We start from the raw sequence: 230,686 nt of genomic DNA on the forward strand, positions 1-230,686 counted from the left end.
GCATGCCTCAAGGCGAGTTCTTCAGCACTTGGAATATCAGCCAACAGCTTGCGGATTGCAGAGCGAGTGCTGGACTTGGCATGACCGTACCGAAAGAGGAGGTCGGCTACGTCATCTTCCGCTGCGTACAGAAAGGCAGCAGGCACCTTCAGCACTTTTGCGAGATTGCGCGCAGTGAGGTAGTCCGGCTCGTGTACACCGACCTCATACCGGTTGATTCGAGTGCTCGCGACGAACGGGTCAATGCCGGCTTCGATGCCAAGTCGCTTCTGGGACAGATCGGCCGCAAGGCGAGCTTGCTTTAGCCTGTCTCCCCAAATCTGTTTCGATGTCGACATCCCGCCTTCACACAATGAAGGCTACGAGAGTCGTAGTTTTTGTATGATCCGAATACTACGACTCTCGTAGCTATTAAGGGCTGAAAGTCGAGTGAAAACATCTATATGAAAACACCATGGAGAAGACCTCAATGAAGTTTCAACCACGCCCGCAGGAGACCGTCCTGTTCGAGGGAGACGGCACTTTGCTCAAGAGCAAGATCAACGTGAAGGAGACCGAGGTCGTCGTCACGGACCAGCGGCTGGTCATCGAGGTGACCGGCCAGACCATCGAGAAAGCCGAAATCGCCTCCGTGACCGAGGGCAAGCACGGCTTCGCAGCCAAGCTGGTGCTCGCTCTGCGCGACGGCAGCACGATTGACCTGATGGCCGCTAACGTCGGCAGCTTCAAAGCAGCGGCGTTCATCCTGGCGGGCCAATCAGAAGCCGGCGCCATCCCCGCGATGCCCGCCGCGCCGGAGTTGTCTCAGGTCAAGAACGGCACCGCTTGGCTCGCTGCGCTCGGCCCGTTCTTCACGGCCATCATCGTGCTGATCCTCGCTGTGCTGCTCTGGGGCAACCCGGAGAACTGGGGCGCATTCACCCTGATCCAAGTCTTCCTGCTGCGCATCGTCCTCATCTGGCTGTTCCTGCGCATCGACTACCTGTCGCTCCAGAAGCAGGGCTACGCCGTCAAGCAGCTCGGACTGGTCGACCCGGCCGTGCTTCCGTACTACCTGTTCAGCCGCGCCAAGGTCTTCGGTCACAGCAAGGTCTACGGCATCACGTGGTGCGTGCTGGTCGTCCTCGACCTCCTGCTGGCGTTCGCATGAGGCCCGCCATGCTGATTCGCGTCGCCACCTTTGTCGCCATTGCCATGGGCCTTAGTGCGTCGGTGTCGTCTGTTCTCGCTCAGACGCCTCAGTTCAACTGCCCCGTCCGCCTGGAGCTTCTGACCGAGATAGACGGTGCGGGTGTGGGCGGGCTGGACAGACTCATCTACGGCGTGCGCGCGCGCGACTGGAGGCCCGAGTTCCTTGACCAGGCCCTGCGCCGCTACGAAGCATGCCAAACCGCCGCGCCCGGCCCGCAATCCCTCAAGGATGCCGAGCGCGCCGATGCGCTGCGACAGTTCCAGTTGCTCAAGGGCTCGTTGCAGCAGCGTGATCACCTCTTGGCGTTGGAGGCCCGCCAAGGCGGCGCCCAGAAGGCCGTTGCCCAGAGTGGCGCTGCGCAGATCAGTCAGAGCTCCGGCATCTTGACCTGGGCCTACACGCGGCAGTCTCCTGGCAGCGCCCCGGCCTCTGCGCCTCGTTCCATCACGTGTGCCGAGCCCGAGAAGTTGCCTGAAGACTTGCTGACGCTGTCATCGCAAAGTCAACTCGAACTGCCGAAGTTCTATGCCACCTGCGTTCAGGCGCAACAGATCTCGAGTAGTGCCGCGGCCTTGTTCAAGGAAAGCATCGATGAGCTTGGCCAAGAGCGCCAGGCGCAGGCCGGATTCATCGCCGGCGTGCGAAAGCTAGTGGCTGCACCGCCCCCGCAGCAGACCGATCAAGGCGTGTCTGCGCTGGAGAAGATCAACCACTTTCAGGCCAGCAGTGAGTCGGCCGCGAATGCGGCCTCCGATCAACTCACGGCGCTCCGACAGCGGGTCGATGCCAGAGAGTGCGCGGCACATGGCAAGCAAGCCGGCATTCCCGAAGACCTGCTGAAAGCACAGTACCTCATCGAGTGGGCTACTCCGGCATCGCTTGTCGGGATGGCCTGCGTCGCCGCGCGCAACGGCGTGCCGTTTCGGTTCAGCGCGAAAAGCTTGCTGTCCAAGGACAGTTTCGAGGTCAAGGGCGCACCCCGCGTCAAAGTCGTTCTCGGTCAGCAGGACACGGCCGAAGGCACCACGCTGCTGGTGCCACTGGAAGGCACGGTGCAAGGCAAGACCTTTGCGGTCACGCGACAGAACATCCAGGTGCTGGCACAGCAGATCCGCCTCGCGCTCAAGAGCCAGTAGCGGGCAATCCAACACCGCATCTCGTCGACCGTGCCTCTTGTGTCGCGGTCGTGCCCCATGTCTCCCTTCCATCGAAAGAAGATTCCATGAAGAAGATCGCCATTCCGCTTCTCGTGTCGCTGCTGATCGCAGTGTCTGGCGCCTCGCACGCGCAGGCCCCACAGCAGGACATCGCGTTCAAGCCGACCGGCCTCGAACAATCCTTCATCCCCGGCTACAACTGCTCGGGGTTCTGGGCTACGCCCAGCTTCAAGTGCGCCTCGATCCAGATTCCGACCTACGTGGCGCGCGCCAAGGACGGCAGCCGCAAGGCATTGGTGATCCTCAACGGCAACGCCGGCGGGCTGGACAAGCGGCATGGTGACTACGCGCGCTTCCTGATGGAGCACAACATCAATGCCGTGGTGCTCGACAGCTTTGCGGCGCGCGGCCAGTCCAGCGGCACACCGGCCGATCTTTCGACGGGCCGCACCAAGGGGCTGGACGGCTTCAACATGTCCATCGACGCAATGGTGGCTGCGGCAACGTTTGGCGCGATGCCGGAATGGACGAACGCCAAGATCGGCTACATGGGCGAAAGCATGTCGGGGGCATCAGCGATCAATGTCGTGCGACCTTACATCGGGCAGATCGTCAAACAGCAAACGGGCAAGCTGCGCGACTTCGATGCCGTCGTCGCCATCTACCCGTCCTGCATCGAAAAGAACACGATAGAGAGGTTCAAGAAGACGCCATTCCTGATCATCCACGGAGAGAAGGACGACATCGCCCTGGCTACCGAGTGCGAGCGGCAGGTCACGTGGATGAACGCGCGTGGCGGCAGCGCGGAGATCACGATCATCCCGGATGAATATCACGACTTCGATGGGCCGTGGCGTCTGCGAAGAGCTGGCGCCGAAAACACCAGCAAGTGCGCCAACACCCGCACTGGCGACAAGTTCGTGCTGGACGCCACCGGTCAGGAGTTTCCTGGCACGCCGGAGGGCTACACCGCAATGCGCGACTCCTGCAAGTTCCGCGGCCACATGAGCGGCCATCGCGACAAGGAGCGCGTCGGCTACGACCTCTGGCTCGCGCACTTTCAGAAGTACTTGCTGAACGACTGACGTAGCAACACCAGTCCCATCACCGCCGTAGCCATCTACGGCATCCCCCACAGAGCACGCCGCCGCACCGTCAGGTGCGGCCGGCGTGCTTTGTCGTTTCTGCTTTCCCGCAAATCAATCTCAACCCAAGGAGTTCCCATGTCGAACGACAAAGTAACCGTTCCCGCGCAGGACGTTCAAGCCCTCAAGAAGTACAAGCCACTCTTCGAGTTGGGGCAGATCGTCGCAACACCTTCGGTTCTCCGTCATCTCGAACAGCACGCTGTCTTGCCCGCCGCGCTGCTGTCGCGCCATCAGCATGGCGATTGGGGCAACGTGGACCCGGAGGCCAACGATCTGGCGGTGTTGTCCGGAGCCCGTGTGATCAGTTCGTTCACCGTGGCCTATGTCATCGTTTGGGCTATCACGGAAAGCGCGGGAGACGACGGCAAGAGGGCCAGCACCTGCTTGCTGTTCCCCGAGGAGTATTGATGGCTGACAAAGTGTCGCTGAGCCGCTCACCGGTGGCATCGGCGGCGCGCAACACGCCCAGGCCGGCACCGCCAACGCGTTTTGAGGCGACTTCCGCGACAGTCGATGGCTTTACCGCAGCGGCCCAGTCGGAGGCGACGCGACGAGCCTATGCGGGCGACCTCAAACACTTCCGAAAGCACGGTGGCAAGATACCGGCCACGCCGCAGATGGTGGCCAACTACGTCGCGCAATTCGCGGGTGTGCACGCGGTGGCAACTCTGAATAGACGCCTCATTGCTTTGCACCAGGCGCACACCGAGCAGGGCCTCACATCGCCCGTCATGGATCGCCTGGTCAAGCGCACCATGCAGGGCATTCGGCGCACCTTCGGCGTGGCACAGCGCCGTGTGAAGGCGCTGGTGAAGACGGACCTGCTGGAGATGCTGGTGATGGTCAACCGGCAGAAGCCGATGAAGGCGGCACGCGACCGGGCGTTGTTGTTGATCGGGTTCGCAGGGGCGCTGCGGCGCTCCGAGTTGGTGGCGATCCAGTGCGCCGACGTCACGCGCTTCGAGGGGGGCGCGGAGATTCACCTCCCTCGATCTAAGACGGATCAAGTGGGCGCAGGCCGTACCGTGTGGGTTCCACATGCGAAAGACGCCGAACGTTGCCCCGTTGCGGCGCTCGACCAATGGCTGGCGCTCTCGGGTGTTAGCCAAGGCCCGGTGTTCCGCTGGGTCAGCCGGCATGACAACTTGGTCGGTGACAAGGGACTGACTTCGCAGTCCGTGGCGTTGGTCGTCAAGCGGTCGGTGAAGCGCGTGCACGGAGCCGCCGCTACCAAGGCAGTCTCCGGCCACAGCCTGCGCGCGGGCTATTGCACAGAGGCTGCGCTCGTCGGCATGGCGCCATGGCAGATACGCGAGCAGACCGGGCACAAGTCGGACGTGACGCTGGCCAAGTACATCCGGCCGATCACCAAACGCAAGATCCCGAGCCTACTGTGAGGCCACTTTGGTTTACACCCGGCCGACACAACGACGGGCACTGCTCATCGCGAGCAAAGAAACGCCCGCCGAAGTGGCAAAGAAGGCCACTGTCAAGGGCGACGGCCTCCACGGAGTTGCTGCCGTGGAGGACGTCAGCGGTTCGTTTCTCGCACGGGTTCGAGAAAGCTGATATGCCCGCCCGCGCCAATATCGATCACCCAGGCAGCAAGTGCATATTGAAGCCCATGTCGGTTCTTTCAAGCGGTGGCGTCTGCTTGAAGGCTAGGAAATCTCTCTTTGCGAGAGAACTTTTGAATTCATTGCGCATAACCAATTGCTCATGTCGCAATGAGATGGGTGTATTTCAAAGAATTTCCGTTGTAAGTAATCTTGCAGTCAGGTATCTTGATGTCTCAAAAAACATTCGAGGGATCCAGCATGGGAGTGGTGGAGACGACCGTGCCACAGCACGGGGAGGAGGGTGTGCCGCCGCAAAAGGCCCCTGAAGCAGGGGTCGTTGCGAACCCTTCTCTTGTCGCGCTGTGCACTATCGCGCGCTTCCACCAGATCGCAGCCGATGCGTCCTTGCTTTCGCATCAACTCGGCCTGACACCCTCCGAGCCGATTGATACCGCTACGTTGCTGCGCGCAGCCAAGCATCTGGGCCTCAAGGCCAAGTCCTCCCGCACCACGCCTGATCGCCTGCCCCTGACGCCGTTGCCCGCCCTGGCGGTACTTCGTGCGGAGGATGGCAGCGAGCGCTTCGTCATCCTTGCTCAATGCGACGCCCAGCGCGTGCTGCTGCAAGACCCTGCCGCAGAAACAGCACGCCCCGTCATCGAACCCCTGGACGTCTTCACCGCGCACTGGACCGGTGAACTCATACTCATCACCAGCCGTGCGAGCCTTGCAGGCGAACTGGCCAAGTTCGACTTCTCCTGGTTCATTCCCAGCCTCGTCAAACATCGCAAGCTGCTGGGCGAGGTGCTCTTCATCTCCTTCATCCTCCAGCTCTTCGCGCTGGTCAGCCCGCTGTTCTTCCAGGTCGTGATGGACAAGGTGCTGGTGCACCGCGGCATGACCACACTGGACGTGCTCGTCATCGGCCTGCTGGTGGTCGTCGTCTTCGAGTCGCTTCTGAACGGCCTGCGCAGTTACGTCTTCAGCCACACCACGAACCGCATCGACGTTGAGCTCGGCGCTCGGCTGTTTCGCCATCTCGTGCAATTGCCACTGGCCTACTTTCAGGCAAGGCGTGTCGGCGATTCCGTTGCCCGAGTGCGCGAGCTCGAGAACATCCGCAGCTTCCTGACCGGCAATGCGCTGACGGTACTCCTGGACGTCGTCTTTTCCATCGTCTTCGTGGCCGTCATGCTGTTCTACAGCGTGCCTCTGACGCTGATCGTGCTCGTGAGCATGCCTCTGTACTTCGGCCTGAGCCTGGCGGTGGTACCCATCCTGCGTCGGCGCCTGGATGAGAAGTTCGCGCGCGGCGCTGAGAACCAGGCCATGTTGGTGGAGACTGTCAGTGCCATTCAGACGGTCAAGGCCACCGCACTCGAGCCCGCCTTCGGGCGCCGCTGGGACAACCAGCTCGCCGCCTACATCTCGGCCAGCTTCAGAACGCAGAACCTCGCGAGCTGGGCGCACGAAGGCGTCAACCTCATCGGCAAGCTCGTCAACGCCGCTACCCTCTGGTATGGCGCGCACCTCGTGATGAACAACGACCTCACGGTCGGCCAGTTCGTCGCCTTCAACATGTTCGCCCAGCGCGTGTCGCAACCCATCATGCGCATGGCGCAGCTGTGGACAGATTTTCAGCAGACCGGTATCTCCATGGCCCGGCTTGGCGACATCCTCAACACTCGCACCGAAGTACCCCCGAGCACTGCAGCACAACTCCCCGCCTTGAAGGGCCGCGTGACGCTGGACAACCTGACCTTCCGCTACCGCCCCGAAGCAGCGCCTGTGCTCAATGACGTCAGCCTGGACGTGCGCCCCGGAGAAGTCATCGGCATCGTCGGTCGCTCGGGCTCCGGCAAGAGCACGCTCACCAAACTGATCCAGCGTCTGTACACACCCGAGCAGGGGCGATTGCTGGTCGATGGCATCGACATCAGTCTGATCGATGCGGCGCAGCTCAGAAGGCAAGTTGGCGTGGTGCTGCAGGAGAACACGCTCTTCAACCGCAGCGTGCGCGAGAACATTGCCATCGTCGATCCCGCCGCGCCGCTCGATGCCGTGATTCATGCGGCCCAGCTGGCAGGTGCCCACGAGTTCATCAGCGAACTGCCCGAAGGCTACGACACGATGGTCGGCGAGCAAGGGGCAAGCCTCTCGGGCGGGCAGCGCCAGCGCGTCGCCATCGCACGAGCTCTGTTCACGCACCCGCGCATCCTCATCTTCGATGAGGCTACCAGCGCGCTGGACTACGAGAGCGAGGCCATCGTGCAACGCAACATGGCGCACATCTGCAAGGGGCGCACCGTCTTCATCATTGCGCACCGCTTGAGCGCCGTGCGGCATGCCAATCGCATCATCGTGATGGACAAGGGGAAGATCGTCGAAGGCGGCACGCACGAGAGCCTGCTGAGCCGCCCTAAGGGCATCTATGCCCACCTGTGGAACATGCAGGGTGGTGGGCACCCGACCGAAGGGGCTGGATCGGGGGCCGCGGTATGACGCCGGAAGTTTCCACCACCGCCCCGGCGGCCAACGCGCCCCATGTACGAGACACGCGGGACATGCGTCATCCGGTCTTCGAATTGCTAGGACGCTACAGCGCCATTTTCAAGGCCGCCTGGAAGCATCGGCATGAGCTGGCTGGGCCCAAGCGCCTTACAGATGAAGCCGCCTTCTTGCCGGCAGCCCTGAGCCTGCAGGACACGCCCGTTCATCCTGCACCCAGGCGGCTGGCCTATGCACTGATAGCGCTGTTCCTCATCGCCTTGACTTGGTCCATCTTCGGGCAGGTCGACATCGTGGCGGTGGCGCCCGGCAAGATTGTCGTGAGCGAGCGCACCAAGATCATCCAGCCGCTGGAGGTGAGCGTGGTCAAGCGGGTGCTGGTGCGGGACGGGGACCATGTCGAGGCAGGGCAGGCACTGGTCGAGCTCGATCCCACCACAGCCAATGCAGACAAGACCAGCATCGACGAGCAGTTGAAGTCGATGCAGTCCGAGGTGCTGCGCACAAGGGCACTCTTGCTGGCGCTCAATGTGCCAACGACTGTACGTTCACCCGAACTGAGCAAGGACATCCCCTCTGGATGGACGGCAGTCGATGCGGATGCCGCGAAGGCGCAACTTAGCGACGAGTGGAGCGACATCACGGCCAAGCTGGCCAAGGCAACCGCTGAGATCGCTCGTCGGCAAGCCGAGATCGCCACAGTGCGCGAGATGGTCACCAAGCTGGAGACGACGGTGCCGATTGCCAAGCAGCGGGAGGCCGATTTCCAGCAACTGGCCAAGCAGGGTTTCATGTCCAGTCATGCGAACCAGGACCGCACCCGGGAGCGCATCGAGCTAGAGCGTGACCTGGCGACGCAGCGCGCGAGGCTGGCGGAGGCCAATGCGACGCTGCGCGAGAGCGAGAACATAAGGGCCGCCTACATTGCCGAGACCAAGCACAGCCTGAGAACACGCGAAGCGGCGGCTGAACTCAAGCGGCAGCAAGGAACACAAGACCTGGCCAAGGCCGGGCAGCGCGAGCGGCTCACGACGCTCAAGGCACCGGTGGCAGGCACGGTGCAGCAGTTGGCAACGCACACGGAAGGCGGTGTGGTCACAGAAGCCCAGCCCCTGATGGTGATCGTTCCCGACGGCGCCCAGGTCACGGCCGAGGTGACGCTGGACAACAAGGACATCGGCTTCGTGAGCCCAACACAAGAAGCCAGCATCAAGCTGGAGACGTTTCCGTACACGCGCTACGGAACGGTGAACGCGACTGTGAAGACGGTGACGGCGGATGCAGTCAATGACGAGAAGCGTGGGGCGATCTTCCCGGTGACGTTGAACTTGGGCGCAACAACCATCGACGTGGATGGTAAGCCGATCAAGTTGTCTCCAGGGATGAATCTCACGGCGGAGATCAAGACGGGCAAACGAAGGGTCATCGAATTTTTGCTCAGCCCGGTTCAGAAGGCCACGGGCGAAAGCATGAGGGAAAGATGAATTCAGGCCACCCATACGAACAGTTTGAAAGGAGGGGTCGACAATGAAGCGACTTTCGGCAGTCCCGGCCAGTGGTTTCGCCGCCGTACTGATGAGTCTTTGCGCACTCGGTGCGCAAGCTTCCGAACCGTTCTTCAATCCTGGCATGAACGCCTGCGATCTCGAATGGGAGCGGATCAAGAGCCTGCCACCGATGCGCAAGGACGAATACGAGCGCACGTTGCGCCGAAAACCATCTCAAGTGGTGGAGGCTCCTGTGGAGATGCGCGAGGAGGACTACTACTACTACCTCGCACGAGTTCCGTATGTTGTTGGTGCCGAAGACCAGCCCAGCGTTGCACAGCGCGACGAATGGTTGAGCAAGGCCGCGGCACTGGGACACAAGGCCGCGAACGCGGCCTTGATGCGTTTGCGCTATCTCGGACTATCCGATGTCCAGCGTCAACGCGAAGGCAAGGAACCGTTGCCGCTGGAAAAGCCTGGTGCGACAAGAAAACAGTATCTGGAAGCTGCGCGTGAAGCCGCGGAGGCGGGCGATCCGGAGTTCGCCACTGTGATGATGGACACAGCTCGCAACTTCAATCGCTATCTGCATTGTCAGTCGAGCGATGCCGCGAGGGTGGATGTCACCAAAGACGGGAACCGCAGGCGATGCGATCCCCAATACGTCACGGCTCCCATCGAGGCCAAGAAGTGGGCGGAGATTGCTGCCCGCGGCGGAAACCCAAATGCAAAAGATCTCCTGTGCCGAGGATCGCAGTCTGGTGCCTTTCCTGAGCTTGGGTTCAAGAAGGATGCCAGTACAGCCTTCGCCTGGTGCTTCTCAACCCTGCAATCCGCATGCATTGCGGGAGATCGAGCTGGTTTGGTCGAGGATATGTACGAAAGGGGTATCGGCGTTGAAAAGTCGGCTGAGAAGGCAAAGGCACTAAGCGAGCTCTATCCGCCGCTAGTAAAAGCGAAGAGGAGGGATAGCTTCCCTCTCACAACACGTTAAGCGAGGGAAAAATGGCGCAAATTAGTATTCCATCAAAGCAAGTAATCAAAGATTCGATTCTTTATAACGGGAATGACCGTATCGGTCGAAACTTTGTTGGTCAAACTACCCCCATCCGGGTCTACTTCATTCCCGACGGCACTTCACCTTACACTGCAGGCCAAGTCGCAGGCGTTCCAGCTTTGGCAGGGCTGAATCAAAGCTTTCAAGGAATTCGACCTCAGGATCAGACCAATATATTGGCCAACGTCTTTGGTCCTTGGGCGAAGCTCGCCAACATTTCTTTCGTCATTACAACGGATCCTGCTGAGGCTCAGATTCGCGTGGGTTCGGCCAACTGGCAGGGCGGCGCTTCTGTGAATATTCCAGGAGGCATCGATGGAAAGATCGATTCCATTTTCATCCGGCGTGACTACTACAGCCCGGATGAAAGCTCACTTTCACAATTCGAAGTCGGGACAACCCAAACGCATGATCTGATCCACGAGGTGGGACATGCACTCGGCCTCAATCATCCAACCCATCAGGATGAATCGAGTGGCACGCTAGACCCGATCTTCAACAAGATGTGGTTCAGCACACTGACGGACAACGGGCCCAGAGTCTCGGGATGGGGGCCTGTCACTCCGAGCCTGTTCGATGCTGTCGGAATGGAAGAGTTGTACGGCCTGCGCAATACCAATGAAACGGACGCGTATGTATTTCAGGATCTTCCTTACCCCACAGGAAAACTCATTGTCGACAGTGCGGGCACTGACATCATCGACGCCAGCCGAACCACCACGGACAACGAAATCGACCTTCGTGCGACCGACTTTGCCGCAGGCAAGGCGTATTTCAGCTCCATTGGAGTGCCTGCTGGGCGCTCGGAGGGGTACAACGTTGCGATCTACGAAGGCACGCTGATCGAGAATGCCACAGGCGGTTCAGGCAAGGATCACATCGTCGGCAACGACGTGGCGAATGTGTTGAACGGCGGGGCGGGAAACGACACGCTCGAAGGTGGACTTGGGGACGACACGCTGAATGGGGGAACGGACAGGGACGTTCTGCTGGGTGGAGAAAATCATGACACCTTGAACGGTGGCTCCGGTGTAGACGTTCTAGACGGAGGCGCGGGGAATGACGTGCTCGAAGGTGGTGCTGACAACGACACACTGCAAGGCGGTGCGGACAATGACACTTACATCTTCAACGGAAACTGGGGCAAAGACACTCTCATCGAAGACAGTGGTGGCCAAAACAGCATTCTGAAGATCGATGGTCAGCTCTTGAGCGGAACTGCCGAAGGTGCCGTGGACAAGAAGAAGGCGCCTTACTGGAAACTAAAGATCGGTACTCAGACTTACGAGCTGCGCCTTGTTGGGAATGGGGCCCAGCAGGACCTGGTCGTTAATCGGGAAGGTAGTCAAGCAAACACCATCACCATCCGCAACTTCAATGCGGCGGCAGCCAAGGCAGGCGGCTTCATGGGCATTGAGCTGGGCAGTCGACGCATGGCGCTAGTGGATGGGATGGGCGACAGCCCCTACGGGCCGGCCGCGACGCCGGGCAACACGGGAAGCGGCGTGACGTTAGCCGAAGGCGGCGCGAGTACCTTAAGTCTTTTCCTTGACCAGCCAGCCAAGGCGGGCGCCAAGCTTAGATTGTCGGTAGCCGGTAGCGCCGCTGGACTCAAGGTCGTACTCGGCGATGTGACCGTGCCGGCTGATGGTGCTGAGATTACCCTTGTGGAAGGTCAGACTCAGGTCTTCATCGCACTGGTGCAGGACGGTGCACTGACTGCAGACGCGAGCGCACAGCTTGTCGCAAGCTATGCCGGCGCTGACGGTGCTGCCACCTCCAATACCCTGAACGTCGAGCTCAAGAACAGCGAAGACGACGCACGCACCTACAACGGCGATCAACGGGCCTTGCTGCGGGGCATCGAAATCGACCAAGGTAGCGTAGTGCCAGGCGAATCCGCCTTCAACACCTACAAGTGGTCGGCCACCAGTTGGGCCACGGACGGTACTTTGATCGGCGGTACGGCCGAAGAGGATTTCAACGACGTCATCGACGGAAGCGGCGGCAAGGACAAGATCAACGGCCTTGGTGGCAACGACGCACTCGATGGTCTGGCTGGCGACGATGAAATCGATGGGGGCGTTGGTGACGATCTGATTGGCGGTGGAGCAGGCTCCGACCGCATCAAGGGAGGCGCTGGCAACGATGTGATCCTCAGTGCCACCGGATTGGCCGTTTACCAGCGCGTGAATCCCGATGAAGAATGGACGCCACCGAGCGGAACGACCGTCTGGATCGCCGGTAGCAACTGGGGGGTGTATCAATCAGTTGGAAGTCGACCCATTCAGGGAGGCGGCTCCCTTTCGATGGATACCGCAGGCGACGTCATCGATGCTGGTGACGGCGACGATATGGTGACGGGGGGATTGGGCAACGACTACATCGACGCAGGCAATGGCGATGACGATTTGTGGGGGCATGGTGGTGATGACGTGATCGTCGGCGGGGCGGGGGATGACTACATTCTTGGCGATGGTGTCAAGGACGTCGGCTACTACCAAACCCTCGAAGGAAGCCAACACGGTGATGACTTCATCGATGGTGGCGAAGGCATCGATGACCTCTACGGCGGCGGCGCCAACGATGTGATCTACGGCGGCATCGGGGCGGACTTCTTGTTTGGTGACAGCTACTCGGAGGATCAACTGCAAGGTATCTACCATGGCGACGACTATCTGGACGGCGAAGATGGCGACGACCAACTGGCGGGCGGAGGCGGAAGCGATGTGCTTTATGGTGGCTCGGGTGCTGACTCCATGTGGGGTGATCAAGACAGCGAGACGAACTTGGTCGGTGATCACCACGGTGACGACTACCTCGATGGAGAAGAGGGTGACGACTATCTGGTTGGCGGAGGGGGCGGGGATGTGCTCTTCGGAGGTGCCGGAGCTGACGAGTTGTACGGTGACGACCGCCAGGCCAACCTGAGCGGCGAGTTCCATGGCTCAGACTACCTGGATGGTGGCGATGGCGAGGACCACATGGTCGGCGGTGGCGGCGACGACACGCTGCTTGGAGGGGCCGACAACGACGAACTGCAAGGGGATGTCGCGACGTCCTACCTCGAGGGGCAGTATCACGGCAACGATTTGCTCGATGGCGGCGCGGGTGACGACCGACTCTTCGGGTTGGGGCGTGACGATGTCTTGATTGGTGGTGAAGGCAATGACTACCTCTCGGGCGATGCCGCATCGACCGAGTTGGCCGGCGAGTACCACGGCAACGATTCTCTCGACGGGGGCGCCGGCAACGACACTATGTTTGGTGGCGGTGCCGATGATTTGCTTCGAGGAGGTGACGGCAACGACTATCTGGTCGGCGATGACGGAGGACTCGATATCGCCTTTCATGGCGATGACACCTTGTACGGCGGTGCAGGGGACGACACGCTCTACGCCGGTGGTGGCAATAACTTCCTTTCCGGTGACGAGGGCAATGACGTGCTCGTTGGGGATGCGGGGGACGATACGATTTTGGGGGGCGCTGGAAACGACTTTCTTCGTAGCGGCGCGGGCGACGACACGCTCGACGGCGGCGAAGGTAGCGATGTCTACTACGTCGCTTTGGGAAGCGGCAGCAAGCGAATCTCCGACGTGAAGGATGGCAGCTTGAATGTGCTGGTGTTGGAGGGAGGCTTCAATTTCGGTCTCGTGAATCTCTCTTTAGGCTCGCTGATGATCAGCGATTCAACAGGCAGCACCCAGATTCACCTGGATGGCGTTGACTACGACGACCTGGAAAATACCTCTCCTATCCAGGAGATCCGTTTTTCGGATGGTGTGACGATGTCGATTGGCCAACTGCTGGATGCCGTGCCAATCGAGATTCCAACCACAGAACAAGCCGATAACGTTCGAGGGACTTCCGGCAAAGAAATCATCTACGCACTAGCGGGCAATGACGTCGTCGATGGCCGAGGGGGCAATGATCTGATCGATCTGGGGGCGGGAAATGACATCGGCTATGGAGGCGATGGCGATGACACGTTGATCGGCGGTGTTGGCGACGATCAACTATCCGGCGGCGCCGGATTCGACACCCTCTACGGCGGTGACGGCAGCGACGTCCTCTTGGCAGGAGCGGGCGGTGGCTGGCTGGAAGGCGGGGCGGGTAACGATGAGCTTTTCAGTGGTAACGATGACTACAACCACCTCTTCGGTGGCGAGGGCGACGACATTCTCCATGGAGGTCTGGGCCTAGGTAATGGCCTCTACGGTGGAGCAGGCAACGACATACTTCGAGGCGGAGATGGCATCAACGAGCAACTCGACGGTGGTGACGGCGACGATGTTCTCGATGGAGGGATGGGCCTTGATTACCTTTCTGGGGGAGCCGGAATTGATCAGCTAGACGGTGGAGGAGGTGCCGATCAACTTGACGGAGGGCAAGGTGCGGATGCCATGTCTGGTGGCACAGGCGACGACGAATATTTCGTCGACAACGCGGGTGATACCGTCAACGAATCGTCGAACGAAGGACACGACATCGTTTTCACCACGATTGATCTTGTGCTCGCTGAGAACGTAGAAGACCTTCACATATTGCAGGACTCGCAAGCAACGCACGCGACCGGCAATTCATTGAACAACACGTTAATAGTCAGTACCGACCTGGATACCACCTTGCTCGGGCTAGATGGCGACGACACACTGCAAGCTGGCGGGGGCAATGATTTGTTGGATGGCGGTGCGGGCGCAGATCGAATGGAGGGGTGGTCAGGCGACGATGAATATCGTGTGGACAACGTTGAGGACCAGATCGTCGAACATGCTTATGACGGCGCCGGCATCGATTCTGTGTTCTCTTCTGTGAGCTTCACGCTGTCCAGCAACGTTGAGAACTTGACACTGGAGGGTAGCGCGGCCATCGAGGGCCTCGGCAATGCATCGGACAACACAATCAACGGCAACTCTGAGGACAACTACTTGTGGGGCGGCTCTGGTGATGACCTGTTGATTGGCGGGGAAGGCGCAGATTGGCTTGACGGTGGAACGTGGGCCGATACCTTGATTGGAGGATTGGGCGATGACGTTTATGAAGTAGACGTTGAACAAGATGTGATCGTTGAGTTGCAGAACGAAGGCAACGATACGGTTCAAAGCGCCTTTGACTACGTGTTGGGAAGCAACCTCGAGAACCTCACGCTGACCGGTCAAGCCGCGAACGCGACGGGAAATGCGAGCGACAACATCCTCTTGGGGAACGACAACGACAATAGGCTCGACGGCGCGGGGGGCGAAGACCATTTGGAGGGCGGACTAGGCAATGACATCTACGTGATCGACAGTGCCGGAGATGTTGTGATTGAAGATGTGGACGGCGGGAACGACACGGTCGAAACCTCATCCACATTCTCGGTGTCCTCCATTGCCAATATCGAAAATGTGACCCTGACCGGCGCCCTCGACGTCAATGCCACTGGCGACGACGGCAACAATGTTCTCATCGGCAATGCAGGCAACAACGTACTCGATGGTGGCCTAGGCGACGACGTCATGGAGGGCGGTGCGGGCAACGACACCTATATCGTTGATGCAGACGACAACAGGGTGACGGAGCGCCAAGACGAGGGCGTCGATACGATCATTCGCAATTTCGACACCACGTATATTCTCGAGAGCAATGTCGAGAACCTGACGCTGGCGGGCACCGTCTTCCGAGGCAACGGCAACGACCTCGACAACGTCATCACTGGCAACGATGCCGACAACAATCTCCTGGGTCTCGGCGGAAACGACATCTTGATCGGCGGCGCCGGCGAGGATGCACTGTTCGGCTCCGAAGGCCAGGACACACTCATCGGTGGTTCCGGCGACGACTACTACGAGATCGACGATGCCGGCGACACGATTGTTGAGAACGCAGGAGAAGGCGACGACTTCGTGCGCTCAACAGTGAGCTGGACTCTTGGTGCCAATGTCGAGCGCCTCGCGCTGGACGGTACGGGCGATCTCTACGCCACTGGCAATGGCCTGGCCAATGGCCTCTGGGGCAACGACGGCAACAATCTGCTCACCGGCGGACAGGGCAACGACTTCCTCGTTGGCGGAGCCGGCAATGACGTCTACGTGTTCAACGCCGGTGATGGCCAGGACACCATCGACAACCTCGATGCGCTTGGCGCAACCGACACCCTGCGTTTCGGTGCGGGTATTGGAGAAAATGACGTCTCTGCCTTCCAGTCTGGCAACAGCATCTTCTTCAAGATCAGAGGCTCGTCCGATCAGATTGCGATTTCCAGCTACTACGCCGCCAACACCACGTCCAACGGTGTGACGCAGGACCGGAAGATCGACCGCATCGAGTTCGCGAACGGCACGGTCTGGGACCAGGCCATGATCCAGACCGTGGTGGACCGGGCCAACAACAATCATTCACCGACGGTCAACAGCGGCCTGCCAACGCTGAAGGCGAGCCAAGGGAACCTGTTCACCTACGTCGTGCCGCTGAGCACCATCACCGACCCGGACGTCTGGGATTCCGTGACCTACACGGCCAAGATGGCCAACGGTGATCCGCTGCCGTCCTGGCTGTCCTTCGATTCGCAAACGCGCACTTTCTCGGGCACACCGACGTCGGCCAATATCGGCAATCTGCAGTTCGTGCTTTGGGGTACCGACAACTACGGGTATGGCGCAGGGACGTACGTCAACCTTACCGTGAGTCCTCCGAATCGAGCTCCGGTGCTCGCCACTGCGTTGGCCGACCAGAGCGTGGCCGAGGGTACGGCGATCAACTACACGGTTCCCACGGGGTCCTTTACTGATCCGGATGCGGGCGACAGTCTCAGCTACACCGCGACGCTCTCGGATGGCACGGCACTGCCCTCATGGCTCAGCTTCAATGCCAGCACCCGCAAGTTCACCGGCACAGTGCCCATTGGCGCTCTGGACGCTGTGAGCGTGCGAGTGACTGCTACGGATCAGGGCGGCCTTGCCATCCAGGATGTATTCAACATTGCGGTGACGGTGCAAAACCTCACACTCAATGGCACGACGTCGGCCGAAACCCTGACCGGCCGCTCGGGCAACGACACGATCAACGGCATGGGGGGCAACGACACCCTCATCGGCAATGCTGGCAACGACCGAATGATCGGCGGGACCGGCAATGACATGATGAGCGGTGGTACGGGAGACGACACCTATGTCGTGGATTCCGCCACCGATGTCGTGAATGAAAGTGCCAACGAGGGGAAGGACACGGTCGAGTCGAGCCTGACGTGGACGCTGGGCGCCAACCTGGAGAACCTGACGCTCACCGGGACGACGGCGATCAGCGGCACTGGCAATGCACTGGACAACGTGCTCACCGGCAACAGCGCAGTCAATATCTTGACGGGCAACGCCGGCAATGACGTGCTCGACGGGCAAGCCGGCGCAGACACCATGAAGGGCGGCACTGGCGACGACACCTACTACGTCGACAACGCCTCGGACGTGGTGACCGAGCTGGCCAACGAAGGCACTGACACGGTGATCTCGACCCTCACCCACACGTTGGCCGCGAACGTCGAGAACTTGCGCCTCAATGCCACGGGTGCGATCAACGGCACGGGTAACACGCTTGACAACGTGCTCTACGCCGGTGCCGGCAACAACACCCTCAACGGCCTGGGCGGTTCGGACACGGCTTCGTACCTCTACGCTGGTTCTGCCGTGACCGTGAGCCTGGCGTCCACCAGTGCGCAGGCCACTGGCGGTTCGGGCAGCGACACGTTGCAGAACATCGAGAACCTCACGGGCAGTGGTTTCAACGACACACTCACGGGCAGCGCGGTTGCCAATGTGCTCGATGGCGGAGCAGGTAACGATGTCTTGTTCGGTGGTGCCGGCAACGACACCTACCGGCTCGGCCGAGGGGACGGGAGCGACACCATCACCGAGAACGACACCACGGCCGGCAACGCCGACATGGCCCAGTTCGGTGTGGATATCGCCGCCGAGCAGCTTTGGTTCAGGCAGGTGGGCAACAACCTGGAGGTGAGCGTCATCGGGGGGACAGACAAGTTCACGCTGAACAACTGGTACCTGGGCAATCAGTACCACGTCGAACAGTTCAAGACGAGCGACGGGCACATGCTGAGCGACAGCAATGTGCAAAACCTAGTGCAGGCGATGGCAAGCTTCTCGCCGCCAGCGGCTGGACAGACCACGTTGCCGCCGAACTATCAGAGTAACCTGAATACGGTCATCGCGGCCAACTGGCAGTAGCGCTTAGAGGCGGCGGCCGGGAGATTTGCGGTTCCTATCGCAGAGCTCTCGGTCGTCGTCGCCCCATGGGCAAGTGTTGGGGCCAAACCTGTTGAGTGCAGGCGATGTTTGCTGACTCAAGGCAATAGCGTTTGTCGTGGCTCAGCCGCTTTCTGGATGCCCGGTTGGCCGACCCATTTTGACGGTGGGCATTGATCAGTTCCATCGACCTCGGCGCGAGAGTGCCAGCGATGCAGCAGGAGCTCGTCAATACGGCCCCACTGCCATGCCACCTGGCCGCTCATATGGGCCCGTCGCCGCCGCGTGACCGGGCGCGCAATGCGCGCGCCGCGCGCAGCAACTCGATCTGTTTCAGGAGGGCGCGTGATGCTCATCCTCGGGGCCAAGCATCTCGTCGAGCCGACGCATCCCTGCATCTATCGCGACGGCGTGCGCAGTCATCCTGTCTGGACAAATCTGGTTGACTTCCACTCGAAAGATCTCAGCACCGTCGACGCCACAGACGCGGCAGCTATGCGCGAAGTACGTCCCTCTCAGGTTGGAAAGGACGGGCGTAATGCTGAAATCTCGGTAGCGTGTCTCCACCGGAGAGTAGTCAGACTTCTCGCTCATCACATCACCTCGATTCTTGAGCGGGGCGTAACGCTGGCACTAGCCCGTGAGGTCGAACCGCATCTACGGCTCGTGCACGATTCGCGTGATGTCGCTGCGGCGCGCGCAGCGATCACTGACCACGCACACAGTCCGATTCAGGCCACCCTCGTGGCCCGGGCCCATCCAGATCACCCCGCCTCGGTGCACGTCGGTCACCTGGCCGCGTGGGTCGGGGATGGCCTCAAGGCGCTCGATCAGCAGGACCTGTAGTCGCTCGACGGTGCGACTGGGCTTGGCCATGCGCTAGCCTGGACGCCAGCCGGACCTCTGTCATGCTTGTCGTTTCCGTACTCCCAATTTGCCCCGCAAACCTGACTGGGGAACTTCCACACCTCGAAAGGACGCATTTTGCCCCTTCTCGACGCCATCCCCCGACCTCGTGCGCGCCAAAGAGACCCAGGCCACGCAGATGCGCACGCAGCCAAGCAAAGGGGTAGCATCCGCCCATGTGGAAGCCCGCCAGCCCCTTCCTGATTGCCGGCCGCACCCTGACCGATCAAGAGGCTTGGCGGCACGAATTCAGTGACGAGTTCTACAAACTGTACGAGGGCGCAGTGGATAGCGACTTGCTCACCATGCTCTATAACACAATGCACCCGCGCGCCTTCAATGACGACCCGCGTCATGTCGCCCGTCTGGCCCACGCGGTGCTGACGTACGAGCGCCCGTAACTTGCCGAGGCTGCAAAGGCGGAGCGCGCGCATCCGGGACGCATACGGCCGCGCCGGTCGGTCAGAAGAGGTGCATCTGTCCCTTCGAGTTCGTCTCGCCGAACCTGCGCAGTTTTTTGGTGGGGCCCTGCCTTACGAAATCCAGAGCCGTCAGCCACCGGGAGACTTATTGGCCTGAATCGGCTTGCCCGCCACTTCACGCATCGTCTCGGCGCTGCACGATGGCGTTGGCCTCAGTACGTCGTTACTCGCATCGAGGTATTGCACGTTTCTACACAGCCTCGGCCCGAAGAGGTCATCGGGTCGGCTTGAAAGCGGTCATCCGATTGATGCAGTGTGACTCTTCAGTTGGCGCTGCGAGAGCTGGTAAAAAGTTTGCCCACCGATGATGAAGCCACCCGAATCTCTAGCGGCGATGCGAGTTTCAGCAATTGACATTGCTTGGTTCCTCTCCCCCTTGAGAACACGGTGAATCAGGCGCTCCTTCCAAAAGTTCCACGCCGTGTTCGGCACGCTTTTTTGGATGCTCAGATTGAAGGCTTCCCCGAGTTCCATGAACGCATCGTCGCTGCGCAAGTGGTGATTGGACTTGATGCAGGCTTCCGCTTCTACGAGGCATCCACGACTCGCGTTCAGTAGCCCGTCCTCGCTCCACTCGGAAGTCGCAATGGAACCCTCATACAGCGGAACGCCGTACAACGTGTACGCACCGCCAGCGCGAAGGCCCAGCGGCGCCTGCAAATTCTCCGTCATGCCCAAGATTCGCCATAGCTGGGGGTCGAACGCCATTGGCTTGCAAGATAGCCTGCGATACAGCACGTTCTCCTTCGCATTGCCAGAAACCAAGAGCGAGAAAAACATCTCGCCTTCTACACGGAACGCGCTGGAGCCTTTCGTCTTTCATCCGAGCGCCTTGCTTTCTTGCTTCAGGTACGCGTTGATTTTTTTATCTAGTTCAGATTGCTTCATCGAGTCCTACGATGGTTGCGGCTTCGACAGCTCGCGCCCAAAGTCGTCATGAGAAACGACGACTGACGGTAGGTTTGCCCGCCTATAAGATCGCTACGCAACCGGTGATTTCGACCGTGAAAGGCATATGAAAAAGTCCATCAGTGCGATCTGGTACATGCAGCGGCACCTCGCATTGACGGTGCTTTTACTGTCACTGCCTGTGGCTGGATGGTCGCTCTCTCCCGTTTACGTCGACCGAGACCTGTACTTTGGCAAGAACGAAGTCACTCTTAAGCCAGAGCACTTGGAGATCCTGAGGGCGGTTGCCTGCCACACAACCGCTGATGGCCGCCCAATCTTCGTTTACGGCCACGCCTCTAAGGTGGAGCACGCACCCAGGAAGCTTGCTCAGAGACGAGCTGAAGCAGTCAAGAATACGTTGATCCAGTTCGGCTTTGAGGCAGCACGGATTGGTATCGAATCACACGGCGCCGACCTACCCGTTTCTGTAGAACGGGACGCAGATGGGAGGGCGAAAAACCGTCGCGTTGAAATCGCCTCGCTCGGATCTCTCAGTGCAAACAGTTGCGACAAGGTAAGTCGAGACCGACCTCGCCCATAGCGGAAGACTGAAGAAGACTTGATTCGGAAAATAAGGCTGCCGTCGACACCTCCGCCGTGAGGCTGCTCCTGGCCGACTGTAGCCTCACGACTGGTCGGCGCAAAGGGGCCCTGAGCTGCCTTCTCGCCAGCTCAGAAGCGGACGCTGAATTCTCGTCCATCGCTCAGGCCATGAAGGCCGCAGCCGGTTGTGCGCGGCCGTCGCTATCGCACTGGCCCTACATGCTCCGACGACTCCGAAATCGTCCAACGCGCCGCCAGTTTGGCTCGAACGTTGTCATAGTCCGCACGGTACCCCGCATTGCATTGCGCGACTCGAGTGTTTGTGTTTGCGTCTACCACCCGCAGCGTCACTTTTTCGCCATCTCTGAAGATCAGGCCATCAACGTGAATTGTGACGCCCACACCCGTACGCTTAACTTGGAGTCTTAAGTTGCGTCTGTCTACTGGATCTTGATAGCTCTCATCGAGAAACGGAGGATTCCCGGGGCTTTCAATAGAGAAGTCATGCATCAGCCGTCTTACGTCTGTCCATTCGCTTTTCTTGATCTCGAAGGAGAGGGATTTGCACACCGTCGGCTCGGCAGCTGGGGGCGCGCAGGCGCTAAGTGCAACGACTAGAGCTGTAGTCCCCGTCGCGCCGGGGAACGCTTTCCAAATTGATGGCATGCCCTCTCTCCAGAGTGTGTGTGTTTGCCCCCTTTCGGAGCGCATGCGTGACCACGGACGGTGCAACGAACTTCCGCTTTTGGCCAACTACAGCCTGTCGCCCCGGGGCGCTTCGATCAGGCCAAGCCTAGCAAGCGCCAACAAGAATTGTTCATATTCTTGATCTTGCATGCCTTCGACAGAGACGGCCACAGCGTGATACCACGGGTTGGGGTGTTCGCACTCAGGAGAGAAGCTGCAACTTAACTGCGGAGCACTGCAAGCGGTGCGTGCAGCAGCCAGCATCTCGTCACAGGCCGAATCAACTTCATCGCGGCCGAATGCTTGCGCGATCAAACGCAAGGGGACACTTTGCGTCCGCTGCGATGCGTTCGCGCGGGAAAAGCGGATATTTTTCATGAATACGGATTTGAACCTTTAGCCTGCGATTGCCACATCGTCCATTTATGGCCATCCCTCGCGCCGCTTCCATGGGCAATTTGGGGGACCCGTTCCAGAAATTCTTTCGACACGGCCGGCTGCTTTAGGGCGAACTGAGCACCGCTGAAGAACGTCGGGTCATAGCCGACTGTAGCCGCGCGAACTCGCCGCGCAGTATCAAAGACTCTCAGGCGCGCCCTGCGTCATCACAAGCGGTTTGACCGCCAGATCGGGCGGAACGTTCATCATGCGCAGGGTCTGCTGCACGACTTCGCTGAACACGGGCGCTGCCGCAACGCCGCCGAAATACTGGCCGTCGGTCGGCTCGTCGATCATCACCGCGACGATGATGCGCGGCTTCTCGATGGGCGCCATGCCGGTGAACCAGGCGCGGTACTTGTTGCTGGCGTAGCCCTTGCCGACCTGCTTGTGGGCCGTGCCCGACTTGCCGCCGACCGAGTAGCCGACCGTTTGCGCACGCGTGCCGGTGCCGCCCGGGCCGGCGGCCATCTGCAGCATCTTGCGCACCGCGAGCGCGTTGGACGGCGAAAACACCCGCACGCCGACCGGCGGCTCGGTGTTCTTCAGGATGGTGACCGGAATGATGGAGCCGTCGTGCGCGAACGAGGTGTACGAATGCGCCATCTGGAACAGCGAGGCCGACAGGCCGTAGCCGTAGGCCATGGTGGCCTGCTCGACCGGCTTCCAGGTCTTCCACGGGCGCAGCCGGCCGGTCACGGCGCCGGGAAACTGGATCTGCGGCTTCTGGCCATAGCCGAGCGCGGTGTAGGTGTCCCACATCTCGTGGGGCGTCATCTTCTGGGCGATCTTGAGCGCGCCCACGTTGCTCGACTTCTGGATCACACCCTCGACCGTCAAGGCCCCGTTGTTATGGGTGTCGGTGATCGTGAAGCCACCCAACTGGTAGCGGCCGGGGGTCGTATCGATGATGGTTTTCGGCGTGATCCGGCCCGCCTCCAGCGCCATGGCGACCGTGATGGGCTTCATGGTCGAGCCGGGCTCGAAGGTGTCGGTGATCGCGCGGTTGCGCAACTGCTCGCCCGTGAGGTTCTGGCGCTTGTCGGGCACGTAGCTCGGGTAGTTGGCCAGCGCCAGCACTTCGCCGGTGACGGCGTCGAGCACCACCACGCTGCCGGCCTTGGCCTTGCGCGCCGTGACGGCGTCGCGCAGCTTCTGGTAGGCGAAGAACTGCACCTTGCTGTCGACGCTGAGCTGGATGTCGCGGCCCTCGACCGGCGGCACCTGCTCGCCCACGCCCTCGACCACGCGGCCCAGTCGGTCCTTGATGACGCGGCGCGAGCCGGCCTTGCCGGCCAGCTCCTTGTTGAACGCCAGTTCGATGCCTTCCTGGCCGTTGTCTTCCACGTTGGTGAAGCCCACCACGTGCGCCGCCGCCTCGCCCTCGGGGTACTGGCGCTTGTATTCCTTGCGCTGGTAGATGCCCTTGAGGTTGAGCGCCGCGATCTGCTTGGCGATGGGCTCGTCGACCTGGCGCTTGATCCAGACGAAGGTCTTGTCTTCGTCTTCGAGCTTCTTGTCGAAGTCCTTCTGCGGCATGCCGAGCAGCTTGGCGACCTGCTTGAGCTTGGCGCGCACCTCGGGGTCGTCGCGTTCCACGTCTTCGGGAATGGCCCAGATGCTGGGCGCCACCACGCTGGACGCCAGGATGAGCCCGTTGCGGTCGAGGATGCGGCCGCGGTTGGCCGGCAGCTCCAGCGTGCGCGCAAAGCGCACTTCGCCCTGGCGCTGGAAGAAGCTGTTGTTGAAGACCTGCACGTACGCGGCCCGCCCCGCCAACATGACGAAGCCGAAGGCGATGCCGGCAACTATGAACTTGCTGCGCCACACCGGCGTCTTGCTCGCGAGCAAGGGGCTGGTGGTGAGCTGAACACTTTTCCGATAGCTAGGACTGACCATCATTCACGCCTCGTTAAGCAATAAGGATCAGTCCACAAGCTGCGGCAATCTGGGTGATCATGACGTCGCGCTGGTCGAAAAGATACGTGGAAAGTATCTTCCCGCTAGTTAGGACGTTGAGTAGATCTTAGAGCTTGATCGGATCCTGTCGCACTGTCGAATGGCTGGTGTTGGCCGACTGTAGCCTGTCGGCTACCAGGTGCTTCGGATCCGAAGCCGCTCATCGGTAGCTCCTCAAAGCGGTCAATTCATTCTGCCCGGATGCCGTCGATCAAGTAGAGTCGAAACCGCCATGTCCTATAGCCACTACGTCCGTTGCCCAAAGAGCCACAGCCTCAGCGTCACGGAGAATGGCACCCCGCTTGAACTCCTGGCCGAAGGCCGCGCCAACGTCACCATTAACTGCGAGCATTGTGGCTTCTCCAATGAGTACGTAGGTATTTCAGCCGAGGAGTTCGAGGCACTAGCTGTCTCTGACGAGGTCGCTGAACAGGAACTTAGGAAGTAGTCAGTCGAGGTTGTCACGGAGCGAGGCGAAGCACCTATGTAACGCAGCCGACCGTCCATTTTTGGTCGACTGTAGCCGGTCGCGCTGCAGTCACGAAGGGGCCCATATCGACTGGACGTTCTTCTCTGAAGCTGTCCGCGCCGAAGTAGAACTGAGCCACCGCGCCGCTTGAATCGTGAGCCAGGGGTGGAAGCCGACGCAGCAATGGTCGACTGTGGATAAGTGTATGTCTTGCCTTGTTCTGTGACCTTCTTTCGCTTCTTGTGATCGAACTCATAAGGCGCGAAGGGCGAAGCCCGTAGCGCCTTGTCACGCGCGACGGCCGTCAATCAACGGCGTCTGTTGGATCGGCCTTGGCGCCTGTCTTGCGGGTCTGCTCCCTGGCCTTGATGCGCTTCTTCGCGGTGGAGCTGCTGTGCAGGAACCGATGGCTCTCGTTGCCCGTCTCCACGATGTGACAGTGGTGCGTGAGGCGGTCGAGCAAGGCGGTCGTCATCTTCGCGTCGCCGAACACCGTCGACCATTCGGCGAAGTCCAGGTTGGTGGTGATCACCACGCTGGTGTGCTCGTACAGCTTGGACAGCAGGTGGAACAGCAGCGCGCCGCCGGCCTGGCTGAACGGCAAGTAGCCCAGTTCGTCCAGGATCACCAGATCCATTCGCAGCAGGCTCAGCGCAATACGCCAGGCCTTGCCCTGGGCCTTCTCCTGCTCCAGTGCATTGACCAGATCGACCGTCGAGTAGAACCGCACGCGCTTGCCGTGGCGCGTAATGCCCGACACGCCCAGAGCCGTTGCCAGATGGGTCTTGCCTGTGCCCGGGCCACCGACCAAGACAACGTTATGCGCGGCCTCCGTGAACTCCAGCATCGCGAGCTGGTGGACCAGCTTCTGGTCGACCACCGAGGCATCGAAGTCGAAGCCGGCCAGATCCCGGTGCACGGGGAAGCGCGCCGAGCTCATCTGGTGCTGCACCGAACGCATCGAACGGTCCGTGGTCTCCGCCTGCAGCAGATGTTCGACCAGCCAGCGCGAGGCGTCCAGGCCGGACGCTGTACCTTGCTCCGCCAGATCGCACCAGGCACTGGCCATGCCATGCAGGCGCAACGCCTTGAGTTCGACTGTCACGTCACGCATGGTCCACCTCCTGTCCACGCAGGCTGTCGTAGCGTGCCGTGTTGGCCAGCGGCGGCGTGACGATCTGCAGCGCCGTCTCGGCACTCTGCGGTGTTGCCGGCGCGGTGAGCCGGCCGAGCACATTGACGACATGCTCCACGCTGACACGGCCTGACGGCGGACCACTCTCCAGCGCCAGTTCGACCGCCACGATCACTGCGTCCAGCCCCGCCGCCGGCACGATGGCCAATACCTGGGCCATCACGCGATCTCCGCCGGGTTGTCGCAGCAGGCCGCGGCGCAGTTGTTGCAGCGCCTCGGGCATGTCTGCGAAGGGCGCACCGTTCCTCAATGCACCAGGCTTGCGCTGGATGAGCCGAATGTAGTGCTGCCAGTCGTAGCGGGTGCCGCCAGAGGCGCTCAGGCGCTCGTGGCGCGCCACTGCCGCGTCTTCTGCGACCACCACGACGCTGCCCGGGTACAGCCGCGTGCTGACCATCTGCCCGGCCAGCTCGCATGGCACCGAGTAGCGATTGCGTGCCACCGACACCAGGCAGGTGCTCGACACCCGTGCGGGCTTCTCTACGTAGCCATCGAAGGGCTCAGGCATGGGCATCAGGTGGGGGCGCTCGTGCTCGAGCATCTCGGCCACGCTGAACTGGCTGTGCTCGGGATGCCGGACCTCGTTCCACAGCGCCCGGCAGCGCTCCGCCAACCAGGCATTGAGTTCGACGAAGGATCCGAAGCGACGCCGGCCCGCCTCGATCCAGATGCGCCGACGGCTGTCCTGCACGTTCTTCTCCACACGCCCCTTCTCCCAGCCCGAGGCCACGTTGCAGAAGTCGGGGTCGTACAGGTAGTGCGCGCACATCACGGCGAAGCGGGCATTGACGGTGCGACCCTTGCCCTTGTGAACCTTGTCGACGGCGGTGCGCATGTTGTCGTAGATCCCGCGGCGCGCCACACCGCCCAGCGCTGCGAACGACCTCGTGTGAGCGTCGAACAGCATCTCGTGCCCTTGGCTCGGATACGCCACCAACCAGAACGCACGGCTCGCGCACAGCTTCAGGTGCGACACCTGCATACGGTAGTAGATGCCGCCGACGACCAGGCCTTCTTCGCTCCAATCGAACTGGAAGGCCTCGCCGAGCTCGAAGGTCAGTGGAACGAACGCGGTGACGTTGACCGCCTGTCCCTCGCCCTGGCGCCAGGCTCGAACGAAGTCAGTGACGGCCGAGTAGCCGCCGCTGTAGCCCGCCGCCTTGATCTCGGCGTGCAGCGCGCGTGCCGTGCGCCGCTCATGCTTGGGCCGTCGCGCATCGGCCGTCAATGCCTGCTTCAGCACTGTCTCGAATGCACTCAGCTTGTTCGGCCGTGCTTCGCGCCGGTACTTCGGCGCCTCGGCAACCGGTGCACGCAGCCACTTCGACACCGTGTTGCGCGACAGCCCTGTCATGCGCGCTATCTCGCGCTCCGACAGCTTGTCCCTCGCATGCAGTCGTCGGATCCTGCCAATCATGTCCGTGGTGATCACTCCTCGAACCCCGCTGCTTAAATAAACAGCAGGGTAGGTTGAACACCTGGCTCACTTTTACTTCGGCACTACCTACAAAACTGGCTCAGTTTCCGGTCGGCGCCAACAGGCGGTGATCTGGCGACAAAGTTGTGCCGCCAATATATCGGTAAGTGTGGCTTACTCAAACAATGAGTGATTGCAGCGCGTGGCGGCGCATCATCGTCTTACCGAACAAAACTCGAAACACAAAGCATGTTGGAACTCACAAACCCGGCCTTTGCGGCCCTGGCTGGCAGTGTGACAGGGGCCTTCTTCACATTGTTCGCTGCAGTGTTGGTAACCAAAGGGCAAGAGCGCGTTGCGCGCATCAACGCAGACAAGGACTTGCGGATCCACGCGGACAAGATGACGAACTCGCGTCTGACCGAGGATGTCACAACGCGACGCGGGAAGCTCTTTGAGCTTCATCAAATTCTCTCTCGCGTTGAGTTCGAGAATTCGCAAACGATGAGCTACATGAGTGCCGATGAGAACCTGGAGATTCCGATGTTTCGACAACGCTATCGGGAACTCTGTTCACTGATGGCTTCGGCATTGAGCATCGTGGATATCTACTATCCCGAGATGTCGCGGTCGATGCAGCTCGTTTATGGAAAGGCAAGTATCTTTTGGGGCCAGCAAGAGCACCTTCTTCGCACTCCCAGCCAGGATCGAAAGGCATGGCAGGAGCGCCACGCGGCCGTAGTCGAAACGGCCCACAAGATTCGCGACTTGACATCTGCGATGCAGGAAAACGTTCAGGCCGAGGCACGGGATCTTGCCCGATCACTGGCTCTTCCAAACCGGCGGTTGCCTAGCTAAGCATCGAAGACGCCGACGGCCGGTGAGGTGACAGTCGGCAAGACCGCGCAACTCGCCGTAGTGATGGTCGACAGCCAGGGCCGCAACGTTACCAACCGGAGGTAAATTGACCGAAGTTCGGTCGTCAGCAGGCGGTTGTCCCCGACGCAAGGCTCCGGATGGTCAGTCTGCATATGTTCAAGATCCTCATGTTCTATGGGTGAGTTGGGCACAATGCGGCTATGCCCAACATTGCATCAATCCTGAAGGTCGAGATCGCCCGTGTCGCGCGCAAGGAGGTTCGCGCGGAGATCGAGACACTCAAGAAATCCTCGATATTTCATCGTTCTTCTATCGCTGCCTTGCGTCGACAGGTCAGCGAATTGGAAAAGGAGCTACGGCGTGTGACTCAAGGTGCGGTGCGCCGTCGTCCTGTGGATGCTCCAGAGGCATCTGAGTCAGGACCAGCACGTCGATTCAGTGCGACCCGACTGGCCGGACATCGCGAGAAGCTAGAGCTCTCCGCTGCGGCGTACGGACAGCTTGTCGGTGTGTCCGGCCAAACGATTTACAACTGGGAGCAGGGCAAGGGGCGTCCGAAGCCTGAGCAGCTTCAAAACCTAGCGTCTGTGCGAGCTTTAGGTAAGCGAGAAGTGGCTGAATTGTTGCGCACTAAGTAGAGGGGGCAACCGATGCCGTGGGCACACGGAAAGCCAAGTCACCATGGCCTCCACCAGCGCCGCCGCTGTCGATGCTCAAGCGGCCGCAGGTCCAGGGTGTCGTAGTCAGGATGGGGTGCACCAGCGCGTCGGCGCAATTCCGCCTCCAGTTGATGCGCTACGCCGCGGGCGCGCAGATCACCCTGTAGCGCTCGTCGGCGCCACTCAATGGCCCGCGCGCCCAATTCCTCGTCGGGCAGCGTCTCTGTTTCGATCATGGTATTGATTGTGACGGGGAGGCTGGGTCGCAGTCAGGTGCCTCCCGCTCCTCGATCCAATGAGTTCCGGGGCCGAAGACCTCGTTTCCCGCGCGAACCATGATCTTGTAATCTTGTCGCAGGTGCCGTGTTGTCGGCGTCCATTCCGCTGTCGTCTGGATCTCATGCTTGAGGTGGCTGACTTGGGCGGCCCAACAGAGGCGAGTCTGCTTCACGTCGCCTCCTCGAATGCATATCTGCCGGTGCGCGTCTTTCCACATATTGTTGAGGCGGACATGTGCAGGGCTAATTCCAGTTGAAAAGGTACGGCCGAGGTTTGCGCTGGCTTTGTCGAGTGGGGCTGCGTGTTCTCTGGGCCTCGCCTGCCGTAATTTCTCGCAAGGTCAATCGGAGGCTTTATCAAACCAACGCAGCCCAGGCTGCAGTGAGCGTAGGGGTTTGCACCACCCGCTATCGCCAGAATATGGGATGTTATTTGGGTAACCAAAGATTACATTTGTCGAATGAGGCTGTTCGTCTGACTCCGGTTTGTGCTTGCGCTTTGCGCCTCTGTCATGACGACCGCCTGCGGGGCAGGTGCCCCTCAATAGATATCGCTGACGCTCGCATTGCATGCGGCACCGGGGAGGTAGATCGATCACTGCTGAGGGCGCATGCCTTGCTGGATCGAGAAAGAAATCATGGCTTGGCGGTTCCGTAAATCCTTCTCTCCTCTGCCGGGCGTGCGCCTCACGCTGTCGCCGCGCGGCATCTCAACTTCGGTCGGTGTCGGCCCCCTGCGGATCAGCAGCGGTTCGCGCGGCTCCGCGATCACGGCACGAATTCCCGGGGCGGGGTTGTCATTTCGGCAGTCGCTAGCTTCCGGTTCTGGCCCCAGACCCAGCCAGCGAACGTCGATGCCGGGTGTCCCTGCCGGGAGTACTCGGCGTGATCCAGAAGAAGCCACGCCATTTGCCTTTTCGCCGGCGCTCGCGCCGCTGACGAACGCACCCGGTCTGCAGGACATCCGGAGCGCTGGTTCTGGTGCATTGACGACGCCCGGTCTGTCCGAGGTCAAGCGTTTGCTGTTGCAGTCCCACAAGGAGCTCGGCGAGGTTCGCAAGGATCTCGCGCTGTGGCGTGACCAGGAGAAATCGGCAGTCGGCAAGTACAAGAGTTGGGCAACCGGTTGGCTGCTGCGCAAGCTTCTCAAGAAGAAGTTCGAGCAGTTGCGTGTCTCTGCGGAAGAGGCCACGGCGCATCGCACGGAGCTTGAGGAGCAAGAGCGCCTGGCCAAGCTGCAAATGCAAATGGACTTGCCGCCAGGCGTGAAGGACGCGTTCCACCGTTTTGCAGATGACTTTTCCGTGATGGCGGGTGCCCGCAAGATCTGGGACACGGTTGGCGAACGCGCGGCCAACCGGGTTGCAGAGCGCACGACTGCGTCGCGCGTTGTCGAACGGAAGCCTGTCCGTTTCAAGCTCGGTACATGTGACTTGCTGGACACAGATTGGGCTGTCCCGCATCTAGAAAACGCGAACGGCGGCGATCTCTATTTCTACCCGGTATTCGCGATCTATTTTGTGACTGCCGAGAGTTTTGCGCTCTTGGAATACTCCGAGTTGAATCTCGACGCCTTGGGGACTCGGTTCATCGAGGAAGAGGGCGTGCCTGGCGACTCTCAGGTCATTGGCCAGACGTGGGCGAAGGCCAACAAGGACGGTTCTCCTGACAAGCGGTTCAACGGGAACTACCAGATCCCCATAGCTGCCTACGGCAAGCTGCTTTTCCGATCAGCCACCGGCATGAATGAGGAGTACATGGTGAGCAATGCCGAAAGTGTCACAGCGTTCGCGGTGTCTTGGCAGACTTTGGTTCAAGCAGTCAGAGTCGGGCTGTAAGGACGCCCGCAGGCACCAGACTTACTAGGGAACAAAGGAAAGCGCATGTCGATACTCCAAGAGATTCTTGACTGGACCACGACCATCCCGGCTTGGCAGAGCGATGCTGTGGCGCGGCTGCTTGCAAAGCAGGCGTTAGATGCAGGCGACATTGATGATCTGTTTGCGCTTCTCAAGTCTGGGCACGGAATCAACGATGAAAAAGGTCGGACACCAAGAATCCTTACGGCCGACCAGATTCCTGCACCGGCCAAAAATTCTTCGCAGGTCACATTGCTTGCCATCAAGAATCTCGTCAACGTCAATGCCATCGCAGAAAACGGACGCCTTCCGATAGCACCCATCGGACTGAGCATTATTTATGGGGACAACGGATCAGGAAAATCTGGTTATTCACGCGTGCTCAAGCGGGCATGCCGCGCGCGCGATCAGACGGAGCAAATTCTTCCAGACGCTAACTTGCCGCCGGGGAAGGCGGGACAACCTCAGGCGGCATTTGAGATCGCAGTAGATGGCAACGCGAAGGAAGTGGCTTGGGTGATGGGGAAGCACGCGCCCTCCGAACTTTCTGCTCTCTCCATATTCGACACGCGATGTGCTCGCGCGTACTTGGACAACGAAGACGACTTTTCATATGTCCCGTATGGACTGGATGTATTTGAAGGGCTGGCGAAGCTCTGCAAGCAGCTCAAGGCGATGCTCGATGCCGAGCACGCGCAGTTTTCCGCGGACGTCACGGCGTTTGTGCCGCTTCATGGAGATACGGCCGTTGGCAAGCTGATTGCTGCATTGAGCGCAAAAACGGCGCCCGCGCTTGTTCAGTCATTGGCGACGTTGACACCGGAGGAGCAAGCGCAACACATTGAACTTGAGAAAAGCCTCAAGGAGAACAATCCGAAGGAGAAAGCAGCGCAGCTCCGCGCGACCTCGAAGCGAGTGGCTTCCATTGCAAGCGCTGCCATCACGAAGGGGGAACTCGTTGCCCAGGCTGTTGTACTGAAGCTGAAAGCCCTTGCCGATAGCTATCGCGCCGCGAAGGAGGCGGCTGCCCTGGCCGCCGCACAGTTCAAAGAAGGCGACAACTTGCTGCCGGGCACAGGCGGAGAGGCGTGGCGAGAGCTGTTTGAAGCCGCCCAGAAGTTCGCAGTCGAATCGCACCCGGGACGAACATTCCCCGACCTTGGCGATGAGGCTCAGTGCCCACTTTGTCAGCAGCCGCTAGCTGAAGGAGCGAAACGCCTATTGCGGTTCCAAGAGTTCGTTCAGCAGGAGGCAGAGAAAACAGTACAGCTTCGGAAGGCTGCTCTTGCAGAGCTGTATACGCCCTTCGGGAAGAACGTCTTAACCTTAGCGTTAGACGATGTGACTTATGGGGAGATCGAAGTTCTAGACCAACCGTTAGCAGTCGAAACACGAGCTTTTGAGAAGGCACTAACGGAACATCAGAAGGTGGTCATTGCTGCAGCCAACAGCAATATTTGGGAGGGGGCGGCCAGGGAAATTCCTAGCCCGGCGGCGCGCCTCAAGCTCCTTGCAGACAGATTGAATGCCGAAGCAGAAACGCTTGATAAGGCCTCCGATGAGAAAGCACGAGCGGTGCTTCTGAAAACGTTCTCGGAGTTAGATGCGCGAGTGAAGCTCGGAGCAGTGAAGGACTCGGTAATCACTGCCGTCAACAGATTGACTCACCAGGCAAAGCTTGCCAGTTGTCATGCGTCTGTGAAAACCAATGCTATTTCGCTTAAATCTTCAGAACTGACGGAAAAGATTGTCTCCAATGACTTGGCTGCGGCGTTAACTGCAGAGTTCAAAGCCCTCGGTGTCGGCGCACTCAACGTTTCTTTGAAGAGTCGCGGCGATAAAGGAAAGGCATTGCACAAGCTAAAGCTTGAGCTGGCGCAGGTCAAAAACCCGGGTGAAATCTTGAGTGAAGGTGAACAGCGGGCTATTGCCATTGGTTCTTTTCTCGCAGAGATCGGCCTCGGCGGTGGAAAGGGGGGCGTCATCTTTGATGACCCGGTTTCTTCCTTAGACCATCGCAGGCGAGAGAGAGTCGCCCAGCGCCTCGCGTTGGAAGCGTCAAAGCGGCAGGTCATCATCTTCACACATGATATTTACTTCCTGAACATACTCGCTGAGATGGCAAAGAAGGCCGAAGTTCCGGTGATGACTCAAAGCCTAGAGCGGCGACCGCAAGGCTACGGAGTCGCTTCAGCCGATCTTCCCTTTGAGGGAATGAACGTGAAGCAGCGAGTTGGGTGGCTAAAAAATCAGCAGCAGGCAATCGCGAAGGTCCACAAGTTGGGCGACGAACCAGAGCATCGAAAGCTCACGGGTGATGCGTATACACGGCTCCGCATTACCTGGGAACGAGCTGTCGAGGAGGTCCTTCTTCGTCAAGTCGTGCTGCGATTCCGAAAGGGGGTGGAGACCCAGCGTCTAGCAGGCGTTGTGGTGGACGACAACGACTACGCAGTCATCGACTCAGCGATGGCGAAATGCTCTAACTACGCCCACGATAAGGCGCTGGAGGGAGGCGTCGCAATGCCCGATCCGGATGAGCTGCTGGCCGATATTCAGAACCTGGACGACTGGCGTGCGAAAACTCATGAGCGCAGCGAAGCTACTGCGAAAAGCAGGAAGTGAAATACCGCCATCCAACTGGAGCAGTTTCGATGCTGAGAGTTCGACATGCTGGAGGGGCTCCTGGCTGCCCTAAGAGAAGTTATTGCGAAGATCTATCGCATTCGCCATTGGGCGGTCAAACAACAACTTGGAGATGATGTGCACATTGACGACGACCATCTATATCACGGCGCCGCCTTGATCCAGATCGCAGAAAGCCTGCGATTCACGGCGATCAACTCGCTCAAGATCGCCAAGCGCGTTCTCGGAATGGGCTATCTCATCAACGACGACGTGGCGGTCTACCTCAAATATGCAAGTGAGCCGAACGAAGCCCATGAGGAGTATGTATTCACCTTCGCCGAAGGTCATTTGAGTGACCTGGAAAAAACTGCGCACAAGTATGAAAAGACGTTCATCGCTCTGGTTTGCGTACAGGAGCGCGAAATTTGCTGTATCTCCTATGCTCAGTTGATGGAGCTAAAAGCGGCCCGCGAAAAGAGTTCTGGCCAAAAGGAGGGTGTGTTGGCTGTGCTGGTTACCGCTCCTAAGAAGAAGCAACTTCGGGTTGGAGTAAATGCCGCGCATCAAAAGAACAACTACGCCAAGGTGATGAAAGTCGCGCGCAACGCATTTCCAGAAGTCATCTTCGAGTGAGTGACTAGATGAAGTTGTGGTGCTGGTGCGTTGGCTTACCAATTCTCCCGGCAACAATGAAGTTGGCTACCGCTGGAGAAAATGTTGGCTAGAAAGAAAACGAGTCTTGCGGAAGATCTGATGGATCTGGTGTCCCTGTTGCCATGGTGGGCCGGCGTCGTCCTAGCGGTGATCAGCTACTTGCTCTTGCACAGGCTTGCGATACCTCCAACGGCGGTCGCGCTTCAGCCGGGTCAGGTCGGCGACTTGATGGTCCGCTCGGCGGGAGCTGCGCTGGCGGGCTTCGGTCAGTATGTGGTGCCGCTGATTTGCCTCAGCGGTGCGGCCGTCTCCGCGTGGCGAAGGCATAGACGCCGAACCCTGATCTCGAATACTGCACAGGCCAAGGGTGCTGATGCGCTCGACGGTATGTCGTGGCGCGAGTTCGAGATGTTAGTCGGCGAGGCCTTTCGCCTGCAAGGCTTCGGTGTCTCCGAAACCGGTGGCGGTGGAGCAGACGGCGGCGTGGACCTCGTGCTCTCGAAGGGCACAGAGAAATTCCTCGTCCAGTGCAAGCAGTGGAAGGCCTACAAAGTTGGGGTCGACGTGGTGCGCGAGCTGTACGGCGTGATGGCGGCGACGGGTGCGACAGGCGGGTTCGTGGTGACCTCCGGCAGCTTCAGCGAGGATGCCAAGGCCTTTGCCGATGGCCGTAACGTCAAGCTGGTGGATGGGCATCGACTGTTTGGCTTGATCAAACAAGCGCGGCAATCGCTGTCTTCGCGTGCCGATGCCGTAGACCGGTTGCACCCGGTCGCACCATCGAATCCACCAAGTGTCACGGCTGGCGCAACCGCATGCCCTGCATGTGGCTCGGGGATGGTCAAACGCACTGCCAAGAAGGGCGCGAACGCTGGCGGGCAGTTTTGGGGATGTTCCCAGTATCCGTCGTGCCGGGGTGTCCGGCCGATAGCTTGATATGGGCTCGAACTACACCGTGAGCCGGCTGGTCGTCCTCTCATGTCTCTTTGCCTCTTGGATTGCCTCAATGGCACCGCCGGTCTATCGCTGCGAATCGAATGGCAGGCCTGATCGGCAACCTCAATCTGCTGTGTGCTGCAGCATCAAAGGAGCGTTATGAGCCTGAGAGATGAGGACAAAACGAAGCTGTGTGCGGCGCTACTGTGCGCGCCCGGCATTCAAGACGAATTGACGGAAAACGTGGAGGTAAGAAGTCGGGATGCAAGAACTCAAATTCAATCCACAGTCACCCAAGAAGTTTGACAAAACGCTGGAGGCGCTAGCGTCTTATCTGGGCATAGTCTCCACAGATGCAGTCCACCTGAAGTTTTCTCGCCCCTCGACCTTTACTCCCGAGCCCCAATACTGCCATTTCAACGTGTGGTGCCAGATGCGAAGTGAAGGAGGCGCACCTCAGCCCGGCTGGGTTTTCGCACAAGACAAGAATATGGAGTTCGCGGAGGCCATATTTCATGCGGTCTGGCGAGCCCCGGATGGACGGCTCGTCGACGTGACGCCGCGAAAGGATTTGGAGAAACGTCTTCTCTTCGTGCCTGACGCACGGCGTGCCATCGTGCTGACGTCTCATGAGGGACAGCCAGCGATTCACACTTTCCAAAATGTCCGGGTGTTTCGGGGGAGGGTAGTGACGCCGCTAACCGAGTTCATCGCCGTCATGGCAGATGATTTTCCTCAACGTCAGGGACTATGGCCTTGGTAGCGCCCGGTACAAAACGGCTTGGCCCGACTCCGGTGCAACGGCGGATGTAGTCGGACATTCTGTGAAGCCGCAACGGGACAAGCAGGCACATACGCTGATTCCAAAGCGTTGCCGCTCCCGTGAGCGGAAGTTTCGTCCCATTTCGATGCAGTCGCGGCAATATGTCGATAAGCGCGTGTTACTCAAACAATGAGCGAATGACCGCGTTCGGCAGCGGCGAATTCATCTCTGCGGAATGGCATTGGGCCTGCGGTTGCCGCGTGGCGGTCGTCGAGCTAAAAAAGAGCAGACGGCGTTGACGTTCAGAGGTGAGAACGAGGCCTACGGGCAAACTCATGAAAGAGGACATGAGCATCGAACTACAGATTCAAGGGCAAGGCTCGGCTGTCGAGCAAAGGCCAGTTGAGCCGGTTTCGACACTGCAGCGCGAGGTCCAGCGCAAACTCGGGCGCTGTCTGATCCGTCTTCAGCAGTACGAACGCTTGATGAAGGCGCTGGCGGTGGATTTCGAGATCGCCGGGCCTTCCGATGAACTGATGGCCATCCGACAGAAGCGCGGTGAAGTCGTCTCGCGCATGACGCTCGGACAGTTGGTCGCCGAGTTGACCGGGACTTACCTGCAGCCAGAGCCGCCGGACACGGTCGAGCCCGGGTGGGACCCAGTCGACTCCCAGCGCATCTGGTTTCGCATGCAGACACGGATGGCACTACAGCCGGAAGACTACGAACGCGTCGTGGTGGGACTGAAAGAACTCGTCGCGCTGCGCAACGAACTCGTGCATCACTTTCTCGAACGATTCGACCTCTGGTCCGAAGCCGGTTGCCATGGCGCGGACGCGTACCTCGATGCTGGAATGACGAAGGTCGATGGTCACTACGCCGAGTTGCGCCAATGGGCGATTACCATGGATCAAGCCCGCAGCGCCATGGGGGCATTCATGGCGAGCCCCGTGTATACCGACTTGCTGTTCGATGGCATCTACCCGGATGGCGCTGTCGACTGTGGCTATGTTGTTGAAATTACATAGTGGGCGAAGTAGCACTGGTCGCCGAATCTCGAGATTGCGAATTTTCGTGGAAAGGAAGCTCCCGCAGGCGCCGCAGATGCCTCAATTCATGGGTTTGCGATCCGAAGCATCGAAAGATATTTGGCCGAAATATCTTCGACTTGCACCGAACACATTCACCTCCAGCGGAAGCACGCGATCAAGGCATTCGCGCTGGACCCAGGTGCATCATTGGTCGCCGTCAATTAAGGCCTTGCGAAACCTGCCACGCCCGCCAAACAGCTCTACACCCCTCGTAGATGCATCCGCAAGCCGCGCCGATGCATCCGCAAGGCCATCGGCCTATTCAGCGGGTGCTCAGAACGTGGCGGGTGTGGCGGGTCTATGGCCCGTGCAACAAGGCCGGTCCGCTGGCCGTTCAAGCCCTGCATCGTGATGAAGGCTGCCATCCCGCGGCGCAGCAAATTTGCATAGGCGCAAAGTCATTTAGGTGCTTCTGATGCATGCCGATTCGATGACAGCAGGTGCACGCCGAATTAAAATCATCCTGTAGCTGAAGCGGGATCGCAACGCGCGAAAAACCGGACATACGCCGGGCCCACCCAACCAGCTATGTGCGGGCTACTGCTGCGCTCCATCATCTCGGGAGCGCTAATGCCAGGTTAGGCGATGGGACCCAAAAATCCTGTCGGTATGGCCCCTGGTTTATGGCCCTCTCGCACCTCGACTCCTGCGGTTTTTTCGCAGGCTGCGTCGCGGTGCCGGAATGACGGTGCCACGGCATATCTGTCTAGGTGCATCATGGGAAAAGATATTCAAAACACGAACGGCTCGCCCGAGCCTGAAATCCCCGCTTCGGGACCAACCACGGTTGATACGCAGGGGGCGTGCGAGATCACCGGTTTCAGTCGGCAGCGATTGCACACGATCCGCAGCGACCCGAGCTTCAACTTTCCCAAGCCGATCAAGGTCGGGCGCTCAGTCCGCTGGTTTGTCAGCGATCTCATCGCGTGGCTGCGGACCATGACGCTCGATAACGCCCCGCAAGGTGCCAGCAGCGTCGACAAGAAGGTGGCCATCAAGGCCGACACCCGCAAGCAGATCGAGCTCAAGCAGTTCCGCGGCCTCCTCTGGCTCACCTCGACGAAGGCGAAAGCAGTTCCGAGCGTGGCCGAGCTCGCGGCCGCGAACCAGAAGGTGCAAGCAAAGAAACGCCAGCCTGGTCAGCATCTTCAGCGGCGCATGGTCGATACGCGAGATGGAGCGAGGGAATGGCAGTATTCCGTCTTTCCGCAGGTGCCTGGCAAAGGCTTCGTGCCCGTGAAGGTCAGCCCACGGAAAATCTTGGTCCCCTCGAATATCCCGGAGGCCGAACGCCAGCAGCTTTTGGCTCGTGCTACAGCGATGCGCACCGCCAGCGGCAGCCCTGCGAGCCCGCCGGTGCTTGCAACGCCGAAGGGCGACATGAAGGCACAGAAAACGGAGGTCTCGTTGACCGAAATGAAGGCCGCCTACGAGGTCGAGGGCAAGTCGTTGGACGACCTGTGCAAGCGATACCGAATGGGTAAGGGGCGAGTCTTGAAGCTGCTGCGCGATGTCGGCACTGAAATGCGTCCTTCAGGCCGAAAGTCGAAGCCGATCAACTTATAGGGGAGCAGGCCACGACGCCGGGGGGGCGTCGGTGCGCGGTCGGATGTCGCACCGCGCGTGGCCGATACTGAAAGCCAGCCGTCTAAGCGGCTGGCACTCGGCGCTTGCTAGTGCGGAGTTTGTGTAAGTTGCTATTGTATTTGAACTGCGATACCATTGCTGGTTTTCGTTCTAAATCAACGACTTACGTGAGACAAGGTGGTGGAGAGGATGAGGATCGAACTCACGACCTCCGCATTGCGAACGCGGCGCTCTCCCAGCTGAGCTACCCCCCCAACACAGCCCGCATTTTATCCAGCCGCGCCTTTCCATGCACGCTGTCGTGCCAAGATGCCGCCTGGAAAAACTAGGAGCAAGCACCGCATGGAAGCGCACGATCCCGCCTGGCTGGAAGGCATGTACAACAACCTGGCACGGGTGAAAGACCACCCCGCGTACTTTGCGCGCTGGGCCCGTGATTCCGCCGCGGCGCGCGACACGCTGCCATGCCGCATCGATGTGCCCTACGGCACGGGCCCGAACGAAACGCTCGATGTCTTTCCGGCGCCCGTGCCCGATGCGCCGGTGCTGGTGTTCATCCACGGCGGCTACTGGCGCGCGATGGACAAGAAAGACCACTCGTTCATCAGCCCCGCGTTCCACGACCGCGGCATCTGCGTGGTGCAGCCCAACTACGCGCTGTGCCCGGGCCCGGTCGACCAGCCGGTGACCGTGCCGGGCATCCTGCTGCAGATGGTGCGGGCGCTCGAATGGACGTGGCGCCACGTGGCGGCGCATGGCGGCGACCCGTCGCGCATCACCGTTGCCGGGCATTCCGCGGGCGGTCACATGGCGGCGGCGTTGCTGGCCTGCGACTGGAAGGCGGTGGCGCCCGATCTGCCCACGCAGCTCGTGCGCAATGCCTTGTCGGTGTCGGGGCTGTTCGATCTGCGGCCGCTGCAGCGCACGCCGTTCCTCGAGCACACGCTGAAGCTCACCGATGCCGACGCGCGGCGCGCGAGCCCGGCGCTGTGGCCTGCACCTGCGCGCGGCCAGCTCTATGCGGCGGTGGGGGGCAACGAGAGCGCCGAGTTCCTGCGCCACAACGCGATGATCCGCGAGGCGTGGGGTCGCCACACCGTGCCGGTGTGCGAGGTGCTGCCGGGGCTCGACCACTTCGGCGTGGTCGATGCGCTGGCCGATCCGGCGCACGCGCTGCACCGCTACGCAGTGCAGTTGCTCGAGGCCTGAAAGAAAAGAGACGGGCAAAGACGGGCGGACAGGCCGCCCGTCGCGCTCACATCAGCAGGTGTTCGCCCTCGTTGGCGCCGCCCAGCGTGACGTAGTTGACCTTGCGGATGTCCATCAGCGTGCGGCCGCCCGCGTAGCTGATCGAGCTCTGCACGTCCTGCTCCATCTCGACCAGCGTGTCGGCCAGCTTGCCCTTGATGGGCTCGAGGATGCGCTTGCCTTCGACGTGCTTGTACTCGCCCTTGTTGAAGTCGCTGGCCGAGCCGTAGTACTCCTTGAAGAGCGCGCCGTCGACGTCGACCGTCTTGCCCGGCGACTCTTCGTGGCCCGCGAACAGCGAGCCGATCATGACCATCGACGCGCCGAAGCGGATGCTCTTGGCGATGTCGCCGTGGTCGCGGATGCCGCCGTCGGCAATGATCGGCTTGGTGGCCACGCGCGCGCACCACTTGAGTGCCGACAGCTGCCAGCCGCCCGTGCCGAAGCCGGTCTTGAGCTTGGTGATGCAGACCTTGCCCGGGCCGATGCCGACCTTGGTGGCGTCGGCGCCCCAGTTCTCCAGGTCGATCACGGCTTCGGGCGTGCCGACGTTGCCGGCGATCACGAACGACTTGGGCAGCTTGGCTTTCAGGTAGCCGATCATGTTCTTCACGCTGTCGGCATGGCCGTGCGCAATGTCGATCGTGATGTATTCGGGCACGAGGCCTTGGGCCACCATCTGGTCGACCGTGTCGTAGTCGGGCTTCTTCACGCCCAGCGAGATCGAGGCGAACACGCCCTTGCCCTGCATGTCTTTCACGAACTGGATGTTGTCCAGGTCGAAGCGGTGCATCACGTAGAAATAACCGTTCTGCGCGAGCCACAGGCAGATCGACTCGTCGACCACCGTTTTCATGTTGGCAGGCACCACCGGCAGGCGGAAGGTGCGTTCGCCCAGCGTGACGCTGGTGTCGCATTCCGAGCGGCTTTCCACGCGGCATTTGCGCGGCAGCAGAAGGATGTTGTCGTAGTCGAAGATTTGCATGACCAGGCTCCAGAAAGGAATCGTTGAGTGGAACGAATGAGCGCTTGGTCCGGCCGGTTCTCGTGGTCGCGTCATGAAAATGACGGCCAAAAAAAACCGGACGCAAGAAACTTGGGCCCGGTGATTGATTTTACGGCCATGGCGGTGATGCGCAAGTCGCCGGGTCGTATTGACCCTATGGGCTGCTGCGTATACCCGACGACCGTGGTGCGGTTCTTTGTCAGAAGCGGTAGCCGACGCCCACGCCGAACAGCCACGGGTCGACCTTCACGGTCGACAGCTGCACGCCGTTCATGTTCACGGCACTGCGGATGCGCAGCTTCTTCACGTCGAGGTTGAGGTAAGTGTTCTTCGCCACCTCGATGTCGACGCCCGCGCCCATCGCAAAGCCGAAGCTCTCGTTCTGCAGTTGAAGCCGGCCGACCGTCGGCACCTGCAGGTTGACGCTGCTCAGCCGCGTGTAGTTCAGGCCCGCGCCCACGTAAGGGCGGATCTTCGCGGTGGGCATGAAGTGGTACTGCAGCATCAGCGAGGGCGGCAGGTGCTTGAAGGTGCCGATGTCCACCGGGCCGCCCAGCGCGCTCTGCTGCACGGTGACCGTCTGCTTCTGCGGCACCGTCAGCACCAGCTCGGCCGCGATGTTCGGCGTGAAGAAGTAAGTGATGTCCAACTCGGGAATGGTCTTGCTGTTGATGGTGATGGCGTCGGCCGGAATCGACAGGTCGGCCACCGGGGCCGAGTGGTTCGCCGGCTTCAGGTACACGGCGCGGGCGCGCACCAGCCAGTTGCCCTGGGCTTCCTGCGCCGTGGCCGGCAGCGCCGCCATGGCGCCGAGCAGGGCGGCGATGCAGGCGGGGGCGAGTTTCTTTGACATGTGTTCTCCAGTCGTGACGGCCGGCGCGCAGGGCCGGCAACTGGAAGGCAGTCTCCCGCCGGGCGGGGTTGCATCACTTGATCTGCCGCAAGAGGGGCGGGCCTGCGCAGGCCAGCGGGCCCTGCCTTGATCCAGGTCATGCCCGCAGGGGCAACCGGGCCCGGCGGCGCCCGCGGCGGGGCAGCTTTCTACAATGGACCCCATGCTCCCTCACGACCTGTTTTCCGGCGCGTCCGCAGCCGATGCGGGCGGCCCTGCCTCGCCGTTGCTGAACAACCTCAACGCCGAGCAGCTTGCTGCCGTCACGCTGCCCGCGGGCAACGCGCTCATCCTCGCCGGTGCCGGCTCCGGCAAGACGCGGGTGCTCACCACCCGCATCGCGTGGCTGTTGCAGACGGGGCAGGTGTCCGCCGGCGGCATCCTGGCCGTCACCTTTACCAACAAGGCCGCCAAGGAAATGATGACGCGGCTGACCTCGATGCTGCCCGTCAACGTGCGCGGCATGTGGATCGGCACCTTCCACGGCCTGTGCAACCGCCTGCTGCGCGCGCACTGGAAGCTGGCCAACCTGCCCTCGACCTTCCAGATCCTCGACACACAAGACCAGCTCTCGGCCATCAAGCGGCTGATGAAGCAGTTCAACGTCGACGACGAGCGCTTTCCGGCCAAGCAGACGCAGTGGTTCATCGCCGGCGCCAAGGAAGACGGCCTGCGCCCCGGCGACATGCAAGCGCGCAGCGACGACGACCGCAAGAAGGTCGAGCTGTACCAGCTGTATGAAGAGCAGTGCCAGCGCGAAGGCGTGGTCGACTTCGGCGAGCTGATGCTGCGCAGCTACGAACTGCTGCGCGACAACGACCCGGTGCGCGAGCACTACCAGCGGCGCTTTCGCCACATCATGGTCGACGAGTTCCAGGACACCAACCGCCTGCAGTACGCGTGGCTGAAGATGCTCTCGGGCCACACCGCGGCCGGCGGTCACTTCACGCCGGGCGAACACAACAGCGTGATCGCCGTGGGCGACGACGACCAGAGCATCTACGCCTTCCGCGGTGCGCGCGTGGGCAACATGACCGACTTCGTGCGCGAGTTCAATGTGCGCCACCAGATCATCCTGGAGCAGAACTACCGCAGCTACAGCAACATCCTCGATTCGGCCAACGAGCTCATCAGCCACAACAAGAAGCGCCTGGGCAAGAACCTGCGCACCGAGCAGGGCCCGGGCGAACCGGTGCGCGTGTACGAATCGCCCACCGACCTCGCCGAGGCGCAGTGGATGGTCGAGGAAATGCGCCAGCTCGTGCGCGACGGTTTCGACCGCAAGGAAATGGCCGTGCTCTACCGCAGCAATGCGCAGAGCCGGGTGATTGAAACGGCGCTGTTCAACGCCTCCGTGCCGTACCGCGTGTACGGTGGCCTGCGCTTCTTCGAGCGTGCCGAAATCAAGCACGCGCTGGCCTACCTGCGCCTGCTCGAGAACAAAGACGACGACACCAGCTTCCTGCGCGTCGTCAACTTTCCGCCGCGCGGCATCGGCGCACGCACGCTCGAAAGCCTGCAGGACGCGTCACGCGCCGCCGGGCGCTCGCTGCACGACGCGGTGAGCGCGGTCGGCGGCAAGGCCGGCTCGAACCTCACGGCCTTCGTCGCCAAGATCGACGTGCTGCGCGAGCAGACGCAAGGTGTGAGCCTGCGCGAGATCATCGAGCTGGTGCTCGATCACAGCGGGCTCGTCGAACACTACAAGGCCGACCGCGAAGGCGCCGACCGCCTCGAGAACTTGGACGAACTCGTGAACGCGGCCGAAAGCTTCGTCACGCAGGAAGGCTTCGGCCGCGATGCCGTGGCGCTGCCGGTCGACGAGTTGCGCCAGTCGCTCGCCAGCCAGGGCATCGACCTGACCCGCCCCGTGCTCGACGAGCCGCTGGCACCCGATGCGGAAACGGGCGAAACGCTGAGCCCGCTCGCGGCCTTCCTGACGCACGCGGCGCTCGAGTCGGGCGACAACCAGGCGCAGGCCGGCCAGGACGCGGTGCAGCTCATGACCGTGCACGCCGCCAAGGGCCTGGAGTTCGACTGCGTGTTCATCACCGGCATGGAAGAGGGCCTGTTCCCGCACGAGAACTCGATGAGCGATTTCGAGAGCCTCGAGGAAGAGCGCCGCCTGATGTACGTGGCGATCACACGCGCCCGCAAGCGCCTGTACCTGAGCCACTCGCAGACGCGCATGCTGCACGGCCAGACCCGCTACAACGTCAAGAGCCGCTTCTTCGACGAGCTGCCGGAAAGCGCGCTCAAGTGGCTCACGCCGAAGAACCAGGGCTTTGCGCCCTCGGCCTTCGGCTATGGCGGCGGCTACGGCAGCACGCGCGGCGGTGCCGGTGGCTACGGCGGTGGTGGGGGCGGCGGCAACCGCTACGGTGGTGGCGGCAGCAGCGCCGGCAAGGACACCTTCGCCAGCCCGCCCGTGCCGCCGCAGAAGACAGCGCCCTCGCACGGTCTGCGTTCAGGCATGCAGGTGTTCCACAACAAGTTCGGCGAGGGCACGGTGACCGCGCTCGAAGGCACCGGCGACGACGCGCGGGCGCAGGTGAAGTTCGCGCGCCACGGCGTGAAGTGGCTGGCGCTGTCGGTGGCGAAGCTCACGCCGGTTTGAGGCCGGCAGGCCCGCCCGCCCGAAAGGGCAGCGGGCGATGCCCGCTCAGTTCGCGTCGAAGCTGTCGCGGAAGGTGAACCAGGTCGAAGCCAGCGACATGGCCGCGAGCACCAGCGCCGTGCCGATCATCAGGATGTTGCCGATCGCCAGCGCTGCGCCGTCGGAGCCCATGGCGCCGACGCCGATCAGCACGGTGGCGAGCAGGCCGATGGCGATGCCCGCGAACATGAACACGCCGAACCACGCCAGGCCGAACAGCGCGTAGGCGCCGAAGTTGCGGAACAGCGCGACGATGCTGAAGAAGATGCTCTTCACCGGCTCCACGCGGTGCCAGTGCACCAGCGCCGGTGCGTGCCACATGGCCAGCGACAGCGGCAGGTTCAGGCACATCAGCAGCGTGCGCGCCGTGAGGAACTCGCTGCTCTTCATGACTTCGGGCGTCACCGTTTCGTCGAACAGGTAGGCGCGCATGAGCTGGCCGCCGTCGACCAGCGCCGTCAGCGTGACGGCCAGCACGAAGTACACGGCCGAGATCACGCCCAGCGTGACGAGGGCGCGCCATTCGGTGCGCATGGCGTCGAACACCGCGATGAACATGGCCGAGCCCGTGGGGCGGCCCTGGTCGCCCGCGTTGCCCAGGCCGTCGGCGTTGTCGGTGGCGGCCACCGAGGTCGCGACCATCAGGCCCAGCGTCAGGAAGGGCAGCAGGATCGGCGCGAGCACGCTGCCGAGCAGTGGCAGCATCGACACCGTCGAGATCATCGCCATCAGCAGGAAGAACAGCGAGATGAAGGCCAGCGGCTGGCGCCAGAAGGTCTTGAGTCCGAGGCGGACCCAGGCGAAGCCGGTGCGCGCCGGCACGAGGTTGAGTTTCATGTGTAGGGTCAGGCTGCCATCAACGGCTCGAGGACGTGGGCGATGGCGTGCGGGTGGGTGGCGCGCTCGCGCAGCACGCGCTCGAAGTGCGTCGGGTCGTGGGGCTTGAGCATGCTGGCCTCGCGCGGCAGGTGGAAGTCCCACAGGCGCGAGATCCAGAAGCGCAGCGCGGCGGCGCGCAGCATCGCGGGCAGCAGGGCGCGCTCGGAGGCGTTCAGCGCGCGCACGCTTTCGTAGGCGGCGAGCAGGGCGTCGGCGCGGGCGGCGTCATGCCGGCCGCTGGCCAGGTCGATGGCCCAGTCGTTCAGGCACACGGCCAGGTCGAACAGCCAGGTGTCGGTGCCGGCGAAGTAGAAGTCGAACACGCCCGTGAGGCGCGGCGGCGCATCGGGCCCGCCGTCGGTCGCGAACATCACGTTGTCGCGGAACATGTCGGCATGCACCGGGCCGCGCGGCAGCGCCGCGTAGGCCGACGATTCGGCGACATGATTCTGGTAGGCCAGCTCGGCGCGCAGCAGCGCCGACTGCGCCTCGTCCATGTGGGGCAGCACCACCGGGGCGGTTTCGTTCCACCAGGGCAGGCCGCGCAGGTTCGGCTGGATGCGCGGGTAGTCGCGCCCGGCCAGGTGCATGCGGGCCAGCATGGCGCCCAGTTCGGCGCAGTGCGCGGCCGTGGGGGCCAGCTCGCTGTGGCCCGACAGCTTCTGCACCAGCGCCGCGGGCTTGCCGGCCACGCGGTGCAGCAGCTCGCAGGGCGCCTGCGCGGGAATCGACAGCGCATGGCCGGCAGGCGGTGCCACGGCCGGGTCGGCCACGGGCGCGGGCACCGGCAGGCCGGCACCGGCCAGGTGCTTCATCAGGCAAAGGTAGTACGGCAGCTGTTCGGCGCTCAGGCGCTCGAACAGCGTCAGCACGAATTCGCCCGACTCGGTGGTGGCGAAATAGTTGGTGTTCTCGATGCCGCCCTCGATGCCGCGCAGTTCGCGCAGGGCGCCCATGCCAAGACGCTGGACGAGCGCGTCTGCCTCGCCGAACTGGACTTCGGTAAAAACTGCCATGGCGATGCTCAGCGCCGGACGGCGGCTGCGGGAGAAAAGAGGGAGGGCGGGAAGGAGAACGACAGCGTCACGGTCAGAACTTCAGCACGTTCCAGACACGCGGGCCGTTGCCGCCGCTGTTCGCGTCGCCGGTCGTGCCGGGGCGGGCGCTGCCACCGTCGTTGGGCAGCACTTCGTAACCGGGCATGTTCGACTTGGGCTTGACGTTGATGCTCTGCGTGCGGCCGCCGTAGCGCACCTCGTCGACCGAGGCGCCGCTGTCTTCCGTGTGGATGTGCTCGACCTTCTGGTTGCGCCGGCCGTCGGCCTGCTCCTGATTTTGTAGCGGTTCCGCCGGTGCCGGCTGGGCGGCGGGCGCGGCCGGCGCCTGCGCAAGCGCGGCAAAGGGGGTGGCGAAAGCCAGCGCCAGCAGGATGCGGCGGGCGACCAGGAGTGGGGAGCTAGGCATGCGCAGATTGTAGGCGTGCACCCGCTCGCGGCGTGTCGGCGGCCAGCCGACCCTGGTGTCGTTCCGGACGCCGGTCCGGGCACGGCAAAATGCCCCGATGACCGACAAGAAAACGCTGCTGCTCGTCGATGGCTCGAGCTACCTGTACCGGGCCTTCCACGCGATGCCCGATCTGCGCGCCGTGCCCGGCGACCCGAAGAGCCCGGCCACCGGTGCCATTCGCGGAATGATCAACATGATGACCGCGCTGCGCCGCGAGGTGCGCGCCGACTACGCGGCCTGCATCTTCGACGCCCCCGGCAAGACTTTCCGCGACGACTGGTACCCCGAGTACAAGGCCAACCGCTCGCCGATGCCCGACGACCTGCGCAGCCAGATCGACCCCATCCACGAAGTGGTCAAGCTGCTCGGCTGGCCGGTGATCACCGTGCCCGAGGTCGAGGCCGACGACGTGATCGGCACGCTCGCCAAGGTCGCGGCCGCGCAGGGCGTCGAGGTGATCGTCTCCAGCGGCGACAAGGACCTGAGCCAGCTGGTCGACGAGCACATCACCATCATCGACACGATGAACGGCAAGAAGCGCGACATCGCCGGCGTGACGGCCGAGTTCGGCGTGCCGCCCAGCCTCATGGTCGACTACCAGACGCTCATCGGCGATACGGTCGACAACGTGCCCGGCGTGCCGAAGGTCGGCCCCAAGACGGCCGCGAAATGGCTGCTTGAATACGGCTCGCTCGATGCGCTGGTCGAACGCGCCGCCGAAGTGAAGGGCGCCGCCGGCGAAAACCTGCGCCAGGCGCTCGACAAGCTGCCGCTGAGCAAGCGCCTCGTCACCATCCGCACCGATTGCGACCTGAACGGCCATGTCGAAGGCCTGCCCTCGCTCGAAGGCCTGCCCGTCGGCGCGCCGCAGACGGCGGAGCTGAAGCCCTTCTACGAGAAGTTCGGTTTCAAGAGCCTCGTCAAGTCGCTCGAAGCGCAGGAAGCGCCGCCCGAGCTGATCGAAGAGAACGCGAAGAAGAAGGCTGCCAAGGCCGATCGCGACCAGGGCGGCCTGTTCGACGAGCCCTCCGAGCTGGAGGCGCAAGAGGCCGCCGCGCCCGCGAGCAACCTCAAGTACGACACGATCATGGAATGGGCGCAGTTCGACGCCTGGCTCGCCAGGCTCGAGGCCGCCGAACTCACGGCCATCGACACCGAGACCACCTCGCTCGACGAGATGGTCGCGCAGATCGTCGGCATCAGCTTCAGCGTCACGCCGGGCGAGGCGGCCTACATTCCGCTCACGCACAACTACCCCGACGCACCCGCACAGCTGCCGATCGACGAGGTGCTCGCCAGGCTCAAGCCATGGCTCGAGAACGCCGACAAGAAAAAGCTCGGCCAGCACATCAAGTACGACCGCCACGTGTTCGCCAACCACGGCATCGAGGTGCAGGGCTACGCGCACGACACGATGCTGCAAAGCTACGTGCTCGAAGTGAACAAGCCGCACGGCCTGTCGTCCCTGGCCGAACGCCACCTGGGGCGCAGCGGCATCTCGTACGAAGACCTGTGCGGCAAGGGCGTGCACCAGATCTCGTTCAGCCAGGTCGACATCGCCAAGGCCGCCGAGTACTCGTGCGAAGACAGCGACCAGACGCTCGACGTGCACCGCACGCTGTGGCCCCTGCTGCAGAAGGAAGAGAAGCTGGGCTACATCTACCAGCTCGAAATGGATTCGAGCGAGGCGCTGTACCGCATCGAGCGCAACGGCGTGCTGATCGACGCGCCCACGCTGGCCGCGCAGAGCCACGACCTCGGCACGCGCATCATGGCGCTGGAGCAGGAGGCCTACGACATCGCGGGCCAGCCCTTCAACCTCGGTTCGCCCAAGCAGATCGGCGAAATCTTCTTTACCAAGCTGGGCCTGCCCGTGGTCAAGAAGACGCCGAGCGGCGCGCCCAGCACCGACGAAGAAGTGCTCGAAAAACTGGCCGAAGACTACCCGCTGCCCGCCAAGATCCTCGAGCACCGCGGCCTGTCGAAGCTCAAGGGCACCTACACCGACAAGCTCGGCCAGCTCGCCAACCCGCGCACCGGCCGCGTGCACACGCACTACGCGCAGGCCGTGGCCGTCACGGGCCGCCTGAGCAGCAACGACCCCAACCTGCAGAACATCCCGATCCGCACGCCCGAAGGCCGGCGCGTGCGCGAGGCCTTCGTGGCGCCGGCGGGCTGCGTGATCGCCAGCGCCGACTACTCGCAGATCGAGCTGCGCATCATGGCCCACATCAGTGGCGACGAGTCGCTGCTGCGTGCCTTCACCGACGGCGTCGACGTGCACCGCGCCACGGCCGCCGAGGTGTTCGGCACCACGCCCGACCAGGTGTCGAGCGAGCAGCGCCGCTACGCCAAGGTCATCAACTTCGGCCTCATCTACGGCATGAGCAGCTTCGGCCTCGCGAAGAACCTGGGCATCGAGACCAAGGCCGCGGCCTCGTACATCGAGCGCTACTTCGCGCGCTACCCGGGCGTGAAGGTGTACATGGATGAGACCGTGGAGTTTGCGCGGGAGCGCGGCTACGTTGAGACCGCGTTCGGCCGGCGCCTCTACCTGAGCGAGATCAACGGCGGCAACGGCCCCCGCAAGAAGGCGGCCGAGCGCCAGGCCATCAACGCGCCGATGCAGGGCACGGCGGCCGACCTCATCAAGCTCAGCATGGTCAAGGTACAGAACGTGCTTGACGAAGAAAAGCGCGCCACCAAGATGATCATGCAGGTGCACGACGAACTGGTGTTCGAAGTGCCCGAGGCCGAGATCGAATGGGTGCGCACCGAAATCCCGCGCCTGATGGCCGGCGTGGCGGCGCTGAAGGTGCCGCTGCTCGCCGAGATCGGCGTCGGTCCCAACTGGGACAAGGCCCACTGACCCACACTCGCACGACCCTACGAGACAAACGACAGAAAGAAGAAGCCCGTCCATGAAACTCCAGCCCCGCACCTTCCTGCTCGCCGCCGTCTGCGCGGCCTTCCTCGGCACCGCCTCTGCCGCGCCCGATGCCCGCATCGCCGCGCTCGCCGCCAAGGAAAAGCCCGCGCTGCTCGAGACGCTGAAAGAGCTGGTCTCCATCGAGTCGGGCAGCCGCGACCTCGAAGGCCTCGAGAAAATCTCCGACCTCATTGCCGCCAAGTTCAAGGCGCTGGGCGGCGAGGTCGAGCTCATCGACCCGAGCGCCGACGCCTACCGCATGGAAGACACGCCCGAGAAAATCGGCCGCGTGGTGCGCGCCACCTTCAAGGGCACGGGCACGAAAAAGATCATGCTCATCGCGCACATGGACACGGTCTACACCATCGGCATGCTCAACAAGCAGCCGTTCCGCATCGACGGCGACAAGGCCTACGGCCTGGGCATTTCGGACGACAAGCAGGGCGTGGCCGTCATCACGCACCTGGTGTCGATGCTGCAGACGCTGAAGTTCAAGGACTACGGCACGCTCACCGTGCTGATCAACGGCGACGAGGAAATCAGCTCGCCGGGTTCGCGCGCGCTGCTCACCAAGCTCGGCGGCGAGCACGACGCCGTGCTGTCGTTCGAAGGCGCGTCCATCAAGGACGACAAGCTCTCGCTGGCCACCGCGGGCATCGCCTCGGTCACGCTGAACGTGTCGGGCAAGGCCTCGCACGCGGGCTCGGCGCCCGAGCTGGGCGTGAACGCGCTGTACGAGCTGTCGCATCAAATTCTGCAGATGCGCGACCTGTCCGACCCGGCCACGGGCCTGAAGATGAACTGGACCATCTCGAAGTCGGGCTCCAACCGCAACGTGATTCCGGCCAGCGCCACCGCGGGCGCCGACGTGCGCGTGCTCAAGGTGGCCGACTACGACCGCATCGAGCAGCAAGTGAACGAGCGCGTGAAGAAGCAGCTGGTGCCCGAGGCCAAGGTCGAGCTGAAGTTCGAACGCCGCCGTCCGCCGCTCGAGGCCACCGACGCTTCGCGCGCGCTCGCCAAGCACGCGCAGGCGATCTACAAGGATGAGCTGGGCCGCCCGCTGGGCGCCGACGACAAGGCGGCCGGTGGTGGCACCGACGCGGCATTCGCCTCGCTCAAGACCAAGGCGCCCGTCATCGAGCGCTTCGGCCTGCAAGGCTTCGGCGCGCACTCGGCCGACGCGGAGTACGTGCTGATCGATTCCATCGAGCCGCGTCTCTACCTGGGCGTGCGCATGGTGATGGACATCGCCACCGGCAAGACCACCGTCCGCTGAGCAGCCACACCGACGACTGTCGGCCATGCGGCTGCGCCACATCGAGGTCTTCAACGCGATCATGCTCGCGGGCAGCGTGAGCGCGGCTGCGCGGCTCATCAACATCACGCAGCCCGCGGTGAGCCGCACGCTGCAGCATGCCGAGTTGCAGCTGGGCTTTCCGCTGTTCCAGCGCACCAAGGGGCGGCTCACGCCGACCACCGAGGCGCTCACGCTGTACCCGCACATCGAGCGGCTGTTTGCGCAGCTCGACGAGGTGCAGCGGCTGGCGGCGAACCTGCGTGCGGGCAACGACACCGGCGAGCTGCGCATCCTCAGCGTGCTCGCGCTGAGCTACGAAATTTTGCCGCGCGCGCTCAAGGCTTTTCGCGAGATGCACCCGGGCTACGCGATCACGGTCGAGTCGCTGCACTCGCCGCAGATCATGTCGGCGCTGCTCTTGCAAGAGGCCGACGTGGGCTTTGCGTTCAGCCCCGCGGTGCACCCCTCGCTCACGCAGGAGACGCTGGCCGACAGCCGCATGGTGTGCGTCGCGCCCAAGGGCATGCTGCCGCGCGCGCTGGTGCGCAACGGCTCGGTGGCGCTGCACGACCTCATCGACCGCCCGGTGATCGGCCTCGACGGCCGCGACCCGGTCGGCACCAGCCTGAGCCAGGCCTGCCGGCAGGCGGGCGTGGGTTTCCAGCAGGCCGTCGTCACGGTGCAGACCTACCATGCCGCACTGGCCATGGCGCACCACGGACTGGGCGTGGCGCTGGTCGACGGCTGCACGGCGCGCTCGGCCGACCGCACCAAGGTCGAGGTGCTGACGCTCGAGCCGCACATTCCCGTGCCGGTGCGGGCGCTGCGCTTCGCAGGCAAGCCCGACTCGGTGGCGGTGCGCGGCATCACGCGCTGCATGCGCGAAGCGATCGAGCAGACCGCCTGAGAAAGATGCGGGGCATTCGCCTCGCGCCATAATCCGCGCCCATGCACGCCCTTCGAACCTTCTGCGCAATGCACCGTCTGGTGCTGGCGTGGTTCATGGCGTCGCTGCTGATCGCGGGCGCGTCGCCGCTCGTGAATCCGCAGGCGATGGAGCTGGTGTGTTCCGCCGCGGGCACCGTCAAGCTCATCGTGCAGGGCGACGACGGCGCAACCGAAGTCGGCATGGCGGTCATGGACTGCCCGCTGTGCATGGTCTCCGGCCCACCGCCTGCCACCGTGCAGGTGACGCTGCCCACGCCGCCGCCGCTGGGCCGCGCGCTGCAATCGATTCCCGCTGCCCGCCTCGCGGCAGCCACGGCCTCGCCGCCGCCGGCGCGAGCGCCGCCCACGCATCTCTCCTGAGCTTCGTCGTTCCTGCACCTGACGCCGCCTGAACGGGCCGCGCGGTGCGTTCCCGGTCGTTGTGCGGCCGGCGCTGTGCGCCTTTGTTTTGCGCCAGCGCCGCCGCAAGAGAGATGCCATGCCTACCCTTTCCCGTGCCCCCGCTTTGGGGCTGCTTGCCTTGTTCGGCGCCGTCAGCGCGCCTGTCCAAGCCCAAACCCAAACCGTCGCCGTGTCTTCGCTGCCTCTGATCGAGGTGGCCGACGACGCCCCGCGCCCCAACGGCCGGCTCGATCTCGACACGCCCGCCGACACCGCGAGCCGCCTCGGCCTCACGCCGCGCGAGACGCCGGCTTCCGTCACGGTGGTGAACCGTGCAGTGCTCGACGCGCGCGGTGCGCAGAACACGCAGGAGGCGCTGCGCGCCGTGCCCGGCGTGACCGCGCACGACGCGCCCGGCAACGTCGGCGTGAGCTACCGGGGCTTCGGCAGCGGGTCGATCGCGCAGCTGTTCAACGGCATCAACCTGCAGTATTCGATCGCGGCCCGGCCGGTCGACAGCTGGGTCTACGACCGCGTCGAAGCCATCGGCGGCCCGTCGAGCTTCCTGTTCGGTTCGGGCGCGTTGGGCGGCTCGATCAACTACATCACCAAGGCGCCGGAACGCAGCGACTTCGCCGAAGCGCAGTTGCGCCTGGGCACGCAGCACCTGAAAGAGGCTTCGTTCGGCCTGAACCGCCGCATCGCCGGCGATGGCGGCGCGGGCAGCCACTACGCGCGCATCGACGTGAACCACCGCGACGCCAACGGCTGGACCGACGGCACCAAGAGCAAGTCGACGCAGCTCGCGGCTTCGCTGTTGTCGGACTTCGGTGGCGGCCTGAAGCACACGCTGGCCTACGAGTACCAGGACGAAGACGTCAAGCGGCCCTACTGGGGCACGCCCGTGCTGAACCCGGCAGGCGGCGAGATGCGCATCGACCGCGGCACGCGCTTCAAGAACTACAACAGCGCCGACGGCCTCTACGCCCAGCGCGTGCAGTGGCTGCGGTCGGTCACCGAATGGCAGGCCAGCGACGCGCTGCAGTTCCGGAACACCTTCTATGCCTACGACGCGCTGCGCGACTACCGCAACGTCGAGAACTACCGCTACAACGCGCGCAACACGGCGGTCATCCGCTCGGGCGCCTTGCTGCAGCGGCACGACCAGGACGTGTGGGGCAACCGCGTCGAAGGCATCTACAAGGGGCAGCTCGGCGGGCTGAAGAGCGACTGGTCCTTCGGGCTGGACTTCAGCGTGAACCGGCAGACGCGCTTTCCCAACAGCCTGCCGGGCACCGTGAGCACGGTGAACCCGTATGTCTTTGCCACCGAGCATTTCTTCGAGGTGCCGGGCATGACGCCCGGCTTCCGGCCCGACCGCGACAACAAGGTGCGGACCACCGCGCTGTACCTGGAAAACCGCACCGCGCTGCAGCCGTCGCTGCACCTCGTGACGGCACTGCGCCACGAGCGCATCGACCTCGACCTGGCCAACCGCCGCACCGTGGACGCGTCGAACCCGGCCACCTTCCATCGCGGCTACCAACCCACGACCGGCCGCATCGGCCTGGTGTGGGACTTCGCGCCCGGCGCCAACCTGTACGCGCAGTACGCCACGGCGGCCGATCCGCCGTCGGGCGTGCTCTCGACCGCCTCGTTCGCCGACGTGCGCAACAACAGCGAGCTCACCACCGGCCGGCAGGTCGAGGTCGGCACCAAGCTCGACTTCTGGCAGGGCAAGGGCACGGCCACGCTCGCGGCCTACAGCATCCGCCGCACCAACATCGCGACGCAGGACCCGGCCAACAGCACGCTCACGGTGCTCGTCGGCGAACAGTCGTCGAAGGGCGTGGAGCTGGCACTCGGGCTGCAGCCCACGCCGCATTGGTCGCTGCAGGGCAACCTCACGTATGTCGATGCGCGCTACGACCAGTTCCGCCAGGGTGGCGTGTCGCTCGCGGGCCGCACGCCGACCAACACGCCGGCGGTCGTTGCGAACCTTTGGGTGTCGTACGCCTTCACGCCGCGCCTGCAAGCCACGGCAGGCGTGCGGCATGTGGGCAAGGTCTACGCCGATGCGGCCAACACCATGCACTGGCCGGGCTACACGCTGCTCGACCTCGGGCTGAGCTGGCAGGTGAACCGCACCGTCACGGTGGTGGGCCGCATCCGCAACGCGACCGACCGCGTGTATGCCGCGAACGTCGGCGCAGGCTTCGCCTACCTCGGCGCGCCGCGCACGGCGGATGTCTCGCTGCGCGTGAGCTTCTGACATGCATGCCAAACGCTGGTTGTTCCTGATCCACCGCTGGCTCGGCGTGGTCGTCTGCGCCTTCTTCGCGATGTGGTTCATCTCGGGCGTGGTGATGATGTACGTGGGCTACCCCAAGCTCACCGAGGCCGAGCGTCTGCAGCACCTGCCGCCGCTCGATGCGAAGGCGCCCTTGCTGGGCCCGCGGCAGGCGCTCGATGCGGCGGGCATTGCGGGGCCGCTGCAGGACCTGCGACTGGCCGTGGCCAGCGGCGGGCAGGCGGTGTACCTCGCGGCGCCGGCACGCGCGGCCGAACCCAGCGCGCGCCGTTCGCCGCCGGGGGGCGGCGTGGTCGTCATCGATGCGCAGACCGGCACGGTGCTGCGCCAGGTCGACCGCGCCCGCGCGCTCGTGACCGCACAGGCCTACGGGGGCGAGGGCGTGGTGCTCAGGTACCGGCGCACCATCGACGAAGACGCCTTCACCCATTCGCGCGGGCTCGACGCGCACCGTCCGCTGCATGTGATCGACCTGGTCGATGCACAGGCCACGCGGCTGTACATCTCGGGCCAGACCGGCGAGGTGGTGCGCGACGCGCCGCGCGCCGAGCGCATGTGGAACTACGTGGGTGCGTGGATCCACTGGCTGTACCCGCTGCGCGGCACGGGCCTGGACCGCTACTGGGCCGACATCGTCAACTGGCTGTCGATCGTCGGCATCGCCGTCACGCTCACGGGCACGGTGGTGGGCGTGATGCGCTGGCGCTTCCGGCGCACCTACAAGAGCGGATCGCACTCGCCGTACCAGGGCACGATGATGCGCTGGCACCACATCAGCGGCCTGCTGTTCGCGCTCGTCACGCTGACGTGGATTTTCAGCGGGCTGATGTCGATGAACCCCTGGCGCGTGTTCGACAGCGGTGCGCCGGCGTTGCGCACGGCGGCGATGCAGGGCGGGCCGCTTGTTGTAGAAACTGGCGATGCGGCGCCCGCCGCGCTGCTGGCTTCCACGCGTGGCGATATCCGCGAACTGCGTTGGGTGCGCGCGGCAGGGCAGACGCTGGTGCTGGCCAGCACCACCAGCGGCCGGCCGCTGGTGCGCGACGCGGCCAGCGCACAACCGCAACAGATCGACCCAGACGCGCTGCGCAGCTCCGTCGCGCAACTGCTGCCCGACCCGGTCGCGCGCATCGACGTGCTGACCGCCTACGACAGCCACTACTACACGCGCGACGCGCACACCATGACTGGCGGCAGCGAGAAGCCGCTGCCGGTCTGGCGCGTGGTGTTTGCCGACGCGCACGCCACCTGGGTCCATGTCGATCCGCAGACCGGCGCCGTGCTGGGCCGCAGCGACAGCACGCGCCGTTGGAGCCGCTGGCTGTTCGCGATGCTGCACAGCTGGGACTGGCTGCCGCTGCTCGAACGCCGCCCGCTGTGGGACGTGCTGCTGGTCGCGCTGAGCACGGGCGGTGCGCTGCTGAGCCTGACCGGCGTGGTGATCGGCTGGCGGCGCCTGGGCCGCAAGCTCAGGAGCGCGACGGGGCCGCGTCCAGCGCCTGCGCGATCCGCTGCGCCGAGCCGAAGGCCAGCGTGAAACCGAGCGCGCCGTGGCCGGTGTTGAACAGCATGTTCGACGGCGCATGCGCCAGTCGCCCGATGATCGGCAGGCCCTTCGGCGTGGCGGGGCGCATGCCGGTCCAGGGGTGCAGTTCGGCGAGCCGGCTCGCGCGCGGGAACACGGCGCGCGTGGCGTCGGCCAGCGTCTCGATGCGCGTGGCCGGAATGCTCGCGTCGTGCCCCACGAGTTCGGCCATGCCGGCCACGCGCAGGCGCGAGCCGATGCGCGCGAAGACGACCTTGCGCGCGCTGTCGGTCACGTTCACGCGCGGCGCGGCGCCGGGTGCGGGGTCAACGTCGACCGTGATGCTGTAACCCTTGAGCGGGTACACCGGCAGGTAGGCGCCGAGCGCACGACCGAGCTTGTGCGAGGCCGAGCCCAGCGCCATCACGAAGGCATCGGCTTCGATGTCGCCTTCGCTCGTCTGCACCGCCGCGACACCGCCCTCGTGGCCTTCGCTGCGCGCAAAGCCGTGCACGTCGACGCCGAGCATGAAGCGCACGCCGCGCGCGTTCAGTGCGCGCATCAGCTCGGCGCACACCTTGAGGCAGTCGGCCGCGCACTCGCTGGGCGTGTGGACCGCGCCTGCCATCTGGCCGCGGTAGTCCGCGAGCGCGGGCTCGATGGCCACGCACTCGTCGGGCGTGACGATGCGCTGTTCGCTGCCCAGGGTGCGCTGCAGCGCGACCTGTGCGCTCGCCCCTTCGAGCGACGCCGCGCTCGCATAGAGCACCAGCTTGCCGGTGGCGGAGAAATCGCAATCGGGTGCGATGTCGGCCTGCATCGCTTCGAAGCCGGTGCGGCTCGCGGCCGCCAGCGCGAGCAGCTGTGCGGTGGTGTCGCGCGAGGTCGCGGCGTTGCATGCGGCCAGGAAGGCCAGTCCCCAGCGCCATTGCAGCGGGTCGAGCTGCGGGCGCAGTTTCAGCGGTGACGTGGGGGAGAACAGCAGCTTGGGCAGCTGCGTCCAGATCGACGGGTCGGCCAGCGGCTGCACGTACGAGTAGCTGAGCTGCGCGCCGTTGCCGCCGCTGGCGCCCGCGCCGGGCGCCGCGCGGTCGATCACCGTGACCTGGTGGCCCTGGCGCTCGAGTTGCCAGGCGGTCGCCAGGCCCACGATGCCGGCGCCGAGCACGCACACATGCATGGGGGCAACTTTCCGGAAGTGAAGAAGAAGGAAGTCAAAAGAGACAGCCTGCGACTGTAGAGGCGCCCCGTGTTGGCTGGAAATGCCAAAAGAACCCAGCCCATAACCTTTGGGCATGACCCCGGGGTTAATTGGAATTGTCCCGATGTGTCACTCCTTCTTACACTGGTTGTCTGTTCAATCCAACCGAATGAAGGCTCGAATGAAACTCTCCGTTTTGATGGCGTCCCTGGCTGCCGCGGTCCTCTTCACTGCACCGGCCGCACAGGCTGCCGACACGCTCGCCAAGATCGCCGAGTCCGGCAAGATCTCGCTCGCCTACCGCGAGTCGTCGGTGCCCTTCAGCTACCTGGACGGCCCCAACAAGCCGATCGGGTTCTCGGTGGAACTCTCCAACGCCGTGGTCGAGGCGGTGAAGAAGAAGTTGAACAAGCCCAACCTGCAGGTCTCGCTGATGGCGGTCACCTCGCAGAACCGCATCCCGCTGATCACCAACGGCACCATCGACCTGGAGTGCGGCTCCACCACCAACAACACCGCGCGCGGCAAGGATGTGGCCTTTGCGGTGAACCACTTCTACACGGGCACGCGCCTGCTGACGAAGAAGTCTTCCAAGATCAAGGACTACGCCGACCTCGCGAAGAAGACCGTGGCCAGCACCACCGGCACCACCAACGCGCTGGTCATGCGCAAGTACAACACCGAGAAGAACCTCGGCATGGACATCGTGCTCGGCAAGGACCACGCCGACGCGTTCCTGCTGGTCGAGAGCGACCGCGCCGTGGCCTTCGCCATGGACGACATCCTGCTGTTCGGCCTCATCGCCAACTCGAAGAACCCGGCCGACTACGAAGTGGTGGGCGAGTCGCTGCAGGTCGAGCCCTACGCCTGCATGCTGCCCAAGGACGACCCGGCCTTCAAGAAGCTGGTGGACGACACCTTCACCGCCATGATGAAGAGCGGCGAGTTCGAGAAGCTCTACACCAAGTGGTTCATGCAGCCGATTCCGCCGAAGAACGTGCCGCTGAACCTGCCGATGAGCGACCAGCTCAAAGAGAACCTCAAGGCCTTCAGCGACAAACCCGCGACTTGAGCTCGCCCCCAGGCTGCGCGCACTTCGTGTCGCTTCGCCAACCCCCTACCGGGGGCAATACCAGCGGCCCGGCAAAGCCGGTTCCGCGGTATTCCTGAAACAGAGAAAGACCATGGCTTCGACGAACGTAGTTGGCATCTTGGGGGGCATGGGCCCCGCGGCGGGCGCCGACTTCGTCCGGCTCTTCGTGCAGGCCTGCGCGCAGCAGATGCGTGCGCGCGGCGAGCCGGTGCGCGACCAGTCCTTTCCCGAACACTGGCTGGCGCAGGTGCCGGTGCCCGACCGCACCGGCGCGCTGGCCTCGGGTGAGCAGGGCGCGCACCAGCCGCTCGAACCGATGCTGCAGGCGCTGGGCCGGCTGGCCGCGCTCGGCAGCCGCGCCGTGGCCATTGCCTGCAACACGGCGCATGCCTGGCATGCGAGCCTGCAGGAGCGTTTTCCGCAGGTCGAGCTGCTGCACATGGCGCGCGAAACCGCGCAGCAGCTGGCGTTGCAAGGCGCGACCGAGGTGGCGCTGATGGCCACCGAAGGCACCTACCGCGTGCGGCTGTATGAAGAGGCGCTGGCCGAGGCCGGCCTGGGCTGCCACGTGCCACTGGCCGACGAGCGTCAGACCATCATGCGCGGCATCTTCGACGGCGTGAAAGCCGGCAACCTGCCGCTGGCCGAACGCTGCTTCTCCGAGGTCGCGCTGCGGCTGGCCGAGCGGCACGGCCCGGTCACGATCATCATGGGCTGCACCGAGGTGCCGCTGGGCCTTCAGGGCTCGGCCGCGGTGGCGGGGCTGCGGCTTGTCGACCCGGCGCAGGTGCTGGCCGAGGCGCTGGCACGACGGGCCTACGGCACGTAGCCAGAGCCCAGCACAGCCCGGCTGCTTTACCGCCGGGTCACACGGCCCGGCCCGATTTCGCCTACATTGCGGCGTGCGTTTTTCTACGCCACACCCCCTTGTCAGACGATTCAACCGGAGCCTTTGCATGACCTCCTTCGACGACAACCGTTCCGAATTCGATTCGCTGCGCCCCGGCGACAGCACCGAGCAGGGGGCCACGCGCCGCACTGCGCTCAAGGCCGCCATCGGTGTCGGCTACGCCGCCGCCGTGCTGCCGGTGGCCGCGCAGACGGCCATCTCGACCCCGGCCGAAGGCCTGAAGGCCGGCCCGATCAAGTACACCGTCAACGGCTTCGAGGTGCCCGGCTACGCCGCCGCGCCGGCCGGCAAGACCGGGCTGCCGGTGGTGCTGGTGATCCAGGAAATCTTCGGCGTGCACGAGTACATCGCCGACACCTGCCGCCGCTTCGCCGAGCTCGGCTACCTGGCCATTGCGCCCGAGCTGTATGCGCGCCAGGGCGATCCGCGCGGCTACACCGACATTCCCAAGCTGCAGGCCGAGGTCGTCAGCAAGGTGCCCGACGCGCAGGTCATGGCCGACCTCGACGGCGCGCTGGGCTGGGCCAAGGCCAACGGCGGCGACACCAGCAAGGCCGGCATCACCGGCTTCTGCTGGGGCGGGCGCATCGTGTGGCTCTATGCCGCCACGGGCAAGGTCAAGGCCGGCGTGGCCTGGTACGGCCGGCTGGTCGGCCAGGCCAGCGAACTGCAGCCGAAACACCCCGTCGACATCGCCGCCAGCCTGCAGGCGCCGGTGCTCGGCCTGTACGGCGGAAAAGACCAGGGCATCCCCCTTGACACGGTTGATAAGATGAAAGCTGCTCTGGCCACTGGAACCCCGGCGGCCAAGGCATCGAGCTTCGTCGTGTACCCCGAAGCAGGCCACGCGTTCCACGCCGACTACCGTCCCAGCTACGTCAAGAGCGCCGCGGACGACGGCTGGCGGCGTGCCGCGGCCTGGTTCAAAGCCAATGGTGTCGCCTGACTGAAGACGGCGCCCCGTAGCCACCCTCCGCCGAAGGCCGTCCGAAGTGACGGCCTTTCTCTTTTTATGAACGGAACAAGGTCATAACGGCCGTCCCCTTTGCGCAAGCAGCTATGAATTTGATAGTAATTCTCGTGGCGACCCTGGTCGCCGGCATCGGAAGTGTCTGGCTCGCGGCCCTGTTGCTGCGCGTGGGCGTGCGCAGCGGCGGCGGCGGCGTGAACCCGCAGCACCTGCTGAGTCTGGCGGCCGGCGCGCTGCTGGCCACGGCCTTCATGCACCTGCTGCCCGAGGCCTTCGAAAGCCGCATCGAACCCGCGCTGCTGTTCGCGGTGCTGCTGTTCGGACTGGTGTTCTTCTTCCTGCTCGACAAGGCCGAGCTGTGGCACCACGGGCATGAGCACCACCATGGCGATGTCGCACCCGCGAAGGGCGAAGCGCACGATCACCACGGCCACGATCACGGTCATTCACACGGCCACGCCCACCACCACACATCGCCCACGGGCGGCGGCAGCTGGGCCGTGCTCACCGGCGACAGCGTGCATTGCTTCGGCGACGGCATCCTGATCGCCTCGGCCTTCGTAGCCGACATCCGCCTGGGCCTCGTGGCCGCGCTGGCCGTGCTCGCGCACGAAGTGCCGCACCACATCGGCGACCTCGTCGTGCTGCGCCAGAGCTCGGCCAATTCGCGCGCGGCGCTGGTGAAGGTGTCGCTCGCGGGCACGATGACCATGCTCGGCGGCATCGCAGGCTGGTGGCTGGTCGACCAGCTGCATGGCTGGCTGCCGTACTTCCTGGTGCTGGCGGGCAGCAGCTTCGTCTACGTGGCGCTGGCCGACCTGATTCCGCAACTGCAGAAGCGCCTGCCCGCGCGCCAGACCGCGGCGCAGATCGCGTGGCTTGCAGCGGGCATCCTGCTGGTCACGCTCGTGAGCCGGCTCGCGCACGGCGACCATGGCCACGAACACGGCCATGACGAAGGACACGGCGAGCACGGCCACGTCCACAAGGACTGACGACAACGCGTGCGGGCGGCCTCGCGGCCTCGGGGGACGGGAAACTTTCCGACACCGACGTCAGCCCGTCGATCCACCGCAAGGGGCAAAACAGGCGCACCATAGAGGGCCGTTCACCCATCTGCCGAGGAATTCTCATGACGCCCCACGCCGATGCCACCGCGCGCTCCGCCTCGTCGTCCGAAGACGACGATGACGACAGCACGCCTGCCGACGACTTCGATGAACTCGAAGCCGATGCGTCCGACGACCTGTCGGACGAAACGGGCATCGACCTCACCGATGCCAGCGAACTCGATGCCGACAACGTGCCGGCCGACGAAGAGTTCGACCGCGTGATGAACGCGCCAGACTGATCAGGCTCTGCTCAGACCGGTTCAGGCCAGCGCGCCTGCGCCGGACGCACCGATTCGTAGAAGCGCGCCATCTGCAGCACGCCCAGGTCGTCGAAGCGACGCCCCGCGATCTGCAGGCCGATCGGCAGGCCATTTTTCGCATGGCCGCAGTTGATCGACGCGGCCGGTTGTTCCGACTGGTTGAACACCGACGTGAAGTGTGAATCTTTCAGCGGATTCTCCGAGCCGCTGTTGATCGCGTCCGCCGCGAACGGCAGCACCGGCGACACCGGCGACAGCACGTAGTCGAAGGGCTGCGTGGCCGCCACGGTGGCCGCGCGCAGCGCCTGCATGCGCGTGAAGGCACGGAAGGTGTCTTCGGGCGTGAGCGAGGCCGCGAACTCTGCCGCCTGATGGATGTAGCCGGCCGCGAGCTTCGCGCGCTCCGGCGGCATCGTGGCCAGGTCGACGCGGCAGCGCATCGTGAAGAAGTGGGCCATGCCCATGCGCATGTCCAGCGTGCTCCAGTCGGCCAGCGGCTCGACGATGGCGCCGGCCTGCTCGAACAGGCGCGCCGCGGCCAGCACGGCCTCTTTCACTTCCGCATCGATGGGCCAGACGCCCATGGTCTCTGTCCACAGGCCGATGCGCAGGCCCTTCACATTGCGCTCGAGCCGCTGCCACGCCAGGTCGTTCGGCGGCAGGCTCATGTAGTCGCGCGCGTCGGGGCGCGTCACCACCTGCATCAGCAGCGCGGCGTCGGCCACGGTGCGCGTCATGGGGCCGATCACGCGCGCGGCGGCGGGTGGGTCGACGGGGATGCGGCCCTGGCTGGGCTTGAGGCCGAACACGCCGCAGAAGCTGGCCGGAATGCGCACCGAGCCGCCGATGTCGGTGCCCAGGTGCAGCGGGCCATAGCCCGCAGCGGCGGCAGCGCCGGCCCCCGAGCTTGAGCCGCCGGTGTTGCGGCCCAGGTCCCATGGGTTGCGCGTGAGCGCGTGAAAGCTCGACGGCGCCGCGCCGAGAAAGCCGAAGTCGGGCATCGTCGTCTTGGTCACGATCACTGCACCGGCTTCGCGCAGGCGTGCGGCGGCGGGGGCGTCGGCCGCGGCGGGTGCCAGCACGGTGGCTGCGGTGCCGATCGGCGTGGGTGTGCCGCGCGTGGCGATGTTTTCCTTCAGCGTGACCGGCACGCCGTCGAGGTCGCCCTGCGGCTTGCCCTGCGCCCAGCGTGCCTCGGAGGCGCGGGCCGAGGCGAGCGCGGCTTCGGCGTCCAGGCCGTAGGTGGCGTGGATGTGCGGCTCCCAGCGCTCGATGCGCGCGAGCACGGCCTGCGTCACCTCGACCGGCGACAAGGCACGGTCACGGTAGTGTTCGAGCAACTGGAGGGCACTGAGTTCGTACAGGGGTGTTGTCATGGCTTCGCTTCTTCTTTGGGTGGTTGGATGAAGGTGGGTTGAAAAGACAAGAGGGCGACGGCGCTCAGCCGCCTCCGAACGCATAGCCCTGGCCGGGCGCCGCGGCCAGCAGCGTGCGCGTGTAGGCCTCGCGCGGCGACAGCAGCACGTCGTGCGCGCTGCCTTGCTCGACGATGCGGCCCTGGTGCATCACGATGAGTCGGTCGCAGATCTGGCTGGCCACGCGCAGGTCGTGCGTGATGAACAGAATGCCGATCGACAGCCGCTGCTGGATCTCCGCGAGCAGCTTCAATATCTGGTCCTGCACCGACACGTCGAGCGCCGACACGGCCTCGTCGGCGATCAGCACGCGCGGCTCGCAGGCCAGCGCGCGCGCAATGCACAGCCGCTGCCGCTGGCCGCCCGAGAACTCGCTCGGGTAGCGGTGCAGCACCTCGGGCTGCAGCCGCACCAGCGCCATCAGCTCCTCGGCGCGCTGCCAGGCCTTGGCGTGCGGCACACCGAAATTCACCGGCCCCTCGACGATCGACTGGCCCACCGTGCGGCGCGGGTTGAGCGAGCGGTTCGGGTCCTGGAACACGACCTGCACCATGCGCCGGAACGCCGAGCGCTGCGCGCCGCGCGAGCCCTCGATGCCCGGCACGCGGACGTCGCCGTCGGTCGGTTCGATCAGCCGCGCGATGCAGCGCGCCACGGTCGACTTGCCCGAGCCCGACTCGCCCACGATGCCCACCGTTTCGCCCGCATGCAGCTTCAGCGACACGTCGGCCGCCGCATGCACCGTGCGGCGCTTGCCGGGCCAGCTGCCCGTGCGGTAGACCTTGCCCACGCCGCGTGCATCGAGCAGCGGCGCCTTCGCTTCCACCGGCGCGCGCAGCACCGGTGCGAGCCGTGGCACGGCGTCGAGCAGCATGCGCGTGTAGGCCTCTTTCGGGCGGCGCAGCACCTCGTCCTTCGGGCCGCTCTCGACCTGCCGGCCCAGCTGCAGCACCACCACCTGGTCGGCGATGTCGGCCACCACGCCGAAGTCGTGCGTGATGAACAGCACGGCGGTGCCGTTCTCCTGCTGCATCTCGCGGATGAGCGAAAGAATTTCGGCCTGCGTGGTCACGTCGAGCGCGGTGGTGGGCTCGTCGCAGATCAGCAGTGCGGGGCGCAGGATCAGCGCGATGGCGATCACGATGCGCTGGCGCTGCCCGCCCGACAGCTGGTGCGGGTAGGCGTCGTAGATGCGCTGGGGCTCGGGCAGCCGCACGCGCTCGAAGATGGCCAGCACGCGCTCGCGGCGCGCCGCGGCGCCCAGCGTCGTGTGCTCGGCCAGGATCTCGTCGACCTGCGCGCCGCAGCGCATCACCGGGTTGAGCGCGGTCATCGGCTCCTGGAACACCATCGCCATGCGCGCGCCGCGCAGGGCGCGCAGCCGCGCCGGGCTGGCCGCGAGCACGTCTTCGCCCTGCACCTCGATGCGCCCGGCCGAGGGACGCAGCGACGCGGGCAGCAGGCCCATCGCGGCCTGCGCGATGACCGACTTGCCGGAGCCCGATTCGCCCAGCAGGCACACGACCTGGCCGGGCAAGACGTCGAACGAGATGCCATGCACCGCGTGCGCGCGGTCGGCACCGGCGGGCAGGTCGATGGCGAGGTCGCGCACCACGAGGCAGGGCGCCGCAGAAGCAGGGGACGTTGTGGATGTCATGGTCAGCCTCCGCGCGGTTTGAACTTGGGATCGAGTGCGTCGCGCAGACCGTCGCCGAGCATGTTCACGGCCAGCACCGTGAGCGCCAGGAAGAAGCCGGGCAGCAGCACGGTCGACGGGTGCGAGGTGAAGTGCGTGCGGCCTTCGGACATGATGTTTCCCCAGGTCGGCACGTCGGACGGCAGGCCGATGCCGAGGAACGACATCACCGCCTCCACCAGCATCGCCGCCGCGCAGATGAAGGTGCCCTGCACGATCAGCGGCGCCACCGTGTTGGGCAGGATGTGGCGCAGCATCAGCTTCCAGGTCGGCGTGTCGAGCGCAACGGCCGCCTCCACATACGGCTCTTCGCGCACCGACAGCACCACCGAGCGCACCAGCCGCGCCACGCGCGGCGTCTCGGGCACCACGATGGCCAGGATCACCGTGAGCAGGCTGGGCCGCCACACGGCCACCAGCACGATCGCGAACAGGATGCCGGGGATGGCCATCATCCCGTCCATCACCCGCATGATCACGCCGTCGAGCCGACGGAAGTAGCCCGCCACCATGCCCACCACGAGGCCGAACGCGACCGAGCCCAGCGCCACCGCCACGCCCACCGACAGCGAGATGCGCGCCCCGTAGGCCGTGCGGCTCCACAGGTCGCGGCCCATGCTGTCAGTGCCCAGCGGGAAGAAGCGCTCGAAGCTGTCGCCCGCGAGCGTGGTGAACTCGGTGCGCGCGCCGGGCGGCAGGTGCGAGTTCGCCGGGTCCATCGCGTTCGGATCGATGGTGTAGAGCCAGGGCGCGGCCACCGCCAGCAGCAGCATCGCGACCAGCAGGGCGCCGCCGACGCGCACGGCGCCGTTGGCGAGCAGGCGGCGCAGCAGCGACCGGGCCGGAGCCCGGGGCGCGGCGGGAGGAACCGCGGCCGAGGCAGGCGCGTCGTCGCGCAGGGAAATCGAAGTCATGGCGAGGCTTTCGAAAGGCGGTGTGAAGGCTGTCAGTAGCGGATGCGCGGATCGAGCAGCAGGTAGCTCAGGTCCACCAGCAGGTTGACCACCACGTAGACGAGCGAGAAGAAGAGGGTGATGCCCTGGATCAGCGGGTAGTCGCGCGAGAGCACGGCGTCCACCGTGAGCTGGCCGAGGCCGGGGATCGCGTAGATCGTTTCGGTGACCACCACCCCGCCGATCAGGCCCGCCACGCTCAGGCCGATGACGGTGGCGATCGGCACGGCCGCGTTGGCCAGCGCGTGGCGCAGCAGCATGCGCCACTCCGAGATGCCCTTGGCGCGCGCGGTGCGCACGTAGTCTTCGGTGAGCGCCTCCGACACCGCCGCGCGCGTGACCCGCGCAATGAGTGCCGCGTACATCACGGCCAGCGTGACGCAGGGCAGCGCCAGGTGGCGCAGCCACGGGCCGACGCCGTCGCCGATGCGCTGGTAGCCCTGCGAGGGCAGCCAGCCGAGCTGCATCGAGAACAGCCAGATCATCACGTAGCCGGCCACGAACACCGGCACCGAAAAGCCGAGCACCGACGCGCCCATGATGAAGCGGTCGAGCCGGCCGCCGCGCTGCGACGCCGCGAGCACGCCGAGCGGCACGGCGATCAGCACCGTGAGCACCACCGTCACCGCCGCCACCGAGAGCGTGGGCTCCAGGCGCTGGCCGATCAGGTCGGTCACGCGCATCCGGTAGAAGAACGAATAGCCGAGGTCGCCGCGCAGCACCTGGCCGAGCCAGTGCACGAACTGCGTCACGATCGATGCGTCCAGGCCCAGCTGCGCGCGGATGCGTGCGATGTCCTGCGCATTGGCCGCATCGCCCGCGATGGCCGCCGCCGGATCGCCGGGCGTCATGCGCAGCAGCAGGAAGACGATGACGGCCACGATCAGGAGCACGGGCGCGGTGGCCAGTCCGCGGCGCAACAGGAAGTGGAGCATGTGAATCAGGTCCGTGACGAAGGGCCGGGCGTCCGGCGCGGGCAAAGGAAGTCCCGCCCGGCTGCCGCGCAAGGCGCAGCCGGTCAGGGGTGTCGATCAGAAAGGGGAGCGAGGCGGTAGCGCCCGCCTGTTTACGGCGCCGTCTTCTTGCGCACGTTCCAGTACAGCACCGCCGGTGAGGGCAGCAGGCCGGTGATCGTGCCGCGGCGCACGGCCGTGGGCGCCTTGCCTTCGCCGAGCGGCGCGAGCACGCCGTGCTCGAGCACGACCTGCTGGATCTGCGTGGCAATTTCCTTGCGCTGCGCGAGGTCGGCGGTGGCGATGAACTTCGTCTTCAGTGCCTCGAGCTCGGGCACGACGGGCCAGCCGAAGTAGCCCTGGTCGCCGTTGCCGGTCAACGGGCTGTAGCTGATGGGGCTGCTTGCGTCCACGCCACCCCAGAAGGTGATGAAGGCGTTCCAGCCGCCGTTCTCGGGCAGGTCTTTCTTGGCGCGACGGGTCACGAGCGTGGCCCAGTCGGTGGTCTGCACGTCGACGTTGAAGCCCACCTGCTTGAGCAGCTGACCGTACACCGCGGGCAGCTTGTTCAGCGCGGGCGCATCGCCCGGCAGCATGAGCACCACGGGCTTGCCGTCGTAGCCCGATTCCTTGAGCAGCTTGCGCGCCTCTTCGAACTGCGGCTTGCCGGTGTAGAAGCCGGTCTTGTCGCTCGCGTAGAGCGAGCCGCACAGGTAGATCGAGGCGCAGGGCTTGTAGAAATCGCGGAAGGTGACCTGCGCGCGCAGCATCGCTTCCTGGTTGATGGCCAGCATCGCGGCCTTCAGCGCCTTCGGGTTGTTGAAGGGCGGCACCTTGTGGTTGTAGAGCACGGTGAAGGGGCCCGCCGGCATCACGTCGACCAGCTCGATCTTGTCGTTGGTGCGCATGCCCGTGTAGCCGGACGAGGGCACGGTCTCGAGCATGTCGACCTCGCCGTTGAGCAGCGCATTGGTCTGCGTCTGCGGGTCGCGCAGCATCACCCATTCGACGCGGTCCACGTACACCACCTTGCCGCCGGCCAGGCCCGAAGCGGGTTCCTTGCGCGGCACGTAGGCGGTGTTCTTGCGGTAGATGACGCGGTCGCCCGGGCGAAAGTCTTCCTTGGCGAGCGTGAAGGGGCCGGAACCCACCATCTCGTCGATCTGCTTGTCGGCGGGCGTGTCGGCCACGCGCTTGGGCATGATGAAAGGCACCAGCGGGTTGGGCTTGCCGAGCGCGTCGAGCACCACGCCGAAGGGCTGCTTGAACGTCATGCGAAAGCCGTTCGGGCCGTCGGCGGCAATGCTGTCCATCGCCTCGTACATCTTCTGGCCCAGCGTGTCGCGCTTGGCCCAGCGCGCCAGCGAGGCGATCACGTCCTGCGAGGTGACCGGTGCGCCGTCATGGAACTTCAGGCCCGGGCGCAGCGTGAAAGTCCAGACCTTGTTGTCGGGGCTCGCGCTGTACTTGTCGACCATCTGCGGCTTGATGACGCCCTTCTCGTCCATCGCGAAGAGGGTGTCGTAAATCATCAGACCGTGGTTGCGCGTGATGTTGGCGGTGGTCCAGATCGGATCGACGATCTTCAAATCCGACGAGGGCACGGTGCGAAGCACGGTCTGGGCGGACGCGGTGGCGGCAAAGCATAAAGCGAGCGCCGACAGAGAAGCCGCCGCGACGCGGCGCGGTGAAAGGTGGATTGCCATGGAGCCTTACTTCTTTCGGGAGGGAGCGGAAGACGAGGGGGAGGAGGACGGGGGCGGTTCCTTGCTTTCGCGCAGCTGCACCAGCAGGAATTCGAAGATGTCGCGCGAGCCTGCTTCCGCGTCGATGACCTTGTGCAGGATGCGGCGCAGGCTCTCGATCTCGGCGACGCTCAGGCAGTCGAGAAAGCGTGCTTCCATCTCGTGCCCGATGGGCTCGGCGCGCTGCACCATGTCGACGCCGGCGGGGCTCAGGCACAGACAGATCTGCCGCGCGTCCTCGGTGCCGATCTGGCGCTCGACCAGCTCGCGCTGCACCAGCGAACTGACCTGTTTGGAGACCAGCGTCTTCTCGATGCCGCAGGTCTGCACCAGCTGGCCCATGGTGATCCCGGGCGCGCCGCCGATCATCCGCAGCAGCCGGATGTCGCGGATCGACAGGCCGAGCTCGATCTCGTAGACGCGCGAGCCGCGGTCGCGCGTGCGCTGCGAGGCCAGGTCGAGCAGGACGTTGAGGTAGTCGGTCTTCAGGCGAAGCGGGGCGTGCATGTCGGGTTGGTAGAAGTCTTCAATAGTTGAAATGTTCAACTATATGAACGACCTACGCAAGCTCCGGGCCAGATGTCGAGGGAAATCCCCTAGGAGCGCGCCGCTACAGGGTCAGAGGGGAAAAGAGAAAGAAAAACCGGGCCCGCGAGGCCCGGCGTGTTCACCGATCCGGTGCTGCGCGTGCACCAGGATGCGAAGGCGGGCGCCATGCAGGCGCCGCCGGGGTGCGAGCTGTCAGGCCGCCTCCTGGCGCACGATCACCTGGCCGTTGCGCGCGCCGCTGTGCACGCCGTGGCGCCAGGTGACGGCGCCGTTCACGATCACTGCATCGATGCCTTCGGCAGGCTCGGTCGGCGTTTCGTAGTTCGCGGTGTCGCGCACCGTCGCGGCATTGAAGACCACCACGTCGGCGTGATGGCCGACCTTGAGCGCGCCGCGTTCGTGCAGGCCGAAGTTGCGCGCCGTGAGCCCCGTCATCTTCCACACGGCCGTCTCCAGCGGGAACAGCCCCACGTCGCGGCTGTAGTGCCCCAGCACGCGCGGGAAGGTGCCCCACAGGCGCGGATGCGGCTTGTCGCCCAGCGGGATGCCGTCGGAGCCGATCATGGTCTCGTCGAAGGCGAGCACGCGCTGCACGTCGTCTTCGTCCATCATGAAATAGATGGCGCTGCCGGGCGACAGGCGCAGCGCGGCCTCTTCGCCCGACACGCCCCATTCGGCCGCAATGTCCTTCAGGTCGCGGCCCGCGCATTCGGGGTGCGGCACGCTCGAAGCGATGAGCACGCGGCCGTCCATCATCCCGCGGTCGGTGCGGATCATGGTGGAGCCTGCGGTGTATGGGTAGCAGTCGAGCCCGATGCACTGGTGCTTCATCGCTTCCTGGATGAAGGGCAGCGTCACCTTGGTCTTGCCGAAGTTCTGCGTGTTCTGCACCTTGTGGTGCGACACCACCACCGGAATGTCGAGCGCGCGGCCGATGTGGAAGGTTTCTTCGAGCGACGCCATGACGTGGTCGCTCTCGTCGCGCATGTGCGTCACGTACAGCGCCTTGCGCGCCGTGAGCGGGCGGCCGACCTCGATGATCTCTTCGGTCGTCGCCTTCACGGCCGGCGGGTAGAAGGTGCCGGTCGACAGGCCGATGGCGCCGGCCTGCATCGCCTCTTCGACCAGCGCCTGCATGGCGGCGATCTCCTGCGCGGTGGCGGGCCGGTCGAGGTCGGACATGGTCACGGCACGCAGCGTCGAGTGGCCGACCATCGCCGCCACGTTCACCGACGAGGGCGTGGCGCGCAGTGCGTCGAGGTAGGCCGCGAAGGTCGTGAAGCGGTCTTCGGCCGGCGTTTCGAGCAGGCTCAGCGGCATCGGCAGGTCCATGTCGGCGCGCAGCGGTGCGGCGCTGATGCCGCAGTTGCCCGCCACCACCGTGGTCACGCCCTGCGACACCTTGAACGGCATCTGCGCCTGCGACAGCACGGCCTGGTCGTCGTGCGTGTGCGAGTCGATGAAGCCGGGTGCGACGATGCGGCCCGTGGCGTCGAGCGTCTGGTCGGCGGTGTGGCCTGCGAGGTTGCCGATGGCGGCGATGCGGCCGTTGAGGATGCCTACGTCGGCGTCGAAGCGCGGGGCCTTGGTGCCGTCGATCACGGTGCCGCCTTGGATCAGCAGGTCGTAGTGGGTGGGTTGTTTCATCTTCGTCCTTTCATGTGTTCGAGAGCGTGTTGTTCAGGGCGTGTGCACAGGACACCGGGCACTCCCCTCCGCGAATGTCCCCCGCTTCGCTCCTCCTTGATTTCGCTGCGGGGAGCACCCAGTGCCCTGCGCACCTGGGCACGTTGTGGGTTCGCGGCCGATCAACGGGTGCTCTGAAAACGCTCGCGCTGGCGGTGTGCTCTGCGCAGCGAAATCAAGGAGGAGGCCGCAGGCCGGGGGACATTCGCGGAGCAGAGCACACCGTCGGCGTGAGCGCGCCCTGAACAGCCGCGCCCACCCGTTCATCAGCGAAAGTGGCAAGCCACCCAATGCCCACCCTTGGAAGACGAGGGCCGCTCCGTCAGCTCGGGCGTCTTCTCCTTGCACACGGCCTGCGCCATCGGGCAGCGCGTGTGGAAGCGGCAGCCCGAGGGCGGGTTGGCCGGGCTCGGCGGGTCGCCCTGCAGCAGCAGGCGGCGCGCGGGCGTGCGCGGGTTGGGCACGGGCACGGCCGACAGCAGGATCTCGGTGTATGGATGGCGCGGCGCCGAGAACAGCGTGTCGCGGTCGGCGATCTCCACGATGTGCCCGAGGTACATCACGGCCACGCGGTGGCTGATGTGGCGCACCACGGCGAGGTCGTGCGCCACGAACAGGTAGGCGATGCCGAACTCGGCCTGCAGGTCCATCAGCAGGTTGACCACCTGCGCCTGCACCGACACGTCGAGCGCCGACACGGGCTCGTCGCAGACGATGAGCTTGGGGTTCAGTGCCAGCGCGCGCGCAATGCCCAGGCGCTGCCGCTGGCCGCCCGAGAACTCGTGCGGAAACTTCTTCGCCGCCTCGGGCCGCAGGCCCACACGCGAGAACAGCCACTGCACGCGCTCGCGCCGTTCGGCCAGCGACACGTCGCCGAAGTTGCGCAGCGGCTCGGCCACGATGTCGCCGGCCGTGAGGCGCGGGTTCAGCGAGGCGTACGGGTCCTGGAAGATGATCTGCAGGTCGCGCCGGCGCTGGCGCATCGCGTTCGCGGACAGGGTCAGCAGCTCTTCGCCGTTCAGCCGCACCGAACCCGAGGTGGGCTCGACCAGCCGCATCACCGACTTGGCGGTGGTGGTCTTGCCGCAGCCCGATTCGCCGACCAGCGACAGCGTCTCGCCGTGCCCGACGTTGAACGACACGCCGTCGACCGCCTGGATCGCGGGCTTGGTCGGGCGCAGCCAGCGGCGCGGCGAGATGTAGTGCTTGCGCAGCTCGCGCACCTGCAGGAGCGGCGCGTTGGGGGATGTTGTCGTTGTTGTCGTCGTCATGCGCTCACCTCGGCAGCCTCGTCGGTCCATTGCTCTTGCACCGCGAAGCAGGCAACCACGTGCCCGTCGCCCTGCGTGGAAAGCGGCGGTGTCTCGCGGCGGCAGCGCTCGCGTGCCTGCGCGCAGCGCGCGGCAAAGGCGCAGCCGCGTCCGAGCTCGTGTGCGGCGGGCACCATGCCCGGAATTTCGTGCAGCCGTGCGCTCGACGTGCTCATGGCGGGCATCGAGGCCATCAGCGCACGCGTGTAGGGGTGCAGCGGGCGATCGAAGAGGTCGATCACGTCGGCTTCTTCCACCTTCTTGCCGGCGTACATGACGACGACGCGGTCGCAGCTCTCGGCCACCACGCCCAGGTCGTGCGTGATCATCACCACGCCCATGCCCAGCTCTTTCTGCAGTCGCTTGATGAGGTCGAGGATCTGCGCCTGGATGGTCACGTCGAGTGCGGTGGTGGGCTCGTCGGCGATCAGCACCTCGGGGTTGCAGGCCAGGGCCAGCGCAATCATCACGCGCTGGCGCATGCCGCCCGAGAGCTGGTGCGGGTACTCGTTCACGCGCCGCTCGGGCTCGGGGATCTGCACCAGCCGCAGCATCTCGACCGCGCGCTGCAGTGCCTCGGCGCGGCTGGCCTTCTGGTGCAGCTGCACGGTCTCGGCGATCTGGCGGCCCACGGTGAGCACCGGATTCAGCGAGGTCATCGGCTCCTGGAAGATCATCGAGATGCGGTTGCCGCGGATCTGCCGCATCTCGCGTTCGCTGAGCTGCATCAGGTCGGTGCCGCGCAGGCGCACGGCGCCCATGTGGCGCCCGGGCGGCGTGGGCACCAGCCGCAGGATCGACAGCGCGGTCACGCTCTTGCCGCAGCCCGATTCGCCGACCACGCCGAGCGTGCGGCCTGCGCGCACGGTGTACGACACGCCGTCGACCGAGCGCACGGTGCCCGCGAGCGTGTTGAAGTAGGTGCGCAGGTTGTCGACCTCGAGCAGCGGCTCGCCGGGCGCGAGGGTGGCCTGGGACATGTGGATCGTCATGGGGCGTTCCTCTTCATCACAGCTGCCGCGCCAGGCGCGGGTCGAGCGCATCGCGCAGGCCGTCGCCGAGCAGGTTGATCGCCAGCACCGTCGCCGCCAGCAGCAGGCCCGGGTACAGGATGATGTGGAACGCGACGGTCACGAAGTTGCGGCCCTCGGCCATCATGTTGCCCCAGCTCGGCGTCTGCGAGGGCACGCCCACGCCGAGGAAAGACAGCGCGGCCTCGGTGAGCACGGCGGCGGCGGCCACGAAGGTGGCCTGCACGATCAGCGGCGCCACGATGTTCGGCAGCACGTGCCGCACAAGGATCACCGGCAGCCGCGTGCCGACCGCATGCGCGGCCTCCACGAACAGCTGCTCGCGCAAGGTGAGCGCCAGCGAGCGCACCAGCCGCACCACGCGTGGAATCTCGGGCACCGTGATGGCGATGATCACGGTGGTGAGGCTGGCGCGCGTCACGGCCATCAGCGCAATCGCCAGCAGGATGCCGGGGATGGCCATGAGCCCGTCCATCACCCGCATGATCGGGCCGTCGGCCCAGCGCACGAAGCCCGACACCAGGCCCAGCACGATGCCGAAGAAGGTGGCGAGCACGGCCACCGAGGCGCCGACGATCATCGACACGCGCCCGCCCCACACGGCGCGGCTGAACACGTCGCGGCCCAGTGCGTCGGTGCCGAACCAGTGCTCGGCCGAGGCCGTCTGCATGCGTGCCAGCGGGTCGATGTCCTGCGGGTCGTGGGTGGCGATCCAGGGGGCGGCGATGGACAGTGCGGCCACCACGATGAGCAGCAGCGCGCCGATGATCAGCGTCGGGTGCTTGCGCACCCAGCGCCAGCGCGGCGGTACGAAAGGAGGGTCTTCGGCAAGGGCCGAGGTGGCGGCAACGGCGGCGCTGGGCACCGGCGCATCGACCTCGCGCAAGGGCAGGGCAGTGGACATGGCGTCGTGGGGCTCGTTCTTTGTTCTAGTACTGGATGCGCGGGTCGAACAGGCGGTAGCTCAAATCGATGAGCAGGTTGATCAGCACGTACACGCCTGCCGACAGCAGCAGCACGCTCTGGATCACCGGGTAGTCGTGGCGCTGCACCGAATCGATCACGAGCCGGCCCACACCCGGAATGGCGAACACCGTCTCGGTGACCACCACGCCGCCGATGAGCAGCGCAATGCCCGCGCCGATGGTGGTGGCGATGGGAATGGCCGCATTGCGCAGCGCATGGCCCAGCACCGGCCGCACGCCCAGGCCCTTGGCGCGCGCGGTTCGGATGTAATCCTCGTGCAGCACCTCGAGCACGGTGGCGCGCGTCATGCGCGTCACCAGCGCGATGTACACCAGCGCCAGGTTCACGCAGGGCAGCACCAGCGCGCGCAGCCAGGCACCGGGGCCTTCGGAAAAGGGAACGTAGCCCTGCACCGGAAACCACGGCAGCTGCACCGCGAAGGTGTAGACCAGCAGGTAGCCGATGAGGAACACCGGCACCGAAAAGGCCAGCACCGCGAACAGCATCACGAGGCGGTCGATCCAGGTGCCCGCGCAGTAGGCCGCGAGCGTGCCCAGCGGCACGGCCGTCACCAGTGTGATGAGCATGGTCAGCGCCGCGATCGACACCGTCGGCTCCAGCCGCTGGCCGAGCAGCTGCGTCACCGGCACCTGCGTGAAGATCGAGGTGCCCAGGTCGCCCGTGAAGATCTTGCCGATCCACAGCCCGAACTGCTGCCACAGCGGCAGGTTCAGGCCGAGCGCGGCGCGCAGCTTGTCGATGTCCTCGGTGGTGGCGAGGTCGCCCGCGATGAGCGCGGCCGGGTCGCCCGGCGACAGGTGGATCAGCAGGAACACCACCACGGCCACCACCGCCATCACCGGCAGCGTGGAAAGAAAGCGTCGAACGATGTAGCCCATGGCGGTGCGCGTGGCTTACTTGTCGAGCACCCAGACGGTGGGCATGCCGGCCCACATCTTGTCCAGCCCCTTGAGGCTGGCGCGTGCCGCGAACGCGGCCGAGTACTGGCCTGCGTTGATGTACGGCACGGCCTCGTAGGCGCGGGTCTGGAAGGCGTCGAGCAATTCCTTGCGCTTGGCCGGCACGGTTTCCTTCAACCAGGCGGTGCGCAGTTCGTCGAGCTTCTTGTCGCAGGGCCAGCCGGGCAGGGTGTTGCCGCAGGCCGCGCCGAGGTAGGCGTTGCTGATGGGCGAGTTCACGTCGAACTCGCCGGCCACCGTGACGTAGATGTTCCAGCCGCCGGCGTCGGGCGCATCGCGCTTGGCGCGGCGCGCACCGATCGAGGCCCAGTCCATGGTCTGTGCATCGACGTTCAGGCCGATGCTCTTCATGGTCTGCGCGGCCATCAGCGCCTCGGCGTTGAGGTAGGGCACGTCGCTCGGCACCATCAGCACCACCTTCTCGCCCTTGTAGCCGGCGTCGGCGAGCATCTTCTTCGCCTTGGCGACGTCGGCCTTGCGGAAGGGCTCCGCACCGGCCGAGGTCTCGTTGGGGCTGCCGCAGATGAAGTAGGTGGCGCAGTAGGCCATGCGCATGTCCAGCGGGAAGCCCATGGCCGCGACGAAGCGTTCCTGGTTCACGGCCTGCAGCAGTGCCTGGCGCACCTTCGGGTTGTCGAAGGGCGGGTGCAGCTGGTTCATCACCAGGAAGCCCTGGTAGGTGCCGAAGGCGCGAACCTTCACGTTGCTGTCGGTGCGCAGCGGCGCGATGTAGTCGGGCGGCAATTGCTCGATGAAGTCGACCTCGCCGCGCTTGAGCGCCGACACGGCGCTGTTGGCGTCGGGCAGGTAGAGCCATTCGACGCGGTCGAGCGTGGTCTTCTTGCTGCCGGCCAGGCCGCTCGGCGGCTCGCTGCGCGCCACGTAGTTCGGGTTGCGCACGAACACCGTCTTGTTGCCCGGCACCCATTCGTCGCGCTTGAAGATGAAGGGTCCCGAGCCGATGACCTCGGTGAGGGGCGAGGTGGCCGGCAGCTTGGCGATGCGCTCGGGCAGGATCACCGGCGGAAAGCCCGAGGGCTTGGCCAGCGCGTCGAGCACCATGCCGAAGGGTTCGTTGAGCGTGAGCGTGAGGGTGCGCGCGTCGGTCGCCTTCCACTCGGCGCCGACGCCCGTCATGGCGCGGCCCAGGCTGTCGCGTGCGGCCCAGCGCTGCAGCGATGCCACGGCGTCGGCCGAGGTGACGGCGGCGCCATCGGAGAACTTCAGGCCCGGGCGCAGCGTGAAGCTCCACTGCTTGCCGTCCTTCGAGGTCGTGTACTTCTCGACCATCTGCGGCTGCGGCTTGCCGGTGGCATCTTGTGCGAACAGCGTGTCGTACACCATGTGGCCGAAGTTGCGCGAGATGTAGGCCGTGGTGAAGGTCGGGTCAAGAATTTTCAGGTCGGCATGCGCCACCACCTTCAGTGTCTTGGGCGGCGTTGTCTGGGCGAGCGCGGGAAGGCTGGCGGCCGAAAGGGCCAGGGCAGCGAGGGCGGCAAGCGTTCGTCGTTTCATCGTCGGTTCTCCGGTCGGTGGGGGCGAAAGAAAAAGAAGAGGGCGCTCAGGCAGCGACGCCGATGGGCCACTTGGGCAGGCGGGCCTTGCGGTAGGGCAGCGTGGTGAGGTCGAGCGTCACGGCGCCCGGTGCGCCGGCGTAGATCACGTGCTTGGCCACCTGGGAGTACGACGCATAGAAATGCTGCGACGACTTGACCACGACGATCTTCTTGGCGGCCAGGTCGCAACCCAGCTGCGTGAACATGTCGGTGCCCATGGCCTGGTTGCGCCGCGTGATCAGCACGATCTCGATGCCGTTGACCTCGACCAGCGCGCAGTCGCCCATGGCGGTGGGCGTGTTCGACAGGCCCGTCATCACCAGGTCTTCCTGCAGCGCTTTCACGGTGCATTCAAGGTCGAGCGGATCGCCCGACAGCGGGCTGATCTTGCCGCCGATGCGCATCTGCAGCTTGGCGCCCACGCCGGCGTCGAAGGCGATGCGCACGGCAATCGGGTCCCACATCGGGCCCAGGGCTGCATTGGTGATGCCGCGCTCCAGCATGCGGCGCAGGATGAAGGTGGAGTCGCTCGCCGCGCCGCCGCCGGGGTTGTCGGCACCGTCGGCCAGCACCACGGGGCCGCCGTCGAAGGCCAGCGCCTGGTCGAGCGAATCGTCGATGCTCGGGTAGTTGACCGTGAGGCCGTCGCGCATGGCGATGACTTCGTCGGCGAGCTGGCGCGCCAGGGCATCCGCCTTGGCCTGGTCGCCGTCGGTGTAGACCAGCACCTTGGTGCCCATCTCGGGCACGTCGCCCCACGAGAAGCCGTGCGTGAGCGAGACCGAGAGCACGCCGTCCTTGCCTTCGAGCGCCTGCATGCGCTCGACAAAACTGCGCGCCGGCTCGCGCGAGGTGTGGACGGTGACGATGATGTCGCAGTCGATCATCGCGGCCACCGGCTTGACCTTGCCTTCGACCGCCGCGGCGCAGATGTCGACCAGCTCCAGCCCGCGTTCGAGCACGTCGGTGTGCGGGTACTCCTTGAACGAGACCATCACGTTGGCGTTGTCCACCATGGCGGGCGTGAGGTGGTTGTGCGGGTCGAGCTCGGCGCCGATCACCACATCAGGGCCGACGATCTCCCGCACGCGCGCCAGCATGTCGCCTTCGCAGTCGTCATAACCGTCGGCCACCATCGCGCCGTGCAGGCCGAGCAGCACCATGTCGACCGGCAGCGCGGCGCGCAGGTCGTTCAGCATTTCGTCGCGCAGCGTTTCATACGCGTGGCGCGTCGTGATGCCGCTGGGCTGCGCGCCCGCCACCATGCCTTCGAGCAGCGTCCAGCCCTTTTCCTTGCCGCGGATGCGTGCGGCCCACAGCGGGCCCGAGTAGATCGTCAGCGCATCGGGATGCTGGCCGGCGGGGAAGTAGCCGCGGTCCTTGAAGGACGCGAGGCCGGTCGGCATCGGGCCGAAGGTGTTGGTTTCGGTCGCAAGAGAGGCACTGAAGACACGCATGGTGATTTCTCGTGGGGAGGGTTTGTGAGGGAAGAAACGGATCAGCCGGCCGTGTGCAGCCGCTGCGGGCCGAGCATCTCGGCCGTGAGCCCGAAGCCCGCGATGCGCTCGGGCAGCGGCAGGCCGCGTGCCAGCGCGGCGCAGGCCTCGCCCATGGCGGCCGAGGTCTGGATGCCGTAGCCGCCTTGCGCCGCAACCCAGAAGAAGCCGGGCGCGTCGGGCGCGAAGCCGCCGACCAGGTCGCCGTCGGCCACGAAGGAGCGCAGGCCGGCCCAGGTGCGCGTGGGGCGGCGGATGGCGAGCGTGGTCGCTTCTTCGATGCGGTGCATGGCGATGGCGATGTCCATCTCTTCGGGCTGCACGTCCTGCGGCTCGACCGGATCGGCATTGGCTGGCGAGCCGAGCAGCATGCCGGCGTCGGGCTTGATGTACCAGCCTTCGTCGGCGGCGAACACCATCGGCCAGTGCGCCACGCTCTGGCCCTCGGGCGGCGCAAAGATGAAGGCCGAGCGGCGGCGCGGCTCGATGCCCAGCGGGCGCACGCCCGCGAGTTGCGCGATCGTGTCGACCCACGCGCCGGCTGCGTTGAGCACCACGGGCGCCTCGTACACCGTGCCGCCGGCCGTCACGCGCCAGCAGTCGCCGACGCGTTCCATGGCCGTGACATCGGCGTCGCACACCAGCTTGCCGCCGGCCTGGCGCATGCCGCGCAGGTAGCCCTGGTGGATGGCGTGCACGTCCATGTCGGAGGCATCGGGTTCGTACACCGCGCCGGCCACCTGCTCGGGGCGCAGCGCCGGCACCATCTCGCGCGCCTGTTCGCCGTCGAGGCGCTGGGCGCCGACATTCATGGCGCGCAGCAGCTCCCAGTGCGCTTCGAGCTCATGCAGGTGTTCGGTGCCCGCGACCATCATCGCGCCGCGCGGCGTGAGCAGCGGGTGCTCGGCAAAGCCTTCGGGCGGGTGTTCGAGAAAAGCGCGGCTGGCCATGGTGAGGGCGCGCACCTGCGGCGTGCCGTAGCTTTCCATGAAGAGCGCGGCCGAACGGCCGGTGGAGTGGTAGCCCGGCTGGGCTTCGCGTTCGAGCAGGATCACGCGGGCATGCGGGGCGAGCCAATGGGCCACGGAGGCCCCGGCGATGCCGCCGCCGATCACGAGATAGTCGGCCACGACGGGTGGAGTTGTGCTTGTTGTCATCGCCGAAAAGTGTAGGTAGAAATTTGCGGATACGCAAATTGATTTGCACCGACCAAGGGGAAACCATGGGTGCACCAGCGCGGTGAAATTTGCGTACACGCAATTTGCGCATACGCAAAACGCATGCCGACCCCGATCGCACCGTGCGTGGCCGGCCGGGCGCGGGGCTGGCAGAATCACCCGGCACACCTAGAGAAAGCCAAGCGTGACTCCACACACAGGGAACCGGGCCGGGGCGAAGCCGAAGGAAGAGCCGCCCACGCTGGACCGCACCACTTTCGGCCATCGCCTGCGCACCGCGCGCAAGCGTTTCGGCTGGACGCTGGCGCAACTGGCCGAGCGCTCCGGCGTGTCGATCACCACCATCTCGCGCGCCGAGCGCGGCCAGCTCGCGCTCGGCTACGAGAACTTCACCGCGCTGGGCCGCGCGCTCGAGATGGACATGAACGCCATGTTCGCGGGCGCCGGCGTCAAGCCCGAGCAGTTCGACGGCCCGGTCGTCACGCGCGCGGGCAAGGGCGTGGTCTACAAGGGGCTGGCCATCGCCTACGAGTTCCTGGGCACCACCGCCGCCGGCAAGCAGATGAGCCCCATCGTCGGCACCGTGCACGCGCGCCGCATCAACGGCCCCGAAGACTTCGTGCGGCACACCGGCGAAGAATTTGCGTACGTGCTGTCAGGCGAGATCGACGTGCACTTCGACAACGGTGAAGTGGTGCGCCTGGCGCGCGGCGATTCGCTGTACTTCGACAGCCGCCTCGGCCACGCCTACGTGAGCGTGAGCCGCCAGCTCGCGAAGATCGTGGGCATGACGTCGGGGGAGAGCGGGCACATGAAGTCGGCGCGCGAGGCGCCTGCGTTGAAGCCGGCGCGGAAGGTGGCGGCGAAGAAGGCAGGGCGGGGCGGGAAGAAGTGAGCCTGTCGCCAGCCCGCATGACCCGGATCTGTCTCTACGGCGCCGAGGCCACCTACAGCGGGGCTTGCGACTTCGTATGGGATGCGCCGCCCGTGGGTGGCCGGCACAAGCTCATCCTCTTCCTGGCGCAAAGCGACGATGCCTCTCGCGAAGCGGATGCCGCGTCGGAACTCGCGAAATTCGGATTCGTCGACCTTCACCTCGGAGCCGGGCGCCCGTTGGAGGTCGAGTCGCTGAACGATCCTCGGATGCGCGCATTCAGCAAGCACTACGAAGGCGCACTTGAGAATGGGTGCTCGATCGTCTGGTATCCGTAGCCGCGAGCATCCGGCCAGAATCGACCATCCGGCCGACATGAAGGAGCGATGACGATGCCCGAGCACAAGATTTTCGCGATGCCGTTCGCCAAGGTGTACCCGATGTACATCCAGAAGGTGGAACGCAAGAATCGCACGAAAGAAGAAGTCGATGCCGTCATCTGCTGGCTCACCGGCTACGACGAGGCGGGGCTGCAGCAGCAGATCGAGCAGCAGAACGATTTCAGGACCTTCTTCGCGCAGGCCCCGGCGCTGCATCCGAACCGCGCGCTGATCAAGGGCGTGGTGTGCGGCGTGCGCGTCGAGGAAGTCGAAGACCCGCTGATGCAGAAGATCCGCTACATGGACAAGCTGGTCGACGAGCTGGCCAAGGGCAAGGCGATCGAGAAGATCCTTCGGACGTAACGCCTGTCTAGCCCGTCGCCACGATGACATGCGCCTGGATCTTCCCGGCCACCGGGCCCGCGCCATGGCGGCTGGCAATCGCCTCCGCCGAGCGGTCCGTCGCGAGCTGAAGGAGGCTCGCATCGCGCGCCTCGATCTCGTTGCGCAGCGGCGTTCCCTGGCAGTAGGCCATGGCCACCTCGCTGGCAGAGGGCGAGCGGCCCAGCTTCTCGTGCGTCTTGATCTCGATGTCGGTAAACCCCGCACGGCTCAGGTCCTGGCGGATCAGCGCGACGTCGTGGTAGCCGTGCGGCGTGCGCGCGAGGAACCGCGGTGGGTCGTCCGGAAACAGCGTGGCGACAGCGCGAGTAACGTCGTCTGCAAAGGCGTTGTCTTCGATGCGGTCCCAGACGCTGAACACAAAGCGACCGCCGGGCTTCAGCACGCGACGCGCCTCGCTGTAGCCGGCGACCCGGTCGGGGAAAAACATCGCGCCGAACTGGCAAAGAACCACATCGAACGAGGCATCGTCGAACGGCAGGGCGAGCGCGTCGGCCTGCCGCCATTCGATGCGGTGGTCGGCTGCTTGGCGCGTGACGGCGTAGTCGAGCATGGCCGGGTTGAGGTCGGTCACCACGTAGCGTGCATCGGCACCGAGCTGGGGTGCGAGCATCCGCGTGACCGCGCCGCTGCCGGCCGCTGTTTCCAGCACTGCACCCGGCGAGAACCCCGCGACCAGTGCGGCCACGTCGACGGCGTAGCCCTCGAAGATCAGGGGGACCATCAGCGTGTCGTAGAACTTCGGGATCGAGCCCGCGAACATCTTGTCGCTTTCGGCAGCCATGGGAACTCCTTGAAAGCTCTGAACAGTGCATGGCTTGACCATTCATTGCAGAGCGGGCCTGCTCCCTTGCTCCAACGCGTCCGTGCCTGTTTGGGCATGCGTGACGGGGACGATGGGCCATGGTGGCCCTGCCCGGCATCGTCGTCAACGCCGTTCCGCTGGCGTCCTCCCCTGTAGGGGGTACCGGAGATGTTGCCGGGCGTTTCCGGCGCGCTGATCGGTAGACCCTGGCGTCTTAACGACCGCGATCCCCATCGCGCACCGATTCGATCGTGCCGTTGTAGAGGCGCACGATGCCGAAGAAGGTGCCCGGCCCGCGGTCGTAGGTCCATTCTTCCATCGGCACGCATTGATTGGCCAGTACCGCCTCGGGGCCGCCCGGCCGATAGGGCGTGAGGACCCAGCCGAGCTGCACCATCGGCACGCAGACCGCCTGCCGATAGACCGGCTCGCCGCAGGTCTGAAGCAAGGTCGCGGGCGATGCGCCTTTGCCGACGAGGTAGCCGTTGCATGCGAGGGACTGTGCAGCGGCGGCAACAGGAAGCAGCAAGGCGGCTGCGGCGATCGACAGTCCGGTGGCCAGGCGCGCGAAACGACCGTCGCCCGGCATCCTTGACCCTCTTGAGCGCTTCATGCGCTCACCGCTCGCGAACCAGTTGGGCGTACCGCCAGACACCCCAGACCGCGCCGACGGTGATGCCGATGCCCACGCTCCAGCCTGCCGGCACATCGAAGGCAAGCGCCAGGAGCAGCATCAAGCCGACGCTGACCAGCGCGATGAACGTCAGCGTGACGAAATCGAAGCGCGCGACCTCGAGGCTGTCTTCCGCCACGCTGCGCCTGTGGTGGCCGCGCTTGTCGCGCACGCGCCGGAACAACAGGACATCGAGAACGAAATCGAAGATGCCGACGACGAGGTCGGCCAGGATGCTCCACATCGGGACGCTCCATAGTTACGGTGACACCCTGGGTTGTCGCAGACCTCGCGAGGGTCCGACCCGGGTGGAGCGGCGGAGCCGGGCGAAATGTTACCGTGCTTCCGACCAGGGAGGCGGTTGTCCCTCGTGGTCGCAGGTTGTCCGTCGACCCGCTTCAACCCGGCATCTTCGGTGGCCAGTTGTGCGTCTCGCCGCGGCCTTCGCGGCACCACGCATACAGCGCGTCGTACATCACCAGCCCGTGCTGCAGCATCGCCTGGTCGTCGGCGAACACACGCGACAGGCCCAGCGATATCGCGTAGAGCCCTGCCGACTGCGGTGTGAGATCGAGCCGCGAGGTGTCCGCACCGCGCACGATGTCGGCCAGCTGGTGCAGCGCAGGCTCGGTGAGCCGGTACTTCGCGAGGAAGGCGTCGAAGCTGCAGCGCTCGCCGACGTGGCTCATCTCCACGCCCGGAATGTCGTAGGGCGTGGCACCGGTGCTTTGCGCCGTGCGCAACACGTCGGCCGGCGGCACGTAGAGAAACTCGGCCTCGCGGTCGATGAAGCGCAGGATCAACCACGGGCAGGCGATGCGGTCGATCTTCGGGCGTTCGCGGGTGATCCATTTCATGGCGTCGCTCCTGGGTCGGCCGGCTTGGGTTCGAGCGGACGGCCGGCGGCCTGCCAGCCGTCGATGCCGCCGCGCAGATAGCGTGCGTCCAGGCCCGCGGCGCGCAGCCGCAGGGCCGTGCTGCGGCCCACCTCGTGGCCGTAGACGCAGTAGACGACCAGCGCGCGGCCGGCCGGGAGTTCGCCGGCCCAGCGCTCAACCGCGGCCGGGTCGCGCCAGCGGGCGCCGGGGATCATCGACGCGGCCTGCGCGAACACGCCGGCTCGGCGCACATCGAGCAGCACCGATCCGGCCACGTCGTCCTGCGTTGCACCGAAGGGCTCGCTGGCGGCGTGCACCGCCTGCTGGTAACGCGCGTACACCGGGGCCCAGTCGATGTTCTGCATGAAGGCATCGACATAGGCGCCGGCGGCGGCGCCGTGATCGAGGTGATAGGCGTGTTCGTACATGTCCAGCGCCAGGAGCGGCGTGCCGCCCGCCAGCGCATGGGTGTGATCAGCAGCCCATTGGTTGACCAGCGTGCCCTCGCGCGGCTGGAAGGTGAGCAGCACCCAGCCCGAGCCGCCGCCAAGCGCCTTGCCCATGGCTGCGAACTCTTCGCGCCATCGGTCGACGCTGCCGAAGCTGGCCGCCAATGCGAGGGCCATGGCGGGCTCCATCGTCTGGCCGTCGCCGCCGAGCGACGCGAAGTACAGCTCGTGCAGCAGCATCGAGTTGCTGGCGATGAGCTCTTCGCGCTTGAGGCCGTTGAGCTGGAAGCCCGGCGTGGAAGCGAACGATGTCGTGGCGAGCTGTGCCCGGATGGCGTTGAGGCGCTGGACCGCGCCGCCATAGTTGTTCTGGTGATGGCTGTTCAGAAGTTGCGCCGACAGGCCGCGCAGCGCGGCGGGATCGAAGGGCAAGGCTTGAGTTCGGGCGTCCATGACGACTCCTTCAGCGCAGCAGCGGAAGCCACAAGGTGACTGCCAGCCCGATGGCCGCGCAGGCACCGAGCAGCGGCATCACGCCGACCTTGAAGCGGAACAGGGCGAGCGTCGCGGCCACGGCAATCACTGCCGACACCGCATCGAAGCGGCCACCGAAGCCGTGCGGCCAGAGCACGTGGTACGCGAAGAAGAGCGCCAGGTTCAGGATCACGCCCACCACTGCCGCGGTGATCGCCGACAGCGGCGCCGTGAAGCCCAGCCGGCCGTGCGTGGCCTCGATGGCGGGCCCGCCGGCCAGGATGAAGATGAACGAGGGCAGGAAGGTGAAGAAGGTGACGACGGTCGCGGCCAACGCCCCTGCGAGGAACAGCGCGTCGGGCCCCAGCACCTGCTGGAGCCATCCGCCGACAAAGCCGACGAACGCCACGACCATGATGAGCGGGCCCGGCGTGGTCTCTCCCAGCGCCAGCCCGTCGATCATCTGCGCGCCGGAGAGCCAGTGGTATTGCTCGACGGCCCCCTGGTAGACGTAGGGCAGCACGGCATAGGCGCCGCCGAAGGTCAGGAGCGCGGCCTTGGTGAAGAACCACCCCATCTGCGTGAGCGTGCCGTGCAGACCCTGGGTCGCGACGAGCACGCCCATGGCCAGCAGCCACAGGCCCAGGCCGATGCCCAGAATCTTGAACAGGTGCGCGCGTGAAAAGCGCGCGTGCGCCGGTGTGGGCGTGTCGTCGTCGATCAGCGCCGGGCCGTAGCGCTGTTGCGCACTGCCGTGGCCGCCGCCGAGCGCGAACACCTCGGGCGCCCATCGCGCGCCATAGTGGCCGATGAGGCCTGCCGCTAGCACGATCGCCGGAAACGGCGTGTCGAACGCGAAGATGGCCACGAAGGCCGCGGCGGCGATGCCCCACATCCACCGGTTCTTCAACGCGCGGCTGCCGATGCGGTGCGCCGCGTGCAGCACCAGCGCGGTGACCGCCGGCTTGATGCCGTAGAAGATGCCGGCCACCACCGGCACGTTGCCGAAGCGCAGGTAGACCCACGACAGCGCGATCAGGATGAACAGCGAGGGCAGCACGAACAGTGCGCCGGCCGCGATGCCGCCGCGCGTGCGGTGCATGAGCCACCCGATGTAGGTGGCCAGCTGCTGCGCCTCGGGGCCGGGCAGCAGCATGCAGAAATTCAGCGCATGCAGGAAGCGCTTCTCGCTGATCCAGCGCCGCCGCTCGACCAGCTCGGTGTGCATGATCGCGATCTGCCCGGCGGGCCCGCCGAAACTGATGAAGCCGAGCTTGAGCCAGAAGCGAAGGGCTTCGGCAAAGGAAATGGGCGGAGGGGGTGCATCAGGCAAGGCGGTGTCCACGGACGGCTCCGTTGTGAGTCACCAGCGCTTGGACGGGACACCGTCTTACTTTGCAGTGCGGGAGGCTGTTTTCCCGCGGAAGGGCATCGTAGCAGTGGATATTCCTGCTGGCAACGTGGAGTCCTCGGGCCACCTCCACGTTTCTTTCTCGAAAGCATCTGTGCGACTTCAGCGGCGGCGCGGCCGATGGCGGCGTGTGCGCCCTCTCGATCAGCGCGCTAGCGCGCACACGCGCTTGAACACGATCCCGCTCACCGTGGTCGGGCCGCCCACGGGCTTCCATTCGCTGCGCCGGGCGAGGTCGATATCGTGCACTTCCAGCGGCCCGTTGTGGCTCACCACGCGGCGCATCTTCTCGCGTCCGCCCTTGCAGTCGTAGTCGTAGAGATAGCGCGAGGTGCGAAACGGGGTCTTGCCCACGTCGGTCTGCAGCTCTTCGTAGCGATAGAGCGTCCACGCTTCCACGGCATCGCCATGCGGCTTGACCGACTCGCGTTGGAGCAGCACCTTCTTGCGAGGGGTGGTGGCGATCTCGGTCCAGTTGTCGGCGGCTTGCGCGGGCACTGCCGTCAGCAGGGTCGCTGCCGCGCAGGCGGATGCGACGAGGTGGAAGGCCCGCATTGCGCGGTGCTTGGGCGGATGAGGCTTCATTCTGTTCACTCCCTGTGGGTTGGTGGGCATCCCTGGCGCGTCCATCTTCCGTGGTGATGCGCCGGGCACAGCGGGTTCAGGCGACGTTTGGCTGCAGGCAGCCAGGCAAAGAATGCCACAGGCCTGCGACGAAGGCGCCGTGGATGCCGGTCACTGCGGCAGAATTCCGCGGGGGGACGGGGCCAGCCACGCATCGAGCGCCAGACGTCTGAGTCGAAAAGACTTCATTTCCCCGTGCAGTGGAGTGGGGCATGTCGACGTGGTTCGGCCCAAGGAGTCTCGGGCCTGTGAGGCGAACGGCTCTTAAAAAATGAGGAGAAGTCTTGAACATAAGAATTGCAACGATGGCTCGCCGTTTGATGGCGACGGTGGCTGTGGCGGCAGCCGCACAGGTCATGGCCCAGTCCACCCTGTCGCCATTGAGCGATGGCTTGCGCGCACCGGCCGGCGGGTTCGGCATGTCCGTCGCACCACCTCCGATGCCGAAGCCGCCACCACTTGTGCGTACGAACTATTCGGACCTGGATGGCGCGTTGCTATGGGATGAAGCCATTGCCACATTCAACGGCTTGGCCTATGACTACAACGAATATGTGTTCGATACAAAAATCGAAGCAGACGATTGCGCGGACAACTTCAACGCCAGGTGCAGAAGAACGAGCTTCAGGCCCATTCAGCATCGGGCCGAGCGCAGCAATGAATTGCCGGTGCGGCTCCGCGAAGTGATCCTCAGAACTTCGCGGCACGACTTCAGCAGGCCGATGCCCGATCTGACCACCGGCAAATGGACGGTGATCCGCATCATCGATGCGAAGCCATCGACCTTCGCGGGTGAAGTCAATCCCAAGGAGTGGGTTGCATTGCATGCGGCGCTCTCGCTGCCTTCGGCGCAAGCGCTGCGCAACGACCCCGAATTGAAGATGCGTCGCGTGATGAACCGCATCAAGAACGCGAACGAACTGCGCGATGCACTGGCCACGCAGCAGATGGACAAGGCCCACATCGATGCCTACCTGTCCAACGGCAGTACGTTGGTGCTCAAGGCGATCCACCTCAAGAACCTGGAACTCCTCGACGCGCTGCGCTCCGAGGGGGCGAGCGTCGACAAATGCGGCGTCGACAGTTGTCCGTTGACGCAAACCATCTATCTGAATGATCGTGCCGGCATGCGCTGGTTGCTTTCGAATGGTGCCAACCCCGAAGGCAGCGGTGACAACGTCACGCCATTGATGGCTGCCTCTTCCGTTGCCGATCGCGAAGCGGCCGAACTCCTGCTGCAGGCCGGCGCCAGCCCTTTGGCCACGCACGCCGAAAAGGTGGGTTCATTCGAGCTCAAGCGCTCGGTGGCCTTCTACGCACCCTCTTCTGATCCGTCCTACCTGGATTGGCTGTTGGATATCACCCAGACCGCATTGGAAAAGACCGGGAAGTACGAATGGAGCGCGTGGATCGAGCAAGGTGGCACGCGACGGCCCGTGACCGATGGCGCATCGATCGCCTTGAAGCGACAGCCTTTCAAGATCGTCTTGCGCATTCCGGACGACGTCTCGTTCCGGATGGCCGCGTCCGAGGACGAAAGCCTCACCGAGAAGACGCGGTCGTCGGTGTTCCGGCGAAACCTGCTCGGTCCTGGCAAGGTCGGTGCATCCGGCCCGGACGGCAGCTTCCTGAGCATTGGAGCGATGACTCTGAGGGAGGGCGAGTGGAACTTCGATGGTTCAACTCACGACCTCTCGTTCACGACCGATCCCAAGATGAACGTGGGCGTCAAGCGGGTGCAAGCGGGCGGAAAGGGACAGCTGGACGTCTATGACGTGAAGGAGTTGATCGGAGAGAAGACCAGGAGCGCCATCACCAAGTTCGATGGGAATTCTCTGACGGTGGTGGCCGGTATCGTGCCGCCGCTTGGGACGGCGGCCGATTTCTACAAGGCGGCAAGATTCACGCTGACGTTCCGGTGACGCCGAAATGTCGGGTCGAGCGCCGCGTGCATCGGCGCCGCTCCTGTCCCCACATCGACTTGCCTGGCGAGTTGCTTCGGGGCCTGATGGCGTTGACTACCAGGCCCGCCTGACGGAAGGCTCCAGCACCAATCCAGTGTCGGTCGACAGGTCTTCCTTCACGAGCTCGATGAAGCACTTGCCCTGGTCCACCATCCCGGAGTTCACGACGTAAGTGGTGCCGGGGAGCGGGTCGAACGCCAGCCTGGCATTGCAGTAGTGCACTACCTGGTACCCGCTCGCAGAACGGTAGGCATTCACCATCAGGCATTGGCCCGCCGGGATGCGGGTCGTCAGGGTCTTCGGGTCGATGTCGAGTTGACGGCGGTCCTTGTCGAGCTGGGTGCACAGGCGGAAGGTGATGATCCCCCAACCGGACACCTTCAGCGGGGTTGTGACTTCGTTGGCCGCCGGCTGATAGATCGGAAAGACCGTACACCCGGTCATGGCCAGGAGTGGAAGCAGCGCCAAGAGTTTGAGTTTCATCGTCGGTTTCATCTCTGGGCGCTCTTACTTCTGGCTTGGGACCGGGCTTTTCACCGCCTCGGCGTAGCGCTTCAGTATCTCGGCCGTGCTGTTTGCGCCAGCGATGTCTTGATTGCTGAACCGGACGAAGGCGAATGCCCATGGGAATCCACCAATGGTGCCGACCCGGGGCATCTCCGAGGGCCGGTTACGTGCCGCATTGAGGAGGCTGTCGTACATCACGAAGAACTCTTTCTTCTTCGCCTGTGCTGTCTCGGCGGCGCGGTAGAGCGCAAAGACTTTCATCTTTTCGGGCTCGGAGTAGCCGTTGCCAGCGAAATCCACGCGCTCGAGATGACCGGGTCCGTTGCTGTCCTGGTAGCCGCCGCCAAGGCCGAGGCTCTTGTAGGGTGTTCCGCACCCTGCAAGCGCGAGTAGCACGCCCGCAGCGAGCGCTGCGCGGCCGAATCGTTTGCCGTTTTTCATTCTTCTCCAACCTCGCAGAATTTTCTTTGGGCAGGAGTTTCCAGCAATGCGGTACGGGCCGTCAATGACGACCTTGACCGCCGCCATGCGTGTATTGACTAGCCTCCGGCGATCGATGCCGCGAGCAGAAAGTCCGTGACCTCGTCCGAGAACACGCTGCGCCGTGCACCGATGAGCACGCCATCTGCGCTGTCCGGATCGGGCCGTGCAGAAGGCATGCCATGGGCCACCAGGGCCCGGGCACAGCCGACCCAGTCGCCGCCGTCGACGGGCTCGTTCAGCGAAGCCCACGACAAGGTGCCGCAGGCGTTGTCGCCGAAACCGTGCGGTGCCTGCCAGTCCGCGCCGTGTGCCAGCAGGAACCGGGCAAGCGCCGCATCGCCGCGGAACACCGCGTGGTTCAGCGCCGAGGCGTCCCAGTCGCCACCGCGGACCTCGAGGGGCCAGCCGAGCGTGACCATGACCTTCACCGCATCGCTGCAGCCCTGCGCTGCGAGCTCGGGCAGCAGGCGAAGCTGCGTGGTGTCGAGCGTGCCGATGAGGCCGGGGTGCCGTGCCTGCAGGTCCCGCGCCGTGGCTTCGTCACTGCGGGCACATGCGGCGATGAAGGCCTCAGTGGTGGAGAGCGGCGCCTGTTCACCGCTCGCTGCCTGCAGCAGCTGCGCGACCTCGGTCAGCCCGAAGCGCAGGGCGACGGTGTGTGCGGGCGTGCCGTCTTGCGTGAACACGTTGGGGTGCGCGCCAGCGGCCAGCAAGGCCTCGATGTGCGCCGGTGAACGGCAGCGGCGAATGGCCCACAGCAGCGGCGAACCCCAGTCCGAGATGGGCGAGCCCTGCGGGTGTTCGTTCGCATCGCCGCCGTGCGCGAGCAAGAGGCGCAGCGTCTGGACGTCGTCCAGGTCGAGCACCCGGTACAGCGCGTTCGAACCCGTCACGCGCGCGCCGGCTTCGAGCAGCAGCTTGGTGCAGGCGGGCTGGTCCAGCGAGTGATAGAGCGATTCGCCGTCGTTCGGGTCGGCACCAGCATCGAGCAGCAGCCTGGTGAGTTCGGGGTCATGGTTCTGGCCGGCCGCGCCGTACAGCGCGGACAGCCGCTCGGTGTCGGCGGGCGCTTCGAGCGATGCGGGCGGCCAGCGGCTGCCGGTCGATTGATCGGGTGAGGCGCCGACGTCGAGCAGGAACTTCGCGCACGCGTGCAAGCGCTCGCGATAGCCCGGCAGTTGCATCAGGCCGGAGTGCGTGACGGCCACGAGGGGCGGCAGTTGCAGCGGGCCGCCTGCGCGATGGACCCACGTCGGGTCGTGCGCGGTGGCTTGGCGCAACGCAGCTTCATCGCCGATGGCGCAGGCCAGGTACGGGTCGCCGCCCGCCAGCAGGGTGGGGTCCTCGTCAAGCAGACGCAAGGCCACCGCAGGCCGTGCGCGGTTCGTGCCACCGGCGATGTCGCCCGCATACACGAGGCGCAGCCAATGGAGCACCGCCTTGGCCGGGTCATCGACCTGTGCCCTGCGGGTGAGAACGAAACCTTGCAGATCGGCCCACGACGCAAAGCCATACTCGCGCGCGATGCACGACTGCGCATCGTGCAGGCGCAAGCCCTGAGCTGCGAGTGCGGCATCGGACTTGCCCGATGCGGCCGGCAAGGCGCTGCGAAATCGGCGAAGGGCCGTGGGGTCGTTGCTGCGGTAGAGCGCAAGCAGTTCCTTGGCTTGCTTCTTCAGGTGGCCGATGTCGGGCCGGGCGGGAATGCGCTTCATGGAAACCTCCGTGCATCAGGCGCCGATGACCCGCAAATCCGGCTGCACAAAAGGCTGTGGACCGTCATGAAGAAGGCAAGTGGGTTCAACCCTTCCCGCGGGCCCGGGCGCGGCTTGCACCGCGGATCGGATGTTAGTCGATCAGCTTGCGCGCCACGATCCAGGGACGGTTCTCGCCGCCCTTCGTCGCATGGTTCTCGGTGGCAAGCACCTCGAAGCCCGCAGCCTGCAGTTGCGCGCCCAGCGCCGACGCCCGGAACACACCGGTATGCGGCGCCAGCCCGATCGCACGCATCGCGGGCAGCAGGGCCACGCGAAGGAGCGGGTTCATGTCGCCGAGGCAGGGCGTCTTGGAGATGAACAGGCCCTGCGGTGCGAGCAGGGAATGAATGCAGCGCAGCGTGCCGGGCAGGTCGCGGACCAGGTGGAGGTAGTTGAACCCCAGCACGACGTCGAAGCTGCCTTCGCTCGATGTCAGCGTCTCGGCAGTCGCTGCGCGGAACGCGAGGCCGGGGATCGGAGCGGCTGCGTGTTTCTCTTCGGCGATCGCGATCATTCCTTCGGAGATGTCTGTGGACAGATAGCTGCGAGCGTGGCCCGCCAGCCGCAGTGCCGTCGTGCCGGTTCCGCAGCCCAGCTCGAGCACGCGCATGTCCGGCGTGAACAGCGCACGGGTCCGCTCCAGCGTGCGCGTGTAGCCGGCCTCGTCCGCGATGGCGCTCTTCGCATAACGGCGCGAGGTGCGGTCCCAGAATCTGGCGTCGTTCGCGAGGCTCATGGTCGTCGGTGGGCGGCGTGTGAGAGGGTGCGGCGCACTGTAAACCGCCGGCCGGGCACTGTCGCCGATTTGCGCCGCTTCGCCCGCCATGTCGCTATGCTGGCGCCCGCCAATCACTCAAAGAAAAGAGACTCTCATGACCGTGCGTACTTTGTCCTTCTTTTCCCTGCGTTCCGTCGCCCTGGCCTGCGGCCTGGCGCTCGGCGCCGCAGCCGCCGCGCAGGCAGCCCCCGATGCGAAGCTGCTCGCCGCTGCCGAGAAGGCGCAGCCCGCCGTCATCGACAACCTGAAGGAAATGGTGGCGATCGAATCGGGCAGCCTGAACGTCGACGGCCTGATGAAGATGGCCGACGTGATCGAAGGGCGCCTGAAGGCGGCGGGCTTCAAGACGGAGCGCCGCAAGGCCTCGGCCGGCGCGGGCGCCGACATCGTCATCGGCACGATCAAGGGCACGGGCAAGCGCAAGATCATGCTGCAGGGCCACATGGACACGGTGTACGCGCCGGGCATCCTGAACACCCAGCCCTACAAGGTGGACGGCAACCGCATCTACGGCCCCGGCATCGCCGACGACAAGGGCGGCCTCGCGGTGATGATGGCGTCGCTGAAGATCCTGGCCGACGCAGGCTGGCGCGACTACGACACGCTCACGGTGCTCGTGAACCCCGACGAAGAGGTGGGCTCGGTGGGCTCGGGCGAACTCATCGCCACCACGGCGGATCTGCACGACACGGTGCTGTCCTTCGAGCCGACGGCCGCGAAGGCCGTGGCCAAAGGCGAGTCGCTGCTGCTCGGCGCGGCCGGCATCGCGCAGGCCACGCTCGAGGTGAAGGGCCGCGCGGCGCACGCCGGCGCCGCGCCCGAGCTGGGCCGCAATGCCCTGTACGAGCTGTCGTACCAGATGCTGCAGACGAAAGACCTCGCCAAGGACATCCCCGGCGTGACGCTGAACTGGACCGTGGCGCGCGCCACCGGCCCGATCAACCAGATCACCGAGAAGGCGCAGGCGCTGGGCGACATCCGCATCACCCAGCCCGGCGCCGAGAAAAAACTCAACGAGGCGCTGCAGGCCAAGATCGCCAGCGGCAAGCTGATTCCCGACACCGAGACCACGGTGAAGGTCGAGGTGGGCCGCCCGGCGTTTGTCGCAGGCGCCAAGGGCCGCGCACTGGCCGAGAAGGCCCAGGCGATCTACAAGGAACTCGACCGCGAGCTGGCGCTGACGCCGATGACCGGCGGCGGCACCGATGCGGGCTTCGCGGGTCGCTCGGGCAAGGCCACGGTGGTCGAGAGCTTCGGCCTCGCGGGCTTCGGCTACCACGCACGCGACGAGTACATCGAAGTCGATTCGATCGTGCCGCGCCTGTACCTCGTGACGCGGCTGCTGACCGAGATCGGCAAGAACTGAGGGTGCGCGGCGCGGTGCACCCGCACCTGCGGGCTCACTGCGCTGGAGGATCGCCCGGGCGGCGGCGATGGGCGGCAGCCTGAGCTTGCGCTTGAGCCTGGGCCTGGGCCTGTTGTTGCTGCTGCGCCTGCTGGCGCCGCATCTGTTCCTGTTGTTGCTGTTGCTGTTGCTGTTGCTGTTGCTGTTGCTGTTGCTGGCGCGCCTGGTTCTGTGCCGCCTGCTGTTGTTGCATCTGCTGCTGTTGCTGCACCTGTTGACGGTGCATCTGCTCTTGCTGCTGCTGGCGTTGTTGGGCCTGGGCGGCTTGCTGCTGTTGCATCTGCATCTGGCGCGCCTGTTCCTGCTGGGCCTGACGTTGTTGTTGCACGGCTTGCGCCTGTGCCTGTTGTTGCTGCTGCTGCTGACGACGCGCCTGCTCCTGTTGTTGAGCCTGCTGGGCTTGTTGTTGCTGCGCCTGCCGTTGCTGCTGCTGGGCGGCCTGGGCCTGCTGTTGCTCCTGCTGACGCCTTAGCTGCTCCTGCTGCGCTTGTTGCTGCTGCATCTGTTGGCGGCGGCCTTGTTCCTGCTGGTCCTGGCGTTGTTGGCGCGACGCTTGCTCTTGTTGCTGCGCCTGCTGCTGGCGACGCGCCTGTTCTTGCTGGGCCTGTTGCTGTTGGCGCTGCTGGTCCTGAGCCGCTTGCTGTTGCTGCATCTGCTGGCGACGGGCCTGGTCCTGCGGGTCCTGGCGTTGGCGCACTGCCTGCTCCTGTTGCGCTTGCTGCTGACGCCGAGCCTGCTCCTGCTGGGCCTGTTGTTGGAGCTGCTGGTTCTGCGCGGCCTGTTGTTGCCGCATCTGCTGTCGACGGGCTTGTTCCTGCTGATCCTGGCGCTGTCGCAGTGCTTGTTCCTGTTGCGTCTGCTGCTGGCGGCGCGCCTGTTCCTGCTGGGCCTGCTGCTGTTGGCGCTGCTGGTTCTGGGCCGCCTGCTGCTGCATCTGCTGGCGCCGAGCCTGCTCTTGCAGGTCCTGGCGCTGGCGCACGGCTTGTTCCTGCTGCGCTTGCTGCTGGCGCCTTGCCTGTTCCTGCTGGGCCTGTTGCGCCTGCTGTTGCTCGCGCAACTGGTTCTGGGTCACCTGCTGCTGCATCAGCGCCTGTTGCTGCTGGGCGCGTGCCTGTTGCTGCAACTGCTGTTGTTGCAGCTGTTGTTGCTGCGCCGCCTGCCATGCCACGGCTCCGGGCGGCGGGCCGTTGCGATCGCCGCCGTAGTTGTTGTTGTAGACGTTGCGCACGTTGTTGTTGACGACGGTGGTCGAGCGCGAGACGTACGTGCTGTTGTTGTAGACGACCGCAGGCCGGTAGGCCGGGGGCGGCGGTGCCGCGCGGTCGCGCCAGCGCGGCGTGCCCCAGTTCATGTTCCAGGCGTTCCAGCCCCAGCCGTGGCGCTCCAACGCCGAGCCGACGATCACGCCGCTGCCGAAAGCCAGGGCGCCCACGGCGGCCACCTGGCCGGGGCTGTAGCCGGGCTCGACCACCACCGGCGGCGGTGCATAGGCATAGCCGGGGTAGACGGGCATGGGCGCGTCGTACACCACCTGCGGGTCGTAGCGCGGCACGTACACCACGTCGGGCTGCACGGGCTCGATGGTGATCAGCTCCTCGGGCGGCTCGATCAGCGTGGGGCCCGCGTACATCGGCTGCATGTCGGGCGCGGGCGCGTAGTTGGGCGGCGTGGCGGCGCGCGCGATGCGCAGCTTGTCGTTGTTCTTGAGCCGACCGGCCTTCGACGCGCGCTGGCGCATCACCTGGATCGCGTTCATCACGTCGGCCGGGTCGTTGTAGTAGGCCTTGCCCAGCGATGTGGTCCACGCGATGTTGCCGGCCATCTGGTCGATCACGGGCCGGAACGCGGTGAGCGACTTCACGCTCGGGTCCCACGGCTGCTGGTTGGCCGCATCGGCGAGCGGGCCGGCCTTGAGCGTGCGGTTCTGTTGCAGCCAGTCGTGGGCCGCGGTGACCTGCTCGGGGTAGGTGGCACCGGCCAGGACCTGCGCGACGAGTTTGTCGGGGTACAGCGCGATGGGCGCGACCAGCTGGTAGAGCTGCTCGGCCGAGGGCGGCGCGTAGGCGGCCGGCACCGGGGCGGCGACGGGCGCGGGGGCGGGTGCCTGGGTGGTCGGTGCCTCAGCGGCTGGAGGCGGTGGCGCAGGCTTGTCGCAGCCTGCAATGAACAACGCTGTGACGCACAGCGAGGCCATGAGGCGCCGCTGAAGCAGGGGGAGGCGGGGAGAGGGTGTCATCTGGCAGGTCCTGAAGACGCCGGCATGGTGCCCGGAACTCCTTCAACGGCGGGCCAGCGCAGGCGATGACACAGCCTGCCCCTCGGATGCAACGGTCTGTGTCGGCGGTGCGCCGTCTGTGCTGTCGGCGCAGGACCACGAGACCCGGGAAACGCGCTACTTGGCGCCGCCCGAATACTTGGTGACGCTGCTCGCCTTCACCTGGTACCCGCTCACGCCCATCATCGAGTCGTTGCGCAGCGTCTGCAGCTTGCCGGTGACCCACACGGTGTCCATGGCGCGGAACTTGGCGCCCTTTTGCGGAATGACGTGCAGGATCTGGTTGGCCGGCGGCGGCGGCGTGTGGATGCAGGCGCCGAAGTAGGGCACGAGCAAAAACTCGGTGACCTCGCCCTTGGCCTCTTCGAGCGGCACGATGAAGCCGGGGATCTTCACCTCCACGCCGTTGAGTGCGGGGTTGGTGGGTGCGTTGTTCGACACCTCCTGCATCTTCATGAGCAGCTCGTTGGCGCGCGGGTCGCCGTCGTCGAGCGTGCTCAGGTCGAGGCCCTTGAAGGCCTTGGCCGGGTCCCAGTCCTTGGGCACCAGCTCTTCCCAGCTGATCTGGCGCGGCTGGCCTGATGCGGCCTGCGGCGCGGCGGCGGCCGGCTTGCCGCCCAGCGGGTTGGTCGCGGTGGTGTCCTTCGGGGCCGGGTCGGCGGCCCAGGCGGCGGCTGCGAGGCCGGCGCCGGCCAGCAGCATCGACAGGGCGGTGAGCACGCGGGGAGTAGGGGTCTTCGTCATGGTCAGATTCTCGGAGAAAGGCCGTCGGCCAGCGACAGGCGGTAGGCCCGGATGCCGGGCAGCAGGCTCGCGAGCCAGCCCGCGACCAGCAGGCTCGCCGTCAGCAGCCATTCGTTCAGTGTAGGTTCGGACAGGCTCAGTGTCAGCCCGAACTGAGCCTGCAGCCATGGCGAGAGCAGGGCGATGCCGAGCACGGCCATGGTCACGCCCAGCAGCACGCCGAGCACGGTGACCAGCGCGCCTTCGAGCGCGAGCAGCGCCAGCACATGGCGCAGGCCCGCGCCCACGGCGCGCAGCACGGCGAGCTCGCGGCGGCGTTCGTTCAGGCCCGCCATCACCACCGACACGAGGCCCGCGAGGCTTACGAGCGCGACCAGTGCCGACATCAGCAGCAGCGCGTTCTCGCCGATGCCGATCACGCTCCACAGCTCGTCGAGTGCCACGCCGGGCAGGATGGCCATCAGCGGTTCGCCGGTGTAGGTGGAAATCCAGCGCTGCACGCCGAACACGGCGGCGCGGTTCTTCAGGCCCACGAGCGCGGCCGTCACGTTCTTCGGTGTGAGGTCGAACTTACGCACCTGCTCGGCCGGGATCTTCACGCCCGGCATCGGCGCGCCACCCACCCATTCGAGGTGAATGGCTTCCATCGCCGCAAGGCCGATGTGCACCGTGCGGTCGACCGGTGTGCCGGTGCGCGCGAGCACGCCCACCACGGTGAAGGGCTTGTCGGCATGCTCGGCCACGTTGAGCTCGCCGCTGCCGTGTGCGAGCGTGATCTTCTGGCCCACGTGGTAGCCGAGCTTGTCGGCAACCTCGGCACCGACCACGGCATCGAACAGCGCGTCGAAGGGCTTGCCTTCGCGCAGCTTCAACGTCTGCCGGTCGCCGTAGCGGAAGTGCGAGAAGTAGTCGGGCGTGGTTGCGAGCACCGAGAAGCCGCGGTGCGAATCGCCGAGCGACAACGGCACCACCCAGTCGACACCGGGGTGCGCCTGCAGCGCCTGCACACTCTTCCACGAGATGTTGTTGGTGGCCGCGCCGATGCGGAACACCGAGTACAGCAGCAGCTGCGTGGAGCCGGTGCGCGCGCCGACGATGAGGTCGGTGCCCGAGACCGACGACGCGAAGTTCTCGCGCAGCTCGGTGCGGATGCGCTCGACACCGAGCAGCAGGAAGGTCGACAGCGCGATGGAGAAGACGGTGAGCGCGAGCGTGAAGCGGCGGTTCCAGGCGCTGCGCCATGCGATCGAGAAGAGTGCCTTCATGCGTCCACCGCCATCGCGCTGCTCGCCGCACGGTTGATCTCCGGCAGCAGCACGTGCCGCGCGAAGCGTGGCGCAATGCGCTGGTCGTGGCTCACGAACACGAGCGCGCTGTGGTTCACGGCGCAGGCCGTGAGCAGCACGTCGAGAAAGGCTTCGCGCCGGTCTTCATCGAGCGCGGAGGTGGGCTCGTCGGCAATGACGACTTCGGGCTGGCCGATGAGCGCACGCGCCGCGGCCACGCGCTGCTGCTGGCCCACGGAGAGCTGCAGCGCCTGGCGCTTCCACAGCGTGCGGTCGAGGCCCATCTGGTCGAGCAGGTGCTCGGCTTCGTCGCGCGAGCTGCCGTTCGAACCGGCGTGTCGTGCAGCCTGCGCTTCGCGCCGCGCCGAGAAGCGGCAGGGCAGCAGCACGTTGTCGAGCACGCTCAGGTACGGCAGCAGGTTGAACTGCTGAAAGATGTAGCCCACGTGCGCCACGCGGCTGCGGTCGCGTTGCGTGCCCGAGAGCTTCGACCAGTCGTGGCCCAGCAGCGTGACGCGGCCTTCGTCGGCCACCAGCACGCCGGCCAGCAGCGACAGCAGCGTGCTCTTGCCGCAGCCGCTCGGGCCGTGCAGGAACACGGATTCACCCGCCGTGATGCGCAGGGCCTCGATATCGATGCACGGTGTCTTCACGCCGGGCCAGGTGAAGCGCAGGGCTTCGGCGGCGAGCACGACGCGCAAGGGCGTGGTCTCGGCCTGCGGGGCGGTGCTCACGCTGTCACTTGCCCAGCGTCAGGCGGGAAGGCTGCGCGGCCTGCGCGCCGCTCGGGCGCTTCAGCTGGCGCTTGAACTGGCCTTGCGCGGAGGCGATCTGCACGTCGATCTGGCGTGCGCCCTTGAAGGCCGAGAACAGGTTCACGTCGACGAACTTCGCGGCGGCGGCCTGGGTGCAGTTGAACGAGAACGAGGCGTCGAGGTCCGCGTGCCCGCTCGATTCGGCGGGGTCGGGGTTGCCCAGGCCGAGCGCGCCGGAGCGCAGGTCGACGGGGCCGAGCTTGCAGTTGGCGGCGGGGTCGATGGTGAAGAGCTTGTCGGCCGCGCGCAACTGGGCGATGGCGGCTTCGACGGTCTTCTTCTCGGCGTCGGTCTTGGGCGCGCGTTCGAAACCGACGATGTTGTCCAGCGGCGATTCCATGGCGATCACGATGGTGGGCCCGTCGATCGCCACGTCGAGCTTGAGCTGGCCATGCACATGCGCGTGCTGTTGCTGGGCCTGTGCGGGAAGGATGGTGGCCGCGAACAGCGCGGCGGCGGTCAGTGCGAAGCCGGAGGACATGCGTCGAAATCGGGTGTGCAGGGTGTGCATCATGGTGCTGCGCCTTGCCGGGTCGGCAGCCCCGGCGTGTTGCTCCATTCGCTCCAGCTGCCGGCATAGAGCGCGGTCGTCCCGAACCCCGCGATCTGCATCGCGAGCAGGTTGGGCACGGCGCTCACGCCGCTGCCGCACTGGTGGACGACGGTCGCCGCATCGCGCCCCGCGAGCAGCGCTTCGAACTCGGCGCGCAGTTGCGCGGCGGGCTTGAACTTGCCGTCGGGACCGATGTTGTCGGCGAAGGGCCGGTTCAGGGCCCCGGGGATGTGACCCGCGATCGGGTCCAGAGGTTCCACCTCGCCGCGGTAACGTGCACCGGCCCGTGCGTCGATCAGCTGCTGGTCAGGTTGGCCGAGCCGACGCACGACGGTGTCGGTGGTCACGAGCTTGGCCAGCGGCTCGCCCTGTACGAAATTCGACTGGAAGCGCGCGGGCTCCTCGCGGTCGGTCACTTCGCCGCCCGCGGCCTGCCAGGCCTGCAGGCCGCCGTCGAGCACGGCCACGGCGTCGTGGCCCATCCACTTGAGCATCCACCACAGGCGCCCGCAGTAGTTGGCGCCGTTGCGGTCGTACACCACGGCCTGCATCTCGTTGGAAAAACCCACTGACGACAGCCAGGTCGCGAACTTCTCGCGGCTGGGCAGCGGGTGGCGTCCGCCCGAGGCGGGCACGCCGTCGTCCTGTGCGACCACCACGTCGCCGTGCGCGCCGGGCAGGCCATGTTTGGCGCTGAGGTCGGTGTCGAGGTTGGCGTACTGCGCGCCCGGGATGTGCGCGGCGGCATACAGCTGCGCGCCGGCGTCGGGCTTCATGAGGTCGAAGCTGCAGTCGAACACCATGAGGGGCGAGTCGCCCTCGCGCAGCTGCCTCAGTTGCTCGGCGGAGATGAGGGTGGTGTACATGGCGAGAGCTCCTTCGAAAAAATGATCGGCGACACGTGCCGTGGCTGCTGCGTTCAGTGTTCCTCGGCCGGCGCCTTCGGCACGGCCCGCTGCCGCAGCACGGTGGCTGCGATGCCGCTGGCGATGATCAGCGCCATGCCGGCCCAGCCGGTGGCGTCGATGCGGTCGTCGAACAGCACCACGCTGTAGAAGGCCGCGAACACGATGCCCGAATATTGCAGGTTGGCGACCACCAGTGTGCCCGCCTGGGTCTTTGCGGTGGCGTAGGCGCGGGTCATGCACAGCTGTCCGAGCGCAGCCAGCAAGCCGATCGGCAGCAGCCACAGCGCATGCTGCCACGTCCACGAGCTGCCGCCCGAAAACCCGGTCGCGGCCGTGGCGAAGGCGCCGGCCACGGCGGAGCCGACCGCAAAGTAGAAGACCGTGCGCAGCTCGGGCTCGCCGATGCGCGACAGCGCCACCACCTGCATGTAGGCAAAGGCAGCCGTGACGCCCGACAGCAGGCCCAGCATGCCCGCGAAGCCATCGCCACCACCGACCGTGGGCCTGAGCATGAGCACCACGCCGGCAAAGCCCGCGAGCACGGTCATCACCAGCGGGCCCTGCAGCGGCGGGCGCTCGATGCGGCCGTCGCGCCCGGGCACCGGCACCCAGGCCAGCAGCGCGCCGCCGACCAGGAAGGCCGCGACCCACACGCTGCTCATGTAGTTGAGCGTGACGGCGGTGGCCAGCGGCATGTGGGCGATGGCGTAGAACCACGCGCCCAGCGACACCACGCCGATGGTGCTGCGCCAGGCATGCATGCCGGGGTACTTGGTGGCGAGCGAGGTGCCGCGGTTGCGCGCCAGCAGCCAGAGGAACACGATGCCGATGAGGCCGCGCCCCAGGACCATCTCACCGCTGTTGAACCATTCCGAGGCAATCTTCACGACCACGCTCATGGTGGCGAACAGAAAGGCCCCGAGCACCATCCACAGCGCTTGCATCGATTGATATCCAGATCAGAAAAAAGAAAGCCCCGGCGGGTGCGGGGCGAGAGAGGCGAGGGTCAGACGGGTTGTGGCTGCATGGCGTTGCGGTACCACTCGTGGAACTGCTGCATGCCGTCTTCCATGGGGCTCTGGTAAGGGCCCGTTTCGTTGTCGCCGCGCAGCATGAGCGCGCGGCGGCCGGCGTCCATGCGCTCGGCGATCTCGTCGTCTTCCACGCAGGTTTCCATGTAGGCGGCCTGCTGGGCCTCGACGAACTCGCGCTCGAAGGCGACGATTTCCTCAGGGTAGAAGAACTCGACCATGTTGAGCGTCCTGGTCGGGCTCACCGGGTGCAGCGTCGACACGGTGAGCACGTGCGGGTACCACTCGATCATCACGTGCGGGTAGTAGGTGAGCCAGATCGCGCCGTACTTCGGCGGCTTGCCGTCGCGGTACTTGAGCAGTTGCTCCTGCCACTTCTGGTAGACCGGGCTGCCCGCGCGGCCCAGGCGGTTGGCCACGCCCACCGTCTGCACCGAGAACTCGGGCTTGAACTCCCAGCGCAGGTCGTCGCAGGTGACGAAGCTGCCCAGGCCGGGGTGGAACGGGCCGACGTGGTAGTCCTCGAGGTAGACCTCGATGAAGGTCTTCCAGTTGTAGTTGCACTCGTGCAGCTCGACGCGGTCGAGCGCGTAGCCCGAGAAGTCGAGGTCGGCCTGCGGGCCCAGGCCCGCCATGTCGGCCGCCACGTCACGGCCGCTGCCGTCGGCGTTCTTCTCGAACAGAAGGCCGTTCCATTCGGTGAGCGGGTAGTTGTGCAGGTTCAGGCACGGGTCCTGGTCGAAATGCGGGGCGCCGATCAGCGTGCCGGTGGTGCGCGCGTCTTTCGCGGCGTAGGTCCAGCGGTGCAGCGGGCAGACGATGTTGCCGCCGGCCTGGGTGTCGAGCTGGCCCCGGCCCTGCAGGATGAGGGCCTGGCGGTGGCGGCAGACGTTCGAAATGAGCTCCACGCCCTTGGGCGTGTGGACCAGCGCGCGGCCCTGGTGTTCCTGCGGCAGGGTGTGGAAGTCACCCGGCTCGGGCACGGCCAGTCGGTGCCCGACGTAGCGGGGCCCTCGCGCGAAAAGGTTCTGCATTTCGCGGGCGTACAAGGCCTCGTCGAAATACGCGGTAACTGGAAGTTGGCTCGCGGCCTGCTGCAGTTGAAGACTTAAATCAGACATGGAGGACCTGACCAAGCTCCCCACAGGGAGAAAAAAAGAAAAAAACGGAAGGCGCCGTCTGCATGGGTGACGGCCCGAAGAGGTGTGCCGGTGACCGGCGGGGGAAGCGGGGATTGTACCCGGGGGGCATTTTTGCGCCCGCCGGGTTTTTGCCTCGCATCTCCGGGCGTCCTACAGGGTGTTGCAAAGGGCGGCGCACACGTGTGCGGGCTGGCCGGCGGTTCGTTGCGCCCCCGCCCTAAAATGCTTCGTTTCATCCACGATTCGTTGCATGCCCAAGGTGCCTTCTCCTTCCACGACCAGCTCGGCGGCCACGCCCGACACCGGGCCGTTGCCCGCCAGCTACGAAGCCGGGCTCCAGGAACTGGAACAACTGGTTGCAGAACTCGAATCGGGCCAGCTGCCGCTGGACCAGCTGCTGGGCAGCTACCAGCGTGGCGCCGCATTGCTCGGCTTCTGCCGCGACAAGCTGCAGGCGGTCGAAGACCAGATCAAGGTGCTCGACGCCGGCAGCCTCAAGCCCTGGACGGCCGAATGAGCGCCGTCCCGATGACTTCCACTGCCACCACCACCGCCCCCTGGGACGCGAAAACGCTGGCCGGCTGGGCCGAGCCTCACCTGGCCACCGTCGAAGCGGCGCTGTCGCGCTGGGTCGGCGTCGATGCGCCAGTGCTGCTGGGCGACGCCATGCGCTATGCCGTGCTCGACGGCGGCAAGCGGCTGCGGCCGCTGCTGGTGCTTGCGGCCAATGAAGCGGTCGGCGGCAACGCCCACGCCGCGCTGCGTGCGGCCTGCGCCACCGAACTCATCCACGCCTATTCGCTGGTGCACGACGACCTGCCGTGCATGGACAACGACGTGCTGCGCCGCGGCAAGCCCACCGTGCACGTGAAGTTCGGCGAAGCCGACGCGCTGCTCGCGGGCGACGCGCTGCAGGCGCTGGCCTTCGAACTGCTCGCGCCCGAAGGCGACGAGGTGCCCGCCGCGATGCAGGCCCTGCTGTGCCGCCTGCTGGCGCGCGCGGCCGGCAGCCAGGGCATGGCCGGCGGGCAGGCCATCGACCTGGCCAGTGTCGGCATCGCACTGAACGAAACCCAGCTGCGCGAAATGCACCGCCTGAAGACCGGCGCGCTGCTGCAGGGCAGCGTCGAGATGGGCGCCGCCTGCGGCACCGTGTCGCCGGCCGCGCTGGCGGCGCTGCGCGACTACGGCGCGGCCATCGGCCTCGCGTTCCAGGTGGTCGACGACATCCTCGACGTCACGGCCGACTCGCACACCCTGGGCAAGACCGCCGGCAAGGACGCCGCGGCCGACAAGCCCACCTACGTGTCGCTGCTTGGCCTGGACGGCGCGCGCGCGCAGGCAAGCCAGCTGCTCGCCGACGCGATCGCTGCGCTGAACAAGAGCGGCCTGCCCGATACCGCCGCACTGCGCGCCCTGGCCCACATGGTGGTCGACCGCGACCGCTGAGAAGAAAAAAGAACCCACCTCCATGGCTCCGCTGCTTCCCACTCTCCACGACCCTTCGCCGATCCGCCAGTACGACCGGGCCCAGCTCAAGCAGCTGTCCGACGAGGTGCGCGCCTGCGTGCTCGACAACGTCTCGCGCACCGGCGGCCACCTGAGCTCCAACCTCGGCACGGTCGAGCTGACGGTGGCGCTGCACCATGTGTTCAACACGCCGCACGACCGGCTGGTGTGGGACGTGGGCCACCAGACCTACCCGCACAAGATTCTTACGGGCCGGCGCGAGCGCATGCCCACGCTGCGCCAGCTGGGCGGCATCTCGGGCTTTCCGCAGAGGAGCGAGAGCGAGTACGACACCTTCGGCACCGCCCACTCGTCGACCAGCATCTCGGCCGCGCTCGGCATGGCCATGGCCGCCAAGCAGAAGGGCGAGAAGCGCCATGCCGTGGCCATCATCGGCGACGGCGCGCTCACGGCCGGCATGGCCTTCGAGGCGCTCAACAACGCGGGCGTGTGCGACTGCAAGCTGCTGGTGATCCTGAACGACAACGACATGTCGATCAGCCCGCCGGTGGGGGCGCTCAACCGCTACCTCGCGCAGCTCATGAGCGGCAATTTCTACGCCGCCGCCAAGAATGTCGGCAAGAGCATGTTGCGCAATGCGCCGCCGCTGTTCGAGCTGGCCAAGCGCCTGGAGCAGCATGCCAAGGGCATGGTCGTGCCGGCCACGCTGTTCGAGCAGTTCGGCTTCAACTACGTCGGCCCGATCGACGGCCACGACATCGACTCGCTGGTGCCCACGCTCGAGAACCTCAAGCACCTGGACGGCCCGCAGTTCCTGCACGTGGTCACGAAAAAGGGGCAGGGCTACAAGCTCGCCGAAGCCGACCCCGTGGCCTACCACGGCCCGGGCAAGTTCGATCCGCAGGTCGGGCTGGTCAAGTCGACCACGGCGGCCAAGCAGACCTTCACGCAGGTCTTCGGCCAGTGGCTGTGCGACACGGCCGCGCACGACGGCCGGCTCGTGGGCATCACGCCCGCGATGCGCGAAGGCTCGGGGCTCGTGGAGTTCGAAAAGCGCTTTCCTGATCGCTACTACGACGTCGGCATCGCCGAGCAGCACGCGGTCACGTTCGCTGCGGGCCTGGCCTGCGAGGGCCTCAAGCCCGTGGTCGCGATCTACTCGACCTTCCTGCAGCGCGCCTACGACCAGCTGATCCACGACGTGGCGATCCAGAACCTGCCCGTGGTGTTCGCGCTCGACCGCGCGGGCTTGGTGGGTGCCGATGGCGCGACGCATGCAGGCGCGTACGACATCCCGTTCCTGCGCTGCATCCCCAACATGAGCATCGCCTGCCCGGCCGACGAGCGCGAGTGCCGCCAGCTGCTGACGAGCGCCTACGAGCAAAGCCACCCGGTGGCCGTGCGCTACCCGCGCGGCGCGGGCGCCGGCACCACGCCGAACCTCACGCTCGACGCGCTGCCCTTCGGCAAGGGCGAGATTCGCCGCGAAGGCCGGCGCATCGCCATCCTCGCCTTCGGCACGCTGCTGTACCCGGCGCTCACGGCGGCCGAATCGCTCGACGCCACCGTGGTCAACATGCGCTGGGCCAAGCCGCTGGACGTCGAATTGCTGTTGCAGGTCGCGGGCACGCACGACGCGCTCGTCACGCTCGAAGAGGGCGCCATCATGGGCGGCGCGGGCAGTGCGGTGGTCGAGGCCCTGCAGGCTGCCGGCGTCCAGAAGCCGGTGCTGCAGCTGGGCCTGCCCGACCGCTTCATCGAGCACGGCGATCCGGCCAAGCTGCTCGCATCGATCGGTCTCGATGCCGACGGCATTGCCGCCGCAATCAAGAAACGCTTCGTTTGACAAGAGGTCGCAGGGTAAACCCCCGCCGACCGCCTGTAAGCGCGTTTTTACAATCAAAAGGACTCACAAAAGTCCCTGACGCGGTCACAAGCCGCGTTTTGTTTTTTCCAAAGCACTCGGAGTGAATTCAATGGATCGTCGTTCCCTCATCAAAAACGCGGGCATCGCCGGCGTTTTGGCCGCTGGCATCGCACCTGCCGTCCATGCGCAGGCCGCGGTTCGCTGGCGCCTGGCCTCGAGCTTCCCCCGCTCTCTGGACACCATCTTCGGCAGCGCTGAAATGCTCTCGAAGACGGTCAAGGCCCTGTCCGGCGGCAAGTTCGAAATCTCGGTGCACCCCGCCGGCGAGCTGATGCCCGCATTCGGCGTGGTCGATGCCCTGCAGGCCGACACGCTCGAAATGGCGCAATCCGCCGCCTACTACTTCACCGGCAAGGACCCGATCTTCGCGTTCAGCTGCGCTGTTCCCTTCGGCCTCACGGCCCGCCAGAACGACTCGTGGAAAGAGTACGGCAACGGCCGCAAGCTGCTCGACGCCTTCTTCGCGCAGTACAACTTCCGCACCGCCAGCGCCGGCAACACCGGCACGCAGATGGGCGGCTGGTACCGCAAGGAAATCAAGACCGTCGAAGACCTCAAGGGCCTGAAGATGCGCATGGGCGGCGGCGTGTTCGGCGAGGCCATGGCCAAGCTGGGCGTGGTGTCGCAGAACATGCCGGCCGGCGACGTGTACCAGTCGCTCGAAAAGGGCACGCTGGACGCCGCCGAATTCGTCGGCCCGCACGACGACGAAAAGCTGGGCTTCAACAAGGTCGCTCCGTTCTACTACTACCCCGGCTGGTGGGAAGGCGGCGCCGACCTCGAGTTCTTCATCAACAACAAGGCGTTTGCCAAGCTGTCGGACGAGAACAAGGCCATCCTCGAAGCCGCGACCAAGGTTGCCGCACGCGACATGACCGCCAAGTACGACGCCTACAACCCCGTGGCACTGAAGCGCCTCGTGGCTGCCAAGACGCAGCTCAAGGCCTTCCCGAAGGCCGTGATGGACGCCGGCTTCAAGGCCTCGATGGAAGTGTTCGCGCTTCACGAAGGCAAGTCGCCCGAGTTCAAGAAGATCCACCAGGACATGCGCGCCTTCCAGCGCGACCAGATCCTGTGGAACCGCTTCTCGGAGTACCCGTTCAACCAGTACATGAACTCGGTCAAGATCTGACGATCTGCTGAGGCTTCATTGAAAGGCCGGTCTGCGCAAGCAGGCCGGCCTTTTTCTTTGGCGCGCGTTGTTCACGTCTTTCGCGCGGGCATGAAAAAAGCCCCCGGGGTCGGGGGCTTTGGCTTGAGAAGCGGAGGTCGTTCAGGGCTTCTGCGGCGGCGACTTCAACGCGTCCTGCATCGCCTTCATCGGATCGGTCTCGCCGGTCTCGGCCGCCGGCTCGGGCGTCGAAGACGGGGCGGCTGCAGGTGCGGCAGGTGCCGCGCCTTCCGCGCCCGGCACTTCGACCTTCGGCTCGGATTCTTCGGCGCCGCCGTACGGGTCGGCTGCCGGTTGGCCTTCTTCGGGCTTCAGGCTGTCGCGCATCTGCGCACCGATGTCGTCGAGGTTGACCTTCACTTCCTTGTCGAGGCTGCCCGTCACGATCTGTGGGAAGGCGATCAGCACGCCCACCATCGTCAGCTGGATCAGCACGAAGGGAATCGCACCCTTGTAGATCTGCATCGTGGTCACGGGCTCCATGACCTTCTGCGTGACGCGGTCCACGTACTGCTTCTCGGGGGCGACCGAGCGCAGGAAGAACAGCGCAAAGCCGAAGGGCGGGTGCATGAACGAGGTCTGCATGTTCACCGCCAGCAGCACGCCGAACCAGATCAGGTCGATGCCCATCTTGTGCGCCACCGGGGCCAGCAGCGGCACCACGATGAACGACAGCTCGAAGTAGTCGAGGAAGAACGCCAGGAAGAAGATCAGCACGTTCACCGCGATCAGGAAGCCCACCGGGCCGCCGGGCAGCGAGGTCAGCAGGTGCTCGACCCAGATCGGGCCGTCGGCGGCCTGAAACACCAGGCTGAACACCGTGGCGCCGATCAGGATGAACATCACGAAGCTGGACAGCCGCGTGGTCGAGCCCAGCGCCTGCTTGAGCAGCGAGAAGCTCATGCGACGGCGCACCCAGGCCATGATCAGCGCGCCCATGGCGCCCATCGCGCCGCCTTCGGTCGGCGTGGCCACGCCCAGGAAGATGGTGCCCAGCACCAGGAAGATCAGCAGCAGCGGCGGGATCAGCACGAAGGTGACCCGTTCGGCCAGGCGCGACAGCAGGTTGAGCTTGAGGCCCTTGTTGATCAGCGCGATCACCAGCGCCACGAACACGCCGCCGCACATGGCGACCACGACCTTCTCGTCGGTGGCCACGAAGGTCACGGGCTCGCCCTGGAACCAGGTGTGCACGGTCTCCATGTTGCGCGCCAGGAACACGGCCACGACGGCCGACAGCGCGGTGATGCCCACCAGCGAGGCGTAGCCGCCACCGCCGTTGGGTTCGCGGAAGGTGCGTGCCTCGGGCGGCAGCGCCGGCACCTGCGCGGGCTTGAAGATCGCGAGGAACACCACGTACAGCACGTACATGCCCATCAGCATGAAGCCGGGCAGGAACGCGCCCTTGTACATGTCGCCGACGCTCTTGCCGAGCTGGTCGGCCATGATGATCAGCACCAGCGAGGGCGGAATGATCTGCGCCAGCGTGCCCGAGGCGGCGATCACGCCGCTGGCCAGGCGCCGGTCGTAGCCGTAGCGCAGCATGATGGGCAGCGAGATCAGACCCATCGAGATGACCGAAGCCGCCACCACGCCGGTGGTGGCCGCCAGCAGCGCGCCGACGAAGATCACCGCCAGGGCAAGGCCGCCGCGCATCGGGCCGAAGACCTGGCCGACCGTGTCGAGCAGGTCTTCCGCCATGCCGCTGCGCTCCAATATGAGCCCCATCAGCGTGAAGAAGGGCACCGCGAGCAGCGTGTCGTTGGCCATGATGCCGATGAGCCGCTGCGGCAGCCAGGCCATGACGGAGGCCTGGAACACGCCCAGCTCGATACCCACGAGCCCGAAGAACAGGCCGCAGGCGCCGAGGCTGAACGCGACGGGAAAGCCCAATAGCAGGAAGCAGATCAGCCCCGCGAACATGATCGGGGCGAAATTGGCAACAATGAATTCCATGGTGTCTTTTCTGCCTTGGCCGTTCAGTGCTGGGGCTTGGCCGCGGCGGCGTCCGCCTCGGCCTGGCGACGCAGCGCCTCGATGAGTTCGTCTTCGGCGGTCTTGTCGGTCAGGCGGCCCATCGGGTCAGGACCTTCGCCGCGCAGGAACGCGATGCGCTTGATGAGTTCCGACCAGCCCTGCAGCATCAGCAGCACGAAGCCCACCGGCAGTGCCACCCACACCGGCCAGCGGATCAGGCCGCCCGAGTTGCCGGACATCTCGCCCGACTGGTACATCTGGATCACCACCGGCATCGACAGCCACAGCACCGTGACGCACAGCGGCGTCAGGAAGAGGGTGAAGCCGACGATGTCGATCCACACCTGCGTGCGCTTGGACAGGCGGCTGTTCAGCACGTCGATGCGCACGTGTTCCCGCTGCAGCAGCGTGAGGCCGGCGGCCACCAGGAACGACCAGGCAAAGAGGTACCACTGCACTTCGAGGAAGGCGTTGGAACTGGTGTTGAAGACCTTGCGGACGATCGCGTTGAGGGCGCTGATCACCGTGGCGGCCAGGATGAGCCAGATGGCGTATTTGCCGACCTGGGCATTGAGCCAGTCAATGGCCCGGGACAGCTTGAGCAAGCCTTGCATTACATCTCCATTTTTGTATTGGATGCCCCGATACGACGGCACCCGACGCACTGGCTTTGTGTGCCAACGGGTCGGGTGCAAGAGGCGGCACGGATTCTATCGGTGTACGCGGAAAGTTCTTTCGGGGCCTACCCAGGGCTGCGCCGGTGGCCATAATGCGACATGGCCCAGACTCCGCGCCCTCCACCGGCCCCGGCGGCAGCGGGCCCGCTGTCGATCGACTCCCCCGACATGCGCCGCGCCGGCCGCGACCTGCTTTCGCTGGCCCTCATCGACGCCCGCAACCACACGCTGCACCTGCTGTCCCTGTTCGAACAGGCGCTGGGCGAAAGCATGCGCGTGGCGCAGCAGCCGGCGGTGGTGCCGCCGGTCTGGCTGGCGGGCCACATCGGCTGGTTCGCCGAATGGTGGATCGGGCGCAACACCCAGCGCGCCTTCGGCATCGACTGCCCCGTGCGCCCCACGCGGCTGGCTGCCATCGACCCCGACGCCGACGACTGGTGGAACCCCGCCCAGGGCGCGGCCGATCGTTGCTGGTCGCCCGACCTGCCGGGCCTGGGCCAGACCAAGGCCTACCTGCTCGAAACCCTCGAGAGCACGCTCGAACTGCTCGAGAACGCCGCCGAGACCGACGCCGGCCTGTACTTCTACCGGCTCGCGCTGTTCCATGAAGACCTGCGCGGTGAACAGCTCGTGGTGCTGGCGCAGACGCTGGGCCTGCCGCTGAACATCGAGCCGACGCCCGTTGCCGTCACGCGCGAGCCGCTGCTGCTGCCGGCCACGCGCTGGGAGCTCGGCCTGCCCGAACACAGCGGTTTCCTGTTTGCGCAGGAAGGCGGGGCGCACCGCGTCGACGTGCCCGAGTTCGAGATCGACGCCCAGCCCGTCACCTGGGACCAGTACATCGAGTTCGTCGACGACGGCGGCTACGACCGCGAGGAGCTGTGGCACAGCGACGGCTGGCGCTGGCTCGCCGCGCAGACCGAAGGCCGGCGCGGACCGCGCCACGTGGAGCAGATCGGCGTGGCCCGCAACGGCACGGGCGGTTCGGTGCTGCAGCAGCGCTTCGGCGTCACCGTGCGCGCGGCCGGGCACCACAGCGCCGTGCACCTGAGCTGGTGGGAGGCCGACGCTTGGGCGCGCTGGGCCGGCCGGCGCATCGCGACCGAGGTCGAATGGGAAATCGCGGCCCACACGGCCGCGCGGCGCGGCTTCCGCTGGGCCGATGTGCACGAGTGGACCGCAGGCACGCTGCAGCCCTGGCCGGGCTTCCGGGCCGACCCGTGGAGCGCGGGCGGTGAGTTCGACCCGGTGGCTGCATTCGGCCGGGCGCGGGTGCTGCGCGGCGCTTCGTTCGCGACCCGCGCGCGCCTGCGCTCACCGCGCCGCCGTGGCTTTGCGCTGCCTGATTCCGACGACGGCTTCTTCGGCTTCCGCACCTGCGCGGTGTAGCGCGCCCTCAGGGCCGCTCGCCGCCCGCTTCCGACGACAGCGGCGGCGCCACTTCTTCCAGCGGCTTGCGCTCCGCATCGGCCGCGTAGCGCAACGCCAACAGCCCCGCGACGATGACCAGCACGGCGCCGATCAGGTAGCCCACCATCACCGCGCCGCGGCTGCCGGTTTCGATCAGCAGTCCGAACAGCACCGGTGCCACGAAGCCGCCCGCGCCCATGCCGATGGCATAGAAGATCGCGATGGCCATGGCGCGCATCTCGAGCGGGAACACCTCGCTCACCGTCAGGTAGGCCGAACTGGCCGCGGCCGACGCCAGGAAGAACACCGCCGACCAGCACAGCGCCTGGCTGCGCGCGTCGAGCCAGCCCTGCATGAAGGCCCAGCCCGTGAGCGCCAGGCCCACGCCGGCCAGCACATAGGTCAGCGCGATCATCTTGCGCCGGCCCACGCTGTCGAACAGTGGGCCCAGCAGCAGCGGCCCGAGCACGTTGCCCAGCGCGAACGGAAAGATGTACAGCGCCACGCGGCCTTCGGCCACGCCGTAGAAGCGCGTCAGCACCAGCGCGTAGGTGAAGAAGATCGCGTTGTAGAAAAACGCCTGCGACACCATCAGCGCCACGGCCACCATGCTGCGCGCCGGGTAGCGCCGCAACAGCACGCGCGCCACCTCGCGCATCGGCGGGCTGTTCTGGCGCGCGGCGGTGTACGTCACATGGCCTTGCGGAGTGGGCAGTGGGCCGTGCTGCACTTCGACTTCGCGCTCGATGTCCGCGACGATGCGCTCGGCCTCATCCGCGCGTCCGTGCGCGATGAGCCAGCGCGGGCTCTCGGGCACATGGCGCCGCACCAGCAGGATGGCCACCGCCAGCACCGCGCCCAGCGCAAAGCCCGCGCGCCAGCCCCACACCGGGCCGATCACGCGCGCATCGAGCAGCACCAGGCTCAGCGCCGCGCCGAGCGCCGCACCGATCCAGAAGCTGCCGTTGATTGCGAGGTTGACGCGCCCGCGCACGCGCGCCGGAATGAGTTCGTCGATCGCCGAGTTGATGGCCGCGTACTCGCCGCCGATGCCTAGCCCCGTGACGAAGCGGCACAGCGCAAAGAAGGCGAAGTTGGGTGAGAAGGCCGTGGCCAGCGTGCCGATCGTGTAGACCACGAGCGTGAGCAAGAAGAGCTTCTTGCGCCCGAGTCGGTCGGTGAGCCGCCCGAAGACCAGCGCGCCGATCACTGCGCCCGCGATGTAGATCGAGCCCGACCAGCCGATCTCTCCCGCCGTAAGCCCGAGCGTGTCGGGCCGCTCCAGCACCGCGCCGATGGAACCCACCAGCGTGACCTCGAGGCCGTCGAGAATCCAGGCCACGCCCAGCGCGATCACCACGCGCCAATGCCAGCGCGACCACGGCAGGCGGTCCAGGCGGGCAGGGATGTCGCTGCGCAGAACCGTCATGCGCAGCATTCTGGGCGGCTGCCGCGCACGGCGCTGTAGGACCACGCCGGCCGTGGTCCGAAATCAAGGCGCTGCGAATGCGCCGTGGTGGGATCTTCGGCGCCGGTCAGCCGAACACGTTGAACAGTGCCAGCAACCAGCCCGCAACGCCTGCCAGGTTGAGCGACTCAGCCTTCTCCGGCCCCACTTCCTTCAGCACGGGCTCGGTGTCGAGTGTGTTCACGCTCAGCAGGTTGTTCAGGAAGTGGCCCACGTCGCCGTCGAAGGCCGGCTGGATGCGACCGCCGTCATCGCGCATGTTCGCGGCGCGCGTGGTCTCGGTGCCCGCGAAGGTCAGCGCCGTCGTCACGTGGCTGCCGATGACGAGGTAGCGCGACCACGGCATGTAGTAGCCGAAGTTGGGCAGCGGGCCGAGGTCGGCACGCACCAGGTCCAGCTCCTTGCGGAAGAGTTTGAGCTTCGCATCGCGCAGCGCCGAGCCTTCGAGGCCCACGACCTCGGCGTTCTGCGCGCCGATGAAGAAGAAGCGCGAGATGACCTGGTCCTGCTGGAAGCTCGACAGCCCGAAGCGGTCGACGGGGTAGCGCTGCGAGAGCACCTTGCTGAAGTTGCCGGTGGTGCCGCCGGTGGCCTTGGCGATGTCGACCTTCTTGCCCGTCGTCTTTTCCCAGCGCGCGATGAGCCCGCTGGCCTGCTCGGCGTACTCGGGGTGGCCGGGCACACGCAGGTCGGCCGCCAGCGGCTGCTGGAAGAAGCCCCAGGTGTGGCTGGCCAGTTGCCAGAACTTGGCCGCGGGTGTCTTCTCGAGGTCGGCGGCCGAGATCGTCTCGCCGGTGCTGTAGACCGGCGCCGTCAACAGCGGCCCCGAGTCGTTGAGCAGCGCGACGCGTGTCTTCTCGCCGGCGAGCGCCTGCCGGATCATCGGGTAGTTGAACTGCGCCGAGTAGCCGCCGGCACTGCCGCCGTACACCAGCAGTTGCTGCAGGTAGCCGCGCTGCGAGAGGCTCTGCGTGAACTGGTGGTCTTGCAGGAACTTCATGGCCGCGCGCACGTTGTTCAGACCGTTGAAGTTGACGTACTTGGTCTTCGTCGCGTCGCCGGGGGCGGCCGGGTCGTCGAACGCGCGGAAGCTCGCGCCGGCGGACACGTCGCCCGTGCAGTACGGAAAGACGAGCTTGGTCCACTTCTGGGTTTCGGGCGCCGTGGTCGTCTGCCACAGGCGGCCCCACCAGCCGTCGTCCAGCTTGCCCGAGCCGCGACCGAAGAGCAGGCGCGCGGCCGCTTCGACGAGGAAGGTGTTGCCCTCGAGCACCGGCGAGGTGAGCAGCAGCGCGGTGTTCGACACGATGCCGTCGCCCTGGATATAGCCCGAGGGCAGCCCGTCGGGGTTGGCTGCGCCGGTCGCAGCGTCGGGGCGGCACGACTCGAAGTCCCAGCACGCGCCGCCGCCTTCGAAGTCGACCAGCACCTTGTCGCGCATGCCGGCGTCGGAAGAGACCTTGTAGTACATGCGGTAGGGCGTGCCGTTCATGCACGACGCGCCCGAGCTCGCCGGAAAGGTGTACTCGACCCAGGTGTCGAGGTCGGCCGACCAGTTGGGGCCCGCGGCGGGCACGATGGTCTGGCCGGGCTTGGAGCTGGTCGTGAGGCCCGCGTTGTACTTGCGCGTGGCCTCGTCGATGAAGGCCTGCGCGTCGGCGCGGCTGCGCTGTGTGGGGGCGGCGGACGCGCTGCTTTCCTGCACGGGCGTCGAGGCGCTGCTGGCCGCGGCCATCGACAGCGACACGGCCAGCGTGGCCGCGATTTTCCAAAGAACTCTCACCTGCTTCATGTTGTGTGGCTCCTGATTTTTTGCGATGAAGGATTCAGATTCAGTAGTGGCGACTTCGGATCTCGAGCTCTCTGTGCGCCATCACCCGTTGTCGTTCATCGGGGTCCTGCACGGAGGCTTGCACCTCGCCGGCCATCCGGTTCCTGGCCTGCGTGTAGCTCTGGTAGCGGGGTTCGGTGGTGGGCGCGGGGCCGACTTTCTGCCGCGCGTGCGCCTGGAGCGATTCGGTCAGCTGCTTCGTGAGCGCGTCGCGAATGGTGGGGTCGGGCTCGCCGATCTGGATCAGTGCGCGCGTCGACGCGATGGCCTCCACGGGCAGGATCTCGCCGTTGGCCACGTGCCGGGGCAGCTGCTCCAGGATCGCGTACGACTCGTCGCGCCGTTCCTCGTCGCTGAGGTTCGGCAGCATCTGCGCCAGCGTGTTGATGCGGTCCCGGAAGCGCGCAAGCGCGACGATGCGGTCCACCTCCTGCGCCACGTCCTTGCCGGTGCCGGCCAGGTCGCGCCGCAGCTGCACGAGGTCCAGGCCGCGCTCGCGCGCACCGGCCGAGGTCTGGTACGGCGATGCACCCGGCGCGAAGGGCGTGTAGACCGGCGCGCGCCGGGCAAGCACGACGCCTTCCCGCGGCGCGGCCTGTGCATTGGCGGAAGCCGCAGCGGCAGCGGCCGTGTCGCGCGTGGCGGCATGGCTGTCCGGGTCGGCGAAGAAGAACCAGGCGCCGAGCGCCGTCAGCAGGGTGGCGGCGCCGAGGCCGAGCCTGGCGGATGTCGATAAGCGGGAGCGCACCGGGAACCTCTCTTGTCTCTTGTCTTGTTCGTTTCCGTCACCCGGGAAGCGTAGACAGGGACCGCGGCGCCCACTTTCATGCAGCCGCTAAGGTTCTAGGTACAAACGAGAAAGGCGCAGCGATGCAACCTTGTTGCAGTGCTGTCACTGCCCCCAGACGCGCTCCGCCTGTTCGTCAGCCGTCACGCACACCCGGCGCGACAGGAACGAGGGCGGCAGGCCGAACGAACACTGGAAGGTGCGGCTCATGTGGGCCGCGCTGGCGAAGCCGCCGTCCAGCGCGATCTCGGCCAACGGCCGGCCGCTGGCGAACTGCTGCACCGAACGGCGCACCTTGGCCCACAGCAGGTAGTTCTTGATCGACACGCCCGCCTGCTCGCGGAACAGATGGGTCAGGCGGTCGGGCGACAGGCAGGCCACCTCGGACAGCTCCTGCAGCGGCAGCGGGCCCGCATGCGACCGGGCGACGCGCATCACGTTGTCGATGCGCGGATCGAGCCCGCCCGCAGGCTCGGGCCGGCCGGTGACGGCCTCCACCATCTGCGCGCTGAGCGACTGCAGGTGGTGCTCGGCCAGCGCTCCGCCCTGCGCCGCCTCGAAGCTGTCGCGCAGCCGGCCGAAGCAGTGCGCATCGATCGGCAGGATGCCCCGGTCGCCCATCCACCGCGACAGCGTGCGGTAGGCGATCGAGCCCGGATCGAGGTTGAGCGACAGCAGCCCGCAGCCGTCGACATACAGTCGACGCTGCGTGCCCGGCGCCACCAGCGCGGCCGTGCACAGCGCGCGGGTGCCGTCGGCGGCTTCCAGCCGGAACGGATGGCCGCTGACCGAGGCCAGCAGCGTCACCGACGAGCGGGCCGTCAGGTCAGACTCGATGGCCGGCGTGACATAGAGAAAACTGCGATCCCAGAGATGCAGGAAGTTCTGTGCGGTCATGGGCATCCTTCGGAGGGACCCCGCGCCCTCCGGCCGGCATCATGCCGGAACGGCCGCCGTCACCTGCCGGATGCCCATGGCTTTCAGCGTGTCGGCAATGGCCGCCACCGCGCCCGGAATGCCCGCGTCGCCGAAGTGCCCCATGCAGCCCACGCGGAAGGTCTCGACCTGCGTCAGCTTGCCGGGGTAGAGGATGTAGCCGCGCTTCTTCACCTCTTGGTAGAAGGTCTTGAAGTCGTAGTTGGCATCGTCGGGCGCATGGAAGGTGACGATGATCGGCGCCTGGATCGCCGGGTCGAGGAAGCTGCGGAAACCCAGCGTCGCCAGCCCGTCGATGAGCGCCTTGCAGTTGCGCGTGTAGCGTCCGCCGCGCGCGGGCAGGCCGCCTTCCTCGGTGTACTGCGCAATGGCGGTGTCGAGCGCGGCGACCACGTGCGTGGGCGGCGTGAAGCGCCATTGCGTGGTCTTCTCCATGTAGACCCACTGGTCGTACAGGTCCATGCTCAGCGAGTGGCAGTTGCCCTCGCACTTTTCGAGCGTGCTGCGCTTGACGATGACGAAGCCCATGCCCGGCACGCCTTCGAGGCATTTGCCCGAAGCGGCGACCACGGCGTCGAACGGTGTCTTGCGTGCATCGATGTCCAGCGCGCCGAAGGAGCTCATGGCATCGATGATCAGGCCGCGTCCGTGCTTGGCCACGACCAGTGCGATCTCGTGCAGCGGGTTGAGCACGCCGGCGCCGGTTTCGCAGTGCACCACGGCCACGTGGGTGATGCTGGGGTCGGCTGCGAGCGCGCGGTCGACGTCGGCGGGCGAGACCTGCTTTTCTTCGGTGTAGTCGATGGTGGTGAGCTTGCGGCCCAGCACCTTGCAGATTTTCGCGAGGCGCTGGCAGTAGGCGCCGTTGCTCGGCACCAGCACATGGCCGGTGCGCGGCACGATCGTGCCGATGGCCGCTTCGACCGAGAAGGTGCCGCTGCCTTGCAACGGAACGCATTCGTGCGTGCCCGTGCCATGCACGATGTTCAGCACTTCCTTGCGGATGCGCGCCGTGATCTGGTTGAAGTCGGCGTCCCATGAACCCCAGTCGCGCAGCATCGCTTGGCGTGTGCGATCCGAGGTGGTCAGGGGGCCGGGCGTGAGCAGGATGGGGTGGGCGGCTTGACTCATGGTGTCTCCAGGCAGGGAAAGGAAATGAGGGGGCGAGAGGTGAAGAGTTCGCTCAGCCGCGGCTGAGGTTGCGCCAGGCCTGCGTGCGTGCAAGCAGCACGCGCGTGAGCAGGGCGTAGGCGATGCACACCAGCGTCGAGGTCACGACGATCAGGCTGGCCAGCGCGGCGGCCGGGCCGATGTCGCCGGCGTCGTCCAGGTGCATGATCGCGACCGACGCGAGGATGGTCTCCGGCGTGTACAGGAAGATGGCGCACGACAGGCTGGCCATCGACACCACGAAGAAGTAGCGCCCGATGTCCAGGATGGCCGGCAGGCACACCGGCACCGTCACGCGCAGGAAGGTCTTGAAGAACGGCACCTTGAGCGAGGCCGACACGGCTTCGAACTCGTTGTCGATCTGCTTGAGCGCCGTCACCGCCGTGAGGTGGCTCGAGGTGTAGTAGTGCACCACCATCGAGATGATCAGGATCGCCATCGTCTGGTAGAGAAAGTTCAGCGGGTTGGACGGATGGTTGAAGAACATCACGTAGCCCAGGCCCAGCACCAGGCCCGGCACCGCCATCGACAGCACCGCCATCAGGTGCATGCCCTTGCGCATGAGGCCCAGGTTGCGCGTCTTCTCGATCAGGTAGGCGCCCACGAACACGATGAGCGAGCCGGCCACCGCGGTGACCATCGCCACCAGCAGGCTGTTGCCGTAGGCGGCGGCCATGTCGCTCTCGACGAGCACGAAGTGGTAGTGCTTGAGCGTGAACGACAGGTCGTACGGCCACAGCGAGATCGCCGAGGTGTAGACGGCCATGCCGATGGTCGCCAGCAGCAGGCCGCAGACCACGGTGCAGAACAGCGTGAGCACGGCATCGGCCACCTTGCGCGGCTTCGGGGTGTAGGGCACCGAGCGCGCCGTGAGCTGCGCCTTCAGCTTGCGCCGCACCACGTAGTCGATCACGAACGAGATGATCGACGGCAGCAGCAGCAGCATGCCGACCACCGCGCCGATCGAGAAGTTGTGCTGGCCGACCACCTGCTTGAACACGTCGACCGACAGCACGTTGAAGTTGCCGCCGATGACCTTGGGCGCGCCGAAGTCGCTCACCACGTAGGTGAAGACCACGGTGGCCGCGCTGATCAGGCCGTACTTGCACGAGGGCAGGGTGATCGTCATGAACTGACGGAACGGCCGTGTGCGCAGCGCGGTGGCCGCCTCGTACAGCCGGCCATCGGCCAGCGACAGCGCGGTGACGAGGATCATCAGCGCGTGCGGAAAGGTGTTGTAGACCTCGGCCAGGATGATGCCCGGCGCGCCGTAGATCGAGGTGCCGCCCAGCAGGAACTTGAGCGCGCCCTGGTTGCCGAACCACTGCACGAACGAAATCGCCGACAGCAGCGAGGGCGCCAGCAGGGGAATGAGCGCGATGAGGCGGAACACCGCCTTCAGCGGCGCCGGCATGCGGCTGCGCGTGAGCGCATAGGCGAACACGAAGGCCGTGGGCACCGAGATCATGACCACCGCGGCCGACACCCAGATCGAGTTCCACGCTGCGCGCAGCAGGCTCGGCGTCTGGAAGTAGGTGATGAAGTGGGTCAGGCCGACGAAGCGGCCGTTCTTGTCCTGCACCGCGTGGGCCAGGATGGTGAGCAGCGGTGCGACCAGGAACACGAACAGCATCGCCATCACCACGAACAGGATGGCGCGCGCGATGGTCTCGTCGCGGCTCCAGCGCAGGGCCGGGCGTGCGGCCAGCGCAGGGCGGGGATGTGCCAGCGCGTTCATGACTTGGCCGGACGCGCGGCAAAGGCGCGGATGCGGTTGGCGCGCAGCGCGATGTCGATCGTGTGGCCTTCGCGGATGTCCAGGTCGTGCAGCTGGTTCAGCGAGAAGTGCAGGCCCAGCACCTGGCCGTGCAACGCGTCGGCCGTCACCTCGGCGATGCACAGGCCGCCCAGGAACTCGACCTTCGTGACCTTGGCCTGCAGGCGGTTGGGCGTGTCGTCGTTCAGGTGCTCGACCGCGCGGTCTTCGGGGCGCAGGTACAGGTTGACGTCATCGCCGGGCTCGAAGGCGCCGTCGCAGGCGTCGCACTGCAGTTCCATGTCGCCGACCTGGAAGCGCTGGTTGCCCAGCGCCACCGCGCGCAGCACGTTGACCTTGCCCACGAAGTCGGCCACGAAGGGCGTGGCCGGCTGTTCGTAGATTTCCATCGGTGTGCCGACCTGCTCGATCACACCGTGGTTCATCACCACGATGCGGTCGGCCATCGAGAGCGCTTCTTCCTGGTCGTGCGTGACCATGATGGTCGTGATGCCGACCTGTTTCTGCAGCCGGCGGATCTCGCCGCGCAGGCGGATGCGCTCCAGCGCGTCGAGCGCCGACAGCGGCTCGTCCAGCAGCAGCAGGCCGGGCCGCGTGGCCAGCGCGCGGGCCAGGGCCACGCGTTGTTGCTGGCCGCCCGAGAGCTGGCTCGGGTACTTGGCGCCCGAGGTCGGCAGGCCGACCAGCTTCAGCAGCTCGTCGACGCGCGCCTTGATCTCGCCCCGCTTCGCGCGGCTGTTGACGAGGCCGTAGCCCACGTTGTCCGCGATCGACAGGTTGGGAAAGAGCGCATACGACTGGAACACGATGCCGTAGTCGCGCTTGTCGGGCGAGAGCCACGAGACGTCCTTGCCGTTCTGCAGGATCTGCCCGGCGGTCTGCGTCTCCAGGCCCGCGATGATGCGCAGCAGCGTGGTCTTGCCGCAGCCCGAGGGGCCCAGAAAGCACAGCATCTCGCCGGGGTTCACGCGCAGGTGCACGTCGCGCAGCGCGCTGAAGGTTTCGAAGTCCTTGCGAACGCCGACGATCTCGAGGGCCGCGGGCGGGGCCGCGGTGGGGGTCAACTGGCTGGCAATGAAGCGGGTGTCGGTCATGTCCATTTTTCGCACTCGTCGTTGGAGGGCGTCACCCGTTGCGGCGGCACCCTTGAATTGAAAACCGGGGGATGCCGTCGGGCTTACTTGGGTTCGGCCTTGCCTTCGTAGCGCTTGCTCCACTCGGCCAGGATGCGTTCGCGGTTCTTGGCGGCCCAGTTCAGGTCGTTCTTGGCCAGCAGCTTTTCGTAGTTCTCAGGAATGCCTTCGAGCTTCGAGACCACGCCCGGGTAGGCGACCACGGCCCACCAGCGTGCGCTGATCTGGTTGGCTTCCTTGCTTGCCATCCAGTCGGCAAAGCGCTTGCCTTGCGCCAGCTTCGTGCTGGTCTTCATGAGGCTCGTGGCCTCGATGTCCCAGCCCAGGCCTTCCTTCGGGAAGATCAGGTCGACCGGCGCACCCGACTTCTTCACCTGGTGCGCGCGGAACTCGAACGAGATGCCGATGGGGAACTCGCCCGCGCCCGCCTGCTTGCAGGGCTTGGAGCCCGAGTGCACGTACTGCGCAATGTTCTGGTGCAGCGCGTCCATGTACTTCCAACCTTCGGCGTCGCCCAGGTTCTGCAGCCAGTACGACACATCGAGGTAGCCGGTGCCGCTGGAGGCGGGATGCGGCATCGAGATCGCGCCCTTGTAGATGGGCTTGGTCAGGTCCTTCCAGCTCTCGGGCTTGGGCAGGCCGAGCTTCTTCGCCTCGACATGGTTGAAGCAGATGGTGGCGGCCCAGACGTCCATGCCGACCCAGGCGGGCGGGCGGGCGGCGTCGGAGTACGCGGGGTTCAGTTCGTTGAAGCCCTTGGGCTCATAAGGAAGCAGCATGCCCTCCTGCTGCAGCAGCGCCAGGCTGCTGGCGGCCAGGCCGGCCACCACGTCGGCCTGCGGGTTGGCTTTTTCGGCCAGCAGCTTGGCGGTGACGATGCCGGTGGAATCGCGCACCCACTTCACTTCGATGTCGGGGTTGGCCTTCTCGAAGGCGTCCTTGTAGAGCTTCATGGCGTCGGTTTCGAGCGCCGTGTAGACCAGGAGCGGCGTCTTTTGCGCCCACGCACTGCCGGACATGAGGCCGAGGGCCGCAACACACAGGGCGGCCGTGAGACGGCGCGTGCTTTGTTTCATCGTCATCTGTTTTCTCCTGAAAGGCTGGCTGTCACTGAAGAGGGTGAGTGAGGGGCTGGCGCCGGCGCGAAGGTGTCCAACGCCGTCCGGTGTTTGCAATGTAGGTTGCTGATTGCCGACTGTCAATAAAAAATTGTTGACAGTTGACGATCCTTCGGGAAAATACGCCCCATGGTCACCAGCAATCACTCCGCCGCCCTCGCGTTTCTCCAGTCCAGCTCGCTGCCGATGCTGATGCAGGAAGAAATCGAGCGTTTGATCATGACGGGCGAGCTTCCCGTGGGCAGCCGCATCAACGAGAGCGAGCTCTCGCTGCGCTTCAACACCAGCCGCGGCCCGATCCGCGAGGCGCTGCGCGCCCTGGAAGAGGCCGGCCTGGTGCGCAACGAGAAGAACCGCGGTGTCTTCGTGCGCGAGATCGCGTTCGAAGAGGCCGACGAGATCTACGAACTGCGCGAGGCGCTGGAAGAAATCATCGGCCGGCGCGTGGCGCTGGCGATCCAGCCCGACGCGGTGGAGCGCCTGCGCGCCATGGTCGACGCCATGCGCTCGGCGGCCCAGGCGCAGGACGTGGAGCAGTACGCGCAGCTCAACCTGCAGTTCCACGAGATCCTGCTCGACACGGCCGGCAGCAAGAAGCTCACCGAAACCTACAAGCGGCTCGTCAAGGAGCTGCACCTTTTCAGAATGCGCGCGCTCGACAGCGGCGGCGGCCTGCGGGTCTCGGCCGACGAGCACAGCCACATCGTCGACGCCATTGCCAGCGGCAACGCCGACACGGCAGGCCGCGCACTGCGCGAACACGTGGCCGGCAGCCGCGCGCGCATGCACAAGGCCTTCGGCCGCATCGACGCCGATGCGGCCATCACCAGCAACACCCCCGTTACCCCGAACCACCCACCCCAAAAGGAAGTCTGAAATGACACCGGAGACACTTGAAGTCAATGCCAGAAGCTATCGCTGGATGGCCCGTCCGATCGTGGTCGTGTGCGTGGACGGCTGCGAGCCGGCCTACCTCGATGCGGCCATCGAAGCCGGCGTGGCACCGTACATCGCCCGCATGCGCAAGGACGGCGCCGATCTGCTCGCCGACTGCGTCGTGCCCTCGTTCACCAACCCCAACAACCTGTCGATCGTGACCGGCGCGCCGCCCGCGGTGCACGGCATCTGCGGGAACTACTTCTTCGACCGCGAGCTGGGTCAGGAAGTGATGATGAACGACCCCAAGTACCTGCGCGCCGGCACGGTGCTCGCGGCCTTTGCCGACGCGGGCGCCAAGCTCGCCGTGATCACCGCCAAGGACAAGCTGCGCAAGCTGCTCGGTCACAAGATGAAGGGCATCTGCTTCTCGTCGGAGAAGTCGGACCAGGTGACGATGGAAGAGAACGGCATCGACAACGTGCTCGACATGGTCGGCATGCCCGTGCCCTCGGTGTACAGCGCCGAGCTGTCGGAGTTCGTGTTCGCCGCCGGCGTGAAGCTGATGGAGTCGCAGCGCCCCGACCTGATGTACCTGTCGACCACCGACTACGTGCAGCACAAGGCCGCACCGGGCAGCCCCGCAGCGAACGCCTTCTACCAAATGATGGACGGCTACCTCGCGCAGCTCGACGCGCTCGGCGCAACCATCGTGCTCACGGCCGACCACGGCATGAACGACAAGCACGGTGCCGACGGTTCGCCGAACGTGATCTACCTGCAGGACGTGCTCGACGGCTGGTACGGCGCTGAAACAGCCCGCGTGATCCTGCCGATCACCGATCCGTACGTGGTGCACCACGGTGCGCTCGGCTCCTTCGCCACCGTGTACGCCCCCGACGAAGCCAGCGTGCCGGGCTGGATCGAACGCATCAAGGGCATCCCGGGCATGGAACTCGTGCTCTCGCGCAAGGAAGCCGCGCAGCGCTTCGAGCTGCCGCCCGACCGCATCGGCGACATCGTGGTCGTCAGCGAGCAGAGCACCGTCATCGGCACCGCCGCCAGCCGCCACGACCTGTCGGCCCTCGAAGTGCCGCTGCGCTCGCACGGCGGTGTGTCCGAGCAGAAGGTGCCGCTGATCTGCAACCGCCCGGTCGAAGGCATTGCCGCCGGCCGCCGGCTGCGCAACTTCGATGCGCTCGACCTCGCCCTGAACCACGCACGCTGAAGCCACACGGAGCACCCATGAGCCAAGCCATCCTGAAGCCAGGCACTGTCCACCGCGAGGCCTTGCGCATCGCCGGCGAGAAAGTCCACCGCGACCGCACCATCGACGTCACCTACCCGTACACCGGTGAAGTGATCGCCACCGTGCCCAAGGCCACGCTGGACGACGTGCGTAATGCCCTGCGCATCGCCCGCGACTACAAGCCCACGCTCACGCGCTACGAGCGCTACAAGATCCTCATGCGCGCCGGCGAGATCATCGCCTCGCGCCTGGACGAGATCTCGCGCACCATCACGCTCGAATCGGGCCTGTGCCGCAAGGACTCGCTCTACGAAGTGGGCCGCGCCTCCGACGTGCTGCTGTTCGCCGCCAACCAGGCGCTGGTGGACGACGGTCAGGTGTTCTCTTGCGACCTCACGCACCACGGCAAGAGCCGCAAGGTCTACACGCTGCGCGAGCCCTTGCAGGGCGCCATCACCGCCATCACCCCGTTCAACCATCCGCTGAACCAGGTGATCCACAAGGTGGCGCCCTCCATTGCCACCAACAACCGGATGGTGCTCAAGCCCAGCGAGAAGACGCCGCTGACGGCCTTCATCCTGGCCGACATCCTGTACGAGGCGGGCCTGCCGCCACAGATGCTGTCGGTCATCACCGGTGACCCGGCCGAGATTGCCGATGAACTGCTGACCAACGCCGACGTGGACATGGTCACCTTCACCGGTGGCGTGTCCATCGGCAAGTACATCGCGGGCAAGGCGGTCTACAAGCGCCAGATCCTGGAGCTGGGCGGCAACGATCCGATCATCGTGATGGAAGACGCGGACATTGAGGAAGCTGCCACGCTGGCGGCCAACGGTTCGTACAAGAACTCGGGCCAGCGCTGCACAGCAGTCAAACGCATGCTGGTGCACGAGTCGGTCGCCGACCAGTTCGTCGAGTTGCTGGTAGCCAAGACAAAAGCGCTGAAGTACGGCGACCCGATGGACCCGGCCACCGACATGGGCACGGTGATCGATGAAGCGGCTGCCAAGCAGTTCGAGGCGGTGGTCAACGAGGCGATCAAGTCCGGTGCGAAGCTGCTGTACGGCAACGAACGCCGCGGCGCGCTGTACTCGCCCACCGTGCTCGACCACGTCGACCCCGAGATGACGGTCGCCAAGCAGGAGACCTTCGGCCCCGTCTCGCCGGTGATCCGCTTCAAGAACATCGAAGAGGCGATCCGCATCTCCAACGGCACGGCCTACGGTTTGTCGTCGTCGATCTGCACCAACCGGCTGGACTACATCACGCGCTTCATCCGCGAGCTGAACGTGGGCAGCGTGAACGTGCGCGAAGTGCCGGGCTACCGCCTGGAGCTCACGCCCTTCGGCGGCATCAAGGACTCGGGCCTGGGCTACAAGGAAGGCGTGCTCGAAGCGATGAAGAGCTTCACCAACACCAAGACCTACTCGCTGCCCTGGTAACCATGAGCCTCAGCATCCCCGACATCGTCGGCCTCTTCGAGACCAAGGGCCACGCGCAGTACGACGGCGAGCCGGTCACGCAGCTGGAGCACGCGCTGCAGTCGGCGCACCTGGCCGAGCAGGAGGGGGCGGACAGCGCGCTGATCGCCGCCTCCCTGCTGCACGACCTGGGCCATCTGCTGCACGACTTCGGCGGCACGCCGACGCAGCAGGGGCTGGACGACCTGCACCAGTACCGCTGCCTGCCGTTCCTGCGCGCGCTGTTCGGACCGGCCACGCTGGAGCCGATCCGGCTGCATGTGGACGCCAAGCGCTTTCTGTGCGCGCGTGTGCCCGGCTACCTGGAGGCGCTGTCGGCCGACTCGAAGCGCAGCCTGCAACTGCAGGGTGGCGTTTTCGACTCGGCGCAGGCCAGCGCTTTCGAGGCCCTGCCGTATGCGATGGACGCGGTGCGCCTGCGGCGCTGGGACGACACGGCCAAGCTGGCCGATGCCGACATGCCCGGTCTCGCGCACTTCGTGCGCCATCTCGAAATCAGTTCCGCCGAACACCGGCAAGCCCTCAACGCCTAAGGCACACGGATGCGCCCCTTCTGGATCGAACAAGCGCTCTTCAACGACGGCGATCTGGCCCCGGCGCTGCAAGGTGAAACCACCGCAGACGTCTGCATCGTCGGCGGCGGCTTCACCGGCCTGTGGACAGCGATCCAGGCCAAGCTGCAGGCGCCTGCGCTCGACATCGTCATTCTCGAAAGCGACCTCTGCGGCGCCGGCGCCAGCGGGCGCAACGGCGGTTGCCTGCTGACCTGGTCGGCCAAGTTCCTGACGCTGCGGCGGCTGTTCGGCGAAGGCGAGGCCGTGCGCCTCGTGAAGGCGTCGGAAGCGGCGGTGGGGCACATCGCCGACTTCTGCGCGGCGCACGGCATCGACGCCGAGCTGCGGCGCGACGGCACGCTCTACACCGCGACTTCGCAGGCGCAGATCGGCACGCTCGATCCGATGATGCAGGCGCTGGAAGCGCGCGGCATCCATTCGTACCACGCGCTGCCGCCCGACGAGGTGGCACAGCGTTCAGGCTCGGCGCGCAACCTGGCCGGCGTGTACTCGCCGATCGCCGCCACCGTGCACCCGGGCAAGCTGGTGCGCGGGCTGCGGCGCGTGGCGCTGGCCATGGGCATCCGCATCCACGAGCGCACGCCGATGCTCGACTTCAGCACCGACCAGCCCGTGATGGTGCGCACGCCGACCGGGCGCGTGCGCGCGAAGAAACTGGTGCTCGCGATGAACGCGTGGATGGCCAGCCGCTTCCCGCAGTTCGAGCGGACCATCGCCATCGTGTCGAGCGACATGATCATCACCGAGCGCTGCCCCGATCTGCTGCAGCAGATCGGCCTGACCGACGGCGTGTCGGTGCTCGACTCGCGCACCTTCGTGTACTACTACCGCAGCACGGTCGACGGCCGCATCATGCTGGGCAAGGGCGGCAACACCTTCGCCTGGGGCGGCCGCATGGCCAAGGTGTTCGACGAGCGCTCGCCCTACGAGGCCGAGCTCACGCAGGCGCTGCATTCCTTCTTCCCGGCATTGAGCAACACGCCGATCACCGCGAGCTGGAACGGCCCGTCCGACCGCTCGGTGACGGGCTTTCCGTTCTTCGGCAAGCTCGATGGCGCACCGCACATCTACTACGGCTTCGGCTACTCGGGCAACGGGGTGGGGCCGACCTACATGGGCGGGCAGATCCTGTCGTCGCTGGTGCTCGACCAGGACAACGCATGGACACGCAGCCCGATCACGGCCGGGCCGCTGGGCTACTTTCCGCCGGAGCCGATGCGCTATGTGGGCTCGATCGTCGTGCGCAACGCGATCCGCCGCAAGGAACGCGCTGAGGATGAGGACCGCCAGCCGTGGCTGGTGGACCGCATGCTCAGCAAGCTCGCGAACGCCGCAGGCAAGGCAGACAAAGCCTGACCTGCTGCGGACGCGTCAATATCAGCGGTTCGAAGGGAACGAGAACATCGTGCCCTCACGCACGCCGGCCGAGGGCCAGCGCTGCGTGACGGTCTTGCGCTTGGTGTAGAAGCGCACGGCGTCGGGGCCGTAGGCGTGCAGGTCGCCGAACAGCGAGCGCTTCCAGCCGCCGAACGAGTGGTACGCCACGGGCACGGGCAGCGGCACGTTGATGCCGACCATGCCGACCTGGATGTTGTCGCTGAACCAGCGCGCGGCCTCGCCGTCGCGCGTGAAGATGCAGGTGCCGTTGCCGTACTCGTGCGCGTCGATCAGGTCCATGGCTTCCTGCAGCGTCTTCACGCGCACCACGCCGAGCACCGGGCCGAAGATCTCTTCCTGGTAGATCGTCATGCCGGGCTTCACGTGGTCGAACAGGCAGGCGCCGAGGTAGTAGCCGCCTTCGTGGCCTTCGACCTGGATGCCGCGGCCGTCGACCACCAGCTTGGCGCCGGCGGCCACGCCCGCGTCGACGAAGGCCTTGACCTTCTCGAAGTGCGGCTGCGTGACCAGCGGGCCCATGTCGTTGCCGTTGTCGGTGCCGGGGCCGACCTTCATCTTGGCGATTTCGACCTTCAGGCCTTCGACCACCGCGTCGGCCGTGGCGTCGCCCACGGCCACCACCAGCGGAATCGCCATGCAGCGCTCGCCGCACGAGCCGTAGGCCGCGCCCATGAGCGCGCTCACGGCGTTGCCGATGTCGGCATCGGGCATCACCACCGCATGGTTCTTGGCGCCGCCGAGCGCCTGCACGCGCTTGCCGTGGGCCGTGCCCGTGGTGTAGATGTATTCGGCGATGGGCGTCGAGCCCACGAAGCTCACGGCCTTCACGCGGCGGTCGGTCAGCAGCGTGTCGACCGCTTCCTTGTCGCCGTTGACCACGTTGAGCACGCCCGGCGGCAGGCCGGCCTGCAGCGCGAGTTCGGCCATGAACAGCGTGGAGGAGGGCGTGCGCTCCGAGGGCTTCAGCACGAAGGTGTTGCCGCAGGCCACGGCCATCGGCCACATCCACAGCGGCACCATGACGGGGAAGTTGAACGGCGTGATGCCGGCCGCGACACCCATCGCCTGGAACTCGCTCCACGAGTCGATCGACGGGCCGACGTTCTTGCTGTGCTCGCCCTTGAGCAGCTCGGGCACGTAGCTGGCGTACTCGACGTTCTCGATGCCGCGCTGCAGCTCGCCGTGCGCGTCGGCCAGCACCTTGCCGTGCTCGGCGGTGATCAGCGCGGCAATGGTGTCGGCGTTTTCTTCGAGCAGCGTCTTCAGGCGGCTCATCACGCGGGCGCGCTTCAGCGGCGGCGTGTTGCGCCAGGCCGGGAAGGCGGCCTGCGCCGCGGCGATGGCCTGCTCGACCGTGAGCTTGTCGGCGAGCGCGACGCTCTTGGCCGACAGGCCGGTGGCGGGGTCGAACACCGGCTGCACGCGGCTGCCGCCGCCGACGTGCTTGCCGTCGATGAAGTGGCCGATGGTGGCGGTGACGTTCTTGTCGTGTTGCATGTCTTCAGGTCTCGAAAGGGATTCAGGCGGTTTCTGCGAGGGCGTCAGAGAGGGCGTTGACCATGCGGTCGATCTCGGCCTTCTCGGAAATGAAAGGCGGTGCGAGCTGGATCGTGTCGCCGCCGTAGCGCACGTAGAAGCCCTTCTTCCAGCAGTTCATCGCGATCTCGTAGGGGCGGCGTGCGGGCTCGCCCGGCAGCGCGGCGATGGTGATGCCGGCGGCGAGGCCGTAGTTGCGGATGTCGGCGACGTGCTTGCTGCCCTTCAGGCTGTGCACGGCGTTCTCGAAGTGCGGGGCCAGCGTCTGCACGCGGCCGATCATGTCTTCCTTCTGCAGCACGTCGAGCGCGGCGATGCCGGCGGCGCAGGCCACGGGGTGCGCGCCGTAGGTGTAGCCGTGCGGGAACTCGAGCATGTACTCGGGGCCGCCCGCAGCCATGAAGGTGTCGTAGATGTCCTTATTGGCCACCACGGCGCCCAGCGGCTGCGCGCCGTTGGTGACCTGCTTGGCGATGTTCATGATGTCGGGCGTGACGCCGAAGGCATCGGCGCCCGTGAGCGCGCCGCAGCGGCCGAACCCGGTGATCACTTCGTCAAAAATCAGCAGGATGTTGTGCGCGGTGCAGATGTCGCGCAGGCGCTTCAGGTAGCCCTTCGGCGGAATCACCACGCCGGCCGAACCGGCAAAGGGCTCGACGATCACGGCCGCGATGGTCGAGGCGTCGTGCAGCGCAATGAGGTCGAGCAGGCGGTCGGCCAGCTCGGCGCCGTTCTCGGGCATGCCGCGCGTGAAGGCATTGGCCGCCAGTTGCGTGTGCGGCAGGTGGTCGGCCTCGATGCCCTGGCCGAACAGCTTGCGGTTGGCCGCGATGCCGCCCACCGAGATGCCGCCGTAGTTCACGCCGTGGTAGCCCTTCTCGCGGCCGATGAGGCGCGTCTTGCCGGCCTGACCCTTGGTGCGCCAGTAGGCGCGCGCCATCTTCAGCGAGGTGTCGGCGGCTTCGGAGCCCGAGCCGGTGAAGAACACGTAGTCCAGGCCGGCGGGCGTCAGTTCCTTGATCTTGTTGGCCAGCTCGAACGAGAGCGGGTGGCCGAACTGGAACGCGGGCGAGTAGTCGAGCTTGGCGATCTGGCGGCTCACCGCCTCGGTGATCTCGGGGCGGCCGTGGCCCAGGCCCGAGCACCACAGGCCCGACAGGCCGTCGAAGATCTTGCGGCCGTCGTTGTCGGTGAAGTAGGCGCCTTTTGCCTCCACGATGATCCGCGGATCGGCCTTGAAGTTGCGGTTGCCGGTGTACGGCATCCAGTGCGCCTCGAGCCAGGCGGCGTCGGTGCGCGCGGTGGGCGTGGGTTCGATGGCGGGTGTGGCGAGGGTCATGGCGCATCCCGCGCAGGGCGGGCTCCGGGGGTGAAGGGATGTGCCGATTGTTCGCAGACCCTTCAGTGTGGAGAATGGCGCAATATCAATGTTCACTTGACGATCCATGCAAGTAAATGCCAAGGCCTCACCGGCCACCGAAACCAGTGCCCAGGGCACCCGCAACCGCGCCGTGCTGGGGCAGCTCAGCGACATGGATTTGCGCCTGCTCAAGGTGTTCAAGAGCGTGGTCGACTGCGGCGGCATGGCGGCGGCCGAGCTGGAGCTGAACATCGGCACCTCCACCGTGAGCCGCCACGTGAAAGACCTGGAAACGCGGCTGGGCCTCGTGTTGTGCCGGCGCGGGCGGGCGGGCTTTGCGCTCACGGCCGAGGGCCAGCGCGTGTACGACGAGACGTTGCGGCTGCTGGCCTCGGTCGACGCCTTTCGCGGCAGCATCGACGACATCCACAACCGCATGGGCGGGCAGCTCGAGGTGGCGCTGTTCGACAAGACCGCGACCAACCCGAAGGCGCGCATCGGCGAGGCCATTGCGCGCTTCACCGAAATCGCGCCCGAGGTGAATCTGGCGGTGCACGTGGGCTCGATCAACGCCATCGAGCAGGGCGTGCTGGAGGGCAACTTCCAGATCGGCATCATCCCGGCGCACCGCAGCTCGAAGAGCCTGGTCTACGCCGACCTGTTCGACGAGACCATGCTGCTGTACTGCGGCAAAGGGCATCCGCTGTTCGACAGCCCGCACGGCAAGCTCACGTGGTCGAAGCTGGGCGAGCACCATTTCGCCGGGCTGGGGTATCACTCGCCGAACATGGAACTGAGCCATCGCGCGCGGTTGTCTCGCAAGGCGACCGGGTTCGACCAGGAGGCGATCGCGACGCTGATCCTGTCGGGCCGCTTTCTGGGCTTTCTGCCCGACCACTACGCACAGGTGTTCGAGCAGCGCGGGCTGATGAAGGCGGTGTTGCCGGCGCGCTTCAACTATGCGTGCCGGTTCGTGAGCCTGCTGCGGCGCTCGCCGAAGCCTTCACGGGCGGTGTTGGCGTTTCAGGCCTGTCTGGAGCAAGCGCACAAGTGAGTTGGTCTTGCTCCCTCTCCCGCTTGCGGGAGAGGGCTGGGGTGAGGGTGTCGGGCGATGGGCAAGGGCGCGCAGGTGCGAAGGCCCGCGGCCCTCACCCTAGCCCTCTCCCCGAGGGGAGAGGGGACAAGACAAGCGGTCCGTTCTCAACCCAGCCGGTCAGCGCTGCCCACTCGGCAGCAACAAATGCTTCGCCCCGATGTGCGCTTCCATCTCATGCATATGGTGCTCCGCATCCACCATGTGCTCCGCCATCAGCCGCCGCACCTCGTCCGCATCTTCCTTGCGATACGCCGCCAGCAGCTGCGTGTGGTAGTCCACGTTGGTCTCGCCGAAGTGGTGGTGGTCCAGCGCTTTCTTGTAGACGACGAGGTCGCGCAGCAGGTCGTTGAGAAAGCGGCACATGAAGGACAGCACCGGGTTGGGGCAGGCCTCGGCCAGCATCGTGTGAAAGGCCAGCTCGGCCTCGCGCTGCGTGCGCAGTTCGTCTTCGTTGGTCGGCTCGATGGTGCACAGGCGCACGTTCTCTTCGAGCCGTGTGAAGTGTTCGGGCGTGAGTCGCCCGACCACGCTCACGGCCAGCTCGGGCTCCAGTGCCTTGCGCAGCTGGTAGATGTGATGGCCGTCGAGGTGATGAAAGTGCAGGAAGTTGCGCAGCGGCTCCGACGCATGGTCGACCGACACCTGCTGCAGGTACGCGCCGCCGCCCGGGCCGGTGCGGATCGAGATCAGCCCGCGCACCTCGAGCGCCTTCAGCGCCTCGCGCACCGTGCTCTTCGAATAGCCGAAGAGCTCGATCAGTTCCTTCTCGTTCGGTAGCCGGTCGCCGGGCTGCTTGCGCTCGGCAACGATCCATCGCTTGACGTCTTCGACGATGACGTCCGAGAGCTTTTGCCGCTTCGGAGGGTTGTGCCCCACTCTCATCAAAACGCTCCATCCATGCACATCGGGAGATGCGCGGGATGCGCAACAGCGCGCGATCTTAACGGCGTCATCGGCAGGGTCGGGTTGGGTTTGGGCACGGGGCTTGCTAACGGGTTTTTACCAACATATTAATCCTATTTATCCGCTTAAATTGCCGGCGATCGCAGGCACTGTGTTTTCTTCCCCACTTTCCACACACCACGACCGGAGAACCCCATGCAACGCAGACAACTCCTTCAGCTCGCCGCCCTGTCGGCCGCCCCGGCCTCGCTCCTGATGAGCCGCTCGGCCATCGCCCAGGCCACCGACGTGATCCGCTTCGGTGCACCGGTGCCCATGTCGGGTGCCTTCGCGGCCAACGGCAAGTTCGCCGACCTGGGCACCAAGCTGGCGATCGAGCAGTACGGCAAGGTGCTGAACCGTCCGCTGGCCTACACGCTGCTCGACACCGAAGGCAAGCCGGCCACCGCCGTGCGCAAGGTGCAGGAGGCCTCGCAGCAGCAGGGCGCGAAGTTCTTCGCGGGCGGCATCCTGTCGTCGGAAGCGCTGGCCATGGGCAAGGAGGCCGAGAAGGCCGGCGCCCTCTTCATCACCACCGCGGGCGCCGACGAAATCACCGGCAAAGATTGCAACCCCGCCACCTTCCGCTGGTCGGTGCCCACCTTCGGTGCCATCGAGCAGACGGTGCGCCCGCTGATCGCGTCGATGCCCAAGGCCAAGCGCTGGTACACGATCACGCCGCAGTACGTGTTCGGCGACGGCCTCTTGAGCGCGGCCAAGACCATCTTCCAGGAGAAGGGCATCGAGCACGTGGGCAACAGCTACCACTCGCTCAACGACAAGGAGTTCAGCGGCTACCTCACCAACGCCATGGCCGCCAAGCCCGACGTGCTGCTGCTGCTGAACTTCGGCGCGCAGTCGTCGGCCGCGCTGCGCCAGGCGGTGAGCTTCGGCATGCACAAGAACATGACGATCCTCATGGCCTGGGCTTCGGGCCTGGAGCAGTTCGACGAGCTGGGCGCCGACCTGTGCGACGGCGTCTACTTCGGTGCGCAGTACTGGCACACGGTCGACACGCCGCTCAACAAGGACCTCGTGAAGCGCACCGCCGATAAGCTGAAGATCGTGCCCAACTACAGCCTGGCCGGTTCGTACATCTGCACCAAGATCCTCATCGACGGCATCGTCAAAGCCGGCACGGTCGACCAGAAGGCCGTGATCGCCGCGCTCGAAGGCATGAAGTTCGACGGTCTCACGGGCGTGGAAGAAATCCGCAAGGCCGACCACCAGGTCATCAAGGACTACTACCTGCTCAAGGGCAAGGCGAAGTCGAAGATGGCCAACCCGGCCGATTACGTCGACGTGATCAGTTCCGGCAAGTCCTTCCTGCCCGTCGACAAGACCGGCTGCAAGCTGGCCTGACGCCGCCCGGCTTCGCGCCGCGCTCGCGCCCGCATCGTTTGCGGCGCGGGCAGGGCGTGGGCCGCCTGCACGTTTGCCATCTCCCCCACGACACCTATGTCCGTCTACCTGCTCCAGACCATCAACGGAATCGGCATCGGCATGCTGTATTTCCTGCTGGCCGTTGGCTTGTCCATCGTGTTCGGCCTGCTGCGCTTCGTGAACTTCGCGCACGGCGCTTTCTACCTGCTGGGCGCCTACCTGTGCTTCCAGGCCATGCAGTGGGGCCTGAACTTCTGGGCCGCGCTCGTGCTGGTGCCGCTGTTCGTCGGCGCGCTCGGCTGGCTGGCCGAGAAGCTGCTGCTGCGCCGTGTGTATGCCAAGCCGCACGAGTTCCACATCCTCGTGACCGTGGGCCTGGCGCTCGCGGTGCAGGAGATCGTCATCGTGTTCTGGGGCCCGCTGGGCAACAGCGTGCCCACGCCCGACCTGCTGCAGGGCGTGGTGATGTGGGGCAGCTTCATCTACCCGAAGTACCGGCTCTTCGTGATCGGCTTCACCGCCGTGCTCGCGGTGCTGCTGTGGTGGGTGCTCGAAGGCACGCGCCTGGGCAGCGCGGTGCGTGCGGGCAGCGAATCGACCGAGATGGTCTCGCTGCTGGGCATCAACGTGTTTCGCGTGTTCAGCCTGGTGTTCGCGCTCGGCGCGGCCACGGCGGCGCTGGCCGGCGTGCTCGCCGCGCCCATCCGCGGGGCCGAGCCCTTCATGGGCGTCGAGGCGCTGGGCGTGGCCTTCGTGGTCGTGGTGATCGGCGGGCTCGGCAGCTTCAGCGGTGCGCTGGTCGGCGGCGTGCTGATCGGCATCGTGCAAAGCCTCATGAGCACCATCTGGCCGCCCGGGGCGAGCCTGATGATCTACATCGCGATGGGCGCCGTGCTGCTGCTGCGCCCGCATGGCCTGCTCGGCCGCAGAGGATGACCGCCGCCATGCCAAAGAAATACACCTTCCTGCTGGCGCTGATCGTCGCGCTCGCGTTGCCGCTGTTCATGCGCTCGGGCTCGCTCGCGAGCGAAGTGCTCATCTACGCGCTCGCGGCCCTGGGCTGCAACCTGCTGCTCGGCTACACGGGGCTGCTCTCGTTCGGCCAGGGCATCTTCTTCGGGCTGGGCAGCTACACCATCGCGATCCTGCTCACGCGGCTGCAACTGCCGATGCCTTTGGCATTGCTTGCCGCCATCGGCATGGGCGCGCTGGGCGCCGCGGTGGTCGGCTGGGTCGCCATCCGCCAGCGCGGCACCTACTTCGTGATGCTCACGCTGGCCTTCGCGCAGATGTTCTATTTCGTGGCGTACACGGCCTCGGGGCTCACGGGCGGCGACAACGGCCTGCTCGATGTGCCGCGCCCGGCCTTCATGGACACGCCGTGGAAGTACTACGCCTTCGTGGCGGTGATCTTTCTCATCGCGTTCGCGCTGCTGCTCAAGGTGACCGACTCGGTCTTCGGCCGCACGCTGCTCGCCATCCGCGACAACGAGGACCGCGCCGCCGCCGTGGGCTACGACCTGAAGCGCTTCAAGCTGCTGGCCTTCGTGATCTCGGGCGCCGTCACCGGCCTGGCCGGCGGCCTGCACGCCATGATGACCGGCATCGCGCCGCTGTCGAACGCCGAGTACCACACGAGCGAGATGATCCTGGTCATCACCGTGATCGGCGGCACCGGCAACCTGTTCGCCTCGGTGCTCGGCTCGGCCTTCTACGTGCTGCTGGCCGACTGGCTCTCCACGCTGTGGCCGCGCTGGCTGCTGCTGCTGGGCCTGCTGCTGATCGGCGTGAGCATCGGCATGCAACGCGGCCTCTGGGGCCTGGGCGAAAGCGCCTGGCGCCGGGTGTTCCGCAAGACGCCTGCTGCGGACAAGGCGCCGCTGGCACAGGGAGAAAAAGCATGAGCGACATCCTCATCGAAGCCATCGGCGTCACGAAGCACTACGGTAAGTTCGCCGCGCTCGGCGGGGTCGACCTGAAGATCAAGCGCAACACCGTGCATTCGGTGATCGGCCCGAACGGCGCGGGCAAGACCACGCTGTTCCACATGCTCACGGGCACCGGCACCACGACGGGCGGGCGCATCGTGTTCGACGGCCACGACGTGACGCGCGAGCCCGACCACAAGCGCGTGCAGCGCGGCATGGCGCGCTCGTTCCAGGTCACGAGCCTGTTCCCCAGCCTGTCGGTGCGCGAGAACCTGCGCGTGGCGGCGCAGGGCATTGCGCCGCGCCAGGCCATGAACTGCTGGCGCGCTCCCATCGGCGAGCGCGCCTGTGCCGACACGGTGGCCGAGGTGCTCGCGCGCGTCGGCCTCGAACGGCTGGCCGACACGCCCGCCAGCGTGCTCTCGCACGGCCAGCAGCGCCGGCTCGAAGTGGGCATGGCGCTGGCCGCGAAGCCCAAGGCCATCTTTCTGGACGAGCCGACCTCGGGCATGGGCATCGACGACCTCGACGAGATGAAGCACCTCATCCGCAGCCTGCGCGACGCGCACACCGTGGTGCTGATCGAGCACAACATGAACATCGTGATGGACATCTCCGACACCGTGACCGTCATGCAACTGGGCCGCGTGCTGGCCGAGGGGCTGCCGGGCGACATCCGGTCCGACGCGCGCGTGCGCACGGCATATCTCGGCAACATGATCACTGGGGGCAAGGCATGAGGAGCGCTGTTTCTTTCTCCCTCTCCCCGTGGGGAGAGGGCAGGGGTGAGGGCCGCGGCCTTCGCACATGCACCGCCCCTGCCATCGCCGCCGGCCCTCACCCCAGCCCTCTCCCCGAGGGGAGAGGGAGCAACAGCCGGGCCATGGCCGGCGCTCAGCGCACGGAGGCGACCCGATGAGCGCGAACATCCTCGAAGTCGACGGCCTGCACGCGCACTACGGCAAGAGCCATGTGCTGCAGGGCGTGTCGTTCACGGTGGGCGAGGCCGAACTGGTCACGCTGCTGGGCCGCAACGGCGCGGGCAAGTCGACCACGCTCAAGAGCATTGCCGGTGCTGTCACGCCCACGGGCGGGCGCGTGCGCTTCCAGGGCGCGGACATCGCGGGCCAGCCGCCGCACCGCATCGCCACGCGCGGCGTGTGCCTGGTGCCGGAGCATCGCGGCATCTTCAAGCTGCTCACGGTGGAAGAGAACCTGCTGCTCGGCCTGCGGCGCGATTCGCCCTGGCAGCTGGCCGACATCTACCGCATCTTTCCGCGCCTGAAGGAGCGCCGGCGCAACGGCGGCGGGCAGCTCTCGGGCGGCGAGCAGCAGATGCTGGCCATCGGCCGCGCGCTCATGAACCACCCGCGCCTGCTGATCCTCGACGAGCCCGTGGAAGGCCTGGCGCCGGTGATCGTGGAAGAGATCGTCGCGCAGCTCAAGACCATCAAGGCCGCGGGCGTGGCCATCCTGCTGGTCGAGCAGAACCTCGAGGTCTGCGTGCAGCTGGCCGATCGCCACTACATCGTGGAGCAGGGCGTGATCGTGCACGAGGCCGGCAATGCCGCCTTCATGGCCGATCACGACGTGAAAGACAGATACCTAGGCGTCGGTCTCGCCTGAACCCGCCCTCCATTCGTTGTCAAAAACCATGAACACACAGAACGAACTTTCCACCGCGCCGGACGTGCGCACGCTGCGCGTGAACGGCCAGCGCCTCTGGGACTCGCTGATGCAGCTGGCGCAGCTCGGCGCCACCGAGAAGGGCGGCGTGTGCCGCATCGCGCTCACCGACCTCGATCGACAGGGCCGCGACCTCTTCACGCGCTGGGCGCGCGAGGCCGGCTGCGAAGTGCGCGTGGACGCCATCGGCAACATCTTCGCGCGCCGCGCGGGCCGCAACAACGCGCTGCCGCCCATCACCACCGGCAGCCACATCGACACGCAGCCCACCGGCGGCAAGTTCGACGGCAACTACGGCGTGCTCGCGGGGCTCGAAGTGGTGCGCGCGCTGAACGATGCGGGCATAGAAACCGACGCACCGCTCGAAGTGGCGGTGTGGACCAACGAAGAAGGCTCGCGCTTCGTGCCCGTGATGATGGGCTCGGGCGTGTTCGCCGGCGCCTTCACGCTGGAGCATGCGCTCGCGCAGCGCGACACCGAAGGCGTGAGCGTGGCCGATGCGCTCTCGGCCATCGGCTATGCCGGTGCTGTGCCCGCCTCGGCGGTGGCATCGCCGGTCGGTGCCTACTTCGAGGCGCACATCGAACAAGGGCCAGTGCTTGAAGCCAACGAGCGCGTCATCGGCGTGGTCGAGGGCGCGCTGGGCCAGCGCTGGTACGACGTGGTGGTGCAGGGCATGGAAGCCCATGCCGGCCCCACGCCGATGGAGCTGCGAAAAGACGCGCTGCTGGCCGCCGCCGAGCTCGTGGTCGAGGTGAACCGCATTGCGCTTGCCCATGCGCCGCACGGGCGTGGCACGGTCGGCTGGATCGACAACTACCCGAACTCGCGCAACGTGATCCCGGGCCGCGTGAAGCTCAGCGTCGACCTGCGCGCCGCCGACGACGTGGTGCTGTCGGCCATGGACGCGGCCCTGAAAGAAGCCGTGCAACGCATCGCCACCAAGGGCAAGGTCGAGGCGACAGTCGAGCAGGTCGTGTACTTCCCACCGCAGCCGTTCACGCCCGCACTGGTGTCGGCGGTGCGCGAGGCCGCGCAGGACCAAGGCATGACGTGGATGAACGTGATCAGCGGCGCCGGCCACGACGCCGTGTACCTCGCGCGCGTGTGTCCCGCGGCGATGATCTTCGTGCCCTGCCTGGACGGCATCAGCCACAACGAGATCGAGGACGCGCAGCCCGACCATCTCGAAGCTGGTTGCAACGTGCTGCTGCAGGCGATGCTGCAAAGCGCAGGAGTTTCTGCATGAAAGTCCTGATCGCCCGCCTCAACCACGAGACCAACACCTTCTCGCCCGTGCCCACGCCGCTCGCAGCCTTCGGGCCCGACGGCCCGACCTTCGGGGCGCAGGCCTACACCGACAACAAGGGCATGCGCACCGCGATGTCGGCCTTCATCGACCTGGCTGAAGCCGCCGGCGCCGAGGTCGTCACGCCGGTGTCGGCCTCGGCCAACCCGAGCGGGCCGGTCGATGCGCAGGCCTACACGACGCTCACGCAATGCATCGTCGATGCGGCGCCGGGCTGCGACGCGATCCTGCTCGACCTGCACGGCGCGATGGTGGCGCAGAACAGCACCGACGGCGAAGGCGACCTGCTGGTGCGCCTGCGCGCTGCGGCGCCCGGCGTGCCGATCGGCGTGGCGCTGGACCTGCATGCCAACGTGACGCCCGCGATGGTGGCCAACGCCGACGTGATCGTCGGCTTCAAGACCTACCCGCACGTCGACATGTACGAGACCGGCGAGCACGCCGGCCGCCTGCTGTTCGACCTGCTGGCCAGGCGCAGCCAGCCGCACATGCGCTGGCGGCAGCTGCCGCTGATGGCGCATACGCTGCGCAGCGCCTCGTTCACGGGCGCGATGCAGCGGGCCATCGAGGCGGCGCGCGCGGCGGAGGAGTCCGAGTCGCTGGCGGTGTCGATCCTGGCGGGCTTCTCGCTGTCGGACATCACGGCGCCGTGCATGAGCGTGATCGTGGTCGATGCGCAATCGTCCGAACGCGCGCAGGCCACGGCCGACCGCATCGCGGCGCAGATGTGGGCCGAGCGCGAAGCCTTCATCTACCGCAGCGAGCCGCTGGCCGCATCGGTCGCGCGCGCGAAGCTCATCGCCGGCGGCGCGACGCGTCCGGTGCTGCTGCTCGACCACGGCGACAACTGCATGTCGGGCGGCAGCTGCGACACGATGGACGTGCTGCAGGAAGCGCTGGCGCAGGGCCTCGACGGCATCGGCGTCGGCCCGCTGTGCGACCCCGAGGCGGTGGCCGCGCTGGTCGCGGCGGGCGAGGGCGCCGAGGTGACGGTGGCGCTGGGCAACAAGGTGTCGCTGGAAGGCATCGGCCTCGTGAAGACGCCCGTGCAATTGACGGGCGTCGTGCGCACCATCAGCGACGGCGAGTACGTGATCACCGGCCCCACCTACACCGGCCAGCGCAGCAGCATGGGCCGCACCGTGCTGTTCGACATCGGCGCGGCGCGCATCGTCGTCACCGAGCGCACGCAGGAGCCGTGGGACATCGGGGTGTTCGAGTGCGCCGGGCTCGATCCGCGCAAAGAGCGCTTCCTGCTGCTGAAGTCGCGCATGTACTGTCGGCCGGTGTTCGAGCCGCTGTCGGCGGCGCTGGTGGAGTGCGACAGCCCGGGCGTGACCAGCTCCGACTACAGCCTGTTTCCGTTCAGCCAGGTGCGCCGGCCGGTGTTTCCGCTCGATGCGAACGCGACGATGGACGTGCCCGCATAACCTGCCACGTCATCGACGCGCGGCGCGTGCCCCGCGACCATTCCTTCACCCCGCACTGTTGCGGGCCGAACCCTCGAAAGGAACAGTCGCCATGAACACCGCCGCCCACGATCCCCATGCCATCGCCACGGGCTACATCGCCGTCTGGAACGAGACCGACGCCGCGCGCCGCGCCGCACTGATCGAAGCCGGCTGGACCGCCGACGCCCGCTATGTCGACCCGATGGCGCAAGCCAGCGGCCGCGAGCAGATCAGTGCGCTGGTCGGCGCGGTGCACCAGCGCTACCCGGGCTTTCGCTTCCACCTGCTCGGCAAGGCCGAGGCGCATGGCGACAACCTGCGCTTCTCGTGGACGCTGGGCCCGAGCGGTGCGGACGACCTGATTCAGGGCACCGACTTCGCGCAGATCGACGCGGGCAAGCTGCGCGCGGTGACGGGCTTCCTCGACAAGGTGCCCGTGGGCGCCTGAGGGTTGAATCAGTCGCCCGTCGGCCGACCGCGCCAGAGCTTGCGGTAGACCGTGGCGCGGCTGATGCCCAGCGTGCGCGCTGCCTCGGCCACATTGCCGCGTGCATCGTTCACTGCCTTGCGGATCAGCGCGGTTTCCACGTCGCGCAGGCGGGGGCGGCCATCGGTTGCGGCACCGGGCACACCCGGCACGTCGCCGTGCTCGCTGCCGCCGCGCTGGGCCCGCACCTGCACCCGCAGGCCCGACCACAGCGGCACCTCGAGCGTCGCGTCGCCGCGCCGGGCGGCGTCGAACATCATGTGCAGCGGCAGCGCGAACAGGTCGTTGAAATGCAGGCCGCCCGGATGGCAGGCCAGCGGCTGGTGCAGCATTTGCCGCGCCGCCGCGTTGGCGCCGGTGACGTGGCCGGCGGCGTCGATGCAAAGCAGGCCTTCGGTGGTCTCGCTGCTCGGGCAGCCGGGCCAGAGCAGCCGCAGCAGCAGCTCGCAGGGTTCGCGCTGCACCAGCAGGTTCTCGATGCTGCGCGCCGACATCGTGGCCAGGTGGCGCAGCTCGGGCCGCTCGACCACCTGCACGCCCGTGAGGTCGAGCATGCCGATGCAGTCGCCTCGCGGGCCGAAGAGCGGCGCGCCGGCGCAGCTGTACACGCTGGTGTCGTCAAAGAAGTGTTCACCCCGGTGCAGCCACACCGATTCCTGCTCGGCCAGCGCCGTGCCGATGGCGCTGGTGCCGATGGCGTTTTCGGACAGGTCGACGCCCACGCGCCCGATGTCGCGTGCGTAGCGGGCGGCGGGGTCGGTGCCGTCGGGCAGGGTGCCCACGTCAACCACGATGCCGCGCGCGTCGGTCAGGATGGCGAAATAGCGGGTGTCGGCAATGGCCCGCGAGAGCCGTTCGATCACCGGACGGGCCGCCGTGACCAGGGCACGGTTGCATTCCGTGACATCGCGGCTCGCGGTGCGGCTCACGGGGTCGAAGCTCACGCGCTGCTGGGGCCGGCGGCCGGCCTCGAGGCAGCGCTGCCACGAGCGGGTGATGCCCGGATCGACCCGCGCGGCGGCGCGCGGACGCGGACCGTCGCCTTCGATCAGCTCACGGCGCGCCTGCGCAATGGCCAACGAACGCTCGATGGGAGGCGGGGCGGCGGAAGCGGACATCATCATGAGGATTCTTCTTCGCGCGGGGAGGGCGGGCGGCTTTTCCGGGCTCGCCGGACGACAAGCTGTTTCATTTTGAGAATTTCCCGCGGTCTGTGCAAGTGTCAAGGGTTTTTGCCTAGGATAGTGCGAAAGCGTGGCATCCAAGATGACCCGCACCACCAGCCATCACCTTCCACGGAGACAGCCACATGCAGGTCGCTTTCAAGGTCAACGGCCGCCCGGTCACGGTCGACGCCCCACCGAACACCTTCCTTGTGCACGCGATCCGCGAGCACCTCCACCTCACCGGAACCCACGTCGGCTGCGACACCGCCCAGTGCGGCGCCTGCACGGTCCACCTGAACGGCCGCGCGGTCAAGTCGTGCAACATCCTGGTCGCGCAGGCGGCCGGTGCCGACGTCACCACCATCGAGGGCATTGCCGAAGCCGACGGCACCATGCACCCCATGCAGGCGGCCTTCAAGGAGTGCCATGGCCTGCAGTGCGGTTTCTGCACGCCGGGCATGGTCATGAGCGCCATCGACCTGTGCACCCACCACCCCAAATCGAGCGAATCGGAAATCCGCGAGCTGCTCGAGGGCAACCTGTGCCGTTGCACGGGCTACCAGAACATCGTGAAGGCCGTGAAGATGGGCGGCGAGGCCATGGCCTCGGGCACCCCGGTCAAGACCACCGTCGCAGCCTGAAAGGGAGCCGCATCATGGGTGCTTCCGACTTCTCCAACCTGCCGCACATCGGCGAGGCCCTGCGGCGCAAGGAAGACTATCGCTTCCTGACCGGCGCGGGCAACTACACCGACGACATCACGCTGGCCAACCAGAGCCATGCGGTCTTCGTGCGCTCGCCGCACGCCCACGCCGTCATCAAGTCGATCAACATCACCGAGGCCTCGAAGATGCCCGGCGTGGTCGGCATCTTCAGCGGCAAGGACATCGAGGGAAAGATGGGCGGGCTGCCCTGCGGCTGGCTCATCAACAACCCCGACGGCACCCCGATGAAGGAGCCGATGCACCCGATCCTCGCGATCAAGAAGGTGCGCTACGTGGGCGACCACGTCGCCATGGTGGTGGCCGAGACGGTCGAGCAGGCCAAGAACGCGGCCGAAGCCGTGGTGGTCGACTACGACGTGCTGCCCGCGCTGGTGAGCGTGGCCGACGCGGCCAAGAAGACCGGCAGCACCACGCTGCACGACGAAGCGCCCGACAACCAGTGCTACAAGTGGGTGCTCGGCGACAAGGCTGCGGTCGACAACGTGTTCACCACAGCGGCGCACGTCACGAAGCTCGACCTCGTCAACAACCGCCTGATTCCCAACCCGATCGAGCCGCGCGTGGCCATCGGCAGCTACAGCCGCGGCACCGACGACTACACGCTCTACGTGTCGAACCAGAACCCGCACGTCGAGCGCCTGCTGATGACGGCCTTTGTGCTGGGCCTGCCCGAGCACAAGGTGCGCGTGATCGCGCCCGACGTGGGCGGCGGCTTCGGCTCCAAGATCTTCCTGTACGCCGAAGACGTGTGCCTGACCTGGGCAGCGAAGCAGCTCAACCGCAACATTAAGTGGACGGCGGAACGCTCCGAGTGCTTCCTGTCGGATGCGCATGGCCGCGACCACGTGAGCCACGCCGAAATGGCGATGGACAGTCAAGGCAAGTTCCTCGCCATGCGCGTGCACACCGACGCCAACCTCGGCGCCTACCTGTCGACCTTCTCGACCGCGGTGCCGACCATCCTGTACGCCACGCTGCTGGCGGGCCAGTACACGACGCCGCAGATCTATGTCGAGGTCGATGCCTGGTTCACCAACACCTCGCCGGTCGATGCGTACCGCGGGGCCGGGCGGCCCGAAGCCACCTACCTGCTGGAACGCCTCGTGTCGCGCTGCGCCTGGGAAATGAACCTGGGCCAGGACGAGATCCGCAAGCGCAACTTCATCACCAGCTTCCCGTACCAGACGCCCGTGGCGCTGCAGTACGACACCGGCGACTTCCATGCCTGCATGGACAAGGCGCGGGTGCTGGCCGAGGTCGACGGTTATGCCGCGCGCAAGGCGGCGACCGAAGCCAGGGGCAAGCTGCGCGGCATGGGCTATTCGAGCTACATCGAGGCCTGCGGCATCGCGCCGTCGAACATCGCGGGCGCGCTCGGTGCGCGCGCGGGCCTGTTCGAATGCGGCGAGATCCGCGTGCACCCGACCGGCAGCGTGACGGTGTTCACCGGCTCGCACAGCCACGGCCAGGGCCATGAAACCACCTTCGCGCAGGTCGTGGCCGCGCGCCTGGGTATTCCGGTCGACAACGTCGACGTGGTGCACGGCGACACCGGCCGCGTGCCCTTCGGCATGGGCACGTATGGCTCGCGCTCCATCTCGGTGGGCGGCGCGGCCATCATGAAGGCGCTCGACAAGATCGAGACCAAGGCCAAGAAGATCGCCGCGCACCTGATGGAGGCGAGCGACGCCGACATCGAGTTCGCCAACGGCGAGTTCACGGTCAAGGGCACCGACAAGAAGATCCCGTTTGGTCAGGTGGCGCTCACGGCCTACGTGCCGCACAACTACCCGCTCGACAAGCTCGAGCCCGGCCTGAACGAAACGGCCTTTTACGACCCGACCAACTTCACCTTCCCGGGCGGCACCTACATCTGCGAGGTCGAGATCGACAAAGAGACCGGCGAAGTGAAGGTCGACCGCTTCACCGCGGTGGACGACTTCGGCACCATCATCAACCCGATGATCGTCGAGGGCCAGGTGCACGGCGGGCTGGTGCAGGGCATCGGCCAGGCGCTGCTTGAGAACTGCGTCTACGACAACGAAACCGGCCAGCTGCTCACCGGCAGCTTCATGGACTACGCCATGCCGCGCGCCGCCGACTTTCCGCAGTTCAAGCTCGACACCGTCTGCACCCCGTGCACCCACAACCCGCTGGGCACCAAGGGCTGCGGCGAGGCGGGCGCCATCGGTTCGCCGCCGGCCGTCATCAACGCCGTGCTCGACGCGCTGGCGCCCCTGGGCGTCAAGGATTTCGACATGCCCGCTTCGTCCAGCCGCGTCTGGGAAGCGATGCAAGCCGCCGCCAAGCCCTGAACCGACATAAGAAATAACAGAGAAGGAATCACCCCATGTATGCCTTCACACTCGAACGGCCCGCCAGCGTGGCAGATGCCACCCGGCTGATCGCCGCGGGCGGCAAGCCACTGGCCGGCGGACAGACCCTGCTGGCCTCGATGAAGCTGCGGCTGTCGGCGCCTGAGCAGCTGGTCGACCTCAGCGGCATCAAGGAACTCACCGGCATCAAGAAGGACGGCGGCGCGATCACCATCGGCGCCATGTCGCGTCACCTCGACGTGGCGAACCATGCCGACGTGAAGGCCGCGTACCCCGCGCTGGCCGACCTCGCGTCGCGCATCGGCGACCGGCAGGTGCGCGCGATGGGCACGGTCGGCGGCTCGGTGGCCAACAACGATCCGGCGGCGTGCTACCCCAGCGCGGTGCTGGCCTCGGGCGCGACCATCGTCACCTCGAAGCGCGAAATTGCAGCCGATGACTTCTTCCAGGGCCTGTTCACCACGGCGCTTGAAGAAGACGAACTCATCACCGCCATCCGCTTCCCCATTCCGAAGCGCGCCGTGTACGAGAAGCTGCGCCAGAAGGCCTCGAACTTTCCGCTGGTCGGCATTTTCCTGGCGCAGTACGACAGCGGCGTGCGCGTGGCCGTCACCGGTGCGGGCAATGGCGTGTTCCGCCATGCCGGGCTCGAAGACGCGCTCAACAAGAGCTTCACCGCAGCGGCAGCTGCCGCCGTGAAGATCGACGCGAGCGACCTGAACAGCGACCTGCATGCCTCGGCCGCCTACCGTGCGAACCTGATCAGCGTGCTGACCCAACGCGCCGTCACCAAGGCGCTCGGCTGAAGCAGCCTGCCGCCCACCGGAAGGCGCGACACCCTCGCGTCTTCCGCTACGCTTCGCCATGACTTTCCCGACCATCGACGCCCTTTCCGACGGTTTGATGCAGGCCGGCTACTTTGCCGACCGCCGCCTGGCCACTGCGGTGTTCCTCGCGCTCAAGCTGCAGCGCCCGCTGCTGCTCGAAGGCGAACCCGGTGTCGGCAAGACCGAGCTGGCCAAGGCGCTGTCGATCGCCCTCAACCGCGAGCTGCTGCGCCTGCAGTGCTACGACGGCATGGAGCAGCGCGAGGCGCTGTACGAATGGAACTACGCCGCGCAGCTGCTGCACATGCGCGCGGCCGAAGCCACGGGCGCCGCGCGCGATGTGGAGGCCGAGGTCTACCAGCCGCACTACCTGATCCGCCGCCCGCTGCTGCAGGCGCTGCAGACGCCCGCACCCGGTGCCGTGCTGCTGATCGACGAGGTGGACCGCGCCGACGAGCCCTTCGAAGCCTTCCTGCTCGAATACCTGGGCGAGTACCAGGTCAGCATTCCCGAGCTGGGCACCGTGCGCGCCGTGGTGCCGCCGGTCACGCTGCTCACCAGCAACCGCACGCGCGAGCTGAACGATGCCGTGAAGCGGCGCTGTCTTTACCACTGGCTCGACTACCCAGAGCGTGAACGCGAGCTGGCCATCGTGCGCGCACAGGTGCCGCAGGCCGGCGAGACGCTGTCGGCGCAGGTGGCCGCCTTTGTGGCGCGGTTGCGCGCGGCGCCGTTCGTCAACGCCTTCCAGCGCGCACCCGGCATCGCCGAAAGCGTGGAGTGGGCGCGGGCGCTCATCGCGCTCGACACCGTCGAACTCGACCCCGAAGTGGTCGTCGACACCGCCGGCATCCTCTTCAAGCAGCGCGACGACGTGGCGGCGCTGACGCACGAGCTGGCCTCCGATCTGCTGAGGCCCGAGGAACCGCTCGCCAGCTAAGCGAGGCCGAGGCACATACATGGCCGGCATCCAGCAACTCGGCGACGTCCGCAGCGGCAAGCTGGCGGGCAACATCGCCGCCTTCGGCCGCGCATTGCGCCGCGCCGGCGTGCGCACCGATGCCATGCGCATTGCGCTCGCGACCGAGGCGGTCACCCTGGTCGGGGTTGAAGACAAGCTCGACCTGAGCGCCGCGATGGAAGCCGTGATGGTCAGCCGCGAGCAAGACCGGCTGGTGTTCCGCGAACTCTTCGACGCGTGGTTCCGCGACCCCGAGCTGGCCAACAAGCTGCTCGCCCAGATGCTGCCCAGCGCCGAAGGCAAGGCCGAGCCCTCCAAGCGGCGGCCGCGCGTGCGCGAGGCCCTGAGCCCGCCGCGCGATGCCGTCAAGCCCGCCGCACCGACCAAGCCCGACGAGGAGATCAAGTTCGACGCCGCCATGACGGCCAGCGACCGCCAGCGGCTGCAGCATGCCGACTTCAACGCGCTCGGCGCGGCCGAGTACCGGTTGGTCGAGCGGCTGGCGCGCGACGTCACGCTGCCGGTGCCCCGGCTGCCCACGCGCCGCCTGCGCCCGGCCGGCGATGCAGGCAGCGCCCACGCCCGCATGCACTGGCCCGGCGTGCTGCACGAGGCGGCCCGCACCGGTGGTGAGATCCTGCGCCTGCCCCGGCTGGCGCGGCGCGAACAGCCCTTGCCGCTGCTGGTGCTGGTCGACGTGTCGGGCTCGATGGAGCGCTACGCCCGCCTGCTGCTGGCCTTTCTGCATGCCGCCACGCGGCGGGCCGGCCGGCGCGACGTGTTCGCTTTCGGCACGCGGCTGACCGACCTCACGCCGGCCTTCCGGTTGGCCGACACCGACGCCATGCTGGGCGCGGCCAGCCTGGCCATCGACGATTTCGCGGGCGGGACGCGGCTGGGCGGCTCGCTGGCCGAACTGCGCCAGTCGCATGCCCGCCGGCTCATCGGCCGCCGCACGCTGGTGCTGGTGATCAGCGACGGCCTCGACACGGGCGAGCCCGCCGAGCTCGAGACCGAACTGCAGTGGCTGAAGCGCCATTCGCGCCGGCTGCTGTGGCTCAACCCGCTGCTTCGCTTCGAGGGCTACGCCCCTCTGGCGCGTGGGGCCGCCGTGCTGCACCGCCATGCGGACGCGATGCTGGCGGTCCACAATCTGAATGCACTCGAACAGCTGGCCGCCAGCCTGGCCGCGCTGATGCGCGCCAGTCGCTAGGACTGGACTCAGGAAGGAACAAAGGAAACCCACCATGGAAATGCTCGGAAACCGCCGCCTCGGCGTCACCCAACAACAGGCCTGGGAAGCGCTCAATGACCCCGAGACGCTCAAGAAGTGCATTCCCGGCTGCGACAAGTTCGAACTCACGGGCGACAACACCTACAGCGTGGCGCTGGCCGTGAAGATCGGCCCGGTGTCGGCCAAGTTCAGCGGCAAGGTGATGCTGTCGGACATCGTCGCGCCCGACGGCTACAAGCTCACCTTCGAGGGGCAGGGCGGCGTGGCGGGGTTCGCCAAGGGCTCGTCGAGCGTGTCGCTCAAGCCGATGGCCGGTGCGTCGGAAGCGGCGCCTGTTGTGGCCGACAGCGCACCTGCCGCAGAGGGCGCACCCGCCGCTGAAGCCGTGGCCGCGGTGCCAGCCGAAGCCGAAGCCGCACCCGCGCCCGCCGGCTGCGAACTCGACTACACCGTGCAGGCCCAGGTCGGCGGCAAGATCGCGCAGCTCGGCCAGCGCCTGATCGACGGTGCGGCCAAGTCCACCGCCGACGACTTCTTCAAGCGCTTCGAGGCCGAGATGCAGAGCCGCTACGGCCCGCCGCCCGCACCGCCCGAGGAAGCACCGGCCGACGCGCCTGCCGAGAAGGCCGGCGTGATGTCGGGCCTCATGAAGAAGATGGGCTTCGGCAAGAAGGACGGCGACGACACCGCCACCCCCGGCGACGCCGCCTGACAACCACGCACAAGGCCTCGCCATGGAAAACCTCGATGTCATGGTGCTGCGCACGCTGCGCGACTGGCGGCGTGCCGGCAAGCGCGCGCTGCTGACCACGGTGGTGCGCACCTGGGGCTCGTCGCCGCGGCCCGTGGGCTCGATCATGGCGCTGGCCGAAGACGGCGCCGTGGTCGGTTCGGTCTCGGGCGGTTGCATCGAAGACGACCTCATCGCGCGCTACAGCCATGCCCACGGCAAGGGCGAAGACGTGCCGCTGGGCGCGCCGCCCGCGCTGGTCAAGTACGGCATCACGGCCGACGAAGCGCACCGCTTCGGCCTGCCCTGCGGCGGCACGCTCGAGCTGCTGCTCGAATACGCGCCCGACGCCGACACGCTCGACACCCTGGTCGCCGAACTCGAACGCGGCAAGCTCATGCGCCGCACGGTGACGCTGGCCACCGGCGCGGTGCGGCTGGCCGAGGCGACCGCACCCGACGAGCTCACGGTGAACGACACCGAGCTCACCAACACCTTCGGCCCTGAGTACCGCATGCTGCTGATCGGTGCCGGCCAGCTCGCCGAATACCTCGCGACCATGGCCAAGTTCAGCGGCTTCGCCGTGACGCTGTGCGACCCGCGCGCCGAGTACCGCACCGCGTGGACGCTGTCCGGCGTGACGATCACCACCGAGATGCCCGACGACGCGGTGCTGGCCTTCCGGCCCGACCGCCGCAGCTGCGTGGTTGCGCTCACGCACGACCCCAAGCTCGACGACCTCGCGCTGCTCGAAGCGCTGCAGAGCGAGGCCTTTTATGTGGGTGCGATCGGCTCGCGCCGCAACGCCGACGCGCGGCGCGACCGCATGATCGAGCACTTCGATCAGACGGCCGCATCGCTCGCTCGCCTGCGCGGGCCCATCGGCATCTTCATCGGCAGCAAGACGCCGCCCGAGATCGCGGTGAGCGTGATGGCCGAAATCCTGGCGGTAAAGAACGCGGTGACCTTGCCGCGCGAAGTGGAAGTGGCGCGCGCCAAGGAAATCCAGCAGCTGCAACCGAGCTGAACTGAACTGAATTGGGCGAGGCTCAGTCCACGCCCAGCAGGTCGTAGATGCGGCGCACGTACTCGCCGAACTCGGGGCTGGTCTTCACGTGCAGCTTGCGCGGCTCGGGCAGCTCGATGCGGAAGAAGTCGGCCATGCGTGCCGGGCCCGCCGTGAGCACGGCGCAGTGCGAGCCCAGGAACACCGCCTCCTGGATGCTGTGCGTGACCACGATGAAGGTCTTGCGGCTGCGCTCCCAGATGCGCAGCATCTCCAGGTTCATCTTCTCGCGCGTGAGCGCATCGAGCGCGCCGAAAGGTTCGTCCATGAGCACCAGCTTCGGGTCGTGGATGAGCGCACGTGCGATGGCGGCGCGCTGCTGCATGCCGCCCGAGAGTTCATAGGGCAGCTTGTCGGCGAAGCCCGTGAGGCCGACCATGTCGAGCAGTTCGTGCGCGCGTGCCTTGGCGGCCTTGCGGTCCAGCCCGAGGATGTCGGCGGGCAGCAGCACGTTCTCGAGGATGGTGCGCCACTTGAGCAGCAGCGGCTGCTGGAACACCATGCCGACATCGCGGCCCGCGTTGAAGCCTGTACCCCCAGGGCCGCCGATTTCGAGCGTGCCGCCGTCGTGGCCGTGCAGGCCCGACAGGATCTTCAGCAGCGTCGACTTGCCGCAGCCCGACGGGCCGACCAGCGAGATCATGTCGCCCGCATGCACGTCCATCGTGACGTCGGACACCGCGAGGAATTCTTCGTTGCGCTTGCGGTAGACCTTGCGCAGCTGCCGCATGCGGATCAGCGGTGCTGGCTCCTGCGGTTGCAACACGGCGCTCATGCCAGCCACCGTGCCAGGTTGTCGCGCACGAAGGCGTCGTCGGCCAGGTCGCCGTGCTGGCGGTAGACGCGGTCGATTTCCGCCGACTGTCCGTGGCCCAGGCCTTCTTCCGGATCGAGGCACCAGATGCCTTCGAGCAGACCCTGGCGCCGCAGCACCTCGTGGCAGCCCGCGATGCAGCCGTGGAAGTTGTTCGCCACGTCGAAGAAGGCGGCGTTGCAGTCGGTCACGCGCGAATCGAGCGCGAGCAGGGCGGGGCTCAGCGCGCCGCCGCTGGCGGCCAGCTCGGCCTTGATCTGTTGCAGCTGGTGCACTGCGCTCGACGTCCACACCGACCAGTGGCCCAGCAGGCCGCCGCGAAAGCGCACCTGCACGGGCGCGCCGTCGCGCATCGCGGCAAAGGGCAGCGCGAGGTCGAGCACGATGTGGTCGTCGTTGCCGGTGTAGAGGAACACGCGCTCCTCGGCGCGCGCATCGACCAGCCCGCGCACCACGTCGATGCTGCGGTAGCGGTTGAAGGGCGCGACCTTGATGGCGAGTGCGTTGGGGATGAGCGCGAAGCGGCGCCAGAAGTCGCTCGAGAGGATCGGGCCGCCGACCACGGTCTGCAGGTAGAAGCCGATCAGCGGAATCTCCTGCGCCACCGCTTCGCAGTGGACGATGAGTTCGTCTTCCGATGCGCCGGCCAGCGCCGCGAGGCTCAGCAGCCCCGCGTGGTAGCCCAGAGAGACGGCGGTGCGCGCCTCGGCCTGCGCCTGCGCGGTCGGGCCGCACAGCCCGGCAATCATCGCCATGGGGCGGTCGTTCCAGGCCAGGCGGTCCTGCATCGCGGCTTCGAGCACGGTGGCGTACAGGCCGCGCTCGCGGATCGCGAACTGCGTGGTGTGCACGCCCACCGCCAGGCCGCCGACGCCGGCGTCGACGTAGTAGCGGGTCAGCGCGCGCTGGCGCTGGCGGTCGAGCTGGCGATGCGCGTCGAGTGCGAGCGGATGCGCCGGAATGACGGTGCCTTGCGACAGCAGCGCAAGCACGTCGGCGGGAAGGTCGGAGCGGTTCAGTGACATGGGCGAAGGTCCTCAGGCGAACTCGGGGCCGGCGATGGCGTGGATGAAGGCGGGGTGTCCGGTGGGCGGCTGCGCGCCCTCGCGCGTGGCCAGTGCCATGCGCGTGAAGCTGCGTTGGGGCGTGAAGCCGGCGGCGCGCAGCGCGGCGGTCATGGCCTTGCGGTCGTCGGGCACGTCGATGTAGATGCGGCCGTCGATGCCGCGCGCGGCCTGCGTCAGCAGCGCGGCGGCGACGGTTTCGTCGGACGACAGCAGCGGGCCGATGTGGTGCGCGGTGCGCCCTGCGCGCACGAGGCCGAAGCCCAGGCCGTTGCGCACGCAGCGGCTGTCGTCGCGGCCGAGCAGGTCGGCGAGCACGGCGGGGCGCGCGAAGCCCAGCGCCTGCGCGTCGAGCGCGGAGAGGTTGTCGAGGGCCGGCTTGTCGATGGCGAGCGATGCGGTGGCCGGTGCGGCCTCGCGCTGCCAGCGCGTGAGCCGCCACAGCGGTGTGAAGCCGAAGCTCGCATAGAGCGGTTCGCCCTGCGGCGTGGCGTCGAGCATCGCGACGAGGCCGGCGGCCTTCACCTGGTCGAGGCAGCGCGCGAACACCGCTCGGCCCAGGCCTTGCCCACGCGCGGCGGGCAGCACGAGGATCATGCTGATCCAGGCCACGCCGTCCATCGGCAGCACCGCGCCGCTGGCGATGAGCTGGCCCTCGCTATCACGCATGTCATGCACGCCATGCACCGTGCCGAGCCGCTCGAACAGCCGCCAGTCGTGCGCGGTCTGGTTCCAGCCGCTCGCGGCGACCAGCGCGTCGAGCATCGGGGCGATGCCGGGCGTGATCGACGAGAGTGCTTCGACGGCGGGCATGGTCATGGGCTCAGTACTTGCCGTCGCGCGATTCGAACTTCGTGGGCTTGCCGTACTGGCGTTGCTCGCGCGAGATCCAGTCAGCCACCCAGCGGATCTGCTGCGCGAGCGGCACGCGCGGGTAGCCGAACAGGCGCTCGGCCTCGCCGGTGTTCATGAGCCAGGCGGTCGGCGCCTCTTGCCCGGTGATCGTCGCGGGCTTGTCGAACTGGCGCGCGAATTCCTCGGCGAGCCAGCGGATCGACGTGGTCTCGGGGCCGCTCACGTTGAGCGGCGAGGTCGGCACGGTGGCCGCCGCGAGGCAGCGCAGCGCCTGCGCGTTCGCGTCGCCCTGCCAGATCACGTTGACGTGGCCCATGGTCACGTCGACCGGCTCGCCGCGCCACACTTTGAGCGCCACGTCGGCCAGCACGCCGTAGCGCAGGTCGATGGCGTAGCTCAGGCGGAACAGGCGGCCGGGCGTGCTGTGGCGCTGCGAGAAGTACTCGAACATGCGCTCGCGGCCCACGCACGAGTTGGCGTATTCGCCGGGCGGGTTGGGCGCGTCGCTCTCGCTCGCACCCTGGCTGGTCACGGGCACGAAGGGGTACACGCAGGCGGTCGAGAAGGCGACGATGCGCGAGGCATGGAAGTGCTCGGCCACCAGCGCCGGCACGTGCGCGTTCATGGCCCAGGTCAGCGGGTTGTCGGCGTCGGCGCCGAACTTGCGGCCGGCCATGAACACGATGTTGGCGCAGGGCGGCAGCGCGGCGATGGCGGCGCGGTCGAGCAGGTCGCAGGCAATGGTTTCGATGCCGTGCGCTTCGAGCGCTTCGCGCACGCCGGCTTCGCTGAAGCGGGCGACGGCGATCACGCGGCGACCGGGCATGGCGTTCTTCGCGAGGCGGGCCAGCGTGGGGCCCATCTTGCCGCCGACGCCGAGGATCATCAGGTCGCCGTCGAGGCGGGCCATGTCGCGCACGAGGTCGCGCGAGGGCGTGGCCAGGTAGTCTTCGAGTGCGGCTTCGCTCTCGAAGCGCTCGGGAAAGGGCAGGTCGTCGAGGACAGGCGTGGAGGTCATTGGATTCTTGCGTCCTGGGTGATGAAGAGGCGCTCCAGCAGAAGCACCAGCAGATAGAGCAGCACGCCCAGGCCCGTGATGAGCAGCACGGCCATGAAAACCGCGGGCGTGTCCAGCGAGGCCTGGACCTGAATCATCAGATAGCCCAGGCCGCGTTCCGAAGCGATGAACTCGCCCACCACCGCACCCGCGACGGCGAGGATGGTGGCGACCTTCATGCCCGAGAACACGTACGGCAGCGAGCCCGGCAGCTGGATGTAGCGGAACAGCTGCCAGCGCGAGCCCTTGAGCGCGCGCACGAGGTCGAGCAGCTCGGGTTCGGTCTCGTTGAGCCCGCGGATGGTGGTCAGCAGGATGGGGAAGAAGCACAGGCTGAACGTGATCAGGATGTTCGGCCCGATGCCGTAGCTGAACCAGACGATCACCAGCGGCCCCATCGCCACCTTCGGGATCATGTTGAGCGTGACCAGCAGCGGGAACACCACCAGCATCAGCCGCTTGCTGGTGATGAAGAGCAGGGCGCAAAGAATGCCGAGCACCAGCCCGAGCGCGTAGCCGCCGAACACTTCGAGCGCGGTGACGCCGGTGTTCTTGAGCCAGCTGTAGTTCGGGTTGGCCAGCGTGGCCAGCACCTTCGAGGGCGCCGGCAGGATGAAGGGCTGGATCGCGAAGACCCGCACCGCCAGCTCCCACAGCGCGATGCCCGCCAGATGCACGGCGACCACGAGGGCCCAGCGCTGCCATTCGGGGCGCTCGCCCGACAAGGGCGCAGGTGCGGGGGGCGCCAGAGCGCCATCAGGTGCCGTCATCTCAATTCCTGGGTCTAGGAAGCAATGCGGCGAATCATAGGAGTCGCCACGACCCGAGTCAACCAACTAGTTGATAATTTTCACGCGGCGGCTTTGTCAGGCCGCAAGGCATTGAGCGCGAACTCGATCACGTGCCGGCGGCGCTGCAGCAGCGCGCCGCGTGCGTCCAGGGGCTTGCCGAAGATGGCCGACAGCGTGTGGTTGTTGGAGAAGAAGAAGTACGAGATGCCCGCGATCGAGATGTAGAGGTTGATCGCGTCGAAGTCGGGCCGGAACACGCCGGCCGCCACGCCGCGCTTGAGCGTGGCTTCGAGCATCTCGATGAAGGGCGAGTGCATCTTCTGCAGCCGCTCCGACTCGCGCAGGTGCGCGCCGTGATTGCGGTTCTCGTCGGCCAGCAGCGCAATGAACTCGGGGTGCTCGGCCAGGTAGTCGAACGAGAAGGCCACCAGCTGCTTCATGGCCTCGAGCGGCTCTAGCTCGTCGAGCGTGAGCTTCTGTTCCTTCTCGCGGATCTCGGCATAGACGGATTCGAGCGCGACCAGGTACAGCCCCTGCTTGCTGTCGAAGTAGTGGTACACGAGCTGCTTGTTGACCCCGGCGTTGGCGGCGATCTCGTCGACGCGCGCGCCCGCGAAGCCCTTGGTGGCGAACTCGGCCACTGCGGCGGAGATGAGTGCCTGCTTGGCGGCGACGGGGTCGCGCTCGCGTTTCGTGGCAACGGTGCTGCGGGCGGTGCGGGTAGGGCTGGTGGCGGTCATGGTGTTCTGGTTCTCCCGGCAGTGGCAACGTGGTCTGGATGATCTGGATTGCTTGTCAACCAAACAGTTGGTAATATAAATTTCAGGACCTGTTTTTACCTTCTTTTGGAGTGATCCGCATGAAAAAGCTGTTGTCGGCCGCCGGCGCCACCGCCTTGCTGATGGCCTCGGGCCCCGCCGCATTCGCGGCCGATGCCATGAGCCTGATGCTCAACTGGACACCCACGGCCGATCATGCGCCGATCTATTTTGCGAAGGCCAAGGGCTGGTACACCGAGGCGGGCATCGACCTGAACATCGAGGCCGGCAAGGGCTCGGCCGTGTCGGCGCAGCGCGTGGGCACGGGTGGCAGCGACCTGGGCATTTCCGACCTGCCCACGACGATCCAGGCCAAGGGCAAGGGGGCCGATGTGAAGGCCGTGATGGTCATCTATGCCAACAGCCCGCAGGGCTTCTACTGGCTCAAGTCGTCGGGCATCAACGGCCCGAAAGACTTCGCGGGCCGCAAGATCGGCAACCCGCCGGGCGACGCTGCGCGCCTCATGTGGCCGGCCTTCGCGAAGAAGGTGGGGCTCGACCCGGCCAGCGTGACCTTCGTCAACGTGAGCCCGCAGGCCAAGGTGGCGGCGCTGAAGAGCAAGTCGGTCGACATCATCAGCGACTTCTACAACGAGCACGACCTGAAGGCGCGCGAGTTCGGCGCCGACCTGGGCTTTCAGCCGTGGCGCGACGCGGGCGTGAACGTGTACGGCAACTCGCTCATCGTGAACGGCCCCTACCTCGCGAAGAACCCGGGCCAGGTGAAGAAGTTCGTCGCCGTGACGCAGCGCGCCTACGACGCCTGCGTGAAGAGCTTCGAGCCCTGCCTGCAGGCGCTGCAGGCCAGCGTGAGCGGCCTCACGCCCGACAACCAGCGCGACCAATGGATGCGCATCAAGCAACTGATGCGCGACGACACCACCACCAAGGTGGCGCTCGGCGCCTTCGACGGTGCGCGCGTGAAGGCCGACTACGAACTGGTGTCCTCGCTGATCGGCATCGACAAGGCCTACGACCCGGCGACGCTGTTCACCAACGAGTTCCTCGACAAGGGCGTGCGCATGGCGCCCAACTGAAGTGAGGACGCTGCCTTAGCCCGACTTGGCGGCGGGCGGCACCTTCGGGTTGCCCTTCTGCCGTTCGCGGAAGAGGGCGGTGCGCATCAGGAAGATGGTGGTGATTGGCGCCGTCAGCACCACGAACAGCACGATCAGCATCGCGTGCAGGAACAGGCTGAAGCCCTGCACCGAGAAGTAGGCAATGGTGGCCACCGTCAGGCACCAGGCGCCCACGGTGGCACCCAGCGTGGGTGCATGGATGCGGCGGAAGAAGGTCGGCAGGCGCACCAAGCCGAAGGAGCCGATGGCCGCGAAGGCCGCGCCCAGCACGGCGAACACCGCGGTGATGATCTCCGCCCACAGCGGTAGGGCAGTGGCGCTCATTCGATCACCTCCCCGCGCAACAGGAACTTGGCCAGCGAGGTCGAGCCCACGAAACCGAACAGCGCGACCAGCATCGCCGCCTCGAAGTACACGCTGCTCGCGTAGTTGATGCCCAGCACCAGCATCATCAGCATGCCGTTGATGTACAGGCAGTCCAGCGCCATCACGCGGTCTTGCGCGGACGGGCCGGCCAGCAGGCGGAACAGGGCGCACAGCATGGCCACGGCCAGCAGGAAGAGCGCGGCCTTCAGGGCCCAGAAAAGAACAGGCGTCATGATTCGAAAATCTCCATCAGCGGACGTTCGTAGCGGGTCTTGATCATGGCGATGAAGGCCGCGTCGTCCTCGAGGTCGAACACGTGGATCAGCAGCATGGTGCGGTCGAACGAGACCTCGCCCCAGGCGGTGCCGGGCGTGAGGCACATGATCATCGCGAGCACGGCGAGCCCGTTGGGGTCGCGCATGTCCAGCGGAATCTGCACGAAGCGCGCCGAGATGTCGGCGGTGCGGCGCGTGAGCAGCAGCCGCGCCACGTCGTACGCCGACTTCAGCATGTCGAAGGTGACGAGAAACGACAGCCGCAGCGCCACGCCGGGCCGGCGCATGCGCACCCTGGCCGGCCGCAGGCCCTTGGTGATCAGCGGTACGGCAATGGCGAGCACCGCGGCCGACAGCAGCGTGGCCGCTTCGAGCGACTGGTTGAGCAGCAGCCAGATGATGAACAGCGCGAGCGACAGCGGTGGGGAAGGCATCAAGCGCTTCATGGCTTGGCCTCCTCTTTCTTCGCAGGCACCGGGTTGGGTTTCTGCTTGGCGCCGAGTACGGCCTCGCGGTATGCGGTGGGCGTGCGCAGGCCGCCGGCAGTGGCTTGCGCGTGCTGCATCACGGGCTCGGCCCAGACCGTGAGCGCAATGCAGGCCGCGAGCAGGGCGGCCACCGGCAGCACCTCGAGCGCGGGCAGCGAGGGCATGGTTGCGTGGGGCTGTGTCCAGAAATGGCGGATGCCGGTGCGGCTCAGGGCGATCAGCGAGAGAAAGCCCGCGACGATCAGCAGGCCGAGGAAGGTCCAGCCGGCCGTGGTGACGGCCTTGGCATCGAGCAGGCCGGAGAGCATCGCGAACTTGCCGACAAAGCCCGACAGCGGCGGCAGGCCCGCCAGCAGCAGCGTGCACAGCATGAAGCTCAGGCCCAGGAAGGCCACGCCCGCCGGGATGGCACGGCCGTAGAGCGCCTGCGCGTCGTCGTCGAGGTTCACGTCGTCGAGCGCGCGCAGGTCTTCGGCCAGGAAGGGCGCGTTGCCCGCCGCCTCGTGCGGCGCGACGCTCATGCCCGCGTTGCGCCAGCGCTCGATCATGTCGATCAAGAGGAAGAAGGCCGCCACCGCGAGCGTGGAGCTCAGCATGTAGTAGAGCGCGCCCGCCCACACGGCCGGGTCGCCCAGCCCGACGGCGGCCAGCAGCGTGCCCGCCGACACCAGCACGCTGTAGCCCGCAAGGTTCGACAGCCGCTGCGTGCCGACGATGCCGATGGCACCGACAAACAGCGTGGCCAGCCCCACGCTCACCAGCGCGGCCTGCCCGAAGGCGGCCGAGGCGCCGGTGTCGGGCGCGAACAGCACGGTCCACAGGCGCAGCACGGTGTACACGCCGAGCTTGGTGAGCAGCGCAAACACCGCGCCCACCGGTGACACGGCCGCGCTGTAGGCCGGCACCAGCCAGAAGTTGAGCGGCCACGCGCCGGCCTTGGCGAAGAACGCGGTGGCCAGGATGGCCGCCGCCGCATGCACGAGGCCGCGGTCGCCCGGCGCCAGCTCGGCGATGCGCGCGCCCAGGTCGGCCATGTTGAGCGTGCCGGTCACGCCGTACAAAATGGCCGCGCCGATGAGGAACAGCGACGAGGCCGCGAGGTTGATCGCGATGTAGTGCAGCCCGGCGCGCACGCGCAGCTGGCCCGAGCCGTGCAGCAGCAGGCCGTACGAGGCCGCGAGCATCACCTCGAAGAACACGAACAGGTTGAACAGGTCGCCCGTGAGGAAGGCGCCGTTCAGGCCCATGAGCTGCAGCTGCAGCAGCGGATGAAAGTGCACGCCCGCGCGGTCCCAGCGCGAGGTGGAATAGATCGACGCGGCGAAGGCGACCACGCCCGTGAGCGCGACCATCATGGTCGAGAGCCGGTCGGCCACCAGCACGATGCCGAAGGGCGCGTGCCAGTTGCCCGGCAGGTACACGCCGATGGAACCCGGGCCGCCGCCGGTGTCGGCCGCGTTCACCCAGCGCAGCAGCGCCAGCGCGGCCAGCAGGCCGATCAGGCCCGAGACCACGCTGAGGAACGATTTGGTGCGCCGGTGGTTCTCGTTCATCAGCAGCATCAGCGCCGCCGTGAGCATGGGCACGAGGATCGGCACCGCCACCAGGTGCGGCATGCTGAACTCAAGGAAGCGGTCGAGCAGGTGGAACACGTCGTTCATTGGCCCACCCCCAGGCTTGCCACTGCGTGTGCTGCGCCCACCCCCTCAAGGGGGCCCGCGCCTTCGGGCGGCCGTGCGGCGCTCATTCCACGGCCTCCCGCTCTTCACCGTCCACGTGGTCGGTGCCCGACAGGCCGCGCGAGGCGAGCATCACGACCAAGAACAGCGCGGTCATCGCGAAGCCGATCACGATGGCCGTCAGAACGAGCGCCTGCGGCATCGGGTCGGCCGTGTTGGCCAGCGTGGCCTTGAAGCCTTCGACCAGCACTGGCTCGCTGTCGACCTTGAGCCGGCCCATGCTGAAGATGAACAGGTTGACCGCGTACGAGATGAGCGTCAGGCCCATGATGACCTGGAAGGTACGGGGGCGCAGCAGCAGGTACACGCCCGAGCCGGTGAGCACGCCGATGGCGATGGCCAGCACGATTTCCATCAGCGGGCCCCTCCGGTGATTGCAGCGGCAGTCGCCGCTTCTTCGGCTTCGGCGGCGGCGCGGGCCTCCGCTTCTTTCTCTTCTTGTTCGTCGGCCCAGCGGTGGCTTCGGATGGACTGGTGGGCCAGCGCGGTCAGGATCAGCATGGTGGCGCCGAGCACCAGCGCGAACACGCCGATGTCGAAGAAGAGGGCGCTGGGCACGTGCATGTCGCCCAGCAGCGGCACGTGCAGGTGCGCGGTGTGCGTGGTCAGGAAGGGGTAGCCGAACGCGATCGCGCCGCCGCCGGTGGCGAGCGCGAACAGCAGGCCGATGGCGATCCAGCGGCGTGGGTAGATGCGCAGGTGCTCTTCCACCCACTCGGTGCCCGAGACGATGAACTGCAGCACCAGCGCGACCGACATCACCAGCCCCGCGACGAAGCCGCCGCCGGGCGCGTTGTGGCCGCGCATGAAGAAGTACACCGACACCAGCACGGCCACCGGCAGCACCAGGCGCACCAGCACGGCCGGCACCATGAGGTAGCCGATGGCGGAGTCGGTGGCGCGGCGTGGGTTCAGCAGGTCGCTGCTGCCGTCATCGACCTGCTGCCGCTGCTGGATGGGCAGCGCCATCGATTCGATGGCCGGGCGGAAGCGCCGCAGCAGCGCATACACGGTGAGCGCCACGATGCCCAGCACGGTGATCTCGCCGAAGGTGTCGAAGCCGCGGAAATCGACCAGCATCACGTTGACCACGTTGGTGCCGCCGCCTTCGGTGAGCGCGCGTTCGAGGAAGAAGGGCGAGATGCTCTGCGGGAAGGTGCGCGTCATCAGGGCCCAGGCCAGCGCGGCCATGCCGCAGCCGGCGACGGTGGCCACCAGCAGGTCACGCCCGCGCCGGCCCCAGGGCCGCAGCCGCATGCGCGCGGGCTGCACCACGTCCTTGCTGCGCATCGGCAGCCAGCGCAGGCCCAGCAGAATGAGCACGGTGGTCACGGCCTCGACCACCAGCTGCGTGAGCGCGAGGTCAGGTGCCGAGAACCAGATGTAGGTGACGCACGAGACCAGCCCGGCGCCCGCGGCCAGCATGAGCGCGGCGAGCCGGTGGAACTTGGCCTGCCACGCGGCGGCCACGGCGCAGACGCAGCCGATGAGCCAGGTCATCGCGAACATCGGCGAGAAGGGCAGCAGCTCGCGCGTGCCGCGATCGGCCGGCGTGGCCCACAGCGACGCCGCGGCGCCGGCCACGGCCACCACCACCAGCCACAGCAGCTGCCACTGCAGGCGGCGCGTGCCGAACAGGCGACGGCTGCGCCGGCCGGTTTCGCTCAGCAGCGCGATCAGGTGTTCGAAGATGACCTGCCCGTCGAAGCGGTGCAGCAGCGGCGTGCGTTCGAGGCGGCCGCTGCCCAGCGGGCGGCGCAGCAGCAGGTAGAGCACGGCGCCGCCCGCGAGCGCGACGAAGCTCATCATCAGCGGCAGGTTGAAACCGTGCCATACGGCCAGGCTGTAGGCGGGCAGCGTGCCGCCGACCACCGGCGTGGCCGCCGCCGCGAGCATCGGGCCGACCGACCAGGCGGGCGCCACGCCCACCACCAGGCACAGCAGCACCAGAAACTCGACCGGCACGCGCATCCAGTGCGGCGGCTCGTGCGGGGGCTTGGGCACGTCGGGGCCGCAGGGCGGGCCGAAGAACACGTCGAACACGAAGCGCGCCGAGTAGGCCACGCTGAAGATGCCCGCGAGGGTGGCGATGACCGGCAGGCTGAAGTCGACCCAGGGCGTGGCCTGGATGAAGACCGTCTCGGCGAAGAACATTTCCTTCGAGAGAAAGCCGTTGAGCAGCGGCACGCCGGCCATCGAGGCGCTGGCGATGATGGCCAGCGTGCCGGTGATGGGCATCAGCCGCATCAGGCCGCTGAGCTTGCGGATGTCGCGCGTGCCGGTCTCGTGGTCGATGATGCCGGCGGCCATGAACAGCGAGGCCTTGAAGGTCGCGTGGTTCATGACGTGGAACACCGCCGCCACCGCCGCCAGCGGGCTGTTCAGGCCCAGCAGCAGCGTGATGAGGCCCAGGTGCGAGATGGTCGAATAGGCCAGCAGCGCCTTCAGGTCGCGCTGGAACATGGCCGCGAAGCCGCCCAGCAGCAGCGTGACCGCGCCCGCGCCGCCGACCATCCAGAACCACTGCTCGGTGCCCGAGAGCACGGGCCACAGGCGCGCCATGAGGAACACGCCCAGCTTCACCATGGTGGCCGAGTGCAGGTAGGCCGACACCGGCGTGGGCGCGGCCATGGCGCGCGGCAGCCAGAAGTGGAACGGAAACTGCGCGCTCTTGGTGAACGCGCCGAGCAGGATCAGCACCAGCGCCACCGGGTACAGCGCGTGCGCGCGGATGATGTCGCCCGAGGCCAGCACGATGTCGAGCTCGTAGCTGCCGACGATGCGGCCCAGCACGAGCACGCCGGCCAGCAGGCACAGCCCGCCCGCGCCGGTGACGGTGAGCGCCATGCGCGCACCGCGCCGCGCGTCGCGCCGGTGGTGCCAGTAGCCGATCAGCAGGAAGGAGAAGAGGCTGGTGAGTTCCCAGAACAGCACCATCTGGATCATGTTGCCCGAGAGCACCACGCCCATCATCGCGCCCATGAATGCGAGGAAGAACGAGAAGAAGCGCGGCACCGGGTCGGAGGCCGACATGTAGTAGCGCGCATAGAGCACCACCAATGCGCCGATGCCCAGCACCAGCATGCAGAACAGCCACGCGAAGCCGTCGAGGCGGAACACGAGGTTCAGGCCGAGGGCGGGCAGCCACTCGATTTCCTGGCGCAGCACATTGCCGTGTGCGATCTGCGGAAAGAGCCATGCGACCTGGATGGCGCAGCCCAATGCGACGAGGCCCGCAAGGGTCGACTCCCGGTTGCGCGCGTTGGACGGCATCAACGCGGCCAGCACGCTGGCAAGAAAGGGGAGTGCGACGAGAAGGGCGAGGGGCATTGGGGTCGATTCTATCGACCGACCCTCTGGAGAACCCCTGTCTATAACCGCAGGAGGGCGGGCAGTTTTTGCGTTGTCACGAAGCCAGCACAAGCTGGACGCTGCGAATGCCCAGCCAGGTCAGCACCAGCGAACCGCACAGGTGCAGCAGGCCGGTGCCCAGCGCCAGCACCGGCCGTCCGCCGAGCAGCAGCGCGACCACTTCGGCCGAGAAGCTCGAAAAGGTCGTGAGCCCGCCGAGAAAGCCGGTGATGAGCAGCAGCCGCCATGCCGGGTCGAGCTGCGGCATCGCCTGGAAGATCGCCACCGCCACGCCGACGAGGTAGCCGCCGACCAGGTTGGCGGCCAGCGTGCCGTAGGGCACCGGGCCGCCGGTGTTGAGCCAGAGGCCGAGACCCCATCGGGCAAGGGCGCCGCACGAGGCGCCGAGACAGATCGCAAGAGCCGGAAGCAGCATGGGCCTATTGTCGATCGGTCGCTGCCCCTCGGACTCAGGGAGCCATCTGCTGGGGCAGCCAGGTGACCAGCTGCGGCACGAAGTAGATGAGCAGCACGGCCACGACCATCAGGAAGAACATCGGCAGCGTGACGCGCGCGATGTACAGCAGGTCTCTCCCGGTCATGCCCTGCAGCACGAACAGGTTGAAGCCCACCGGCGGCGTGATCTGCGCCATCTCGACCACCAGCACGATGAAGATGCCGAACCAGACCGGGTCGATGCCGGCCGCGGTGACGGTCGGCATGATCACGCCCATGGTGAGCACCACCATCGAGATGCCGTCCAGGAAGCAGCCCAGCACGATGTAGAACGCGGCGAGCATCAGGATCAGCTGGAACTTCGACAGCCCCAGCGAGCCGATCCACTCGGCCAGGTGGCGCGGCAGCCCGATGTAGCCCATGGCCAGCGTGAGGAAGGCCGCGCCCGCGAGGATCAGCGCCATCATGCAGTACAGGCGTGTGGCGCCCAGCAGCGCCTCCTTGAAGCTGTGCCAGGTGAGCGAGCCCTGCGCGGCCGAGATGACCATGGCGCCGACCACGCCCACGGCCGCCGCCTCGGTGGCCGTGGCGATGCCGGCGTAGATGGAGCCCAGCACCGACAGGATGAGCAGCGCCACCGGGATCAGCGACATCGAGGCCCAGAGCTTCTCGACGAAGGGCAGCTTCGCGTCGGCCGGCGGCACCTTGTCGGGGTTGCGCAGCGCCCAGACCACGATGTAGCCCGAGAACAGCAGCGCCAGCAGGATGCCGGGGATGACGCCCGCGATGAACAGGCGCGCAATCGACACGTCGGCGCTCACCCCGTACACGATCATGATGATCGAGGGCGGGATCAGCAGCCCCAGCGTGCCGGCGCCGGCCAGCGTGCCGATGACCATGTCGTCGGGGTAGCCGCGGCGCTTGAGCTCGGGCAGGCTCATCTTGCCGATGGTGGCGCAGGTGGCCGCGCTCGAGCCCGACACCGCTGCGAACACCGCGCAGCCCACCACGTTGGTGTGCAGCAGCCGGCCCGGCAGGGCCTGCATCCAGGGCGCGAGGCCCTTGAACATGTCCTGCGACAGCCGCGTGCGGAACAGGATCTCGCCCATCCACACGAACAGCGGCAGCGCAGTGAGCGTCCAGCTCGAGGCCGATCCCCAGATGGTCACGGCCATGGCGTCGCCGGCGGCGCGCGACGAGAAGATCTGCATGGCGATCCACGCCACGCCCGAGAGCGTGAGGCCGATCCACACACCGCTGCCCAGGATGAGGAACAGCGCGGCGATCAGCAGGCCGGCAATGGCGATGTCACTCATGGCGCAGCGCCTCCGTTTCGGCGGCCTTGGCCGGTCGGCCGCGCCATTCGATCACGAACTCGTCGAGCGATGCGATCGCGAAGACGATGGCACCGAGTGCCATCGACAGCTGGGGAATCCACAGCGGCGTGGCGTCGTTGCCGGTGGAGATGTCGTGGTAGTCGAGCGACTGCCAGACCAGGCGCACGCTGTACCAGGCAAAGAGCAGGGCGAGCAGCGCCGCGGCACCCATGGCCCAGCGTTCGAGCCAGCGCTGCGCCGCGGGCGGCAAGTTCTGCATCACCAGCGTCACGCGGATGTGCTCGCCGCGCTTGAGCGTGTGCGCCAGCGCCAGGAAGCCCGCGCCGGCCATCAGGTAGCCGGCGTAGGCGTCGATGCCGGGAATGTTGAAGTGCAGCTGCCGGCCGAGGATGGACAGCAGCACCATCGTCAGCAGACCGACCATGAAAAGCGCCGCCAGGGCGGCGGCGCTCATGTAGAGAAAATCCAGCGTCTTGCGCATCGGGTGCCGTGCGTGCGAAGCCGGGTCACATCTTCTTGTAGGCGTCGACGACGGCCTGGCCTTCGGGGCCGGCCTTCTCGGTCCACTCCTTGATCATGGTGTCGCCGACCTTCTTCATGTCGGCCTTGAGCTGCGCCGAGGGCACATGCACCGTCATGCCATTCTTCTTGAGCAGGTCGAGGTACTCGACGTTCTTCTTCTTCGAGGTGTCCCAGCCGCGCTTCTCGGCGTCGGCCGCGGCCTTGAGCAGCGCCTGCTGCACGGGCTTGTCGAGCGCGTCGAAGGCCTTCTTGTTCATGAGCACCGCGTTCTTCGGCAGCCAGGCCTGGGTGTCGTAGAAGTTCTTGATGTACTCGTAGGTCTTGGTGTCGTAGCCGGTGGAGCCCGAGGACATGTACGACTCGATCACGCCCGTGGCCATGGCCTGCGACAGCTCGGCCTGCTGCACGGTGACCGGTTGCGCGCCCACGAGTTCGCCGATGCGCGCGGTGGCGGGGCTGTAGGCGCGCCACTTCACGCCCTTCAGGTCGGCGGCCGAGGCGATCTCCTTCTTCACGAAGATGCCCTGCGGCGGCCATGCCACCGCGTAGAGCAGCTGGATGCCCTGTTCGCCCAGCTTCTTCTCGAGCGCCGGCTTCTGAGCCTGGTAGAGCTTCCAGGCGGCGTCGTAGCTGTCGGCCAGGAAGGGGATGCCGTCGGCGCCGAACATCTGCCATTCGTTCTGGTAGTTCACCAGCAGGATCTCGCCGAGCTGCGCCTGGCCGCCCTGCACCGCACGCTTGATCTCGGGCGCCTTGAACAGCGACGCGTTGGCATGCACCGTGATCTTGAGCTTGCCGCCGCTGCCCTTGTCCACATCGCTCGCGAACTGCGTGATGTTCTCCGTGTGGAAGTTGGTCGTCGGGTAGGCGGTGGGAAGGTCCCACTTGGTTTGCGCGAAGGCGGCGGCGCCGAAGGTGAGGCCCGCCAGGGCCATGCCGAACTTGTGATTCATGAACGCACTCCGGAATGTAGTGAAAGCAGAACGAAAGGAAGCATACGTGCAAATTCCGGGCCACTTTCTGAGGCATTTCCCTGCCATCCGGCCGGACGAAGGCGGGGTGTGGCCCGTCACCGTTCCGTCAAATGGCATCGATAGCATGCGCAGCGATCCGGGCCGCACCTTCGTGCGGCGAGTCGATCCGCATTGCATGAACCCCACCCGCCTATGGCAACAACGGTCCCGCGCGCCGGTGCATTTGCACTGGTGCTTGGCATGACCATGGCCCTGGCGAGTCCGAGTGCGCAGGCTGCTCCACCGGCCCGCATCGACGTGCCGGCGCGGCCGGCGCCGCCGGCGCCGCGCCACGTGCGCATTCATTTCGACATTCCCGCCCAGCCGCTGCAGGCCGCGCTCGACGCCCATGGCGCGGTGACGGGATGGTCCGCGTTCTACGGCGCCGACTCGATCGGCCATGCGCAGTCTGTCGCTGTGCAGGGCTGGTACACGCCCGACGCCGCGCTGCGCCTGCTCGTCGATGCCGCGCACCTGTCGGTGCAGTACACGGCGGCCGATGCCTTCGTTCTTGAACCCGGCGCGGCCAATGACGCCACCGCGGCCGCTGCGCCGCTGCCGCGCGACCCGGTGTACGAGGGCCTGCTCCAGTCGCGCATGCGCGAGGTGTTTTGTCGCGACGCGCGCATCGCGCCCGGCAACTACCGCGTGGCCGTGAGCTTTCATGTCGACGGCGAAGGGCGCATCGAGCGGCCGGTGCTGCTCGACCCCACCGGCGACCCGGCCCGCGACGACGCGATTCTGCAGGCCTTGCGGGAGGTTCGAACCGGCCTTGCCCCGGGCCGGCCGGCGCAGCCTTTCGTCATGTTGATCGTGCCCAAGGCTTCGGCTGCCGGCCGCGATTGCGAGCGCCTGTGAGTCGCGTGCGCTCGCAGGCCCTGCACATTTTCTTCAGCCCATGAGCGACATCGGGCTGGGAGGGCTGCGCGACTTCATGCTGCGCCGCTATGAGGACCTGAAGCGCCGGCTGACGCTTCAGCTCGGCAACGCCGACCTGGCGGGCGATGCGCTGCAGGACACCTGGGTGCGGCTCGAGGGCGGGGCGGAAACCAGCGGCCCCGTGCAGTACCCGCTGAGCTACCTGATGCGGATGGCGACCAACGCGGCGCTCGACCGCCTGCGGTCCGAGAGCCGCTTTCTCAATGGCACCGAGGTCGAGCAGGTGTTCGAGAGCCTCTCCGATCCCGCGCCTGGCCCCGCGCAAACGGCCGAGGCGCGCTCCGAAGCCCAGCGGCTGGCGGCCGTGATCGACGAGATGCCGCCGCGTCGGCGCCACATCCTGATCCTGATCCGGGTCGATGAGATGCCCCGCCAGGAAGTCGCGCGACGCCTGGGCGTGTCGGTGAGCCTGGTCGACCGCGAACTGCGGCGCGCGCACGACCACGTGGTGGAGCGCATGCGATGAAACACGTGAAGAGCGCCCGGTGTGCAGGAATGGTGGTCGAGAACCGTCTGATGAAGATGTGCTGCTTTTGCTGCTGCGTGATTGTGTTGTCGTCGATGTCCCGGTCCCGGAGCGGCCCGTTGTGTCGATGACCGCGCCGCACCACCCGGGCCCGCAGCAGCAACGGCAGGCCCCCGATGCACTCGACGCGCAGGCGCAGGCCTGGGTGCGTCGCCTGGCGTCGGGCGCCGCGCGGCCGCGCGATGCGCGTGCGCTGAAACACTGGTGCGGCCTCAGCGAAGCTCACGCACAGGCGTTCCAGAAGGCGCACCGGCAGTGGCGCGAGCTGCTGTCCGCCGCGGCCCTGGCTGGCCATGCCGACCCCGAACTCGCGCGTTTGCGCGCCCCGGGCAACACGGCGGCCCGGCCGTTGCCGCGACGCATGTTCCTTGGCGGTGCCGTGGCGGCGTCGGTGGCGGTCGTCGGCGTGGCGCTCGTGCGGCCGCCCCTGGGCCTGTGGCCTTCGGTGCAGGCGCTGCAGGCGGACTTTCGCACGGGTGTCGGCGAGCAGCGCAAGCTCGCGCTGACGCCCTCGGTCACCGTCGAGATGAACACGCGCAGCAGCCTCGGCGTGCGCGCGGCCAATGGCCAGCCGCAGGGCATCGACCTCGTCGATGGCGAGGTGTCGGTCGATGCCTCGCGCGCGGCGCAGCCCTTCACCGTGATGGCCGGTGACGGCCGTGTGTCGGCGACGGATGCGCGCTTCGAGGTGCGGCGCCTGGCCGAAGGCACCTGCGTCACGTGCATCGAAGGCCAGGTCCGCGTGGCCATTGGCGGCAGCGAGGTCGCGCTGATGCCGTCGCAGCAAGTGGTGTACGACCGGCTTGCCCTGGGGCCGGTGCGACGGATCGACGCGGCCGAACTGTCGCCGTGGCGCGAAGGCATCCTGAGCTTTCGCAAGACCGCGCTGACGCAGGTGGTGGCCGAGATCAACCGCTACCGGCCGGGCCGCGTGGTGCTGTTGGCCCGCGCGCTGGGCGACAGGCCGGTGAGCGGCAGGTTTCACATCGGCGATCTGGACAAGGCCATTGCGCAGATCCAGAGGTTGTTCCGGCTCGATGCCACCGCGTTGCCGGGTGCGATCGTGCTGTTGAGCTGATTCGGGCTTGCGCTTGGGGGGACGCCGGGATCGGGCGACTGCGCGTTGCCGCGTGAAGCCCTCCGGAGCGAGCGGGTTCCTTCGCGCAGATTCCGCAGATTTCCGTACAGCTTTCGAGGCCGGCATCCGTCTAAGGCAGAGCGACCGGGCGCACGTGCGTCGGTCGTCGCCTCCTGTCGCACGCCCGAACCGCCATCGAAAGAAATCTGTCATGTCGACCCTGCATCCTGCCCCGATGAAGCCAGCATCCACCCGCCGTGCGCGGGCGGCGCACGCCTTGCGCAACGATGCCGACAGGTGGCGCCTCAGGCCACTGGCGCGTGCGCTGGCGGTGATGCTGGCGGCCGGCGGCGCAATGGACGGCGCGCCGGCGCAGCAGGCCCTCGGCGCGGCCTGGTTCGGTGCCAAGAACGTGGTGCAGAACTCGGCCCTGGCCACCGGCCGGCTGCCCAACGGCATGCCTGCGTCGAGCCTCACCCAGCCGATGGGCTCGCAGCAGCGCGACAGCGCGCAGGCGCAGCGCTCGATCGACAACCTCAACCTCGCGGCCCGCGGCATCGCGGCGCAGCAGGCGGCCCAGGAAGCCGCGCGGCTGGCGGCCCTCGGCGGTGCTGCGGGTATTCCGGAAGGGCTTGCCGATGGCGGCCTGAAGGTCGACACCCACAGCCTGACGGCCGGCTGGCTCAACGCGAAGGCGCCGGTGCAGGCGGCGACCGGTGGCCGCACGGTGGTGGGCATCGAACAGACCGCCGACAAGGCGATCCTGAACTGGGAGAGTTTCAACGTGGGCAAGAACACCACGGTGCAGTTCGACCAGAAGGGCGGCGCGAAGCCGGACGGCACCAACGGGTGGATCGCGTTGAACCGCATCAACGACCCGAGCGGCAGGCCCAGCCAGATCGCGGGGCAGATCAAGGCCGACGGCGCGGTGTACCTGGTCAACCGCAACGGCATCGTCTTCACCGGCAGCAGCCAGGTGAACACGCGCACGCTGGTGGCGTCGAGCCTGGCGCTGTCGGACAAGCAGTTCAACCTGGGCATCAACAACCCGCAGTTGATGTCGAACCTGGGCAACGACTTCGCCATTCCGCAGTTCGGCGAGTTCACGGACATGAAGCCATCCGTGTATGGCGCAGCCGGCTATGTGCCGGGCAACGGCACCACGCCGGACCAACTGGGCAAGGTGGATCGCTTCGTTCCCGGCGCGCCGCCCGGCGAGGTGAAGGTGGCGGCGGGTGCGCAACTGGGCGTGGCCAGCGGCGGCAAGATCATGCTGTTCGCTCCCAAGGTGAACAACGCCGGCCGCCTTTCCGCGCCCGATGGGCAGGTGATTCTTGCCGCCGGTGAAAACGTCTACCTGAACGCGAGCCGGCCGGACAGCCCGATGGGTGTTCGCGGCCTGGACGTGGCCGCATCGGCCGTGCCGGGCTGGGCCTTCCAGGGCGGCCACATAGTGAAAGCGCTGGGCCTGGAGCAGGCCAATGCCGACGTGCAGTTCGTTGCCGGCCTGCGCGACGTGGTCATGCCGGAAATGCTCGCGCGGGCCAAGGCGGTGGGCTACGAGGTGGTCAACAGCGGCATGGTGCAATCCGACCGCGGCAACATCACCCTGCAGGCGCGGGACGTGCGCCAGAACGGCGTGCTGCTGTCCAACACGGCGCTGAACAACCGCAGCGGTTCCATTCTGTTGCGCGCCTGGAGCCAGGGCACCCACTACTACTCTGCCGACAACAACGATCTGCTCAACTGGGCCGCCGGCACGCTGACGTTGGGTGAGGGCAGCGTGACGCAGATTCTTCCGGACACCACGGACAGGAGCGAGATCGAAGCGAGCGCGCTGGCCACGCGCTACCAGCCGGGCCGCGTGGGCCTGTACGGACAGTTGATCGACATCAAGCCACGCGCCGGCGTGCTGGTGCCTTCCGGTGCGATCAACCTGGAGTCGGCGGTCAACCCGGTGTTCACGCAGCAAGCCTGGCGCAAGCCCGGCAGCCTGGGCGACGCAAGCCGCATCTACATCGACGGCGGCGCTTTCCTGAGCGTGGCGGGGCTGCGCGACATCCGCGTGGACATGGCGCGCAACTTCATCGAGGCCGACATGCGCATCAACGAGTTGCGCGATTCACCGCTGCAGCTCGATTCGTGGCTGCGCGGCAAGAAGCTCGTGGTCGATCGGCGCGTCAGCGGTGTGTTCGCGCAGGGCCCGATGGCCGGCGTGAAGTGGGTCGAGCGCAAGGGCGCCGACGGCCAGATGGCCTACATGCCCGGCGAGTGGGTGGGCACGCCGCTGGCCGACGTGGCCGGCTGGGTCGGCGTCGGCAAGACCGACCTGAGCGAACTGTCGGCCAATGCCGGCGCGATCACGCTGCGCGCGGGCGGCTCCGTCATCACGCGCGCGGGCTCGGTGCTCGACGTCTCGGGCGGCTCGGTGCGCTACACCGACGGCATGAATACCGCGACCAAGCTGATGGGCGCGGATGGCCGTGTGTACGCGATGCACAAGGCCATGCCCGACATGGCCTACGTCGGCATCGCCGGCGAGTTCACGAGCGAGCACAAGCGCTGGGGCGTCAAGGATTCGTGGCGCCATCCGCTGATCGGCGGCGACCGGCTGGAAGCCGGCTACACCGAAGGGCGCAAGGCCGGCAGCGTGCAGGTTTTCGCGGGCGATGCGATGGTGCTCGAAGGCGATTTCCTGGGCGAGGCGGTCGTCGGTGAACGGCAGCAGAAGAATCCGACGCGGGGCACCGGCGGACGGCTGGAGCTGGGCGGCGGCAGCACGGAAGACCGGCCGTGGTCGCCGGGCACCATCGTTGTCAGCCACGCCCCCAAGCGACTGGCCGAGGGCTTCAATGCGGGCACGGCGCTGGCGGATGATTTCTATGTGCCGCTCGACCCGGACCCGGCGCTGCGCAAGTCCCGCAAGCTGAGCTTCCTGTCGGACGACATGCTCAGCCGCTCGGGCATGGGCGAGATCGTCTTCAACATCATCCGCGGCGACTTCGAACTCGCGCAGGGTGCGAGCCTCCAGCTGTCGCCCGGCGCGTCGCTGCGCGTTTCCGGGAGCGACGGTTCGACCGGCAACATCCGTGTCGACGGATCGATCCGCGCGGCCGGCGGTTCCATCGCGCTCGATGCGTTCAACGGCCGGTTGCAGCTGGGGGCGGGCGCCCGCCTCGACACGAGCGGCCAGTGGATCAACACCTGGCGCGACGGCGGAATGCCTGCGGCATGGGCCATGGACGGCGGCGCCATCAGCCTGAGCGTGAGCGACATCCAGGCGCACGCGGATTCGGTGCTCGACGTCTCCGGCGGAGGCCGCGTCGACACGGGCAAGAACGGGTTGCCGTCGATGCGCGTGGGCGATGCCGGTTCGGTGAAGCTGATCGGCATCACGCCCAAGACCGACCTGGCCTCGCTGAACCTGCGTGCCCATGCGGCCGGCTCGGCGGGCAGCCTTTTTCTGGAGAGCGCCTCGTCGGTACAGATCGGCGGCGCGGCCATCGACCCGGCCACCGTGCTGCTGCCGGCGTCGCTGTTCGGCGAGCGTGGTTTCGGCAAGGTGTCCGTGTCGGTGCGTGGCGAGGGTGGCATCGTGGTGCCCGAAGGTGTGGAAGTGGCACCGCGCGCATCGAGCCTCGACCTGAGCTCCTTCGCGTGGCGCGAAGTGGCCACCGGCGAGCGACTGGCCGACCTGGCGCCTGTGGCCGTGTTGCGTCCCGAAGAGCGCGCGGCGCGCCGGCCCGCATCGCTGTCGCTGGGCACGTTGGGAGGGCTGATTCATGTCGAGCGCGGCGCGGTGGTGCGCACCGACACCGGCGGCACGCTGTCGCTCAACTCGGACGGGGAAGCAGGTAAGGTGCTGGTGAGCGGCCGGCTCGACGCGCCGGCGGGCCGCATCGAGCTGGCAGCGGCGGACGTGGTGCTCGAGCGGGGCGGCGAGCTGCTGGCGCGCGGCGTGCCGCTGATCCATCGCGACGCCAAGGGGCGCCGTACCGGAGAGGTGCGCGACGGCGGCACGGTGGATGTGCGCGGCGTGAACCTGTCGCTCGAACGCGGCTCGCTGATCGACGTGTCGGGCGCCACCGGCGACATCGACGGCGTGCCTGCGAGTCCGTGGGGCCCGAAGACCGCGCAGGCGGTCACGCTCGACAGCAACGGCGGCCTGATCCGCATCAGCGGCAAGGGCCTGGTCGAAGGCACGCTCACCGGCAAGGCCGGCGGGCCGGGGGCCATCGGCGGACGCATCCGCTTCGACATGTCGGCACCGACGCCCGCGGGCGGCTCGCCGCTGGAGCAGTTGAAGCAGGTGCTGAAGGGGCTGGACCCGGATTGCAACGGTCTGCCCGGCAACGGCGTCTGCGACAACAGCGACTGGAAGGAAGCGCTGGACATCGACTGGGGCCCGGCCATCGGCGCACCCCCGGGCACGCCGGTGGTCATTCCTTCGTCGCTGGTCGCGCACCTGGACGACATCAAGGAGCTGGTGCTGTCGGACACGATGGCCGTGCCGGCGCCCGGAACGGTGCCGCTCGATCCGGCCCGCTTCGGCCTGACGCCGGAAGTGCTCGACCTGTTCCGCGACAACGTGTTCTCTTCGGACCTGCTGCGCGACCTGCTTCAGAAGCCCGGCCAGCGTCATGCACTGACCGTTCGCCCGCAGGCCTTCAAGGAGGGCGGCTTCTCCGAGCTGGCGCTCGTCAATTCGTCGCGAGGCGCGATCCGGCTGGACGACGCGCAGATTTCCGCGGGCCGCTCCATCCGGCTGCAGGGCAGCATCGTCGGGCATGCGGGCACCAGCTCGGTCTTGCAGGCGCCGCACATCGTGCTGACGGCGCTTCCGGGCACGTCGCTGCCGCCGTCTGCAAGTGCCACCGCCGGCAACGCTGCCGGCCAGTTGTTGTTGAGCGGCTCGCTCATTGACGTCGAGACCGATCCCGAGACCAACGTCGCATCGGCAGGCAGCGTGCGCATCGCGGGCTTCGGCCGCACGGTGATGCAGGCGGACCAGATCCGCCTGGGCGGCGCGTTGCCGGTGCAGATCAACCCGGACACGAAGCTGCAGGTCAACCTGGACGTCGACGGCCAACTGGTGCTGAAGGCCGGCCAGGTTTCTCCCACCACGGCCATGACCGCCGTGGTGCGCGCGGGCGATGCGATCACTGTCGAGCGCCTGGGCGATGCAGGCGCGCCGACGCCGCTTTCCGCAGGCGGCACGCTGCGGCTGGAGGCGCCGGTGATCGCGCAGAACGGCGTGCTGCACGCACCGCTGGGCCAGATCGAATTGAATGCGGGCGAACGCTTGACGCTGGGCACCGGCAGCCTGACGTCGGTGTCGGGTGCAGGCGTGACGGTGCCCTACGGCACGCTGTCCAACAACGAACATTGGCTCGACCCGGCCAAGGCCGGCGACGGCAGCGGTCTGTCGTCGGGGTCGCTCACCGCGCCGCCGGAAAAGCGGATCACGATGAAGTCGCCCAGCGTCGACCTGGCCAAGGGCGCCGTGGTCGATATTGCCGGCGGCGGCGATCTGTCTGCATGGGAGTTCGTGCCCGGCCCCGGCGGCTCGCACGATGTGCTGGCGATGCCCGGCATGTACGCCATCCTCCCCGGCCCGCAGGCCGCGGCGCCGGCAGGCGGCGCGAATGCCGGCCAACGCGTCTGGCTGGCGGGCGGACCGGGCCTGGCGGCAGGCTGGTATGCGCTGCTGCCCGCGCGCTACGCCTTGCTGCCGGGGGCCTTCGCCGTGCAGGCCACCGGTGCACCCTGGGCTGGCACAGCCACCGCCGCATCGGCGGCGACCGGCCCCGACGGCAGCCTCGTCATGCAGGGCAGGGGCGGCAACAGCCTGGACAACGCGAGGGACGCGATGCCTTCGACCTGGCGCGTGATGTCGGGCAACACGCTGCGCCGCTACACCCAGTACAACGAGGCATTCGCCAACGACTTCTTCTCGTCGGAGGCCTTCAAGCTCACGCAGTACCGCCAGACCGGGAAGAACATCGTCACGCCGCGCCTGCCGCGCGACGGCGGCGCGGTCGTCTTCGATGCCGGCCAGCGGCTGACGCTCGGCGGCACCTTGCGCTCGGCGCCCGACGTGGGCGGGCGCGGTGGGCTGGTCGACATTGCGGGCAAGAAGATCGCCATCGTCGGCGCCGGCCATGATGCGGCCGGCCTCCAGGCCGACGGCTACCTGGTCATCGACGCGCAGGGGCTCGCCAACTTCGGCGCCGGCAGCCTGCTGGTGGGCGGCAAGCGCAAGGGCGATCCGCTGGGCCTGAGTCTGGACGTGACGGCCACCGACATCGTCGTGCGCAACGACGCGGGCTCCGAGCTGTTCGGGCCCGAGATCATCCTGGCGGCCAGCGAGCAGGTTGCCATCGAAGGCGGCAGCGTGGTCCGCGCACGGGGCGCCGGCAGCCTGGGCGCCGGCAGCCTGGTCATGAAGCCTCGCGTTGCGGCGGTCTACAAGGACCCGGACGGCATCCTGGACGACAACCGCGACGGCGTGATCGATGCCATCGATGCCGCCGACGACGTTCTCATCGCGCCTTCGAAGGATTGGGGCGCGCTGGTTCGCGTGGCCAACGGCGATGCGGTCCGGGTCGTGCGCGAGAACGTGGACACCACGCGCGGACTGGTCCGCATCGGGGCCGATGCATTCGTCGGCGGCGGCGCGGCCCTGCTGATCGACGCCACCCGCACGACGGAGCTCGCGGGCTCGGCGCAGATATCGGGCACCGACATCTCGGTCGCCGCGGGACGCATCGGCTTCGGTGGCGGCACCGAAGGCATGGTGCTCAACGCGGCCTCGCTGGCCCAGCTGGCCCACTCGCAGCGCCTGACCTTGCGCAGCTACTCCAGCCTGGACTTCTACAACTCGCTCGACCTGGGCGCGGCCGGCCTGGCCGCACTGACCTTCGACGGCGCGGTGTTCACAGGGCAGGGCGACGTGCGCATCCAGGGCGAGGCCATCTCGCTCATCAACAGCGGCGGGTACGTGGCTGCACCACCGCCGGCGGGCAGCGGCGGTGGCAGTGGCAGTGGCAGTGGCAGCTTCACGCTCGACGCCGGCACGCTGGTGCTGGGCGCGGGCCAGAAGCGCTTCGAAGGCTTCGGTGCCGTGGTGCTGGGCGGCCGGAACCGGATCGTCGGCGAGGGCGCGGGCGGCATCGACGCCGGCAGCGCCGCACTCACGCTGCAGACGCCGCTGCTCACGGGCCGCAACGGCGCGGCGCAGTCCATCGTGACCCGCGGTGCGCTGCAGGTCGTTGCGCTGCCGGCCAGCGATGCGGGTGCGCAGAACAACCTGCAGGACAGCCTGGGTTCGCGCCTGTCCCTGAGCGGCGGCAACATCCGCTTCGGCGGCCGCGCGGCAGCCCTCGGCGGCAGCATCGACATGACGGCCACGGCGGGGCATCTGGTCCTGACGGAAGGCGCGCAAGTCGACGTCGGCGGTTTCGCCAAGCAGTTCTTCGATGTGGCCGAATTCGCCGACGCGGGGCGCATCCACCTGTCCGCCGTGGGCGGCGATGTCCGGCTGGGTGCGGGAAGCCGTCTGAACCTGGCGGCCCACAAGGACGGCGGCAACGCAGGCACCTTGAGCCTTGCCGCCGCGAACGGCGGCACCGTGGTGCTCGACGGCGCCATTGCGGCGCAGGCCGGCGCGGGCGGCAATGCCGGCAGCTTTGCGCTCGACATCGAGGCCTTGCCCGATTTCGCCGGCTTCAGCCAGCGCCTGAACGACGCGGGCCTCAATCGCTCGCGGCAGTTCCGCATCCGCCAGGGCGACGTGGTGCTCGGCGGCAGCACCCTGGTCGAAGACTTCGGCCTCACCGCCGACCGGGGCCGTGTCGACATCACCGGCGTCGTCGATGCGCGCTCTGCGTACGGCGGTGCGATTCGCATCACCGGCGGCAACGGCGTGGCGATGCGGCCGGGCGCGCAACTGCTGGCGGGCGCCACCGGCGAGCTGGGCAGCGGCCGTGTGACGCTCGAAGCGGCCGGCGGCACGCTGAACCTGCAGGGCGGCTCGATCGACGTGTCCGGCAACGAAGGCGGCAAGGTGCGCTTGCGCGCGCGGCAGACAGCGGGTCACGACGAGATCGAGGTCTCCGCGCTCCAGGCGGCCATTCATGGCGCCCGGTCGGCGGTGCTCGAAGGCGTCAGCAGCTACGACCTGGCCGACTACGACGGCCGCACGGTCGAATCGGTCAAGGCCGATGCCATGGCCCACGCCCACCGGTTTGCCGGCGCGTCGGGCGCGGTGGCCAACCGCCTGGGCACCGGCCTGGCCGTGATGCCCGGCATCGACATCCGCAGCGCCGGCGACATCGCGCTGAACAGCGACTGGAACCTGTTCACCGATTTCGCAGGCGCGCGCGAAGGCTCGCTGACCCTGCGTGCCGGCGGCAACCTGCGGGTCAACGGCCACCTGAGCGACGGCTTCGATGCGGCGGACCGCACAGGCCGGTTGCAGCAAGGTGCGTCGTGGAACCTGCGGCTCGTCGCGGGCGCCGACCTGACGTCGGCCCACACGCTGGCGCTCAAGCCCTTGGCGGCGCAAGGCGCGGGAAGCGGCTCGGTCATCGTCGGCACGGCCAACACGGCGGTCCCCAGCGAGGACGACCCCAAGCCCGACAACGGCGCGGGCAAGCTGATCCGCACCGGCACCGGCGACCTGGAAGTTCGCGCGGGCCGCAATCTGACGCTGGCGCACAAGGCATCGGTGATCTACACGGCGGGCCGCAAGGACACCACCACGTGGAGCGACTTCAGCACCGCCAACCCGAACGCCAGCTACGGCATCGAGGGCGGCAACCTGGACATCGCCGCGCAGGGCAGCATCGAGGCACAGCCTTCGGGCCAGCGGTTCACCGAGTGGCTCAACCGCCAGGGCAACCTCAACTTCGACCGCTACTTCGGCGCGTACGAGACCAACGAGCGCCTGCCCCCGCCCGAGAGCGGCTATGTGCTGATGCCGCCCGAGCAATCGAGCTGGTGGATCAACTACGGCGCCTTCCAGCAGGGTGTGGGTGCACTGGGCGGCGGCAACGTCAAGGTGAACGCCGGCGGCGACCTGACCAACCTCGTCGTCGCACTGCCGACCCACATGCGCATGCGCGGCGGCAGAACCGGCACTGAGGCGATGACCATGGAAGTGCGCAACGGCGGCGCCATGGAGGTCGACGCCGTGGGCGCCATTCGCGGCGGCCAGTACTACGTGGCGCGCGGCCACGGCGACCTGCGCGCCGGCGAGACGACCATCGGCCATCAGGTGACGGTGTGGCGCAACAAGGGCGAGCCGGACCAGAGCGTCACCGTGCTGCCCGTCGCGCCGTTGCTGGCCGTGGGCGACGCGACGCTGCGGCTGCGCACCGCCGGCGACCTGGTGTTGCAGACGGTGATCGATCCGCTGATGGTGCGCTATGGCGACGACGGCACCGGCTCCCATCCCAGGACCGACTACGGCGCCTATATGAGCGGCTACACCGACCGCACCGCCGTGCGGCTGGTCTCCACCGGCGGCAACATCACGCTGGTCAACCAGGCCGAGTTTCTGTTCCGCGATGTGTCGCTGCGTTCGAGCGGCGAGAGAGACAACAACCTGAACGGCCACGGCGGCAACCTCTACCCGGCGCGCACGCAGGCCGCGGCGCTGAATGGCGGGCTGGAAATCCAGGGGCCGATGTTCGTCATGCCCGGCAAGACGACGGACCTGCGGCTGATTGCCGGCAGCGACGTGCGCTTCAACACGCGCAACTACACGGTGGTCGACGAAACCACGCGCAGCGAGCCGTTCGCCGGCATCTTCATGGCGCGTGCGACGCCCGCGATGATTCCCTCGCCCTCCATGCCGGCCGGTGGCGACGGGTTCCCGTTCCAGGTGAACATGCCTTCGCTGCTGGAGAACCGGGCCAGCGGCGCGTTGCCCGCGTTCCCGTACACCCTCGGCAACCCCGATGTGCTGGCGCTGGTGAATGACCTGGTGCCGAGCCGTATCTACGCGGCCGGGGGCTCGATCCTCGGGCTCGACATGACGGCCAGCGAGCAGCTCTGGCTGCGTGCGGGCCGCGACATCCGCGGCATGCGGCTCGATGCGCGCAACCTGCGCGCGAGCGACGTGACGCTGCTCGAGGCCGGCAACGACATCCTCGCGGTGTCGCCGGTGCGGGCGATATGGAATGCCCCCGAAGTGGGGGTGATCACGGTGCAGGGGCCCGGCTCGCTCGTGCTGTCCGCGGGGCGCGATGTCTATGCGGACCGGCTGAAGATCCAGACCCTGGGCAACCAGGAGTACGACGCCAACAACCGACCGGTCGACAGGACGCAGATCCATGGGTTGCCCGAGCGCGGCGCCGCGATCACCGTGATGGCGGGCGTGAACCAGGCGCCGAGCTACGAAGCGTTCGAGAGCGCCTACCTGGACCCGGCGCGTGTGGCGTCGATGCCCGATCACCTGAAGGCTGCGGGCGCCGATGGGCGCGTGCTGCCGATCTACCTCAGCGACCTGCTCGAAACACGTGACGGCCGCGAGAAGAACGTGCGTCGCGGCCTGGTGTCGTACATGAAGGACATGACCGGCGAGACGCTGGCGCCGCTCGATGCATGGACGCGCTTCCAGGCGCTGCCGCAGTTTGCCCGGCAGCAGTTCCTGCGGCAGGTCTACCTGCTGGAACTGCGCGAAGCCGGGCGCGACCAGGGCGAGCCGGGCAGCGGCGGCCTGCCGCGCAACGGCGGCTACAACCGCGGCTACGCGGCCATCGAAACCCTGTTCCCCGGCGACGGCTGGAAGGGCGACGTGGCGGCCAACGCGATGATGCTGCGCACCATGGCGGGCGGTGACATCAACGTGCTGACACCCGGCGGCGGGCTGCAGGTGGCGGCACTGGGCGCGAGCGTGCCGGCCGGCTACGGCCTGGTGACGCTGGCCTCGGGCCACATCAACGTGTTTGCCAGGAACGACGTGACCGTGAACCAGTCGCGCATTCTTTCCTTCGTGCCGGAAGCGACGCGCGAAGGCAGCGACCAGATCATCTGGTCAAGCAAGGGCGACATCGATGCGGGGCGCGGCTCGAAGACTGTGCGGGTGCCTTCGGCGCCCGAGGTGCTGACCGACCTGGACGGCAACACCATCGTGCGCGAGAAGTCCGACATGAGCGGCAGCGGCATCGGCACCGTGGGCGATGGCGACGTCGACCTCGTGGCGCCGCGCGGAACGGTCAACGCCGGCGATGCGGGCCTGCGCGTGGCGGGCAACCTGAACATCGCGGCGCTGCAGGTGCTGAACGCCGACAACATCCAGGTGAAGGGCGAGACCAAGGGGCTGCCGGTGATTGCGTCGGTGAACATTGGCGCGCTGACGAACGCCAGCGCGGCGGCTTCGCAGGCCGCGTCCGCGGCGCAGGACGTGATGCAGCGCGAACGCGCGGCCCAGCGCCAGGCCTTGCCGTCGGTCTTCAGCGTGCGCGTGCTTGGCTTCGGCAATGAGCCGTTGCCCGCGGAGCGCACGGGCGGTGCTGGCGCGGCCACCGAGCCCGCCGGCGCTGTGCAGCGCAGCGCGCGTTACGACCCCGACAGCGCCTTCCAGGTGCTGGGGCAGGGTGCCCTGAGCCCGGCCCAGCGCGCGCGATTGACCGAGGCGGAGCAGCGTCGGTTGCCGAAGTGAGGCGGCAGGACGGGGGACGGGCGAAAAAAAACCGCCTCGGGGCGGTTTCTTCGAGAGCGTCGCCGCTTCGCGGGCGGCGACGGGCGCTTCAGGTTTGCGTCATTGCTTGGCGGCCTTGCCTGCCTTGGCCGGCGCCGCCGCACCGTTGAAGCTCTGGCCGTTGACCGTCAGGCCTTCGGCCGACAGCTTGGCCGCGCTCTTTTCCTTCACGCCCTTCACGCGCTGCATGAGGTCGGGCCAGTCCTTGAACTCGGCCTCCTTGCGGGCATCGAGGATGCGCTTGGACAGCGAAGGGCCGACGCCCTTGAGGCCGTCGAGGTCGGCGGCGCTGCCCTTGTTGGCGTCGACGGCAGCGAACGAGACCGCCGCGAAGCACATGGCGAGCGTGGCGATGATTTTCTTGATCATGATGAAAACTCCCTCTTCAATTGTTGGTATGGCTAAGCCGACAGGAATATCGGCTTCGGCTCAACGAGAGGGCGCGCACGGCAGTTGACGTGAAAACGGGGCCCTGGGCCCCGTGTGACGATTGTTCAGAACCGTGGTCAGAGTTCTTCCACGCGCCGCGGTGGATAGCTGTCCCAGGCCTGGCAGCCGGGGCAGTGCCAGAAGTACTGGTGCGCCTCGAAGCCGCAGGCCGCGCAGCGGTAGCGCATGAGCGGACGCGTGGCCTGGTCGAGCGCGCGTTGCACCTGCGGATGGAACTGCTCGTGCTCGAAGCGTTCGCCGGCCAGCCAGCGCGAGGCGGCGACCAGCGAGGGCTGGTGCGCGAGGTGGGCGATGTAGCTGTCGCGCGGCGTGGGGGCTTCGGTGGGCGTGTCGGTCGCGTCCGATGGCGTGGCGTCGGGTGTGCCGCCGAGCGCGATCATCGCTTCGAGCACGTCGATCGATGGCGATTCGGCGTAGCGCCGTTGCAGCAGCGCCAGCGCCTCGCCTTCGCGTTGCGCGGCCACGGCGGCCTTCTGCAGCGACGCGGCGTAGAGCGGCAGCGCCAGTGGCGCCGTGTCGCTGAGCCCTTCGAGCGTGTCGAAGGCCGCGGCGGCTTCTCCGTTGCGCAGCTGCAGGGTGGCGGTGTCGATGGCCGGCCGCGGTGCCTGCGGTGCCAGGGCCCGGGCCTGCGTGAGCAGGTCGCCGGCGCCCGTCAGGTCGCCGGCCGCCACGCGCTCGTTGGCCTGCTCGCACAGGTGATGGGCGCGGCGCGTGCTGTAGCTGGCCTGGTCGGACTCGTCGAGTTTTTGCGCCACGGCGGCGGCCTGCGCCCATTCGCGCGAGCGTTCGTAGATGGCCAGCAGCGCGAGCCGGGCCTCGTTCTCGTAGCGCGTGCCTTCGAGCTTCTGCAGCGCGGCTTCGGCGCGGTCGAGCAGGCCGGCACGCAGGAAGTCTTGTGCCAGCGCGTGTTGTGCGCGCTCGCGGTCGACACGGGTCAGGTCGCCGCGGCCCAGCAGGTGCTCGTGCACGCGCACGGCGCGCTGGTACTCGCCGCGGCGGCGGAACAGGTTGCCGAGCGCAAAGTGCAGCTCCTGTGTGTCGGGGTCGTTCTGCACGGCCTCGATGAAGGCGTCGATGGCCTGGTCCTGCTGCTCGTTGAGCAGGAAGTTCAGGCCGCGAAAGTAGGCCTTGGGCGCCTGCCGGTTCTCGAGCTTGAGCTGGCGGATGTCGAAGCGCGATGCGAGCCAGCCCAGCACGAAGGCGACGGGCAGGCCGATCAGCAGCCAGCTGGGATCAAAGTCCATGTTGACGTACGGCGGGAAGGTCGGTGGCCGAGATGGACGGCACGGCCGCGGAGGCGGTCGCAGTGGCCAGAGGCGCAGGTGAGGGGGCTTCGGAAACGGCAGGCACTTGGGCTGCTGCGGCGCGGTGCTTCCACCAGCCGGGCAGCATGCCCAGCGCACCGACCACGAGCCCGCCGGCAAAGGCCGCGAGCACGACGAGCACCAGCGGCGCACGCCAATGGGTTCCGAAGAAGAAGTAGACGGTCGCGTCGTGCTGGTTGTTCAGCGCGAAGGCGAAGAGCGTAAAAAAAATGGCTGCCTTGAGCAGCCACAGGAGGTATTTCATGCGCGTTCCCGTTGGCGGGACGATTCTACGTTTGCAGCCATCGGGGCAGCCCGGCCATCAGGCCTTGCGGCCGGCGGCTTCCTTGCCTGCATCGAGCTCGGCGGTCTTCGCGTCGACGGCTTCGCGCAGCGCCTTGCCCGGCTTGAAGTGCGGCACGCGCTTCTCGGGGATCTGCACGCTCTCGCCCGAACGCGGGTTGCGGCCGATGCGCGGCGGACGGCGGTTGACCGAGAAGCTGCCGAAGCCACGGATCTCGATGCGGTGGCCGCGCACCAGCGCGTCGCTCATCGCGTCCAGGATGGTCTTGACGGCGTATTCGGCATCGCGATGCGTGAGCTGCGCGAAACGGGCGGCGAGTTCTTCGACGAGGTCTGAGCGGGTCATAGGCCAAACATAAACGAAAAACGTGGACGAAAAAAAAGACAGAGCGGCCCCGGGGGCCTGCCTCTGTCTTCGGACTCAGCTTACTTGTTGTCGCTGTTGTCGAGCTTGGCGCGCAGCAGGGCGCCCAGGCTGGTCGTGCCCGCGTTTTCGCGTGCCGACTGCTGGCTCAGGCTGGCCATGGCGCCTTGTTCGTCGACCATGTCCTTCTGCTTGATCGACAGCTGGATGTTGCGGGTCTTGCGATCCACATTCACCACGATGGCCGTGACTTCGTCGCCTTCCTTGAGCACGTTGCGGGCATCTTCAACGCGGTCGCGCGAGATTTCTGAAGCACGCAGGTAGCCGATGATGTCTTCGCCGAGGTCGATTTCAGCGCCGCGGGCGTCCACGGTCTTGACCTTGCCGGTCACGATCTGGCCCTTGTCGTTCACGGTGGTGAACGTGGTGAACGGATCGCTGTCGAGCTGCTTGATGCCCAGCGAGATGCGTTCGCGGTCGACGTCGACAGCCAGCACGATCGCTTCGACTTCCTGGCCCTTCTTGTAGTTGCGAACGGCGGCTTCGCCGGTTTCGTTCCACGAGAGGTCCGAGAGGTGCACCAGGCCGTCGATGCCGGCAGCCAGACCCACGAACACGCCGAAGTCGGTGATCGACTTGATCGGGCCCTTGACGCGGTCGCCACGCTTCGTGTTCTGAGCGAACTCTTGCCACGGGTTGGCCTTGCACTGCTTCATGCCCAGGCTGATGCGGCGCTTGTCTTCGTCGATTTCCAGGACCATGACTTCGACTTCGTCGCCCAGCGAGACGATCTTGTTCGGAGCGATGTTCTTGTTGGTCCAGTCCATTTCGGAGACGTGCACCAGGCCTTCGATGCCGGGTTCGAGTTCGACGAACGCGCCGTAGTCGGCAATGTTCGTGACCTTGCCGAACAGGCGGGTCGATTGCGGGTAGCGGCGCGAAACGCCCATCCACGGGTCGTCACCCATTTGCTTGAGACCCAGCGAGACACGGTTCTTTTCGGTGTCGAACTTGAGGATCTTGGCGGTGATTTCCTGGCCGGCCTGAACGACTTCGCTCGGGTGGCGAACACGGCGCCATGCCATGTCGGTGATGTGCAGCAGGCCGTCGATGCCGCCGAGGTCCACGAACGCACCGTATTCGGTGATGTTCTTGACCACGCCGCGGACAACAGCGCCTTCCTTCAGGGTTTCCATCAGCTTGGCGCGCTCTTCGCCCATGCTGGCTTCGACCACGGCACGGCGCGACAGCACGACGTTGTTGCGCTTGCGATCGAGCTTGATGACCTTGAATTCGAGGGTCTTGTTTTCGTACGGGGTCAGGTCCTTGATCGGACGCGTGTCGATCAGCGAGCCCGGCAGGAATGCGCGGATGCCGTTGACCAGGACCGTGAGGCCGCCCTTGACCTTGCCGCTGGTGGTGCCGGTGACGAAGTCGCCCGATTCCAGGGCCTTCTCCAGGGCGAGCCACGAAGCCAGACGCTTGGCGGTGTCGCGCGAGAGGATGGTGTCGCCGTAGCCGTTTTCAACGCTGCCGATGGCAACGGAAACGAAATCGCCGGCCTGGACTTCGAGTTCGCCCTTGTCGTTCTTGAACTCTTCGATCGGCACATACGCTTCGGACTTCAGACCGGCGTTGACGACGACGTGGTTGTGTTCGACGCGCACGACTTCGGCCGTGATGACCTCGCCGCTGCGCATTTCGGAACGCTTCAGGGACTCTTCGAATAGGTCGGCAAAAGATTCAGACATTTATGGTTCCTTCCGTCAGGCAGGGTTGGCAGGCGCTCTTGCGAAATTGCGTGCGGCTGCTGTAGGTCTGTAGACGGCGGTTAGGTTGTGGGCATGAGCCCGGTTGGTTGAACAACCAGCAGGCCAGTGCGCTGTCGCGCGGAAGGAGCCTGCTGGAGCGGTAGGCGCCACCCGGAACACCCGGGAGACGCAAGCCTTTCAAGCGGACTTGAAAGGCTGCACTTCAATCCGCTCAAGCGGACTTGAACGGTTGAATTTCTTGCCACCAGTTCAACACCGTGTCGATCGAGTGTTCGATGGACAGCTGGGAGTTGTCGAGGTGGCGAGCGTCCTGCGCCGGCTTCAGAGGGGCGACGCTGCGGGAAGAGTCCCGGGCGTCACGTGCTTCCAAGTCGGAGCGAAGACTGTCGAGTGTAGTCGAAATACCCTTTGAAATCAACTGCTTATGCCGCCGTTCGGCGCGCTGGGCGGCACCCGCCGTGAGGAATACCTTGAGCGCCGCGTCGGGGAAGATCACGGTGCCCATGTCGCGCCCGTCGGCCACGAGGCCGGGCAGGCGCCGGAAGCGATGTTGCAGGTCTTGCAGCGCCTCGCGCACGGTCGGCAGCGCGGAGACGCGCGAGGCGTCCATGCCGGCGGCTTCGGTGCGGATGTCGTCGCTCACGTCTTCTCCGGCCAGCAGCACCTTGCCTTCGGTGAACTGCAGGGGCAGGGCGGCGGCGAGGGCGGCAATCTGCGCTTCGTTGGCGGCCGTGGCCTCCAGGCCGGCGCGGCGGGCGGCGAGTCCGGTCACGCGGTAGAGCGAGCCCGAATCGAGGTAGTGGTAGCCCAGCAGGCGCGCCACCTCGGCGGCCAGCGTGCCTTTGCCCGACGCGGTCGGGCCGTCGATGCAGATCACGGGCACCTCGGCAGCCTCGGCCACCGAGAACAGGGTTTCGAAGTAGTCGGGGAAGGTCTTGGCGACGCAGTGCGGTTCGAGGATGCGCACCGGCACGCCGGCCGGATTGAAGGCCGCGAGCGAGAAGCACATGGCGACCCGGTGGTCGTCATAGGTGCGGATGCTGGCGGGCCGCCAGCCGGCGGCGGGCAGCGGGTGGACGCGGATGAAATCGGGGCCGGCCTCGACCGTCGCGCCGAGCTTTTGCAGCTCGTTCGCCATGGCGTCGATGCGGTCGGTTTCCTTCACGCGCCAGCTCGCGATGTTGCGCAGCGTGCTGGGGCCGTCGGCGTACAGCGCCATGACGGCCAGCGTCATGGCGGCATCGGGGATGTGGTTCGCGTCGAGGTCGATGGCCTTGAGGGGCCAGGCGCCGCGGCGGATTTCGAGCCAGTTCGGGCCGCTGTCGACCAGTGCGCCCATTTGCGCGGCGGCATCGATGAAGCGGATGTCGCCCTGGATCGAATCGGCGCCTACGCCTTCGATACGGATGCCATTTTGTCCAGCAACGCCCGTCGCTATGGCACCTAATGCTATGAAATAGCTAGCAGACGAGGCGTCCGCCTCGACGTGGATCTCGCCCGGCGAGCTGTAGCGGCTGCCGGCGGGAATGGTGAAGCGCTCCCAGCCGTCGCGCTGCACCGTGATGCCGAAGCGCGCCAGCAGGTTCAGCGTGATCTCGATGTAGGGCTTGGAAATCAGCTCGCCGACGACCTCGATCACGATGTCGTTGGCCGCGGCGAGCGGCAGGGCCAGCAACAGGGCGGTGAGGAATTGACTCGACACGTCGCCGCGCACGCGGATCGGTGCGCCGAGCGCCAGTTCGTCGTGCGACACCGGGTGGATGCGCAGCGGCGGGTAGCCGGGGTTGCCGAGGTAGTCGATGCGGCAGCCCAACTGCGTGAGCGCGTCGACCAGGTCGCCGATCGGGCGCTCGTGCATGCGCGGCACGCCGCTGAGTTCGAACTCGCCGCCGAGCAGCGACAGCGCCGCGGTCAGCGGACGCATCGCCGTGCCGGCGTTACCAAGGAACAGCGGCAGAAGCGTTGCGCCCAGCGACGGCGGCAACTGGCCGCCCAGGCCCGTGATGCGCAGCGAACTGTCGGCCGGCTCGATGCCGCAGCCCAGAGCGCGCAGGGCGTCGAGCATCACGCGCGTGTCGTCGGAATCGAGCAGGTCGTGGATCGTGGTGGTGCCGCTGGCGAGCGCGGCCAGCAGCAGCACGCGGTTGGAAATGCTCTTGGAGCCCGGCAGCCGGACCGTGCCGGCGGCGCCCACGAGGGGCGGGAGGTCGAGGAAGGCAGTTGAGAACATGTCAGCTGTCCTGCTGGGCCAGAGCGTCAGTGCTCGAATTCGGCCGCCAGGCGGCGCGCGCCTTGCTGGCGGCGGCGATGGATTGCTCCAGGCCCTGCAGATCGCCGGCGGTCATCAGCGCTTCGAGGTCTTCCAGCGCCTTGCGGAAGGCCTGCGACTGCTGCAGCACCTGCTCGCGATTGGCGAGCAGCACGTCGCGCCACATGACCGGGTCGCTGGCGGCGATGCGCGAGAAATCGCGAAAGCCCGGGCCCGCGAGGCTCAGGAAGCGGTCGCCTTGCGGCTGACCGGTGAGGGCGTTGGTGTACGCAAAGGCCAGCAGGTGCGGCAGGTGGCTCACGGCGGCGAAGGCGGCGTCGTGCTCTTCGTACGTCATGGTGACGACGTTGGCGCCGATGCCGCTCCACACCTGCGAGGCGCGCTGCACGTTCGAGCGCAGCGTGGCCTTGACCGGTGTCAGCACGACCTGGCGGCCGGTGAACAGCGACGCTTCGGCATGCTCGATGCCCGAGACTTCCTTGCCGGCGATCGGATGCGCTGGCACGAAGCTCGCGAATTGCTTTTGCAGGCCGTTGCGCGCGGCTTCGATCACGTCGCCCTTGGTCGAGCCCACGTCCATCACCAGCGTGTCGGCCGAGATGCCGTGGCGGATGGCCTTGAAGGTGGCTTCCGAGGCGGCGACCGGCACGGCCAGCAGCACAAGGTCGGCGCCCGACACCGCCAGCAGCGCCGAGGGCGCCGCCACGTCGATCACGCCGAGCTGGCGTGCCCGCTCGGTGGTGGAGGGCGACTTGCTGTAACCGACCACGCGTTTCACCAGCTTCGCGCGCTTGAGCGCGAGCGCAAAGGAGCCGCCCATGAGGCCGCAGCCGATCAATCCCAGTTGCTCGAACATCGCGTCGGTCCGTTCGGCTCAGGCTTTGATGGGGTAGGCGCCGAGCACCTTGTAGAAGGCGCAGAGGCCGCGCAGTTCGGCCAGCGCCGCGGCCACATTGGGCTGCGAGGGGTGGCCGTCGAGGTCGATGTAGAAGTAGTACTCCCACTGGCCGGTGCGCGCGGGACGCGACTCGAAGCGTGTCATCGACACGTTGTTGGCCTTCAGGGGCACCAGCAGGTCGTGCACCGCGCCGGGGCGGTTCGGCACCGAGACGATCAGGCTCGTACAGTCCTTGCCCGAGGCCGGCGGCATGGCCAGCGTCTGCGGCAGGCAGATCACCGAGAAGCGGGTGCGGTTGTACGAGTCGTCCTGGATGGCGTGCGCCACGATGTGCAGGCCGAAGCGGGTGGCGGCGCGTTCGCCGGCCAGCGCAGCCCAGGCCGGGTTGGTGGCGGCGAGCCGCGCGCCTTCGGCGTTGCTCGACACGGCGCGCCGCTCGGCGTTGGGCAGGTGCTTGGACAGCCAGGTCTGGCACTGCGCCAGCGCCTGCGGGTGGGCCAGCACGGCCTCGACGCCTTCGAGCGAGTTGCTGCTGCGCATCAGGTGATGACGTACCAGCAGGCTGACTTCGCCGACGACATGGGTGGGCGAGTGCAGGAACAGGTCGAGCGAGCGCGTGACCACGCCTTCGGTCGAGTTCTCGACGCCGACCACGCCGTACTGGGCGCTGCCTGCGGCGGTGGCGTGGAACACCTCGTCGAAGCTGGCGCAGTAGATTAGGTCGGCGGCGCCGCCGAAGTACTCGATGGCGGCCTGTTCGCAGAAGGTGCCTTCGGGGCCGAGCACGGCCACGCGTTGGGGCGACTCAAGCGCCAGGCAGGCCGACATGATCTCGCGCCAGATGGCTGCGACATGGAGGTCCTTGAGCGGACCGCCATTGCTGCTTTGCATCTTGTCGATGACCGCGGCGACGCGGTCGGGGCGGAAGAAGGGCGTGCCTTCGCGCTTCTTGACCTCGCCGACCAGCTCGGCCACATGGGCGCGCTCATTGAGCAGGCTCAGAAGCCGTTGGTCGAGCGAGTCGATCTGCACGCGCAGATCGGCCAGGCTTTCGGAATTGTCGGGGGAGGTGGGTGGTGTGGGGGCAGGGGCGGTCATCGGTGCGAGCAACAGGGCATGCGCCTACGCATGCGATCGCTCGAATTCTCTCATGTAGGCCACCAAGGCCTGCACCCCTGCCAGCGGCATGGCGTTGTAGATGCTCGCGCGCATGCCGCCGACCGACTTGTGGCCCTTGAGCTGGAGCAGTCCGGCTTCGCGCGCACCGGCCAGGAAGGCTTCGTTGCGGCTTTCGTCAGCCAGGAAGAACGGCACGTTCATGCGCGAACGGCAGCTTGCGTCGATGCGGTTGGCGTAGAAGTCGGAGCCGTCGATGAAGCTGTAGAGCAGCGTGGCCTTCTCGACATTGCGCTGCTCCATGGCGGCGATGCCGGTGAGTTGGCCTTCAGTCTGCTGCAGCAGCCACTGGAACGTGAGCCCCGCCATGTAGATGCCCCAGGTCGGCGGGGTGTTGTACATGGAGTGGTTGTCGGCCACGGTCTTGTAGTTGAACGCGCTCGGGCAGATCTCGAGGGCGTGGCCCAGCAGGTCGTCGCGCACGACCACGATGGTCAGGCCGGCGGGACCGAGGTTCTTCTGGGCACCGCCGAAGGCCAGGCCGACGCGGCTCCAGTCGACGCTGCGCGAGGCCACGTGCGAAGAAAAATCGATGACCAGCGGCGCCTTGCTGCCGAGCGCGGCCAGGTCGGGGAGTTGCTGGAACTCGATGCCGTTGATGGTCTCGTTGCTGCACACATGCACGTACGAGGCATCGGCGGACAGTTGCCAGCTTGCAGGGTCGGGCAGCTTCGTGTGCTGGTTGTCGGCGTTGCTCGCGGCCACACGGGCCGTGCAGTAGCGCTGCGCTTCCTTGTGCGACTTGGCGCTCCAGCTGCCGGTGACAACGAAGTCGGCGGCAGCGCCGCGCGACAGGTTCAACGGCACGATGGCGTTCTCGCCAAGGCCGCCACCCTGCATGAACAGGATGTGAAAGTGCGAGGGGATGGCCAGCAGCGTGCGGATGTCGGCTTCGGCCTGGGTGCAGATGGCACCGAATTCCTTGCCGCGATGGCTCATTTCCATCACGCTCATGCCGCTGCCCTGCCAATCGAGCATCTCGGAAGCGGCGCGTTGCAGCACCGCCTCCGGCATGGCAGCCGGACCGGCCGAAAAGTTGTAGGGGCGCTTGCCGGCCGGCGTCTGCTGCTGGGTCACGATGCTTTACTTTGTCTTGGCGGGTGCCTTGGCGGCGGGCGCCTTGGCGGGAGCTGCTGCACCGTCGGTCGGAGCACCGAGGGCCTTGGCGACGTTGGTGTCGAGTGCGCGCATCTTGGGTTCGATGGTGGCGCGGGTTTCGGTCACCAGCTTTTCCGTCAGAGCGGTCTGCATCTTCGGGTTCAGTTCCTGGTACTTCTTGCTCAGGGGCGAGTTGATCCAGGCCAGCAGTTGCTTGAGTTCGTCTTCGCTGAAGTTCTGCTCGAGGATGGGCGTGAGGGCGCCAGGAGCGATCTGCACGGCCTTGTCGCGCACGAGCGGGTAGGACTCGTCGAAGTACTTCTTCAATTCGGCGTCAGCGGCCTTGGCGGCGGATTCGCGCTTGGCTTCGGGCACCTGGGTCTGCAGGTACTGCGAACCGGCTTGCGCGATGGGGGCGCTCGACTGCTCGATCAGGCCGCGTGCCAGCGATTCGATACCGGGGCGCTGGATCTCGATGAACTGCTTGATCAGCGTGGCCTTGTCCTGGGCCATGGCGGCCATGGACGAGCCGGCGAGGGCTGCGGTCAGGAGTGCGAGCTTGAGTTGTTTTTTCACTGAGGATTCTCCGTTGAAGATGTGGAAGTGTCGTCTGCGTCCGGCTCGCTTTCGCCGACCGCGTCGTTTTCGACGATGCGTTGAAGCCCGCTGAGTTTGGCGCCTTCGTCGAGCCCGATCAGCGTGACGCCTTGCGTCGCCCGACCCAGTTCGCGAATCTCGGCCACACGGGTGCGCACGAGCACACCCTTGTCGGTGATGAGCATGATCTCATCGTCCGCATGAACGAGCGTGGCGGCAACGACCTTGCCGTTGCGCTCACTCTGTTGAATCGCGATCATGCCTTTGGTTCCGCGGCCATGACGCGTGTATTCGGTAATGCTTGTGCGTTTTCCGTAACCATTTTCGGTGGCGGTGAGCACGCTCTGCTGTTCGTCTTCGGCCACCAGCATGGCGATCACGCCCTGGCCCGGCTCCAGCGACATGCCGCGCACGCCGCGGGCGTTGCGGCCCAGCGGGCGGACGTCTTCTTCATCGAAGCGCACGGCCTTGCCGTTGTCGCTGAAGAGCATCACGTCGTGCTTGCCGTCGGTGAGTGCCGCGCCGATGAGGTAGTCGCCTTCATCGAGGTTCACGGCAATGATGCCGCCCTTGCGCGGGTTGCTGAATTCGTCGAGCGCCGTCTTCTTGACCGTGCCCATCGAGGTCGACATGAACACGTACTGGTCGGCCGGGAAGTTGCGCTTCTCGCCGGTAAGGGCGAGGGCGACGTTGATCTTCTCGCCTTCCTGCAGCGGGAACATGTTGACGATGGGGCGTCCGCGCGAGCCGCGCGAACCTGCCGGCACTTCCCACACCTTGAGCCAGTACAGGCGGCCGCGGTTCGAGAAGCACAGGATGTAGTCGTGCGTGTTGGCGATGAAGAGCTGGTCGATCCAGTCGTCTTCCTTCGTGGCCGTGGCTTGCTTGCCGCGACCGCCGCGCTTCTGGGCGCGGTATTCGCCCAGCGGCTGGCTCTTGATGTAGCCGCTATGGGAGAGCGTGACGACCATGTCGGTGGGCGTGATCAAGTCTTCGGTCGAGAGGTCGTAGGCGCTGTGCTCGACCAGGCTGCGGCGGGCACCGACCTTCGACTGGCCAAACTCCTGCTTGATCTCGCCGAGCTCGTCGCCAATGATGATCGAGACGCGCTCGGGCTTGGACAGGATGTCGAGCAGGTCGTCGATCTCGGCCATGACGTCCTTGTACTCGGCGACGATCTTGTCTTGCTCGAGGCCAGTGAGGCGTTGCAGACGCATCTGCAAGATTTCTTGCGCTTGCGTTTCCGACAGGCGATACAGGCCGTCGCCGCCCATGCCGAACTCGCGCTCGAGGCCTTCGGGGCGGTAGTCGTCGGCATTGATCACGCCGCCGTCGGCGCGCGAACGCGTGAGCATTTCGCGCACCAGCTTGCTGTCCCAGGCGCGGGTCATGAGCTCGGCCTTGGCGACCGGCGGAGTGGGCGATTCGCGAATGATGCGGATGAACTCGTCGATGTTGGCCAGCGCCACCGCCAGGCCTTCGAGCACGTGGCCGCGTTCGCGGGCCTTGCGCAGCGTGAAGACCGTGCGACGCGTGACCACTTCGCGGCGATGCTGCAGGAAGACCTCGATCAGGTCCTTCAGGTTGCACAGCTTGGGCTGGCCGTCGACCAGCGCCACCATGTTGATGCCGAAGGTGTCCTGCAGCTGCGTCTGCTTGTAGAGGTTGTTGAGCACGACCTCGGGCACTTCGCCGCGCTTGAGTTCGATCACCAGGCGCATGCCCGACTTGTCGGACTCGTCCTGGATGTGGCTGATGCCTTCGATTTTTTTCTCGTGCACCAGCTCGGCCATGCGCTCCTGCAGCGTCTTCTTGTTGACCTGGTAGGGCAGCTCGTCGACGATGATCGCCTGGCGCTGGCCGCGGTCGATGTCCTCGAAGTGGCACTTGGCGCGCATCACGACCTTGCCGCGGCCGGTGCGGTAGCCGTCCTTCACGCCGTTGATGCCGTAGATGATGCCGGCGGTGGGGAAGTCGGGCGCCGGCACGATTTCCATCAGTTCGTCGATGGTCGCCTGCGGATTGCGCAGCAGATACAGGCAGGCATCCACCACTTCATTCAGGTTGTGCGGCGGGATATTGGTGGCCATGCCGACCGCAATACCGCCGGAGCCATTGACCAGCAAATTCGGCAGCTGGCTGGGTAAAACTTTCGGTTCTTTTTCGGAGCCGTCGTAATTGTCCTGAAAGTCGACAGTTTCCTTGTCGATATCGGCCAGCATTTCGTGCGCAATTTTGGCCAGCCGGATTTCCGTATAACGCATTGCCGCTGCGTTGTCGCCGTCGACCGACCCGAAGTTGCCCTGGCCGTCGACCAGCATGTGGCGCATCGAAAAGTCCTGGGCCAGCCGCACGATGGTGTCGTAGACCGACTGGTCGCCGTGCGGGTGGTACTTACCGATCACGTCACCGACGATACGGGCCGATTTCTTGTACGGCCGGTTCCAGTCGTTGTTGAGCTCGTGCATCGCGAACAGCACGCGCCGGTGCACCGGCTTGAGGCCGTCGCGGGCGTCGGGAAGCGCCCGGCCAACGATCACGCTCATGGCGTAATCGAGGTAGCTGCTGCGCATTTCCTCTTCGAGACTGATGGGCAGGGTTTCTTTGGCGAAGGAGGTCATGAGCTAGAGGCTGGCGGCAGGAAGGCGAAATTTTACGCTGTGAGGGGTGTCGCACCGCCGCAACACAAGGGCTCTATTCCGCCTCCGTCCTACGCTTCGGGGGCGTCCAGCGGCCTGTTTGCCAAAGACCCTATGGCACAATCGTCCCAACGTTTTGGGTGGTGGTCACTTAAAGCGTCCTTGATTCGCAGCGCGGCTGCGGCTTTTTCCCCAAGAGGAGAACCATGAAGAAACTGAATAAAGTGGCGATGATGTTTGCAGTCGCTGCGCTCGCCACTGCCGCCGGCGCGCAGACCCGTGTCACCGCTGCGAACGGCGGTCCTACGATCGACAACTGGCAAAACGGCACCGGCGAACTCGTCTGGAAGAACGGTACGAACGAACTGTGCTGGCGCGATGCCAACTGGACGCCCGCAACGGCTGCTGCCGGTTGCGACGGTGCTCTGGTTCCGGCTGGCCCCGCTGCTGTGGCGCCTACCGCTCCTGGCGTGGCTCCCGTGGCTCCCCCGGCTCAAGTCGCTGCTTCGAAGGTCACCTTCGCCGCTGACGCCTTCTTCGACTTCGACAAGTCGGTTCTGAAGCCTGAAGGTCGCGCCAAGCTGACCGACCTGGTCGAGAAGATCCGTGGCGTGAACCTCGAAGTCATCATCGCTGTGGGTCACACCGACTCCATCGGTACCGACGCTTACAACCAGCGTCTGTCGGTGCGTCGCGCCGAAGCCGTCAAGGCCTTCCTGGTCTCGAAGGGCATCGAACGCAACCGCGTCTACACCGAAGGCAAGGGCGAGAAGCAGCCAGTGGCTGACAACCGCACCAAGGAAGGCCGCGCCAAGAACCGTCGCGTGGAAATCGAAGTGGTTGGCACCCGCGCCAACTGATCGATCGATTCCATCGACGAATGAAAACCCCGCCTCGGCGGGGTTTTTTTATGCCTGCTGAATTTGCAGCCGAGCCCGATCCAAGCCCATTGCTTTCGAGTCGGGCTTTGCTCGCTTCATAATTGCCCTATGACAGAAAACGTGAATGCAGACCCGGCCGAACTGGCCAAGTTTTCGGAGCTTGCACACCGGTGGTGGGATTTGGAGAGCGAATTCCGCCCGCTGCACGAAATCAATCCATTGCGACTCGATTGGATTGACGGTATTGCGCCTATTTCGGGCCAACGTGTGGTCGATATCGGCTGCGGCGGCGGCATCCTGGCCGATTCGATGGCGCGCAAGGGCGCCGACGTGCTGGGCATCGACCTCGCGACCAAGGCGCTCAAGGTCGCTCAGCTGCACGCCCTCGAAGCCGGCACGCGCGGCGTCAAGTATCGCGAGATCAGCGCCGAGGCGCTGGCGGCCGAGCAACCCGGCAGCTTCGATGTCGTCACCTGCATGGAAATGCTGGAGCACGTGCCCGACCCAGCGTCGGTGATCCAGGCCTGCGCCACCCTCGTGAAGCCGGGCGGCTGGGTGTTTTTCTCGACCATCAACCGCAATCTGAAGGCCTTCATGCTGGCGATCGTGGGCGCCGAGTACGTCCTGGGCATGCTGCCGCGCGGCACGCACGAGTACCCCAAGCTGATCCGTCCCAGCGAACTGGCCGGCTACTGCCGCGCCGCCCGCCTGGACCTGCGCCACACCCGGGGCATGGAACACAACCCGCTGACCCGGCGCTACTGGCTCAGCGCCGACACCAGCGTCAACTACCTGTTCGCGACCCAGAAGCCGGCGCTGCCGGAGGCGCAAGGATGAAGATCGGGAGCACGACGACACAGGCCATCCTGTTCGACCTCGACGGCACGCTGATCGACAGCGCACCCGACCTCGGCGCAGCTGCCGACAAGATGCGCACCGACCGCGGCCTGGCCCCGTACCCGCTGGAGCGCTACCGGCCGATGGCCGGCGCCGGTGCGCGCGGCATGCTGGGCATCGCATTCGGCATCACGCCCGATGCGCCCGAGTTCGACGCGTTGCGCGAGGAGTTCTACGTCGCCTACGAGCGCCGCATGCTGCTCAACACCCTGGTGTTCGAGGGCGTCGCGCCGTTGATCGAGGCGATCCGCGAGCGTGGCCTGCGCTGGGGCGTGGTGACCAACAAGTCGGCCCGCTTCACCGACCCGCTGACCGGGGCGATGCCGCTCTTCGCGAGCGCGGGCGCCATCGTGAGCGGCGACACCACGCCGTTTGCCAAGCCGCACCCCGAGCCGCTGTATGAGGCGGCACGCCGCCTCGGCGTGGCGTCTGACGCCTGTATCTACGTGGGCGACGACGAGCGCGACATCATCGCGGGCCGTGCCGCAGGCATGGGAACCGTGGCCGCCACCTACGGTTACATGGGTTCGCAGGCCGATGCGGCGCTCTGGGAGGCCGATGCGTCAATCTCTTCGCCCCTTGAGCTCTTGAAGTTACTCAATAGCGCCTAAAATGCGAGGCTTGGGGCTGCACTGGTTTCGACGTGGGTTCGGAGTCGCAGCGGGGCATGTCGAGCTGAATGCGCTCGTAAAACAGATTCAAACAAACTAACTGCAAACGACGAACGTTTCGCACTCGCTGCTTAATTGCCAGTGAGCTTTGCAACAGCAGGCCGATGGGCTGGGCAAGGGGGTGACAGAGCAATCTGAATCCTCCCGGCTGCAAAGATAATTACATGGGCTGGCTCCGATCCGGGTACCTTGGGTCGGGGTGAGAAAATAGGGTGCTGGCGTCCGGTTTAGCGTGTGACTGCGCGACTCCGGAAGCGAGACTTAAATCAGATCACTACACATGTAGAACTGCGCGATGAAGGCTTGCGGACGGGGGTTCAAATCCCCCCAGCTCCACCACACAACGACCAAGGGCGTTCACTGAAGTTCAGTGAGCGCCCTTTTTCATTGGAGAGACGACTGTTTGTTGAGCTTCGCGAGCCAGGTCAAGGGCTCGTTGGCATAGGGGGCGAGCTTGCTTGAGTTCGTCCGCTTGGCTTGGCGCGGCGCTTCTTTGCCTGCCCAACGTCGAGTGGGCGTCGACGAGCAAGGCTTCGCGACTCGGATGTTCGTCTGCGCGCGCCGCAGCCGCAGGAACTTCGAGCAAGCATTGCCTGAGAAATGCCACGGAGAGGACCCCTTCGCGCAGTGATGCCGTCGACCTCAGAGACTGTGCACCAGCTCGGGCACGGCCGTGAACAGGTCGGCCACGAGACCGTAGTCGGCCACCGAGAAGATCGGTGCTTCTTCGTCCTTGTTGATCGCGACGATGACCTTCGAGTCCTTCATGCCGGCCAAATGCTGGATGGCGCCCGAGATGCCTGCGGCGATGTACAGCTGCGGCGCGACGATCTTGCCGGTCTGACCCACTTGCCAGTCGTTCGGGGCGTAGCCTGCGTCGACGGCTGCGCGGCTGGCGCCCAGGCCTGCGTTCAGCTTGTCGGCCAGCGGGGCCATCACTTCGGTGAACTTCTCGGCGCTGCCCAGGGCACGGCCGCCGGAGACGATGATCTTGGCGGCGGTCAGTTCAGGGCGCTCGCTCTTCGTGACTTCGCGGCCGACGAAGGCCGACTTGCCGCTGTCCATGACGCCTTCAGCGGTTTCGATGGCTGCGCTGCCACCGGTGGCGGCTGCGGCGTCAAAGCCGGTCGTGCGCACGGTGATCACCTTGGTCGCGTCGGTGCTCTGCACGGTGGCAATGGCGTTGCCGGCGTAGATCGGGCGCTCGAAGGTATCCGGGCTGTCGACCTTGGTGATGTCGGAGATCTGCGCCACGTCCAGCTTGGCAGCCACGCGGGGAGCCACGTTCTTGCCGTTGGCGGTCGAGGGGAACAGGATGTGGCTGTAGTTCGCTGCGATCGCAAGAACTTGAGCGGCCACGTTTTCAGCAAGGTTCTCTGCCAGGCTCGGGCTGTCGGCGGCAATGACCTTGGTCACGCCTGCGATCTGCGCGGCGGCCTTGGCGGCCTCTGCTGCGTTGGCACCGGCCACGAGGATGTGGACGTCGCCACCGCAAGCCAGGGCGGCAGTCACGGTGTTGAGGGTGGCCGGCTTGATGCTGGCGTGGTCGTGTTCGGCAATAACAAGTGCGGTCATTTTTTGTTCCAAAGAATCCTGATCAGTTGAGGACAGAGCTTGCGGCTGCGCCGCTGCGGTCTGTCCCGCAATGACTTCAAATCACCTTCGCTTCGTTCTTCAGTTTGTCCACCAGCGTTGCAACGTCAGGCACCTTGATGCCTGCACCGCGCTTCGGCGGCTCGCTGACCTTCAGGGTCTTCAGGCGGGGCTTCACATCCACGCCCAGGTCTTCAGGCTTGAAGACGTCGAGCGTCTTCTTCTTGGCCTTCATGATGTTGGGCAACGTCACATAACGCGGCTCGTTCAGGCGCAGGTCGGTCGTGATGACTGCGGGCAGCGTGAGCGTCAGCGTTTCCATGCCGCCGTCGACTTCGCGTGCCACGGTGACTTTGTCAGCCGCGAGGTCGACCTTCGAGGCGAAGGTGGCTTGCGGCAGGTCAGCCAAGGCAGCCAGCATCTGGCCCGTTTGATTCGCGTCGTCATCGATGGCTTGCTTGCCGAGGATGATGAGCTGTGGCTGTTCCTTGTCGACCAGCGCCTTGAGCAGCTTGGCAACCGCCAGCGGCTGCAGCTCTTCAGTGGTCTCGACCAGGATGCCGCGATCGGCGCCGATGGCCATCGCGGTGCGCAGGGTTTCCTGGCACTTGGCATCACCGCAGGACACGGCGATGACTTCGGTCACGATGCCCTTTTCCTTCAGCCGAACCGCTTCTTCGACAGCGATCTCGTCGAAGGGGTTCATGCTCATCTTGACGTTGGACAGGTCGATGCCTGAACCGTCCGCGCGGACCTGCGCTTTGACGTTCGCGTCCAGGACGCGCTTGATTGCCACCAGTGCTTTCAAATCATTTCTCCATCAGATTGTGTTGTTCATGCGTCGGGCTGAAAGCCCAGCCCGAGCTGCTGCAGGCGCTCGATCTCTTGCGGGCCGAAACCCCAGTCGTGCAAGGCCTTCGCACCGTGTTCGCCGCGCGCGGGTGCCGGTGCGGGTTGAGCGGACGGCGTCGCCGAGAAGCGCGGCGCGGGGCCGGGTTGCACGACGCCGTCCACCGCGATGAAGCTGCCGCGCGCGCGGTGCTGCGGATGGTTCGGCGCCTCCGCGAAGCCCAGCACCGGCGCCACGCAGGCATCGCTGCCTTCGAAGACGGTGGACCACGCGTCGCGGGTGCGGCTTGCGAAGGCCTGTTCGAAGGCTTCGCGCAACCGGGGCCAGCCGGCGCGGTCGTGCTGCTGGGGCAGGCCTGCCTCGGTGAGTTCCAGCTTGTCGAGCAGCTCGGCATAGAAGCGGGCTTCGAGGGCGCCGACGGACATGTAATGGCCGTCGCTGGTGCGGTAGCTGTCGTACCACGGGCAGCCGCCGTCGAGCAGGTTGGTGCCTCGCTCTTCGCGCCACTTGCCGGTGGACAGCAGGCCCCAGAAGATCGAGCCCAGCTGTGCCGCGCCTTCGATCATGGCGGCATCGACGACCTGGCCGACGCCGCCACGCTGCACGTTGAGCAGGGCGGCCACCACGCCGAGTGCGAGCAGCATGCCGCCACCGCCGTAGTCGCCCACCAGGTTCAGCGGCGTCACGGGCTTGCCGCCCTGGTTCCCGATGCCCGAGAGCACGCCCGACAGCGCGATGTAGTTGAGGTCGTGGCCCGCCCGGTCGGCCATCGGGCCGGTCTGGCCCCAGCCGGTCATGCGGCCGTAGACGAGCTTCGGGTTGCGTGCCAGCGCCACCTCGGGGCCCAGCCCCAACCGTTCCATGGTGCCGGGGCGAAAGCCCTCGATGACCACGTCGGCGCGTGCGATCAGGTCCAGTGCCGCGGCCACGGCGTCGGGCTGCTTGAGGTCGAGCGTGACCGAACGCCGGCCGCGACCGGTGATGTCGATGCGCGGGCCTTCTGTTCGGGGAAGCCCCAGGTCTGCCGGCGGCACAGGACGGTCGATGCGCAGCACGTCGGCGCCCATGTCCGCCAGGAGCATGGTGCCGAAGGGGCCGGGGCCGATGGCCTCGAACTCCACCACACGAATACCGGAAAGAACGCCCATCGAGAATCTCCAAGCCAGGTTGAACGGACCGGCGCGTCGGGCCCGAAAGGCCCCGCCGGTCGATGAACAAAGTAGACCAGCGCGAGGGCGTGCAGCGGCCACCCGCATCGGGTAGGCACTAGGGAAGATTCCGAAGAGAGGCGGCCCAGTAGCCGCGGGCGTGCGTTAAGCGCTCGCGGCTTCGTCGATCAGCGCCGCCACGGCCTGCGGCTGCGAGGCCAGCGAGGCGTGGCTGGCTGCCAGCGTGATGACCTTCTTCGCGCCCAGCCGTGCCGACATGCGCTCCTGATTGACGGGCGAGATCATCCGGTCCTCGCTCGAAATCTGGTACCACGACGGCTTCTTCTTCCAGGCCGGCGCCGTGATGGTGTCGCCGAAGGTGCTGGCCAGCGGTGCCTTCTGCGTGAGGCCCATCACCAGGCCTTCTTCGGCGCTCAGGTCCTGGCAGAAGCTCTCGTGGTACTTCTCGGGGATCACCCACAGGTAGCCGTCGCTGTCGGGCGCCAGGTTGGGCACGGCCACCGGCGGATGCTCCTGCGTGATGCCGCCGGGGCTTTCGCCCGCGTCGGGCGCAAAGGCGGCGATGTAGACCAGTCCGACCACGTTGGGCATGTCGCCGGCCTGCGTGATCACCGCGCCGCCGTACGAGTGGCCGACCAGCAGCACCGGCCCCTGCACCTGCGCCACCATCTTGCGTGTGCGCTCGGCGTCGTCGGCCAGCGAGGTCAGCGGCAGCTCGACCGCGCGAATGGCCGTGTGGCCCTTGCGCAGCAGTTCGACGATGACGTTGTGCCAGTGTGCGGCGCCGCCCCAGAAACCATGGACCAGGACCACGGTGGGTTTGTTGCTCATAATGTCGCTCCTATCCGATCAAGGTTGAGATGCCGGCTGAGTCGATGCAACCCGGTCCGCCGGCGCGTGAGACCGAGTCGATGGGGGAGGTCATTGTTGGTGGCGCGGGCTGCGCGTCCGGAATGACCCTGGCTTCAGAAAGCCTTGCCTGCGTGCCGTCGCGTTCAGCGACCGGCCGGCGGGTTGGTGGTCGCGAAGATGTACCGCGCGAAGCGCCATTGCCCGTCTTGTTCGCGATGGAACACAAACAGCTCCTGGTTCGCCTCGGCGCCGGGCGGCTGGTCGCTAGCGAGCACTTTCACCGTGCCGTTCGAGCGGGTGCGCGCATAGGCCCAGTCCTTCGAGAGCTGGCGGACCTCGTCGATCTGGAAGCGCACGTCGAGCTTGATCGCCGAGAACACCTGCCGGTAGGCGGTGCGGACCGCATCGCGTCCCACGGCCGGTGGGCTGTTCTGCGGCATGAACACGGCGTCGTCGGCATACAGCGCCATGACACTGTCGACGTCCGAGGTGTTGAGCGCCTGCTCGTAGCGGCGCAGCTGCTGATGGATGGCGGCCGTGGCCGCATTGCCTGTGGCAGGCGATGCCGCGAGCGAGGTCACCGGAACGGCGGCGACCAGCGCGGTGGTGGCCAGGATGGCGCGAAGAAATGCACGCATGAAAAGCTCCTTGAAGATGTAGCGAAGTGAGGTGAATGTCAGAGGCGAACGACGAGCTTGCCGAGCGCGCGGTCGCTTTCCATCAGGCTGTGGGCGTGACGCACGTCGTCGAAGTCGAAGGTCCGCGAACGCAGCGAAGGGATGCGGCCTGCCGCGGCCTGTTCGGCGATCCAGCGCAGCGGGGCATTCGCCAGCGGCAGGGCCGGCGTGCCGAGCAGGCCGCTCTGGAAGAAGCTCAGTTGCTTGGCATCGGGCAGGTCCTGCATCAGGTGGAACTGCGACAGCACCGGCGGACCGCCGAGCAGCCCGACGACCGACACCGCGCCGAAGGGCTTCAGGGCCTGGATGGTGTCGCGCAGCGTCGCGGCACCCACGACTTCGAGCGCAACGTCCACGCCGGCGGGCACCCGCTGGCGAACCGTGGATGCGATCTCGCCCGTGTCGACGATGACGTCGTCCGCGCCCACCGCGCGCAGCCGCGCCGTGTTCTGTTCCGAGCGCGTGGTCGCGATCACCTTCAGGCCGCGCGCCTTGGCGTAGGCGACGGCGGCCAGGCCCAGCGAGGCGGTGGCGCCGCGCACCAGCAGGGTCTGGCCCGGCTGGATGGCCAGCGTCTTGTCGAGCGCGCCCCAGACGGTGAGGTACGACTCCGGCAGCGCGGCCAGTTCTTCCCACGACAGGGGAATGTCGTCCAGCGCGATCACGTTGTCGCGCAGCACGGTCACCTGCTCGGCGTAGCTGCCGTTGCGGCTGAACTGCATGCCGCCCATCGCAGTGGCCACGCGCTGGCCGGTGCGGAAGATGCCGGCGGGGTCGAGGATGACTTCGCCGACCGCTTCGATGCCGGGCACGCGTGGGGCGGTGATGGCGCCCATCTTGCCGGCGCGCAAATAGGTTTCCGCGCGGTTCAGGCCGAAGGCGCGCACCCGGATCTGCACTTCGTGGGCGCCGGGTTCGGGCGAGGCGATGTCGCGCAGCTGGAGCATTTCCGGGCCGCCGGCTTGTTCGATCACATAGGCTTTCATGGCGAGGTTCTTTCAGGGTGAGAGGGTGGTGCAGCCGGCCTTTCCGGCTGCTGGGACTCACTGTAGGTCGCTCATGATTGGCAAGGAAGTCGCATATATGGTAACTTGCCTTCCATATCTGGAAGGATCGAATGGACCTCAACGCAGCGCAGATGTTCGTGGCCGTGGTGCAGGCCGGCAGCCTGTCGGCGGCGGCGCAGCGCATGGAGATTCCGCTGCCCACCCTGAGCCGGCGCATCCGCGAGCTCGAGCGCGAACTGAAGGTGCAACTGCTCGAGCGCTCGGCGCGCGGCACCAGCCTGACCGAGGCCGGCATGCGGCTGTACGAGCACGCCAGCCGCGGCATCGAGGCGCTGGCCGAAGGCGAGCAGGCCGTGATGAGCGACCAGGCCCGGCTCAAGGGCCGCCTGCGGCTGTCGCTGCCGCCGGGCTTCGAACCCTGGTGGGCCTTGCTGCGCGCCTTCCAGCAGCAGTACCCCGACATCGAGCTGTCGGTCTACACCACCGAGCGCCGGGTCGACCTGGTGCAGGACGGCATCGACGTCGCGTTGCGGGTCGGCACCATCGTCCACGAGTCGATGGTCGCGCGGCACATGACCACCTACCGCCACGTGCTGGTCGCCAGCCCCCAGCTCGTGCAGCAGCTGGGCAGGCCCGCGTCGCCCGACGACCTGCATCGCTTTCCGTGCGCGGTCTGGTGCCGGGACGTGAGCGCGCGCGGCACCTGGCAGCTCGGCGACCAGACGCTGGAGCCGCGGCCGGTGCTGTCGACCAACAGCTACCTGCACCTGCGCAGCCTGGCGCTGGCTGGCGAGGCCGTCACGGAGCTGCCGCCGTTCCTGGCCGCGGCGGGCCTGCAGGCCGGCCAGCTGTGCGCGCTGTTGCCGGGGCACCTGCTGCCCGAGCAGCAGGTGCATCTGCTCTATCCGTCGCACCGCCACCCGTCGAGCATCGTGCGCGCCTACCTGGACTACTGCCAGAGCCATCTGGCGCATCACCTTGGCGTGTCCTAGGCCTGCGGCGCGCGCCGCGCCAGCGGCCAGATGGCTTCGAGCGCGGGGCTGCCATCGCGGTACGCCTGGCAGGTGTTGACGAGCCCAGGCCGGGGCACGGGGCCGGGGCGGGCATGGGCGGCGCGCATGCCGCCTTTCTCGCGGCCCAGCGCGAACAGCGCCTGCATGGCGGTGGTGGCCGCGGGGCCCATCAGCTCGGTGAGGTGGGTGCAGCCCTTGGTACCGCCCACGAGTGCGCGCACCTTCTTCGTGAAGCCGGGGCCGATCTGCAGGCCGACCAGCGCGTCGTACACGGCGTTGCTCTCGCTGCACCAGGGCGTCGGGGCGGCTTCGGAGTGCACCTGCAGCGCGCGGATCACCAATTCGGCATCGACCGTCAGGACCACGCGCATGCGGTGCAGGTCTTCACCCGCGCCCAGCCGCTTGAAGAACAGGTCGGAGCCCTGAGGCGAGATGTCGCGCATCGTGCTTTCCACATCGATCAGCCCGTCGTCGCGCAGGTAACCGTGGCAGACGATCTCGCGGGTGTGGAGCGGGCGGCGCGTGGGTGCGGGGGGCGTGGGGGAGCAATCCGTCGTCATGGTGCGTGGGGTCCTGTGCAGTGGGCCGGTCCATGGTCCGCAAACGGCGCCGCGCGGGCACTACCCACGGTGGGTGGTCAGGGCCCCGAGGACGGCCTTGCACGGCCACCCGATCGGGGTGGCCGCGTCGGTGCAGGCGCGCGTTCTACTCGCCTTCATCCCCAAGACCCAGACACGAGGCCGACCCGGACCCCCACCATGCAGGCACCCCGCGCCACACACCCTTGCCCCACGCCCGCGGGCGTGACCGAGCGCCCCGTTGGCGCCTTGCGCATCGACCCGGCGCGCGCCCGCGGCGGCCTGCCGCGCGAGGCCCACATTCCCGAGACCAGCCTGTTCTGCAACCTCGAGACCTCGGCCCGCCGCTACCCGGCCAAGACCGCGGTGCAGTTCTTCGGCAAGGCCGTGCGCTACGACGAACTGCTGGCCGAGGCCGAAGCCATGGCCGGTTACCTGCAGCACGCGTGCGACGTGGCGCCGGGCGACCGCGTGCTCGTGTTCAGCCAGAACTGCCCGCAGTTCATCGCGGCCTACTTCGCCATCCTGCGGGCCGACGCGGTGTTTGTGCCGGTCAACGCCATGCTGCTGCGCGACGAGCTCGAACACATCGTGCAGGACAGCGGCGCGGTGGCGGCCTTCGTGGCCAGCGAACTGCTCGATCGCATCGCGCCGCTCGTGGGCACCGGCGCGTTGCGCCAGCTCGTGGTGCATGCCTACGGCGACGCGCTCGGCGATGCGGATGACGACGACGCCGCCCTCGTGCCGCCCGACTGGGTGCGCCCGCGCATCGCCGATGTCACGCTGCCGCCGGCCGCAGTGTCCTGGCAGGCCGCGCTGGCGCAGCAGCAGGTGCCGCGGCCCCACCGCGCCGGGCCCGACGATCTGTGCATGCTGCCCTACACCTCGGGCACCACCGGCAAGCCCAAGGCCTGCGTGCACACGCACCGCACGGTGATGACTTCCTGCGTCGGCTCCTCGCTGTGGCGCCGCACGCATCCGTCGTCGGTGTACCTCGCGGTGGCGCCGCTGTTCCACCTGCTGGGCCTGCAGAACAACGTCAACTCGGCCATCTTCTGGGGTGGCACCATCGTGCTGATGCCGCGCTGGGACCGCGAGGCCGCAGCACTGCTCATCGAGCGCCACCGCGTGAGCTTCTGGGCCGCGCTGCCGGCCATGCTGGTCGACTTCTTCGCGCAGCCCGGCATCGAGCAGCGCGACCTGTCGAGCCTGGCCGTGGTCACTGGCGGTGGCGCCGCCACGCCGCAGCATGTGAACGACATCCTCAAGAACCGCTACGGCCTGGACTACATCGAGGGCTACGGGCTGACCGAAAGCGCCAACTTCCTGTGCGCCAACCCGATGCACCAGCCCAAGAAAGGCTGCCTCGGCGTGCCCACCTTCGGTGTCGACCTGCGCATCGTCGATCCGCAGACACTGGTACCGCTGCCGCAAGGCGAGGCCGGCGAGATCGTGGTGCATGCCGCGCAGATCATGCTGGGCTACTGGAACCATGCGCAGGCCAATGCCGAAAGTTTTTTCGTGCGCGACGGCAAGCGCTTCTTCCGCACCGGCGACCTCGCCAGCATGGACGAAGAAGGCTACGTCTTCATGCGCGACCGCCTGAAGCGAATGATCAATGCCTCGGGCTTCAAGGTCTGGCCGGCGGAGGTCGAGGCCTCCTTGCACACGCACCCGTCGATCCTCGAAGCCTGCGTGATCGCCGCGCCCGATGCGCGGCGCGGTGAAACGGTCAAGGCCGTGGTCACGCTGCGCGATGGCTGCAGCGACGACAGCGCCACGTTGCTGGCCTGGTGCCGTGAACACATGGCGGCCTACAAGGCGCCGCGCATCGTGCAGATCGTCAAGGCGCTGCCCAAGTCGGCCACCGGAAAGATCGCCTGGCGCGAACTGCAGGAGCAGGAGGCGCGTGCTGCGCAGATCACCGAAGCCAACGCAGAAGCACCGGCCCACTGACCGAAAGCACCGCACCATGTCCATGACCCTTGCGCTGCGGCGCTCGATCCAGGCCACGCCCGAGCGCATCGCCACCGTCTTCTACCAGCGGCGCCAGAGCTTTCGCACCTTCGGCGACCGCGTGGCCCGGCTGGCGGGCGTCCTGCAGACGCTTGGGATGCGGCCAGGAGACCGCGTCGGCCTGCTGGGCGTGAACTCCGACCGCTGGCTCGAAGTGCTGATGGGTGTCTGGTGGGGCGGCGGCGTGCTCAACCCCGTCAACACGCGCTGGAGCGTGCCCGAGATCGTCTACTCGTTGGACGACTGCGACACCGGCATCCTCGTGGTCGACGACCACTTTCTGGACCGCGTTGAAGGCATCCGCGCCAGCGCCAAACGCCCGCCGGTCTTCCTCTATGCAGGCGAGGGCCGCGCGCCCGAGGGCATGCCGTCGCTGGCCGCGCTGATCGACGCCACCGCGCCGGTCGAAGACGCAGACCGCGCCGGCGACGACCTGGCCTGCATCCTCTACACCGGCGGCACCACCGGCTTTCCCAAGGGCGTGATGCACAGCCACTGGACGCTGTGGGCCATCGGCGTCCAGCGCTTTGCGCAGACACCCATGCCCGACGGCAGTATCGCGCTGCACGTGGCGCCGCTGTTCCACATGGGCGGCATCGGCCGTGCGCTGGTGCAGTTCATCGCCGGCGAAACGCATGTGCTGGCCACCGCCTTCGACGCGCGCGAGGTGCTGCAGACCATCGAGCGCGAGCGCGTGACCGACGTGCTGCTGGTGCCCACCATGCTGCAGGCGCTCATCACGCACCCCGAGTTCGACTGCTTCGACCTGGGCAGCCTGCAGCGCATGGTCTACGGCGCCTCGCCGATCGCCGAGCCGGTGCTCGAACGTGCGATGGCCTTGCTGCCCGGCGTGGCCTTTACCCATTCCTACGGCATGACCGAACTTGGCGGTGCCACGTCGAACCCGCCGACGAACCACGGCGCCGAAGGCCGCGCGTCGGGCCTGTCGCGCTCGGCCGGCCGTGCCAACGTCGGCGTCATCGTGAAGGTGGTCGATGCGAATGGCCAGGAGCTGCCGCGCGGCGAGGTCGGCGAACTCATCGTGCGCGGGCCCAACCTCATGCGCGGCTACTGGAACAAGCCCGAGGAAACGGCGCGCGTGCTGCGCGACGGCTGGCTCTACACCGGCGACGGCGCCCGCATGGACGAGGGCGGCCACATCTTCATCGTCGACCGCCTCAAGGACATGATCGTGAGCGGCGGCGAGAACGTGTACTCGGCCGAGGTCGAGAACGTGATCGCGCGGCATCCGGCCGTGCAGGCCTGCGCGGTCATCGCCGTGCCGCATGCCCAGTGGGGCGAGGCGGTGCATGCGGTGGTGGTGCGCAAGCCCGGCGCGCAGCTCGACGATGCGGCCCTGCACGCCCACTGCCGCAGCGCCATCGCGGGCTACAAGTGTCCCAAGAGCATCGAGTTCCGCGAATCGCTGCCGTTGTCCGCCGCAGGCAAGGTGCTCAAGCGCGAACTGCGCGAACCGCATTGGGCGGGCCAGTCCCGCCAGGTGAGCTGATCCGTGGCGCGCTTTCGCACCCGCATCACCGAAGGCTTCGGCATCCGCCATCCGATCCTGCTGGGCGGCATGCACCACCTGGGCCAGTCGGACATCGTTGCGGCGGTGGTCAACGCCGGCGCGATGGGCTTCATCACCGCCCGGTCCTTCGACACGCTCGATGAGTTTCGCGCCGACCTGCGCCGGTGCCGCACGCTCACGGGCGGCCGGGCCTTCGGCGTCAACCTGACGCTGTCGCGCCGCGCCGGCGCCAACGCGCAGGTGCCGGGCTGGATCGAGGTGGCGCTGGCAGAAGGCGTGCGGCATTTCGAGAGCGCCGGTGATTCGCCCGAAGCGCTCGTCGAGCCCATCCATCGCGGCGGCGGCCTGCTGATGCACAAGTGCCCCAGCGTGCGCCATGCCCAGAGCGCGGCGCGCCTGGGCGTCGATGCCATCGCGCTGGTCGGCTGCGAGGAGGGGGGCCACCCCGGCGCCAACCCGCTGTCCGCTTTCGTCAACGGCGCTTTCGCGCTGGAGCAGATCCACCTGCCGCTCGTGCTCGGCGGCGGCATCGGCAGCGGGCGGCAGATTGCGGCGGCCCTGGCCTTGGGCGCCGACGGTGTGGTGATGGGTAGCCGCTTCCTGGTGGCGCGCGAAGTCCGTGCCCACGAGGCGCTGAAGCGGCGCATCGTGGAAGTCGGGCCCGAAGGCTCGACGGCCATCCTCGGTTCGATCGGCGACACCTGGCGCGTGCTGCACAACGAGGCCGCGCGCGAGGTTCAGCGCCTGGAAGCACAGGGCGCGCGCAGTCATGCCGAGTTCGGCGACCTGATCCTGTCCTCGCGCACGCGCCGGCGCGTGTATGCGGAGGGCGACGTGGACGGCGGCATCGTTTCCTTCGGGCCGGGCGGTGCGTTCGCCGACGAGATCGTGCCGGCCGCGCAGATCGTGGAGCGCCTGATGCGCGATGCCGCGCGGGCCGCAGGGGCCTTCGCGCGACAACAGATCACGGCGCTTGAGCCTGAGGCCGCGCCGTAGACCGGCGCAGGGCTCAGCCCTTGAACACGGGCGTGCGCTTCTCGACGAAGGCCGCCACGGCCTCGTGATGGTCCGCCGTCTGGTGCGACATCACCTGGAAGGCCGCCGACATTTCGAGCAGCGTGTCCAGCCGCGAATGCAGCGCCTCGCGCAGCAGGCGCTTGGCCAGGCGCACGGCGTGCGGCGGGTTGGCAGCAATCTGTTCGGCGATGGCGCGAGCCGTGGGCATCAGCTGCTCGCGCGGCACCACGCGCGACACCAGGTTCCACTCCACGGCCTGGCGCGCGTCGATGGTCTGGCCGGTCAGGGTCAGCTCGGTCGCGCGCGACAGGCCGATGATGCGCGGCAGCAGCCACGCGCCGCCGTCGCCGGGAATGATGCCCAGCTTGACGAAGCTCTCGGCGAACTTGGCCTCTTCTGCGGCCACGCGGATGTCGCACATGCAGGCCAGGTCGAGGCCCGCGCCGATGGCGTGGCCGTTCACCGCCGCGATCACCGGCACCTCGAGGTTGAACAGCGCCAGCGGCAGCTTCTGGATGCCCAGGCGGTACTCACGGCGCAACTCCATCGCCGGCAGTTCGCTGTAGCGGCCCATGTCGCGCACGTTGCCGCCCGACGAGAAGGCCGAGCCCGCGCCCGTGAGGATCACCGCGCGCACCGAATGGTCGGCGTGGATGCGGTCGATGGCGGCCAGGAACTCCGGCACGGCCGTGTTGCCGGTGAGCGGGTTGCGGCGCTCGGGGTCGTTCATCGTCAGGGTGACGATGTGGCCGTCCTGTTCGTAGTTCAGAAAGTCGGTCATCAGAGAATTTCCTCCATCGTGAATTGCAGGACCGACGGCGTCGCACTGCCGAGCAGTGCTTCGCCGACGATGCGGTTCCAGTACGTTTCCGAGCCGTCGGCCATGCGCCATTCGTGCAGGCGACGGCTGTAGAGCTGGAGGTCGAACTCTTCAGTGACGCCGATCGCGCCGTGCAGCGCATGCGCCGTCGATGCCACCAGCGGCACCGACGCGCTGGTGCGCGCCTTGGCGGTGGCGGCGGCGAGCAGGGGCGGGATCTTTTCGCCGGCCTTGAAGGCCAGCTCGGCCGCCACGCCCGCGCACGCGACATGCTCGGCCATCACGCTCAGCTGGTGCTGGATCGACTGGAACTTGCCAATCGCCTTGCCGAACTGCACGCGGTCGTTGCAGTAGCCCAGCGTCATCGCGAACAGGCGCTCCATCGCACCCGCGAGGGCAGCGGCGTGCAGCGCCGCGCTGAACACGGCGACCTGCGCGCCGTTGTCGCCGACCGGCGCGCCCACAGCGTCGGCCGTCCACCGCAGCGACGCGCCGAGGCTGCCGCGAATACCGCTCGTCGTGCGCTGCGCGCGGGCGGCGTCGAGCAGCACGCGTTGTCCGTCGAGGTTGGCGAGCACGTGGTCGGCGATGGCGCCGAACGCGACGTGGGCCGCGCTCACCGACCCATCGGCCGCACGCTGCGCATGGCCCGCGAGTGTGAGCAGGCCTGGCGGCGGTGCCACGTCGCCCAGCAGCGCCCGCGCCGCGATGCGCTGGGCCGCGGGCACCGGCACCGCGTGCCGGCCCATGGCCACGAAAATCGGAAAGACCGCGTCCAGGTCGAGCCCGGCACCGCCGGCGTCTTCGCTCGCCATCAGTTCGAGGAATCCGCTCTCGGCCAGTGCGCCCCACAGCGCGGTGGCCGATCCGCCGTTCTCGATCGCGCGAATGGCGGCCGGCGTGCAGTGGTCAACGAGGATCGCCTCGATGGCTTCGGTGAACATGCTCATGTCTCCTTGTGTGGCGTGCTCAGCGCAGGCCCAGGCCGCGCGCGATCATGCCGCGCAAAATCTCGCGCGTGCCGCCGCGCAGCGAGAAGGTCGGCGAGATCTGGCTCAGGTAGGCGATCGTGCGGTGCAGGTCGGCATCGACCTCGGCGCCGCGCGCCGGGTCGGCCGCCACGGCCGCTTCGATGGCGGCGGGAATCGCCTGTTCGAACTCGGTGCCGATGTCCTTGACCAGCGCCGCCTCGACCACGGGGCTCTCGCCGCGCGCCAGCTTGGTGGTCACGGCGATCGACAGGCTGCGCAAGGTGGCAAGCTGCGTCGTGAAGCCGCCGAGCAGCACGGCATCGGCCGGCGTGAAGCCGGTGCGGCGCAGGCTCTGCATCCAGGTGTCGAGCAGCACCACGCTCGAATACAGCCGCTCGGGCCCGCTGCGTTCGAAGGCCAGCTCGGCGTTCACCTGCATCCAGCCGCTGCCTTCGTCGCCGATCAGGGCGTCGTCCTGCAGGAAAACATCGTCGAAGGTTACTTCCGAGAAATGCGCGTCGCCCGTCAGGTCGACGATGGGCCGCACCTGGATGCCGGGCAGCGAGAGATCGACGATCAGTTGCGACAACCCGCCGTGCCGGTCTTCCGGCGCGCCCGAGGTGCGCACCAGCGCGATCATGTAGTGCGAGCGCTGTGCGTTGGTCGTCCAGATCTTGCGGCCCGTGAGGCGCCAGCCGCCGTCCACGCGGGTGGCGCGCGTGCGCACGCTGGCCAGGTCGGAGCCGGCGTTGGGCTCGCTCATGCCGATGCAGAAGAAGGCTTCGCCGCGGCAGATGCGCGGCAGGTAGAAATCTTTCTGCGCCTCGGTGCCGAACTTGTTGATCAGCGGGCCGCTTTGCCGGTCGGCGATCCAGTGGGCCGCCACGGGCGCGCCGGCTGCGAGCATTTCCTCGACCAGCACGAAGCGGCGGAAGGCGTCGAGGCCCGCGCCGCCGTAGGCCGCGGGCAGGGTGATGCCGACCCAGCCGCGCTGCGCAAGCCGCCGGCTGAAGGCCGCGTCGAAACCCATCCAGGTGCGCGCGCGCACGGCGGGCGCGGCGGGCGCCAGGTTCGTCGCCAGGAAGTCGCGCACCTCCGCGCGGAAGGCCTCGGCCGCGTCGGGAAGCTGGGCGAGGCGGAAGGCCTCGAGCAGTTGGCTCATGCTAGTGCTCCGTGGGAATCTCGCCGGTGGTGAGCGCGTTGGGCGCGGCCTGCTTCACCAGCCGGGGGATCAGATCACCCAATTCCTCGACCGTCCAGCGCCCTTGCTTCTCGATGCGCGGGCCGGCGTGCCAGCCCTCGGCCACCGTGATGCGCCCACCGCGCGCGCCGAACACGCGCCCCGTGATGTCGCGCGACGCGCTGCTGCCCAGCCAGGCCACCAGCGGCGCCACGTTCGACGGGTCCAGCGGATCGAAGTCGGGCGTCTCGTTGCGGATCGCCTGCCACTTGGGACTCGCGAAGATGTCTTCGGTCAGCCGGCTCATGGCCGTGGGGTAGATGGCGTTCACCGTCACGCCGTAGCGGTCGAGTTCGCGCGAGGCGATCACCGACAGGGCGGCGATGCCGGCCTTGGCCGCGCCGTAGTTCGACTGGCCGGCGTTGCAGTACAGGCCCGAGGACGAGCTGGTGTTGATGATGCGCGCGTCGCGCTGGCGGCCCGCCTTCGACTCGTTGCGCCAGTAGGCGGCGGCGTGGCGCGAGGGCGCGAAGGTGCCGCGCATGTGCACGCGGATCACGGCGTCCCAGTCTTCCTCGTCCATGTTGACCAGCGTGCGGTCGCGCAGGATGCCGGCGTTGTTGACCAGCACGTCGAGGCCGCCGAAGGTGGTCACGGCCGCGTCGATCATGCGCTGCGCGCCGGCCCAGTCGGCCACGTCGTCGCCGTTGGCAATGGCCTGTTCGCCCATCGCTTCGATCTCGGCCACGACCTCCAGCGCCGGGCCGCTGGCCGCACCGGGGCTGCCGTCGCCGCGCCCGCCGAGGTCGTTCACCACGACCTTGGCGCCCTGGCGTGCGAATTCGAGGGCGTACTCGCGGCCCAGGCCGCGGCCCGCGCCGGTGATCACGACCACGCGGTCCTTGCAGAGTTGTTGCGTCATGTCGAGGGACTCCTTATTTCTGCGTGAGGTCGACCTGCTTCGACAGGGCACGGTAGCGCGCGCGTTCCGAAGCGATCATGTCGCCCATCTCCTTGCTGCCGACGGTGAACACTTCCGCGCCCGCCGTCTCCGTCACGTAGGTGGTGAACTCCGGCTGCTTCATGGCCTTGAGCAATGCAGCCTCCAGCGTCTTCACGGCAGGCTCGGGCGTCTTGGCGGCCACGCCCAGGCCGATCCACACGTACAGGTCGTAGTTCGGCTGGCCGCTCTCGCGCACCGTGGGCACATTGGCCAGCTTGGGATGGCGCTCCTTGCCGGTCACAGCCAGCGGCCGCACCTTGCCCGAGGCGATCAGCGGCAGTGCACCGCCGACGTCGAGCAGCGCCAGGTCGACCTGGCCGCCCATCAGGTCGGTCTGGACCTGCCCGGGCGACTTGTAGGGGATGTAGTTGAACTCGACGCCCGCGCCCTGCTGCAGCATCAGCGCGCCGATGCGGTAGTGGTTGCTGTAGCTGGCCATGCTCACGGTCTTCGGACTCTTCTTGGCGGCGGCCATCGCTTCGGCGTAGGTCTTGTAGGGCGACGCGGCGCCGGTCACCAGCACCGCCGCGCTGCGCAGCATGGTGGCGAGCGGGCGCAGGTCTTTCTGCGCGTCGTAGGGCAGGCTGTCGTTGATCAGCGGGTTGATCACCATCGACGACGGCGAGAGCATGAGCACGCTGTAGCCGTCGGCCGGCGAGGCCAGCACGCTCTGCACCGCCAGCACGGCGTCGCCGCCCGGCTTGTTCTCGATGAAGGTCGACTGCCCGCCCAGCTCCGGCGTGACGAGCCGGGCCACCAGCCGCGTGACCGTGTCCGAGCCGCTGCCCGGGCCCAGCGGCACGATGAAGCGCACGGGGCGCGACGGGAAGGCGTCGGCGGCCTGCGCGGTCGGCAGGGCGAGCGCGCAGAGCGAAGCCAGTGCGGCGCCCAGCAGGCGGAAGGTCTTGAGGCGTGTCATGTCTTTTGTCTCCTTGGGATTCGAATCACAGGCGCGCGAGGCGCGCGGCCTGCGCGTCCACGTCGCCGAACAGCTGATCGAGCACGTGGATGCGGCGCAGGCAGTGGCCCACGGCGTACTCCTCGGTCATGCCGATGCCGCCGTGCGACTGGATCGCCTGCTGGCACAGCGCCCGCGCGTGGCGGCCGATGGCCAGCTTGGCGCGCGGCAGGTCGGTGGCGGCGTGGTCCGAGGCCGGGTCGTCGACCGCGACTGCCGCGGCCATCGCCATGCTGCGTGCCATCTCGAGCGCGACGGCCATCTCGGCCACGCGATGGCGCAGCGCCTGGTACTCGCCGATGAGGCGGCCGAACTGCTTGCGCGTGTTGACGTAGGCGGTGGTGAGCGCAAAGGCCGCCTCCATGGTGCCGACCATGTCGGCGCAGACGGCGGCGGTGCCGGCGGCCACGGTGGCGCGAATGGCTTCTGCGGCGCGTGCGTGGTGGGACGCGTCGCCCAGCGGCTCGGCGAGCGTGCCGTCGAGCACCAGTTCGCCGGCGGGCGTGTCGTCGATCAGGCGGAAGGGGCGCAGCTTCGCATCGGCGGCATCGACGAGAAAGAGCACGAGGCCGTCTTCGTCGCCGGGCTGGCCGCTCACGCGCGCGCTCACCACGAAGCGACTGGCGGCACCTGCATGCAGCACGAGCGACTTGGCGCCGTCGAGGTGCCAGCGGTCGCCATCGCGCCGCGCGCGGGTCTCGATCCACAGCGGCGCGTGGCGCCCCTGTGCTTCATCGTGCGCCCAGGCCATGCGCAGGCTGCCATCGGCCAGGGCCGGCAACAGGCGGTCCTTCTGTGCATCGCTGCCCGCCGACAGCACGGCCGTCGCGCCGAGCACGCTGGAAGCCAGGTACGGCTCGAGCAGCAGCGCGCGGCCGAAGGCCTGCATCACCGGCAGCCGGTCGCCCGCGCCGCCGCCCAGGCCGCCGAAGGCTTCGGGGATGCCCAGGGCCGTGACGCCCAGCGCGGCCAACTGGCCCCAGGCGGCTTCGCTCCAGCCGGCCGGCGAGTGGGCGATGGCGCGGCGCTGCTCGAAGCCGTAGTGGTCGTCCAGCAACCGCGAAAGGCTTTGCGCCAGCGCCTGCTGGTCTTCGTTCAGATCGAATTGCATGGCGTTATCCCAGGAGCGTCTTGGCCAGGATGTCCTTCTGGACCTCGCTGGAGCCGCCGTAGATGGTGGTCGCGCGGTGGAAGAAATAGCGCGGCGTCGCGGCCGCGAGCGGATGCCGCGCGGCATCGCCTTCCGCGTCGCGCCGCTCCAGGCCGGCCGGGCCGGCGAGGCGTGCGACCAGCGTGGTCAGCGCCTGCATCAGCTCCGAGCCCTTGAGCTTGAGCACCGAGGCGAAGCCGGGGTTCTTGCGTCCGATCTCGGGGTCGAGCAGGAAGCGCCAGTTGGTCAGCTCCAGCGCGCGGATCTCCGCGCCCAGCTCGGCCAGTTCGGCGCCCAGCTTCGGGTCGTCGAGCAGCCGCGCGCCGCCCTGGCGGATGTCCGCCGCGAGCTCGCGGGCGGCGTCCAGGCGCTCCCAGCACAGGCCCACGTTCGCGATGTTGGTGCGCTCGCTGGCCAGCAGGTATTTGGCGCAGTCCCAGCCGCGGCCCTCTTCGCCGACGAGGTTGGCGACCGGCACGCGCACGCTGTCGAAGAAGACCTCGTTGAGGTGGTGCTGCCCGTCGATGGAGACGATGGGGCGCACCGACACGCCCGGCGTCTTCATGTCGATCAGCAGGAACGAAATGCCGTCCTGCTTGCGCGCCGTTTGCTCCGTGCGCACCAGCGCGAAGATCCAGTCGGCGTGGTGGGCCGAGGTGGTCCAGATCTTCTGGCCGTCGACCACGTAGTGGTCGCCGTCGCGCACCGCGCGTGTGCGCAGCGAGGCCAGGTCGGAGCCTGCATCCGGCTCCGAGAAGCCCTGGCAGAACCACAGGTCGAGCCGTGCGAGCTGGGGCAGGAAGAAGCGCTTCTGCGCCTCGGTGCCGAAGCGCAGCAGCACCGGGCCGAGCATCGCGATGTTGAAGGGCAGGGGCAGCGGTGCGCCGGCGCGCTGGAGCTCTTCGAGCAGCACCAGCCGCTCGGTCGTGCCCAGCCCGGCGCCGCCGTATTCGGCGGGCCAGTGCGGCGCGGCCCAGCCGCGCTCGTGAAGGATGCGCTGCCAGGCCACGGTGTCCTGCTTGCGCGCCGCATGGCCGCGGCGCAGGCGCGCGCGGATGTCGGCGGGCAGGCGCTCGGCGATGAACGCGCGCACCTCGTCGCGAAAGGCGAGGGCGTCGGCGCTGAGCTGCAGGTCCATGTCAGTTCCGGCCGTAGAGCGTCACGACGCAGGCGCCGCCCAGGCCCACGTTGTGCTGCAGGCCCAGGCGCGCGCCTTCGACCTGGCGCTTGTCGGCGCTGCCACGCAGCTGGTGCGTGAGCTCGTAGCACTGGGCCAGGCCGGTGGCGCCCAGCGGATGGCCCTTGGACAGCAGGCCGCCCGAGGGGTTGATGACGACCTTGCCGCCGTAGGTGTTGTCGCCGTCGTTGACGAACTTCTCGGCGCCGCCTTCAGGGCAGAAGCCCAGGCTCTCGTAGCTGATGACCTCGTTCTGCGCGAAGCAGTCGTGCAGCTCGCACACGTCGATGTCCTCGGGGCCGACGCCGGCCGCCTCGTACACGCGGGTGACTGCAGCCTGCGTCATGTGGGTGCCGACCCAGCTGAGCATCGACGGCGGCTCGAAGGACTGCACCGGGTCGGTGGCCATGGCCTGCGCGAGGATCTGCACGTCGGTGCGCAGCCCGTGCTTCTTGGCGAAGCGCTCCGACACCAGCAGCGCCGCCGCGCCGCCGCAGGTGGGCGGGCAGGCCATCAGGCGGGTCATCACGCCGGGCAACAGCACGGTGTCGTTCATGACCTCTTCGGTCGTCACGACCTTGCGGAACAGCGCCAGCGGGTTGTTGGCCGCATGGCGGCTGGCCTTGGCGCGCACCGCGGCGAAGGTTTCCATGCGGCAGCCGTAGCGCTCCATGTATTCGCGGCCGGCGCCGCCGAAGGTGCGCAAGGCCTGCGGCATGCCGTCCATGTCGGCCGTCAGGCCGCGCAGCACCGGCAGGAAGCGCTCGCGCGTGGGCGGGCGATCATCCCAGTGCGACTTGAGGGCGCCGGCCTGCATCTGCTCGAAGCCCAGGGCCAGCACGCAATCGGCGTCGCCCGAGGCGATCGCCTTGCGCGCCAGATAGAGCGCGGTGGAGCCGGTCGAGCAGTTGTTGTTGACGTTGACCACCGGGATGCCCGTCATGCCGACTTCGTACAGCGCCGTCTGGCCGCAGGTGGAGTCGCCGTAGACGTAGCCCACGTAGGCTTCCTGCACCGCGTCGTAGCCGATGCCCGCATCGGCCAGCGCGCGGCGCACGGCTTCGGCGCCCATCTCGGTGTAGCTCAGGCTCTGGCCCGGCTTGGCGAAGGGGATCATGCCGACGCCGGCGACGATTGTTTTTTCGGTCATGTGTGTGGTCCTGCGAGGAAGTGGATTCAGAGTTTTCTGGAGATGAGGTCGCGCTGCGTTTCGTTGCTGCCGCCGAACACGCGCGTGATGCGGTAGTCGGTGAAGGCGCGCGCAATCGGGTACTCCAGCATGTAGCCGTAGCCGCCGTGCAGCTGCACCATGTCGTCGATGCACTTCCACAGCGTTTCGGTCGCGAAGAGCTTGGCGATGGCCGCCTCCTGCACGCTGATGCGGCGGCGCATGTGCTCGCCGATGTAGTAGTCGACCAGCGTGCGGGTTGCCACCGCCTGCGCCTTGATGTCGGCCAGCTTGAACTTGGTGTTCTGGAAGTCCCACACCGTGCCGTCGAAGGCCTTGCGTTCCTTCACGTACGCCAGCGTCTGCTCCAGCAGGCGCTCGAGCTTGGCGGCGCTGTACACGGCGATGATCAGGCGCTCCTGCGCGAGCTCCTGCATGAGGCAGACGAAGCCCTTGTTCTCTTCGCCCAGCAGGTTGTCGACCGGCACGCGCACGTTGTCGAAGAACAGCTCGGTGGTGTCGGCGGCCGGCTGGCCCACCTTGTCGAGCTTGCGGCCGCGCCGAAATCCCGCGCGGTCGGCCTCGACCATGATCAGGCTCACGCCCTTGCTGCCGGCGCTCGGGTCGGTCTTGCAGGCCACCAGCACCATGTCGCAGTTCAGGCCGTTGCTGATGAAGGTCTTGCTGCCGTTGATGACGTACTCGTCGCCGTCGCGCACCGCGCTCGTGCGGATCGACTTCAAGTCGGAGCCCGTGCCCGGCTCGGTCATGGCGATGGCCATGATGGTCTCGCCGCGGCAGATCTTGGGTAGCCAGCGCTGCTTCTGTTCCTCGGTGCCGAAGCGCACGATGTACGGCGCGGTGATGTCCGAATGCACCGACAGGCTGAAGCCCGAGACACCCGAGCGGTGCAGCTCTTCGGCCAGCACGCAGGAGTGACCGAAGTCGCCGCCGCCGCCGCCGTATTCGGTCGGCACGGTGACGCACAACAGCCCTTCGCGGCCGGCCTTGAGCCAGGTCTCGCGGTCGGTGCGGCCGGCGGCGTCCCACGCGGCCTGGCGCGGCAGGCATTCGCGCTCGAAAAATCGCCGTGCGGTGTCGCGCAGCATCTCGTGGTCTTCGCGGTACACGGTGCGGTGGATGTTCACGGGGTCTCCTTGTCTTGCAGCGATTCTGGGCGCCGCACCCCCTTAACCCCACTACCCAGATCGGGTGGCGGGCGGGCCACAATGCCGGCCAGAGACATGCAGAACAAGCCACTTTCCCCCTCGCGTTCGCCCGACGCCACCGGGCTCAAGGCCCTGGTCGCCACCAAGATGGTTCCCCCCCGCAGCGCCGGGCGCGCCGTGGCCCGCGAGGCGTTGCTGGCCCGACTGATGGAAGGGCGCCGCCGCCGTTGCGTCGTGCTGCAGGGCCCCGCCGGCTGCGGCAAGACCACCACCCTGGTCGCGTGGCGACAGGCGCTGCTGCCGCTGGGCTTCGACGTCGCCTGGCTCAGCCTCACGCCCGAGGACAACGAGCCCACCCGCCTGCTCGACTACCTGCTGGCCAGCGTGGCGCAGGTGGCGCCGGTCGCCACCCAGGAGGCCGCCGACTACGCCGGCCGCGGCGTCGACAGCGAGGCCGTCGAGCGCGCGCTGATCGCGCTGGTGCGCGGCATTGCCGCCCATCCGCGCGAACTGGTGCTGGTGCTCGACGACTTGCAGCACCTCATGGATGCGCGCCTGCACGAGGCGCTGCAATGGCTGCTGGACTACGCGCCGGGCAACCTGCACCTGGCCATGGCTTCGCGCGGCGCGCTGCCGCTGTCGCTCGACCGCCTGCGCGCCGAAGGCCAGGTGCTCGAGATCGACGTGCGCGACCTGCGCTTCTCGCCGGCCGAGTCCGAGCGCTTCCTGCAGTCGCAACTGGGCAGCATCGCGCCGCGCGACGCGCTGGCGCTGCACGAGCTGTGCGACGGCTGGGCCGCCGGCCTGCAGCTGCTGGCCATCAACTGGAAGAAGCGCCGCCAGGAACTGGGCGTGGGTGCAGGCCAGCTGCCGGGCGACTTCGTGCGCGCCCACGTGCAAGACCCGCAGGCCTTCGCCGCCTACTTCGAGAAGGAAGTGCTGTCGCACCTGGCGCCGGCCGATCTCGACCTGCTGATCAGCGTGTCGGCCTGCAGCCGCTTCTGCGCGCCGCTGTGCGCGGCCTTGCTCGGCCGGCCCGCGGACGACCCCGCCACCGCGCCGCTGCTGGCGCGGCTGGAGGGCGAGAGCCTGTTCATCGTGCCGATCGAGACCAGCGCCGAGCGCGAGACATGGTACCGCCTGCACCCGCTGCTGCGCGAAACCCTGCGCGGGCGCCTGCGCCAGCGCAGCGAGGCCGAACAGCGCGCGGTGCACCGCATCGCGTGGCAGTGGTTCCGCGACCATGGCCTCATCGACGAGGCCGTGCGCCAGGCCGTGGCGGCGGGCGAGGGCGCGGCGGCCGCGGCGCTGGTCGAGAAGTCGGCCCATGGCCTGGCCGTGCGCGGCGAGCTGCGCAAGCTGATCGGCCTTGTGCGCCAGCTGCCGCCGGCCGAAGTGCAGGCGCGCATCGGGCTGCGGCTGTGGATGATCCGAATCGAACTGTTCGCGCGCGAGCTGGACGCCTTTTCCGCCCACATCGCGCGCCTGCGGCCCGACATTCCGCCGGACGACGCCATCAGCCATTACTGGCTCACGCTGCTCGAAGCCTCGCTGGCCTTGCAGCGCGACGACACCGATGCCGCCATGGCGCTGCTGCCGCGCCTGCAGGCTGCGCCCGAAGGCGCGGACGCGCTGGCCACGGGCGCGCGCGACAACATCCTGTCCTGGCTGTACATGCACCGCGGCGACTACGAGCGCGCGCGGCGCGTGCAGCAGGACAACCCGATCCGCCTGATCGACGGCGAGCCCTTGCGCGGCAGCTCGTCGGGCACGCTGCAGGGCCGCAGCCTGGCCGGCCTGAGCTACGCCATGGAAGGCCGCATGACCCAGGCCGAGCGTGTCTACCGCGACGTGCTGCGCGAGGCCAACGAGGGCGGCAGTGCCTGCGTCGACGCCACCTACCTGTCGACCGCGCTGCTGGGCGAGGTGCTCTACGAGCACGGCGAGACCGAGGCTGCGGTGGCGCTGCTCGAAGACCGTGTGGACGCGCTGGAGCGCGTGTCCATTCCCGACTCGGTGCTGCGCGTGCACCGCTCGCTCGCTGCCGCGCACTGGGCGGCCGGGCGACGGATGGAAGCCATGGCCTGGCTGGAGCGGCTGGAAGACTACAGCGCCGCGTTGGGCCTGGACCGGCTGCTGGTGCACAGCCTCACGATGCAGGTGCACTACCGCCTGCAGATGGGCGACCTGGCCGCCGCCGAAGTGGCGCTGTCGCGCGCGAACGAGATCGACGCGCGCCATGCCGATGCCGCGCACAGCGCACTCGGCGAGATTGCCGTGGTGGCCGAGCGCGCGCGCATCCGCTGGGCGCTTGCCCGCGGCGACACGGACGATGCGGCGCGCAGGATCGAAGCGCTGATCGCGAACATCGCGCTGCGCGGACGGCAACGGTTGATCGCGCAGATGAAGCTGCTGCAGGCCCTGATCGAGCAGCGCCGGGGCAGGGCGCAGGCCTCGCGGGAATGCACGCTGGCGGCCTTGCGCAGCGGCCACCGGCTGGGTCTGGTGCGCAGCCTGCTCGACGCGGACCCGGCGGTGATGACGCTGGTGGCGGAAGTGGCGAAGGACGCATCGCTGGACCCGGTGCTCGGGTTCTATGCGGAGCGCCTGGGACGCGCGGGACTCGTGCCTGTCGCTGCCGACGCGACGGTCTCGGTGGGTGTGGCCCCCGAGGCGGGCAGGCGCCCGGTCGAGCCGTTGAGCGACCGCGAGCGCGACGTGCTGGGCCTGCTCGCGCAGGCGATGCCCAACAAGAAGATCGCGCTGGCACTGGGCTTGTCCATCGACACCGTGAAGTGGCATCTGAAGAACATCTACGGGAAGCTCGGAGTCGCGGGGCGGGATGAGGCTGTAGCGTGGATGCGGGGAAGACCGGGATAGGAACCCTCTCGCTTCTGAACGGGAGCGTCTGGACCAGACGGGGTGCTGTCGTTCGATGGCGTTGGCCGGATGGGCGCGATCGGTCAAACGCCGATCGTCAACGCCGGCCTGCCGCGCGGCACCTGCGTAGTCGGCCAGGCTTGGGAAAAGACGAACGCGTTGGCGCTGAACCCGGCCTCGCGCACGACCCGTTGCAGGGCGTGCTGCAGCATTGCGGCTCCGCTGAAATTTCCAGCGTCTGGGTTCTCTGCGGGACCCCGGGGCCAGCGATCGGCGGAATTCAACAGTCGAACTGTTTCGCGAGCGCAAGGAGCGCTACCGCTGTAGTTGATTGTCATCAGTCCTCTGGATCACCCCAGTCCGACTGTTGTTCCGTACGGATCACGCCTGCGTTCGAGCATCGCGAAGACGTTGGTTCCTGAGACCCTTCACCTCGGGTCAGTTCTTGGACTTTGCGTATTCCTCTGCGCTCATCATCTCCAAGCCGACGAACGGAGCGTTGCCTTCGACCCATGCGTCGTGCCCCGGCGGAATGGTGTACGACATGCCTTCCTCAATGACAGTCTGCGAGCCGTCATTCATTTGCACGGTGATGCGACCGGACACCGCGTACCCGACGTGAGCCACCTGGCAACTGTCCGTGCCAACGACCGGTTTGATGCACTTCGACCAGCGCCACCCGGGCTCGAACTTGAAGCGTCCGAGCGTGTAGCCCTCGAGGCGGACCACTTCGACCCGGGTCTTTTCGGGCTCCCGAACCTCATCCGGTTCGTCATGGGATTTCGTCTGAAGCTTGTTGACATGCATTGGACTTGCCATCGCGACTCTCCTCGCACGAGTGAGCAACCAGTCCGCGGCAGTCTCGTGCCGAACCGCACGTGAACGATGGAATGGTAGTCCCGGGCCACGCTTGCAGTGATCTATTTCTTGCACGGCAGTGCGCTCCTTGCAGTGAGCGTCATGTGGCAGTTTGCGTAAGCCGAGTTACAGAAAATCTTCGTCCACCACCAGCGACGGCACGGACCCGCGCAGTCGCGGGGCCCCGTTCGATTCGGGCTCCCGGTGCAGCACCCAGCGGCGTTCATCGCACGGGAAGCTTCTGTTGACTGCAGTCGCTTTGACCGGTCGAACAGTGCGCGCTCCGGATGAGGGTTGCAAGTCCAGCATGGGATCTAGGTGTCGCTGCAGAGCAGACCGTGGGCGCCTACCCAACAAGGGTGGGCGCCCGAGCCTGTCCGCATCGCCCAATCAAGCCCACGGGTCGACATCCGCCCGCAGCCCTGAAAACGAAAGCACGGCCGCCATGCACCTGCCTCCCAATCCGACCCTCCACCAAGGCTCCACCTTCGCCGAGCTCTACCGCTCTGCCTTCAAAGCCTTCGCCACCCGCGAAGCGCTCGTCGGCAGCGGCGCGCGCATGAGCTACCGTGAACTCGAACAAGGCTGCCATCGCATGGTGCGCTGTCTGCAGGCGATGGGCCTGCAGCGGCAGGACGGCATCGCCGTGCTGGCTGCCAACCGGCCCGAGTCGGTGATGGTCATCATCGCGGCGCATCTGATGGGGCTGGTCTACACGCCGCTGCATCCACTGGGATCGGAAGAGGACCAGGCCTTCATCCTGGCCGACGTGAAGGCCAAGGCACTGGTGATCGGCGTGCCGCACCATGCCGGGCGCGGGGCGGCGCTGGCGCAGCGCTACCTGGTGCCGCATGTGCTGACGCTGGGGCCGGCCGCCTACGGCATCGACTTGCTGGCTGCGTCGGATGGCCTGGACGGTAGTGACATCGCGCTCGACGCGCAGCCGGACGACATCCTCAAGATCGCCTACAGCGGCGGCACCACGGGCCGGTCCAAGGGCATCGTGCATCACCAGCGCACGGTGGTGACGTCGGCGCTGCAACAGCTCGCATGCTGGGAGTGGCCGTCGGAGGTGCGTTTTCTGGCCGCCACGCCGGTGTCGCATGCGGCGGGCGCGATGCTTCTCACGACCTTCCTGCAAGGCGGCACGGTGCATCTGCTCGAGCGCTTCAGCGTCGATGGTTTTCTGCGGACTGTCGCGGCTGAGCGCATCACCACGACCTTCCTCGTACCCACGCAGATCTACGGCCTGCTCGATGCCTCCGAGGCGCTGGATGCGCACGACGTGTCGAGCCTGCAACTCGTGCTGTACGGCGCCGCGCCGATGGCGCCGGCGCGCTTGCGACAGGCCTTGGGCCGGTTCGGTCCGGTGTTCGCACAGGTCTACGGCCAGGCCGAGGCGCCGATGACCATCAGCTACCTGCGTCGCGACGAACACGACCTCGATCGCCCCGAGCGGCTGGGCAGTTGCGGCCGCAGCCTGCCGGGCAACCAGGTACGCCTGCTCGACGCCCACCATGCCGAGGTGCCGGTGGGTGAGATCGGCGAGCTGTGCGTGCGCGGCCCGCTGGTGATGTCGGGCTATCTCGACCGGCCCGAGGAAACAGCCAAGGCCTTTGCCGGCGACTGGCTGCACACCGGCGACATGGCGCGTCGCGATGCCGACGGGTACCTCTACCTGGTCGACCGCGCGAAGGACATGATCATCAGCGGCGGCTTCAACGTGTACTCCAGCGAGGTGGAGAGCTGCCTGGCGCAGCACCCGGGCGTCGCGCTGTCGGCGGTCATCGGCGTGCCGCACGAGAAGTGGGGCGAAGCGGTGATGGCGGTGGTGGTGCGCAAGAAGGAGGGCACCCCGGTGGAGGCCGCCGAGCTGATCGCCTTCGTCACCGAACGCAAGGGCGTGGTGCAGGCGCCCAAGCTGGTGACCTTCGTCGACACGCTGCCGCTGACCGCGCTCGACAAGGTGGACAAGAAGGCGCTGCGCGCGAGGCACTGGGCCGGGCAGGACAGGCAGGTCGGATAGGAGACAGCAAAACGGCCGCACGCGGCGGCCGTTGGCATGCGTCGGCGCTTGCTCGTCAATCCACCTTCGCGCCGGACACCTGCACCAGCTTCTGGATCACCGGCCCGCTGGCCTCGAAGTTCTTCCTGAACTCGGCCGAGCTGTTGCCCATGCCCACCAGGCCGAAGGCCTGGAAGCGTGCCTTCATGGCGGCGGTCTGCACGACGGCGCGGGCTTCCTTCTCCAGCCGGGCGAGGATCGGTGCGGGGGTCTTGGCGGGAGCGGTCAGCATTACGCCGCCGAGGGGCTTGAACTCGTCGTCAGGGAAGCCGGCCTCGACCATGGTGGGCACGTTGGGCAGCTCGGGCAGGCGCTTGTCGCCGACGATGGCCAGGGCCTTCAGGCGGCCGCTGGCGATGTGCGGGGCCATGGTGCCCAGGGTGCCGATGCCCATCGGGATCTGGCCGCCGAGGATGTCCTGGATCATCGGTGCCTCGCCCTTGTAGGCGGCATGCGCCATGTCGAGGTGGCGCGATTCGCTCAGGTGCGCCATCAACAGGTGGCTCGAAGAACCGACGCCGAACGAGCCGTAGTTGACCTTGCCCTTGTTGGCCGTGGCCCAGCTCACCAGCTCCTTCATGTTCTGCACGGGCACATCCTTGCCGACCGCGAACACCAGGCTGGCCGAGCAGATCTCGGTGATGAAGGCGAAGTCGCGCCGCACGTCGTAGGGCACCTTCGAGAACATGTAGGGCGCGTAGTAGATCGGCGTGGCATGCGAGAAGAACAGCGTGTAGCCGTCGGGCGCGGCGCGTGCCACCGCCGAGGCGCCGAGCAGGCCGGAGGCGCCGGGCTTGTTGTCCACGATGACGGTCTGGCCCAGGCGCTTGCCCAGCTCGTCGGCCATCACGCGCGCGAGCACGTCGGTGGCGCCGCCGGGTGGCGCCGGCAGCACGAGCGTGATGGTCCGCGTCGGATAGTCCTGCGCGAAGGCGAGGGTGCTGCAGGCGAGGGCGGCGATGCCGATCAGCCGTCTGGCGAAATGAGATGTGCTGTGCATGGTGTCTCCGTTTTTCTGTGAATGCGGGGTGGGGCGGGGCGCGCGTTCAGGCGCGCGCCACCTGCGGGCCGGGCTGCGGCTCGAACAGCTGCGCCACTCGGTCGGCCCGGCGTGCGCGTGTGGCCGACTGGTTGACGTAGCCCTTGTCCGCGATTTCGTTGGCGTCCATCGACGGCGGCTCGGCCATCAGCAGCAGGCGTTCGACGCGCAGGCTGGCGCTGCCGCTGTCCTTGCGCAGGCGCTCGCCGAGGGCCGCGACCAGGGCCGGATGCGCGATGAGTGCGGCGGCGTCCAGGCCCGCGAGTTCGGGCAGCAGGCGCTGGCAGGCGGCCACGTTGGGCCAGGCCAGCGCGGCAACGTAGGTCTGGTCGTGGCCGCAGATGACGGCGTCGGTGATCAGCGGCGCGCAGCGCTCGACCAGCCCGAGGCGGATGGCGCCGGTGCGCACCCAGGTGCCGTTGACGAGCTTGAAGTCTTCCGCCACGCGGCCGTCGAAACGCATGCCCCGGGTGGGGTCGTTCGCATCGACCAGCCGCACCGCGTCGCCGAGCTTGAAGAAGCCTTCCTCGTCGAACGCCGCGGCCGTGAGTTCGGGCTGCGCGACATAGCCGCTGAAGTTGTGGGCACCGCGCACCCGGATCTCGTAGCGATCGCCTTCCAGCGGCACCAGCTTGATCTCGGTGCCGGGCGCGGGCGCGCCGATGTTGGCCAGGTCGTCGCAGGCCCAGTTGCGGTAGGTGCCCACGCCGGTGGTTTCCGTCGAGGCCAGCCCGGTGCCGAACACGATGCGTTCGCCCACGGTGCGTTCGGCCACGCGCTGGATGCGCTCGTTGACGTCCTGCGGCAGGCTGGCGCCGCCGTAGCCGAAATTGACGACGCGGGCGAACAGGCTGCGCGCCAGCTGCGGGTCGCGCTCGAGTTCGGTCGCGAGCATGGTCCACGCCGAAGGCACGCTGGTCAGCAGCGTGGGCGAGACCTCGCGCAGGTTGCGCACTGTGCGCTCGAACAGGCCCGGCAGCGGCTTGCCGTCGTCGATGTAGTGCGTGGCGCCGAGCAACACCGCGCGCCCGAGGTTGAGCACGCCGCCCAGGGCGTGGTGCCAGGGCAGCCAGTCGAGGAACACAGGCGGCTCGTCCTGCTCGGCGAAGCTGGCGAACATGTCCGACTGGCTCGCTGCCGTCGCCTGCAGGTTGCGGTAGCTGAGGGGCACGCCCTTGGGCACGCCGGTGGAGCCGGAGGTGAAGAGAATCCGGGCGATGTCGTCGGGGCGGATGGCCGCGTGCGCGGCGGCCACGCGGTCGCGGCGCGCCGCAGTGAGTTCGAGCGCCGAGAGCGCCTGCCATGACAAGGCGCCCGGTGCGGCGCCATGCACCGCGATCACCGGCACATCGGGGCCACCGACGGCGGCGATGGCGGCGACGGCGCGTTCGAAGGTGGCGCCGTCCTGCACGAACAGCGCCGCCGGCGGCACGAGTTCGCACACGCCCTTGAGGCGCGCGAAGTCGCGGCTCAGCAGCGAATAGGCGGGCGACACCGGCGCGACCGGCACGCCGACGTATTCGGCCGCCAGCAGCAGCACCAGCTGCTCCAGCGAGTTGGGCGAGAGCACGACCAGCGGGCGGCCCTGGCCCAGGCCGAGTTCGAGCAAGGCGGCGCCCACGGCCTGCACCTGCTGCCACAGGGCGCGCCAGGTGATGCGGTTCCATTCGCCGCTGTGCGCGTCGCGTTCGCAGAAGGCCGGCAGGTCGCCGCGGCGTTCGGCCCAGTGAGGGATGTAGCCTGCGAAGCCTGTGCGGCCCGTGGCCTTGGGCGTGAGCGGGGAGCGCAGGATCAGCGTGCCGTCGGCGCGCCGTTCGCACAGGGTCTGGCGGATCGCGTACGGCACGGCCCGATAGCGCACTGCGGCGGGCGTCCGGGTGGGTTCGTCGGCGAGGGTTGTCATGTGTGTCGTGTCTCCGGAGTTTTTCTGGACCAACGCGAGGCCGCGGGCGTCAGGCCACCCGCGGCCATCCCCACTTTGTGCGTGTTTACTTACTGCGGCGAGCCGGCCACCGCCACGATCTGGCCGGTGATGTAGTTCGACTCGGGCAGGCAGAACAGGTACACCGCGCCGGCCGCTTCTTCCGGTGTGCCGCCGCGGCCCAGCGGGTTGCGCTGCGCATGCGACTTCAGCAGCTCGGGGTTCAGCCCCACGCGGATGTCGCGGCCTTCGATGTTCACGGTGGCGCCGGCCTTCGCATCGGCGTTGGTCATGCGGGTGTGGATCAGGCCGAAGGCCACCGCGTTGACGTTGACCTTGAAGCGGCCCCACTCGCGGCTGAGCGCACGCGTCATGCCGATCACGCCGGCCTTGGCCGACGAGTAGTTCATCTGGCCCGCATTGCCGTTCAGTGCCGAGGTCGACGAGACGTTGACCACTTTTCGGTACACCTCGATGCCCTCTTCCTGGTCGGCCTGCGCCTGCGCCTTGATGACCGGGTAGGCGGCGCGCAGGATGCGGAAGGGCGCCGTCATGTGGCAGTCGACGATGGCGTGCCACTGTTCGTCGGTCATGCGCTGGATCACGTCGTCCCAGGTGAAGCCGGCGTTGTTGACGATGATGTCGATGCCCTTGAAGTGGTCCATCGCCGTCTTGATGTAGCGCTCGGCGAAGTCGGGCGCGCTGACGTTGCCCGCGCAGGCCACCGCCTCGGCGCCGCTCTTCTTCAGCAGCTCGACCGTTTCCTGCGCCGGGTCGGCGTCCAGGTCGTTGACCACGATGCGCGCGCCCTGGCTGGCCAGCTTCATCGCGATGGCCTGGCCGATGCCGCGGCCCGAACCGGTGACCAGTGCCACCTTGCCGTCAAGAGTTCCCATGTGTCTATCTCCAGAAATGAATGAGTGGATGGATGTTCAGAGCGCGACCACGGCATCGCCCACGATGCGGGTCTCGCCGTACTGGTTGCGCGTTTCGATTTCGAGCTTCACGCGCTGCTCGCCGTCCACCTCGAACTTCTCGACCACCCGGCCCGTGCAGGTGATCTGGTGGCCCAGGTGCGTGATGCCGGTGAAGCGCACGCCGAAGCTGCGCAACTTGCGCTGGTCGACCCACTGCGTGAGCAGGCGTCCCAGGTAGGCCATCGACAACATGCCGTGCGCGAACACGTCGGGCATGCCGGCCTTGCGCGCGTAGTCGAGGTCAATGTGAATCTGGTTGTGGTCGCCCGAGGCGCCGGCGAACAGGGCCAGCGTGGTGCGGGTGATGGGCGGCAGGGCCAGCGGGGGCAGGGCGTCGCCGACAGTCGCGGTGGTGGGGGAAGGGGTGCTCATGGTCGTTGCCTTCTTCTTCATGCGTTCTTGTGAACGAGGATGGAGCGCAGATCGGCCACGTGCTCGCCGCGCTGGTTGGTGACGCGCGACTTGCGCTCCACGAAGCTCAGCGCGCCGCCCTTCTTGTCGTAGATGTCGGCGATGTGCGTCTCGAACTGCAGCGTGTCGCCGGCGTAGGCCATGCGGTGGTAGTCGAAACTTTCTTCGCCGTGCAGGATGCGCGAGGTCACGATGCCCAGCGTTTCGCGCCAGGCGTTCGACGGAATCTGGAACTCCAGCGAGAACAGGAAGGTCGGCGGCAGCGGCAGGCCCGGGTGCCCGGCATCGCGCGCGGCCGATTCGTCCAGATAGACGGGGTTGGTCTCGCCGATGGACTTGGCGAAGAAGCGCAGCTGCCCCGCCTCGGCAGTGGCCTTGTAGACCGGCAGCTTCATGCCGATGTGCTTCTTGCCGATCATGCGCTGGCCCTCTTGTAGATCGTGACGACGCCGGCGCCGCCCAGGCCCAGGTTGTGTTGCAGCGCCACCTTGGCGCCTTCGACCTGGCGCTGGTCTGCCGTGCCGCGCAGCTGGTGCGTGAGCTCGTAGCACTGGGCCAGGCCTGTGGCGCCCAGCGGGTGGCCCTTGGATAGCAGGCCGCCCGAGGGGTTGGTGACCCAGCGACCGCCGTAGGTGTTGTCGCCGTCGTTCACCAGCTTCTCGCCTTCGCCTTCGGCGCACAGGCCCAGGCCTTCGTAGGTGAGCAGTTCGTTCTGTGCGAAGCAGTCGTGCAGCTCGATGACGTCGATGTCCTTGGGGCCCACGCCAGCTTGTTCATAAGCCTGCTTCGCGGCCAGGGCCGTCATGTCGAAGCCGACGACGCGGATCATGTCCTTGGCGTCGTAGGTGCTGGGCAGGTCGGTGGTGAGCGACTGGCCGGCAATCAGCACGTCGGTGCGCAGGCCGCGCTTGCGGGCGAAGGCTTCCGACACCACGATGGCCGCAGCGCCGCCGCAGGTGGGTGGGCAGGCCATCAGGCGAGTGATGACGCCGTCCCACAGCATGGGCGCGTTCATCACGTCCTCGGTCGACACGACGTTGCGGAACACGGCCAGCGGGTTGTTGGCGGCGTGGCGGCTGGCCTTGGCGCGGATGGCGGCGAAGGTCTCCAGCCGGGTGCCGTATTTCTGCATGTGCGCGCGGCCGGCGCCGGCAAACTGGCGGATGGCCGACGGGATCTCGGGGTGGCCGACCAGCTCGTCCACCACCTGGGCGGCGCGCTCCAGCGCCGGTGCGCGGTCGTCCCAGCGCGACTTGAGCGCGCCCGGGTTCATCTGCTCGAAACCGAAGGCCAGCGCGCAGTCGACCGCGCCGCTTTGCACCGCCTGGCGCGCCAGGTACAGGGCCGACGAACCGGTGGCGCAGTTGTTGTTCACGTTGAGCACCGGAATGCCGGTCATGCCCACGCGGTACACCGCCTTCTGGCCGCAGGTGGAATCGCCGTAGACGTAGCCGGCATAGGCCTGCTGCACGTCGCTGAATTCGAGTCCGGCATCGGCCAGTGCCATGCGGATGGCCTGCTCGCCCATCACGTCGTAGGGCTCGCTGGTGCCGGGCTTTTTGAACTGGATCATGCCGACGCCGGCGACGAATACCTTGTTTGTCATGTGGTTCCTTGAGGAGGTGGGGTCAAAGTTTTCTAGCGATCAGTTCGCGCATCACTTCGCTGGTGCCACCGTAGATGCGCGTGACACGCATGTCGACGAAGTCGCGTGCGATGGGGTACTCCAGCATGTAGCCGTAGCCGCCGTGCAGCTGCACCATCTCGTCCAGCGCCTTGCCCAGCGTCTCGGTGGCGAAGAGCTTGGCGATGGCCGCTTCTTCGAGCGTGAGGCGCCGGCGCATGTGCTCGCCGATGTAGTGGTCGATCAGGGTGCGCACGGCCACGGCTTGTGCCTTCACGTCGGCCAGCTTGAACTTGGTGTTCTGGAAGTCCCACACGGTCTGGTCGAAGGCGCGGCGCTCCTTGACGTAGGCCAGCGTGTTCTCCAGCGCGCGCTCCAGTCGCGCGGCGGCGCCGACGGCGATGGTGAAGCGCTCCTGCGGCAGCTCGCCCATCAGGTAGGCGAAGCCCTTGCCTTCCTCACCCAGGCGGTTGGCCACGGGCACGCGCACGTTGTCAAAGAAGAGTTCGGCCGTGTCCTGTGCGTACTGGCCCACTTTTTCCAGCTTCCGCCCGCGCCGGAAGCCCGCGCGCGTCGCCTCGACCGCGATCAGGCTGATACCTTTGGCGCCGGCGGTCGGATCGGTCTTACAGACCACGAGGATCAGGTCGGCCGTGAGCCCGTTGCTGATGAAGGTCTTGCTGCCGTTGATGACGTACTCGTCGCCCTCGCGAACGGCGGTGGTGCGCACCGCCTTCAGGTCGCTGCCGGTGCCCGGCTCCGTCATGGCGATGGCCAGGATGGTCTCGCCCGAGGCCGCGCCGGGCAGCCACTTGCGCTTCTGTTCCTCGGTGCCGGCGCGCAGGATGTACGGGGCGATGATGTCCGAGTGCATGCCGAAGGCCGGGCCGCTCACGCCGGAGCGCGCCATCTCTTCGCTGAACACGGCCGCGTGGCCGAAGTCGCCGCCGCCACCGCCGTAGTCCTCGGGGAGCGAGGCGCACAGCAGGCCTTCGCGGCCGGCCTTCAGCCAGGTCTCGCGGTCGACCTGGCCGGCGCGGTCCCAGTCGGCCTGGCGCGGCTTGCATTCGCGTTCCAGGAAGCGGCGCACCGTCTCGCGGTACATCTCGTGGTCGTCTCGAAAGACGTTGCGGGTCACGTTCACGGATTTGTCTCCTGAGGGGCTCGTGGCAAGACCCAAAGGTAAATCCGGGGGGGCGGGGGACCACCACTCCCGATGGGGGGCGGGTTGACCCGAAGGGGGCCGCGCGCCGTCGGCGCGAAGGCGTCAGTCCGGCGCCGTGGCGGCGGCGCCGGCGTCCCACCCGAGGTCGCGCACGCGCGCCACGGCTTCGTCGCGGCCGGACACGCGCAGCTTGCCGTAGATGCGGCTCAGGTACCACTTGACCGTCTCGGGCGACAGGCCGAGGGCGCGCGCGATCTTCTTGTTGGGCATGGCCTGGGCCAGCAGGCGCAGCATCTCGACCTCGCGCTCGCTGAAGGCTTCGAGGCCGGCAGGCGTGGCGCCGGATGTGCCGGAAGCGCCGGTTGCGGCGGCACCGTCCACGGGCGCCTCCGGGCGCGTGCGCACGGCCAGCAGGCGTTCGACATAGAAGGCCAGCACCGGGTCGAGCGATTCGGTGCGCGCGAGCTCGTCGAGCATCCGGCGCGCCATCGTGTCGGCATCGACCAGGCTGCGCAGCAGGCCGAGCCGGTGCCCGCGCTGCAGCGCGTCGCGCAGCTTGCGCCGAGCGGATTCGCCGCAGCCGCGCTGGGCATCGACCGCCGCGCTGCGCACCAGCAGTTGCACCACGCTGCGCTGCCGGCCGCGCGCCTCGCACAGGGCGAGCAGGTCGTCCAGCTGCGCGGCGGCGCGCTCGAGGTCGCCCAGCACCACGGCCAGCCGGATGCGTGCGCGCTGCGCCACTTCGCGGATCTCGCCGAGCGACCCCGCGGCCGGGGCCGCATGGCGCGCGTCGATCGCCTCCAGCCGGGCCAGCGCCGCCTGGGCGGCCGTCAGTTCGCCGCACAGCAGGCGGCAATGCACCTCGTCGCCCAGTCGGTGGGCGAGCAGGCGATCGAGCCGGTGGCGCGTGGCGTAGGCCTCCAGCCGCTCGAGGTGGGCGAAGGCGCCGGCCGTGTCACCGGCCTGCCAGGCGGCCGCCGCCAGCACCCGGTACACGCGCAGCACGGCATCGGGCATCGCGATGCGCTCGAGCATACCGACCTTGTCCTCGAGCAGGGCGCGCGCCTGGCGGGCGTCGTCGAGTTCGTAGAGCACGTCGGTGAGCAGGCTGAGCGCGAGGTAGCGTGCATCGGCGCCCGCCTTGCCGGCCTGTTCGGCTTCGGCCGCCACGGCGCGCAGCACGCGTTCGGCCTGCGTCATCTGCCCTTCCATCGCATAGCTCAGCCCGACCAGGCAGCGGCCCTGCAGGCTGCCGGCGGCGGTCGCCACGAGCGGCGCGCCATCGACCATCAGCGGCGGCGCCTCGCGCTGCACGCGGCGCGCCTGTTCGTACGCGCCCTGCTGGATATGAAGCCACGACAGGATGTTGTGGCGCACGCCGACCGCAAGCGGATCGGCATCGGGCGGAACCTGCAGCAAGTGCGGCAGCATCGCCAGCGCGGCGTCGGTGTCGTCGCGCTGCAGCGCCAGCGCGGCCTGCAGCGCCGCGACATGAAAGCGGTGCGCGACCGCATCGGCCGGCAGGTCGCGTGTCAGCTCGTCGAGCGTGCGCGTGCAGGCGTCGAGGTCGCGCTCGAAGAACTGCGTGCGCACCAGCCACAGCCGCATGCTGAA

General features: G+C 66.8%; 191 protein-coding genes, 1 tRNA gene and 1 other RNA gene (2 of these 193 cut by a window edge). 80 read left to right on the forward strand and 113 right to left on the reverse strand.

What is annotated here, in order from left to right; all coding sequences use genetic code 11:
• On the reverse strand, nt 1-338 hold the 5' portion of the coding sequence (locus CLU95_RS23355) for a helix-turn-helix domain-containing protein (RefSeq protein ID WP_099795796.1). Its footprint begins 10 nt before the window's first position; only the first 338 of its 348 coding nucleotides appear in the window; its start codon is at nt 336-338; its stop codon lies beyond the left edge, outside the window.
• A 131-nt stretch (nt 339-469) separates the two neighbouring features.
• Between CLU95_RS23355 and CLU95_RS23360 the strand changes: the two genes are divergently transcribed.
• The 11 genes from CLU95_RS23360 (at nt 470) to CLU95_RS23410 (ending at nt 19,649) form a co-directional block, all read left to right on the forward strand.
• Nucleotides 470-1,150, forward strand: a complete 681-nt coding sequence (locus CLU95_RS23360) for a hypothetical protein (RefSeq protein WP_099795797.1) — start codon at nt 470-472, stop codon at nt 1,148-1,150.
• Between the two features lie 8 nt (nt 1,151-1,158).
• Nucleotides 1,159-2,328 (forward strand): hypothetical protein, encoded by a 1,170-nt coding sequence (locus CLU95_RS23365; protein WP_099795798.1) that lies wholly within the window; start codon nt 1,159-1,161, stop codon nt 2,326-2,328.
• Nucleotides 2,329-2,414: 86 nt separating this feature from the next.
• Complete coding sequence (locus CLU95_RS23370) at nt 2,415-3,434, forward strand: dienelactone hydrolase family protein (protein ID WP_099795799.1); 1,020 nt, start codon at nt 2,415-2,417, stop codon at nt 3,432-3,434.
• A gap of 138 nt (nt 3,435-3,572) precedes the next feature.
• Nucleotides 3,573-3,905, forward strand: coding sequence for a hypothetical protein (locus tag CLU95_RS23375; RefSeq protein ID WP_099795800.1), 333 nt, complete (start codon nt 3,573-3,575; stop codon nt 3,903-3,905).
• Nucleotides 3,905-4,894, forward strand: coding sequence for a site-specific integrase (locus CLU95_RS23380; protein ID WP_257214708.1), 990 nt, complete (start codon nt 3,905-3,907; stop codon nt 4,892-4,894). The genes CLU95_RS23375 and CLU95_RS23380 overlap by 1 nt, the downstream gene beginning before the upstream one ends.
• Nucleotides 4,895-5,314: 420 nt before the next feature.
• Complete coding sequence (locus tag CLU95_RS23385; RefSeq protein WP_099795802.1) at nt 5,315-7,558, forward strand: type I secretion system permease/ATPase; 2,244 nt, start codon at nt 5,315-5,317, stop codon at nt 7,556-7,558.
• Complete coding sequence (locus CLU95_RS23390; protein WP_099795803.1) at nt 7,555-9,048, forward strand: HlyD family type I secretion periplasmic adaptor subunit; 1,494 nt, start codon at nt 7,555-7,557, stop codon at nt 9,046-9,048. The genes CLU95_RS23385 and CLU95_RS23390 overlap by 4 nt, the downstream gene beginning before the upstream one ends.
• A gap of 43 nt (nt 9,049-9,091) precedes the next feature.
• Nucleotides 9,092-10,045 carry a sel1 repeat family protein gene (locus CLU95_RS30740; RefSeq protein ID WP_143606046.1) on the forward strand — a complete coding sequence of 318 codons (954 nt, stop codon included), beginning with the start codon at nt 9,092-9,094 and terminating at the stop codon, nt 10,043-10,045.
• A gap of 11 nt (nt 10,046-10,056) precedes the next feature.
• Nucleotides 10,057-18,324 (forward strand): putative Ig domain-containing protein, encoded by an 8,268-nt coding sequence (locus tag CLU95_RS31305; RefSeq protein WP_099795804.1) that lies wholly within the window; start codon nt 10,057-10,059, stop codon nt 18,322-18,324.
• A 366-nt stretch (nt 18,325-18,690) separates the two neighbouring features.
• Nucleotides 18,691-19,188: a hypothetical protein gene (locus tag CLU95_RS30745; protein WP_180288662.1), complete on the forward strand. Its 498-nt coding sequence runs from the start codon at nt 18,691-18,693 to the stop codon at nt 19,186-19,188.
• 236 nt (nt 19,189-19,424) lie between these two features.
• Nucleotides 19,425-19,649 carry a hypothetical protein gene (locus CLU95_RS23410; protein WP_099795807.1) on the forward strand — a complete coding sequence of 75 codons (225 nt, stop codon included), beginning with the start codon at nt 19,425-19,427 and terminating at the stop codon, nt 19,647-19,649.
• Between the two features lie 318 nt (nt 19,650-19,967).
• On the opposite strand, the gene CLU95_RS23415 is transcribed toward CLU95_RS23410, so the two are convergent.
• Nucleotides 19,968-20,510, reverse strand: a complete 543-nt coding sequence (locus tag CLU95_RS23415) for a hypothetical protein (protein WP_143606048.1) — start codon at nt 20,508-20,510, stop codon at nt 19,968-19,970.
• A gap of 265 nt (nt 20,511-20,775) precedes the next feature.
• On the opposite strand from CLU95_RS23415, the gene CLU95_RS31375 reads away from it, so the two are divergent.
• A complete protein-coding gene (locus tag CLU95_RS31375; RefSeq protein ID WP_373670066.1) occupies nt 20,776-21,222 on the forward strand; it encodes an OmpA family protein in 447 nt (148 codons plus the stop codon).
• A gap of 755 nt (nt 21,223-21,977) precedes the next feature.
• On the opposite strand, the gene CLU95_RS30750 is transcribed toward CLU95_RS31375, so the two are convergent.
• From CLU95_RS30750 to istA, 4 genes are all read right to left on the reverse strand, one after another.
• Nucleotides 21,978-22,289 (reverse strand): hypothetical protein, encoded by a 312-nt coding sequence (locus CLU95_RS30750; RefSeq protein WP_143606049.1) that lies wholly within the window; start codon nt 22,287-22,289, stop codon nt 21,978-21,980.
• Nucleotides 22,290-22,487: 198 nt separating this feature from the next.
• Nucleotides 22,488-24,248, reverse strand: coding sequence for a peptidoglycan D,D-transpeptidase FtsI family protein (locus tag CLU95_RS23425; RefSeq protein WP_099797444.1), 1,761 nt, complete (start codon nt 24,246-24,248; stop codon nt 22,488-22,490).
• An 833-nt stretch (nt 24,249-25,081) separates the two neighbouring features.
• Nucleotides 25,082-25,891 carry an IS21-like element helper ATPase IstB gene (gene istB, locus CLU95_RS23435; RefSeq protein ID WP_099795810.1) on the reverse strand — a complete coding sequence of 270 codons (810 nt, stop codon included), beginning with the start codon at nt 25,889-25,891 and terminating at the stop codon, nt 25,082-25,084.
• Nucleotides 25,884-27,389, reverse strand: a complete 1,506-nt coding sequence (gene istA, locus CLU95_RS23440; RefSeq protein WP_099795811.1) for an IS21 family transposase — start codon at nt 27,387-27,389, stop codon at nt 25,884-25,886. The genes istB and istA overlap by 8 nt, the downstream gene beginning before the upstream one ends.
• Before the next feature lie 249 nt (nt 27,390-27,638).
• On the opposite strand from istA, the gene CLU95_RS23445 reads away from it, so the two are divergent.
• From CLU95_RS23445 to CLU95_RS23480, 9 genes are all read left to right on the forward strand, one after another.
• Nucleotides 27,639-28,247, forward strand: coding sequence for a hypothetical protein (locus CLU95_RS23445; RefSeq protein ID WP_099795812.1), 609 nt, complete (start codon nt 27,639-27,641; stop codon nt 28,245-28,247).
• Nucleotides 28,248-28,468: 221 nt separating this feature from the next.
• Nucleotides 28,469-28,906 (forward strand): helix-turn-helix domain-containing protein, encoded by a 438-nt coding sequence (locus CLU95_RS23450; RefSeq protein WP_099795813.1) that lies wholly within the window; start codon nt 28,469-28,471, stop codon nt 28,904-28,906.
• Between the two features lie 910 nt (nt 28,907-29,816).
• Nucleotides 29,817-31,043, forward strand: coding sequence for a DUF4236 domain-containing protein (locus CLU95_RS23455; RefSeq protein ID WP_099795814.1), 1,227 nt, complete (start codon nt 29,817-29,819; stop codon nt 31,041-31,043).
• Nucleotides 31,044-31,088: 45 nt separating this feature from the next.
• A complete protein-coding gene (locus CLU95_RS23460) occupies nt 31,089-33,689 on the forward strand; it encodes an AAA family ATPase (protein WP_099795815.1) in 2,601 nt (866 codons plus the stop codon).
• A 45-nt stretch (nt 33,690-33,734) separates the two neighbouring features.
• Nucleotides 33,735-34,325, forward strand: coding sequence for a hypothetical protein (locus CLU95_RS23465; protein WP_099795816.1), 591 nt, complete (start codon nt 33,735-33,737; stop codon nt 34,323-34,325).
• A gap of 81 nt (nt 34,326-34,406) precedes the next feature.
• A complete protein-coding gene (locus tag CLU95_RS23470; RefSeq protein WP_099795817.1) occupies nt 34,407-35,282 on the forward strand; it encodes a restriction endonuclease in 876 nt (291 codons plus the stop codon).
• Nucleotides 35,283-35,544: 262 nt separating this feature from the next.
• Entirely contained in the window at nt 35,545-36,045 is a 501-nt protein-coding gene (locus tag CLU95_RS30755; RefSeq protein WP_143606050.1) for a hypothetical protein, read from the forward strand.
• 347 nt (nt 36,046-36,392) lie between these two features.
• Complete coding sequence (locus CLU95_RS23475; RefSeq protein WP_099795818.1) at nt 36,393-37,073, forward strand: hypothetical protein; 681 nt, start codon at nt 36,393-36,395, stop codon at nt 37,071-37,073.
• Nucleotides 37,074-37,853: 780 nt separating this feature from the next.
• The gene (locus tag CLU95_RS23480; protein ID WP_143606051.1) at nt 37,854-38,702 is read left to right on the forward strand and encodes a helix-turn-helix transcriptional regulator; all 849 of its coding nucleotides are present in this window, start codon (nt 37,854-37,856) and stop codon (nt 38,700-38,702) included.
• A gap of 199 nt (nt 38,703-38,901) precedes the next feature.
• Here CLU95_RS23480 and CLU95_RS23485 read toward each other — a convergent pair.
• Nucleotides 38,902-38,977 (reverse strand) — tRNA-Ala (locus CLU95_RS23485).
• A gap of 88 nt (nt 38,978-39,065) precedes the next feature.
• Here CLU95_RS23485 and CLU95_RS23490 point away from each other — a divergent pair.
• Complete coding sequence (locus tag CLU95_RS23490; protein WP_099795820.1) at nt 39,066-39,932, forward strand: alpha/beta hydrolase; 867 nt, start codon at nt 39,066-39,068, stop codon at nt 39,930-39,932.
• 46 nt (nt 39,933-39,978) lie between these two features.
• On the opposite strand, the gene CLU95_RS23495 is transcribed toward CLU95_RS23490, so the two are convergent.
• Together CLU95_RS23495 and CLU95_RS23500 are read right to left on the reverse strand one after the other, a co-directional pair.
• Nucleotides 39,979-40,956, reverse strand: coding sequence for a GMP reductase (locus CLU95_RS23495; protein WP_099795821.1), 978 nt, complete (start codon nt 40,954-40,956; stop codon nt 39,979-39,981).
• Between the two features lie 220 nt (nt 40,957-41,176).
• Nucleotides 41,177-41,830 carry an OmpW/AlkL family protein gene (locus CLU95_RS23500; RefSeq protein ID WP_099795822.1) on the reverse strand — a complete coding sequence of 218 codons (654 nt, stop codon included), beginning with the start codon at nt 41,828-41,830 and terminating at the stop codon, nt 41,177-41,179.
• A 202-nt stretch (nt 41,831-42,032) separates the two neighbouring features.
• Between CLU95_RS23500 and CLU95_RS23505 the strand changes: the two genes are divergently transcribed.
• On the forward strand, nt 42,033-44,486 hold the full coding sequence (locus tag CLU95_RS23505) for a UvrD-helicase domain-containing protein (protein ID WP_099795823.1): 2,454 nt from the start codon (nt 42,033-42,035) through the stop codon (nt 44,484-44,486).
• A 45-nt stretch (nt 44,487-44,531) separates the two neighbouring features.
• On the opposite strand, the gene CLU95_RS23510 is transcribed toward CLU95_RS23505, so the two are convergent.
• The 3 genes from CLU95_RS23510 to CLU95_RS23520 all read right to left on the reverse strand — a co-directional run bounded on the left by CLU95_RS23510 (nt 44,532) and on the right by CLU95_RS23520 (nt 46,868).
• The gene (locus CLU95_RS23510; protein WP_099795824.1) at nt 44,532-45,362 is read right to left on the reverse strand and encodes a BPSS1780 family membrane protein; all 831 of its coding nucleotides are present in this window, start codon (nt 45,360-45,362) and stop codon (nt 44,532-44,534) included.
• An 8-nt stretch (nt 45,363-45,370) separates the two neighbouring features.
• Nucleotides 45,371-46,420 (reverse strand): homoserine kinase, encoded by a 1,050-nt coding sequence (locus CLU95_RS23515; protein WP_099795825.1) that lies wholly within the window; start codon nt 46,418-46,420, stop codon nt 45,371-45,373.
• Between the two features lie 73 nt (nt 46,421-46,493).
• Complete coding sequence (locus tag CLU95_RS23520; protein ID WP_099797445.1) at nt 46,494-46,868, reverse strand: hypothetical protein; 375 nt, start codon at nt 46,866-46,868, stop codon at nt 46,494-46,496.
• Between the two features lie 97 nt (nt 46,869-46,965).
• On the opposite strand from CLU95_RS23520, the gene polA reads away from it, so the two are divergent.
• From polA to CLU95_RS23550, 6 genes are all read left to right on the forward strand, one after another.
• Nucleotides 46,966-49,779 carry a DNA polymerase I gene (gene polA / locus CLU95_RS23525; protein WP_099795826.1) on the forward strand — a complete coding sequence of 938 codons (2,814 nt, stop codon included), beginning with the start codon at nt 46,966-46,968 and terminating at the stop codon, nt 49,777-49,779.
• A 52-nt stretch (nt 49,780-49,831) separates the two neighbouring features.
• Entirely contained in the window at nt 49,832-51,118 is a 1,287-nt protein-coding gene (locus CLU95_RS23530; protein ID WP_099795827.1) for a M20/M25/M40 family metallo-hydrolase, read from the forward strand.
• A 25-nt stretch (nt 51,119-51,143) separates the two neighbouring features.
• Nucleotides 51,144-52,046 (forward strand): LysR family transcriptional regulator, encoded by a 903-nt coding sequence (locus tag CLU95_RS23535; RefSeq protein ID WP_099795828.1) that lies wholly within the window; start codon nt 51,144-51,146, stop codon nt 52,044-52,046.
• A gap of 41 nt (nt 52,047-52,087) precedes the next feature.
• A complete protein-coding gene (locus CLU95_RS23540) occupies nt 52,088-52,447 on the forward strand; it encodes a hypothetical protein (protein ID WP_099795829.1) in 360 nt (119 codons plus the stop codon).
• 118 nt (nt 52,448-52,565) lie between these two features.
• Entirely contained in the window at nt 52,566-54,740 is a 2,175-nt protein-coding gene (locus tag CLU95_RS23545) for a TonB-dependent receptor (RefSeq protein ID WP_099795830.1), read from the forward strand.
• Between the two features lies 1 nt (nt 54,741).
• Nucleotides 54,742-56,316 (forward strand): PepSY domain-containing protein, encoded by a 1,575-nt coding sequence (locus CLU95_RS23550; RefSeq protein WP_099795831.1) that lies wholly within the window; start codon nt 54,742-54,744, stop codon nt 56,314-56,316.
• Here CLU95_RS23550 and CLU95_RS23555 read toward each other — a convergent pair.
• Complete coding sequence (locus tag CLU95_RS23555; protein ID WP_099795832.1) at nt 56,249-57,484, reverse strand: D-amino acid dehydrogenase; 1,236 nt, start codon at nt 57,482-57,484, stop codon at nt 56,249-56,251. The two genes, CLU95_RS23550 and CLU95_RS23555, sit on opposite strands and share 68 nt — an antisense overlap.
• Before the next feature lie 202 nt (nt 57,485-57,686).
• Here CLU95_RS23555 and CLU95_RS23560 point away from each other — a divergent pair, with 202 nt between their 5' ends.
• From CLU95_RS23560 to CLU95_RS23580, 5 genes are all read left to right on the forward strand, one after another.
• On the forward strand, nt 57,687-58,577 hold the full coding sequence (locus CLU95_RS23560; RefSeq protein ID WP_099795833.1) for a transporter substrate-binding domain-containing protein: 891 nt from the start codon (nt 57,687-57,689) through the stop codon (nt 58,575-58,577).
• A gap of 112 nt (nt 58,578-58,689) precedes the next feature.
• The gene (locus CLU95_RS23565; RefSeq protein ID WP_099795834.1) at nt 58,690-59,427 is read left to right on the forward strand and encodes an aspartate/glutamate racemase family protein; all 738 of its coding nucleotides are present in this window, start codon (nt 58,690-58,692) and stop codon (nt 59,425-59,427) included.
• A 127-nt stretch (nt 59,428-59,554) separates the two neighbouring features.
• On the forward strand, nt 59,555-60,454 hold the full coding sequence (locus tag CLU95_RS23570) for a dienelactone hydrolase family protein (RefSeq protein WP_099795835.1): 900 nt from the start codon (nt 59,555-59,557) through the stop codon (nt 60,452-60,454).
• A gap of 113 nt (nt 60,455-60,567) precedes the next feature.
• On the forward strand, nt 60,568-61,473 hold the full coding sequence (locus tag CLU95_RS23575) for a ZIP family metal transporter (RefSeq protein ID WP_099795836.1): 906 nt from the start codon (nt 60,568-60,570) through the stop codon (nt 61,471-61,473).
• A gap of 137 nt (nt 61,474-61,610) precedes the next feature.
• Nucleotides 61,611-61,829: a hypothetical protein gene (locus tag CLU95_RS23580; RefSeq protein WP_095744272.1), complete on the forward strand. Its 219-nt coding sequence runs from the start codon at nt 61,611-61,613 to the stop codon at nt 61,827-61,829.
• 11 nt (nt 61,830-61,840) lie between these two features.
• Here CLU95_RS23580 and CLU95_RS23585 read toward each other — a convergent pair whose 3' ends face one another.
• The 14 genes from CLU95_RS23585 to CLU95_RS23650 all read right to left on the reverse strand — a co-directional run bounded on the left by CLU95_RS23585 (nt 61,841) and on the right by CLU95_RS23650 (nt 79,343).
• On the reverse strand, nt 61,841-63,226 hold the full coding sequence (locus CLU95_RS23585; protein ID WP_099795837.1) for an amidase: 1,386 nt from the start codon (nt 63,224-63,226) through the stop codon (nt 61,841-61,843).
• Between the two features lie 64 nt (nt 63,227-63,290).
• A complete protein-coding gene (locus CLU95_RS23590) occupies nt 63,291-64,922 on the reverse strand; it encodes a dipeptide ABC transporter ATP-binding protein (protein ID WP_099795838.1) in 1,632 nt (543 codons plus the stop codon).
• Between the two features lie 2 nt (nt 64,923-64,924).
• Nucleotides 64,925-65,875, reverse strand: coding sequence for an ABC transporter permease (locus CLU95_RS23595; protein ID WP_099795839.1), 951 nt, complete (start codon nt 65,873-65,875; stop codon nt 64,925-64,927).
• A 32-nt stretch (nt 65,876-65,907) separates the two neighbouring features.
• Complete coding sequence (locus CLU95_RS23600) at nt 65,908-66,849, reverse strand: ABC transporter permease (RefSeq protein WP_099797446.1); 942 nt, start codon at nt 66,847-66,849, stop codon at nt 65,908-65,910.
• A 131-nt stretch (nt 66,850-66,980) separates the two neighbouring features.
• A complete protein-coding gene (locus CLU95_RS23605) occupies nt 66,981-68,573 on the reverse strand; it encodes an ABC transporter substrate-binding protein (protein ID WP_099795840.1) in 1,593 nt (530 codons plus the stop codon).
• Between the two features lie 6 nt (nt 68,574-68,579).
• Complete coding sequence (locus CLU95_RS23610; RefSeq protein WP_099795841.1) at nt 68,580-69,119, reverse strand: MarR family winged helix-turn-helix transcriptional regulator; 540 nt, start codon at nt 69,117-69,119, stop codon at nt 68,580-68,582.
• 234 nt (nt 69,120-69,353) lie between these two features.
• Entirely contained in the window at nt 69,354-70,808 is a 1,455-nt protein-coding gene (locus CLU95_RS23615) for an N-acyl-D-amino-acid deacylase family protein (RefSeq protein ID WP_099795842.1), read from the reverse strand.
• Between the two features lie 305 nt (nt 70,809-71,113).
• Entirely contained in the window at nt 71,114-72,118 is a 1,005-nt protein-coding gene (locus tag CLU95_RS23620; protein ID WP_099795843.1) for an ABC transporter ATP-binding protein, read from the reverse strand.
• Nucleotides 72,115-73,149 (reverse strand): ABC transporter ATP-binding protein, encoded by a 1,035-nt coding sequence (locus tag CLU95_RS23625; RefSeq protein WP_099797447.1) that lies wholly within the window; start codon nt 73,147-73,149, stop codon nt 72,115-72,117. Before CLU95_RS23625 ends, CLU95_RS23620 begins: the two co-directional genes overlap by 4 nt.
• A gap of 16 nt (nt 73,150-73,165) precedes the next feature.
• Nucleotides 73,166-74,092 carry an ABC transporter permease gene (locus CLU95_RS23630; RefSeq protein ID WP_099795844.1) on the reverse strand — a complete coding sequence of 309 codons (927 nt, stop codon included), beginning with the start codon at nt 74,090-74,092 and terminating at the stop codon, nt 73,166-73,168.
• A 25-nt stretch (nt 74,093-74,117) separates the two neighbouring features.
• Nucleotides 74,118-75,053, reverse strand: coding sequence for an ABC transporter permease (locus CLU95_RS23635; RefSeq protein WP_099795845.1), 936 nt, complete (start codon nt 75,051-75,053; stop codon nt 74,118-74,120).
• Between the two features lie 15 nt (nt 75,054-75,068).
• On the reverse strand, nt 75,069-76,649 hold the full coding sequence (locus tag CLU95_RS23640) for an ABC transporter substrate-binding protein (RefSeq protein ID WP_099795846.1): 1,581 nt from the start codon (nt 76,647-76,649) through the stop codon (nt 75,069-75,071).
• Between the two features lie 46 nt (nt 76,650-76,695).
• The gene (locus CLU95_RS23645) at nt 76,696-78,147 is read right to left on the reverse strand and encodes a M81 family metallopeptidase (RefSeq protein ID WP_099795847.1); all 1,452 of its coding nucleotides are present in this window, start codon (nt 78,145-78,147) and stop codon (nt 76,696-76,698) included.
• Between the two features lie 41 nt (nt 78,148-78,188).
• The gene (locus tag CLU95_RS23650) at nt 78,189-79,343 is read right to left on the reverse strand and encodes an NAD(P)/FAD-dependent oxidoreductase (protein WP_099795848.1); all 1,155 of its coding nucleotides are present in this window, start codon (nt 79,341-79,343) and stop codon (nt 78,189-78,191) included.
• 205 nt (nt 79,344-79,548) lie between these two features.
• On the opposite strand from CLU95_RS23650, the gene CLU95_RS23655 reads away from it, so the two are divergent.
• The 3 genes from CLU95_RS23655 to CLU95_RS23665 are packed head-to-tail and all read left to right on the forward strand — an operon-like array spanning nt 79,549 to nt 80,981.
• Nucleotides 79,549-80,259 carry a helix-turn-helix domain-containing protein gene (locus tag CLU95_RS23655; protein WP_099795849.1) on the forward strand — a complete coding sequence of 237 codons (711 nt, stop codon included), beginning with the start codon at nt 79,549-79,551 and terminating at the stop codon, nt 80,257-80,259.
• Complete coding sequence (locus tag CLU95_RS23660; protein WP_180288664.1) at nt 80,256-80,576, forward strand: hypothetical protein; 321 nt, start codon at nt 80,256-80,258, stop codon at nt 80,574-80,576. The genes CLU95_RS23655 and CLU95_RS23660 overlap by 4 nt, the downstream gene beginning before the upstream one ends.
• Before the next feature lie 54 nt (nt 80,577-80,630).
• Complete coding sequence (locus tag CLU95_RS23665) at nt 80,631-80,981, forward strand: DUF2200 domain-containing protein (protein WP_099797448.1); 351 nt, start codon at nt 80,631-80,633, stop codon at nt 80,979-80,981.
• A gap of 7 nt (nt 80,982-80,988) precedes the next feature.
• Here CLU95_RS23665 and CLU95_RS23670 read toward each other — a convergent pair whose 3' ends face one another.
• From CLU95_RS23670 to CLU95_RS23700, 7 genes are all read right to left on the reverse strand, one after another.
• Nucleotides 80,989-81,804: a class I SAM-dependent methyltransferase gene (locus CLU95_RS23670; protein ID WP_099795851.1), complete on the reverse strand. Its 816-nt coding sequence runs from the start codon at nt 81,802-81,804 to the stop codon at nt 80,989-80,991.
• A 235-nt stretch (nt 81,805-82,039) separates the two neighbouring features.
• Nucleotides 82,040-82,414, reverse strand: coding sequence for a DUF2845 domain-containing protein (locus tag CLU95_RS23675; protein ID WP_099795852.1), 375 nt, complete (start codon nt 82,412-82,414; stop codon nt 82,040-82,042).
• 28 nt (nt 82,415-82,442) lie between these two features.
• Nucleotides 82,443-82,742: a hypothetical protein gene (locus CLU95_RS23680; RefSeq protein WP_099795853.1), complete on the reverse strand. Its 300-nt coding sequence runs from the start codon at nt 82,740-82,742 to the stop codon at nt 82,443-82,445.
• A gap of 154 nt (nt 82,743-82,896) precedes the next feature.
• A complete protein-coding gene (locus CLU95_RS23685) occupies nt 82,897-83,355 on the reverse strand; it encodes a chromate resistance protein ChrB domain-containing protein (RefSeq protein ID WP_099795854.1) in 459 nt (152 codons plus the stop codon).
• Nucleotides 83,352-84,278: a Fe-Mn family superoxide dismutase gene (locus tag CLU95_RS23690; protein ID WP_099795855.1), complete on the reverse strand. Its 927-nt coding sequence runs from the start codon at nt 84,276-84,278 to the stop codon at nt 83,352-83,354. The genes CLU95_RS23685 and CLU95_RS23690 overlap by 4 nt, the downstream gene beginning before the upstream one ends.
• 10 nt (nt 84,279-84,288) lie before the next feature.
• Nucleotides 84,289-85,644 (reverse strand): chromate efflux transporter, encoded by a 1,356-nt coding sequence (gene chrA, locus CLU95_RS23695; protein WP_099795856.1) that lies wholly within the window; start codon nt 85,642-85,644, stop codon nt 84,289-84,291.
• Nucleotides 85,645-85,854: 210 nt separating this feature from the next.
• Nucleotides 85,855-86,295 (reverse strand): surface-adhesin E family protein, encoded by a 441-nt coding sequence (locus CLU95_RS23700; protein WP_143606052.1) that lies wholly within the window; start codon nt 86,293-86,295, stop codon nt 85,855-85,857.
• A gap of 344 nt (nt 86,296-86,639) precedes the next feature.
• Here CLU95_RS23700 and CLU95_RS23705 point away from each other — a divergent pair, with 344 nt between their 5' ends.
• The gene (locus CLU95_RS23705) at nt 86,640-88,256 is read left to right on the forward strand and encodes an ankyrin repeat domain-containing protein (RefSeq protein ID WP_143606053.1); all 1,617 of its coding nucleotides are present in this window, start codon (nt 86,640-86,642) and stop codon (nt 88,254-88,256) included.
• A gap of 96 nt (nt 88,257-88,352) precedes the next feature.
• Here the strand turns inward: CLU95_RS23705 and CLU95_RS23710 are convergent, their stop codons facing one another.
• The 4 genes from CLU95_RS23710 to CLU95_RS23725 form a co-directional block, all read right to left on the reverse strand.
• Nucleotides 88,353-88,793: a hypothetical protein gene (locus CLU95_RS23710; protein WP_143606054.1), complete on the reverse strand. Its 441-nt coding sequence runs from the start codon at nt 88,791-88,793 to the stop codon at nt 88,353-88,355.
• Between the two features lie 12 nt (nt 88,794-88,805).
• Nucleotides 88,806-89,333: a CC0125/CC1285 family lipoprotein gene (locus CLU95_RS23715; protein ID WP_143606055.1), complete on the reverse strand. Its 528-nt coding sequence runs from the start codon at nt 89,331-89,333 to the stop codon at nt 88,806-88,808.
• An 11-nt stretch (nt 89,334-89,344) separates the two neighbouring features.
• Nucleotides 89,345-91,003 carry an ankyrin repeat domain-containing protein gene (locus CLU95_RS23720; protein ID WP_099795861.1) on the reverse strand — a complete coding sequence of 553 codons (1,659 nt, stop codon included), beginning with the start codon at nt 91,001-91,003 and terminating at the stop codon, nt 89,345-89,347.
• Nucleotides 91,004-91,136: 133 nt separating this feature from the next.
• Complete coding sequence (locus tag CLU95_RS23725) at nt 91,137-91,781, reverse strand: class I SAM-dependent methyltransferase (protein ID WP_099795862.1); 645 nt, start codon at nt 91,779-91,781, stop codon at nt 91,137-91,139.
• A gap of 136 nt (nt 91,782-91,917) precedes the next feature.
• On the opposite strand from CLU95_RS23725, the gene CLU95_RS23730 reads away from it, so the two are divergent.
• Nucleotides 91,918-93,189, forward strand: a complete 1,272-nt coding sequence (locus tag CLU95_RS23730; protein ID WP_099795863.1) for a glutamate carboxypeptidase — start codon at nt 91,918-91,920, stop codon at nt 93,187-93,189.
• 34 nt (nt 93,190-93,223) lie between these two features.
• Here CLU95_RS23730 and CLU95_RS23735 read toward each other — a convergent pair whose 3' ends face one another.
• From CLU95_RS23735 to CLU95_RS23770, 8 genes are all read right to left on the reverse strand, one after another.
• Entirely contained in the window at nt 93,224-95,464 is a 2,241-nt protein-coding gene (locus CLU95_RS23735) for a DUF3300 domain-containing protein (protein WP_099795864.1), read from the reverse strand.
• A 156-nt stretch (nt 95,465-95,620) separates the two neighbouring features.
• Nucleotides 95,621-96,247, reverse strand: a complete 627-nt coding sequence (locus tag CLU95_RS23740) for a DUF3299 domain-containing protein (RefSeq protein WP_099795865.1) — start codon at nt 96,245-96,247, stop codon at nt 95,621-95,623.
• A 2-nt stretch (nt 96,248-96,249) separates the two neighbouring features.
• Nucleotides 96,250-97,512 carry an ABC transporter permease gene (locus tag CLU95_RS23745; protein WP_099795866.1) on the reverse strand — a complete coding sequence of 421 codons (1,263 nt, stop codon included), beginning with the start codon at nt 97,510-97,512 and terminating at the stop codon, nt 96,250-96,252.
• Nucleotides 97,509-98,267: an ABC transporter ATP-binding protein gene (locus tag CLU95_RS23750; RefSeq protein WP_099795867.1), complete on the reverse strand. Its 759-nt coding sequence runs from the start codon at nt 98,265-98,267 to the stop codon at nt 97,509-97,511. Before CLU95_RS23750 ends, CLU95_RS23745 begins: the two co-directional genes overlap by 4 nt.
• Before the next feature lie 4 nt (nt 98,268-98,271).
• Nucleotides 98,272-98,829, reverse strand: a complete 558-nt coding sequence (locus CLU95_RS23755) for a DUF2796 domain-containing protein (protein ID WP_257214709.1) — start codon at nt 98,827-98,829, stop codon at nt 98,272-98,274.
• Between the two features lie 29 nt (nt 98,830-98,858).
• A complete protein-coding gene (locus tag CLU95_RS23760; protein WP_099795868.1) occupies nt 98,859-99,767 on the reverse strand; it encodes a sulfurtransferase in 909 nt (302 codons plus the stop codon).
• 53 nt (nt 99,768-99,820) lie between these two features.
• Nucleotides 99,821-100,753, reverse strand: a complete 933-nt coding sequence (locus CLU95_RS23765) for a DMT family transporter (RefSeq protein ID WP_257214710.1) — start codon at nt 100,751-100,753, stop codon at nt 99,821-99,823.
• Nucleotides 100,754-100,815: 62 nt separating this feature from the next.
• Nucleotides 100,816-101,961: an aromatic ring-hydroxylating oxygenase subunit alpha gene (locus CLU95_RS23770; protein ID WP_099795869.1), complete on the reverse strand. Its 1,146-nt coding sequence runs from the start codon at nt 101,959-101,961 to the stop codon at nt 100,816-100,818.
• Between the two features lie 271 nt (nt 101,962-102,232).
• On the opposite strand from CLU95_RS23770, the gene xseB reads away from it, so the two are divergent.
• The 4 genes from xseB to CLU95_RS23790 all read left to right on the forward strand — a co-directional run bounded on the left by xseB (nt 102,233) and on the right by CLU95_RS23790 (nt 106,511).
• Nucleotides 102,233-102,499 carry an exodeoxyribonuclease VII small subunit gene (gene xseB, locus CLU95_RS23775; protein ID WP_099795870.1) on the forward strand — a complete coding sequence of 89 codons (267 nt, stop codon included), beginning with the start codon at nt 102,233-102,235 and terminating at the stop codon, nt 102,497-102,499.
• Nucleotides 102,500-102,510: 11 nt separating this feature from the next.
• Nucleotides 102,511-103,431, forward strand: a complete 921-nt coding sequence (locus CLU95_RS23780; RefSeq protein WP_099795871.1) for a polyprenyl synthetase family protein — start codon at nt 102,511-102,513, stop codon at nt 103,429-103,431.
• Nucleotides 103,432-103,453: 22 nt separating this feature from the next.
• A complete protein-coding gene (dxs, locus tag CLU95_RS23785; RefSeq protein WP_099795872.1) occupies nt 103,454-105,298 on the forward strand; it encodes a 1-deoxy-D-xylulose-5-phosphate synthase in 1,845 nt (614 codons plus the stop codon).
• A 130-nt stretch (nt 105,299-105,428) separates the two neighbouring features.
• Nucleotides 105,429-106,511, forward strand: coding sequence for a TRAP transporter substrate-binding protein (locus CLU95_RS23790; RefSeq protein ID WP_099795873.1), 1,083 nt, complete (start codon nt 105,429-105,431; stop codon nt 106,509-106,511).
• 141 nt (nt 106,512-106,652) lie between these two features.
• Here CLU95_RS23790 and CLU95_RS23795 read toward each other — a convergent pair whose 3' ends face one another.
• Both CLU95_RS23795 and CLU95_RS23800 read right to left on the reverse strand, forming a co-directional pair.
• On the reverse strand, nt 106,653-108,506 hold the full coding sequence (locus CLU95_RS23795; protein ID WP_099795874.1) for a TRAP transporter large permease: 1,854 nt from the start codon (nt 108,504-108,506) through the stop codon (nt 106,653-106,655).
• A 23-nt stretch (nt 108,507-108,529) separates the two neighbouring features.
• On the reverse strand, nt 108,530-109,141 hold the full coding sequence (locus tag CLU95_RS23800; RefSeq protein ID WP_099795875.1) for a TRAP transporter small permease subunit: 612 nt from the start codon (nt 109,139-109,141) through the stop codon (nt 108,530-108,532).
• Nucleotides 109,142-109,303: 162 nt separating this feature from the next.
• On the opposite strand from CLU95_RS23800, the gene CLU95_RS23805 reads away from it, so the two are divergent.
• Nucleotides 109,304-110,593 carry an SUMF1/EgtB/PvdO family nonheme iron enzyme gene (locus tag CLU95_RS23805; protein ID WP_099795876.1) on the forward strand — a complete coding sequence of 430 codons (1,290 nt, stop codon included), beginning with the start codon at nt 109,304-109,306 and terminating at the stop codon, nt 110,591-110,593.
• A 7-nt stretch (nt 110,594-110,600) separates the two neighbouring features.
• Here CLU95_RS23805 and CLU95_RS23810 read toward each other — a convergent pair whose 3' ends face one another.
• The 8 genes from CLU95_RS23810 to CLU95_RS23845 form a co-directional block, all read right to left on the reverse strand.
• The gene (locus tag CLU95_RS23810) at nt 110,601-112,043 is read right to left on the reverse strand and encodes an MFS transporter (RefSeq protein WP_099797451.1); all 1,443 of its coding nucleotides are present in this window, start codon (nt 112,041-112,043) and stop codon (nt 110,601-110,603) included.
• Nucleotides 112,044-112,149: 106 nt separating this feature from the next.
• On the reverse strand, nt 112,150-113,874 hold the full coding sequence (locus tag CLU95_RS23815; RefSeq protein WP_099795877.1) for a hypothetical protein: 1,725 nt from the start codon (nt 113,872-113,874) through the stop codon (nt 112,150-112,152).
• A gap of 40 nt (nt 113,875-113,914) precedes the next feature.
• The gene (locus tag CLU95_RS23820) at nt 113,915-114,661 is read right to left on the reverse strand and encodes a hypothetical protein (protein WP_099795878.1); all 747 of its coding nucleotides are present in this window, start codon (nt 114,659-114,661) and stop codon (nt 113,915-113,917) included.
• A 144-nt stretch (nt 114,662-114,805) separates the two neighbouring features.
• Nucleotides 114,806-115,597 (reverse strand): helix-turn-helix domain-containing protein, encoded by a 792-nt coding sequence (locus CLU95_RS23825; protein WP_099795879.1) that lies wholly within the window; start codon nt 115,595-115,597, stop codon nt 114,806-114,808.
• Nucleotides 115,598-115,636: 39 nt separating this feature from the next.
• Nucleotides 115,637-116,767 (reverse strand): 2-aminoethylphosphonate--pyruvate transaminase, encoded by a 1,131-nt coding sequence (locus CLU95_RS23830; protein ID WP_099795880.1) that lies wholly within the window; start codon nt 116,765-116,767, stop codon nt 115,637-115,639.
• Between the two features lie 52 nt (nt 116,768-116,819).
• A complete protein-coding gene (locus CLU95_RS23835) occupies nt 116,820-118,544 on the reverse strand; it encodes a putative 2-aminoethylphosphonate ABC transporter permease subunit (protein WP_099795881.1) in 1,725 nt (574 codons plus the stop codon).
• Entirely contained in the window at nt 118,541-119,683 is a 1,143-nt protein-coding gene (locus tag CLU95_RS23840; RefSeq protein WP_099795882.1) for a putative 2-aminoethylphosphonate ABC transporter ATP-binding protein, read from the reverse strand. The genes CLU95_RS23835 and CLU95_RS23840 overlap by 4 nt, the downstream gene beginning before the upstream one ends.
• Before the next feature lie 77 nt (nt 119,684-119,760).
• On the reverse strand, nt 119,761-120,798 hold the full coding sequence (locus CLU95_RS23845) for a putative 2-aminoethylphosphonate ABC transporter substrate-binding protein (protein ID WP_099795883.1): 1,038 nt from the start codon (nt 120,796-120,798) through the stop codon (nt 119,761-119,763).
• A 165-nt stretch (nt 120,799-120,963) separates the two neighbouring features.
• On the opposite strand from CLU95_RS23845, the gene CLU95_RS23850 reads away from it, so the two are divergent.
• From CLU95_RS23850 to CLU95_RS23870, 5 genes are read left to right on the forward strand one after another with little or no spacing between them, the layout of a single operon-like run.
• Nucleotides 120,964-121,710: a phosphonate utilization associated transcriptional regulator gene (locus tag CLU95_RS23850; RefSeq protein ID WP_257214711.1), complete on the forward strand. Its 747-nt coding sequence runs from the start codon at nt 120,964-120,966 to the stop codon at nt 121,708-121,710.
• Nucleotide 121,711: 1 nt separating this feature from the next.
• Nucleotides 121,712-122,938, forward strand: coding sequence for a phosphonoacetate hydrolase (gene phnA / locus CLU95_RS23855; protein WP_099795884.1), 1,227 nt, complete (start codon nt 121,712-121,714; stop codon nt 122,936-122,938).
• A gap of 17 nt (nt 122,939-122,955) precedes the next feature.
• Nucleotides 122,956-124,404, forward strand: coding sequence for a phosphonoacetaldehyde dehydrogenase (gene phnY / locus CLU95_RS23860; RefSeq protein WP_099795885.1), 1,449 nt, complete (start codon nt 122,956-122,958; stop codon nt 124,402-124,404).
• Between the two features lie 2 nt (nt 124,405-124,406).
• Nucleotides 124,407-124,976, forward strand: a complete 570-nt coding sequence (locus tag CLU95_RS23865) for a phosphonate degradation HD-domain oxygenase (protein ID WP_099795886.1) — start codon at nt 124,407-124,409, stop codon at nt 124,974-124,976.
• 9 nt (nt 124,977-124,985) lie between these two features.
• Entirely contained in the window at nt 124,986-126,374 is a 1,389-nt protein-coding gene (locus tag CLU95_RS23870) for an FAD-dependent oxidoreductase (protein WP_099795887.1), read from the forward strand.
• A 21-nt stretch (nt 126,375-126,395) separates the two neighbouring features.
• Here CLU95_RS23870 and CLU95_RS23875 read toward each other — a convergent pair whose 3' ends face one another.
• Both CLU95_RS23875 and CLU95_RS23880 read right to left on the reverse strand, forming a co-directional pair.
• Nucleotides 126,396-127,913, reverse strand: coding sequence for a CoA-acylating methylmalonate-semialdehyde dehydrogenase (locus CLU95_RS23875; protein ID WP_099795888.1), 1,518 nt, complete (start codon nt 127,911-127,913; stop codon nt 126,396-126,398).
• A 22-nt stretch (nt 127,914-127,935) separates the two neighbouring features.
• Nucleotides 127,936-129,291: an aspartate aminotransferase family protein gene (locus tag CLU95_RS23880; protein WP_099795889.1), complete on the reverse strand. Its 1,356-nt coding sequence runs from the start codon at nt 129,289-129,291 to the stop codon at nt 127,936-127,938.
• Between the two features lie 106 nt (nt 129,292-129,397).
• On the opposite strand from CLU95_RS23880, the gene CLU95_RS23885 reads away from it, so the two are divergent.
• Nucleotides 129,398-130,366, forward strand: coding sequence for a LysR family transcriptional regulator (locus CLU95_RS23885; protein WP_099795890.1), 969 nt, complete (start codon nt 129,398-129,400; stop codon nt 130,364-130,366).
• 159 nt (nt 130,367-130,525) lie between these two features.
• On the opposite strand, the gene CLU95_RS23890 is transcribed toward CLU95_RS23885, so the two are convergent.
• Nucleotides 130,526-131,290, reverse strand: a complete 765-nt coding sequence (locus tag CLU95_RS23890; RefSeq protein ID WP_099795891.1) for a FadR/GntR family transcriptional regulator — start codon at nt 131,288-131,290, stop codon at nt 130,526-130,528.
• 216 nt (nt 131,291-131,506) lie between these two features.
• Between CLU95_RS23890 and CLU95_RS23895 the strand changes: the two genes are divergently transcribed.
• The 8 genes from CLU95_RS23895 (at nt 131,507) to CLU95_RS23930 (ending at nt 139,555) form a co-directional block, all read left to right on the forward strand.
• On the forward strand, nt 131,507-132,712 hold the full coding sequence (locus CLU95_RS23895; RefSeq protein ID WP_099795892.1) for an ABC transporter substrate-binding protein: 1,206 nt from the start codon (nt 131,507-131,509) through the stop codon (nt 132,710-132,712).
• A gap of 96 nt (nt 132,713-132,808) precedes the next feature.
• The gene (locus tag CLU95_RS23900; RefSeq protein WP_099795893.1) at nt 132,809-133,669 is read left to right on the forward strand and encodes a branched-chain amino acid ABC transporter permease; all 861 of its coding nucleotides are present in this window, start codon (nt 132,809-132,811) and stop codon (nt 133,667-133,669) included.
• An 8-nt stretch (nt 133,670-133,677) separates the two neighbouring features.
• The gene (locus tag CLU95_RS23905) at nt 133,678-134,637 is read left to right on the forward strand and encodes a branched-chain amino acid ABC transporter permease (protein ID WP_099797452.1); all 960 of its coding nucleotides are present in this window, start codon (nt 133,678-133,680) and stop codon (nt 134,635-134,637) included.
• Nucleotides 134,634-135,401, forward strand: a complete 768-nt coding sequence (locus tag CLU95_RS23910; RefSeq protein ID WP_099795894.1) for an ABC transporter ATP-binding protein — start codon at nt 134,634-134,636, stop codon at nt 135,399-135,401. The genes CLU95_RS23905 and CLU95_RS23910 overlap by 4 nt, the downstream gene beginning before the upstream one ends.
• A gap of 175 nt (nt 135,402-135,576) precedes the next feature.
• On the forward strand, nt 135,577-136,287 hold the full coding sequence (locus CLU95_RS23915; RefSeq protein WP_099795895.1) for an ABC transporter ATP-binding protein: 711 nt from the start codon (nt 135,577-135,579) through the stop codon (nt 136,285-136,287).
• Between the two features lie 28 nt (nt 136,288-136,315).
• On the forward strand, nt 136,316-137,596 hold the full coding sequence (locus CLU95_RS23920) for a Zn-dependent hydrolase (RefSeq protein WP_099795896.1): 1,281 nt from the start codon (nt 136,316-136,318) through the stop codon (nt 137,594-137,596).
• Nucleotides 137,593-139,086, forward strand: a complete 1,494-nt coding sequence (locus CLU95_RS23925; protein ID WP_099795897.1) for a M81 family metallopeptidase — start codon at nt 137,593-137,595, stop codon at nt 139,084-139,086. The genes CLU95_RS23920 and CLU95_RS23925 overlap by 4 nt, the downstream gene beginning before the upstream one ends.
• 91 nt (nt 139,087-139,177) lie before the next feature.
• Nucleotides 139,178-139,555: a nuclear transport factor 2 family protein gene (locus CLU95_RS23930; RefSeq protein WP_099795898.1), complete on the forward strand. Its 378-nt coding sequence runs from the start codon at nt 139,178-139,180 to the stop codon at nt 139,553-139,555.
• A gap of 8 nt (nt 139,556-139,563) precedes the next feature.
• Here CLU95_RS23930 and CLU95_RS23935 read toward each other — a convergent pair whose 3' ends face one another.
• Nucleotides 139,564-140,712, reverse strand: coding sequence for a helix-turn-helix domain-containing protein (locus CLU95_RS23935; protein WP_099797453.1), 1,149 nt, complete (start codon nt 140,710-140,712; stop codon nt 139,564-139,566).
• 191 nt (nt 140,713-140,903) lie between these two features.
• Between CLU95_RS23935 and CLU95_RS23940 the strand changes: the two genes are divergently transcribed.
• From CLU95_RS23940 to CLU95_RS23970, 7 genes are read left to right on the forward strand one after another with little or no spacing between them, the layout of a single operon-like run.
• Nucleotides 140,904-141,401, forward strand: coding sequence for a (2Fe-2S)-binding protein (locus tag CLU95_RS23940; RefSeq protein WP_099795899.1), 498 nt, complete (start codon nt 140,904-140,906; stop codon nt 141,399-141,401).
• Between the two features lie 14 nt (nt 141,402-141,415).
• Complete coding sequence (locus tag CLU95_RS23945) at nt 141,416-143,800, forward strand: xanthine dehydrogenase family protein molybdopterin-binding subunit (protein WP_099795900.1); 2,385 nt, start codon at nt 141,416-141,418, stop codon at nt 143,798-143,800.
• 35 nt (nt 143,801-143,835) lie between these two features.
• A complete protein-coding gene (locus tag CLU95_RS23950; protein WP_099795901.1) occupies nt 143,836-144,627 on the forward strand; it encodes an FAD binding domain-containing protein in 792 nt (263 codons plus the stop codon).
• Nucleotides 144,628-144,685: 58 nt separating this feature from the next.
• The gene (locus CLU95_RS23955) at nt 144,686-145,588 is read left to right on the forward strand and encodes an AAA family ATPase (RefSeq protein WP_099795902.1); all 903 of its coding nucleotides are present in this window, start codon (nt 144,686-144,688) and stop codon (nt 145,586-145,588) included.
• Between the two features lie 19 nt (nt 145,589-145,607).
• Nucleotides 145,608-146,822: a vWA domain-containing protein gene (locus CLU95_RS23960; protein WP_099795903.1), complete on the forward strand. Its 1,215-nt coding sequence runs from the start codon at nt 145,608-145,610 to the stop codon at nt 146,820-146,822.
• Nucleotides 146,823-146,856: 34 nt separating this feature from the next.
• Entirely contained in the window at nt 146,857-147,555 is a 699-nt protein-coding gene (locus CLU95_RS23965; RefSeq protein WP_099795904.1) for a CoxG family protein, read from the forward strand.
• Nucleotides 147,556-147,577: 22 nt separating this feature from the next.
• Complete coding sequence (locus tag CLU95_RS23970) at nt 147,578-148,600, forward strand: XdhC family protein (protein WP_099795905.1); 1,023 nt, start codon at nt 147,578-147,580, stop codon at nt 148,598-148,600.
• A gap of 22 nt (nt 148,601-148,622) precedes the next feature.
• Here the strand turns inward: CLU95_RS23970 and CLU95_RS23975 are convergent, their stop codons facing one another.
• The 6 genes from CLU95_RS23975 to CLU95_RS24000 all read right to left on the reverse strand — a co-directional run bounded on the left by CLU95_RS23975 (nt 148,623) and on the right by CLU95_RS24000 (nt 153,960).
• On the reverse strand, nt 148,623-149,414 hold the full coding sequence (locus CLU95_RS23975) for an ABC transporter ATP-binding protein (RefSeq protein ID WP_099795906.1): 792 nt from the start codon (nt 149,412-149,414) through the stop codon (nt 148,623-148,625).
• Nucleotides 149,411-150,478: a dihydrodipicolinate synthase family protein gene (locus CLU95_RS23980; protein WP_099795907.1), complete on the reverse strand. Its 1,068-nt coding sequence runs from the start codon at nt 150,476-150,478 to the stop codon at nt 149,411-149,413. The genes CLU95_RS23975 and CLU95_RS23980 overlap by 4 nt, the downstream gene beginning before the upstream one ends.
• Nucleotides 150,479-150,490: 12 nt before the next feature.
• A complete protein-coding gene (locus CLU95_RS23985) occupies nt 150,491-151,336 on the reverse strand; it encodes a GNAT family N-acetyltransferase (RefSeq protein WP_099795908.1) in 846 nt (281 codons plus the stop codon).
• A gap of 4 nt (nt 151,337-151,340) precedes the next feature.
• Nucleotides 151,341-152,390: an NAD-dependent epimerase/dehydratase family protein gene (locus CLU95_RS23990; protein ID WP_099795909.1), complete on the reverse strand. Its 1,050-nt coding sequence runs from the start codon at nt 152,388-152,390 to the stop codon at nt 151,341-151,343.
• Nucleotides 152,387-153,199 carry an ABC transporter permease gene (locus tag CLU95_RS23995; protein WP_099795910.1) on the reverse strand — a complete coding sequence of 271 codons (813 nt, stop codon included), beginning with the start codon at nt 153,197-153,199 and terminating at the stop codon, nt 152,387-152,389. The genes CLU95_RS23990 and CLU95_RS23995 overlap by 4 nt, the downstream gene beginning before the upstream one ends.
• 80 nt (nt 153,200-153,279) lie before the next feature.
• Entirely contained in the window at nt 153,280-153,960 is a 681-nt protein-coding gene (locus CLU95_RS24000; RefSeq protein WP_099795911.1) for a TetR family transcriptional regulator, read from the reverse strand.
• 119 nt (nt 153,961-154,079) lie between these two features.
• Between CLU95_RS24000 and CLU95_RS24005 the strand changes: the two genes are divergently transcribed.
• Entirely contained in the window at nt 154,080-155,075 is a 996-nt protein-coding gene (locus CLU95_RS24005; protein WP_180288665.1) for an ABC transporter substrate-binding protein, read from the forward strand.
• Nucleotides 155,076-155,090: 15 nt separating this feature from the next.
• Here CLU95_RS24005 and mnhG read toward each other — a convergent pair whose 3' ends face one another.
• From mnhG to CLU95_RS24055, 10 genes are all read right to left on the reverse strand, one after another.
• Nucleotides 155,091-155,441 (reverse strand): monovalent cation/H(+) antiporter subunit G, encoded by a 351-nt coding sequence (gene mnhG, locus CLU95_RS24010; protein WP_099795912.1) that lies wholly within the window; start codon nt 155,439-155,441, stop codon nt 155,091-155,093.
• Nucleotides 155,438-155,716 carry a K+/H+ antiporter subunit F gene (locus CLU95_RS24015; RefSeq protein ID WP_056582692.1) on the reverse strand — a complete coding sequence of 93 codons (279 nt, stop codon included), beginning with the start codon at nt 155,714-155,716 and terminating at the stop codon, nt 155,438-155,440. The genes mnhG and CLU95_RS24015 overlap by 4 nt, the downstream gene beginning before the upstream one ends.
• Entirely contained in the window at nt 155,713-156,204 is a 492-nt protein-coding gene (locus CLU95_RS24020; RefSeq protein WP_099795913.1) for a Na+/H+ antiporter subunit E, read from the reverse strand. The genes CLU95_RS24015 and CLU95_RS24020 overlap by 4 nt, the downstream gene beginning before the upstream one ends.
• Complete coding sequence (locus CLU95_RS24025; protein WP_099795914.1) at nt 156,201-157,907, reverse strand: monovalent cation/H+ antiporter subunit D; 1,707 nt, start codon at nt 157,905-157,907, stop codon at nt 156,201-156,203. The genes CLU95_RS24020 and CLU95_RS24025 overlap by 4 nt, the downstream gene beginning before the upstream one ends.
• A gap of 82 nt (nt 157,908-157,989) precedes the next feature.
• On the reverse strand, nt 157,990-158,340 hold the full coding sequence (locus CLU95_RS24030) for a Na+/H+ antiporter subunit C (protein WP_056582686.1): 351 nt from the start codon (nt 158,338-158,340) through the stop codon (nt 157,990-157,992).
• Nucleotides 158,340-161,315, reverse strand: coding sequence for a monovalent cation/H+ antiporter subunit A (locus tag CLU95_RS24035; protein WP_099795915.1), 2,976 nt, complete (start codon nt 161,313-161,315; stop codon nt 158,340-158,342). The genes CLU95_RS24030 and CLU95_RS24035 overlap by 1 nt, the downstream gene beginning before the upstream one ends.
• A 76-nt stretch (nt 161,316-161,391) precedes the next feature.
• Nucleotides 161,392-161,772, reverse strand: coding sequence for a fluoride efflux transporter CrcB (crcB, locus tag CLU95_RS24040; RefSeq protein WP_180288666.1), 381 nt, complete (start codon nt 161,770-161,772; stop codon nt 161,392-161,394).
• Nucleotides 161,773-161,806: 34 nt separating this feature from the next.
• Complete coding sequence (locus CLU95_RS24045; RefSeq protein ID WP_099795916.1) at nt 161,807-163,108, reverse strand: TRAP transporter large permease; 1,302 nt, start codon at nt 163,106-163,108, stop codon at nt 161,807-161,809.
• A complete protein-coding gene (locus tag CLU95_RS24050; protein WP_099795917.1) occupies nt 163,101-163,610 on the reverse strand; it encodes a TRAP transporter small permease in 510 nt (169 codons plus the stop codon). Before CLU95_RS24050 ends, CLU95_RS24045 begins: the two co-directional genes overlap by 8 nt.
• Nucleotides 163,611-163,635: 25 nt before the next feature.
• Nucleotides 163,636-164,604: a TRAP transporter substrate-binding protein gene (locus tag CLU95_RS24055; RefSeq protein ID WP_099795918.1), complete on the reverse strand. Its 969-nt coding sequence runs from the start codon at nt 164,602-164,604 to the stop codon at nt 163,636-163,638.
• A gap of 261 nt (nt 164,605-164,865) precedes the next feature.
• Here CLU95_RS24055 and CLU95_RS24060 point away from each other — a divergent pair, with 261 nt between their 5' ends.
• From CLU95_RS24060 to CLU95_RS24075, 4 genes are all read left to right on the forward strand, one after another.
• Nucleotides 164,866-165,522: an energy transducer TonB family protein gene (locus tag CLU95_RS24060; RefSeq protein WP_143606056.1), complete on the forward strand. Its 657-nt coding sequence runs from the start codon at nt 164,866-164,868 to the stop codon at nt 165,520-165,522.
• Between the two features lie 40 nt (nt 165,523-165,562).
• Nucleotides 165,563-166,069 carry an RNA polymerase sigma factor gene (locus CLU95_RS24065; protein ID WP_099795920.1) on the forward strand — a complete coding sequence of 169 codons (507 nt, stop codon included), beginning with the start codon at nt 165,563-165,565 and terminating at the stop codon, nt 166,067-166,069.
• Nucleotides 166,070-166,196: 127 nt separating this feature from the next.
• Nucleotides 166,197-167,207, forward strand: coding sequence for a FecR family protein (locus tag CLU95_RS24070; RefSeq protein WP_099795921.1), 1,011 nt, complete (start codon nt 166,197-166,199; stop codon nt 167,205-167,207).
• A 235-nt stretch (nt 167,208-167,442) separates the two neighbouring features.
• Complete coding sequence (locus tag CLU95_RS24075; RefSeq protein ID WP_180288667.1) at nt 167,443-178,875, forward strand: filamentous hemagglutinin family protein; 11,433 nt, start codon at nt 167,443-167,445, stop codon at nt 178,873-178,875.
• Nucleotides 178,876-178,974: 99 nt separating this feature from the next.
• Here the strand turns inward: CLU95_RS24075 and CLU95_RS24080 are convergent, their stop codons facing one another.
• From CLU95_RS24080 to gyrA, 11 genes are all read right to left on the reverse strand, one after another.
• Nucleotides 178,975-179,283 (reverse strand): ComEA family DNA-binding protein, encoded by a 309-nt coding sequence (locus CLU95_RS24080; RefSeq protein ID WP_099795923.1) that lies wholly within the window; start codon nt 179,281-179,283, stop codon nt 178,975-178,977.
• Between the two features lie 137 nt (nt 179,284-179,420).
• Nucleotides 179,421-180,608: a lipopolysaccharide assembly protein LapB gene (gene lapB, locus CLU95_RS24085; RefSeq protein WP_099795924.1), complete on the reverse strand. Its 1,188-nt coding sequence runs from the start codon at nt 180,606-180,608 to the stop codon at nt 179,421-179,423.
• Entirely contained in the window at nt 180,598-180,933 is a 336-nt protein-coding gene (locus CLU95_RS24090; RefSeq protein ID WP_099795925.1) for a LapA family protein, read from the reverse strand. Before CLU95_RS24090 ends, lapB begins: the two co-directional genes overlap by 11 nt.
• Before the next feature lie 57 nt (nt 180,934-180,990).
• Complete coding sequence (locus CLU95_RS24095; protein ID WP_056582668.1) at nt 180,991-181,317, reverse strand: integration host factor subunit beta; 327 nt, start codon at nt 181,315-181,317, stop codon at nt 180,991-180,993.
• A gap of 80 nt (nt 181,318-181,397) precedes the next feature.
• Entirely contained in the window at nt 181,398-183,086 is a 1,689-nt protein-coding gene (gene rpsA, locus CLU95_RS24100; RefSeq protein ID WP_099795926.1) for a 30S ribosomal protein S1, read from the reverse strand.
• Between the two features lie 232 nt (nt 183,087-183,318).
• Nucleotides 183,319-185,337, reverse strand: coding sequence for a bifunctional 3-phosphoshikimate 1-carboxyvinyltransferase/cytidylate kinase (locus CLU95_RS24105; RefSeq protein WP_099795927.1), 2,019 nt, complete (start codon nt 185,335-185,337; stop codon nt 183,319-183,321).
• A gap of 1 nt (nt 185,338) precedes the next feature.
• Nucleotides 185,339-186,232 (reverse strand): prephenate dehydrogenase, encoded by an 894-nt coding sequence (locus CLU95_RS24110; RefSeq protein WP_099795928.1) that lies wholly within the window; start codon nt 186,230-186,232, stop codon nt 185,339-185,341.
• A gap of 18 nt (nt 186,233-186,250) precedes the next feature.
• On the reverse strand, nt 186,251-187,372 hold the full coding sequence (pheA, locus tag CLU95_RS24115; protein WP_099795929.1) for a prephenate dehydratase: 1,122 nt from the start codon (nt 187,370-187,372) through the stop codon (nt 186,251-186,253).
• 24 nt (nt 187,373-187,396) lie between these two features.
• Nucleotides 187,397-188,527, reverse strand: a complete 1,131-nt coding sequence (gene serC / locus CLU95_RS24120) for a 3-phosphoserine/phosphohydroxythreonine transaminase (RefSeq protein ID WP_099795930.1) — start codon at nt 188,525-188,527, stop codon at nt 187,397-187,399.
• Nucleotides 188,528-188,533: 6 nt separating this feature from the next.
• Complete coding sequence (locus tag CLU95_RS24125) at nt 188,534-189,124, reverse strand: DUF2059 domain-containing protein (protein ID WP_257214712.1); 591 nt, start codon at nt 189,122-189,124, stop codon at nt 188,534-188,536.
• Nucleotides 189,121-191,766, reverse strand: a complete 2,646-nt coding sequence (gene gyrA / locus CLU95_RS24130; RefSeq protein ID WP_099795931.1) for a DNA gyrase subunit A — start codon at nt 191,764-191,766, stop codon at nt 189,121-189,123. Before gyrA ends, CLU95_RS24125 begins: the two co-directional genes overlap by 4 nt.
• Before the next feature lie 224 nt (nt 191,767-191,990).
• Between gyrA and ompA the strand changes: the two genes are divergently transcribed.
• The 4 genes from ompA to ssrA all read left to right on the forward strand — a co-directional run bounded on the left by ompA (nt 191,991) and on the right by ssrA (nt 194,572).
• The gene (gene ompA, locus CLU95_RS24135; RefSeq protein WP_099795932.1) at nt 191,991-192,644 is read left to right on the forward strand and encodes an outer membrane protein OmpA; all 654 of its coding nucleotides are present in this window, start codon (nt 191,991-191,993) and stop codon (nt 192,642-192,644) included.
• 129 nt (nt 192,645-192,773) lie between these two features.
• Nucleotides 192,774-193,502, forward strand: a complete 729-nt coding sequence (gene ubiG / locus CLU95_RS24140; protein ID WP_099795933.1) for a bifunctional 2-polyprenyl-6-hydroxyphenol methylase/3-demethylubiquinol 3-O-methyltransferase UbiG — start codon at nt 192,774-192,776, stop codon at nt 193,500-193,502.
• A complete protein-coding gene (locus CLU95_RS24145; protein WP_180288668.1) occupies nt 193,499-194,173 on the forward strand; it encodes an HAD family hydrolase in 675 nt (224 codons plus the stop codon). Before ubiG ends, CLU95_RS24145 begins: the two co-directional genes overlap by 4 nt.
• 12 nt (nt 194,174-194,185) lie before the next feature.
• Nucleotides 194,186-194,572, forward strand: a transfer-messenger RNA (tmRNA) gene (gene ssrA, locus CLU95_RS24150).
• Between the two features lie 303 nt (nt 194,573-194,875).
• Here the strand turns inward: ssrA and CLU95_RS24155 are convergent.
• The 6 genes from CLU95_RS24155 to CLU95_RS24180 all read right to left on the reverse strand — a co-directional run bounded on the left by CLU95_RS24155 (nt 194,876) and on the right by CLU95_RS24180 (nt 200,360).
• Nucleotides 194,876-195,808: an electron transfer flavoprotein subunit alpha/FixB family protein gene (locus CLU95_RS24155; RefSeq protein WP_099795934.1), complete on the reverse strand. Its 933-nt coding sequence runs from the start codon at nt 195,806-195,808 to the stop codon at nt 194,876-194,878.
• A gap of 76 nt (nt 195,809-195,884) precedes the next feature.
• A complete protein-coding gene (locus CLU95_RS24160) occupies nt 195,885-196,634 on the reverse strand; it encodes an electron transfer flavoprotein subunit beta/FixA family protein (protein ID WP_099795935.1) in 750 nt (249 codons plus the stop codon).
• Nucleotides 196,635-196,660: 26 nt separating this feature from the next.
• Nucleotides 196,661-197,824 carry a CaiB/BaiF CoA transferase family protein gene (locus CLU95_RS24165; RefSeq protein ID WP_099795936.1) on the reverse strand — a complete coding sequence of 388 codons (1,164 nt, stop codon included), beginning with the start codon at nt 197,822-197,824 and terminating at the stop codon, nt 196,661-196,663.
• Between the two features lie 165 nt (nt 197,825-197,989).
• Nucleotides 197,990-198,676, reverse strand: a complete 687-nt coding sequence (locus tag CLU95_RS24170; protein WP_099795937.1) for an alpha/beta hydrolase — start codon at nt 198,674-198,676, stop codon at nt 197,990-197,992.
• Nucleotides 198,677-198,840: 164 nt separating this feature from the next.
• Nucleotides 198,841-199,335: a YybH family protein gene (locus tag CLU95_RS24175; RefSeq protein WP_099795938.1), complete on the reverse strand. Its 495-nt coding sequence runs from the start codon at nt 199,333-199,335 to the stop codon at nt 198,841-198,843.
• Between the two features lie 38 nt (nt 199,336-199,373).
• Nucleotides 199,374-200,360: a zinc-binding dehydrogenase gene (locus tag CLU95_RS24180; RefSeq protein WP_099795939.1), complete on the reverse strand. Its 987-nt coding sequence runs from the start codon at nt 200,358-200,360 to the stop codon at nt 199,374-199,376.
• Nucleotides 200,361-200,491: 131 nt separating this feature from the next.
• Here CLU95_RS24180 and CLU95_RS24185 point away from each other — a divergent pair, with 131 nt between their 5' ends.
• On the forward strand, nt 200,492-201,373 hold the full coding sequence (locus tag CLU95_RS24185; RefSeq protein WP_099795940.1) for a LysR family transcriptional regulator: 882 nt from the start codon (nt 200,492-200,494) through the stop codon (nt 201,371-201,373).
• Here CLU95_RS24185 and CLU95_RS24190 read toward each other — a convergent pair.
• Entirely contained in the window at nt 201,370-201,954 is a 585-nt protein-coding gene (locus CLU95_RS24190; protein WP_099795941.1) for a DUF2889 domain-containing protein, read from the reverse strand. The genes CLU95_RS24185 and CLU95_RS24190 overlap by 4 nt on opposite strands.
• 198 nt (nt 201,955-202,152) lie before the next feature.
• Here CLU95_RS24190 and CLU95_RS24195 point away from each other — a divergent pair, with 198 nt between their 5' ends.
• Genes CLU95_RS24195 through CLU95_RS24205 form a run of 3 tightly spaced genes read left to right on the forward strand, consistent with a single transcriptional unit; the run spans nt 202,153 to nt 206,515 of the window.
• Entirely contained in the window at nt 202,153-203,928 is a 1,776-nt protein-coding gene (locus CLU95_RS24195; protein WP_099795942.1) for a long-chain-fatty-acid--CoA ligase, read from the forward strand.
• 16 nt (nt 203,929-203,944) lie between these two features.
• Complete coding sequence (locus CLU95_RS24200; RefSeq protein WP_099795943.1) at nt 203,945-205,498, forward strand: class I adenylate-forming enzyme family protein; 1,554 nt, start codon at nt 203,945-203,947, stop codon at nt 205,496-205,498.
• 3 nt (nt 205,499-205,501) lie between these two features.
• Nucleotides 205,502-206,515 (forward strand): NAD(P)H-dependent flavin oxidoreductase, encoded by a 1,014-nt coding sequence (locus CLU95_RS24205; RefSeq protein WP_099795944.1) that lies wholly within the window; start codon nt 205,502-205,504, stop codon nt 206,513-206,515.
• A 13-nt stretch (nt 206,516-206,528) separates the two neighbouring features.
• Here the strand turns inward: CLU95_RS24205 and CLU95_RS24210 are convergent, their stop codons facing one another.
• From CLU95_RS24210 to CLU95_RS24250, 9 genes are read right to left on the reverse strand one after another with little or no spacing between them, the layout of a single operon-like run.
• On the reverse strand, nt 206,529-207,317 hold the full coding sequence (locus CLU95_RS24210; protein WP_099795945.1) for a crotonase/enoyl-CoA hydratase family protein: 789 nt from the start codon (nt 207,315-207,317) through the stop codon (nt 206,529-206,531).
• Nucleotides 207,317-208,300 carry an acyl-CoA dehydrogenase family protein gene (locus tag CLU95_RS24215; protein WP_099797458.1) on the reverse strand — a complete coding sequence of 328 codons (984 nt, stop codon included), beginning with the start codon at nt 208,298-208,300 and terminating at the stop codon, nt 207,317-207,319. The genes CLU95_RS24210 and CLU95_RS24215 overlap by 1 nt, the downstream gene beginning before the upstream one ends.
• 25 nt (nt 208,301-208,325) lie before the next feature.
• Nucleotides 208,326-209,489 carry an acyl-CoA dehydrogenase family protein gene (locus CLU95_RS24220; RefSeq protein WP_099795946.1) on the reverse strand — a complete coding sequence of 388 codons (1,164 nt, stop codon included), beginning with the start codon at nt 209,487-209,489 and terminating at the stop codon, nt 208,326-208,328.
• 1 nt (nt 209,490) lies between these two features.
• Nucleotides 209,491-210,429 carry an SDR family oxidoreductase gene (locus CLU95_RS24225; protein ID WP_099795947.1) on the reverse strand — a complete coding sequence of 313 codons (939 nt, stop codon included), beginning with the start codon at nt 210,427-210,429 and terminating at the stop codon, nt 209,491-209,493.
• Nucleotides 210,430-210,442: 13 nt separating this feature from the next.
• Complete coding sequence (locus CLU95_RS24230; protein ID WP_099795948.1) at nt 210,443-211,429, reverse strand: Bug family tripartite tricarboxylate transporter substrate binding protein; 987 nt, start codon at nt 211,427-211,429, stop codon at nt 210,443-210,445.
• 25 nt (nt 211,430-211,454) lie between these two features.
• Nucleotides 211,455-212,579 carry an acyl-CoA dehydrogenase family protein gene (locus CLU95_RS24235; protein ID WP_099795949.1) on the reverse strand — a complete coding sequence of 375 codons (1,125 nt, stop codon included), beginning with the start codon at nt 212,577-212,579 and terminating at the stop codon, nt 211,455-211,457.
• A gap of 4 nt (nt 212,580-212,583) precedes the next feature.
• Nucleotides 212,584-213,756 carry an acyl-CoA dehydrogenase family protein gene (locus CLU95_RS24240; RefSeq protein ID WP_099795950.1) on the reverse strand — a complete coding sequence of 391 codons (1,173 nt, stop codon included), beginning with the start codon at nt 213,754-213,756 and terminating at the stop codon, nt 212,584-212,586.
• 1 nt (nt 213,757) lies between these two features.
• Nucleotides 213,758-214,945: a lipid-transfer protein gene (locus tag CLU95_RS24245; protein WP_099795951.1), complete on the reverse strand. Its 1,188-nt coding sequence runs from the start codon at nt 214,943-214,945 to the stop codon at nt 213,758-213,760.
• Between the two features lie 26 nt (nt 214,946-214,971).
• A complete protein-coding gene (locus CLU95_RS24250) occupies nt 214,972-216,111 on the reverse strand; it encodes an acyl-CoA dehydrogenase family protein (RefSeq protein ID WP_099795952.1) in 1,140 nt (379 codons plus the stop codon).
• 96 nt (nt 216,112-216,207) lie between these two features.
• Between CLU95_RS24250 and CLU95_RS24255 the strand changes: the two genes are divergently transcribed.
• Nucleotides 216,208-219,012 carry a LuxR C-terminal-related transcriptional regulator gene (locus tag CLU95_RS24255; protein WP_257214713.1) on the forward strand — a complete coding sequence of 935 codons (2,805 nt, stop codon included), beginning with the start codon at nt 216,208-216,210 and terminating at the stop codon, nt 219,010-219,012.
• Nucleotides 219,013-219,095: 83 nt separating this feature from the next.
• Here CLU95_RS24255 and CLU95_RS31210 read toward each other — a convergent pair whose 3' ends face one another.
• Together CLU95_RS31210 and CLU95_RS24260 are read right to left on the reverse strand one after the other, a co-directional pair.
• A complete protein-coding gene (locus CLU95_RS31210; RefSeq protein ID WP_257214714.1) occupies nt 219,096-219,224 on the reverse strand; it encodes a hypothetical protein in 129 nt (42 codons plus the stop codon).
• Nucleotides 219,225-219,450: 226 nt separating this feature from the next.
• On the reverse strand, nt 219,451-219,831 hold the full coding sequence (locus tag CLU95_RS24260; RefSeq protein WP_099795953.1) for a cupin domain-containing protein: 381 nt from the start codon (nt 219,829-219,831) through the stop codon (nt 219,451-219,453).
• A gap of 484 nt (nt 219,832-220,315) precedes the next feature.
• On the opposite strand from CLU95_RS24260, the gene CLU95_RS24265 reads away from it, so the two are divergent.
• Entirely contained in the window at nt 220,316-221,896 is a 1,581-nt protein-coding gene (locus tag CLU95_RS24265; protein ID WP_099795954.1) for an AMP-binding protein, read from the forward strand.
• Nucleotides 221,897-221,951: 55 nt separating this feature from the next.
• Here CLU95_RS24265 and CLU95_RS24270 read toward each other — a convergent pair whose 3' ends face one another.
• The 8 genes from CLU95_RS24270 to CLU95_RS24305 all read right to left on the reverse strand — a co-directional run.
• On the reverse strand, nt 221,952-222,935 hold the full coding sequence (locus CLU95_RS24270; RefSeq protein WP_099795955.1) for a Bug family tripartite tricarboxylate transporter substrate binding protein: 984 nt from the start codon (nt 222,933-222,935) through the stop codon (nt 221,952-221,954).
• A 46-nt stretch (nt 222,936-222,981) separates the two neighbouring features.
• Nucleotides 222,982-224,877 carry a feruloyl-CoA synthase gene (locus CLU95_RS24275; RefSeq protein ID WP_099795956.1) on the reverse strand — a complete coding sequence of 632 codons (1,896 nt, stop codon included), beginning with the start codon at nt 224,875-224,877 and terminating at the stop codon, nt 222,982-222,984.
• 89 nt (nt 224,878-224,966) lie between these two features.
• Entirely contained in the window at nt 224,967-225,791 is an 825-nt protein-coding gene (locus tag CLU95_RS24280; RefSeq protein WP_099795957.1) for an SDR family NAD(P)-dependent oxidoreductase, read from the reverse strand.
• 36 nt (nt 225,792-225,827) lie between these two features.
• Complete coding sequence (locus CLU95_RS24285; protein ID WP_099797460.1) at nt 225,828-226,244, reverse strand: MaoC family dehydratase; 417 nt, start codon at nt 226,242-226,244, stop codon at nt 225,828-225,830.
• A gap of 17 nt (nt 226,245-226,261) precedes the next feature.
• Complete coding sequence (locus CLU95_RS24290) at nt 226,262-226,702, reverse strand: MaoC family dehydratase N-terminal domain-containing protein (protein ID WP_099795958.1); 441 nt, start codon at nt 226,700-226,702, stop codon at nt 226,262-226,264.
• Entirely contained in the window at nt 226,699-227,889 is a 1,191-nt protein-coding gene (locus CLU95_RS24295) for a lipid-transfer protein (protein ID WP_099795959.1), read from the reverse strand. The genes CLU95_RS24290 and CLU95_RS24295 overlap by 4 nt, the downstream gene beginning before the upstream one ends.
• Nucleotides 227,890-227,911: 22 nt before the next feature.
• Complete coding sequence (locus tag CLU95_RS24300) at nt 227,912-229,051, reverse strand: acyl-CoA dehydrogenase family protein (protein WP_099795960.1); 1,140 nt, start codon at nt 229,049-229,051, stop codon at nt 227,912-227,914.
• A gap of 123 nt (nt 229,052-229,174) precedes the next feature.
• Nucleotides 229,175-230,686: the 3' portion of a LuxR C-terminal-related transcriptional regulator gene (locus tag CLU95_RS24305; RefSeq protein WP_099795961.1), read on the reverse strand. It continues 1,290 nt past the right edge of the window; only the last 1,512 of its 2,802 coding nucleotides appear in the window; its start codon lies off the right edge, out of view — the gene reads right to left on this strand; the stop codon is at nt 229,175-229,177.

Origin of the sequence: Variovorax sp. 54 (assembly GCF_002754375.1) — a bacterium.
GTDB lineage: Bacteria > Pseudomonadota > Gammaproteobacteria > Burkholderiales > Burkholderiaceae_C > Variovorax.

Coding starts and splice junctions, on each gene's coding strand:
- CLU95_RS24165 (WP_099795936.1), bottom strand. CDS start 197,824: ATGGGCGTTCTTTCCGGTATTCGTGTGGTGGAGTTCGAGGCCATCGGC.
- CLU95_RS23425 (WP_099797444.1), bottom strand. CDS start 24,248: ATGGTCAGTCCTAGCTATCGGAAAAGTGTTCAGCTCACCACCAGCCCC.
- CLU95_RS23995 (WP_099795910.1), bottom strand. CDS start 153,199: ATGACGGCACCTGATGGCGCTCTGGCGCCCCCCGCACCTGCGCCCTTG.
- CLU95_RS23670 (WP_099795851.1), bottom strand. CDS start 81,804: ATGGCTGCCGAAAGCGACAAGATGTTCGCGGGCTCGATCCCGAAGTTC.
- CLU95_RS23905 (WP_099797452.1), top strand. CDS start 133,678: ATGCCAAAGAAATACACCTTCCTGCTGGCGCTGATCGTCGCGCTCGCG.
- CLU95_RS23710 (WP_143606054.1), bottom strand. CDS start 88,793: ATGAAACCGACGATGAAACTCAAACTCTTGGCGCTGCTTCCACTCCTG.
- CLU95_RS24050 (WP_099795917.1), bottom strand. CDS start 163,610: ATGCGCAAGACGCTGGATTTTCTCTACATGAGCGCCGCCGCCCTGGCG.
- CLU95_RS24045 (WP_099795916.1), bottom strand. CDS start 163,108: ATGAGTGACATCGCCATTGCCGGCCTGCTGATCGCCGCGCTGTTCCTC.
- CLU95_RS23780 (WP_099795871.1), top strand. CDS start 102,511: ATGACTTCCACTGCCACCACCACCGCCCCCTGGGACGCGAAAACGCTG.
- CLU95_RS23590 (WP_099795838.1), bottom strand. CDS start 64,922: ATGACATCCACAACGTCCCCTGCTTCTGCGGCGCCCTGCCTCGTGGTG.
- CLU95_RS24295 (WP_099795959.1), bottom strand. CDS start 227,889: ATGACAAACAAGGTATTCGTCGCCGGCGTCGGCATGATCCAGTTCAAA.
- CLU95_RS23380 (WP_257214708.1), top strand. CDS start 3,905: ATGGCTGACAAAGTGTCGCTGAGCCGCTCACCGGTGGCATCGGCGGCG.
- istB (WP_099795810.1), bottom strand. CDS start 25,891: ATGCGTGACGTGACAGTCGAACTCAAGGCGTTGCGCCTGCATGGCATG.
- CLU95_RS23985 (WP_099795908.1), bottom strand. CDS start 151,336: ATGACCATGCCCGCCGTCGAAGCACTCTCGTCGATCACGCCCGGCATC.
- CLU95_RS23975 (WP_099795906.1), bottom strand. CDS start 149,414: ATGAGCGCCGTGTTGCAACCGCAGGAGCCAGCACCGCTGATCCGCATG.
- CLU95_RS24235 (WP_099795949.1), bottom strand. CDS start 212,579: ATGCAATTCGATCTGAACGAAGACCAGCAGGCGCTGGCGCAAAGCCTT.
- CLU95_RS24230 (WP_099795948.1), bottom strand. CDS start 211,429: ATGACACGCCTCAAGACCTTCCGCCTGCTGGGCGCCGCACTGGCTTCG.
- CLU95_RS23460 (WP_099795815.1), top strand. CDS start 31,089: ATGTCGATACTCCAAGAGATTCTTGACTGGACCACGACCATCCCGGCT.
- CLU95_RS23950 (WP_099795901.1), top strand. CDS start 143,836: ATGTATGCCTTCACACTCGAACGGCCCGCCAGCGTGGCAGATGCCACC.
- rpsA (WP_099795926.1), bottom strand. CDS start 183,086: ATGTCTGAATCTTTTGCCGACCTATTCGAAGAGTCCCTGAAGCGTTCC.
- CLU95_RS24260 (WP_099795953.1), bottom strand. CDS start 219,831: ATGGCAAGTCCAATGCATGTCAACAAGCTTCAGACGAAATCCCATGAC.
- CLU95_RS23665 (WP_099797448.1), top strand. CDS start 80,631: ATGCCCGAGCACAAGATTTTCGCGATGCCGTTCGCCAAGGTGTACCCG.
- CLU95_RS23545 (WP_099795830.1), top strand. CDS start 52,566: ATGCCTACCCTTTCCCGTGCCCCCGCTTTGGGGCTGCTTGCCTTGTTC.
- CLU95_RS23875 (WP_099795888.1), bottom strand. CDS start 127,913: ATGCAACACGACAAGAACGTCACCGCCACCATCGGCCACTTCATCGAC.
- CLU95_RS23565 (WP_099795834.1), top strand. CDS start 58,690: ATGGCTTCGACGAACGTAGTTGGCATCTTGGGGGGCATGGGCCCCGCG.
- CLU95_RS23555 (WP_099795832.1), bottom strand. CDS start 57,484: ATGCATGTGTGCGTGCTCGGCGCCGGCATCGTGGGCCTGGCGACCGCC.
- CLU95_RS23640 (WP_099795846.1), bottom strand. CDS start 76,649: ATGAAACGACGAACGCTTGCCGCCCTCGCTGCCCTGGCCCTTTCGGCC.
- CLU95_RS23470 (WP_099795817.1), top strand. CDS start 34,407: ATGTTGGCTAGAAAGAAAACGAGTCTTGCGGAAGATCTGATGGATCTG.
- CLU95_RS23580 (WP_095744272.1), top strand. CDS start 61,611: ATGACGCCCCACGCCGATGCCACCGCGCGCTCCGCCTCGTCGTCCGAA.
- CLU95_RS23650 (WP_099795848.1), bottom strand. CDS start 79,343: ATGACAACAAGCACAACTCCACCCGTCGTGGCCGACTATCTCGTGATC.
- CLU95_RS23515 (WP_099795825.1), bottom strand. CDS start 46,420: ATGGCAGTTTTTACCGAAGTCCAGTTCGGCGAGGCAGACGCGCTCGTC.
- CLU95_RS23990 (WP_099795909.1), bottom strand. CDS start 152,390: ATGACCTCCACGCCTGTCCTCGACGACCTGCCCTTTCCCGAGCGCTTC.
- CLU95_RS23700 (WP_143606052.1), bottom strand. CDS start 86,295: ATGAAGCCTCATCCGCCCAAGCACCGCGCAATGCGGGCCTTCCACCTC.
- CLU95_RS24090 (WP_099795925.1), bottom strand. CDS start 180,933: ATGAAATACCTCCTGTGGCTGCTCAAGGCAGCCATTTTTTTTACGCTC.
- CLU95_RS23835 (WP_099795881.1), bottom strand. CDS start 118,544: ATGAACGCGCTGGCACATCCCCGCCCTGCGCTGGCCGCACGCCCGGCC.
- CLU95_RS24255 (WP_257214713.1), top strand. CDS start 216,208: ATGCAGAACAAGCCACTTTCCCCCTCGCGTTCGCCCGACGCCACCGGG.
- CLU95_RS23745 (WP_099795866.1), bottom strand. CDS start 97,512: ATGAAGGCACTCTTCTCGATCGCATGGCGCAGCGCCTGGAACCGCCGC.
- CLU95_RS24285 (WP_099797460.1), bottom strand. CDS start 226,244: ATGAGCACCCCTTCCCCCACCACCGCGACTGTCGGCGACGCCCTGCCC.
- CLU95_RS24005 (WP_180288665.1), top strand. CDS start 154,080: ATGAAAAAGCTGTTGTCGGCCGCCGGCGCCACCGCCTTGCTGATGGCC.
- CLU95_RS24240 (WP_099795950.1), bottom strand. CDS start 213,756: ATGGACCTGCAGCTCAGCGCCGACGCCCTCGCCTTTCGCGACGAGGTG.
- CLU95_RS24180 (WP_099795939.1), bottom strand. CDS start 200,360: ATGAAAGCCTATGTGATCGAACAAGCCGGCGGCCCGGAAATGCTCCAG.
- CLU95_RS23910 (WP_099795894.1), top strand. CDS start 134,634: ATGAGCGACATCCTCATCGAAGCCATCGGCGTCACGAAGCACTACGGT.
- CLU95_RS24080 (WP_099795923.1), bottom strand. CDS start 179,283: ATGATCAAGAAAATCATCGCCACGCTCGCCATGTGCTTCGCGGCGGTC.
- CLU95_RS24020 (WP_099795913.1), bottom strand. CDS start 156,204: ATGAAGCGCTTGATGCCTTCCCCACCGCTGTCGCTCGCGCTGTTCATC.
- CLU95_RS24095 (WP_056582668.1), bottom strand. CDS start 181,317: ATGACCCGCTCAGACCTCGTCGAAGAACTCGCCGCCCGTTTCGCGCAG.
- CLU95_RS24290 (WP_099795958.1), bottom strand. CDS start 226,702: ATGATCGGCAAGAAGCACATCGGCATGAAGCTGCCGGTCTACAAGGCC.
- CLU95_RS23390 (WP_099795803.1), top strand. CDS start 7,555: ATGACGCCGGAAGTTTCCACCACCGCCCCGGCGGCCAACGCGCCCCAT.
- CLU95_RS24245 (WP_099795951.1), bottom strand. CDS start 214,945: ATGACCGAAAAAACAATCGTCGCCGGCGTCGGCATGATCCCCTTCGCC.
- CLU95_RS24175 (WP_099795938.1), bottom strand. CDS start 199,335: ATGCGTGCATTTCTTCGCGCCATCCTGGCCACCACCGCGCTGGTCGCC.
- CLU95_RS23740 (WP_099795865.1), bottom strand. CDS start 96,247: ATGACGAAGACCCCTACTCCCCGCGTGCTCACCGCCCTGTCGATGCTG.
- CLU95_RS23475 (WP_099795818.1), top strand. CDS start 36,393: ATGAGCATCGAACTACAGATTCAAGGGCAAGGCTCGGCTGTCGAGCAA.
- dxs (WP_099795872.1), top strand. CDS start 103,454: ATGGCTCCGCTGCTTCCCACTCTCCACGACCCTTCGCCGATCCGCCAG.
- CLU95_RS23635 (WP_099795845.1), bottom strand. CDS start 75,053: ATGGGCTACATCGTTCGACGCTTTCTTTCCACGCTGCCGGTGATGGCG.
- CLU95_RS23870 (WP_099795887.1), top strand. CDS start 124,986: ATGCGCCCCTTCTGGATCGAACAAGCGCTCTTCAACGACGGCGATCTG.
- CLU95_RS23720 (WP_099795861.1), bottom strand. CDS start 91,003: ATGAAGCGCATTCCCGCCCGGCCCGACATCGGCCACCTGAAGAAGCAA.
- CLU95_RS23620 (WP_099795843.1), bottom strand. CDS start 72,118: ATGACGACGACAACAACGACAACATCCCCCAACGCGCCGCTCCTGCAG.
- CLU95_RS23725 (WP_099795862.1), bottom strand. CDS start 91,781: ATGAGCCTCGCGAACGACGCCAGATTCTGGGACCGCACCTCGCGCCGT.
- CLU95_RS23520 (WP_099797445.1), bottom strand. CDS start 46,868: ATGCCTAGCTCCCCACTCCTGGTCGCCCGCCGCATCCTGCTGGCGCTG.
- CLU95_RS23755 (WP_257214709.1), bottom strand. CDS start 98,829: ATGTCCTCCGGCTTCGCACTGACCGCCGCCGCGCTGTTCGCGGCCACC.
- CLU95_RS23865 (WP_099795886.1), top strand. CDS start 124,407: ATGAGCCTCAGCATCCCCGACATCGTCGGCCTCTTCGAGACCAAGGGC.
- CLU95_RS23480 (WP_143606051.1), top strand. CDS start 37,854: ATGGGAAAAGATATTCAAAACACGAACGGCTCGCCCGAGCCTGAAATC.
- CLU95_RS23805 (WP_099795876.1), top strand. CDS start 109,304: ATGGCCCAGACTCCGCGCCCTCCACCGGCCCCGGCGGCAGCGGGCCCG.
- CLU95_RS23760 (WP_099795868.1), bottom strand. CDS start 99,767: ATGTACACCACCCTCATCTCCGCCGAGCAACTGAGGCAGCTGCGCGAG.
- CLU95_RS31210 (WP_257214714.1), bottom strand. CDS start 219,224: ATGCTGCAGCACGCCCTGCAACGGGTCGTGCGCGAGGCCGGGTTCAGC.
- CLU95_RS23965 (WP_099795904.1), top strand. CDS start 146,857: ATGGAAATGCTCGGAAACCGCCGCCTCGGCGTCACCCAACAACAGGCC.
- CLU95_RS23735 (WP_099795864.1), bottom strand. CDS start 95,464: ATGACACCCTCTCCCCGCCTCCCCCTGCTTCAGCGGCGCCTCATGGCC.
- CLU95_RS23915 (WP_099795895.1), top strand. CDS start 135,577: ATGAGCGCGAACATCCTCGAAGTCGACGGCCTGCACGCGCACTACGGC.
- CLU95_RS23890 (WP_099795891.1), bottom strand. CDS start 131,290: ATGAGAGTGGGGCACAACCCTCCGAAGCGGCAAAAGCTCTCGGACGTC.
- CLU95_RS24275 (WP_099795956.1), bottom strand. CDS start 224,877: ATGACAACCCTCGCCGACGAACCCACCCGGACGCCCGCCGCAGTGCGC.
- CLU95_RS23675 (WP_099795852.1), bottom strand. CDS start 82,414: ATGCCGGGCGACGGTCGTTTCGCGCGCCTGGCCACCGGACTGTCGATC.
- CLU95_RS23880 (WP_099795889.1), bottom strand. CDS start 129,291: ATGACCCTCGCCACACCCGCCATCGAACCCACGCCCACCGCGCGCACC.
- CLU95_RS23645 (WP_099795847.1), bottom strand. CDS start 78,147: ATGCGTGTCTTCAGTGCCTCTCTTGCGACCGAAACCAACACCTTCGGC.
- CLU95_RS23385 (WP_099795802.1), top strand. CDS start 5,315: ATGGGAGTGGTGGAGACGACCGTGCCACAGCACGGGGAGGAGGGTGTG.
- CLU95_RS23765 (WP_257214710.1), bottom strand. CDS start 100,753: ATGCAAGCGCTGTGGATGGTGCTCGGGGCCTTTCTGTTCGCCACCATG.
- CLU95_RS31375 (WP_373670066.1), top strand. CDS start 20,776: ATGCAGCGGCACCTCGCATTGACGGTGCTTTTACTGTCACTGCCTGTG.
- CLU95_RS23930 (WP_099795898.1), top strand. CDS start 139,178: ATGAACACCGCCGCCCACGATCCCCATGCCATCGCCACGGGCTACATC.
- CLU95_RS23365 (WP_099795798.1), top strand. CDS start 1,159: ATGCTGATTCGCGTCGCCACCTTTGTCGCCATTGCCATGGGCCTTAGT.
- CLU95_RS23810 (WP_099797451.1), bottom strand. CDS start 112,043: ATGACGGTTCTGCGCAGCGACATCCCTGCCCGCCTGGACCGCCTGCCG.
- CLU95_RS24030 (WP_056582686.1), bottom strand. CDS start 158,340: ATGGAAATCGTGCTGGCCATCGCCATCGGCGTGCTCACCGGCTCGGGC.
- CLU95_RS24210 (WP_099795945.1), bottom strand. CDS start 207,317: ATGACCGACTTTCTGAACTACGAACAGGACGGCCACATCGTCACCCTG.
- CLU95_RS24200 (WP_099795943.1), top strand. CDS start 203,945: ATGTCCATGACCCTTGCGCTGCGGCGCTCGATCCAGGCCACGCCCGAG.
- CLU95_RS23895 (WP_099795892.1), top strand. CDS start 131,507: ATGCAACGCAGACAACTCCTTCAGCTCGCCGCCCTGTCGGCCGCCCCG.
- ompA (WP_099795932.1), top strand. CDS start 191,991: ATGAAGAAACTGAATAAAGTGGCGATGATGTTTGCAGTCGCTGCGCTC.
- crcB (WP_180288666.1), bottom strand. CDS start 161,772: ATGCTGCTTCCGGCTCTTGCGATCTGTCTCGGCGCCTCGTGCGGCGCC.
- CLU95_RS23570 (WP_099795835.1), top strand. CDS start 59,555: ATGACCTCCTTCGACGACAACCGTTCCGAATTCGATTCGCTGCGCCCC.
- CLU95_RS23500 (WP_099795822.1), bottom strand. CDS start 41,830: ATGTCAAAGAAACTCGCCCCCGCCTGCATCGCCGCCCTGCTCGGCGCC.
- CLU95_RS23770 (WP_099795869.1), bottom strand. CDS start 101,961: ATGTCTGATTTAAGTCTTCAACTGCAGCAGGCCGCGAGCCAACTTCCA.
- CLU95_RS24195 (WP_099795942.1), top strand. CDS start 202,153: ATGCAGGCACCCCGCGCCACACACCCTTGCCCCACGCCCGCGGGCGTG.
- CLU95_RS24055 (WP_099795918.1), bottom strand. CDS start 164,604: ATGAATCACAAGTTCGGCATGGCCCTGGCGGGCCTCACCTTCGGCGCC.
- CLU95_RS23795 (WP_099795874.1), bottom strand. CDS start 108,506: ATGGAATTCATTGTTGCCAATTTCGCCCCGATCATGTTCGCGGGGCTG.
- CLU95_RS24145 (WP_180288668.1), top strand. CDS start 193,499: ATGAAGATCGGGAGCACGACGACACAGGCCATCCTGTTCGACCTCGAC.
- CLU95_RS24220 (WP_099795946.1), bottom strand. CDS start 209,489: ATGAGCCAACTGCTCGAGGCCTTCCGCCTCGCCCAGCTTCCCGACGCG.
- CLU95_RS23920 (WP_099795896.1), top strand. CDS start 136,316: ATGAACACACAGAACGAACTTTCCACCGCGCCGGACGTGCGCACGCTG.
- lapB (WP_099795924.1), bottom strand. CDS start 180,608: ATGGACTTTGATCCCAGCTGGCTGCTGATCGGCCTGCCCGTCGCCTTC.
- CLU95_RS23530 (WP_099795827.1), top strand. CDS start 49,832: ATGAAACTCCAGCCCCGCACCTTCCTGCTCGCCGCCGTCTGCGCGGCC.
- CLU95_RS23540 (WP_099795829.1), top strand. CDS start 52,088: ATGCACGCCCTTCGAACCTTCTGCGCAATGCACCGTCTGGTGCTGGCG.
- CLU95_RS23940 (WP_099795899.1), top strand. CDS start 140,904: ATGCAGGTCGCTTTCAAGGTCAACGGCCGCCCGGTCACGGTCGACGCC.
- CLU95_RS23505 (WP_099795823.1), top strand. CDS start 42,033: ATGCTCCCTCACGACCTGTTTTCCGGCGCGTCCGCAGCCGATGCGGGC.
- CLU95_RS24265 (WP_099795954.1), top strand. CDS start 220,316: ATGCACCTGCCTCCCAATCCGACCCTCCACCAAGGCTCCACCTTCGCC.
- polA (WP_099795826.1), top strand. CDS start 46,966: ATGACCGACAAGAAAACGCTGCTGCTCGTCGATGGCTCGAGCTACCTG.
- phnY (WP_099795885.1), top strand. CDS start 122,956: ATGAGCCAAGCCATCCTGAAGCCAGGCACTGTCCACCGCGAGGCCTTG.
- CLU95_RS24105 (WP_099795927.1), bottom strand. CDS start 185,337: ATGTTCTCAACTGCCTTCCTCGACCTCCCGCCCCTCGTGGGCGCCGCC.
- CLU95_RS23845 (WP_099795883.1), bottom strand. CDS start 120,798: ATGACGATGAAACAAAGCACGCGCCGTCTCACGGCCGCCCTGTGTGTT.
- CLU95_RS24110 (WP_099795928.1), bottom strand. CDS start 186,232: ATGTTCGAGCAACTGGGATTGATCGGCTGCGGCCTCATGGGCGGCTCC.
- CLU95_RS23680 (WP_099795853.1), bottom strand. CDS start 82,742: ATGTGGAGCATCCTGGCCGACCTCGTCGTCGGCATCTTCGATTTCGTT.
- CLU95_RS24000 (WP_099795911.1), bottom strand. CDS start 153,960: ATGACCGCCACCAGCCCTACCCGCACCGCCCGCAGCACCGTTGCCACG.
- CLU95_RS23560 (WP_099795833.1), top strand. CDS start 57,687: ATGAAACTCTCCGTTTTGATGGCGTCCCTGGCTGCCGCGGTCCTCTTC.
- CLU95_RS23510 (WP_099795824.1), bottom strand. CDS start 45,362: ATGAAACTCAACCTCGTGCCGGCGCGCACCGGCTTCGCCTGGGTCCGC.
- CLU95_RS23450 (WP_099795813.1), top strand. CDS start 28,469: ATGCCCAACATTGCATCAATCCTGAAGGTCGAGATCGCCCGTGTCGCG.
- istA (WP_099795811.1), bottom strand. CDS start 27,389: ATGATTGGCAGGATCCGACGACTGCATGCGAGGGACAAGCTGTCGGAG.
- xseB (WP_099795870.1), top strand. CDS start 102,233: ATGCCCAAGGTGCCTTCTCCTTCCACGACCAGCTCGGCGGCCACGCCC.
- CLU95_RS23955 (WP_099795902.1), top strand. CDS start 144,686: ATGACTTTCCCGACCATCGACGCCCTTTCCGACGGTTTGATGCAGGCC.
- CLU95_RS23490 (WP_099795820.1), top strand. CDS start 39,066: ATGGAAGCGCACGATCCCGCCTGGCTGGAAGGCATGTACAACAACCTG.
- CLU95_RS23685 (WP_099795854.1), bottom strand. CDS start 83,355: ATGAAATGGATCACCCGCGAACGCCCGAAGATCGACCGCATCGCCTGC.
- CLU95_RS23630 (WP_099795844.1), bottom strand. CDS start 74,092: ATGTCCACTGCCCTGCCCTTGCGCGAGGTCGATGCGCCGGTGCCCAGC.
- CLU95_RS24075 (WP_180288667.1), top strand. CDS start 167,443: ATGAAGCCAGCATCCACCCGCCGTGCGCGGGCGGCGCACGCCTTGCGC.
- CLU95_RS24280 (WP_099795957.1), bottom strand. CDS start 225,791: ATGGGAACTCTTGACGGCAAGGTGGCACTGGTCACCGGTTCGGGCCGC.
- CLU95_RS23610 (WP_099795841.1), bottom strand. CDS start 69,119: ATGCACGCCCCGCTTCGCCTGAAGACCGACTACCTCAACGTCCTGCTC.
- CLU95_RS23825 (WP_099795879.1), bottom strand. CDS start 115,597: ATGACCGCACAGAACTTCCTGCATCTCTGGGATCGCAGTTTTCTCTAT.
- phnA (WP_099795884.1), top strand. CDS start 121,712: ATGACACCGGAGACACTTGAAGTCAATGCCAGAAGCTATCGCTGGATG.
- CLU95_RS24015 (WP_056582692.1), bottom strand. CDS start 155,716: ATGACGCCTGTTCTTTTCTGGGCCCTGAAGGCCGCGCTCTTCCTGCTG.
- CLU95_RS24035 (WP_099795915.1), bottom strand. CDS start 161,315: ATGCCCCTCGCCCTTCTCGTCGCACTCCCCTTTCTTGCCAGCGTGCTG.
- CLU95_RS23625 (WP_099797447.1), bottom strand. CDS start 73,149: ATGACGATCCACATGTCCCAGGCCACCCTCGCGCCCGGCGAGCCGCTG.
- CLU95_RS23935 (WP_099797453.1), bottom strand. CDS start 140,712: ATGTCCGCTTCCGCCGCCCCGCCTCCCATCGAGCGTTCGTTGGCCATT.
- CLU95_RS23730 (WP_099795863.1), top strand. CDS start 91,918: ATGACCGTGCGTACTTTGTCCTTCTTTTCCCTGCGTTCCGTCGCCCTG.
- CLU95_RS23715 (WP_143606055.1), bottom strand. CDS start 89,333: ATGGCGGCGGTCAAGGTCGTCATTGACGGCCCGTACCGCATTGCTGGA.
- CLU95_RS23550 (WP_099795831.1), top strand. CDS start 54,742: ATGCATGCCAAACGCTGGTTGTTCCTGATCCACCGCTGGCTCGGCGTG.
- CLU95_RS23850 (WP_257214711.1), top strand. CDS start 120,964: ATGGTCACCAGCAATCACTCCGCCGCCCTCGCGTTTCTCCAGTCCAGC.
- CLU95_RS23595 (WP_099795839.1), bottom strand. CDS start 65,875: ATGACTTCGATTTCCCTGCGCGACGACGCGCCTGCCTCGGCCGCGGTT.
- CLU95_RS31305 (WP_099795804.1), top strand. CDS start 10,057: ATGGCGCAAATTAGTATTCCATCAAAGCAAGTAATCAAAGATTCGATT.
- CLU95_RS30740 (WP_143606046.1), top strand. CDS start 9,092: ATGAAGCGACTTTCGGCAGTCCCGGCCAGTGGTTTCGCCGCCGTACTG.
- CLU95_RS23360 (WP_099795797.1), top strand. CDS start 470: ATGAAGTTTCAACCACGCCCGCAGGAGACCGTCCTGTTCGAGGGAGAC.
- CLU95_RS30755 (WP_143606050.1), top strand. CDS start 35,545: ATGCAAGAACTCAAATTCAATCCACAGTCACCCAAGAAGTTTGACAAA.
- CLU95_RS23600 (WP_099797446.1), bottom strand. CDS start 66,849: ATGCTCCACTTCCTGTTGCGCCGCGGACTGGCCACCGCGCCCGTGCTC.
- CLU95_RS23960 (WP_099795903.1), top strand. CDS start 145,608: ATGGCCGGCATCCAGCAACTCGGCGACGTCCGCAGCGGCAAGCTGGCG.
- CLU95_RS24060 (WP_143606056.1), top strand. CDS start 164,866: ATGACCATGGCCCTGGCGAGTCCGAGTGCGCAGGCTGCTCCACCGGCC.
- CLU95_RS24225 (WP_099795947.1), bottom strand. CDS start 210,429: ATGACGCAACAACTCTGCAAGGACCGCGTGGTCGTGATCACCGGCGCG.
- CLU95_RS23945 (WP_099795900.1), top strand. CDS start 141,416: ATGGGTGCTTCCGACTTCTCCAACCTGCCGCACATCGGCGAGGCCCTG.
- CLU95_RS30745 (WP_180288662.1), top strand. CDS start 18,691: ATGCTCATCCTCGGGGCCAAGCATCTCGTCGAGCCGACGCATCCCTGC.
- CLU95_RS23815 (WP_099795877.1), bottom strand. CDS start 113,874: ATGAAGCAGGTGAGAGTTCTTTGGAAAATCGCGGCCACGCTGGCCGTG.
- CLU95_RS24155 (WP_099795934.1), bottom strand. CDS start 195,808: ATGACCGCACTTGTTATTGCCGAACACGACCACGCCAGCATCAAGCCG.
- CLU95_RS24190 (WP_099795941.1), bottom strand. CDS start 201,954: ATGACGACGGATTGCTCCCCCACGCCCCCCGCACCCACGCGCCGCCCG.
- CLU95_RS30750 (WP_143606049.1), bottom strand. CDS start 22,289: ATGAAAAATATCCGCTTTTCCCGCGCGAACGCATCGCAGCGGACGCAA.
- CLU95_RS24215 (WP_099797458.1), bottom strand. CDS start 208,300: ATGTTCACCGAAGCCATCGAGGCGATCCTCGTTGACCACTGCACGCCG.
- CLU95_RS23575 (WP_099795836.1), top strand. CDS start 60,568: ATGAATTTGATAGTAATTCTCGTGGCGACCCTGGTCGCCGGCATCGGA.
- CLU95_RS24065 (WP_099795920.1), top strand. CDS start 165,563: ATGAGCGACATCGGGCTGGGAGGGCTGCGCGACTTCATGCTGCGCCGC.
- CLU95_RS23465 (WP_099795816.1), top strand. CDS start 33,735: ATGCTGGAGGGGCTCCTGGCTGCCCTAAGAGAAGTTATTGCGAAGATC.
- CLU95_RS23410 (WP_099795807.1), top strand. CDS start 19,425: ATGTGGAAGCCCGCCAGCCCCTTCCTGATTGCCGGCCGCACCCTGACC.
- CLU95_RS23840 (WP_099795882.1), bottom strand. CDS start 119,683: ATGGACATGACCGACACCCGCTTCATTGCCAGCCAGTTGACCCCCACC.
- CLU95_RS24070 (WP_099795921.1), top strand. CDS start 166,197: ATGACCGCGCCGCACCACCCGGGCCCGCAGCAGCAACGGCAGGCCCCC.
- CLU95_RS24185 (WP_099795940.1), top strand. CDS start 200,492: ATGGACCTCAACGCAGCGCAGATGTTCGTGGCCGTGGTGCAGGCCGGC.
- CLU95_RS23830 (WP_099795880.1), bottom strand. CDS start 116,767: ATGAGTCAAGCCGCCCACCCCATCCTGCTCACGCCCGGCCCCCTGACC.
- CLU95_RS24270 (WP_099795955.1), bottom strand. CDS start 222,935: ATGCACAGCACATCTCATTTCGCCAGACGGCTGATCGGCATCGCCGCC.
- CLU95_RS23605 (WP_099795840.1), bottom strand. CDS start 68,573: ATGGCAATCCACCTTTCACCGCGCCGCGTCGCGGCGGCTTCTCTGTCG.
- CLU95_RS23495 (WP_099795821.1), bottom strand. CDS start 40,956: ATGCAAATCTTCGACTACGACAACATCCTTCTGCTGCCGCGCAAATGC.
- CLU95_RS23615 (WP_099795842.1), bottom strand. CDS start 70,808: ATGAAACAACCCACCCACTACGACCTGCTGATCCAAGGCGGCACCGTG.
- pheA (WP_099795929.1), bottom strand. CDS start 187,372: ATGACCGCCCCTGCCCCCACACCACCCACCTCCCCCGACAATTCCGAA.
- CLU95_RS23455 (WP_099795814.1), top strand. CDS start 29,817: ATGCCTTGCTGGATCGAGAAAGAAATCATGGCTTGGCGGTTCCGTAAA.
- CLU95_RS23970 (WP_099795905.1), top strand. CDS start 147,578: ATGGAAAACCTCGATGTCATGGTGCTGCGCACGCTGCGCGACTGGCGG.
- CLU95_RS23370 (WP_099795799.1), top strand. CDS start 2,415: ATGAAGAAGATCGCCATTCCGCTTCTCGTGTCGCTGCTGATCGCAGTG.
- CLU95_RS23885 (WP_099795890.1), top strand. CDS start 129,398: ATGCAAGTAAATGCCAAGGCCTCACCGGCCACCGAAACCAGTGCCCAG.
- CLU95_RS23900 (WP_099795893.1), top strand. CDS start 132,809: ATGTCCGTCTACCTGCTCCAGACCATCAACGGAATCGGCATCGGCATG.
- CLU95_RS23535 (WP_099795828.1), top strand. CDS start 51,144: ATGCGGCTGCGCCACATCGAGGTCTTCAACGCGATCATGCTCGCGGGC.
- CLU95_RS23800 (WP_099795875.1), bottom strand. CDS start 109,141: ATGCAAGGCTTGCTCAAGCTGTCCCGGGCCATTGACTGGCTCAATGCC.
- CLU95_RS23690 (WP_099795855.1), bottom strand. CDS start 84,278: ATGGACGCCCGAACTCAAGCCTTGCCCTTCGATCCCGCCGCGCTGCGC.
- ubiG (WP_099795933.1), top strand. CDS start 192,774: ATGACAGAAAACGTGAATGCAGACCCGGCCGAACTGGCCAAGTTTTCG.
- CLU95_RS24170 (WP_099795937.1), bottom strand. CDS start 198,676: ATGAGCAACAAACCCACCGTGGTCCTGGTCCATGGTTTCTGGGGCGGC.
- mnhG (WP_099795912.1), bottom strand. CDS start 155,441: ATGAGCGCCACTGCCCTACCGCTGTGGGCGGAGATCATCACCGCGGTG.
- CLU95_RS23790 (WP_099795873.1), top strand. CDS start 105,429: ATGGATCGTCGTTCCCTCATCAAAAACGCGGGCATCGCCGGCGTTTTG.
- CLU95_RS23585 (WP_099795837.1), bottom strand. CDS start 63,226: ATGACAACACCCCTGTACGAACTCAGTGCCCTCCAGTTGCTCGAACAC.
- CLU95_RS23925 (WP_099795897.1), top strand. CDS start 137,593: ATGAAAGTCCTGATCGCCCGCCTCAACCACGAGACCAACACCTTCTCG.
- CLU95_RS23705 (WP_143606053.1), top strand. CDS start 86,640: ATGGCTCGCCGTTTGATGGCGACGGTGGCTGTGGCGGCAGCCGCACAG.
- CLU95_RS23980 (WP_099795907.1), bottom strand. CDS start 150,478: ATGTCACTGAACCGCTCCGACCTTCCCGCCGACGTGCTTGCGCTGCTG.
- gyrA (WP_099795931.1), bottom strand. CDS start 191,766: ATGACCTCCTTCGCCAAAGAAACCCTGCCCATCAGTCTCGAAGAGGAA.
- CLU95_RS23415 (WP_143606048.1), bottom strand. CDS start 20,510: ATGTTTTTCTCGCTCTTGGTTTCTGGCAATGCGAAGGAGAACGTGCTG.
- CLU95_RS23375 (WP_099795800.1), top strand. CDS start 3,573: ATGTCGAACGACAAAGTAACCGTTCCCGCGCAGGACGTTCAAGCCCTC.
- CLU95_RS24025 (WP_099795914.1), bottom strand. CDS start 157,907: ATGAACGACGTGTTCCACCTGCTCGACCGCTTCCTTGAGTTCAGCATG.
- CLU95_RS23445 (WP_099795812.1), top strand. CDS start 27,639: ATGTTGGAACTCACAAACCCGGCCTTTGCGGCCCTGGCTGGCAGTGTG.